216 protein-coding genes, 1 tRNA gene and 1 pseudogene (2 of these 218 cut by a window edge) are annotated in these 225,846 nt (G+C 70.3%); 102 read left to right on the forward strand and 116 right to left on the reverse strand.

Annotated features, from left to right (window positions below; translation table 11 throughout):
* Window positions 1-263 carry the beginning of a TetR/AcrR family transcriptional regulator gene (locus DEJ49_RS18660; protein ID WP_150185166.1) on the reverse strand. 433 nt of this gene lie to the left of the window's left edge, so only the first 263 of its 696 coding nucleotides appear in the window; the start codon lies at window positions 261-263; its stop codon lies off the left edge, out of view.
* 148 nt (window positions 264-411) lie between these two features.
* On the opposite strand from DEJ49_RS18660, the gene DEJ49_RS18665 reads away from it, so the two are divergent.
* On the forward strand, window positions 412-1,797 hold the full coding sequence (locus DEJ49_RS18665) for a serine hydrolase domain-containing protein (protein ID WP_150185167.1): 1,386 nt from the start codon (window positions 412-414) through the stop codon (window positions 1,795-1,797).
* 18 nt (window positions 1,798-1,815) lie between these two features.
* Here DEJ49_RS18665 and DEJ49_RS18670 read toward each other — a convergent pair whose 3' ends face one another.
* Window positions 1,816-2,700, reverse strand: a complete 885-nt coding sequence (locus DEJ49_RS18670; protein WP_150185168.1) for an NAD(P)-dependent oxidoreductase — start codon at window positions 2,698-2,700, stop codon at window positions 1,816-1,818.
* Between the two features lie 105 nt (window positions 2,701-2,805).
* Here DEJ49_RS18670 and DEJ49_RS18675 point away from each other — a divergent pair, with 105 nt between their 5' ends.
* Together DEJ49_RS18675 and DEJ49_RS18680 are read left to right on the forward strand one after the other, a co-directional pair.
* Window positions 2,806-3,411, forward strand: a complete 606-nt coding sequence (locus tag DEJ49_RS18675) for a TetR/AcrR family transcriptional regulator (protein ID WP_150185169.1) — start codon at window positions 2,806-2,808, stop codon at window positions 3,409-3,411.
* 68 nt (window positions 3,412-3,479) lie between these two features.
* Window positions 3,480-4,010 carry a hypothetical protein gene (locus DEJ49_RS18680; protein WP_150185170.1) on the forward strand — a complete coding sequence of 177 codons (531 nt, stop codon included), beginning with the start codon at window positions 3,480-3,482 and terminating at the stop codon, window positions 4,008-4,010.
* Window positions 4,011-4,087: 77 nt separating this feature from the next.
* Here DEJ49_RS18680 and DEJ49_RS18685 read toward each other — a convergent pair whose 3' ends face one another.
* From DEJ49_RS18685 to DEJ49_RS18700, 4 genes are all read right to left on the reverse strand, one after another.
* Complete coding sequence (locus DEJ49_RS18685) at window positions 4,088-5,008, reverse strand: hypothetical protein (RefSeq protein WP_150185171.1); 921 nt, start codon at window positions 5,006-5,008, stop codon at window positions 4,088-4,090.
* 164 nt (window positions 5,009-5,172) lie between these two features.
* Window positions 5,173-5,298 carry a DUF397 domain-containing protein gene (locus DEJ49_RS36430; protein ID WP_150185172.1) on the reverse strand — a complete coding sequence of 42 codons (126 nt, stop codon included), beginning with the start codon at window positions 5,296-5,298 and terminating at the stop codon, window positions 5,173-5,175.
* Complete coding sequence (locus DEJ49_RS18695) at window positions 5,295-5,483, reverse strand: DUF397 domain-containing protein (RefSeq protein WP_150185173.1); 189 nt, start codon at window positions 5,481-5,483, stop codon at window positions 5,295-5,297. The genes DEJ49_RS36430 and DEJ49_RS18695 overlap by 4 nt, the downstream gene beginning before the upstream one ends.
* Before the next feature lie 8 nt (window positions 5,484-5,491).
* Window positions 5,492-6,343 carry a helix-turn-helix domain-containing protein gene (locus DEJ49_RS18700; protein WP_150185174.1) on the reverse strand — a complete coding sequence of 284 codons (852 nt, stop codon included), beginning with the start codon at window positions 6,341-6,343 and terminating at the stop codon, window positions 5,492-5,494.
* 233 nt (window positions 6,344-6,576) lie between these two features.
* Between DEJ49_RS18700 and DEJ49_RS18705 the strand changes: the two genes are divergently transcribed.
* Complete coding sequence (locus DEJ49_RS18705) at window positions 6,577-6,981, forward strand: ATP-binding protein (RefSeq protein WP_150185175.1); 405 nt, start codon at window positions 6,577-6,579, stop codon at window positions 6,979-6,981.
* Between the two features lie 19 nt (window positions 6,982-7,000).
* Window positions 7,001-7,573 carry a Uma2 family endonuclease gene (locus tag DEJ49_RS18710; RefSeq protein WP_223832890.1) on the forward strand — a complete coding sequence of 191 codons (573 nt, stop codon included), beginning with the start codon at window positions 7,001-7,003 and terminating at the stop codon, window positions 7,571-7,573.
* Window positions 7,574-7,668: 95 nt separating this feature from the next.
* On the opposite strand, the gene metG (DEJ49_RS18715) is transcribed toward DEJ49_RS18710, so the two are convergent.
* Together metG (DEJ49_RS18715) and DEJ49_RS18720 are read right to left on the reverse strand one after the other, a co-directional pair.
* The gene (gene metG / locus DEJ49_RS18715) at window positions 7,669-9,291 is read right to left on the reverse strand and encodes a methionine--tRNA ligase (protein WP_150185176.1); all 1,623 of its coding nucleotides are present in this window, start codon (window positions 9,289-9,291) and stop codon (window positions 7,669-7,671) included.
* Between the two features lie 136 nt (window positions 9,292-9,427).
* Complete coding sequence (locus DEJ49_RS18720; RefSeq protein WP_317850452.1) at window positions 9,428-10,720, reverse strand: VWA domain-containing protein; 1,293 nt, start codon at window positions 10,718-10,720, stop codon at window positions 9,428-9,430.
* Window positions 10,721-11,259: 539 nt separating this feature from the next.
* On the opposite strand from DEJ49_RS18720, the gene DEJ49_RS18725 reads away from it, so the two are divergent.
* Window positions 11,260-13,356 (forward strand): PhoX family protein, encoded by a 2,097-nt coding sequence (locus tag DEJ49_RS18725; RefSeq protein ID WP_150185178.1) that lies wholly within the window; start codon window positions 11,260-11,262, stop codon window positions 13,354-13,356.
* Between the two features lie 92 nt (window positions 13,357-13,448).
* On the opposite strand, the gene DEJ49_RS18730 is transcribed toward DEJ49_RS18725, so the two are convergent.
* Entirely contained in the window at window positions 13,449-14,708 is a 1,260-nt protein-coding gene (locus tag DEJ49_RS18730; RefSeq protein WP_150185179.1) for a hypothetical protein, read from the reverse strand.
* Between the two features lie 177 nt (window positions 14,709-14,885).
* Window positions 14,886-15,872: a LysR family transcriptional regulator gene (locus DEJ49_RS18735; protein WP_150185180.1), complete on the reverse strand. Its 987-nt coding sequence runs from the start codon at window positions 15,870-15,872 to the stop codon at window positions 14,886-14,888.
* A 222-nt stretch (window positions 15,873-16,094) separates the two neighbouring features.
* Here DEJ49_RS18735 and snpA point away from each other — a divergent pair, with 222 nt between their 5' ends.
* Window positions 16,095-16,748: a snapalysin gene (gene snpA / locus DEJ49_RS18740; protein WP_150185181.1), complete on the forward strand. Its 654-nt coding sequence runs from the start codon at window positions 16,095-16,097 to the stop codon at window positions 16,746-16,748.
* Between the two features lie 121 nt (window positions 16,749-16,869).
* On the opposite strand, the gene DEJ49_RS18745 is transcribed toward snpA, so the two are convergent.
* From DEJ49_RS18745 to DEJ49_RS18765, 5 genes are all read right to left on the reverse strand, one after another.
* Window positions 16,870-18,873 carry an FUSC family protein gene (locus tag DEJ49_RS18745; RefSeq protein WP_150185182.1) on the reverse strand — a complete coding sequence of 668 codons (2,004 nt, stop codon included), beginning with the start codon at window positions 18,871-18,873 and terminating at the stop codon, window positions 16,870-16,872.
* Between the two features lie 44 nt (window positions 18,874-18,917).
* The gene (locus DEJ49_RS18750; RefSeq protein ID WP_411757174.1) at window positions 18,918-19,946 is read right to left on the reverse strand and encodes an endonuclease/exonuclease/phosphatase family protein; all 1,029 of its coding nucleotides are present in this window, start codon (window positions 19,944-19,946) and stop codon (window positions 18,918-18,920) included.
* Between the two features lie 87 nt (window positions 19,947-20,033).
* Entirely contained in the window at window positions 20,034-20,885 is an 852-nt protein-coding gene (locus DEJ49_RS18755) for a hypothetical protein (RefSeq protein WP_150185184.1), read from the reverse strand.
* 66 nt (window positions 20,886-20,951) lie between these two features.
* Complete coding sequence (locus DEJ49_RS18760) at window positions 20,952-21,803, reverse strand: ABC transporter permease (RefSeq protein WP_150185185.1); 852 nt, start codon at window positions 21,801-21,803, stop codon at window positions 20,952-20,954.
* Entirely contained in the window at window positions 21,800-22,819 is a 1,020-nt protein-coding gene (locus tag DEJ49_RS18765) for an ATP-binding cassette domain-containing protein (protein ID WP_150185186.1), read from the reverse strand. The genes DEJ49_RS18760 and DEJ49_RS18765 overlap by 4 nt, the downstream gene beginning before the upstream one ends.
* Window positions 22,820-22,977: 158 nt before the next feature.
* On the opposite strand from DEJ49_RS18765, the gene DEJ49_RS18770 reads away from it, so the two are divergent.
* Entirely contained in the window at window positions 22,978-23,334 is a 357-nt protein-coding gene (locus DEJ49_RS18770; protein WP_150185187.1) for a hypothetical protein, read from the forward strand.
* A 58-nt stretch (window positions 23,335-23,392) separates the two neighbouring features.
* Window positions 23,393-23,797, forward strand: coding sequence for a hypothetical protein (locus DEJ49_RS18775; RefSeq protein ID WP_150185188.1), 405 nt, complete (start codon window positions 23,393-23,395; stop codon window positions 23,795-23,797).
* Here DEJ49_RS18775 and DEJ49_RS18780 read toward each other — a convergent pair.
* Window positions 23,782-25,191 carry an MFS transporter gene (locus DEJ49_RS18780; RefSeq protein WP_150185189.1) on the reverse strand — a complete coding sequence of 470 codons (1,410 nt, stop codon included), beginning with the start codon at window positions 25,189-25,191 and terminating at the stop codon, window positions 23,782-23,784. The two genes, DEJ49_RS18775 and DEJ49_RS18780, sit on opposite strands and share 16 nt — an antisense overlap.
* Window positions 25,192-25,193: 2 nt before the next feature.
* A complete protein-coding gene (locus DEJ49_RS18785; RefSeq protein WP_150185190.1) occupies window positions 25,194-26,471 on the reverse strand; it encodes an SGNH/GDSL hydrolase family protein in 1,278 nt (425 codons plus the stop codon).
* Window positions 26,472-26,626: 155 nt separating this feature from the next.
* Here DEJ49_RS18785 and DEJ49_RS18790 point away from each other — a divergent pair, with 155 nt between their 5' ends.
* Both DEJ49_RS18790 and DEJ49_RS18795 read left to right on the forward strand, forming a co-directional pair.
* Window positions 26,627-27,535, forward strand: coding sequence for a LysR family transcriptional regulator (locus DEJ49_RS18790; RefSeq protein ID WP_190329383.1), 909 nt, complete (start codon window positions 26,627-26,629; stop codon window positions 27,533-27,535).
* Between the two features lie 1,481 nt (window positions 27,536-29,016).
* A complete protein-coding gene (locus tag DEJ49_RS18795; RefSeq protein ID WP_150185191.1) occupies window positions 29,017-29,646 on the forward strand; it encodes a MarC family protein in 630 nt (209 codons plus the stop codon).
* Window positions 29,647-29,648: 2 nt separating this feature from the next.
* Here DEJ49_RS18795 and DEJ49_RS18800 read toward each other — a convergent pair whose 3' ends face one another.
* The gene (locus DEJ49_RS18800; RefSeq protein WP_150185192.1) at window positions 29,649-30,092 is read right to left on the reverse strand and encodes a hypothetical protein; all 444 of its coding nucleotides are present in this window, start codon (window positions 30,090-30,092) and stop codon (window positions 29,649-29,651) included.
* Window positions 30,093-30,243: 151 nt separating this feature from the next.
* Here DEJ49_RS18800 and DEJ49_RS18805 point away from each other — a divergent pair, with 151 nt between their 5' ends.
* Window positions 30,244-31,095, forward strand: coding sequence for a helix-turn-helix domain-containing protein (locus DEJ49_RS18805; RefSeq protein WP_150185193.1), 852 nt, complete (start codon window positions 30,244-30,246; stop codon window positions 31,093-31,095).
* Window positions 31,055-31,279, forward strand: coding sequence for a DUF397 domain-containing protein (locus tag DEJ49_RS18810; RefSeq protein ID WP_150185194.1), 225 nt, complete (start codon window positions 31,055-31,057; stop codon window positions 31,277-31,279). Before DEJ49_RS18805 ends, DEJ49_RS18810 begins: the two co-directional genes overlap by 41 nt.
* Here DEJ49_RS18810 and DEJ49_RS18815 read toward each other — a convergent pair.
* The 4 genes from DEJ49_RS18815 to DEJ49_RS18830 all read right to left on the reverse strand — a co-directional run bounded on the left by DEJ49_RS18815 (window position 31,248) and on the right by DEJ49_RS18830 (window position 37,817).
* Entirely contained in the window at window positions 31,248-32,189 is a 942-nt protein-coding gene (locus DEJ49_RS18815; RefSeq protein ID WP_190329384.1) for an SGNH/GDSL hydrolase family protein, read from the reverse strand. The two genes, DEJ49_RS18810 and DEJ49_RS18815, sit on opposite strands and share 32 nt — an antisense overlap.
* A gap of 94 nt (window positions 32,190-32,283) precedes the next feature.
* A complete protein-coding gene (locus DEJ49_RS18820; protein ID WP_223832891.1) occupies window positions 32,284-33,384 on the reverse strand; it encodes an abortive phage infection protein in 1,101 nt (366 codons plus the stop codon).
* Between the two features lie 209 nt (window positions 33,385-33,593).
* Complete coding sequence (locus DEJ49_RS18825) at window positions 33,594-33,959, reverse strand: PH domain-containing protein (RefSeq protein ID WP_150185195.1); 366 nt, start codon at window positions 33,957-33,959, stop codon at window positions 33,594-33,596.
* A 174-nt stretch (window positions 33,960-34,133) separates the two neighbouring features.
* Window positions 34,134-37,817 (reverse strand): AfsR/SARP family transcriptional regulator, encoded by a 3,684-nt coding sequence (locus tag DEJ49_RS18830; RefSeq protein WP_150185196.1) that lies wholly within the window; start codon window positions 37,815-37,817, stop codon window positions 34,134-34,136.
* 217 nt (window positions 37,818-38,034) lie between these two features.
* Here DEJ49_RS18830 and DEJ49_RS35990 point away from each other — a divergent pair, with 217 nt between their 5' ends.
* The 4 genes from DEJ49_RS35990 to DEJ49_RS18850 all read left to right on the forward strand — a co-directional run bounded on the left by DEJ49_RS35990 (window position 38,035) and on the right by DEJ49_RS18850 (window position 41,944).
* A complete protein-coding gene (locus DEJ49_RS35990) occupies window positions 38,035-38,358 on the forward strand; it encodes an SDR family NAD(P)-dependent oxidoreductase (RefSeq protein ID WP_190329385.1) in 324 nt (107 codons plus the stop codon).
* 71 nt (window positions 38,359-38,429) lie between these two features.
* Window positions 38,430-39,683 carry an MFS transporter gene (locus tag DEJ49_RS18840; protein WP_150185198.1) on the forward strand — a complete coding sequence of 418 codons (1,254 nt, stop codon included), beginning with the start codon at window positions 38,430-38,432 and terminating at the stop codon, window positions 39,681-39,683.
* Window positions 39,684-39,940: 257 nt separating this feature from the next.
* The gene (locus tag DEJ49_RS18845; protein WP_190329386.1) at window positions 39,941-40,654 is read left to right on the forward strand and encodes a tRNA-dependent cyclodipeptide synthase; all 714 of its coding nucleotides are present in this window, start codon (window positions 39,941-39,943) and stop codon (window positions 40,652-40,654) included.
* 48 nt (window positions 40,655-40,702) lie between these two features.
* A complete protein-coding gene (locus DEJ49_RS18850) occupies window positions 40,703-41,944 on the forward strand; it encodes a cytochrome P450 (protein ID WP_150185200.1) in 1,242 nt (413 codons plus the stop codon).
* Window positions 41,945-42,000: 56 nt separating this feature from the next.
* Here the strand turns inward: DEJ49_RS18850 and DEJ49_RS18855 are convergent, their stop codons facing one another.
* The 6 genes from DEJ49_RS18855 to DEJ49_RS36435 all read right to left on the reverse strand — a co-directional run bounded on the left by DEJ49_RS18855 (window position 42,001) and on the right by DEJ49_RS36435 (window position 47,820).
* Entirely contained in the window at window positions 42,001-42,681 is a 681-nt protein-coding gene (locus DEJ49_RS18855) for a DUF4232 domain-containing protein (protein ID WP_150185201.1), read from the reverse strand.
* A 114-nt stretch (window positions 42,682-42,795) separates the two neighbouring features.
* Window positions 42,796-43,608, reverse strand: coding sequence for a GAF and ANTAR domain-containing protein (locus DEJ49_RS18860; RefSeq protein WP_150185202.1), 813 nt, complete (start codon window positions 43,606-43,608; stop codon window positions 42,796-42,798).
* A gap of 19 nt (window positions 43,609-43,627) precedes the next feature.
* A complete protein-coding gene (locus DEJ49_RS18865; RefSeq protein ID WP_150185203.1) occupies window positions 43,628-44,485 on the reverse strand; it encodes a GAF and ANTAR domain-containing protein in 858 nt (285 codons plus the stop codon).
* 23 nt (window positions 44,486-44,508) lie between these two features.
* Window positions 44,509-46,458, reverse strand: a complete 1,950-nt coding sequence (locus DEJ49_RS18870) for a CheR family methyltransferase (protein ID WP_150185204.1) — start codon at window positions 46,456-46,458, stop codon at window positions 44,509-44,511.
* On the reverse strand, window positions 46,458-46,991 hold the full coding sequence (locus DEJ49_RS18875) for a chemotaxis protein CheB (RefSeq protein WP_223833199.1): 534 nt from the start codon (window positions 46,989-46,991) through the stop codon (window positions 46,458-46,460). Before DEJ49_RS18875 ends, DEJ49_RS18870 begins: the two co-directional genes overlap by 1 nt.
* Window positions 46,975-47,820: a bifunctional metallophosphatase/5'-nucleotidase gene (locus tag DEJ49_RS36435; protein WP_223832892.1), complete on the reverse strand. Its 846-nt coding sequence runs from the start codon at window positions 47,818-47,820 to the stop codon at window positions 46,975-46,977. Before DEJ49_RS36435 ends, DEJ49_RS18875 begins: the two co-directional genes overlap by 17 nt.
* A 339-nt stretch (window positions 47,821-48,159) precedes the next feature.
* On the opposite strand from DEJ49_RS36435, the gene DEJ49_RS18885 reads away from it, so the two are divergent.
* The 3 genes from DEJ49_RS18885 to DEJ49_RS18895 all read left to right on the forward strand — a co-directional run bounded on the left by DEJ49_RS18885 (window position 48,160) and on the right by DEJ49_RS18895 (window position 49,557).
* Entirely contained in the window at window positions 48,160-48,465 is a 306-nt protein-coding gene (locus DEJ49_RS18885; RefSeq protein ID WP_150185207.1) for a DUF6247 family protein, read from the forward strand.
* A complete protein-coding gene (locus tag DEJ49_RS18890) occupies window positions 48,462-48,788 on the forward strand; it encodes a hypothetical protein (protein ID WP_317850453.1) in 327 nt (108 codons plus the stop codon). The genes DEJ49_RS18885 and DEJ49_RS18890 overlap by 4 nt, the downstream gene beginning before the upstream one ends.
* 250 nt (window positions 48,789-49,038) lie before the next feature.
* A complete protein-coding gene (locus tag DEJ49_RS18895) occupies window positions 49,039-49,557 on the forward strand; it encodes a hypothetical protein (protein WP_150185208.1) in 519 nt (172 codons plus the stop codon).
* Window positions 49,558-49,583: 26 nt separating this feature from the next.
* Here the strand turns inward: DEJ49_RS18895 and DEJ49_RS18900 are convergent, their stop codons facing one another.
* Window positions 49,584-49,823: a hypothetical protein gene (locus DEJ49_RS18900; protein WP_150185209.1), complete on the reverse strand. Its 240-nt coding sequence runs from the start codon at window positions 49,821-49,823 to the stop codon at window positions 49,584-49,586.
* Between the two features lie 93 nt (window positions 49,824-49,916).
* Window positions 49,917-49,987, reverse strand: a tRNA-Gly gene (locus tag DEJ49_RS18905).
* A 563-nt stretch (window positions 49,988-50,550) separates the two neighbouring features.
* Between DEJ49_RS18905 and dcd the strand changes: the two genes are divergently transcribed.
* On the forward strand, window positions 50,551-51,126 hold the full coding sequence (dcd, locus tag DEJ49_RS18910; protein WP_055565996.1) for a dCTP deaminase: 576 nt from the start codon (window positions 50,551-50,553) through the stop codon (window positions 51,124-51,126).
* Window positions 51,127-51,134: 8 nt separating this feature from the next.
* On the forward strand, window positions 51,135-51,632 hold the full coding sequence (locus DEJ49_RS18915; protein ID WP_150185210.1) for a phosphoribosyltransferase: 498 nt from the start codon (window positions 51,135-51,137) through the stop codon (window positions 51,630-51,632).
* A gap of 100 nt (window positions 51,633-51,732) precedes the next feature.
* Here DEJ49_RS18915 and DEJ49_RS18920 read toward each other — a convergent pair whose 3' ends face one another.
* The 10 genes from DEJ49_RS18920 to DEJ49_RS18965 all read right to left on the reverse strand — a co-directional run bounded on the left by DEJ49_RS18920 (window position 51,733) and on the right by DEJ49_RS18965 (window position 63,789).
* Window positions 51,733-52,734, reverse strand: coding sequence for a Yip1 family protein (locus DEJ49_RS18920; protein ID WP_150185211.1), 1,002 nt, complete (start codon window positions 52,732-52,734; stop codon window positions 51,733-51,735).
* 130 nt (window positions 52,735-52,864) lie between these two features.
* Entirely contained in the window at window positions 52,865-54,355 is a 1,491-nt protein-coding gene (locus DEJ49_RS18925) for an FG-GAP and VCBS repeat-containing protein (protein ID WP_150185212.1), read from the reverse strand.
* Window positions 54,356-54,491: 136 nt separating this feature from the next.
* Window positions 54,492-55,979 (reverse strand): FG-GAP-like repeat-containing protein, encoded by a 1,488-nt coding sequence (locus DEJ49_RS18930; protein WP_150185213.1) that lies wholly within the window; start codon window positions 55,977-55,979, stop codon window positions 54,492-54,494.
* A gap of 289 nt (window positions 55,980-56,268) precedes the next feature.
* Window positions 56,269-57,735 carry an FG-GAP-like repeat-containing protein gene (locus DEJ49_RS18935; protein ID WP_150185214.1) on the reverse strand — a complete coding sequence of 489 codons (1,467 nt, stop codon included), beginning with the start codon at window positions 57,733-57,735 and terminating at the stop codon, window positions 56,269-56,271.
* 70 nt (window positions 57,736-57,805) lie between these two features.
* On the reverse strand, window positions 57,806-59,200 hold the full coding sequence (locus DEJ49_RS18940; RefSeq protein ID WP_150185215.1) for an FG-GAP-like repeat-containing protein: 1,395 nt from the start codon (window positions 59,198-59,200) through the stop codon (window positions 57,806-57,808).
* A 155-nt stretch (window positions 59,201-59,355) separates the two neighbouring features.
* Complete coding sequence (locus DEJ49_RS18945) at window positions 59,356-60,762, reverse strand: FG-GAP repeat domain-containing protein (protein ID WP_150185216.1); 1,407 nt, start codon at window positions 60,760-60,762, stop codon at window positions 59,356-59,358.
* A 1,500-nt stretch (window positions 60,763-62,262) separates the two neighbouring features.
* The gene (locus DEJ49_RS18950) at window positions 62,263-62,559 is read right to left on the reverse strand and encodes a DUF397 domain-containing protein (protein ID WP_150185217.1); all 297 of its coding nucleotides are present in this window, start codon (window positions 62,557-62,559) and stop codon (window positions 62,263-62,265) included.
* A gap of 3 nt (window positions 62,560-62,562) precedes the next feature.
* Window positions 62,563-62,736 (reverse strand): DUF397 domain-containing protein, encoded by a 174-nt coding sequence (locus DEJ49_RS18955; protein WP_150185218.1) that lies wholly within the window; start codon window positions 62,734-62,736, stop codon window positions 62,563-62,565.
* Between the two features lie 3 nt (window positions 62,737-62,739).
* On the reverse strand, window positions 62,740-62,934 hold the full coding sequence (locus DEJ49_RS18960) for a DUF397 domain-containing protein (protein ID WP_150185219.1): 195 nt from the start codon (window positions 62,932-62,934) through the stop codon (window positions 62,740-62,742).
* A 3-nt stretch (window positions 62,935-62,937) separates the two neighbouring features.
* On the reverse strand, window positions 62,938-63,789 hold the full coding sequence (locus DEJ49_RS18965; RefSeq protein WP_150185220.1) for a helix-turn-helix domain-containing protein: 852 nt from the start codon (window positions 63,787-63,789) through the stop codon (window positions 62,938-62,940).
* 248 nt (window positions 63,790-64,037) lie between these two features.
* Here DEJ49_RS18965 and DEJ49_RS18970 point away from each other — a divergent pair, with 248 nt between their 5' ends.
* Window positions 64,038-64,454, forward strand: a complete 417-nt coding sequence (locus tag DEJ49_RS18970; RefSeq protein ID WP_150185221.1) for an ATP-binding protein — start codon at window positions 64,038-64,040, stop codon at window positions 64,452-64,454.
* A gap of 65 nt (window positions 64,455-64,519) precedes the next feature.
* On the opposite strand, the gene DEJ49_RS18975 is transcribed toward DEJ49_RS18970, so the two are convergent.
* Entirely contained in the window at window positions 64,520-66,787 is a 2,268-nt protein-coding gene (locus DEJ49_RS18975) for a (Fe-S)-binding protein (RefSeq protein WP_150185222.1), read from the reverse strand.
* Between the two features lie 371 nt (window positions 66,788-67,158).
* On the opposite strand from DEJ49_RS18975, the gene dnaK reads away from it, so the two are divergent.
* The 5 genes from dnaK to DEJ49_RS19000 all read left to right on the forward strand — a co-directional run bounded on the left by dnaK (window position 67,159) and on the right by DEJ49_RS19000 (window position 72,052).
* Complete coding sequence (dnaK, locus tag DEJ49_RS18980; RefSeq protein WP_150170157.1) at window positions 67,159-69,024, forward strand: molecular chaperone DnaK; 1,866 nt, start codon at window positions 67,159-67,161, stop codon at window positions 69,022-69,024.
* Complete coding sequence (gene grpE, locus DEJ49_RS18985) at window positions 69,024-69,740, forward strand: nucleotide exchange factor GrpE (RefSeq protein ID WP_150185223.1); 717 nt, start codon at window positions 69,024-69,026, stop codon at window positions 69,738-69,740. The genes dnaK and grpE overlap by 1 nt, the downstream gene beginning before the upstream one ends.
* A gap of 33 nt (window positions 69,741-69,773) precedes the next feature.
* Window positions 69,774-70,967, forward strand: coding sequence for a molecular chaperone DnaJ (gene dnaJ / locus DEJ49_RS18990; protein ID WP_150185224.1), 1,194 nt, complete (start codon window positions 69,774-69,776; stop codon window positions 70,965-70,967).
* 4 nt (window positions 70,968-70,971) lie between these two features.
* A complete protein-coding gene (locus DEJ49_RS18995) occupies window positions 70,972-71,427 on the forward strand; it encodes a heat shock protein transcriptional repressor HspR (RefSeq protein ID WP_150185225.1) in 456 nt (151 codons plus the stop codon).
* Window positions 71,428-71,524: 97 nt separating this feature from the next.
* A complete protein-coding gene (locus tag DEJ49_RS19000) occupies window positions 71,525-72,052 on the forward strand; it encodes a hypothetical protein (RefSeq protein ID WP_150185226.1) in 528 nt (175 codons plus the stop codon).
* On the opposite strand, the gene DEJ49_RS19005 is transcribed toward DEJ49_RS19000, so the two are convergent.
* The 4 genes from DEJ49_RS19005 to DEJ49_RS19020 form a co-directional block, all read right to left on the reverse strand.
* A complete protein-coding gene (locus tag DEJ49_RS19005; protein WP_150185227.1) occupies window positions 72,029-73,000 on the reverse strand; it encodes a helix-turn-helix transcriptional regulator in 972 nt (323 codons plus the stop codon). The two genes, DEJ49_RS19000 and DEJ49_RS19005, sit on opposite strands and share 24 nt — an antisense overlap.
* A 101-nt stretch (window positions 73,001-73,101) precedes the next feature.
* Window positions 73,102-74,076, reverse strand: coding sequence for a helix-turn-helix transcriptional regulator (locus DEJ49_RS19010; RefSeq protein ID WP_150185228.1), 975 nt, complete (start codon window positions 74,074-74,076; stop codon window positions 73,102-73,104).
* A gap of 38 nt (window positions 74,077-74,114) precedes the next feature.
* On the reverse strand, window positions 74,115-75,095 hold the full coding sequence (locus DEJ49_RS19015; RefSeq protein WP_150185229.1) for a helix-turn-helix transcriptional regulator: 981 nt from the start codon (window positions 75,093-75,095) through the stop codon (window positions 74,115-74,117).
* The gene (locus DEJ49_RS19020) at window positions 75,092-76,081 is read right to left on the reverse strand and encodes a helix-turn-helix transcriptional regulator (protein WP_150185230.1); all 990 of its coding nucleotides are present in this window, start codon (window positions 76,079-76,081) and stop codon (window positions 75,092-75,094) included. Before DEJ49_RS19020 ends, DEJ49_RS19015 begins: the two co-directional genes overlap by 4 nt.
* 370 nt (window positions 76,082-76,451) lie before the next feature.
* On the opposite strand from DEJ49_RS19020, the gene DEJ49_RS19025 reads away from it, so the two are divergent.
* Window positions 76,452-76,808: a hypothetical protein gene (locus tag DEJ49_RS19025; protein WP_150170179.1), complete on the forward strand. Its 357-nt coding sequence runs from the start codon at window positions 76,452-76,454 to the stop codon at window positions 76,806-76,808.
* Window positions 76,809-76,921: 113 nt separating this feature from the next.
* On the opposite strand, the gene DEJ49_RS19030 is transcribed toward DEJ49_RS19025, so the two are convergent.
* On the reverse strand, window positions 76,922-77,368 hold the full coding sequence (locus DEJ49_RS19030; protein ID WP_150185231.1) for a pyridoxamine 5'-phosphate oxidase family protein: 447 nt from the start codon (window positions 77,366-77,368) through the stop codon (window positions 76,922-76,924).
* Between the two features lie 140 nt (window positions 77,369-77,508).
* Between DEJ49_RS19030 and clpB the strand changes: the two genes are divergently transcribed.
* Together clpB and DEJ49_RS19040 are read left to right on the forward strand one after the other, a co-directional pair.
* Window positions 77,509-80,127 carry an ATP-dependent chaperone ClpB gene (clpB, locus tag DEJ49_RS19035; RefSeq protein ID WP_150185232.1) on the forward strand — a complete coding sequence of 873 codons (2,619 nt, stop codon included), beginning with the start codon at window positions 77,509-77,511 and terminating at the stop codon, window positions 80,125-80,127.
* A 242-nt stretch (window positions 80,128-80,369) separates the two neighbouring features.
* Complete coding sequence (locus tag DEJ49_RS19040; protein WP_150185233.1) at window positions 80,370-80,918, forward strand: YbjN domain-containing protein; 549 nt, start codon at window positions 80,370-80,372, stop codon at window positions 80,916-80,918.
* Between the two features lie 80 nt (window positions 80,919-80,998).
* Here the strand turns inward: DEJ49_RS19040 and DEJ49_RS19045 are convergent, their stop codons facing one another.
* On the reverse strand, window positions 80,999-82,204 hold the full coding sequence (locus DEJ49_RS19045; RefSeq protein ID WP_150185234.1) for a pyridoxal phosphate-dependent aminotransferase: 1,206 nt from the start codon (window positions 82,202-82,204) through the stop codon (window positions 80,999-81,001).
* Window positions 82,205-83,034: 830 nt separating this feature from the next.
* On the opposite strand from DEJ49_RS19045, the gene DEJ49_RS19055 reads away from it, so the two are divergent.
* From DEJ49_RS19055 to DEJ49_RS19085, 7 genes are all read left to right on the forward strand, one after another.
* Window positions 83,035-83,571, forward strand: coding sequence for a DUF2617 family protein (locus tag DEJ49_RS19055; RefSeq protein WP_150185235.1), 537 nt, complete (start codon window positions 83,035-83,037; stop codon window positions 83,569-83,571).
* Between the two features lie 26 nt (window positions 83,572-83,597).
* Complete coding sequence (locus tag DEJ49_RS19060; protein ID WP_150185236.1) at window positions 83,598-85,166, forward strand: polyamine aminopropyltransferase; 1,569 nt, start codon at window positions 83,598-83,600, stop codon at window positions 85,164-85,166.
* A 60-nt stretch (window positions 85,167-85,226) separates the two neighbouring features.
* Window positions 85,227-86,144 carry an SRPBCC family protein gene (locus DEJ49_RS19065; RefSeq protein WP_150185237.1) on the forward strand — a complete coding sequence of 306 codons (918 nt, stop codon included), beginning with the start codon at window positions 85,227-85,229 and terminating at the stop codon, window positions 86,142-86,144.
* A 25-nt stretch (window positions 86,145-86,169) separates the two neighbouring features.
* Complete coding sequence (locus tag DEJ49_RS19070; RefSeq protein WP_150185238.1) at window positions 86,170-86,964, forward strand: aldose 1-epimerase; 795 nt, start codon at window positions 86,170-86,172, stop codon at window positions 86,962-86,964.
* Between the two features lie 238 nt (window positions 86,965-87,202).
* Window positions 87,203-87,754 carry an orotate phosphoribosyltransferase gene (gene pyrE, locus DEJ49_RS19075; protein ID WP_150185239.1) on the forward strand — a complete coding sequence of 184 codons (552 nt, stop codon included), beginning with the start codon at window positions 87,203-87,205 and terminating at the stop codon, window positions 87,752-87,754.
* A gap of 127 nt (window positions 87,755-87,881) precedes the next feature.
* Window positions 87,882-88,913, forward strand: a complete 1,032-nt coding sequence (gene fbaA, locus DEJ49_RS19080) for a class II fructose-bisphosphate aldolase (RefSeq protein ID WP_150185240.1) — start codon at window positions 87,882-87,884, stop codon at window positions 88,911-88,913.
* Between the two features lie 84 nt (window positions 88,914-88,997).
* Entirely contained in the window at window positions 88,998-89,411 is a 414-nt protein-coding gene (locus DEJ49_RS19085; RefSeq protein ID WP_150185241.1) for a DUF3151 domain-containing protein, read from the forward strand.
* A gap of 200 nt (window positions 89,412-89,611) precedes the next feature.
* Here DEJ49_RS19085 and DEJ49_RS19090 read toward each other — a convergent pair whose 3' ends face one another.
* Window positions 89,612-90,742, reverse strand: a complete 1,131-nt coding sequence (locus tag DEJ49_RS19090) for an NADH:flavin oxidoreductase (protein ID WP_150185242.1) — start codon at window positions 90,740-90,742, stop codon at window positions 89,612-89,614.
* Between the two features lie 89 nt (window positions 90,743-90,831).
* On the opposite strand from DEJ49_RS19090, the gene DEJ49_RS19095 reads away from it, so the two are divergent.
* From DEJ49_RS19095 to DEJ49_RS19145, 11 genes are all read left to right on the forward strand, one after another.
* Window positions 90,832-91,458, forward strand: a complete 627-nt coding sequence (locus DEJ49_RS19095) for a CGNR zinc finger domain-containing protein (RefSeq protein WP_150185243.1) — start codon at window positions 90,832-90,834, stop codon at window positions 91,456-91,458.
* A 130-nt stretch (window positions 91,459-91,588) separates the two neighbouring features.
* On the forward strand, window positions 91,589-92,461 hold the full coding sequence (locus DEJ49_RS19100) for a tryptophan 2,3-dioxygenase family protein (protein ID WP_150185244.1): 873 nt from the start codon (window positions 91,589-91,591) through the stop codon (window positions 92,459-92,461).
* Window positions 92,454-93,689 (forward strand): kynureninase, encoded by a 1,236-nt coding sequence (kynU, locus tag DEJ49_RS19105; RefSeq protein ID WP_150185245.1) that lies wholly within the window; start codon window positions 92,454-92,456, stop codon window positions 93,687-93,689. Before DEJ49_RS19100 ends, kynU begins: the two co-directional genes overlap by 8 nt.
* A gap of 91 nt (window positions 93,690-93,780) precedes the next feature.
* On the forward strand, window positions 93,781-94,659 hold the full coding sequence (locus DEJ49_RS19110; RefSeq protein WP_150185246.1) for an alpha/beta hydrolase family protein: 879 nt from the start codon (window positions 93,781-93,783) through the stop codon (window positions 94,657-94,659).
* A 169-nt stretch (window positions 94,660-94,828) separates the two neighbouring features.
* Window positions 94,829-95,800 carry an alpha/beta hydrolase gene (locus tag DEJ49_RS19115; RefSeq protein WP_150185247.1) on the forward strand — a complete coding sequence of 324 codons (972 nt, stop codon included), beginning with the start codon at window positions 94,829-94,831 and terminating at the stop codon, window positions 95,798-95,800.
* Window positions 95,793-96,962 carry an acyltransferase family protein gene (locus tag DEJ49_RS19120; RefSeq protein WP_150185248.1) on the forward strand — a complete coding sequence of 390 codons (1,170 nt, stop codon included), beginning with the start codon at window positions 95,793-95,795 and terminating at the stop codon, window positions 96,960-96,962. The genes DEJ49_RS19115 and DEJ49_RS19120 overlap by 8 nt, the downstream gene beginning before the upstream one ends.
* A 10-nt stretch (window positions 96,963-96,972) precedes the next feature.
* Window positions 96,973-98,313: a sensor histidine kinase gene (locus tag DEJ49_RS19125; protein WP_223832894.1), complete on the forward strand. Its 1,341-nt coding sequence runs from the start codon at window positions 96,973-96,975 to the stop codon at window positions 98,311-98,313.
* The gene (locus DEJ49_RS19130; protein WP_150185249.1) at window positions 98,310-98,984 is read left to right on the forward strand and encodes a response regulator; all 675 of its coding nucleotides are present in this window, start codon (window positions 98,310-98,312) and stop codon (window positions 98,982-98,984) included. The genes DEJ49_RS19125 and DEJ49_RS19130 overlap by 4 nt, the downstream gene beginning before the upstream one ends.
* An 87-nt stretch (window positions 98,985-99,071) precedes the next feature.
* Complete coding sequence (locus DEJ49_RS19135; RefSeq protein WP_150185250.1) at window positions 99,072-100,412, forward strand: sensor histidine kinase; 1,341 nt, start codon at window positions 99,072-99,074, stop codon at window positions 100,410-100,412.
* Window positions 100,409-101,077 carry a response regulator gene (locus DEJ49_RS19140; RefSeq protein WP_150185251.1) on the forward strand — a complete coding sequence of 223 codons (669 nt, stop codon included), beginning with the start codon at window positions 100,409-100,411 and terminating at the stop codon, window positions 101,075-101,077. The genes DEJ49_RS19135 and DEJ49_RS19140 overlap by 4 nt, the downstream gene beginning before the upstream one ends.
* Window positions 101,078-101,096: 19 nt before the next feature.
* Complete coding sequence (locus DEJ49_RS19145) at window positions 101,097-102,323, forward strand: cytochrome P450 (RefSeq protein ID WP_150185252.1); 1,227 nt, start codon at window positions 101,097-101,099, stop codon at window positions 102,321-102,323.
* Window positions 102,324-102,341: 18 nt separating this feature from the next.
* Here the strand turns inward: DEJ49_RS19145 and DEJ49_RS19150 are convergent, their stop codons facing one another.
* Window positions 102,342-103,253 (reverse strand): diacylglycerol kinase, encoded by a 912-nt coding sequence (locus DEJ49_RS19150; RefSeq protein ID WP_150185253.1) that lies wholly within the window; start codon window positions 103,251-103,253, stop codon window positions 102,342-102,344.
* A gap of 176 nt (window positions 103,254-103,429) precedes the next feature.
* Here DEJ49_RS19150 and DEJ49_RS19155 point away from each other — a divergent pair, with 176 nt between their 5' ends.
* A complete protein-coding gene (locus tag DEJ49_RS19155) occupies window positions 103,430-104,713 on the forward strand; it encodes an adenylosuccinate synthase (RefSeq protein WP_150185254.1) in 1,284 nt (427 codons plus the stop codon).
* On the opposite strand, the gene DEJ49_RS19160 is transcribed toward DEJ49_RS19155, so the two are convergent.
* The 4 genes from DEJ49_RS19160 to DEJ49_RS19175 form a co-directional block, all read right to left on the reverse strand.
* Complete coding sequence (locus DEJ49_RS19160) at window positions 104,710-106,218, reverse strand: substrate-binding domain-containing protein (protein ID WP_150185255.1); 1,509 nt, start codon at window positions 106,216-106,218, stop codon at window positions 104,710-104,712. The two genes, DEJ49_RS19155 and DEJ49_RS19160, sit on opposite strands and share 4 nt — an antisense overlap.
* A gap of 75 nt (window positions 106,219-106,293) precedes the next feature.
* The gene (locus DEJ49_RS19165; protein ID WP_150185256.1) at window positions 106,294-108,096 is read right to left on the reverse strand and encodes a serine/threonine-protein kinase; all 1,803 of its coding nucleotides are present in this window, start codon (window positions 108,094-108,096) and stop codon (window positions 106,294-106,296) included.
* Window positions 108,097-108,177: 81 nt separating this feature from the next.
* The gene (locus tag DEJ49_RS19170) at window positions 108,178-108,657 is read right to left on the reverse strand and encodes a MarR family winged helix-turn-helix transcriptional regulator (RefSeq protein ID WP_150185257.1); all 480 of its coding nucleotides are present in this window, start codon (window positions 108,655-108,657) and stop codon (window positions 108,178-108,180) included.
* The gene (locus tag DEJ49_RS19175; protein WP_150185258.1) at window positions 108,654-109,259 is read right to left on the reverse strand and encodes a DJ-1/PfpI family protein; all 606 of its coding nucleotides are present in this window, start codon (window positions 109,257-109,259) and stop codon (window positions 108,654-108,656) included. Before DEJ49_RS19175 ends, DEJ49_RS19170 begins: the two co-directional genes overlap by 4 nt.
* 177 nt (window positions 109,260-109,436) lie before the next feature.
* On the opposite strand from DEJ49_RS19175, the gene DEJ49_RS19180 reads away from it, so the two are divergent.
* On the forward strand, window positions 109,437-110,084 hold the full coding sequence (locus DEJ49_RS19180; RefSeq protein ID WP_150185259.1) for a DUF4956 domain-containing protein: 648 nt from the start codon (window positions 109,437-109,439) through the stop codon (window positions 110,082-110,084).
* Complete coding sequence (locus DEJ49_RS19185; protein ID WP_150185260.1) at window positions 110,081-110,887, forward strand: VTC domain-containing protein; 807 nt, start codon at window positions 110,081-110,083, stop codon at window positions 110,885-110,887. The genes DEJ49_RS19180 and DEJ49_RS19185 overlap by 4 nt, the downstream gene beginning before the upstream one ends.
* Here the strand turns inward: DEJ49_RS19185 and DEJ49_RS19190 are convergent.
* Both DEJ49_RS19190 and DEJ49_RS19195 read right to left on the reverse strand, forming a co-directional pair.
* A complete protein-coding gene (locus tag DEJ49_RS19190) occupies window positions 110,826-112,208 on the reverse strand; it encodes a sensor histidine kinase (protein WP_150185261.1) in 1,383 nt (460 codons plus the stop codon). The two genes, DEJ49_RS19185 and DEJ49_RS19190, sit on opposite strands and share 62 nt — an antisense overlap.
* Window positions 112,208-112,918 (reverse strand): response regulator transcription factor, encoded by a 711-nt coding sequence (locus DEJ49_RS19195; RefSeq protein ID WP_150185262.1) that lies wholly within the window; start codon window positions 112,916-112,918, stop codon window positions 112,208-112,210. The genes DEJ49_RS19190 and DEJ49_RS19195 overlap by 1 nt, the downstream gene beginning before the upstream one ends.
* 110 nt (window positions 112,919-113,028) lie before the next feature.
* Between DEJ49_RS19195 and DEJ49_RS19200 the strand changes: the two genes are divergently transcribed.
* From DEJ49_RS19200 to DEJ49_RS19225, 6 genes are all read left to right on the forward strand, one after another.
* Window positions 113,029-113,538: a hypothetical protein gene (locus DEJ49_RS19200; RefSeq protein ID WP_150185263.1), complete on the forward strand. Its 510-nt coding sequence runs from the start codon at window positions 113,029-113,031 to the stop codon at window positions 113,536-113,538.
* 322 nt (window positions 113,539-113,860) lie between these two features.
* Complete coding sequence (locus DEJ49_RS19205) at window positions 113,861-115,216, forward strand: aspartate aminotransferase family protein (protein ID WP_150185264.1); 1,356 nt, start codon at window positions 113,861-113,863, stop codon at window positions 115,214-115,216.
* 136 nt (window positions 115,217-115,352) lie between these two features.
* Window positions 115,353-116,048: a GntR family transcriptional regulator gene (locus DEJ49_RS19210; protein ID WP_150185265.1), complete on the forward strand. Its 696-nt coding sequence runs from the start codon at window positions 115,353-115,355 to the stop codon at window positions 116,046-116,048.
* Window positions 116,045-118,465, forward strand: coding sequence for a dolichyl-phosphate beta-glucosyltransferase (locus tag DEJ49_RS19215; protein ID WP_150185266.1), 2,421 nt, complete (start codon window positions 116,045-116,047; stop codon window positions 118,463-118,465). Before DEJ49_RS19210 ends, DEJ49_RS19215 begins: the two co-directional genes overlap by 4 nt.
* A 63-nt stretch (window positions 118,466-118,528) precedes the next feature.
* The gene (locus DEJ49_RS19220) at window positions 118,529-119,179 is read left to right on the forward strand and encodes a hypothetical protein (RefSeq protein WP_150185267.1); all 651 of its coding nucleotides are present in this window, start codon (window positions 118,529-118,531) and stop codon (window positions 119,177-119,179) included.
* 132 nt (window positions 119,180-119,311) lie between these two features.
* Complete coding sequence (locus DEJ49_RS19225; protein WP_150188329.1) at window positions 119,312-119,926, forward strand: dihydrofolate reductase family protein; 615 nt, start codon at window positions 119,312-119,314, stop codon at window positions 119,924-119,926.
* Between the two features lie 16 nt (window positions 119,927-119,942).
* Here the strand turns inward: DEJ49_RS19225 and DEJ49_RS19230 are convergent, their stop codons facing one another.
* Complete coding sequence (locus DEJ49_RS19230) at window positions 119,943-120,758, reverse strand: SLATT domain-containing protein (protein ID WP_150185268.1); 816 nt, start codon at window positions 120,756-120,758, stop codon at window positions 119,943-119,945.
* A gap of 242 nt (window positions 120,759-121,000) precedes the next feature.
* Between DEJ49_RS19230 and DEJ49_RS19235 the strand changes: the two genes are divergently transcribed.
* The 5 genes from DEJ49_RS19235 to DEJ49_RS19255 all read left to right on the forward strand — a co-directional run bounded on the left by DEJ49_RS19235 (window position 121,001) and on the right by DEJ49_RS19255 (window position 123,478).
* Window positions 121,001-121,342: a YbaB/EbfC family nucleoid-associated protein gene (locus DEJ49_RS19235; RefSeq protein ID WP_150185269.1), complete on the forward strand. Its 342-nt coding sequence runs from the start codon at window positions 121,001-121,003 to the stop codon at window positions 121,340-121,342.
* 72 nt (window positions 121,343-121,414) lie between these two features.
* The gene (gene recR, locus DEJ49_RS19240) at window positions 121,415-122,014 is read left to right on the forward strand and encodes a recombination mediator RecR (protein WP_055569715.1); all 600 of its coding nucleotides are present in this window, start codon (window positions 121,415-121,417) and stop codon (window positions 122,012-122,014) included.
* Window positions 122,007-122,666: a DUF5063 domain-containing protein gene (locus tag DEJ49_RS19245; protein WP_150185270.1), complete on the forward strand. Its 660-nt coding sequence runs from the start codon at window positions 122,007-122,009 to the stop codon at window positions 122,664-122,666. The genes recR and DEJ49_RS19245 overlap by 8 nt, the downstream gene beginning before the upstream one ends.
* 96 nt (window positions 122,667-122,762) lie before the next feature.
* The gene (locus tag DEJ49_RS19250) at window positions 122,763-123,146 is read left to right on the forward strand and encodes a type II toxin-antitoxin system RelE/ParE family toxin (RefSeq protein WP_150185271.1); all 384 of its coding nucleotides are present in this window, start codon (window positions 122,763-122,765) and stop codon (window positions 123,144-123,146) included.
* Window positions 123,146-123,478 carry a helix-turn-helix transcriptional regulator gene (locus DEJ49_RS19255; RefSeq protein WP_150185272.1) on the forward strand — a complete coding sequence of 111 codons (333 nt, stop codon included), beginning with the start codon at window positions 123,146-123,148 and terminating at the stop codon, window positions 123,476-123,478. The genes DEJ49_RS19250 and DEJ49_RS19255 overlap by 1 nt, the downstream gene beginning before the upstream one ends.
* An 82-nt stretch (window positions 123,479-123,560) precedes the next feature.
* Here the strand turns inward: DEJ49_RS19255 and DEJ49_RS19260 are convergent, their stop codons facing one another.
* Window positions 123,561-123,968, reverse strand: coding sequence for a hypothetical protein (locus DEJ49_RS19260; protein WP_411757175.1), 408 nt, complete (start codon window positions 123,966-123,968; stop codon window positions 123,561-123,563).
* Window positions 123,969-124,052: 84 nt separating this feature from the next.
* Between DEJ49_RS19260 and DEJ49_RS19265 the strand changes: the two genes are divergently transcribed.
* The 9 genes from DEJ49_RS19265 to DEJ49_RS19305 all read left to right on the forward strand — a co-directional run bounded on the left by DEJ49_RS19265 (window position 124,053) and on the right by DEJ49_RS19305 (window position 132,182).
* On the forward strand, window positions 124,053-124,847 hold the full coding sequence (locus DEJ49_RS19265; protein WP_411757176.1) for a helix-turn-helix domain-containing protein: 795 nt from the start codon (window positions 124,053-124,055) through the stop codon (window positions 124,845-124,847).
* Window positions 124,844-125,044, forward strand: coding sequence for a DUF397 domain-containing protein (locus DEJ49_RS19270; protein ID WP_150185274.1), 201 nt, complete (start codon window positions 124,844-124,846; stop codon window positions 125,042-125,044). Before DEJ49_RS19265 ends, DEJ49_RS19270 begins: the two co-directional genes overlap by 4 nt.
* 307 nt (window positions 125,045-125,351) lie before the next feature.
* Window positions 125,352-126,248, forward strand: a complete 897-nt coding sequence (locus tag DEJ49_RS19275) for a hypothetical protein (RefSeq protein ID WP_317850454.1) — start codon at window positions 125,352-125,354, stop codon at window positions 126,246-126,248.
* A gap of 50 nt (window positions 126,249-126,298) precedes the next feature.
* Window positions 126,299-126,877: a Uma2 family endonuclease gene (locus DEJ49_RS19280; protein ID WP_150185276.1), complete on the forward strand. Its 579-nt coding sequence runs from the start codon at window positions 126,299-126,301 to the stop codon at window positions 126,875-126,877.
* 238 nt (window positions 126,878-127,115) lie between these two features.
* On the forward strand, window positions 127,116-128,387 hold the full coding sequence (locus DEJ49_RS19285) for an aspartate kinase (protein WP_055569707.1): 1,272 nt from the start codon (window positions 127,116-127,118) through the stop codon (window positions 128,385-128,387).
* On the forward strand, window positions 128,384-129,442 hold the full coding sequence (locus DEJ49_RS19290) for an aspartate-semialdehyde dehydrogenase (protein ID WP_150185277.1): 1,059 nt from the start codon (window positions 128,384-128,386) through the stop codon (window positions 129,440-129,442). Before DEJ49_RS19285 ends, DEJ49_RS19290 begins: the two co-directional genes overlap by 4 nt.
* 357 nt (window positions 129,443-129,799) lie before the next feature.
* Window positions 129,800-130,462, forward strand: coding sequence for a SigE family RNA polymerase sigma factor (locus tag DEJ49_RS19295; RefSeq protein ID WP_079075189.1), 663 nt, complete (start codon window positions 129,800-129,802; stop codon window positions 130,460-130,462).
* 260 nt (window positions 130,463-130,722) lie between these two features.
* Entirely contained in the window at window positions 130,723-131,736 is a 1,014-nt protein-coding gene (locus DEJ49_RS19300) for a hypothetical protein (protein ID WP_150185278.1), read from the forward strand.
* A 71-nt stretch (window positions 131,737-131,807) separates the two neighbouring features.
* The gene (locus tag DEJ49_RS19305) at window positions 131,808-132,182 is read left to right on the forward strand and encodes a hypothetical protein (RefSeq protein ID WP_150185279.1); all 375 of its coding nucleotides are present in this window, start codon (window positions 131,808-131,810) and stop codon (window positions 132,180-132,182) included.
* Between the two features lie 17 nt (window positions 132,183-132,199).
* Here DEJ49_RS19305 and DEJ49_RS19310 read toward each other — a convergent pair whose 3' ends face one another.
* Together DEJ49_RS19310 and DEJ49_RS19315 are read right to left on the reverse strand one after the other, a co-directional pair.
* Window positions 132,200-133,012: an SURF1 family protein gene (locus tag DEJ49_RS19310; RefSeq protein ID WP_150185280.1), complete on the reverse strand. Its 813-nt coding sequence runs from the start codon at window positions 133,010-133,012 to the stop codon at window positions 132,200-132,202.
* Between the two features lie 231 nt (window positions 133,013-133,243).
* Entirely contained in the window at window positions 133,244-135,025 is a 1,782-nt protein-coding gene (locus DEJ49_RS19315; RefSeq protein WP_411757240.1) for a prolyl oligopeptidase family serine peptidase, read from the reverse strand.
* Window positions 135,026-135,177: 152 nt separating this feature from the next.
* Here DEJ49_RS19315 and DEJ49_RS19320 point away from each other — a divergent pair, with 152 nt between their 5' ends.
* Window positions 135,178-136,011: a class I SAM-dependent methyltransferase gene (locus tag DEJ49_RS19320; RefSeq protein WP_150185282.1), complete on the forward strand. Its 834-nt coding sequence runs from the start codon at window positions 135,178-135,180 to the stop codon at window positions 136,009-136,011.
* A gap of 10 nt (window positions 136,012-136,021) precedes the next feature.
* Here DEJ49_RS19320 and DEJ49_RS19325 read toward each other — a convergent pair whose 3' ends face one another.
* Window positions 136,022-136,561, reverse strand: coding sequence for a hypothetical protein (locus DEJ49_RS19325; protein ID WP_150185283.1), 540 nt, complete (start codon window positions 136,559-136,561; stop codon window positions 136,022-136,024).
* 160 nt (window positions 136,562-136,721) lie between these two features.
* Here DEJ49_RS19325 and DEJ49_RS19330 point away from each other — a divergent pair, with 160 nt between their 5' ends.
* A complete protein-coding gene (locus DEJ49_RS19330; RefSeq protein WP_223833201.1) occupies window positions 136,722-137,537 on the forward strand; it encodes an RNA polymerase sigma factor SigF in 816 nt (271 codons plus the stop codon).
* Here DEJ49_RS19330 and DEJ49_RS35995 read toward each other — a convergent pair.
* The 4 genes from DEJ49_RS35995 to DEJ49_RS19345 are packed head-to-tail and all read right to left on the reverse strand — an operon-like array spanning window position 137,524 to window position 139,792.
* Complete coding sequence (locus tag DEJ49_RS35995; RefSeq protein WP_190329388.1) at window positions 137,524-138,147, reverse strand: alkaline shock response membrane anchor protein AmaP; 624 nt, start codon at window positions 138,145-138,147, stop codon at window positions 137,524-137,526. The two genes, DEJ49_RS19330 and DEJ49_RS35995, sit on opposite strands and share 14 nt — an antisense overlap.
* Window positions 138,144-139,079: a DUF6286 domain-containing Asp23/Gls24 family envelope stress response protein gene (locus DEJ49_RS19335; protein WP_150185285.1), complete on the reverse strand. Its 936-nt coding sequence runs from the start codon at window positions 139,077-139,079 to the stop codon at window positions 138,144-138,146. Before DEJ49_RS19335 ends, DEJ49_RS35995 begins: the two co-directional genes overlap by 4 nt.
* A complete protein-coding gene (locus tag DEJ49_RS19340; protein ID WP_150185286.1) occupies window positions 139,076-139,264 on the reverse strand; it encodes a hypothetical protein in 189 nt (62 codons plus the stop codon). The genes DEJ49_RS19335 and DEJ49_RS19340 overlap by 4 nt, the downstream gene beginning before the upstream one ends.
* Window positions 139,265-139,267: 3 nt before the next feature.
* On the reverse strand, window positions 139,268-139,792 hold the full coding sequence (locus DEJ49_RS19345; RefSeq protein ID WP_150185287.1) for an Asp23/Gls24 family envelope stress response protein: 525 nt from the start codon (window positions 139,790-139,792) through the stop codon (window positions 139,268-139,270).
* A gap of 178 nt (window positions 139,793-139,970) precedes the next feature.
* Here DEJ49_RS19345 and DEJ49_RS19350 point away from each other — a divergent pair, with 178 nt between their 5' ends.
* The 3 genes from DEJ49_RS19350 to DEJ49_RS19360 are packed head-to-tail and all read left to right on the forward strand — an operon-like array spanning window position 139,971 to window position 141,519.
* Entirely contained in the window at window positions 139,971-140,513 is a 543-nt protein-coding gene (locus DEJ49_RS19350) for an RNA polymerase sigma factor (RefSeq protein ID WP_150185288.1), read from the forward strand.
* Entirely contained in the window at window positions 140,504-141,181 is a 678-nt protein-coding gene (locus tag DEJ49_RS19355; RefSeq protein ID WP_223832895.1) for an Asp23/Gls24 family envelope stress response protein, read from the forward strand. The genes DEJ49_RS19350 and DEJ49_RS19355 overlap by 10 nt, the downstream gene beginning before the upstream one ends.
* Window positions 141,178-141,519, forward strand: coding sequence for an Asp23/Gls24 family envelope stress response protein (locus tag DEJ49_RS19360; RefSeq protein ID WP_150185289.1), 342 nt, complete (start codon window positions 141,178-141,180; stop codon window positions 141,517-141,519). The genes DEJ49_RS19355 and DEJ49_RS19360 overlap by 4 nt, the downstream gene beginning before the upstream one ends.
* Window positions 141,520-141,562: 43 nt before the next feature.
* Here DEJ49_RS19360 and DEJ49_RS19365 read toward each other — a convergent pair whose 3' ends face one another.
* From DEJ49_RS19365 to DEJ49_RS19375, 3 genes are all read right to left on the reverse strand, one after another.
* Window positions 141,563-142,057, reverse strand: a complete 495-nt coding sequence (locus tag DEJ49_RS19365; RefSeq protein ID WP_150185290.1) for a hypothetical protein — start codon at window positions 142,055-142,057, stop codon at window positions 141,563-141,565.
* Window positions 142,058-142,180: 123 nt separating this feature from the next.
* Window positions 142,181-142,579, reverse strand: a complete 399-nt coding sequence (locus DEJ49_RS19370) for an ATP-binding protein (RefSeq protein ID WP_223832896.1) — start codon at window positions 142,577-142,579, stop codon at window positions 142,181-142,183.
* 141 nt (window positions 142,580-142,720) lie between these two features.
* Window positions 142,721-143,131 carry a rodlin gene (locus tag DEJ49_RS19375; RefSeq protein WP_150185291.1) on the reverse strand — a complete coding sequence of 137 codons (411 nt, stop codon included), beginning with the start codon at window positions 143,129-143,131 and terminating at the stop codon, window positions 142,721-142,723.
* Window positions 143,132-143,423: 292 nt separating this feature from the next.
* Here DEJ49_RS19375 and DEJ49_RS19380 point away from each other — a divergent pair, with 292 nt between their 5' ends.
* From DEJ49_RS19380 to DEJ49_RS36875, 3 genes are all read left to right on the forward strand, one after another.
* Window positions 143,424-143,825, forward strand: a complete 402-nt coding sequence (locus DEJ49_RS19380) for a rodlin (protein ID WP_150185292.1) — start codon at window positions 143,424-143,426, stop codon at window positions 143,823-143,825.
* A gap of 236 nt (window positions 143,826-144,061) precedes the next feature.
* Window positions 144,062-144,253: a chaplin gene (locus DEJ49_RS19385; protein WP_263398828.1), complete on the forward strand. Its 192-nt coding sequence runs from the start codon at window positions 144,062-144,064 to the stop codon at window positions 144,251-144,253.
* A gap of 97 nt (window positions 144,254-144,350) precedes the next feature.
* Window positions 144,351-145,235, forward strand: coding sequence for a chaplin (locus DEJ49_RS36875; protein WP_223832898.1), 885 nt, complete (start codon window positions 144,351-144,353; stop codon window positions 145,233-145,235).
* 388 nt (window positions 145,236-145,623) lie between these two features.
* Here DEJ49_RS36875 and DEJ49_RS19395 read toward each other — a convergent pair whose 3' ends face one another.
* Window positions 145,624-146,886, reverse strand: a complete 1,263-nt coding sequence (locus DEJ49_RS19395; RefSeq protein ID WP_150185295.1) for an NAD(P)-binding domain-containing protein — start codon at window positions 146,884-146,886, stop codon at window positions 145,624-145,626.
* Window positions 146,879-148,177 carry an ATP-grasp domain-containing protein gene (locus tag DEJ49_RS19400; protein WP_150188333.1) on the reverse strand — a complete coding sequence of 433 codons (1,299 nt, stop codon included), beginning with the start codon at window positions 148,175-148,177 and terminating at the stop codon, window positions 146,879-146,881. The genes DEJ49_RS19395 and DEJ49_RS19400 overlap by 8 nt, the downstream gene beginning before the upstream one ends.
* 115 nt (window positions 148,178-148,292) lie before the next feature.
* Between DEJ49_RS19400 and DEJ49_RS19405 the strand changes: the two genes are divergently transcribed.
* Window positions 148,293-149,492 carry a glycoside hydrolase family 26 protein gene (locus DEJ49_RS19405; protein ID WP_150185296.1) on the forward strand — a complete coding sequence of 400 codons (1,200 nt, stop codon included), beginning with the start codon at window positions 148,293-148,295 and terminating at the stop codon, window positions 149,490-149,492.
* Window positions 149,493-149,522: 30 nt separating this feature from the next.
* Here the strand turns inward: DEJ49_RS19405 and DEJ49_RS19410 are convergent, their stop codons facing one another.
* From DEJ49_RS19410 to DEJ49_RS19450, 9 genes are all read right to left on the reverse strand, one after another.
* Complete coding sequence (locus tag DEJ49_RS19410; protein ID WP_190329693.1) at window positions 149,523-150,686, reverse strand: GNAT family N-acetyltransferase; 1,164 nt, start codon at window positions 150,684-150,686, stop codon at window positions 149,523-149,525.
* Window positions 150,683-151,333, reverse strand: coding sequence for a lipopolysaccharide biosynthesis protein (locus DEJ49_RS19415; RefSeq protein ID WP_150185298.1), 651 nt, complete (start codon window positions 151,331-151,333; stop codon window positions 150,683-150,685). The genes DEJ49_RS19410 and DEJ49_RS19415 overlap by 4 nt, the downstream gene beginning before the upstream one ends.
* On the reverse strand, window positions 151,330-152,481 hold the full coding sequence (locus DEJ49_RS19420; protein WP_150185299.1) for a glycosyltransferase: 1,152 nt from the start codon (window positions 152,479-152,481) through the stop codon (window positions 151,330-151,332). The genes DEJ49_RS19415 and DEJ49_RS19420 overlap by 4 nt, the downstream gene beginning before the upstream one ends.
* Window positions 152,478-153,269: a polysaccharide deacetylase family protein gene (locus DEJ49_RS19425; protein WP_411757177.1), complete on the reverse strand. Its 792-nt coding sequence runs from the start codon at window positions 153,267-153,269 to the stop codon at window positions 152,478-152,480. The genes DEJ49_RS19420 and DEJ49_RS19425 overlap by 4 nt, the downstream gene beginning before the upstream one ends.
* Window positions 153,259-154,926 (reverse strand): murein biosynthesis integral membrane protein MurJ, encoded by a 1,668-nt coding sequence (murJ, locus tag DEJ49_RS19430; protein ID WP_150185300.1) that lies wholly within the window; start codon window positions 154,924-154,926, stop codon window positions 153,259-153,261. Before murJ ends, DEJ49_RS19425 begins: the two co-directional genes overlap by 11 nt.
* On the reverse strand, window positions 154,923-156,233 hold the full coding sequence (locus DEJ49_RS19435) for an O-antigen ligase family protein (RefSeq protein WP_150188334.1): 1,311 nt from the start codon (window positions 156,231-156,233) through the stop codon (window positions 154,923-154,925). The genes murJ and DEJ49_RS19435 overlap by 4 nt, the downstream gene beginning before the upstream one ends.
* 116 nt (window positions 156,234-156,349) lie before the next feature.
* The gene (locus DEJ49_RS19440) at window positions 156,350-157,849 is read right to left on the reverse strand and encodes an exopolysaccharide biosynthesis polyprenyl glycosylphosphotransferase (protein WP_150185301.1); all 1,500 of its coding nucleotides are present in this window, start codon (window positions 157,847-157,849) and stop codon (window positions 156,350-156,352) included.
* Window positions 157,846-158,982, reverse strand: coding sequence for a glycosyltransferase (locus DEJ49_RS19445; protein ID WP_150185302.1), 1,137 nt, complete (start codon window positions 158,980-158,982; stop codon window positions 157,846-157,848). Before DEJ49_RS19445 ends, DEJ49_RS19440 begins: the two co-directional genes overlap by 4 nt.
* A 69-nt stretch (window positions 158,983-159,051) precedes the next feature.
* A complete protein-coding gene (locus tag DEJ49_RS19450; protein ID WP_150185303.1) occupies window positions 159,052-160,155 on the reverse strand; it encodes a DUF3344 domain-containing protein in 1,104 nt (367 codons plus the stop codon).
* A gap of 304 nt (window positions 160,156-160,459) precedes the next feature.
* Between DEJ49_RS19450 and DEJ49_RS19455 the strand changes: the two genes are divergently transcribed.
* The 7 genes from DEJ49_RS19455 to DEJ49_RS19485 all read left to right on the forward strand — a co-directional run bounded on the left by DEJ49_RS19455 (window position 160,460) and on the right by DEJ49_RS19485 (window position 164,689).
* Window positions 160,460-160,699: a chaplin gene (locus DEJ49_RS19455; protein WP_150185304.1), complete on the forward strand. Its 240-nt coding sequence runs from the start codon at window positions 160,460-160,462 to the stop codon at window positions 160,697-160,699.
* A gap of 277 nt (window positions 160,700-160,976) precedes the next feature.
* Window positions 160,977-161,600: a hypothetical protein gene (locus tag DEJ49_RS19460; RefSeq protein WP_150185305.1), complete on the forward strand. Its 624-nt coding sequence runs from the start codon at window positions 160,977-160,979 to the stop codon at window positions 161,598-161,600.
* Window positions 161,601-161,755: 155 nt separating this feature from the next.
* Window positions 161,756-162,040 carry a hypothetical protein gene (locus tag DEJ49_RS19465; RefSeq protein WP_150188336.1) on the forward strand — a complete coding sequence of 95 codons (285 nt, stop codon included), beginning with the start codon at window positions 161,756-161,758 and terminating at the stop codon, window positions 162,038-162,040.
* Window positions 162,041-162,237: 197 nt separating this feature from the next.
* Entirely contained in the window at window positions 162,238-162,741 is a 504-nt protein-coding gene (locus DEJ49_RS19470; RefSeq protein WP_150185306.1) for a DUF5949 family protein, read from the forward strand.
* Window positions 162,738-163,403, forward strand: coding sequence for a vitamin K epoxide reductase family protein (locus DEJ49_RS19475; protein WP_150185307.1), 666 nt, complete (start codon window positions 162,738-162,740; stop codon window positions 163,401-163,403). The genes DEJ49_RS19470 and DEJ49_RS19475 overlap by 4 nt, the downstream gene beginning before the upstream one ends.
* Window positions 163,404-163,428: 25 nt before the next feature.
* Entirely contained in the window at window positions 163,429-163,806 is a 378-nt protein-coding gene (locus DEJ49_RS19480) for a tyrosinase cofactor (protein WP_150185308.1), read from the forward strand.
* Between the two features lie 10 nt (window positions 163,807-163,816).
* Window positions 163,817-164,689, forward strand: a complete 873-nt coding sequence (locus DEJ49_RS19485) for a tyrosinase family protein (RefSeq protein ID WP_150188337.1) — start codon at window positions 163,817-163,819, stop codon at window positions 164,687-164,689.
* A gap of 48 nt (window positions 164,690-164,737) precedes the next feature.
* On the opposite strand, the gene DEJ49_RS19490 is transcribed toward DEJ49_RS19485, so the two are convergent.
* The 5 genes from DEJ49_RS19490 to DEJ49_RS19510 form a co-directional block, all read right to left on the reverse strand.
* Complete coding sequence (locus DEJ49_RS19490; RefSeq protein WP_150185309.1) at window positions 164,738-165,043, reverse strand: chaplin; 306 nt, start codon at window positions 165,041-165,043, stop codon at window positions 164,738-164,740.
* Between the two features lie 121 nt (window positions 165,044-165,164).
* On the reverse strand, window positions 165,165-165,446 hold the full coding sequence (locus DEJ49_RS19495) for a hypothetical protein (protein ID WP_150185310.1): 282 nt from the start codon (window positions 165,444-165,446) through the stop codon (window positions 165,165-165,167).
* Window positions 165,447-165,592: 146 nt separating this feature from the next.
* Complete coding sequence (locus tag DEJ49_RS19500; RefSeq protein ID WP_150185311.1) at window positions 165,593-166,339, reverse strand: hypothetical protein; 747 nt, start codon at window positions 166,337-166,339, stop codon at window positions 165,593-165,595.
* Window positions 166,340-166,476: 137 nt separating this feature from the next.
* A complete protein-coding gene (locus DEJ49_RS19505; RefSeq protein WP_150185312.1) occupies window positions 166,477-166,725 on the reverse strand; it encodes a hypothetical protein in 249 nt (82 codons plus the stop codon).
* A 517-nt stretch (window positions 166,726-167,242) separates the two neighbouring features.
* On the reverse strand, window positions 167,243-167,500 hold the full coding sequence (locus DEJ49_RS19510; RefSeq protein ID WP_150185313.1) for a hypothetical protein: 258 nt from the start codon (window positions 167,498-167,500) through the stop codon (window positions 167,243-167,245).
* 315 nt (window positions 167,501-167,815) lie between these two features.
* On the opposite strand from DEJ49_RS19510, the gene DEJ49_RS19515 reads away from it, so the two are divergent.
* A complete protein-coding gene (locus tag DEJ49_RS19515; protein ID WP_150185314.1) occupies window positions 167,816-168,100 on the forward strand; it encodes a hypothetical protein in 285 nt (94 codons plus the stop codon).
* Window positions 168,101-168,139: 39 nt separating this feature from the next.
* On the opposite strand, the gene DEJ49_RS19520 is transcribed toward DEJ49_RS19515, so the two are convergent.
* Together DEJ49_RS19520 and DEJ49_RS19525 are read right to left on the reverse strand one after the other, a co-directional pair.
* The gene (locus tag DEJ49_RS19520; protein WP_150185315.1) at window positions 168,140-168,808 is read right to left on the reverse strand and encodes a M23 family metallopeptidase; all 669 of its coding nucleotides are present in this window, start codon (window positions 168,806-168,808) and stop codon (window positions 168,140-168,142) included.
* A gap of 81 nt (window positions 168,809-168,889) precedes the next feature.
* Complete coding sequence (locus tag DEJ49_RS19525; RefSeq protein ID WP_150185316.1) at window positions 168,890-169,309, reverse strand: STAS domain-containing protein; 420 nt, start codon at window positions 169,307-169,309, stop codon at window positions 168,890-168,892.
* Window positions 169,310-169,539: 230 nt separating this feature from the next.
* Between DEJ49_RS19525 and DEJ49_RS19530 the strand changes: the two genes are divergently transcribed.
* Window positions 169,540-170,760: an FAD-dependent monooxygenase gene (locus DEJ49_RS19530; RefSeq protein WP_150185317.1), complete on the forward strand. Its 1,221-nt coding sequence runs from the start codon at window positions 169,540-169,542 to the stop codon at window positions 170,758-170,760.
* A 9-nt stretch (window positions 170,761-170,769) separates the two neighbouring features.
* Here the strand turns inward: DEJ49_RS19530 and DEJ49_RS19535 are convergent, their stop codons facing one another.
* From DEJ49_RS19535 to DEJ49_RS19550, 4 genes are all read right to left on the reverse strand, one after another.
* Complete coding sequence (locus tag DEJ49_RS19535) at window positions 170,770-171,084, reverse strand: hypothetical protein (RefSeq protein ID WP_150185318.1); 315 nt, start codon at window positions 171,082-171,084, stop codon at window positions 170,770-170,772.
* Window positions 171,085-171,205: 121 nt separating this feature from the next.
* Entirely contained in the window at window positions 171,206-171,466 is a 261-nt protein-coding gene (locus DEJ49_RS19540; RefSeq protein WP_150185319.1) for a hypothetical protein, read from the reverse strand.
* A gap of 92 nt (window positions 171,467-171,558) precedes the next feature.
* The gene (locus DEJ49_RS19545; RefSeq protein ID WP_150185320.1) at window positions 171,559-172,050 is read right to left on the reverse strand and encodes a hypothetical protein; all 492 of its coding nucleotides are present in this window, start codon (window positions 172,048-172,050) and stop codon (window positions 171,559-171,561) included.
* A gap of 100 nt (window positions 172,051-172,150) precedes the next feature.
* On the reverse strand, window positions 172,151-172,600 hold the full coding sequence (locus tag DEJ49_RS19550) for a DoxX family membrane protein (protein WP_150185321.1): 450 nt from the start codon (window positions 172,598-172,600) through the stop codon (window positions 172,151-172,153).
* Window positions 172,601-172,765: 165 nt separating this feature from the next.
* Between DEJ49_RS19550 and DEJ49_RS19555 the strand changes: the two genes are divergently transcribed.
* Both DEJ49_RS19555 and DEJ49_RS19560 read left to right on the forward strand, forming a co-directional pair.
* Window positions 172,766-173,989, forward strand: coding sequence for an amidohydrolase family protein (locus DEJ49_RS19555; protein ID WP_150185322.1), 1,224 nt, complete (start codon window positions 172,766-172,768; stop codon window positions 173,987-173,989).
* Between the two features lie 79 nt (window positions 173,990-174,068).
* Complete coding sequence (locus DEJ49_RS19560) at window positions 174,069-174,986, forward strand: FkbM family methyltransferase (protein WP_150185323.1); 918 nt, start codon at window positions 174,069-174,071, stop codon at window positions 174,984-174,986.
* A gap of 112 nt (window positions 174,987-175,098) precedes the next feature.
* On the opposite strand, the gene DEJ49_RS19565 is transcribed toward DEJ49_RS19560, so the two are convergent.
* From DEJ49_RS19565 to DEJ49_RS19585, 5 genes are all read right to left on the reverse strand, one after another.
* Window positions 175,099-175,860: a glycosyltransferase family 2 protein gene (locus DEJ49_RS19565; RefSeq protein ID WP_150185324.1), complete on the reverse strand. Its 762-nt coding sequence runs from the start codon at window positions 175,858-175,860 to the stop codon at window positions 175,099-175,101.
* 5 nt (window positions 175,861-175,865) lie between these two features.
* A complete protein-coding gene (locus DEJ49_RS19570; protein WP_150185325.1) occupies window positions 175,866-176,654 on the reverse strand; it encodes a GntR family transcriptional regulator in 789 nt (262 codons plus the stop codon).
* Between the two features lie 389 nt (window positions 176,655-177,043).
* Window positions 177,044-181,285 carry a WD40 repeat domain-containing protein gene (locus DEJ49_RS19575; RefSeq protein WP_223832899.1) on the reverse strand — a complete coding sequence of 1,414 codons (4,242 nt, stop codon included), beginning with the start codon at window positions 181,283-181,285 and terminating at the stop codon, window positions 177,044-177,046.
* A gap of 572 nt (window positions 181,286-181,857) precedes the next feature.
* Window positions 181,858-182,937 carry a hypothetical protein gene (locus DEJ49_RS19580; RefSeq protein WP_150185326.1) on the reverse strand — a complete coding sequence of 360 codons (1,080 nt, stop codon included), beginning with the start codon at window positions 182,935-182,937 and terminating at the stop codon, window positions 181,858-181,860.
* A gap of 29 nt (window positions 182,938-182,966) precedes the next feature.
* Entirely contained in the window at window positions 182,967-183,659 is a 693-nt protein-coding gene (locus tag DEJ49_RS19585; protein WP_150185327.1) for a hypothetical protein, read from the reverse strand.
* Between the two features lie 142 nt (window positions 183,660-183,801).
* On the opposite strand from DEJ49_RS19585, the gene DEJ49_RS19590 reads away from it, so the two are divergent.
* Window positions 183,802-184,827 (forward strand): hypothetical protein, encoded by a 1,026-nt coding sequence (locus DEJ49_RS19590; protein ID WP_223832900.1) that lies wholly within the window; start codon window positions 183,802-183,804, stop codon window positions 184,825-184,827.
* A 695-nt stretch (window positions 184,828-185,522) separates the two neighbouring features.
* Here DEJ49_RS19590 and DEJ49_RS19595 read toward each other — a convergent pair.
* The 9 genes from DEJ49_RS19595 to dndB all read right to left on the reverse strand — a co-directional run bounded on the left by DEJ49_RS19595 (window position 185,523) and on the right by dndB (window position 199,105).
* Window positions 185,523-187,784: a restriction endonuclease gene (locus tag DEJ49_RS19595; RefSeq protein WP_223832901.1), complete on the reverse strand. Its 2,262-nt coding sequence runs from the start codon at window positions 187,782-187,784 to the stop codon at window positions 185,523-185,525.
* Between the two features lie 1,096 nt (window positions 187,785-188,880).
* On the reverse strand, window positions 188,881-190,968 hold the full coding sequence (locus DEJ49_RS19600) for a DNA sulfur modification protein DndB (protein WP_223832902.1): 2,088 nt from the start codon (window positions 190,966-190,968) through the stop codon (window positions 188,881-188,883).
* A gap of 264 nt (window positions 190,969-191,232) precedes the next feature.
* On the reverse strand, window positions 191,233-192,990 hold the full coding sequence (locus DEJ49_RS19605) for an ATP-binding protein (protein ID WP_223832903.1): 1,758 nt from the start codon (window positions 192,988-192,990) through the stop codon (window positions 191,233-191,235).
* On the reverse strand, window positions 192,966-193,361 hold the full coding sequence (locus DEJ49_RS19610) for a GIY-YIG nuclease family protein (RefSeq protein WP_150185329.1): 396 nt from the start codon (window positions 193,359-193,361) through the stop codon (window positions 192,966-192,968). Before DEJ49_RS19610 ends, DEJ49_RS19605 begins: the two co-directional genes overlap by 25 nt.
* Window positions 193,358-193,825 carry a hypothetical protein gene (locus DEJ49_RS19615; protein ID WP_150185330.1) on the reverse strand — a complete coding sequence of 156 codons (468 nt, stop codon included), beginning with the start codon at window positions 193,823-193,825 and terminating at the stop codon, window positions 193,358-193,360. The genes DEJ49_RS19610 and DEJ49_RS19615 overlap by 4 nt, the downstream gene beginning before the upstream one ends.
* A 296-nt stretch (window positions 193,826-194,121) precedes the next feature.
* Window positions 194,122-194,502, reverse strand: a complete 381-nt coding sequence (dndE, locus tag DEJ49_RS19620) for a DNA sulfur modification protein DndE (RefSeq protein WP_150185331.1) — start codon at window positions 194,500-194,502, stop codon at window positions 194,122-194,124.
* Window positions 194,492-196,483 (reverse strand): DNA sulfur modification protein DndD, encoded by a 1,992-nt coding sequence (gene dndD / locus DEJ49_RS19625; protein WP_150185332.1) that lies wholly within the window; start codon window positions 196,481-196,483, stop codon window positions 194,492-194,494. Before dndD ends, dndE begins: the two co-directional genes overlap by 11 nt.
* Window positions 196,470-197,978: a DNA phosphorothioation system sulfurtransferase DndC gene (gene dndC / locus DEJ49_RS19630; protein WP_150185333.1), complete on the reverse strand. Its 1,509-nt coding sequence runs from the start codon at window positions 197,976-197,978 to the stop codon at window positions 196,470-196,472. Before dndC ends, dndD begins: the two co-directional genes overlap by 14 nt.
* Window positions 197,975-199,105, reverse strand: a complete 1,131-nt coding sequence (gene dndB, locus DEJ49_RS19635) for a DNA sulfur modification protein DndB (RefSeq protein ID WP_150185334.1) — start codon at window positions 199,103-199,105, stop codon at window positions 197,975-197,977. The genes dndC and dndB overlap by 4 nt, the downstream gene beginning before the upstream one ends.
* Window positions 199,106-199,180: 75 nt before the next feature.
* Here dndB and dndA point away from each other — a divergent pair, with 75 nt between their 5' ends.
* A complete protein-coding gene (gene dndA / locus DEJ49_RS19640) occupies window positions 199,181-200,326 on the forward strand; it encodes a cysteine desulfurase DndA (protein ID WP_150185335.1) in 1,146 nt (381 codons plus the stop codon).
* 6 nt (window positions 200,327-200,332) lie between these two features.
* On the opposite strand, the gene DEJ49_RS19645 is transcribed toward dndA, so the two are convergent.
* The 3 genes from DEJ49_RS19645 to DEJ49_RS19655 are packed head-to-tail and all read right to left on the reverse strand — an operon-like array spanning window position 200,333 to window position 204,225.
* Window positions 200,333-201,793: a DNA phosphorothioation-associated putative methyltransferase gene (locus DEJ49_RS19645; RefSeq protein ID WP_317850455.1), complete on the reverse strand. Its 1,461-nt coding sequence runs from the start codon at window positions 201,791-201,793 to the stop codon at window positions 200,333-200,335.
* Between the two features lie 51 nt (window positions 201,794-201,844).
* A complete protein-coding gene (locus DEJ49_RS19650; protein WP_150185336.1) occupies window positions 201,845-202,918 on the reverse strand; it encodes an NAD-dependent epimerase/dehydratase family protein in 1,074 nt (357 codons plus the stop codon).
* Window positions 202,919-202,929: 11 nt separating this feature from the next.
* Window positions 202,930-204,225, reverse strand: coding sequence for a nucleotide sugar dehydrogenase (locus DEJ49_RS19655; protein ID WP_150185337.1), 1,296 nt, complete (start codon window positions 204,223-204,225; stop codon window positions 202,930-202,932).
* A gap of 340 nt (window positions 204,226-204,565) precedes the next feature.
* Here DEJ49_RS19655 and metG (DEJ49_RS19660) point away from each other — a divergent pair, with 340 nt between their 5' ends.
* A complete protein-coding gene (metG, locus tag DEJ49_RS19660) occupies window positions 204,566-206,287 on the forward strand; it encodes a methionine--tRNA ligase (protein WP_150185338.1) in 1,722 nt (573 codons plus the stop codon).
* Window positions 206,288-206,319: 32 nt separating this feature from the next.
* On the opposite strand, the gene DEJ49_RS19665 is transcribed toward metG (DEJ49_RS19660), so the two are convergent.
* The 6 genes from DEJ49_RS19665 to DEJ49_RS19690 are packed head-to-tail and all read right to left on the reverse strand — an operon-like array spanning window position 206,320 to window position 212,130.
* On the reverse strand, window positions 206,320-206,958 hold the full coding sequence (locus DEJ49_RS19665) for a histidine phosphatase family protein (RefSeq protein ID WP_150185339.1): 639 nt from the start codon (window positions 206,956-206,958) through the stop codon (window positions 206,320-206,322).
* Between the two features lie 23 nt (window positions 206,959-206,981).
* Window positions 206,982-207,536, reverse strand: a complete 555-nt coding sequence (locus DEJ49_RS19670; protein WP_150185340.1) for an FkbM family methyltransferase — start codon at window positions 207,534-207,536, stop codon at window positions 206,982-206,984.
* The gene (locus DEJ49_RS19675) at window positions 207,488-209,083 is read right to left on the reverse strand and encodes a hypothetical protein (RefSeq protein ID WP_150185341.1); all 1,596 of its coding nucleotides are present in this window, start codon (window positions 209,081-209,083) and stop codon (window positions 207,488-207,490) included. Before DEJ49_RS19675 ends, DEJ49_RS19670 begins: the two co-directional genes overlap by 49 nt.
* A 7-nt stretch (window positions 209,084-209,090) precedes the next feature.
* The gene (locus tag DEJ49_RS19680; protein WP_223832905.1) at window positions 209,091-210,233 is read right to left on the reverse strand and encodes a glycosyltransferase family protein; all 1,143 of its coding nucleotides are present in this window, start codon (window positions 210,231-210,233) and stop codon (window positions 209,091-209,093) included.
* A gap of 14 nt (window positions 210,234-210,247) precedes the next feature.
* The gene (locus DEJ49_RS19685; RefSeq protein ID WP_150185342.1) at window positions 210,248-211,564 is read right to left on the reverse strand and encodes a N,N-dimethylformamidase beta subunit family domain-containing protein; all 1,317 of its coding nucleotides are present in this window, start codon (window positions 211,562-211,564) and stop codon (window positions 210,248-210,250) included.
* Window positions 211,561-212,130, reverse strand: a complete 570-nt coding sequence (locus DEJ49_RS19690) for a class I SAM-dependent methyltransferase (RefSeq protein WP_150188344.1) — start codon at window positions 212,128-212,130, stop codon at window positions 211,561-211,563. Before DEJ49_RS19690 ends, DEJ49_RS19685 begins: the two co-directional genes overlap by 4 nt.
* 374 nt (window positions 212,131-212,504) lie before the next feature.
* Between DEJ49_RS19690 and DEJ49_RS19695 the strand changes: the two genes are divergently transcribed.
* The 3 genes from DEJ49_RS19695 (at window position 212,505) to DEJ49_RS36995 (ending at window position 217,760) form a co-directional block, all read left to right on the forward strand.
* On the forward strand, window positions 212,505-216,026 hold the full coding sequence (locus DEJ49_RS19695; RefSeq protein WP_150185343.1) for an NB-ARC domain-containing protein: 3,522 nt from the start codon (window positions 212,505-212,507) through the stop codon (window positions 216,024-216,026).
* Window positions 216,027-216,051: 25 nt separating this feature from the next.
* Window positions 216,052-217,278, forward strand: coding sequence for a damage-control phosphatase ARMT1 family protein (locus DEJ49_RS19700; RefSeq protein ID WP_150185344.1), 1,227 nt, complete (start codon window positions 216,052-216,054; stop codon window positions 217,276-217,278).
* 89 nt (window positions 217,279-217,367) lie between these two features.
* A complete protein-coding gene (locus DEJ49_RS36995; RefSeq protein ID WP_411757178.1) occupies window positions 217,368-217,760 on the forward strand; it encodes a hypothetical protein in 393 nt (130 codons plus the stop codon).
* Between the two features lie 268 nt (window positions 217,761-218,028).
* Here the strand turns inward: DEJ49_RS36995 and DEJ49_RS37000 are convergent.
* Window positions 218,029-218,394 (reverse strand): annotated as a pseudogene (locus tag DEJ49_RS37000) (hypothetical protein); the annotation flags it as partial.
* 507 nt (window positions 218,395-218,901) lie between these two features.
* Here DEJ49_RS37000 and DEJ49_RS19725 point away from each other — a divergent pair.
* From DEJ49_RS19725 to DEJ49_RS19735, 3 genes are all read left to right on the forward strand, one after another.
* Complete coding sequence (locus DEJ49_RS19725) at window positions 218,902-219,099, forward strand: hypothetical protein (protein ID WP_317850456.1); 198 nt, start codon at window positions 218,902-218,904, stop codon at window positions 219,097-219,099.
* A 134-nt stretch (window positions 219,100-219,233) separates the two neighbouring features.
* The gene (locus DEJ49_RS19730; protein ID WP_150188345.1) at window positions 219,234-219,608 is read left to right on the forward strand and encodes a helix-turn-helix domain-containing protein; all 375 of its coding nucleotides are present in this window, start codon (window positions 219,234-219,236) and stop codon (window positions 219,606-219,608) included.
* Window positions 219,609-219,650: 42 nt separating this feature from the next.
* Window positions 219,651-221,183, forward strand: a complete 1,533-nt coding sequence (locus tag DEJ49_RS19735) for a LacI family DNA-binding transcriptional regulator (RefSeq protein ID WP_150185345.1) — start codon at window positions 219,651-219,653, stop codon at window positions 221,181-221,183.
* Window positions 221,184-221,264: 81 nt separating this feature from the next.
* On the opposite strand, the gene DEJ49_RS19740 is transcribed toward DEJ49_RS19735, so the two are convergent.
* Together DEJ49_RS19740 and DEJ49_RS19745 are read right to left on the reverse strand one after the other, a co-directional pair.
* Complete coding sequence (locus DEJ49_RS19740; RefSeq protein ID WP_150185346.1) at window positions 221,265-221,729, reverse strand: hypothetical protein; 465 nt, start codon at window positions 221,727-221,729, stop codon at window positions 221,265-221,267.
* A gap of 1 nt (window position 221,730) precedes the next feature.
* Window positions 221,731-222,639, reverse strand: a complete 909-nt coding sequence (locus DEJ49_RS19745) for a TIR domain-containing protein (RefSeq protein ID WP_190329390.1) — start codon at window positions 222,637-222,639, stop codon at window positions 221,731-221,733.
* 746 nt (window positions 222,640-223,385) lie between these two features.
* Here DEJ49_RS19745 and DEJ49_RS19750 point away from each other — a divergent pair.
* Window positions 223,386-224,666 carry a DGQHR domain-containing protein gene (locus DEJ49_RS19750; protein ID WP_150185347.1) on the forward strand — a complete coding sequence of 427 codons (1,281 nt, stop codon included), beginning with the start codon at window positions 223,386-223,388 and terminating at the stop codon, window positions 224,664-224,666.
* A 510-nt stretch (window positions 224,667-225,176) separates the two neighbouring features.
* Here the strand turns inward: DEJ49_RS19750 and DEJ49_RS19755 are convergent.
* Window positions 225,177-225,846 carry the 3' portion of a tetratricopeptide repeat protein gene (locus DEJ49_RS19755; protein ID WP_150185348.1) on the reverse strand. 1,553 nt of this gene lie beyond the right edge of the window, so 670 of the gene's 2,223 nt are visible here — the last part of the coding sequence; its start codon lies off the right edge, out of view; the stop codon is at window positions 225,177-225,179.

Raw genomic sequence — 225,846 nt, forward strand, 5'->3', positions numbered from 1 at the left:
GGCGCGGTGGGCACGGAAAGCTCTCCGTAGACCTCGTCGACGACCAGCTCGATCAGCTCGTCCTTGTTGGCCACGTGCCGGTAGAGCGAGGTCGCGCCCGCGTCGAGGCGGGTGCCGAGCTTGCGCATGCTGAGGGCTTCGAGCCCGTCCGCGTCGAGCAGCCGCACGGCCTCCGCGACGATCTGCTCCCGGCTCAGCTGCTCGCGCTGCCGGCGCGGACGGGTCCAGACGGAGGCGATCTCGGGCTTCTGCTCGGCGGTCACGGGGTCTCCCTGGGGTGGGCGGACGATTCCCCTCCACGGTAGCGCACGCCGTACGCACATTGCGTACAGCTGATCCGTGTGCGTACAGTGTGCGCAACGACGGAACGCTGTACGCATCGCTCATCGTGACACCACCGTGGAGGACGCCATGTCTGAGAACCATTTCGAACTCGCCCGCTGGCAGGCCAGGTTCGACGAGCTGCGCGCCGCCCATCACGTGCCGGGCGCCGCGCTCGCCGTCCTCGTCGACGGCGAGATCCACGAACTGGCGAGCGGCGTGCTGCACCGCGGGACCGGCGTGGAGGTGACGACGGACTCGGTGTTCCAGTCCGGTTCGATCGCCAAGGTCTACACGGCGACGCTGATCATGCGCCTGGCCGACGAGGGCGAACTGGACCTGGACGCACCGGTGAAGGAGATCCTGCCGGAGTTCGAAACGGCCGACCCCGAAGCGACGCACTCCATCACCACGCGCCAACTCCTCTCCCACACCAGCGGCTTGACGTGCGACTTCACCTACGACGCGGGGCGCGGCGACGACTGCCTCGCGCGATACGTCGAGGCCGCCAAGGGCGTGGCGATGGACTGCCGCCCCGGCACCGCCGTCTCCTACAGCAGCCTCGGCTACAACGTCCTCGGGCGGATCATCGAGGTGCTGACGGGCACGACCTGGGACCAAGCCCTCAAGGACCGCCTGTTCGCCCCGCTGGGACTCGAACGCTCCATGACGCTGCCCGAGGAGGCGCTGTCGTACCGCGTCGCGATGAGCCACCTCGGGGAACCGGGCCGGTACCCGGACCCGGCCCCTGCCTGGGACCTCATGCCGCGCTCGGCGGGCCCGTACGGCCGGGTCCTGGTCTCCGCCGGTGACGTCGCCCGCCTGGCCCGCCTGCACCTCGACGGCGGCACGGCCCCCGACGGCACGCGGCTGCTGACGGCCGGAGCCGTCGCGGACATGCAGCGCCGCGTCGCCGACGTGCCCGACAAGTGGACGGTCAGCGCGGACGGCTGGGGCCTCGGCTGGACCCTCTACGACTGGGACGGCATCGCGGGCTACGGCCACGACGGCGCCTCCATCGGCCAGTACGGCTATCTGCGCGTCGTGCCGCGGGCGGGCGTAGCCGTGGCGCTCCTCACCAACGGCGGCGGCGCGCGGGAGCTCTACGCCGCCCTCTTCCGCGAGCTGCTCGGCGAGCTGGCGGGCGTGCGGATGCCGGCTGCGTTCGAACCGCCCGCGCAGGCGCCGGAGGTGGACTTCTCCCGGTACGTCGGTACGTACGCGCGGGCGGGCGTCGTCATCACCGTCTCCGAGCGCGACGGCGCGCCCCACCTGGTCTACGAGTTCGTGGACGGCATGAAGGACTTCTCGCCGCCGCTGGACGTGGACCTGTACGCCGTGACGGAGTCCGCCTTCGCGGGCACGGGCGCGGGGCCGTCGTTCAGCGAGGGCTACATGCCCGTGGTGTTCTCGACGCTGAGCGACGGCACGGAGTGCTGCTGCATCGGGATGCGGGTGGCGCCGAAGGTGGCGTGACGGCTGGTGGCGTGCTTGTCAGGCCGCGGGCTTGCTCATGAGCTCCACGGCGCGCGAGAAGCTGTCCGCGCCGTGGCCCGCCGCCACCACCCTCCGGAAGATGTCGTGCACGGCCTCCGGGAACGCCGTGTCCACGCCCGCGTCGGAGGCAGTGTGGACGACGTGCTCCATGCTGGCCAGACCCATCGCGGTGCGGTCGACGTCGCCCGCGTGGTTGCCCGCGTCGATGCGGGACGCGTAGAAGTCGACGAAGTGGCCCATGCCGGCGAAGTTCTCGGTGACGTACGGCGCGATCTCCTGGGCGGTCAGGCCGTGCGCGCCCGCGATGGCGGCGGTCTGCCAGAACGCGATCATCGCGGGCCAGAAGATCGCCATGTTCAGCTGATACATGAGCGCGGCGAGCCCCGGGTCCTCGCCCCGGTAGTCGGTCGTCCCGGTGATGACTTCGAGGGCGGCGCGATGGGTGTCGTACGCCTCGCGCGGCCCGCTGTAGAACGTCGAGGTGTCCGGGGTGCCGATGAGGGGCGGCGGGCAGAGGACGCCACCGGTCAGATGCGTCCCGCCGAGCCCGGCGACCCAACGGGCCCCGGCCCGTGCCTTCTCCGGGGTGTCCGAGCTGAGGTTCACGAGGGTGCGGCCCGCGAGGGCGGACTTGGCGGGCTCCAGGATCGCGTACATCGCGTCGAAGTCGGTGAGGCTGAGGATGACGAGCTCGTTGGCGAGCAGGGCGTCCTCGACGCGGTCGGCGAGTATCGCCCCCCGCTCCACGAGGGCGTCGGCGCGGGACGGGGTGCGGTTCCAGAGGGTGACGTCGTAGCCGCGGTCGAGGTAGGCGGCGGCCATGGCCTGGCCCATGGGGCCGAGGCCGATGACGGTGACGGACTGCTGCGGTGCGGTGGGCATGGGTGTCTCCGGGCTCTCTAGAACGATCGCTCTATTCAGCGCGTGGGAGGAACGTAGCATGCCTCTAGAACGAACGCTCTACTTAATGACGGGTAGGGTGGGGGCATGGCCCAGAACAGCTCAGCCCCCCGTGCCCTCGGCGCCCTCGGTACCCGCGACCGGATCGTGGCCGTCTCCGCACGCCTCATCCAGCGGCAGGGGTACGTGGGAACGGGCATCAAGCAGATCGCCAAGGAGGCGGAGGCCACGCTGGGCTCCGTCTACCACTTCTTCCCGGGCGGGAAGGAGGCGGTCGCGGTGGCCGCGATCGCCTACTCCGCCGAGGAGTTCGCGGTCATGCTGCGGGAGGGCTTGGCGGGCGAGGACGCCCCGGGCCCGGCGATCGAGCGTTGCGCCGGCGAATTGGCGGTGGCCCTCCGGGAGTCGGGGTGGGTCGACGGCTGCCCCGTCACGGCGGCGGCCCTGGAGACGCTCGGCACGGACTCGGAGATCCAGCGGGTGTGCGCGGAGGCGCTGCGCGGCTGGGAGCGGATCGTCGAGGACCGGCTGCTCGGTGCGGGTTTCGCGGCGGAGGACGCGCGCGAGGTGGCGTCGACGGTCATCAGCGCGCTGGAGGGCGCGGAGGTGACGGCGCAGGTCGCGCGGAGCGAGGAGCCGTTGCGGGTGGTGGGGCGGCAGTTGGGGCGGTTGGTGGGGTCGTACGGGGCCTGAGGCGGCGGCTGAGGGTGGTGGTTGACCCCGGATAGGGTCGTTTCATGCGTATACGTCGGGGTGTTCCGTTGGCTGCCTTTACCGTCCCGGCGGGGCTGCTGCTGTTGTCCGGCTGTGCGGGCGGGGGTGCGGCGTCGGAGCCGTCACCGTCCGCGTCCGACATGACGTCGGGCGAGGCCCGGCCTTGGGAGCCGGACGACGCGTTGCAGCGGACCGAGCGGGCGCTCCGTGCCGCGGCTGAGGACGACGGCAGGGAGGCGGAGTTCGTCGACGCGGACACGGCGTACGTCGGTTCAGGGCTGGACAAGTCCTTCCCTGCTACGGGTAAGGGCGACCCGTACCGCTTCGAGATCACGTGTGACACGGACGGTGCCCAGGAGCTCACCCTCACCCTGTCCCGTGGCGAGGAGGAGCAGGCCTACGGCGTGGAGTGCGGGGACCGGGAGGCGGACCAGTACAACATCCCGCCGGGCAGGGGGTTCAAGGCCCGGGTCGACCCGGTGAAGGCCGGCACGGGGGTCATCGCGTGGCGTCTGACCACGATCGATCCGGGCGACGTGGCCGGATGCGAGGACGACATCGACGCGTGCGAGGGCTGAGGGCACGCAAAGCCGTCCTCCCGCGGTCGGGCGGCCCCGTGGCTTTCGGGCTACGGGGCCGCCTCGCGCGTCTGGGCTTACTCGCCCTGCTCCTCGGGGTCTTGTCCATCGCTGAACAGGTCGTCCGCATCGGTTGCTGTGGTGGTGCGGTCGAGCCAGCGGTCGAGGGTGGGGACGTCGGTGCAGGTCATGATGCGTTCGCGGGCGGTGGGGGAGATGGGGACGTCGCGCAGCTCCAGGAAGCGCAGGATTGCTTTGGCTTCGCCCTTGACCTCACCCTTGGCTTCGCCTTCGAGGAACAGTTCCTCGGCGAGGGTGCCCTGTCCGGGGAAGTAGATATCCGCAGCCATCTTCACCAAGTCCTTCCAGGTGGCTCGGGCCGGAGTGTCGCCCAGGCCTGCGGCCAGCATTTGCCAGTAGTAGTCGAACGTCTTGCCGTCGCCGGTTGATCCCAGGGCGGTGATCAGTGCCTCCAGTATGGCCTTGTGCTCCGGGCCACGCGCATGCGTAAACGCGGACAAGGTGGCGAAAGGAAGGTCCTGTGCGGCTTCTTCGGGGTCGATGATCATCGGTACGTTGTCAGGCCCGAGGACCAGTGGGTGCACGCTGAGGGCGGTCCATCCCTCCACCCCGATCCGGAAGGGGCCGAGCGCCCAGGTCGAGGTGGCCTTGTCCTGGCAGACGACCAGGAGCAGGGCGGGGATGTGGTACTTCGAGTAGAGGTACGTCAGGTAGTACCCCCAGCTCACCGCCTTCTCCCGGTCCTTGCGCTGCTGGGCTTCTACGACCAGCAGGAATGCGCGGCCGTTCGGGGCGCTGACCCGGAGCAGGGTGTCGACGCGGCGCTCGATGGGCCGGGTCTCGGTGACGTCCGGCGTGATCACCTCGACGGTCGGATTCTCGGGGAGTGCCACGCCCAGGAGCCGGAAGACCGGCGTCAGGAGCTCGGGGCGGTCCTGGAAGATCCTGTGCGAGGCCTCGTGTTGCGATGTGACCATGTGAGGAAGCTAGGCGGATCATGGGCCGAGTTTCCCCACTCGGGGAGGGCGATCACTCTTTCGAGTGCGGAGGAAACGTTCCCCTCCGCGCTACGGCTGTTGGCCGGGCGGCTTGCCGGTCCGGAGGGCACGGAGGAGTCCCGCGAAGGTCTCCGGGGCGGTGATCAGTTCGTGGCGTGGTCTTCGCTTTCGCAGAGGTGGATGTGGGGGCCGGCGGCGGTCAGTTCCACGCAGTCGTTACCCACACCACCGCCGGAGACGGACGACTTCTGCCAGGCGGCGGTGCTCATCGTTCGCTCGCCTTGATGGTGCGCAAAAGGCTGGCCAAAGATGCGGGGGTGGTGAGGAGCTTGGCGGTGGGGGTGTCGCTTTCGCGTATGTGGATCTGCGGGCCGGTGGCGGCTAGCTCCACGCAGTTGTTGCCGTCTCCGCTGCCGGAGAACGATGACTTCTGCCAGTTCTTCGGGGTGGCCATGGCTCGCCTCACAACTCCTTGGTCAGCTGGTGGATGAAGTGTCGCGACTGATCGGGTTCTAGTGACGACCCCTTCACCTTACGGAAAAGCGTTCGAAAGTGGTCCAGTTGAGCCTCGGAATCGATGAACGCGGTGCCGTGCGGGGCATCTCGCAATACGGTGCCGAGGCGAGTGATCGGCCCGCCGACATGCATCATGGCGCAGCTCGCGCCCGCGAAGTCGTCCAGGGCGAATGGAATGACGCGCACCGTGACGTGGCTCGCCTCGGACAGGCTCAGGATCTGCTCCAGCTGAGCCCGGAAGGCTTTGCGCCTACTGACCCTGATGCGTAGGGCTGACTCATGGATGATCGCCTCGTACTCGACGGGGTGCTCTCCTTCGAGAATGGTGCGACGCCTCATCCGATGCTGGACCAGAGTCTCCAGTTCATCGACGGGGAACTCGGGACGTGTGTATGAGAAGACCGCTTGCGCATAGTCGCTGGTCTGCAAAAGGCCCGGTACATGAAGCAGCTCTACGTCGTGCCGGTACGTTGCGTGGTGTTCCAACTCGGCGACGTCCAGGAACACCGGAGGGAGTACGCCCCGGTACTCCTCCCACCAGCCGCGGGTGCGGTCGGTCGCCATGGCCGTCAGGGCGCCAATGAGGATCTCGTCCGTGCATGCGTAGTGCGCTGCCAGGCGGCGCAGGCGTACTTCGCTCACGCCTGACAGTCCGGACTCGATGTGGGTCATCTGCGAGGCGTTCACCCCGAGAAGCGCGGCCGCGTCCCGTGCCGTCATGCCCGCAGCCTCGCGCAACTTGCGCAGCTCGGCGCCCAGGCGCAGTTGCCGGGCGGTGGGGTGGGACCGCAATGCCATCGCGTCTCCTCCGTGCAACTGACCTGCTGGAGTGCCTCGTTCGGGTGCCAGATTACGGCAATGGCTTGCGGCACCTAAATATTGAGGTCTACCGTCGGTGACGCGTCGCACACGCTGCGAGAACCGGGACCCCGGAAGCGCACCACCCCGTCATGCCATGACGAGGGTGCCACTGCCACCGCCCAGAGCCCGCCGCGCCCGGTAACTCCCCCCCTGACCACAGGAGTTCTCGCATGCCTGGAAGCGAAAGCGAACCCTGGGAGTACACCCTGTACATCCCCCACGACCTGCGCGCCGTCACGATCTGCCGTCGTTCCCTCCGTCTCATCCTCGCCCTGCACTGCCTGCCGCAACTCATCGATATGGCCGAGCTGTTGGCTACAGAGCTCGTGTCCAACGCCGTGCGGCACACGAAGGGCCCCGCCGCACTCCGCGTCCGATACGCCGGCGGGGTCCTGCGGATCGGGGCGTGGGACGCGGACCCGACGCCGCCCGCCCCGCCCCCACGCATCGCCGACGCGGGGGCCGAGCAGGGGCGCGGGCTCGACCTCGTGCGGGCTTGTGCCGACGGGTGGGGCTGGTATCCCGTCGCCACCGACTCCGGCAAGTACGTCTGGTGCGAACTCGGCGTCGCGTAGCTCGGACCTCGTAATGTGGATGGCGTACCTGAGTCGGGCGGAGGCCAGCGTGATGAAGAAGGACCAGCTCATCGAGATGTGGCACGAGCTTGAGGTGCCGGATGGTCTGCACGTCGAGCTGCTCGACGGTGAGCTCGTGATGCAGGCCAACCCCGGACACCTGCACGACTTGCCCGGGCGGAGCCTCGTGCGGCACACCCCCGACCCCTTCGAGGCCTGGTCGGAGCGAGGGGTTCTGGTGGCCGACGACTATCGGCCCCGTGCGGATGCCGTGATCATCCGCAGCGAGGACCGGCCGGGCGATGACGCGGAGTCCGACTGGCCCGCGCAGATCCTGCTCGCCGTGGTCGAGACCGTCTCCACGACGCGTACGGCGATCAAGCGGGACTGGGACGACAAACGGGAGCGGTATGCGGGCGTCGGCATTCCGGTGTATCTGATCGTCGATCCGAACGATGCCACGTGGCATCTGCTGGAGCTCGACGGCAGGCATTACGTCGAGACGGGCAAGGGGATCTTCGGCCAGCCCATCACCCTGCCGGACCCGATGGGGTTCACGGTGCAGACGTCCGGCTGGCATCCGTACGGGTAAGGGGATGCCGCCTCGGTGTGACGGCGGGGCGTACGCCCGTGGGGCCGGGAACCCGTGCGGTTCTCCGGCCCCTCGTCGTACGTGCGTGTCAGCGCTTACGCGTCCTTCTTCGGCTCCTCCAGGCGGGGGAACAGGACCGCGCCCTTCGTGACCGTCGCGCCCGCGGGCAGCGTGCCCCACGTCGCGGCCGCGCGGACGTCCTGGTCGGCGAGGGCGCCCAGGAGCGGCTCCGCGCCGAGGGAGTCCCAGAGCTTCTGGGAGGTGTCGGGCATGATCGGGTTGAGGAGGACCGCCACCGCGCGGAGGGACTCCGCCGCCGTGTAGAGGATCGTCGCCAGGCGGGCCCGGCCCGCCTCGGAGTCGTCCTTCGCGACCTTCCACGGCTCCTGCTCCGTGATGTAGCCGTTGACCTGCTTCACGAAGTCGAAGATCGCCAGGATGCCGCCCTGGAAGTCCAGCTCCTCGCCGATCGCGCGGTCGGCGGTCGCGACGGCCTTGGCGAGGCCGTCCTGGACCGCCTGCTCGGCGTCGCCGGACGCCGTCGCCGCGGGCAGCTCGCCGCCGAAGTACTTGCCGATCATGGCGGCGACGCGGGACGCGAGGTTGCCGTAGTCGTTCGCCAGCTCGCTCGTGTAGCGGGCCGAGAAGTCCTCCCACGAGAACGAGCCGTCGCTGCCGAACGCGATCGCGCGCAGGAAGTACCAGCGGTACGCGTCCACACCGAAGTGCGACGTGAGGTCCTGGGGCTTGATGCCGGTCAGGTTCGACTTCGACATCTTCTCGCCGCCGACCATCAGCCAGCCGTTCGCGGCGACCTTGCCGGGGACCGGGAGACCCTGGGCCAGGAGCATCGCGGGCCAGATCACCGCGTGGAAGCGGAGGATGTCCTTGCCGACGAGGTGCACGTTCGCGGGGAACGTCGAGGCGAACTTCTCCTCGTTCGCGCCGTAGCCCACGGCCGTCGCGTAGTTCAGGAGCGCGTCGATCCAGACGTAGATGACGTGCTTGTCGTCCCAGGGGACCTTCACGCCCCAGTCGAACGTCGACCGGGAGATGGAGAGGTCCTGGAGGCCCTGCCGGACGAAGTTCACCACCTCGTTGCGCGCGGACTCCGGCTGGATGAAGTCCGGGTTGGCCTCGTACAGGGCGAGGAGCTTGTCGGTGTACTCGCTCAGCTTGAAGAAGTAGTTCTCCTCCTTGAGGAGCTCCACCGGCTTCTTGTGGATCGGGCACAGCTTCGTGCCGTCCTCGGCCTCGATGAGGTCGCCGGGGAGCTTGTACTCCTCGCAGCCCACGCAGTACGGGCCCTCATAGCCGCCCTTGTAGATCTCGCCCTTGTCGTAGAGATCCTGGACGAACTCCTGCACGCGGTCGGTGTGACGCTTCTCCGTGGTGCGGATGAAATCGTCGTTCGCGATGTTCAGGTGCTCCCAGAGGGGCTTCCAGGCCTCGGTGACGAGCTTGTCGCACCACTCCTGGGGGGTGACGTCGTTCGCCTCGGCCGTGCGCATGATCTTCTGACCGTGCTCGTCCGTGCCGGTGAGGTACCACACCTTCTCGCCGCGCTGACGGTGCCAGCGCGTGAGCACGTCCCCTGCAACGGTCGTGTAGGCGTGGCCCAGGTGAGGAGCGTCGTTTACGTAGTAGATGGGGGTCGAGACGTAGAACGCCTTCGCGTTCTCGTTCGCTCCCTGCTTCTCGGATCCAGTGGCCGCCATGGTCGAAATCCTAACGGCCCCGTGAAGATCCACTCACCTCGATTCCAGGGGGTGGACCGGGGGCTTCCGGTGCGGCCGGTGGGTTCCGGTACGGCCGGTGGCTCTCGGTGCGCCCCCTGGAGTGGGGTACGCCGGGTTACGGGCGCCAGGACGCCAGCAGGCCCTCGTACAGCTCCTTGTCCGTGAGCTCGCGCGGGGTCGGGCCCGCGTGGAAGAACGCCGCGTTGTCCGCCTTGAGCTTGCGGAGGTAGTCGAAGCCCTTCGCGTCGTGGTCGCCGAACGCGACGAACTGGAAGAAGAGGGGGTGCGCGGCGGCGTCCGCCAGCGCCTGCGTCGCCACGCCCTTCACGTCCGGGGGGCCGTCCGTCTGGAAGACGACCAGGGCCGGCTCGCCCTTGTGGTCCGACTTCTCGTAGTGGGCGACGACCTCTTCGATCGCGCGGTGGTAGCTGGTGCGGCCCATGCGGCCCGCGGCGGCGTGCAGCTCGTCGATGCGGTTCTCGTGCTCGGAGAGTGTGAGGGTGCCGGTGCCGTCGATCTCCGTGGAGAAGAAGACGACGTGGACGGTGGCGTCCGGGTCCGTGTGGGCGGCGAGGGCGAGGACCTGTTCGCCGAGGCTCTGGGCGGAGCCGTCCTTGTAGTACGGGCGCATGGAGCCGGAGCGGTCGAGGACCAGGTAGACCTGGGCTCGGGTTCCTGTGAGGTCGTGCTTTTTCAGGGCGGTGCCTGCGGCTCGGTAGGCGGTGGCGAGGGCGGGGGCCTTTGATCGCACCTTTGCCGCGGAGACGGCGGGCTTTCCGTTCCCCGGGGTTCGGTTACCGTCGCCCTCCGGGGCGGGCTCAGCCTGCGGCTCGGACTCGTCCGTGGTCGTGACCTCAGCCTGCGGCTCGGGCTTGTCCGTGGTCGTGACCTCAGCCTGCGGCTCGGGCTTGGCCTCCTGAGCGCCCTCTTCGTCGGTGCCCTGCACCGGGGGCTGTGCCCACCCGTCCCGCCCAGCGGGACGATTGCCCACAGCAGTGGCGGCCTCGGTCTCGGTGCTGTCAGCCTGCGGCTCCGCCGGGGACTCGGCGGTGGCGGCTTCGGTCTCGGTGCTGTCAGCCTTCGGCTCCGCCGGGGACTCGGCGGTGGCGGCTTCGGGCTCGGTGCTGTCAGCCTTCGGCTCCGCCGGGGACTCGGCGGTGGCGGCCTCGGGCTCGGTGCTGTCAGCCTGCGGCTCCGCCGGGGGCTCGGCGGGGGCGGTCTCCGTCTCGGTGGCGTCAGCCTTCGGCTCTGCCTCGGGGGCGGCGGGAGCGGCTTCGGTCTCTGTGGCGTCAGCCTTCGGTTCCGCCTCGGCGGCGATCTCGGCCTCCGCCTTCGGCTCCGGCTTCGGTTCGCGGGAAGGGGGCGGGACCGTGACGTTGTCGAAGGCTGCGGCTACCAAGTCGTCCACCGTGGGGGTGGGCTCCTTGCTGGGGGAGGGGAGCTTGGCCTTCGGGGGCGGGGTCGGCTCCGGGGAGGGGGACGGGACCGTCACCGTGACCGGGGCGGCCGTATCCGGCTCCGGGGCGGGAGCGGACGTAGAGGTGGAGGTAGAAGCCGGGCCCTGGTCGGTACCCGTCGCACGCTCGGGCTCCCGTGCCTCCGGAACGCTCTCCTTGCGTGACCGTCCGAACGCGTTCCGCAGGCGGTTCAGAATGCCCATGTGCGCAACCCTTCGCGTGAGTTGATTCCGAAAATCCCTGGCCAGGGCGGACACGTAAGGTTAGCCGCCGTAGTACGCGATCTTGGGCAGGGTCGGCACTCGTCACCCGGGCGAGGTCACCCGCGCGACCACCCACGGGCGTCACGCTCACCGGCCGCGCCGCGAACCCACACCGCAACTCCCTCCCATGCGCCACGGATTCACCCTCCGTTCACCCGCAGGCCGCCGCCGTGCCGAACCCCGCGCCTAGCCTCACGGCGGAATCAAGCCACAACGACGGAGGACCCGTGCCCAAGCTGCTGCCGATCATCACCTCGCATCAGGGGAGCGGCGGCCGTTCCGCCCTGACCTGCCGGTTCCGTTGCGGTGACGCCTGCTTCGGCGAGGTGCCCAACACCAGCGACAACGCGTACGTCGGCGACGTCATCGCCGGTGCGCTCAGCCGCCGTTCGATGATGCGCGCCGCCGCCGTCGTGACCGTCGCCACCGCCGCGGGTGGCGCGGTCCTCGCCGGGCCGGGGGCGGGCGAGGCCGTTGCCGCCGTACCCGTCACGAACCAAGCCAAGGGCCGCAAGCACAAGGGGGCCCGCGGGCTCCGCTTCGACCCCGTCGCCCCCAACACCGCCGACACCGTCACCGTCCCCGACGGGTACGAGCAGAACGTCGTCATACGGTGGGGCGAGCCCATCCTCCGCGGCGCGCCCGCCTTCGACGCCGACAAGCAGAGCGCCAAGGCGCAGGCCGGGCAGTTCGGGTACAACAACGACTTCCTCAGCCTGCTGCCGCTCCGGCGCGAGCACGGCCGGCAGGTCCTCGTCGCCAACCACGAGTACACGGACGAGATTCTGATGTTCAAGGGGTACGACCCCGCGAACCCCACCCGCGAGCAGGTCGAGATCGCCTGGGCCGCGCACGGTCTGTCCGTGGTCGTCGTGGAGGGGGAGAGGAGGAGCGGCGCGCTGCGGGCCGTTTCCCGGCATCACCTCAATCGGCGGCTCACCGCCACCAGCCCGTTCCGGCTCTCCGGGCCCGTCGCCGGGAGCGAGCTCGTCCGGACCAAGGCCGACCCGCGCGGCACCACCGTCCTCGGCACCCTCAACAACTGCTCGGGCGGCACCACCCCGTGGGGCACGACCCTGCACGGCGAGGAGAACTTCAACCAGTACTTCGGCAACGCGGACAAGGTCACCGACCCGACCACCGTCGCCCGCCTCAAGCGGTACGGCGTGACCGGTGCCGCCTCCGAGCGCAAGTGGGAGCGGTTCGACCGCCGCTTCGACCTCGCGCAGGAGCCCAACGAGGCCAACCGCTTCGGCTGGGTCGTCGAACTCGACCCGTACGACCCGGACTCGACCCCGCGCAAGCGCACCGCGCTCGGCCGCTTCAAGCACGAGGCCGCGCAGCCGCGCCTCACGCACGACGGCCGCCCCGTGGTCTACATGGGTGACGACGAGAAGTTCGACTACTTCTACAAGTTCGTCAGCAGCAAGCGCATGGCCAAGGGCACGTCCCGCGCCGCGCACGAGCACAACCTGAGCCTGCTCGACGAGGGGACGCTCTACGTCGCCAAGCTGACCGGTGACTCGCCCGCCGACGAGATCGACGGGAAGGGGACGCTGCCGGAGGACGGCGAGTTCGACGGCAGCGGGACGTGGATTCCGCTCGCCACCGCCGGGCCCGGCGGCAAGGCCGTCAGCCACGTCGACGGCATGACCGCCGAGGAGGTGTACGTCTTCACGCGCCTCGCCGGCGACAAGGTGGGCGCCACGAAGATGGACCGGCCCGAGGACATCGAGCCGTCGCCCCACACCGGCAAGGTGTATGTCGCGCTCACCAACAACTCCGACCGGGGCAAGGCGGGCAAGGCCGGTGCCGACGAGGCCAACCCGCGCAACCTCAACAAGCACGGGCAGATCCTGGAGCTGACCGAGCGCCGCAACCGCGCGGACGCGACCTCCTTCGGCTGGTCGCTGTTCCTCGTCGCCGGTGACCCGAACGACCCGGCCACGTACTTCGCGGGCTTCCCCAAGGAGCGGGTCTCCCCGATCTCCTGCCCGGACAACGTCGCCTTCGACCCGCACGGCAACCTGTGGATCTCCACCGACGGCAACCAACTCGGCTCGCACGACGGCCTGTTCGGTGTGGCCACGCGCGGCGACCGGCGCGGTGAGCTCAAGCAGTTCCTGACGATGCCGACCGGCGCCGAGACGTGCGGGCCGCTCGTCCAGGACCGGCGCGTGCTCGTCTCCGTGCAGCACCCGGGCGAAATCGACGGCGCGTCCGTGGAGAAGCCGGCGAGCGCCTGGCCCGACGGCCCCGGCAAGATCGTCCGCCCATCGGTCGTCTCGGTGTGGCGTGAGGACGGCTGCGACATCGGCGTCTGACCCGTAGGGCTATGTGAATGGGGCACTCCGCTTGCGCGGGGTGCCCCATCCGTCGTGCTGCTCGTACTGCTGGTGCTGCCGTCAGATCACACTCAGCCGTTCTGCTTGCGGCGGTACAGCGCGAAGCCCAGGCCCGCCGCGCCCGCCGCCGCCATGCCGCCGCCCGCGGCGATCAGCGGGGCGTCGTCGGACGAGGACTCCGACTGGACGCCGTCGGCGCCGGCCTTGACGCCGCCCTTCGGGACGACCTGCTGCGAGTCGTTGCGGGGGTGGGGCTGCGGCTTGGTGCCGTTGTTGGTGCGATGCCCGGTGTTGTTGCCGTTGCCCTTGGTCTTGCCCTCGGTCCAGCCCTTCATCGTGCCGTCCGGGTTGAGGACGAAGTGGGCGCCGTTGTGCTGGCCGTACGCGGGCTTGTTCCCGGTCTGCTTCAGCGTGTCCCACACCGACTTCTTGCCGGTGTCGGGCAGCTTGGCGATCATGTCGGCCTCGTAGCCGTTCTTGACCTTGTAGACCTTCGCGTCGAAGCCGCTGCCGCCGAGGTTCTTGTACTCGCGCACGAAGACGCGCTTGTGGTCCGGCCGCGGCTTCGGCGGGGTCGGCTTGGCCTTCATCGTGACGGTGCCGCTCGGCGTGAGCGTGAAGATGTTGCCGTCGATCCTGGTCGTCGCGGACGTGGCGTACGCGGTGAGCGAGCCCTTCGGCTTGCCGTTCAGGGAGATCGCGGCCTTGGCGGTCCGGGCGGAGGCGTTGACGTCGACCTTCGCGGTCCAGCCCTTGCCGAGGTTCGTCGTGCCCTTGGACTCCCAGCCGCCGACGACCGGGTCCTTCTTGTCCTTGTCCTTGTTCTTGTCCGTGAGCTTGGCGGTGGCCGTGCCGTCGGGGGTGAGGGTGAAGGTGTTGCCGTCGATCGTCGTGGACGCGGACTTCTCGTAGGCGGTGAGGGAGCCCTTCGCCGCGCCGTTCAGGGAGATCGTCGCCTTGGCGGTCCGGGCGGAGGCGTTGACCTCGACGCTCGCGGTCCAGCCCTTGCCGAGGTCCGTGGTGCCCTTCGACTCCCAGCCGCCGGGGACGGGGGGCTGCTCCTTGTCCTTGCCGGTCTGGTCCTTGTCCGTCTGGTCCTTGTCCGTCTGGTTCTGGTCGTCCTTGGACTTGTCCTGGTTGTTCTCGTCCTGCTTCTGGTTCTCGTCCTTGCCGGTCTGGTCCTGGGTGCCCTGTTGGTCGTCCTGCGCTACCTGGCCCTGCGGCGTCGAGGGTGCGTCCGCGGCGAACGCGGCCGTGGTGGGGACGGCGAGAGCGGCGATGGCTCCGGTGGCGATGGCGGCGGTGCGGAAGGTACGGCGGGTGGCGCGCATGGCGGTGACTTCCCTCGTCTAGCTGTCCGTGTTTGTGCCCCTTTGCGGTGGCGACAGACACGAAGCTACGGGTGCCATGTGTGCGTCATCCGTAGGGAATGTAACAAGTGCGCCCAGGGCGGGACCCAGTACCGTAAATCGCCTAAAACCGCAGGTCAGAGGGTGTGTCGCCGAAGGTCACCGGCTTGCGGGGACCAAGGTCCCGCCGGTCGGCCCACCGGTCGTCCCCCGCGCGTCGCCCGACCTCAGCAACCACTCCGTATACGCGGGCGCCTGTCGGGCCGCCTCCCAGTAGGCCGCCTCCAGCTCCCCGTACACCGCGTCGAGCTCCTCCTCCGTGCGTGCCGCCAGGATGAGGCGTACGCCGAGGGGGTCGCCGTACAGCGGGCGTACCGCCATGTCCGTCCTGCCGCGCGACGTCGGCTGGCAGAGGGCGACGACCTCGCCGGTGGCGACGAGGGACGACGCGGTGAGGTAATCGCCGTGCAGGACACGGGGGTTGAGGCCCGCCGCGGTCAGGACCCGCCGCAGACCGTCCCATTCGCCGTCGACCGTCGGGTCCACCATCCAGCGGTCCTCGGCGAGGTCGGAGAGGCGTACGACGGGCCGGTCCGCCGCCGGATGGTCCGCGGCGAGGGAGACGAACTGCGGCTCACGGTCGAGGAGGACCCGTCTTCGCAGGCTCTCCGGCAGCCGCAGCGGACAGCCCTCCACCTCGTGCACGAACGCGATGTCGAGGTGGCCGGTCTCCACCATGCGCAGCAGCGCGTTCGCGGACACGTCCATCTGGAGCGACATCTCGGTGCCGGGCAGACGTGCGCGCAGCTTGCGCAGCCAGCCCGGTATGGCACGGCTCGCCGTGGAGCCTATGCGCAGCTGCGGGCCCTCGGCGGTGCGCGCGGCGGCCGCCTTCGTCTCCGCGACCAGCGCCCGCATCTCCGTGACGAGGGGCCGGGCGCGGCTGAGGACGACCCGGCCGAGCTGGGTGGGGCGGCAGCCTGTGCGCTCGCGGGAGAAGAGCTGGCCGCCGAGCGCGTGCTCGATGCGGCGCAGCTGTGTCGTCAGCGACGGCTGGCTCATGCCGAGCTGCCGCGCGGCCTTGTGCAGGCTGCCGGTGTCGGCGATGGCGCACAGCGCGCGGAGGTGCCTCACCTCGAGCTCCATGGCCGATGAGCGTAGAGGCGGTACGGCCGCTGCACCAGACGCTCAAACCCCATGAGAACCGGCCGTTCTGGGCAGGCCGGGTCATGGCGATAGCTCCGGGCTATCGCGTGTTGCCATCATTCCCACGCGCCCCACGCTCCCCGACACTCACAGCTACCGAACCGTTCACCTTTCATCGACTGCCCCCACGCGGTCGTGGAACGAGTAGGAAGCCCCCCACACATGAACAAGCGTTACCTGTCCGTCGCCGCTGCCCTCGGCCTTGCCGTCGCCGGACTCGGCGCGACCTCGGCCACGGCTGCCGGCTCCGCGTCGGCGCCGGTCTCCGCGACCTCTTCGTACGCCGCGTACGAAGGGTCCGCCGCCGAGGCAAAGGCCAACAAGGCGTTCTTCGAGGCCGTCGTGAAGGCGGTCGCCGAGAAGCGTGCGGCGAACCCCGGCGCGAAGTCGGTGACCGTCACGTACGACGCGTCCGGCGCGCCCACGTTCGCGCAGCAGATAGCCAGCTCCACGTCCATCTGGAACGGCGCGGTCTCCAACGTGAAGCTGCAGGAGGGGAGCTCGGGCGCGAGCTTCTCGTACCGCGAGGGGAACGACGCGCGCGGCTCGTACGCGAGCACGGACGGTCATGGGAACGGGTACATCTTCCTGGACTACGCGCAGAACAAGGAGTACGACTCGACTCGCGTCACCGCGCATGAGACCGGGCATGTGCTCGGGCTGCCCGACACGTATGACGGGCCTTGCAGCCAGTTGATGTCCGGGGGTGGGCCCGGTCCGTCCTGCACGAACTCGCAGCCGGATTCCGCGGAGCGGGGGCGGGTGGACCAGTTGTGGGCCAACGGGTTGGCCAAGGCCCTTCACAAGGTCCGCTAGGCGCGGGGCCTTCGGGGTCTTGAGGATTCGCGGGGAGCTGCGGGCCGGCTGTGGCTGGTCGCGCAGTTCCCCGCGCCCCTTTGGTCACCCTGCGGTGGCGCCACAGCTTGTACCGCGCCCTTTAGTCACCCTGCGGGGACGCCACCGCTCGTGCTGCCGATACCTCCTGGCGTAGGGGTTCCAGGACGCTGTCCTGGGTGTCGTCGGTGAAGTTCACGTTGCCCTTCTCCAGGGTCACCGATGTGCGCAGGCGGTCCGCCAGGGACCGTAGTTCGTGGGCGACTTCGGCCACCTCGTCGGGCTTCGGCGCAGCCGCTCCGTGGCGGATGCGGACCCTTGCCGCTGTTGTCGCGTCCAGGATGCGTTCGACGGCGACCACCAGGGGCCACCACGCGGCCGCCCGCGTGCCCGTGGGCGGGGGCTCGGTCAGGGCGCGTTGGAACTCGGAGCGGATGACGGACAGGTCGCGGTAGAGGCCGCGGCGCATGCGGGCGCGGGCCGCCGCGTCGCCGTCGCCGAACGCGCACTCCACGTACCGCGCCGTGTCCGCGACCGCGTCGGCGAGCCGGTCGCCGATCCGTGTGCCCCAGCTCTCCGGCCAGAGCAGATACCCGGCGACGAGCGTGATCCCGCAGCCGATCAGGCTGTCGACGAGGCGCGGGACGACGAGGCCGAGGCCCTGGTGGTTGAGGATGTCGGAGAGGAGCAGGATGACGGGCGTGATCGCGGCCGTCTGGTAGCCGTAGCCTCGGGTGGTCAGGGCCGGGATCAGCGGGGCCAGGAGCATCATCACCGGGACGTCCCACCAGCCGTGGGGGACCTCGGCGAGGACCGCCGCCGCCACCACGAGGCCCGCCGCCGTGCCCAGCGCGCGCAGGACCGCGCGGGAGAAGACCGAGCCGAAGTCGGGCTTGAGGACGAACGTGACGGTGAGCGCGACCCAGTACGACCTGGGCACCTCGATGATCGAGACCAGGGACTGGGCGAGGCCGATGCACAGGGCGAGGCGCAGGCCGTAGCGCCAGGAGGCGCCGGACAGGACGACGTTGCGGGCCGCGCGGCGGGCACGGACGCGCAGGTCGGCGGGGCGGCCGAGGCGGTCGTCTGCCTCGATGACGCCGAGCGGGTCGGGGTCGGCGAGGGTCTCCGCGGCGTGCAGTACGGCGTGGTCGAGGGCGCGGGCCGCGTGGTCCTGGGGTTCGGGGATGCGCGCGGCGGCGCGGGCGGGCGCCTCGGCGGGGTCGGTGCGGGGGGCCTCGCCCCGCTCCACCGCGTCGGCCAGCGCGCGGACCGCGGCGGGCACTTCGGGCGGCAGGCGTACGCAGGCGTGGCGGGCGGCCTGGTCGGCGGCGGGGGCCGCCTCGATGACGGGGGTCAGGGCGTTCAGCTGGGCCACCAGGCGCACCAGTTCGGGGTTGCGGCCGTGGTCGCGGGTGCGTCGGGCGAGGACGAGGTCGTAGCTCTGGTTCAGGGAGGCGGTGACCGCGGTGCGCGCTTCGTCGTACGTGTCCGTGCCCGCCGCGTCGAGGAGCGCGGCCACCGAGCGGTAGGACGCGGCGACGGCGGCGCGTTCGGGGACGCCGGAGCGGAGCGGCCAGGCGAGCAGGGCGAGGGTGAGGACGAGGAGGCCGCCGCCGGTCATCAGGAGCGGCGCCAGCCACCACTGTCCCGGCATGGGCAGCCCGGCGCCGACCACGCAGTTGAGCAGCAGGAGCAGCCCCGACACGGAGGCGACCGCGCCGATCGTCGACATCATCCCGGAGACGAGCGCGATGAGGGTGACGGCCCCGACGGCGACCCACCCGTGCCCGAAGACGAGCGAGCCGAGGGTGACGCCGAGGGCGCCGAAGAGCTGCGGGACGGCGATGTTGAAGATCCGCATGCGGTAGGCGTCGGCGGTGTCGCCGATGACGCCGGAGAGGGCGCCCATGGAGGCGAGCGCGCCGTACGCGGGCTGTCCGGCGAGGATGCCGAGGGCGAGGGGGAGCGCCATCGCGACGGAGGCGCGGGCCACGGCCGCCCAGGGGATGGGCGCGGACTGCGGTTTGAGGGACCTGACCAGCCAGTCGGGTGGGGTGAGCGGGCTCAGTGAGACCGGACGGGCGGGGCGGGACTCTCGGGGCATGTGCCCATTATCGGCGCTTTACGTTACTTGCCCTGGCCGGAGGATCAACGCTCTGTTGCGGGTTTGTGCAGGGTCAGTGTGACGGCGAGGGCTCGGTGGTCGGTGTTGCCGATGTCCAGGAAGCGGGCGTCGCGGGCGGAGAAGTCGGGCGTGGCGAGGACGTGGTCGATCTGCGCGCCGAGCGGGGCGGGCGCGGTGGCGGGCCAGCTGGGGGTGCGGGACGGGCCGGCGATCCGGGCGGCGTCGCGGAGCCCTGCGTCGAGGACCTTCCGGAACGCCGCGTGGTCCTGCGTGGCGTTGAAGTCCCCGGCGATGATGGTGGGCGCGCCGTCCCCCGCTGCGGCGTACCTCTGGATCCTGCCCAGCTCGGACCGCCACAGGTCGACCCCGCGGGGCAGGGGCGGCATGGGATGCGCGAGCTGTACGCGCACGTCGTGCCCGTCGATGTCGGCGACGGCGCCGGGCATGCCGAGCGTGCCCTCGACGCCGGCCGCGCTCTTCAGCGGCATCTTGGCGAGGATGACGGAGCCCTCGGCGCCGGACGCCTCGACGGACGCGCGGTGGGGGTAGTCGGCGCGGGGCAGCTCCTTGCGGAGCAGCGCGGAGCACGCGAAGTCGCACTCCTCGACGAAGAGCAGGTCGGGCCGCTCCTCGCGCACGGCCTTGATGAGCCCTTCGGTGCCGCCGCCGAACTCGACGTTGGACGTCAGCACCCGCACTTCGGCGACGGCGGGCCCGCTCGGCGCGTCGGTGTTCCCGTACGGCTGCACGTACCAGGCGAGCACCCCCAGCACGAGGACTCCCCACAGCATCCCGACCCGCCACCGCGCGAGCACGGCCATCAGCAGCCCGGCACCGGCGGGCACGAGCAGCCACGGCAGGAACGCGAGGATCTGCGGCACGGGGGTGACTCCGTCGGAGTCGGCCACACGGAACCCGGCGACGACGCTGACCCCCGCGAGGAGCAGCCCGGCCGCCCAGGCCGCGACGCGCCCCACCCGCCGCCGGGCTTCCGGCGGGTCGGTCTCCTCCTCGACGTCGGCCCCGACGGCCACACTCTCCGCGCTGTCCAAGAAGCCACCCCTCACACCGGTCACCCGCATCCTCTCCCAGAGACGGGACACGGCGGACGGCGGTTGCCCGGCGGCCGCCGCACCGGGTCAGGCGCGGCGGCGCCCCCGCAGCCGCACCCGCGGTCCCAGCCACGCCACCACCGCCACCAGCACCATCACCCCCACGATCACCCACGCCGTCACCCGCAGCGTCTCCGTCAGTGCGTCGTACACGGCGCCCGCCGCGTCGTGGGAGATGTCCGAGGGGAGGTCGTCCAGGGTGAGGGCGCGGCCGATGGCCACCGCGGCGATCAGGAGCGCCGCGCCGAGCGCCATGCCGAGGGCCGTGCCGAGGACCGCCCTGCGGCGGCGGGCGGCGAGGAGGATGCCCGCGGCGGTCAGCAGCGCCGCCGCCACCGCGGGCCAGACGCCCGCCACCTGGAGCGCGTGGAAGCTCTTCCAGAGCCAGCCGAGGTCTTTGGACTGGAGGACCGTGATGTCCGTGTGCTTCACCGGGATCTTCGACGCGAACGGCACTCCGTCGTCCACCAGTTGCTGCTTGACCTGCCGGGTGATGGGCGCGAGGTCGATGGTGACCTCGCCGTTCGAGTCGTCGTTCAGGGCCGACTGCACGGCGTCGTGGGCCGCGCGGTTCGCCGCGTTCCAGGCCGTCTTGTACGACGCCGTCTCCGTGAAGGACCCCACCGCGTCCCGTACGAACGTCTCGACCGTGCCCTGCAGCGGGCCCACGTCGATCTCCTTCATCACCGAGCCCGTGACCTCGTCGGCGACCGCCGCCCGCACCGCCGGGTCGGAGGCGAGCGGCGCCATCGTGGCGACGTAACTGTCCCGGTCCCCGATCTCGTACGTCGCCCAGATCGAGAGCACGCCGAGCGGAACCAGGACGCAGGCGAGGACCAGCAGGGCGACGGACAGCGGACCGCGGACGGATTTCGGCACGCCTCCAAGGCAAGACCCCGGTCACGCGGGGCGCGACCGGGGCGACTGCATATGGGGCAACAGCGCCTACTTACGGTTGTACAGACGCATCGTCACCGGCCCGAACACCGCCACCAGGAGCAGCGCCCAGCCGAGCGTCCACGCCAGCTCCGTCGTGGGCGACGTGCCGTCCATGAGGGCGCGGACCGCGGACGAGCAGTGGGTGATCGGGTTGTTGTTGACGAACGCCTGCAGCCAGCCCGGCATCGTCTCCGGCTTCACGAAGATGTCGCTGAGGAACGTCAGCGGGAAGATCACCATCATGCTGACGCCCATCACCGACTTCTCCGTGCGCAGCAGCAGCCCGAACATCGTCCAGATCCACGAGAACGCGAAGGAGAAGACGAGCAGGACCGCGATTCCCGCCACGACGCCGACGAAGCCGCCGTCCGGCCGGAAGCCCATGATGAGGCCGACGGTCAGGATGACGACCGACGCGATGGCGTAGCGCAGGGCGTCGCCGAGGAGATAGCCGACCATCGTCGACGGGCGCCAGATCGGTAGCGTACGGAAGCGGTCGAAGACGCCCTTCGCGATGTCGGTGTTGACCGACACGCCCGTGTACATCGTGATCATGACGACGGACATCACGAGGATGCCGGGCAGCAGGTACTGGATGTACTCGGACGGGGAGCCGGCGAGCGCGCCCCCGAACAGGTACGTGTACATCAGCACCATCATGATCGGGAACGCCGTGACGTCGAAGAGCTGCTCCGGCACGTGCTTGATCTTGAGGATGGCGCGCCAGCCGAACGTGAGGCAGGCGGACAGCGCGGAGGGCCGGGGCGGCCGCTCGGTGGCGATGAGGAGCTCGGCGAGGGACTCGGTCCTGACCGGCGCGAGGTCCTGCGACTCGCTGGTGGTGGCTGCGGTGCTCATGCCGTGGCCTCTTCCTTCAGGTCCGTCGTGGGGGTCTGGTGCGAGGCGTCCGTGCCGGTCAGGGCGAGGAACACCTCGTCGAGGCTGGGCTGGCCGAGGGAGAAGTCGTCGACGGTGATCCCGGCGCGGGCGAGCTCGGCGAGCGCCCGGGAGGCCTGCTCGGCGGCACCACCCCCACTCGATCCGGTACTCGTCCCGTCCGCCCCCACCCGCGCCGTCAGCGCGACCGGATCCGGCTCCAGCTGCACCTGCTCACCGAGCACCGCGCCGAGGAGCCGCGCCGCCTCCTCGCGCTGTGCGGCCTCCCGCAGCCGCACATGCACCGAGCCCGCGCCGACCGACGCCTTGAGCTCGCCCTTGGTGCCCTCCGCGATGACCTTGCCCCGGTCGATGACGGCGATCCGCGCCGCCAACTGGTCGGCCTCGTCGAGGTACTGCGTGGTGAGGAGGACCGTCGTGCCGTGCCTGACGACCGCACGCACGATGTCCCAGACCTGGTTGCGGCTGCGCGGGTCGAGGCCCGTCGTCGGCTCGTCGAGGAACAGCAGGTCGGGGGTGTTCAGGATGGACGCGGCGATGTCGATGCGGCGCCGCATGCCGCCCGAGTAGTTCTTCACCTGCCGCGCCGCGGCCTCCGTGAGCCCGAACGCTTCGAGCAGCTGCCCGGCACGCCCGCGCGCCCGCTGCTTGGAGTGCCCGGTGAGCCGACCGAGCAGGATCAGGTTCTCCAGGCCGGTCAGATCCTCGTCGACCGACGCGTACTGCCCGGTCAGGCTCACCCGGCCGCGTACGGCGTCCGCCTCCCGGACGACGTCGTGCCCGAACACGTGCGCCTCGCCCCCGTCGGGCCGCAGCAGCGTGGCGAGCATCTTGACCGCCGTGGTCTTGCCCGCCCCGTTCGGTCCCAGTACGCCGTAGACCGTGCCGGCCGGGACGGAGAGGTCGATGCCGTCGACCGCGCGGTTGTCGCCGAAGGTCTTCACCAGACCCGCGGTCTCGATGGCCATGCTGCTCATGTCCGCCCGCCTTCTCACAGGAGCAAGAGGTAAAGGATTCGTCATGAGGGCAGACCCGGGCCGCCCCGGAAACTCATCGCTTTCAGCGTAGGGAAGCTCTCCGGTGGAGCGTTCGCCCGAACGGGTGTTATCTGGATGAGGGGGCGAGGAGGCTGATCATGCGAATCGCTCTGAGCGTGGCGGCGCTGCTGACTTTCGGGACCGTTGCGGCCACCGCCACCGCTGCCGCCGCTCCCGCCCACAACAACGACGGCGTCATCTGGGGCACCGTCGTCTCGGGCCCGGACCTGAAGGTCAGGGACGAGCCGAGTACGCACGGCAGGATCCTGGCGAAGATGCCGTACGGCAGCGAGGACCGCGTCAAATGCGCCGTACAAGGCATGTCCGTCCACGGCAACCCGCGGTGGTACTGGCTGGAGGGCGAGCGCGGCTGGGTGAGCGCGGAGTACGTCGACACGGGCGGCCGTCACGTGCCGAGCTGCGGGTCTTCGTCCGAGGACCCGTGCGCGTACTGACTGACGTACTGACTGACGTACTGAATCGCGTACGCAGGGGGCCGAGAAGGGAACCGTCATGGCACACACCGCACCCGTCCACTACGCGCCCCGCACCCGGACGCCCGCGACGTCCTCCACATCCGCGTCCCGCTGGGCGGGCCTCGCCCTGCTCGCGGGGGTCGTCTACGGACTCTGGGCCTGCGCCATCCGGCGCGACGGCGGGCCGATCACCACCGGGAACGTCATGTTCGGAGTGGTGACCGGCCTGATGTTCGCCGCCGTCATGTTCGCCCTGCACCGCCTGGCGCCCTCGCTCCCGCGCGAGCTGCGCGCCCTGTCCTGGGCGGCGTTCGCGGGCATCGCGCTCGGCTTCCTCTGCAGCCTTGGCGGGTCGAGTGTGCTGCGGTCCACCGTGATCGCGCTGGTGGTCGCGGCGGGTGTGTTCGCGGCGGTGTTCTACCGCTACTACACGACCGAGTGAGCCGTACTCTTCCCCGTCCTCCGCTCCCGGCCGCCGCCGAGCCGGCGCGCGACGAGGAGTGACGCCGCGAGCACCAGCCCGGCGTTGACGGCCACGGCCACCCCCACCCCGGACAGGACGCCCCGCGGATCCGCGTGGCCTCCTGTCCGGGCCGCCACGATCGCGCTCATCACGGGGATGCCGAGGGTGATCCCGACCTGTTGGGTCATCGTCGCGAGCCCGGTCGCCAGGCCCTGCTCGGAGTCGGCGACGCCCGACGTGGCGGTCACCATGAAGCCCACGATCAGCAGCATGTTGCCGACACCGCCCACGAACGTCGCGGCGAGCAGCAGATACAGCCACCCGCCGGACGTCCCGAGCGCGACCAGCGACACCGTGGCGGCGGCCTGCACCACACCCCCGCCGAGGATCGCCGCCCGCCCGCCGAACCGGCTCACCGCCCGCCCGCCGAGCAGCCCGCCGACCACCGTGCCGACGCCGAGGACACCGAAGGCGAGGCCCGTGGCGAGAGCGGAGTATCCGAGTACTTCCTGCAGGTAGAGCGTCATGAGGAAGACCAGCGAGGTCTCCGTGGCGAAGGCGATCAGGCCCGCCGCGTTGCCCCAGACGACCGAGCGGCGCCGCATGATGCGGACGGGCACGAGGGGCGCGGGCGAGCGCTGCTCCACGAACCAGAAGGCGACGAGCAGCGCGGCCCCCGCGAGGAGCGAGCCGAGGGCGAGAGGCTCGGTCCAGCCGTTCTCACCGGCCCGCGTGAGCCCGTGGACGAGGGCCAGCAGCCCACCCGTGACGGTGACCGCGCCCGGCAGGTCGAGCCGGTGCCTGCACACGATCCGCGAGTCGGTGAGGAGGGAGGGCGCGAGGGCGACGACGGCGGCCGCGACGGGCACGTTGATGAAGAACGCCCAGCGCCAGGAGAGCAGTTCGGTGAGGAGTCCGCCGAGGATGGCGCCGGTGGTGAAGCCGGCGGACATCAGCGCGCCGTTGAGGCCGAGGGCCCGGTCGCGCAGCGGCCCCTCGCGGAACGCGGTGGTGAGCAGGGCGAGCCCGGCGGGGGTGACGGCCGCCGTGGAAAGACCCTGCAGCACGCGCGCCGCGAGCAGGACCTCCGGGGAGGTGGCGAGGCCGCCCAGGGCGGAGGAGAGGCCGAGCAGCGCCATGCCGCCGATGAAGAGCCTTTTGCGCCCGAAGAGGTCGGCGACGCGGCCGAAGAGGAGCGTGAATCCGGCGGCGGCGAGCGCGAAGGAGGTGGCGATCCACTGGAGGTCGGCGAGGGCGAAGCCGAGGCCTTCGCCGACGACGGGCAGGGCGACGTTCAGGATGGAGAAGTCCACGGCGATCATGAACTGGGAGCCGAGGAGAAGGGTCAGGACGAGCTTCTGCCGCGCCGTCATCATCACAGGGTCTCCAGGTCCACCGCGCGGGCCATGGCCCGGTAGCCCGCGTCGTTCGGGTGCAGGTGGTCGCCGCTGTCGTAGGCGGGGGCGATGCGCTCGGGGTCCCGCGGGTCGGCGAGGGCCTTGTCGAAGTCGACGTACGCGTCGTACTCGCCGGACGTCCGTACCCAGTCGTTGAACTCGTCGCTCACGGCGGCGGCGTGCTTGCCGTAGTGGTCGGAGCCGCCGAGGGGGAGGAGGGTGGCGCCGACGATCCGCACGCCCTTGGCACGCGCCTTACGTATCAACTCCGTGTGCCCGTTGATGAGTTCGCGGGCGGAGACGACCGGGGCGGGCTTGTAGGTGGGCTTGTCGGTCTCGCTGTACCCGATGTCGTTGAGGCCTTCGAGGACGACGACCGTGCCGACGCCGGGCAGGTCGAGGGCGTCGCGCGCGAACCGGTTGGCGCTCTTCTCGCCGTACCAGGCGGAGTCGTTGAGGACCATGTTGCCGCCGATGCCGGAGTTGAGGACGGGCCGCGGCTCGCCCGCCTTCTCCAGCCGCTCGGCGAGCGCGTCGGACCAGCGGCGGTCGCGGTCGGTGGAGGAGGCGAAGCCGTCGGTGATGGAGTCGCCGAAGAGGACGACGCCGTCGCGCTTCTTCGCTGTGCGTGCCGCGGGGGAGCCGCCGACGTCCACGCCGGAGAGGTAGTACCAGGACTCCGTGGACTCGCCGAAGGCGCGGCCGCCCGTGTCGGCCGTGTGGTCCCCGTCGGCGCGGTAGCTGGTCGCGAAGGACTGGGCGTGGAAGGTGGCGGGGCCGGTCGTACCGGAGAGGTGGAGGGTGACGGTGACGGACTCGAAGGGTTGGAGATCCAGCTTGCCGGCGTCGCTGACGAGTTGCCGTTGGGCGGGAATGGTGACGCCCCGCTTTCCGCCGAAGGTGAGCGGGGTGAGCGACCCCTTCTCGACGGATGCCGAGCCCTTCTCCTTCGTACGGGCGATCGTCGCGCTCTCGATCCGCAGCGGCGAGCTGCCGTACGCGTTGGAGAGCCGGATGCGGGCTCTGTCGCCGCCTTCGGTGACGCGGACGACCTGGCGGAGGGTCTGGTCGTCGAAGCCGGCCTCGGACCAGTTGGGCTTGAAGCCGGTGCTGGGGCGCTGTGGGGCGCTCGCCCAGGCGGCGGTCCAGGACGCGTGTCGCTCCGCGGGCGAGGCCTGGGCTCCTGCGGTGAGGGCGAGGGCGACGGCGGTGGCGGTGGCGGTGGCGACGAAGGCCGTGCGGGTACGCGAAATCATGGCGGGCTCCAGGTGGTTGGGGGGAGAAGGTGTCCGTTCGGCGGGCCGCCGTCCTGACTCCTCAAAGATCCGCCGACCGCGATCCACCATCAACGGCGATCCGTGAAACGATCGACGCGCTCGGGCTTATCGATGCAGGTCACAGGGGGTATGCGGTGGAGCGGCAAGAGCTGGAGACGTTCTTGACCCTGGCCGAGGAGCTGCACTTCGGCCGCACCGCGGAGCGGCTGCTGCTCTCGCAGGCGCGGGTCAGCCAGACGCTGAAGAAGCTGGAGCGCAGGATCGGTGCGCCGCTTTTCGAGCGCACGAGCCGCGTGGTGCGGCTGTCGCCGCTCGGGCGTCAGCTGTACGAGGATCTGGCGCCGCTCCACAAGGAGATGGAGGCGGCGGTGGCCCGCGCGAAGGACGCCGCGCGGGGCGTCGGCGGTGAGCTGAACGTCGGCTTCCTCGGGGCGGGTGCGGGGACGCTGACCGCGCCGATCCTGACGTTGTTCCGGGAGCGGAGTCCGGGGGTGGAGGTGCGGATGCGGGAGACCCAGTTCCAGGATCCGCTGGGTGCGTTGCGGGGCGGCGAGATCGACGTGCTCTTCACGTGCCTTCCGGTCCGGGAACCGGACCTGGCGGTCGGCCCGATCGTCATCAACGAGCCGCGTCTCCTCGCGATGCCGGTCGGCCACCCGTTGGCCGGGCGGACCTCCGTCTCCCTGGAGGAGTTGGCGGGCGAGACGTTCTTCGGCGTCGTGAACGGGGCGCCCGCGTACTGGTGGGACTTCCACGTGCCGCCGCGCACGCCGAGCGGGCGTGAGATCCGCCGGGGCCAGGCGGTGGCCTCCTTCCAGGAACTGATGACGCTCGTCGCGGCGGGGCGGGGGGTCTCGCCGGTCGTCGCGTCCGTGGAGAAGTACTACGCGCGGCCCGGCGTCACGTTCGTGCCCCTGCACGACGTGCCGTCCGCGGACGTCGCGCTGATCCACCGGGCGGTGGGGACGAGTGCGGGGGTGGAGGGGTTTGTTCGGGTGGTGCGGGATGTGGTTGCTGCGAATGGGGGGCCGGCGGCGTTCTAGGGGGGGGCGGGCGGGGACTTCGGTGGACCGGCACCGGGTGGTCACCGGGGCCGCCCGGTGTTGTCCGGAGTGTGGCGGCTCCGGGCCGCGAGTAAAGGGCGCTGCGCTGCGCTCCGCGTCGGCTTCGCCGATTCCGCTCCGCTCCACCCTTGACTCCCGCCCCTCCACCGCGACTCGACCCTTGACCCGGACGGCCAGGGGTGGGGCCGGCGGGGACCGCTGGGATGGGTCATCACCCTTCGCGGCCGGGTGCGGCCCGGTCCATCGCGGGTGGCCGCCACGGTCGCGGTTCCGCCAGCCGCGCGGCGTTGCCGCTCGGGTCATTCCCTCGCGTGGCCGGGTGCGGCCCGGCCCATCGTGGGCGGCGGTCACGGTTCGGGGCGGGTCAGCCGCTTTCGTTTCCGGCTGCGGACCGGCTCATCGTGCGTGGGCGGGATGGTCGAGGTGCTGTGTCCGGTCGGGGGCCGCGCCGTCCGGCACCTACTTTGGGAAAGTTGCGAATGGAGTGGCCGCGCGCCCCCTCGGCAGACCGAATGCGCCCCCGGCGGTGGGGACAGGCCACCCCCCCCCGGCACCTACTTTGGGAAAGTTGCGAATCGATTGGCCGCGCGCCCCCCGCCCAAGCCCAATGCGCCCCTCCTGGCATGCCAGTGCGCCACGTCGGATGCGCGAGGCGGGTAGGAGGTGGGACGGTGCCCCGGATGCCGGATGCCGGATGCCGGATGCCGGATGCGGGGTGAGGGGTGAGGGGCAGCAGGGTGCGCGGTGTGCGGCGGCCGGGTCGGCACGCCGTACGCGAGGTGATCACCAGGCCGACCGGAGGAGGCGACCGCCCCCGGCCCCCCTCCGGCACCTGCTTCGGGAAAGTTGCGAACCGACCCGCCGCGCGCCCCCCTCCCACACCCCGCACGCCGTCCCGCCCACCACCCGTCGAGCTCACCGGGCACAGCAAACGGGCATACCAGGGGGGCGCACTCGATCCGCCGAGGGGGCGTGCGGCGGCCGCATTCGCAACTTTCCCGAAGTAGGTGCCGGGAGGGACCGCTGCCACTCAATTGCTGGGGGCGCATTCGGTCTGCTGAGGGGGCGCGCGGCCGATCGATTCGCAACTTTCCGAAAGTAGGTGCCGGAGGGCGCGGCCTCCGACCGGGCAGGGCACATCGAGCATGTCGCCCGCTCGCAATGGGCCGGTCCGCACCCGGCAGTGAAAGGGGATGACCCATCCCAGCGGTCCCCGCCGGCCCCACCCCTGGCCGTCCGGGTCAACATCAGCTCGCGGTGGAGGGGCGGGAGTCAAGGGTGGAGCGGAGCGGAATCGGCGAAGCCGACGCGGAGCGCAGCGGAGCGCCCTTTACTCGCGGCCCGGAACCGCCACACTCCGGACAACACCGGGCGGCCCCGGTGACCATCGAAGGCACCGGCCCACCGAAGTCCCCGCCCGCCTTCCCCGCCGCCCCCGGCCCCCCGTGCAGGATGCCCCCATGACCGCTCTGAGCTATTCCGCCGCATTCATCACCTTCTTCTCCGTGGTCGGACCCCCCAAGGTCCTGCTCGCCTTCGCCGGGCTCGCGCAGACCCACCCCACCGCCGAGCTGCGCCGGATCGCCCTGATCTCGTCGGCGGCGGCGGTCCTCGTGGGACTGGTGACCGGCATCGCCTCGCCCTGGCTCCTCGATCTCTTCCACATCTCGACCCCCGCGCTCCAGGTCGCCGGCGGGGTCATCTTCTTCATCTACGCCGTCGGCCTCGTCCTCGGCATCCACCTCGGCACGGAGGCCCCGGGCCCCGACACACCGGACCTGGTCAGCGGGGTACGACAGCTGCTCATGCCGTACGTCGTGAGCCCCCTCGCGATGACGGCGGTACTGATCGAGGGGGCCGCGCGTGACTCCTGGACGTGGCGGTCGACGGTCGTCGGCGCGTACGTCACCGTGATCGTCGTCGACCTGCTCTGCGTCGTCGTACTGGCGCGCGCCCTCAGCCGCACGCACCACGCGACGATCGAGCTCCTGGGCCGACTGCTGGGACTGTTGCTCGCCGCGGTGGGCGTGGACCTGGTGCTCGACGGGCTGACGTCACTCGGCGTCCCGGCGGACCGGGCCGACCACTGACCTCACGGTCCCGCGACGTCGGAACGGTCATTGCAGAGCGCCCAGATGACGAAGACGCCGATCGCGATGGAGATGAGCGCCCAGACCGGCGTGTACGGCAGCCACAGGAACTGCGCCACGATGGCCAGCGCGGCGAGCGCGACGCCGGTCGCCCTGGCCCAGCTCGCACCCTTGAGGATGCCCCAGCCGACGACGGCCACGAGGATGCCCAGGATCAGGTGGATCCAGCCCCACGCGGTGAGGTTGAACTTGTAGACGTAGTCGCCGACACGCTCGTACACGTCGTCCTTCGCGATACCGGCGATCCCCTCGAAGATGCCGAGGATGCCGTTCACCATCATCAGGACACCGGCGAACATCGTCCCGCCGGACGCCCAGAGCGCGGAGCCGCTCTCGTCGTGACGGGGGCTGTCCGGCTTGTTGGGCGCGGTGGCACTGCTGCTCATGGCGCCGCCCCATTTCTTCCGTAGGGACACGTAGGGGCTTTCAGCGTCGAGCGGGGCGGGGTCCGGTGCGAGTGGTGTGGGCCGAACGGGTGACGGGGCGAGTCACGTGATTTCCATCACCTGACGGTGATGGCCTGGTTACTCTCGGCACATGGTCAAACTGCGCGACCTCGACCCCAGCGCGTCCCCCCTCGACTACTACGGCTCGGAGCTGCGCCGCCTGCGCGAGGCGGCGGGCCTCAGCCAGTCGCAACTGGGCTCCTGCGTCTTCGTCACGGCGTCCCTCATCGGCCAGGTCGAGACGACGAGGAGGGTGCCGACGAGGGACTTCTCCGAGCGGGTGGACGCGGCGCTGGGAACGGATGGGCTCTTCTCGCGCCTGGTGGGGCTGGTCTTGCGGAGCCAGTTGCCGACGTGGTTCCAGGCATACGCGGAGATGGAGGCTCGGGCGACCTACATCTCCACGTTCCAGGCGCAGTTGGTCTACGGACTGTTGCAGACCGAGGACTACGCACGTGCCGTACTGGGAGCCAGGACTGACAACAACCTGGATGCCAGTACGGCGGCACGAATGGAGCGGCAGCGCATCCTTGAGCGTGAGAACGCACCGCTGATGTGGGTGGTGCTGAGTGAGGCAGTGCTGCACCAAGAAATCGGCGGTCACGCTGTCATGCGAGACCAGCTTGCACACCTCGCGAACCTGTCCGCGCGGCGGGAGTGGGCCAGGCTTCAGGTGCTGCCCTTCACGGTTGGGGCACATGCTGGTCTGCCCGGCTCGTTCACCCTGCTCCGCTTCGAGAACGACCCGGATCTCGTCTATACGGAGGACTTCGTCCAGGGGCACATGACCGCGAACCCGCAAGCCCTCAAGGAGGGTTCACTCCGTTACGATCATTTGCGAGCCGCCGCGCTCTCCGTGGAGTCCTCGGCGGCGCTAATCGCCCGCGTAATGGAGGAGCGTTATGGGGACAAGCCAGAAGCTGACGGGCATCGCGTGGCGTAAGTCGTCCTACAGCTCGGACACTGGCGGCGAATGCATAGAACTCGCCCAAGCCCAGTGCAACGAAACCGTAGCCGTGCGGGACAGCAAGAACCCCACCGGCCCCACCTTCACCGTCACCCGAACCGCCTTCACCCACTTCATCGCCGCCGCAGCTAGCGGAGATCTGACGCGACCCGCGAGGTAACCGCCTCGGCCATCCGCCGGATGCCCGGCGAACGCACCGGGCACGGGCGGGACTTCGCCGTGGTGGGCGCAAGACAGAAGTGCAGGTAATCGTCCTTCTCGCGGTGGAGAGCCGTGAGCCCCGCACCCGGCTCCGTGCAGTACTCCGGGTGAGCCCGCTCGTACGCCGTGCACGGCAACTTCTCCACCCACGTATAGCGATCCGCGCCCGGAGCCACCGTCCTGCCCGCGTCGGCGACGAGGCCACCCGTGGCGCGGGCCTGCGCCTGGTAGATGGCGTTGACGCGGCGGACGCGGTCGGGCGTGATCGGGTCGGGGCCCTGGAGGACCCAGACGACACGGGCCCGCCCACCCCCCGCTCCCCGGATCTGCGCGGCCAACCGCCGCGCGTCCGCCGCGTACCGGTCGAGATACTCCGCCCGCCGCTTGTCGTACGTGATCCCCTTCATGCAGGGCGTGTAGCCCCACGCGTTGCCCCAGAACTGGAGGACGACGTAGTCGGGCCGCTGCGCCCGTACGAGAGCCGCCGCCTTGTCCTTGTCGGGGACGAGGGAGTCCTCACCCGTGCCGTCGAGGTAGTCGCAGAGGGTCGTCCCGGAGTAGGGCGCGCTCCGGTAGCGCGCACCGAGGCGGGACTTCAGCTGCTGCCCCAGGACGACCTGGTTCTCCATGGCGAGGGAGTCGCCGAGGTAGAGGACCTTGGGGGCGCGCGAGGACTTGTCCGGGGCGTCGCGCGCGGCACGCTCGCGAGGCGTGGCGGACGGCTCAGGAGGCGTCGCGGGCGTGGACGCCTCGGGAAGGTCCGCCGGCGCCGCGTCCCCGGCGCCGGGGTCCCCGCACGCGCCCAGCAACAGCACCCCGGTGAGAACCCCCGCGCCCCACAGACTCCGCGTCCCGGTCCGCTTCCGCATGCGGCAACTCCCGCCCCAGACAGCCGAAATGGCCCTTAGGCAAACACACGGGCGACGGGGAAGGAAGACCTCCGCAGGCCAAGCCGCGCGCGGGTCATCGACGCTCGGCGCGCGCGAAACGGTGGGCCAGCGCCCGGAAGGACTCCTTCGGCTCCCAGTGCCAGGGGGAATCGGGGTCCTCGGGCCGCTTCCGCAGGACCTTGGCGAGCCCGTAGCTCGCGACGTCGAGGTCGTGGCGGGGCGAGTCCGGCCGGTGCGGCAGTTCGGGGCTGACGAACTGGTAGACCAGCGCGGCGTGCAGGTTCATGGACTCGAAGACGTCGAAGACGTCGGAGAGGTAAGCGGCCTGGGTACGTTCGCTGCGCTTGAGCCCACCCGTGATCACCGGCGGCTCCACGGAGTAGTCGACCGACTCGTACCACCCCATGCCCCCGTCCTGCGGAGCCCCCTCGTACGTGCAGGAGCCGCACTCGGTGATGGCGACGGGCTTGCCCCAACGGGTGTGCGGGGAGAGGTCCTTCACGTAGCCGCGCGCGCTGCCGTGGTAGCCGTAGTAGTTCACGCTGACGAGGTCGAAGAGGGACCAGTCGACGTCGTCGTCGTGGGCGGCACCGTACGTCAGCGGGCCGCGGAAGACGCGGCGGCCGGTCTTCGCGGCGAGCCCGACGAAGCGCCGCACTTCCCGGACCATCCGCTCGGGGTCGTAGTTGCCCTTGAGGATGTTCCGCACCCGCTCCAGCGCGTCGGCACCCGGCACGATCCCGGGCACGAACAGCACGAACTCGCATCCGACACTGAGGTACACGCGGGCCCCTTGCCGCCGCATGCGTTCGGCGTGCCGGCCGGTCTCGGCGAGATGGTCGAGGATGTCCCGCTCCGGGACGTCGGCGAGGCGGGGCTGGAGCCAGACGTGCAGGCCGTGCTCGGCGGCTTCGGAGGCGGTCGCGGCGAGGCGGTCGACGCCGGTGCCATACACGGAGACGGAGTTGGCGTGCAGCTCATGGCGGATGGCACGCAGGTCGCGCCGCATGCGCCGCGCGCTCCACGCGGTGGCGGGCCCGTCCCCGTCCCCCACCTCGTAACAGACGCCGCGATACCGCAGTCCTTGCCGTTCGCCCGCCCTGGCGGCGGCGTTCCCTGCCCCCGCAGTCAGCGCCCCGGCGGCGACCGCGGCCCCGACGGCCGCGCCCCCCACCAGAAACCGCCCCCGACTGATCCCACCGATTGCGGCGATCCCACCGACGTCGTCCCGCACAGCGCCTCCCGTGATCCCGAACCGGCGGCGGCCCCAACCGCCGCCGTCCGGTGATCCCGAGCATGCCGATCAGCGCGGATCGCGCTCATCGCACTTTGGTCTATGCGTGGTCGCCGAAGGTCTGCGGGCGCGGACCCTTTCGGCGACCGTCAGCGGGCCACGAACTGCGTGAGGATCGCCTGGACCTCGTAGATGTCGACGCCCTTCGTGAACGTCTTCTGCATCGGCGCGGGGTTGCCGGAGACCCAGATCTTCAGCTCCGCGTCGAGGTCGAAGTGGCCCGCGGTCTCCACGGCGAAGTGCGTGATGCTGCGGTACGGGACCGAGTGGTACTCGACCTTCTTGCCGGTGATCCCCTGCTTGTCGACCATGATCAGTCGACGGTCCGTGAACAGCATGGTGTCGCGTATCAGCGTGTACGCGGCGTGCACCTGCTCGCCGTGCCCGAGCAGCCGCGCGTACTCGTTCTGCGCCTTCATCGGGTCGACGGTGTGCGCGTTTCCGAACAGTGCCATGTCAGGCCCCCCTTGGTGGTTCCACGGCCCGCATCGTGGGATGCGGGATCTCGCCACTGTACGGGGGTGGGTGGGGGAGCGTCGAAGATCTGTGCGACGGGGCGGGGCGGGTCGAGTGGGGTGGGGTGGGGCGAGGTGGCGCGGGTCGCGTCGCGGGTCGCGGGTGGCGGGGGCTCAGATGGGTGGCAGGCGGTCCGGTGGCGATGCGGCGCCCCGCGCGAACGCCTCCGCGTACGCGGTCCCGCCGAGCGCGGTGCGTGCCGCCGCCTCGATCCGGTCCACGTCGCCGCGTTCGGCCGGCGGCAGCGGGGCGCCCACGCTGCGGCGGGCCGCGTCGGCCGCGCCGAGCAGCTCCGCGGCCCGAACGGGTGCGCCCGACACGGCCGCCGCGCCCGCGAGGCCCTCCAGGGAGAGGGCGACGGCACGTGGCTCGGCGAGGGCGCGGGCGGTCTTGAGGCCGAGGAGGTGGTGGGCCTCGGCACCGGGCCCGTCGCCGCGCAACTCCGCGATGAAGCCGAGCTCGGCGTGGCGCAGGTGGTCGCCGGCCGGGGAGGACACGTCGGCGTGCCGGTCCCGGATACGCGTCAGGTGCGCCTCCGCCGCGTCGAGGTCGCCGGAGCGGCGGGCGCCGAGAGCGAGGCCCATCTCGGCGTGGATCTGGCCGTAGCGGTAGCCGTGGGCGGAGGCGAGATCGTGGGCCTGGGTGTGCAGGTCGTGGGCGCGGTCCCAGTCGTGCGTGAGCAGGGCGAGCCGGCCGAGGCCGGAGAGGCGGGCGGCGACCTCCGCCTGGAGGCCCAGCTCGCGCGCGATGACGAGCCCCTCCTCCTGGCGGCGCGCGGCCTCCGCGTAGTCGCCCTTGATCTCGGCGAGCGCGGCGAGCGGCGCGACGGTCTGCAGCTCGCCCCAGCGGTCGCCGAGCCCGGCGAAGAGGGCAGCGGCGCGTCCCCCGTCGCGGGCAATGGTGTCGAGGTCGCCACGGATCAGCGCGTGCATGGCACGCAGGGCGAGCGCGGCGGCGGTGGTCCACTGGTCGCCGGTACGGGTGGCGAGGGCGAGGGCCCGCGCGTTGACCTCCTCGCTGGCGGAGGGGTCGCCCGCGCTGAAGACGGCGTAGGCGTGGAGCCAGAGGGTGCGGGGGGTCGTGGCGGTGGCTGTGGCCGTAGCGGTGGCAGTGGCGGTGGTGGGTGGGGTGGTGCGGTGTGCGGGGGCGGGGGGCAGGTCGCCGGTCAGAAGCCGGAACACCGTGAGCAGGCGGGTCAGTTCGCCGATGCCGGGCGACGCGGAGGGCGCGTTGCCGGGGACGGTGGCGGGTGTGTCGGCGGAGGTGGCGTCGGCCGCGCTGCCGAGCGGGTCACCGCTCGCGACGCCGGGCGGGGTGGCGAGTCCGTCGCCGGGTGCCGCGGTGGATGTGTTGCCGGGGGTGGCCCCGGCCGCGCTGCCGAGCGGGTCACCGCTCGCGACACCGCATGCGTTGCTGAGCGTCGTCGTCAGCGCACGCCGTGCCTCCGTGAGGCGCCCCCGCAGCAGCCACCACCACGTGAGCGCAGCGGCAAGCCGTACCGCTTCGTCCCGTGACGGGTACCCATCCGCCTCGTCCCGGCAGGGGTGCCCATCCGCCTGGCCCCGCGTGGGGTGCCGTTCCGTCTCGCCTCGGGAGGGGTGCCCATCCGCCTCGTCCCGGCAGGGGTGCTGTTCCGTCTCGTCCCGGCTGGGGTGCCGGACCGCCTCGCCCCCCGCAGGGCCCCGTACCGCCTCGTCCAGCGCCGCCCGCAGGTTCGCCGCCTCCGCGTCCAGGCGGGACAGCCAGCGCCGTTGGGCGCCGTCGCGCAGGCGGGGCTCGGCGTGTTCGGCGAGGGCCAGGTAGTGGCGGAGGTGCCGTTCCCGTACGCCCGCGAGGTCCTCCATCGCCTCCAGCCGCTCCATCGCGTACGCCGACACGGACTCCAGGAGCCGGTAACGCGGCGCCGTCCCCGCGGGGCCGGGGGCCATGACGACCAGGGAACGGTCGACGAGGCGCGTCACCAGGTCGAGGACCTCGTCGCGGGTCACCCCGTCACCCGCGCAGACCGCCTCCGCCGCGTCCAGCGTGCAGCCGTCGCGGTGCACGGCGAGGCGGCGCAGCACGATGCGCTCGGGCGCGGTGAGCAGCTCCCAGCTCCAGTCGATCATCGCGCGCAGCGTCTGCTGGCGGGCGGGGGCGCCGCGCCGCCCGGAGGTGAGGAGGCGGAACCGGTCGTTCAGCCGGTCCGCCAACTCCCGTACGCCCAAGGCCCGTACGCGCGTCGCGGCGAGTTCGAGCGCGAGCGGGATGCCGTCGAGACGGCGGCAGATCTCCGCGACGGCCGCCTCGTCGTCCCCGCCGGGGAGCAGGGAGAAACCGGGGGCCGCCGCCGCGGCACGGGCGGCGAAGAGCTGGACCGCGTCCGCGGCGGGGAGCGGCTCCACGAGGAAGACGGTCTCGCCGGTCAGGCCCAGCGGTTCCTGGCTCGTGGCCAGGATGCGGAGGCCCGGCGCGGCACGCAGCAGCGTGTCCGCGAGTGCGGCGGCCTCGTCGACGACCTGCTCGCAGTTGTCGAGGACGAGGAGCGTGCGGCGGTCGCGGAGGGCGGCGGTCAGGCGGTCGAGCGGGGTGGCGGGGGCGGCCGCGGCGGGGGCTCCGGGGGGCGTGTCGTCGCGGAGGCCGAGGGCGGCCGAGACGGAGACGGCGAGGTCGGCGAGGGTGCTGTCGCCGCGCAGCGAGGCGAGCTCCACGAGCCGGACGTCCACGGGGGTCGCGGGCGCGGCCGCCACGGACGCCGCCGCTTCCAGCGCCAGGCGGGTCTTGCCGACGCCACCGGGACCGGTGAGCGTCACGAGCCGTGCGGAGGCGAGCAGTTCACCGACGTCCGCCACGGCCCGGTCGCGGCCTATGAGGGCGGTGAGGGGGAGGGGGAGGTGGAGGGGGAGGTGCGCACCCTCTCGGCCCGCAGCTGGACCGGCGCTCCGGGCCGGGGCCGGGCCCACGCCGGGGGCGGTACCCGGCTCCGCCACGCCCGGGGCGATACCCGGCTCCGCCATGCCCGGGTCGATATCCGGCTCCGCCATGCCCGGGTCGACACCCGGCTCCGTCGGGCGGCGGGTCAGCGCCGGGTCCTGGCGGAGGATCGCCTCGTGGAGGGACGTCAGCTCCGGCCCCGGGTCGACGCCAAGCTCCGCCGCCAACCGCTGCCGCAGCCCCGCGTACGACGCGAGCGCCTCGCTCTGCCGCCCCGCCAGATACAGCGCCCGCATCTGCACCGCCCGCAACCGCTCCCTCAGCGGGTGTCGGGCCACCAGGTCCGCCAACTCACCCGTGAGCAACGTATGGTCGCCCGCCGCGAGCCGCGCCTCCGCCCGCTCCTCCAGCACGGCGAGGCGCTGCTCCGCGAGCCGGTCCACTGACGCGCGTACGAACTCCGCGTCGGCCAGATCGGCGTAGGCAGGCCCCCGCCACCACGCGAGCGCCTCCCCCAGCGCGTCCGCCCGCGCCCGCGGGTCCTGTGCCCGCCGCGCCTCCTCGACCAGGGCGCGGAACCGGTCCGCGTCCACCTCGTCGCCCGCCGCCGCGTCGAGCCGCAGACGGTAACCGGGCGGCTGGTGCACCACGCGGTCCCGGCCGAGGACGCGGCGCAGCTGGGACACCTTGGCCTGGAGGGCGTTGGCGGGGTTGCCGGGCGGCGCGTCGCCCCAGAGGTCGTCGATGAGCCGGTCCGCGGAGACCGGCCGCCCCTCGTGCACCAGAAGGTCGGCGAGGAGAGCCCTGACCTTCGCCTCGGGAACCTTGACCGGCTCCCCCTCGCCGTCCCACACCGCCAGTGGACCCAGCACCCCGAACCGCATGCGGATCACCGTACACAGCGTGTCCACCGGCCCTCCCGGGTGGACCGGCAGCGGATTGGTCGCGGACCGGCAGCGGACCGGCAGCGGACCGGCAGCGGGCCCGCAACGGGCCCGCAACGAACCGTCAGTGAACCGTCAGCCGTCCCGAAGCGCCCGCGAGCACAGTCGTCCCCGTCAGCAGCAACCAACCGGACAGCCGGAAGACGGGACCGAGCCGATGCCCAAGTACGCAGGCAGGAAAGCCGTGGTCCTGGGCGGGGCGAACGGGTTCGGCCTCACCGTCGCCAAGCTGCTCGTCGAGGGCGGCGCCGAGGTCCTGGTGACCGGCGGCCCCGACGCGGACCTCGACGAGGCCGCCGTCGAGGTCGGCTCCTGCGCCCACGTCATCCGCTGCGACCCCGCCGACGTCGCGGCCGTCGAGGCGCTGGTCCCCGTGGTCAAGGCGCGGCTCGGCCGCGTCGACCTGCTCGTCGTCACGAGCGGCCACGATGCCCCGCCCGGCTCCAGGGGCACCGGCCCCGCTCCCGCCCCCGCCCCGTAAGCCGCAATCCCCGGCTCCCCGCAGACCTCCGCACCCCCGCGACCCCGCAACACACCGATAGGACACCCGCGATGCCCACAAAGCCCACAAAGCCCACAAACCGCCGACGCCCCTCGAAGGAAACCTCCCCCACCCCACCCCCCAAACTCCCCCTCCCCGCCCTACTCGCCCTCGCCACCGCCGTCTTCATCACCAGCCTGACCGAGACCCTCCCCGCGGGCCTGCTGCCCGCGATGAGCGCCGACCTCGGCGTCAGCGAGTCGGCGACCGGCCAGACCGTCACCGTCTACGCCATCGGCACCGCCCTCACCGCGATACCCCTGACCGCCGCCACCGCGGGCTGGCGCCGCAAGCGGCTGCTCCTCACGGCGATGGCCGGCTTCGCCGCCGCCAACACCGTGACCGCGGTCTCGGAGGCCTACCTCCTCACGATGGCGGCCCGTTTCGTCGCCGGTGTCGCCGCCGGACTCGCCTGGGCGCTGCTCGCCGGCTATGCCCGCCGCATGGCGCCCGCCCACCTCCAGGGCAAGGCGATCGCCATCGCCATGGCGGGCATCCCGGTCGCGCTGTCGCTGGGCGTGCCCGCGGGGACGTTCCTCGGCGAGGTGGTCAGCTGGCAGGTCGCGTTCCTGGCCATGACCGGGCTCACCGTGGGCCTGCTGGCCTGGATCGCCGCGCTCGTCCCCGACCACCCCGGGCAGGAGTCCGGCGGCGCGGGGGCCACGGCGCCGCACACGCTGCACGCTCTGCGCGTACCGGGTGTGACGCCGGTCCTCTTCGTCACCCTCGTCTTCGTGCTGGCCCACACCGTCCTCTACACGTACATCGCCACGTTCCTCGACGAACTCGGCATGGGCGGCTCGACCGACCTCGTCCTTCTCGTCTTCGGCGCGGCGTCCCTGGTGAGCATCTGGATCGTGGGCGCGCTGATCCATCGCAGGCTGCGCGCGCTGACGCTCGCGAGCGTGCTCCTGGTCGGCGTGGCGGCGGCGGTACTGGCCGCGTTCTCCGACAGTCCGGCGCTCGTGTACGTCGCCGTGACGCTGTGGGGCCTCGGCTGGGGCGGCGCTCCCACGCTCCTCCAGACCGCGGCGGGCGACGCGGCGGACAAGGCGGGCGCGGCGGACGCGGCCCAGGCCATGCTGGTCACCCTGTGGAACGTCGCCATGGCGGGCGGCGGAGTCTTCGGCGGCGTCCTGCTCGGCCTGGCCGGCACGTCGTCCTTCCCGTGGACGATCCTGCTGCTCCTGGTGCCGGTGCTGCTGGCGGTGGCCGCGGCCCGTCGACACGGCTTCCCGGTGCGGGGCGGCGGCGGTGGGCGGTGAGCGGGAGATTCGTTTTTCCAGATGTGACTCCAACGTTAGTTTTCCCAATTCTCCAAAGCCTTACCCCGGCGCCTTTCCGACCGCTTTTCGCGCGGGGCGTGCGCCCGGGATGCGGGCCGAGTGAAAAGGGCGTGCAATTCCGGTAGCAATTACCCCACGGCAGTACTTTCGAGCGGTTTACGGTCTCCTGCATGCCACCGTGTGGGACCTTGGTGTCGAGCGTGTTTCGTCACGTATCGGCATGCGAGGAGCCGCAGATGGGCTACAGCGAACCTCAGACCATAACCGATGACCGCGTGCGATTCTCGGCTCTCGGGCCGAACAGTGAAGGTGTGATTCGCGACGGCAATCACGCTTTGTTCGGGGTGAGTACGGGCAATAGTTACTTCAGTCGTCGCCGCCTGGCCGACGCAATGGCGTGGGCGACGGAGCGTTTCGCCGCAGTCGATGTCGTGTACGCGGATGTCGCGCTGGAAGCCATGCTCGAAGCCTTCGGCTATGAGCCCCCCGCCGCGCGCAGAAGCGTGGCCAAGCAACTGCGCGGCATGCGGCGCCGTATCAGCGGTGCCTGCGACGACATCGGCACGGCGGCGGAGAAAGTGCGGGCCCGGCCCCTGTCGGGATTCCTCGCCGAGCCCGGTTACCAGGAAGTGCGGGCACGGACACGGACGGCGTTACGGACTGACGTGGGGCTGCGGGCTGCCCAGGACACCACGGCGTACCAGTTCCTCAGCAGTCGGCTCGGACCGCACGGCATGCCCGAACCCGCCCAGGTGCGGGCGGCACTGGCCTATGTGGAGGCCGAGTTGCCGTTCTTCATCGACACGCCCCGCATTCTCGGCGTCGCCTCGTCCGTCCACTGTTACCACTCCGTCCTTCCCCTGGGACACCTGCTGTTCGGCGGCGACCGCCCGCGGGGACTGCGGCCGGCCGACAACCAGGGCTACGCCATCGTCCAATGCCGCGACTGACCGCCCGTCTCACTGACCGCCCGTACCGCGGAAGAAAGGCAGAGCCTCATGACCGCACGGCTGACCCGCACCTCCAGCTCCACCTCCGACCCGCCCCCGTACGCCGACGTCGTATGGCCCCTGTCCCGGCGCGGCGACATCGTGCCCCCCGAATGCGCCCGGCTGCGCGAGGAGAGCCCCATCGCTCGGATCCGGACCCTCACGGGCGACGACGCGTGGCTGGTCACCAGTTACGCGCTGGCCCAACAGGTCCTGGAGGACGAACGCTTCAGCCTGCACGACACGGCGGCCCCCGACGTCCCGCGCCAGTACGCCCTGACGATCCCTCCCGAGGCCGTCGCCACCATGGGCAACGTCAACAGCGCGGGGCTCCACCAGGAGGTGATGCGCGCCTTCGGGCCCCGCTCGGGCCCCGCGACGGCGGAGTGGCTGTCCGCGCGGGCCCACGAACTGGTCGACGCCATGGTCGAGGAGGGCGGGCCGCTCGACCTGCGGGCGCGGTTCGCCGAACCGTACTCCGCCGCCCTGGTGTGCAAGGTGCTCGGCCTGCCGTACCAGGACGGGCTGCGGCTCATGGACGGCCTGGACCTCGGCTTCGTCACCAGCCCCGTCGCCTACGAAGAGTGCACCGCCAACTGGGACAAGGACTACGCCTTCGTTCTCCGACTCGTGCGCGCCGACCGCGCCGGCCGGCGCGGCCTCATCCGGCGCCTCTGCGAACTGCGCGACGACCCGGAGCGGGACGGCGGCGACCTCACCGACGAGATGCTCGCCGCCACGGTCACGTCCCTCTTCGGCGCCGGTGCCATGAGCACCTACGTGTTCCTGCTGCACGCCGTGCTGACCCTCGTCCGGCACCCGGAGGCGATGGACCGCCTGCGCGAGGAGCCCGAGGTCATGCCCCGCGCGGTCGAGGAGCTGATGCGCAGCACCCTGTCGATCGGCGACGGTCTGCCCCGGATCGCGCGGGCGGATGTGCGGGTCGGCGAGGTCCTGGTGCGCGCGGGCGAACTGGTCCTGGTCTGCGTGGAGGGCGCGAACCACGACCCCGAGCAGTTCCCCGACCCCGAACGGTTCGACCTCGACCGCTCGCCCAACAACCATCTGTCGTTCGGCGCGGGTGCCCACTTCTGCCCCGCCTCGACGATCTCCCGGGTCCATGCGGCGGAGGCACTCGCCGTTCTCGTCGAACGGCTCCCGCGGCTGAGGCTCGCACTCCCCGCCGACCAACTGGTCTGGCGTACGGGCAACATCAAGCGCGTCCCGGAAAGGCTGCCAGTCCTGTGGTGATGACACCGGAAGGCTACCTCTGGGCGACCACCCGCGCCGCCGCCCACTGACCGCTCCTAGAAGTCGTCCGCGCCGTTGCGCAGCTCGTACGTCCAGTAGCCGGTGAGCGCCTTCGCCGGGTCGACGGCGATGCCGCCGCTGCCCGGAGCCCGGACCGCGGCCATGCCGCCGCCGCCCTGGAGCGTCACCTGGAAGGCCGAGACGGGCTCGTTGGTCTCGTCGACGCCGCCGTCGGAGATCTTGACCATCGCGTACGCGGGAGCGCCCGCCTTCAGGACGACCGGGGACGCGGGCTTGCTCTTGGCGACGGCCGGCACGTCCTGCTTGTGGCTCTCCAGGAACTGGATCTCCGGGAAGCCGGTCATCTTGCAGCTGTGGCCCGACGTGTTCTTCGCGGTCAGGACGATGTGGGTGTAGGGCGGGCCGCCGTGGCGCGCGGCGCTGATGGAGACGTCCTTGGTGGTGCAGACGGGCGTGGCGGCCGTGACGGTCCGCTTTCCGCCCGGCTTGGCGGCCACCGTGGCGCCCGCGGCCTTGACGTCGTGGGACGCGCCGACGGAGACCGTGGTCTCGGACTTGGTGCCGGTCGCCGCCACCGTCGCCCCCGCGGGCTCCGCGGCCTTCGTGTCGGAGCCGCTGCCGCAGGCGGTCAGGGAGAGGGCGAGCACGGCGGCGCCGGTGGCGGCGAGAGCGGTGGAGCGGCCGAGAACGGTGGAGCGGCTGCGGAACGTACGCATGGGAATTCCCCCGGAAGTGAATGGTCTGAGCTGCTGGGAATCAGGGCCTGACCTGCAGGCTTGCTGACAGACACAACTCTGACGGGCACCGCTCACGTTCCGCTGCCGTACCGCTCACGTCCCGCTGTCGTGCTCCTGCGACGTCTCGGCGGAGGGATCGGTGGGGGCGGAGGGACCAGTGGGATCGGTGGGATCGTCGGGGTCGGTCAACGACGGGTCCGCCTGCCCGTCGACCACCTCGCGCGCCACGTCGTTCAGCAGCCGCCGCCGGGACCGCGCGTGCGACCGCAGCGCGTCGAACGCGTCGTCCATCGTCAGCGACCTGCGCGTCGCGAGCACGCCCTTCGCCTGTTCGATGATCACGCGGCTGGTCAGGGCCCGCTCCAGCTGGCCGGTGAGCGTCCTGCCCTGCTCGGCCTCCTGCGCGCGGTGCAGCGTGACGGCGGTGAAGTCCGCGAGGGACCGGCCCAGCGCCCGTGCGTCGGCCGAGGGGACGTCCGCCTGATCGGAGAAAAGGACGAGCGCCCCGAGCGTGCGGTCCGGCACCTGGAGGGGGAGGGCGACGACGTGGGTGTGGCCGAGCGCCAGGACCCGCGGGACGTAGTGGGGCCAGCGATGCCATACCGGGGCGGTGTCGAGGAACAGCGGCGCCGCGAGGTGCGCGTCGGCGCGGTGCGGGCCGTGGGCCGGGCCCTCGCGCCGGGCGAGCGCCTCACGCTCCAGGCGCGTCATGCCGGGATCGGAACCACTCGCCCGCGCCTCCTCGCGCCCGCCCGGCGTGTACACCACGGACGCGGCGCGCACACCGAGGAGGCGCGGGCTGCGCTCCGCCAGAATCGCAAGGGTTTCGGATACGTCCGGCGAGCCTTCCGTCGCGCTGCCGGCCAGGGCCACGAACACATCGGCCAGCTGCTGTTGGGGCGTCATTGCCGAGCTCCTCATGGATTCAGAGATACGGATCTCCGTTCAGGATCCGCCGGGCGATGGCCTCGGTCGTCGTCTCTTCGGCGAATGCCCGGGCCTTGATCAGTGCCAGAGCGTCGCCGACACCGCAGCCGACCCGCACGGAAAGGACGCCCGCCGCCTGCTGGACGGTCTCCCTGTGGTCCGTGCCGCCGTACAGTTCCGGGTCGGCGTCGGGTCCGAGCAGCACGATGCGCGTGAGGGCGGCCGTGACCTCGGCGAGGTGTGTGGACCCCAGGAGCCCCGCGCGCGGGTCGAACACCGCGAGGGCGCCGAAGCAGGCGGCCTGCGTCTCCAGGGGGACGGCGAGCACCGACGTGATCCCCATGGAGGTGAGGGCCGGACCGTACCCGGGCCAGCGTCGCTCGATCTCCTCGCCCACCGAATGGACGGGACAACGCCCGGACGCCGCGTCGCGGCACGGGCCCTCGCCGAGGACGAACTCCAAGTCCTGGGCGGTCAGAGCGGGTTCGTCCGAGACGGCGACGGCCAGCTGGTTCTGTGCGGAGTCGACCAGGGTGATCGCGGCGCTGTCCGTGCCCAGCGCGTCCGCGACCGCGGTCATGAACCGGGGCCGGCTCCCTCTGCCCCGGACCCACGCCGAGGTGCGGTCGGCGAAGGAGGCGTGCAGGGCGGCGGACGAGCGGTGGCAGGCGGCCGTCCGCCGGTGTGTCTCGGCGACCTGCGCGTGGAATGCGGCGCTGTCGGGATCGGACACCACGAGCCGTTCGTGCCGCTCCGCCGCGGCCGCGGCACGTGCCGCCCGCTCGAGCGCACGGGCGGCACGTCCTCGTGCGGTCGCGGCCACATCGAGGGCTTCCTCGTACCCGTGCGGCTCCATGTCCGAAGCGTACGCCCGCGAGGTCAATCGGTGGAGGGCATCCGGCTCTCTTCCATCATGAGGACCACACCGCCGTTGTGGCCGTCGAACGGGGAGCAGAAGACGTCGCACGTGATCGGCCTCCCGATGCGGCTCAGCGCGTGCACGGGCATCGGCCCGGTCCGCTGACGGCTCTGCAGACACTCCTGCACCAGCGGCCTCAGCTCTTCCGTCGGCAGCCCGAAGTCCAGGTCGAAGAAGACCTTGTCGACGACCTCGTCGCTGCGCAGCCCCCACAGATCGACGGCGCCCCGGTTCCAGCTCTTCACCCGCAGCTTGCTGTCCAGCACGACCACGCCCGCCGCGATGCTGGTGAGCACGGCCTCCAGGAACGCCCTGGCCTCGTCGAGCTCCTCGGTGCGGATGCGCATCTCGTCATTCATGGTCTCCAGTTCCTCGTTGCCGGACTGGAGTTCCTCGTTGGTGGTCTCCAGTTCCTCGTTCGTGGACTGGAGCTCTTCGTTGGTGGTCTCCAACTCCTCGATGCTGGACTGGAGTTCCTCGTTGGTGGTCTCCAGCTCCTCGTTGGTGGACTGGAGTTCCTCGTACGCCGTCTCCAGGTCCTCGCGTACGCGCTTGACCTCGGCCTTCAGCTGCGTGGCGACGGTGACGTCGGTGAAGGAGATCGTGGTCGCCACATGCAGGCCGTTGGGGCCGGAGAGCGGCTGGATGAGGATGTCGAGGTACTGGACCTCCTCGCCGACCCGCCGCTCCACCCGGTTGACCCGCAGCGTCCGGCGCTCGTGCGTGGCCTGGTCGATGAGGGAGCGCAGCTCGACGGGCCGATAGGAGATCTCCAGGTCCTGGAAGGGACGGCCCACGTCGTTGGAGCTCAGCCCGAACTGGGCCCGCGCCTGACTGTTGATCACCACGACGGCGCCGTCGCCGTCGATCGCGATCCACGGGATCGGTCCCGCGTCGAGGACCAGGTCGCGCAGCTGCCGGGTGCGCGCCACGGAGTGCAGTTCGAGCCCCGAACTGCTCCTGACCTTCAGGGGCGCGGGCTGGTACGGCAGTCCCGCCTCTCCCGTACGCCGCCGGAAGACGCGCTGCCGCATGTCCGCCACCTCGAACCGGTCGGCGTCGTTCAGCAGCATCTCGGCCTTGCCGAGGAAGAGGAAGCCGCCCTGGCGCAGGGCGAAGTGGAAACGGTCGATGATCTGTGTCTGCGCCTCGACGTTGAAGTACATCAGCGTGTTCCGGCAGATCAGCAGGTCGAGCCGGGAGATCGGGGCGTCGCGGGTGATGTCGTGCCGCCCGAAGATCACCCGGCGGCGCAGGTCGGCGCGGAAGCTGAGCTGCGCGCCGTTCGGCTCGAAGTACTTGTCCCGCAGCTCGGTGGCGAGCGGTTCCAGCGACTTCGGCGGGTACAGCCCCGACCTGGCCTCGCGCAGCGCCTCCTCGTCCACGTCCGTGGCGTAGATCTTGACGCGTCGCAGGCACTCCTCGATGCCCAGCGCCTCCGCGAACATGATCGCCAGCGAGTACGCCTCCTCGCCGCTGGAGCAGCCGGCGCTCCACACCCGGATCTCCTGGTCGGGCGTGAGATCGGCGATCAGTTCGGGGACGACCTCGTGCTGGAGGAAGGTCCAGGCCTCCGGGTCACGGAAGAAAGAGGTGACGTTGATCAGAATCGTGTTGAACAGCGCGCTGAATTCCTCGGCGCTCGTCTCCAGGAGATCCTGGTAGTCCTGGTACGAGACGATCCCGACGTCGGACATCCGCTTGTGGATACGGCGTCCCAGAGTGGAACGCTTGTATCCGGTGAAGTCGAACCCGCGCGCCTCCCTGATGAAGAGCAGCAGCTCTTCCAGGGCTTCATTGGGTTCCGACTGCTGAGCATCGTTGCGGTTCTCTGCACGGCCCTCATGGCGGGGTTCGTGGCGGGGTTCGTGGCGAGGTTCGTGGCGCGGCTCTTTGCTGGATTCGTTCATCACTGCCCCGTGGCGTCGAGAAGGCCGCGGACGACCGCCGCGATCTCCACAAGAGGTAGCACGAAATCCACCGCGCCCGTATTCAGGGCCGCCTGGGGCATCCCGGAGAACTCCGCGGTCCGCGGATCCTCGACGATCACGGTCCCGCCGCGCGAATGCACGGCCTCCACACCCATCGCCCCGTCCACTCCGGTACCGGTCAGCACGCAGGCGATGGCGCGGGGCCCGTAGTACGCGGCGACCGATTCGAAGAGGAGGTCGGCGGAGGGACGTACGAAGTGGACCAGCTCCGCGTCGGAGAGCGTCAGGTCCCCGTCCGAGCCGACGAGCAGGTGGCGCCCGGGTGGCGCGATGTGGACGGTGCCGGGGGCCGGTTTCTCCCCGGGCTCCGCGAGTTCGACCGGGAGATCCGTACGCCGGTCGAGCACGTCGGCGATCACGGTCCGGTGCCTCGGGTCGAGGTGCTGGACCACCAGCACCGGCACGGGCAACTCCGGACCCAGTGCCCCCAGGAGTTCACTCAGCCCCTGGATGCCGCCCGCGGACGACGCGACAGCGACGACGGCGTAGGGGCCCGTAGGGGTCCGGCCGGCGGTGGGGTGGTCGTCGTCGGGCTGAGGAGGGCTGGGCTGGGCGGCCGTCACGTACCGAGCCTAGCGGAGTCGGCCCCGCCGGGAGAGGGAGGAAAATGGCCGCCGAATATGACATGACCGCGGGAAGTGGTGCGCCTTGCCCGGCGAGGAAGTCGTTGACGGTCACGCGGTACGTCTTCCCGGCCGTCACCCGCTCCCCCTTGACCTGGACGGTCTCGGTCAGCAGCCGCGCCGCCCCGGTCCGCCCCATGTCGACCGAGCACTTGATCGCGGACGACAGCTGCAGGAACCGCGGGTCGTCGGCGTTGGCACCGGAGAACTGCTCACGCAGCACACTGAGCAACTGCTCCCCGGTGAGCGTCATGGTCACCAGCGGCGTCCCGAAGGGCTGTGTACGGAACGCGTCGGCGAAGGTGATGGCCCCGTCGCCCTTGCGGACGAGGCCGGCACGCATGCCGCCCGGATTGAGGAAGGCCAACTCGGCCCGCTCCCCGCGGGTGGCCTCCACCTGCGCGCCGGCGAGCAGGCTGCCGAGGGGGGTCTCCTTCTCCTTGGACCCCCGCCCCGGCATGTCGGCGGAGATGTGTCCGACGGTCCGGTCGGCGACCTTGGCGGACGAGTCGTGCGAGTGCCCGCTGACGATGAGGTCGACGGCGCCGGGCGTCCGCTCGGCGATGCCCTTGATCCGCCCACGGAGCCGGGACCCGGGCCCGTCGGCGTCACAGTCCCCGCGCCCGGCGACGCCGTGCGCGGCTTCCCCTTCATGCACGAGCAACACCTGACAACGCGGACAACAGAGGACTCCCCCGATCAAGTCCCTGGCCCCCACGGTCAGGGACGCCCGCTGCCCCTCCCGAGCCTCGTCGACCAACCGGGCCAACCGCCCCGGACGGTTGACACAAGCTCGCCGGCGAGGCTCCTTCCCTATGTCGTCGGTCCGGCACCGCTCGGCAGCCGAGCCGACACCGGTGGGGCTCGGGCACTGATACGGGACTGACGTGAACCTCTGCATGGCGCAGGCCGCGGCGGTAGGCTCCGGAATCGAAGCGAGGGCGACGGAGGACAGAGTATGAGTACCCCTGCTACCGACTCACCCGGTGTCCCTCCCATGCCGGAGAGAACGCCCAAGGCACTCCGCGAAGCCATCGCCCAGAACGCTCCGCGGCTGCTCGCCGACTTCGACGCGCACTGGAAGCGGGCGATCGCCGACACGTACGACCTCGGTCCCGTACCGGCGTTCATGGCGCGCTGGTGGGGTGAGTACGCGATCGCCCGTGACCCCCATCTCGACGCTCACCTGACGGACCTCGAAGCGCGCGCCACGGAAGCCACCGACCTCGCCGAAGCCAGGAAGCTGGTGGAGGAAGCCTCCAACATCCGTCACATGGCCGCCCGCACGGAGCCCGGCCGTTGAGCGGCGACGCGTTGATGGGGCCACCGTGGCAGATGGACTGGACCCTCAAAGCCCAAGCGGCACGCGACGCACTGCCCGAGCACGTCCGGAAGATCGTCGACGCCGCTCGCGCCGAACTGGTGACGGCGAAGGACCCGTACTTCCGAGGAATCGAGACGGACGCCGAGCTGCCCGACACGATGAGGGTCGAGCCCTCGCTGTCAACAAACCCGAAGGGCCCGCACCTCCTGCACTTCGACAACTATCACGGTTGGTTGCGCTACACCTTCATGCGCCGTGTGCACGACCCCCAGATCGTCGTCGAAGAGATCTTCTGGCAATGACGGACGGTGGTCCACAACAACTCTGAGGGGCTGGCCGCGTACGGGGTACCCGTCATGCATGGTGGCCATCGTGTACTCGTCCCGCAGCACAGCCACGACTGTGTGGGCGTTCGTGCTCTCGGCTCTCATCGTGCTGACCGTCGCCTGGTACGTCCGCCGCCGAAGGTAGCCGCGACGGCCGGGCCCCGCTCCGGCGACGCCTGAACCCACTGGCAGAAGAGCACCGAAGCGGACGCTGTACCTTCCGTGCATGGCCGACCTCGCCTCCCTCATCCAACTCCTCGGAGCCGGCAGTGTCGGCGCAGTCGTGACGCAGTACGTGTCGGCAGGCCCGGAGCGCCGTCGGTCCCGCGCCACCGCTCGCGAAGCCATGGCCACCCTGGAGCAGGCGCACTGGGCCCACGGCAGGGACAACGAGTGGCCGCAACTGCGCACAGCGGTACACGCCTTCGAGTCGGCCGCCATGGCGGCGGGGGTGCCTCGCGAGGTCTCGGGCTGGTACGTCACCACACGCGTGGCGATCTACCTGGAGAGCCGCCGCGAGTGGGAGCGCAACCCGGACCCGGAGTTCGGCGGAGGCGTGTCCACGACGTACATGGACGCGTTCTCCGGCGCCACGGAACTCGTCTATCAGTCCCTCTGGCACCCACAGCGCTCCCGCTTCACCTGGCGGCGCCGCCTGAAGAGGTCGAAGGAGCACACGAGGGCGACGGCTGCGGGGGCACCTTCAATCCTCCGGGACATCGAGGACCGCCCGACCGCCCTCTGAGCAGCGTCACGCGCGGGGCAGGACCGTCAGATGTTCGTGCGCCCCTCGTCCCCCGGGACCGTTCGGATCCAGTCGCGGAATTTCCAGCAGGCGATGGGGGGCGCCGTCAGCATGGCCAGGAGGTAGAGGCCCACGCTTGCGGGGGAGATCAGGTAGTACTCCCAGCGCGGCGGGAGCAGGGCGGGGAGGGCGATCAGGATCGTCAGGGTCAGCCATGTGGCCAGGGTGGTGAGTATCGCCTTGGAGAGCATGACGAGCACTCGCATCGGGGTTCCCCTTCCTCAGGCCCGCCCGCCCGCGCGTACCGCACACCGCGCAGCAAGAAACCCCCGGGTCCATGACCCGGGGGTTCGAGTAAGAGCGGGTGACGAGAATCGAACTCGCACTCTCAGCTTGGGAAGCTGATGTTCTACCACTAAACTACACCCGCGAAAGACGCCGTATGAACCGGTGTCGTAACGTCGCACACTCTACCTCATCCCGGGCCCCCGGCGCTCTCGCCGCGGGGCCCGAGTGCTGTCCGGGAGGGGGATGCGCCGTGCGTCCGCAGGGAGTTGGGGCGTACCGTGGCACGCGGTCGTGCCGCCTGGATGAGCGTCCCTTTCATACCGTAATGTGGCCTTTCGTCGTCGGCTCGGAGGCGAGCGTAAGACGAGTTTGTACGGGTGGTACGGGTACGTACGAGCTCACCTACGACTGGGGAAGGGACTACAGGACTTGATGGAGCGCACCGTCGTCCGATGTGCCGAAGGGCACGTGTTCAGCACCGCTTCGTTCCCGATGCAGCAGGCGGACCGGCTCGGTCCTGGCCGGCTCATCCGCTGCCCGCGGTGTGCCCGGCTCCGGCACGCCGTGCCGGTCACCTTGCAGCGACGGTAGCGGCGATAGCGGCAGTAGCAGCAGCGGCAGTAGCGGCAGCAGCTAACGAGAGCACCGGGGCGCGCGGGGCCGTCCGATTGGGGGCGGCCCCCGCGCTCTGCGTATCCTCGGTGCGTGCTTCTCTCAGACAAGGACATCCGGGCCGAGATCGACTCCGGACGGGTGCGGATCGACCCGTACGACGAATCCATGGTGCAGCCCTCGAGCATCGACGTGCGGCTGGACCGCTACTTCCGGGTGTTCGAGAATCACCGCTACCCCCACATCGACCCCTCCGTCGAGCAGGCCGACCTGACGCGGCTCGTGGAGCCCGAGGGCGATGAGCCGTTCATCCTCCACCCCGGGGAGTTCGTGCTCGCCTCGACGTACGAGGTCATCTCCTTGCCGGATGATCTCGCCAGTCGGCTCGAGGGGAAGTCCAGCCTCGGGCGGCTCGGGCTCGTCACGCACTCCACCGCCGGGTTCATCGACCCGGGGTTCAGCGGGCACGTGACCCTTGAGCTCTCGAACCTGGCGACCCTGCCGATCAAGCTCTGGCCGGGGATGAAGATCGGGCAGCTCTGCATGTTCCGGCTCACCTCGCCCGCCGAGGCCCCCTACGGGTCGGAGCGCTACGGGTCGCGTTACCAGGGACAGCGGGGGCCCACCGCCTCCCGTTCCTTCCTCAATTTCCATCGGACACAGGTGTGACATCCAGCATGAGTGACGTGCGCGAGAATCTTTCGTACGAGAAGTTCGGCCGTGCTGTGCGGGAGCTCGCGCAGACCATCGCCGACGACGGGTACCAGCCCGACGTGATCATCTCCATCGCCCGCGGTGGCGTCTTCGTCGCGGGCGGTCTCGCGTACGCACTCGACTGCAAGAACATCCACCTCGTGAACGTGGAGTTCTACACCGGGGTCGGGACGACGCTCGAGATGCCTGTGATGCTTGCGCCCGTTCCCAACGTCATCGACTTCACCGACAAGAAGGTGCTGATCGCCGACGACGTCGCCGACACCGGCAAGACGCTGAAGCTCGTCCACGACTTCTGCCTCGACCACGTCGCCGAGGTGCGGTCCGCCGTCATCTACGAGAAGTCGCACTCCCTCGTGAAGTGCGAGTACGTGTGGAAGCGCACCGACGAGTGGATCAACTTCCCGTGGAGCGTCGAGCCTCCCGTCGTGAAGCGTCAGGGGCAGGTTCTCGACGCGTGAGCGCGTGAGCGTGTGAGCGTGTGAGCGCGTAAGCGTGTGAGTACGTGAGAAGGGGTCGGTGGACGCCAAGTCCACCGGCCCCTTCTCGCATACGTGCCTACTAGAACGTGCCCAGCTTGATGATCGACAGAATCGCCAGCAGCTGGATCGTCGACGCGCCCAGCGCCTTCGGCCACGGCAGGTCGTGGGACTTGCTGACCATCGTCGTGAGCAGCGCGCCCGCCGCGATCCACGTCGCCCAGCCGAGCAGCTGGACGAAGGGCTGGCCGCCGCCGAGGAACATCGCCACGATCACGCGGGGCGCGTCCGTCAGCGACATGATCAGCATGGAGAGGCCGACCGTCGGCTGCCACGCGCCGTTGCCGCCGAGCTGGCGGGCGAGGGTGTGCGTGACCACGCCCAGGATGAACGCGCTGATGGTGATCGCGACGCCGGTGGTGAGGACGAACGGGACCGCCGACGACAGCGTCGCGTTGATCGCGTCCTCGCGGGCCTCGTCGAACCCGAAGATCGCCAGCGCGCCGTAGAGGAACGTGACGATGAGGGCGGGGGCCCACATCGCGTAGTCCCGCATCTGGAAGAAGGTCGGGCCGGGGCGCAGCACGATGCCGCGGAGCAGGTCCTTCCAGTGCAGGCGCGGGCCCACGGGGGCCGCGCTCGCCTGGCCCGCGCGGTACGTGTCGCCCTGGGTGTACGGGTCCTCGCCGATGGAGAAGGCCTGCGTGTGCCCGGGGTTGTTCGCCGCGTACGGGTCGTAGCCGCCCTGGGGGGCGCCGTGGCCGCGGTCGTCATGGCCGCCGAAGTACTCCGGCTCGCCATGGTTGCCGGCGCCGCCGCCCGCCTGGGGCCACTGCTGGTTGCCGCCGCCCCCGCCGCCGTACGGCCTGCTGCCGCCCTGCGGTGCGCCGCCCCCGTACTGCTGTGCGCCGCCCCCGTACTGCGGGGCCGACGGCGCAGGCGGGTAGCCGTACGGCTGCTGCCCTCCCTGCTGCGGGGCCTGCTGTCCGTACGGCTGCTGCCGCGGTTGTTGGTGCGGTCGCGGTTGTTGTTGCGGTCGCGGGGCGCGGTTGTCCCGGCCGCGTCCGATCCTGAATCCAGCCACGAATCGAACGTACCTGTTCTGCGGGGGCGGGGCGTCCCTCCCCGGGAGGAGACGCGGCTTTGCGGCCGACCTGTGACAACCCCTAGGGGTACCCGGAGGGGTGACCCGGAAGGGTGTTCCCGTACGCGTTTCAGTGCGCCAGCGACGCTCCGTACGTCAGCGGGCCCGAAACCGTTTCGAGGCCCAGCGACTTGGGGGTGACGACCGTCGTGCCCGTCGTGCCGGTCGCGAGGTGCGGGAGGTTCCAGACGCCGCCCGCCGACGCGTTCTCGCCGGGTGCGGCGGCCGAGAGGTCCGGGCTGCCGTCGCCGTTGTGGTCCGCGAAGTCGAGCGCCGCGCCGAACCGGTCGCCCGCCTCGGCGCCGCCCGGGATGTTGGGGGAGTTCTGCTGGTACGAGACCGCGCCCACCGCCTTCCCGTCCTCCGTGAGGATGCCGTTCGCGCCGCCCTTCAGGACGGTGACGGCACCCGCGCCGGCCGCGCTGCCGATGGCCTCGCCCGGGGCGCCCGCGACCAGGTCGTCCTTCCCGTCGCCGTCGATGTCTGCCGCGGCGAGCGCGTTGCCGAAGTCGTCGCCCTTCTCGGCGACACCCGGGACGCCCGGGGTGTCCTGGTTGAGGGTCTGGCCCTCCCACACGAGGCCGTCGCCGTCCCCGTAGTGGATGTGGATGCCGCCGCCCTCGGCGAGCTCCTCGGGGCCGCACGGGTCGTCGATGTTCTCGTCGGCGATCTCACGGCAGTTGCCGAGGGCGAGGTCGTCGTGGCCGTCGCCGTTGAAGTCGCCCGCGGCCAGCGCGTTCGCCGCGCTGTTGTCGCTGCTCCAGGTCAGGTCGAGGTCGCCGGGGACCTCGTCGTTCTTGTCGTAGCGGTAGAGCTGGACGTGGGACTGCGTGCGGGTGGGGCTCTGCTCGTAGTACGCGACGGCCAGCTCGGGGAGGCCGTCGGAGTCGAAGTCGCCGGTCGTGAGGACGGGGGCGCGGCCGCCCATGCGGCGGGCCATGCCGGGGGTGGTGTCGGCGGTGTACGGGTTGGCGTTGAAGACGATCTGGTCCTTGCCGCCGATCGCCAGGTCGACGTCCGTGTCGCCGGTGAAGTCGGCTGCGGCCAGCGCGTTTCCGTACACGTCGCCGGCCTTCGCGCCCCGCGCCGCCGTATTGGCCAGGGCGAAGCCGTCGCCCGTGCCGTAGAGGACGGTGACGGAACCCGCGTCCGTCTTGCCGTCGATGTCCTCGCCGGGGGCGCCGATGACCAGGTCGGCGTACTTGTCGTCGTCTATGTACGCCGTGGTGACGGCCGCGCCGAAGCGGTCGCCTGCCTCCGGCGTGCCGGGCACCTCGACTGTGGCCTGGGTGATGCGCCGCACGTTGCTGGACCCCGGGCCGCCCGGGCCGCCGAAGACGACGCTCACGTAGCCCGCCTTCGCCTTGCCGTCGACGGTGCCGCCCGGCACGCCCACGGCGAGATCCGCGTATCCGTTGCCGTCGAAGTCGGCCTTCAGCGGGGCGGCGGCCGGAGCCGCGGCCGGGGCAGCGGTGGCCGAGGTCGTGAGGGGGAGGGTCAGGCCGGTGGCGGCCAGGACGGTCGCCGCGGCCAACGCCAGGGTGTGGGTACGTGCGCGCATGGGGGCTCCGAGGGGAGGAGGGCGGATGGTGGAGCCGGGCCCGCACAGGCGGTGCGGGCCCGGGGTGAGCGGTAGGGGTGACCCGTGGGGATCAGCCCCGCGGGGAACAGTCCCGTGTGGATCAGTCCCGTGGGGGTCAGTCGGCGAAGTTCATGCCGAGGCGCGGCGTTCCCGCCCCGGAGACGCCCACGGTCGACGTGTAGACGCCCGTCGAGCCGGCGAGCGTGCCGTCGCTCTTGCTGGTCAGCGGGTAGAGCGCGCCGTTCGCGCCGTTCTCGCCGTACGCGCCGACCGTGACGTCGCCACGCCCGTCGCCGTTCAGGTCGTCGACGTGGACGTCCGCGCCGAAGTAGTCGTTCTTCTCGTTCGAGTTGGGCACGCCCGGCGTGTTCTGGTCGAGGAAGACGGCGCCTTCGGTGGAGAGGCCAGAACCGTCGGCCTTGCCGTAGATGACGGTGACCGAGCCCGCGTCCGTGACGCCGCCGAGATCCTCGCCCGCCGCGCCCACGACCAGGTCGAGGTGGCCGTCGCCGTTGATGTCGCCGAGGTCGAGCTCGTTGCCGAAGAGGTCGCCCTTCTCACCCGCGCCCGGCACGCCGTCGGTGTCCTGGGTGAAGACCTGCGTGCCGCCGTACGGCCCGTTGGCGGAGCCGTGCACCACGTACACCGAGCCGCCCTTGTTCGCGCCGGCGATCTCGTCGTCCCACTCCAGGCCGATGACGATGTCGCCGTAGCCGTCGCTGTCCGTGTCGCCGACGTCGGTGATGATGCCGCCGGGCAGCCGCTGCTGGTTGGTGGTCTTGAGGCCGTCGGCGGTGCCGGGCACCCACAGGTTGGCGTTGTAGCTGTCGCCGGTGGAGTAGCCGTCGACGATGAGGTCTTCCCTCTTGTCGCCGTTCACGTCGCCGGAGTGCAGGTTGAAGGGCCCGGCGCCCTCGCCGCTCTGGATGGCGGGCTTCACCGTGTAGTGGCCGCTGCCGGTGCCGCTGGTACGGGAGATCTTGCCGTCCACCACGTCGATGGTGGCCGCGCCGGACCGGGCGCCGATGGCGAGGTCGGTGTTGCCGTCGCCGTCGAAGTCGCCGGCCTCGATGGGTCCGCCGAAGTAGTCGTGGCCGCTGGGACGGGGGTCCTTCACCGTCGTACCGCCGGAGAGCCCGTTCGGGGAGCCCCACAGGATCTGCGCGGTGCCGCCGTCCTTGTCGCTGCCGACGTCCTCACCGGGTGCGGCGATCGCGAGGTCGTCGTAGCCGTCGCGGTCGAAGTCGCCGTAGGCGGTGTCGTATCCGAAGATGTCACCCGCCTCGGCGGAGCCGGGGACGCCCGCGCTGTTCTGGCTGTACGTCTTGTGGCGCAGGCTGCTTCCGCCGTACGTGACGACGACCTGGCCGGCCTGGTCCTTGCCGCCGACGTTGGCGTAGGCCGCGGAGGTGGCGAGGTCGGCGACGCCGTCGCCGTTGAAGTCGGCCTCGTGCGAGGGCAGCGGCTCGGCCGGTGCGGCGGAGGCGGTGGCGCCCGTGGCGGCGAGCAGTCCGCCGGTCAGCGCGGCGGTGGCGGCCGTCGCGGCGGCGAGCCGCGTACGTCTGGAACGGCCGGTGGTGGAGGTGCGCTTGTGCTTGGCCATGCGGTACTCCTGCAGCGTGCGGGGATGCCTGGCGGGCATCCGCAGTCGATGGGGTGCGACGGGCGCGTTCACCGGGCATTGGCCCGGGCGTCACGCCACGGTCGGCGAAGGAGAGACCGATGGTGGGGGGCAAGGGTTGTACGGGGGCGCTGAGTTGTCTCACCCTTCGGTCGCTGGACGGGCTGGGGTGAAGGTTCCAGCCCGTCCGGCGTTTGAGGACGAACTCGGCGAAGCCGGTGATTCGACGGCGCCGAGTCCGCCGGGTGCGCGATGGCCGACGGTGCCCTGCCTACCGCCCGAGAACCATCCCGTACTCACGCGCCCCCGCGAGCCCCAGCTTGCCCGGCGTCACGGACGTGACCTCCGGACGCGGGCCCCCGTCCTTCGCGCTCGGCGCGTACCAGACGCCGCCCTTCCTGCTGTCCTCGCCGGGCGCGCCCACCGCGACGTCGGGCCGGGAGTCGCCGTTGTAGTCGCCGGTCGCGACGGACTGGCCGAAGTGGTCGTCCGCCTCCGCCGTGCCCGCGACGCCCGCGGTGTTCTGGCTGAAGGCGGGACCCGTGAACGGCTTGCCCGCGCCGGCCGACGCGAGGGTCCAGTACGTGCCCGCGTTCCGCGCCGTCCCGACGGCCTCCGCGTCGGCGCCGACGATCAGGTCGGCGCCGCCGTTCCCGTCGAGGTCGCCGACGGCGAGATGCGCGCCGAAGTTGTCGTCGGCCTCCGCCGTGCCGCCGACCTCGGGCGAGTCCTGGGTGGTGCACGCGGTGCCGCCGTCGCCGAGCGCGCCGTCCTTCTTGCCGTACACGGTCAGGATCGCGCCGCCGAGCCGGTCCGCGCAGGTGGTCTCCTCGACCTCGGGGTTGGGCTGTACGTTGCCGACGGCGAGGTCCGTCGTGCCGTCCCCGTCGAAGTCGCCGGCCGCGAGCGACGTGTTCGTGCGGTCGGACGTCCGCCACGTCTCCTTCCACTGGCCCGACGCGCGGTTCATGACCGTCGTACCGCCGATCTCCATGCCGCTGTACGAGACGGCGAGGTCGTCCCCGCCGTCGCCGTCGAAGTCGCCGCCGACGAGGGCGGTGGAGCCCCCGAAGTGCCAGCCGGTGACCCGGTCGAGCGTGGCGGGCGAGCCCGCGGTGAACGGGCCGGGCCGCACCACCACGGAGCTGGACTCGTCGAAGTGGGCGTTGAACGCGATGTCGTTGTCGCCGTCCTTGTCGAAGTCGCCGGTGGCGAGCTGCGCGCCGTACTGCGAACTGTCGAAGTTCCCGTTGGCGGCGGTGAAGCCGCCCTTGAACCCGTTCGCGCCGCCCCAGACGACGGCGACGGTGCCGACGCTCAGGCCGACGGTGGTGTCCTCGTCGGGCGCGCCGACGATCAGGTCGCTGTAGCCGTCGCCGTTCATGTCGTCCGAGGCGACGGCGTACCCGAATCCGTCGCCCGCCTCCGCGGTGCCCGGCACGCCGGCCGTGGACTGGCTGACGGTCGTCGACCCGTGCTTGCCGAGGCCCGACGCGCCGCCCCAGACGACGTTGACGTACCCGGCCTTGGCCTTGCCGTCCACGGTGGCGCTCGGCACGCCGACCGCGAGGTCCACGTAGCCGTCGCCGTTGTAGTCGCCGCGGATCTTGGAGGGGGCGTCGGCGGCAGCGGGGGTGGCCGCGGCGGCGTTGCCCGCGGTCAGGCCGGTGACGCCGAGGGCGGTGGCGGCGCAGAGTGCGGCGGCGCCGAGTAGGTGGTTACGCGCGTACGTGGACATGGAGGGATCTCCAGGGTGTGTAGGGGGTACGAGAGGGGCCGTGATCGCGAGAAGGGGGAGAGGGGGCAGGTCAGCGCAGCGCGCGCCCGAACCCCGCCCCCGCGCCGCCGACCCCGAAGTCCGAGCCGTTGAACGACGTCGCGTAGGACGTGGTCAGGCCCGTCGACGTGCCGCGCAGGACCCACACGGCGCCGACGTCCCGCGTCGTGCCGATGTCCTCGCCGAGCGCGCCGGTGGCCAGGTCGGCCTTGCCGTTCTTGTTGATGTCCTTGAGGCGTACGGACGTACCGAAGCGGTCGCCCTCTTCGGCGACGCCGGGTACGCCGGTGGTCTCCTGATGCCAGGCGCGGCCCGAAGTGAAGGCGCCGCGCACGGACGTGAGCAGGGTGACGCTGCCGCTCGCGGCCACCCCGTCGACGGTCTCACCGGGTGCGCCCACCGCGAGGTCCGCGAGGCCGTCGCCGGTGACGTCGCCCGCGGAGACGGCGGCGCCGAAGCCGTCGCCCGTCTCGTCGGCGCCGGGGACGCCCGCGCTGTCCTGGCTGTACGTCACCGGCGCGCCGAACGCGCCGTCGCCGCCGCGCCGCACGGTGACCGAACCGCCCTTGCCGCCGGCCGCGTCGCGCGGGTTGCCGGTGATGAGGTCGTCGTAGCCGTCGCCGTCGACGTCGCCCGCGGTGGCCGCGTCGCGCGTAGCTGTGGGGTCGCCGCCCTCGGCGAGGATCTCGGCGCGGTAGCCGTAGTCGCCGACGCCGCCGTTCATGTGCGCGGTCCAGGCGCCGCCGTCCGCGCGCTCGCCGGACAGGACGAAGCCGACACCGTCCTTGTACTTGAAGTTGCCGGCGACCATGCCGTCGAGGCGGGCGCCTTCGGGTATGAAGTCGACCTCCAGGCCGTACACGTTCCCGTTCTCGCCCGTGCCGGTGTAGTAGTACCAGTTGTCGCCGCTGATGACGGCCAGTTGGGGTGAGCCGTCGTAGTCCAGGTCGGTCCAGACGGCTGCCTCGCCGAAGCGGCCTGTGGTGTCGGCGGGGGAGTTCAGGGCGCGGCCGCCGGAGGTGAACGGGTTCCGGCCGCCGTAGACGACGGAGACGGAGCCGGACGGCTTGCCCGTGACCTGCTCGCCGGGGGCGCCGACGATCAGGTCGGCGAAGCCGTCGTGGTTCACGTCGCCGCTGGTCACGCTCTCGCCGAACTCGTCGCCCGGCTCGGTGACGCCGGGCACGCCCGCGGTGTTCTGGGTGACGGTGACGGACCGTCCCTTCGACACGCCGTTCGCCGAACCGTACGTGATGGTCACGGAGTTGGAGTCGGGGGATCCGATGGCGAGGTCGCGGTAGCCGTCGCCGTTGAAGTCGTCCTTCAGGGCGGGGGCGGCGCTCGCCGTACCGGCCATGGGCAGCGCGAGGCCCGTCGCCGCGAGGGCCGCGACGGTGGCGGTGACGGCCAGGTTTCTTACGCGCACGTGGGTCTCCCGGAAGTGAGCCTTGGGGTGAGCCTTTGGGTATGGCTTCCGGGGGGTGTGACTCGTGAGTCGTATGAAGGGTTGTGTGGCGGGGATGGTGCGGTGGCCGTCAGGTGAACGGGTGGTGCGGTAGCCGTCATGCGTACGGCAGTTGGTCACCGCCCGCGCAGGGCGAGGAACTCCGCCGTGGAGAACGTGACCAGCGGCTTGCGCGCCACGAGGTCACCCGGGCGGCCCTGGTACACCCCCACGATGTCCTGGCTGTCCCCGCGGTACGTGCGTACGACCAGGTCGGCCCGCGCGTCGCCGTCGAAGTCCGCGACGTGGAGGACCTCGGTCATGCCGTGGTCCGGCGGCTGGATCAGCGCGGTGGCGTCGGACGAGAGCTCCGACGTACGGCCGCGGAAGACGCGTATGTCCCCCGCGCTGCCCCCGGACCCGCTCGCCGCGCCGTTCAGGACCAGCTCGCTCAGGCCGTCCCCGTCGAGGTCACCCGTGTCGACGGCCATGTCCTTGGCCTCCAGGGACTCCCTCAGGGTGCCCGGCACGTCGTAGCGCAGGGCGACGCCCTTGGGACCGGCGACGGCCGCGTCCATCCCCTTCCCCTTGCCGAAGCGGCCGAAGGCGATGTCCTTGCCCGCGGGGAGGAGCACGCCGGTCTCGTCGGGGCCCTGGGGGCCGCCCATGACCAGGGCACTCGTGGCGGCGCCCGCCGCGTCGGCGGCCTTGCGGACGAGTACGTCGTCGTAGCCGTCGCCGTCGACGTCCGTGGCGCGGCCGGTCACGAGGTTGTTGCCGGGCGCGGTGACGGGCTTGCCCGCGGCACGGGGGGCGCCGTTCCGCTTGAACGGACCGCGTAGGTACGTCAGCCGGGCGCCGGTCGCGTGCAGTACGAGGTCGTTCGCGCCGTCCCCGTCGAAGTCGCCGCAGACCGGCTGGTCCGGCCAGTCGTTGCCGAAACGTGCCTGCGGGGGCACGCGCAACTTCACTGCCTTGCCGGTGAGGCCCTTCGGCGAGCCGAAGAGGATTTGGAGGGGCACGGGCGGCTGTCCCTGCCCGTCGTAGGGGGGATCCGTCGATACGAGCAGATCGCTGAAGCCGTCTCCGTCGAGGTCGCAGGAGGCTTCGGAGTCGAAGGCGGCGGGCAGCCGGCCGTTCGTGCGGGCGCCGTTGGAGTGCGCGCTCACGAGTTGCCGCGCGCCGGGGTTGAGCCCGCGCCTGCCCTGCCCTCTGCCGTACACGATCCCGATCCCCGCGTCGTCGCTGTGGTCGGGGTGGACGAGGTCGTCGAGTACGAGGTCACGGGCCCCGTCACCATTGAAGTCATCCTCGACCGTGCTGCCCTTGCCGCCCTTGCCGCCCTTGCCTCGCGGTATGGGCTGCTGGGGGGCGCCCTTGCCCGCCATGCTCACGGGCTTGTGCGAGGCGTCATCGGAGGTGGCGTCGTCGTCGTGGCTTCCGCAGCCGGCGAGGAGCAGCGCGCAGCTGAGGGCGGCGGCCGCCCCGGCGAACCCGCCGCGCCGTGTGCCCCGTCCCGCGCCCCGTACCCCGGCACTCCGCATGCCTCTCACCCATCCCGAACGCCACGTGGACAACAACCAGCCCATGATGCTCCTGCCTCCCTCGCGGGAGGAGCCCAGGATGGTCCCGTTTCCATCACGCCAGGTCTGGGGCGGACTTCGGTGGGCCGGTGCCTTCGATGGTCACCGGGGCCGCCCGGTGTTGTCCGGAGTGTGGCGGTTCCGGGCCGCGAGTAAAGGGCGCTCCGCTGCGCTGCGCGTCGGCTTCGCCGATTCCGCTCCGCTCCACCCTTGACTCCCGCCCCTCCACCGCGACTCGACCCTTGACCCGGACGGCCAGGGGTGGGGCCGGCGGGGACCGCTGGTATGGGTCATCACCCTTCGCGGCCGGGTGCGGCCCGGTCCATCGTGGCCGACGGCCAGGGTCGCGGCTCCGCCAGCCGCGCGGCGTCGCCGCTCGGGTCATCCCCTTGCGCGGCCGGGTGCGGCCCGGTCCATCGGGAGCGGTCGCCAGGGTCGCGGCGCCGCCAGCCGCGCGGCGGTTGCCGCTCGGGTCATTCCCTCGCGCGGCCGGGTGCGGCCCGGCTCATCGTGGGCGGCGGTCAGGGTTCGGCGTGGGTCAGCTGCTTTCGTTTCCGGGTGCGGACCGGTCCATCGTGCGTGGGCGGGATGGTCGAGGTGCTGTGTCCGGTCGGGGGCCGCGCCGTCCGGCACCTACTTTGGGAAAGTTGCGAATGGAGTGGCCGCGCGCCCCCCACCCAAGCCCAATGCGCCCCTCCCGGCATGTCAGTGCGCCACGTCGGATGCGTGCGAGATGGATGGCGGGCGGGAGGGTGCACAGGGTGAGGGGTGCGGGGTGAGAGGGGCAGTCGGGTCGGCACGCCGTACGCGGGGTGATCATCCGGGGGCGACCGGAGGGATGCCACCGCTACCGGCCCCCTCCGGCACCTACTTCGGGAAAGTTGCGAACCGACTCGCCGCGCGCCCCCCCGCCCACACCCCGCGCGCCGCCCCGCCCACCACCCGTCAAGCGCACCCGACACAGCAAACGGGCATACCAGGGGGGCGCACCCGGTCCGCCGAGGGGGCGTGCGGCGGACGCATTCGCAACTTTCCCGAAGTAGGTGCCGGAGGGGGCGGCCCGACTCGCTCGCCGGGGGCGCATTGGGTCTGCCGAAGGGGGCGCGCGGCCGATCGATTCGCAACTTTCGCAAAGTAGGTGCCGGAGAGGACCCTCGACCAGGAACAGCACATCGGCCATCGCTCCCGCCCACGATGAGCCGGTCCGCACGCGGAAGCGAGAGCGGCTGACCCGCCCCGAACCGTGGGGGCGACTCGCGTTGGGCCGGGTCGCACCCGGCAGCGCGAGGGGATGGCCCGGGCGGCTTGGCCGCGCGGTGGGCGGCCACGCCACCCTGGCCGTCGGCCACGATGGGCCGGGCCGCACCCGGCGATGAATGGTGATGGCCCACCCGCCCGGATCCGCCGGCCCCACCCCTGGCCGTCCGGGTCAAGGGTCGAGTCGCGGTGGAGGGGCGGGAGTCAAGGGTGGAGCGGAGCGGAATCGGCGTAGCCGACGCGACCGAAGGGAGCGCCCTTTACTGCTGGCCCGGAGGCGCCACACTCCGGATCACACCGGGCGGCCCCGGTCACCATCCGGCGCGGGCCGCAGTCGACAGCCTCCTGAGGAGGGCGCCGAGGGCTTGGCGGGTAGAGGGTGAGTGCGTGGTCGGGGAAGTCGCTCTCACGGAGGAGCAGATGGAACTCGTCGCGGGCGAGTTCGACGCACTGACTGCCGTCAGCCGGACCGGAGAAGGAGGACTTCTGCCACTGGGTCATGAGTCACGGCTTCTGTATCTGGCGCAGGAGAGCGCCGAGGGTGTCGGAGGTGAGGGCGAGCCTGCGGTCCGGGGTGTCGCTTTCGCGGAGCAGCAACCCGTGCTCAACCTTGGCCAGTTCGATGCACTCGTTGCCGTCGCCGGGGGCGGAGAAAGAGGACTTCTGCCACGGTGGCACGGCTCAGACCGCTTTGCGGGTCGCGTCCGAGTGCGTAGCGTGCGATATCAGGGCCGAGAGGGCTTCGGGGGTGAGGGCGAGTATGTCATCGGGGGCGTCACTCTCGCGGAGGAGTAGGTCGCTCTTGTCTCGGGCGACCTCGATGCACTCGTTGCCGTCACCGCCCCCGGAGAACGTGGACTTCTGCCAATCGGGCACAGCTCAAAGCTCCTTCAGCAAGCGGTGAATCAGGTCCTGCGAGGGGCCGGGTTCAAGTGCCATCGCCTCTACCTTACGGAAGAGCGTTCGCATGGCCAGGAGCTGGGCATCGGCATCGATGAAGGAAGAGCCGTATGGTGCGTCCCGCTGAACGGTGTCCAGAGCGGCTACCGGCCCGCCTGCGTAGAACAGCGTGGTTCCCGCCCCCGCGAAGCCGTCGACGTCGAACGGCACCACGCGCACCGTGACGTTGGGCATCTCTGACTTGCGGAGGATTTCCCTGAGTTGCGTACGGCTGACACCACGGTCGGCGACGCGGGTCTGCAGCACGCTTTCGTGCAGCACGGCGATGTACGGCGCCGGCTCTTCTCGATTGAGTACTGCCGCACGGCGCAGTCGGTGTTCCACTCGTGGGGCCAGCTCGCTGGCCGGGAGCTCGGGGCGCCAGAACGCGAAGACCGCACGAGCGTAATCAGCGGTCTGGAGCAGGCCAGGAACCTGCGCGGTACCGATGACGTGCATGAAGTGTGCGTGATGTTCCAGCTCGGCCAGGTCCAGGAACGCCGGGGGCAGCACGCCTCGGAAAGATTCCCACCACCCGCGCGTGGTGTCGGTGGCCATGTCCGCAAGGCAGGCAATCAACTCGGCGTCCGCGCAGGCGTAGTGCGCCGCGAGTCGGCGTACCCGCTCCTCGTTGATCCCCGCGTTGCCCGCCTCGAACTGGCTCATCTGGGCCTGCTTGACCCCGAGCAGTCCCGCGGCCTCACCGGACGAGAGCCCGGCGCTCTCTCGGAGCTTGCGCAGCTCGGCTCCGAGGCGCCGCTGCCGGGCGGTTGGCTGAATCCTTGCTGGCACGCGACTGCTACCTCCGCCAACGACCGTGTCAGGACGTGGGGTTGATGCACCCCATTCGGGTGTCAGGTTACGCGAGCGACTTGCGGGGGCGAATATTTTAGCCCTACCGTCAGTGACGCGTCGCACACGCTGAGGTCCCGGACCAACGGAAGCGCACCGCACCGCCATGCCATGGCGGTCGCGCCACAGCCACCGCCAGGTGACCGCCGCGGCAGGACAACATCCGTACCGCACAACGGAGTTCACCGATGCCGGAAACCGAGACCTGGACCTACACCCTCACCATCCCCAACGACCCCCTCGCCGTCCCCGTGAGCCGCCACACCCTCCGCCTCATCCTGAAGGCATACGGCCTGCCCCACCTGGCAGAAGCCGCCGAGCTCGTCGCCACCGAGCTGATCGCCAACGCCGTGCAGCACACCAAGGGCCCCGCCGCCCTGCGCATGCAGTGGGCAGGGGCGGTGCTCCGCATCGGGGTGTGGGACACGGACCCCACGCCTCCGTCCCCGGCCAAAAAGGCCACCGGGTGGGACGAGACGGCGGGCAGAGGGCTCGCGATCGTACGGGAATGCGCCGACGGGTGGGGTTGGTGCGCGCGGGAGCGGGACGAGGGGCGAGGGAAGCTCGTGTGGTGTGAGCTGACGGGGGTCGTGGCTGCCGCCTGAAAGACGAGGACCCCGCCCCCTCCGCGAGGAGGGAACGGGGTCGGGCCACGTCAGTGGACCAGCCGCTACTTCACCGGCTCCGGTTCCGGCTCATCCGCCGACTCCGCCTCGTCCGCCGGATCCGCCGGCGTCTTGACCGAGTCGAGCAGGAGCTGCGCGACGTCCACGACCTGGAGGGACTCCTTCGCCTGGCCGTCGTTCTTCTTGCCGTTGACGGAGTCGGTCAGCATGACCAGGCAGAACGGGCACGCGGTGGACACGATGTCGGGGTTGAGGGACAGCGCCTCGTCCACCCGCTCCGTGTTGATCCGCTTGCCGATCCGCTCCTCCATCCACATGCGCGCACCGCCCGCGCCACAGCAGAAGCCGCGCTCCTTGTGGCGGTGCATCTCCTCGTTGCGGAGGCCGGGGACCTTGCCGATGATCTCGCGCGGGGGCGTGTAGATCTTGTTGTGGCGGCCCAGGTAGCACGGGTCGTGGTAGGTGATGAGGCCCTCGACCGGCGTCACCGGGATCAGCTTGCCCTCGTCGATGAGGTGCTGGAGCAGCTGCGTGTGGTGGATGACTTCGTAGTCGCCGCCAAGCTGCGGGTACTCGTTGCCGAGCGTGTTGAGGCAGTGCGGGCAGGTCGCGACGATCTTCTTCGCCGTCTTCGGCTTCTTCGTCGACTCGTCCTCGTCATCCTCGCCGAACGCCATGTTCAGCGTGGCGACGTTCTCCTGGCCCAGCTGCTGGAACAGCGGCTCGTTGCCGAGACGGCGCGCGGAGTCACCCGTGCACTTCTCGTCGCCGCCCATGATCGCGAACTTCACGCCCGCGATGTGGAGCAGCTCGGCGAACGCCTTCGTCGTCTTCTTGGCGCGGTCCTCCAGGGCGCCGGCGCAGCCGACCCAGTACAGGTACTCGACCTCGGTGAGGTCCTCGATGTCCTTGCCGACGACCGGCACCTCGAAGTCGACTTCCTTCGTCCACTCCAGGCGCTGCTTCTTGGCGAGGCCCCAGGGGTTGCCCTTCTTCTCCAGGTTCTTGAGCATCGTGCCCGCCTCGGAGGGGAAGGCCGACTCGATCATCACCTGGTAGCGGCGCATGTCGACGATGTGGTCGATGTGCTCGATGTCGACCGGGCACTGCTCGACGCAGGCGCCGCACGTGGTGCAGGACCACAGGACGTCGGGGTCGATGACGCCGTTCTCCTCGTGCGTGCCGATGAGCGGGCGCTCGGCCTCCGCGAGGGCGGCGGCGGGCACGTCCTTGAGCTGCTCCTCGGTCGCCTTCTCCTCGCCCTCCATGGTCTTGCCGCCGCCCGCGAGCAGGTACGGCGCCTTGGCGTGCGCGTGGTCGCGCAGCGACATGATGAGGAGCTTCGGGGAGAGCGGCTTGCCCGTGTTCCAGGCGGGGCACTGCGACTGGCAGCGGCCGCACTCGGTGCAGGTGGAGAAGTCGAGGATGCCCTTCCAGCTGAACTGCTCGACCTGGGAGACGCCGAAGACGTCGTCCTCGCCCGGGTCCTCCCAGTCGATCGGCTTGCCGCCGGACGTCATGGGCTGCAGCTCGCCGAGTGCCGTACCGCCGTCGGCCTCGCGCTTGAACCAGATGTTCGGGAAGGCGAGGAAGCGGTGCCAGGCCACACCCATGTTGGTGTTCAGGCCGACCACGATCATCCAGATGAAGGAGGTCGCGATCTTCAGGCCGGCGAAGAAGTACGTGAGGTTCTGGAGGGTGGAGAGGTCCATCCCCGCGAACCAGGAGACGAACGGGTACGAGATGAAGAACGACGCCTCGTAGCTGTCCACGTGGTGCTGGGCACCCTCAAGGGCGTGCAGCGTGAAGATGCAGACGCCGACGATGAGGATGACGGTCTCGACGAAGTACGCCTGGCCCGTCTTGGAACCCGCGAAGCGGGACTTGCGCCCCGGCCGGTCGGGGCGGTTCAGCTGCCGGATGACGATCAGCGTGAGGATGCCGAGCACGGTCATCGTGCCGATGAACTCGACGAACATGTTGTACGGCGCCCAGTCGCCGATGATCGGCAGCATCCAGTCGGCCTTGAACAGCTGGCCGATGGCGTTGACGATCGTCAGCAGCAGCGAGAAGAAGCCCACCGCCACGAACCAGTGCGCGAAGCCGACGATGCCCCACTTGTTCATGCGCGTGTGGCCGAGGAACTCCTTGACCACGGTGACGGTGCGCTGGAAGGGGTTGTCGGTCCTGAGTCCGGCGGGCACGGGCTGGCCGAGTCGCACGAACTGGTAGATCTGCACGATGGCACGGCCGAACAGCGCGACGCCGACCGCGATTAGGACCAGCGACACGATGATCGCGGCGAGTTGCATTTGGGGGCTCCTCGGGCCTGCGAGGCGAACTATTACTAAGCGGTAACTTATGCAGTCCGTCTGAGACTACCCACTTACTCCGCCGCACTGTAGCCAGCAAGGCGGTGATCTGCGTCGCTCAGGCAACCCTTCGCGCGTACGGGGGTGCTTCCGCAGGTGCCGGGGAAGCCGTGGCTTTTAGGGGCGCGGGGAACTGCGCGACCAGCCACGACGCGCCCGCAGTCGAGAAACCCACCCCGGGAGGGGCTCCTACTTGCGCCTAAGTGCCGGATAAGACTTGAGTGGCCCAGACTCACATCTGTTGACGCCAGCGCAGCGCTCATGCATGCTTGAGCCAGATCCACTCAAGAAGTACATCTGGAGGAACCGAAATGGCACGTGCGGTCGGCATCGACCTGGGCACGACTAACTCCGTCGTCAGCGTTCTCGAAGGCGGCGAGCCCACCGTCATCACCAACGCCGAGGGCGCCAGGACCACGCCGTCCGTCGTCGCCTTCGCGAAGAACGGCGAGGTGCTCGTCGGCGAGGTCGCCAAGCGCCAGGCGGTCACGAACGTCGACAGGACCATCCGGTCGGTCAAGCGCCACATGGGCACCGACTGGAAGGTGGACATCGATGACAAGGGATTCAACCCCCAGCAGATCTCGGCGTTCATCCTGCAGAAGCTGAAGCGCGACGCGGAGTCGTACCTGGGCGAGAAGGTGGCCGACGCGGTCATCACCGTCCCGGCGTACTTCAACGACTCCGAGCGCCAGGCCACCAAGGAGGCCGGTGAGATCGCGGGTCTGAACGTCCTGCGCATCGTCAACGAGCCCACCGCCGCCGCTCTTGCCTACGGCCTGGACAAGGACGACCAGACCATTCTGGTCTTCGACCTCGGTGGCGGCACCTTCGACGTCTCGCTCCTCGAGATCGGCGACGGCGTCGTCGAGGTGAAGGCCACGAACGGCGACAACCACCTCGGTGGTGACGACTGGGACCAGCGCGTCGTCGACTACCTGGTCAAGCAGTTCAACAACGGCCACGGCGTGGACCTCTCCAAGGACAAGATGGCGCTCCAGCGCCTGCGCGAGGCGGCCGAGAAGGCCAAGATCGAGCTGTCCTCCTCCACGGAGACCACGATCAACCTGCCCTACATCACGGCGTCCGCCGAGGGCCCGCTGCACCTGGACGAGAAGCTCACGCGCGCCCAGTTCCAGCAGCTCACGTCCGACCTCCTGGAGCGCTGCAAGACGCCGTTCCACAACGTCATCAAGGACGCGGGCATCCAGCTCTCCGAGATCGACCACGTCGTTCTCGTCGGTGGCTCCACCCGCATGCCCGCCGTCGCCGAGCTCGTCAAGGAGCTCACCGGCGGCAAGGACGCCAACAAGGGTGTGAACCCGGACGAGGTCGTCGCCATCGGCGCCTCGCTCCAGGCCGGTGTCCTCAAGGGTGAGGTCAAGGACGTCCTGCTCCTCGACGTGACCCCGCTGTCCCTCGGCATCGAGACCAAGGGCGGCATCATGACGAAGCTCATCGAGCGGAACACCACGATTCCGACGAAGCGCTCCGAGATCTTCACGACGGCCGAGGACAACCAGCCGTCGGTCCAGATCCAGGTCTACCAGGGCGAGCGCGAGATCGCGGCGTACAACAAGAAGCTCGGCATGTTCGAGCTGACCGGTCTGCCGCCGGCGCCCCGCGGCGTCCCGCAGATCGAGGTCTCCTTCGACATCGACGCCAACGGCATCATGCACGTGACCGCGAAGGACCTGGGCACGGGCAAGGAGCAGAAGATGACCGTCACCGGTGGCTCCTCGCTGCCGAAGGACGAGGTCAACCGGATGCGCGAAGAGGCCGAGAAGTACGCGGACGAGGACCACGCCCGCCGCGAGGCCGCCGAGTCCCGCAACCAGGGCGAGCAGCTCGTCTACCAGACCGAGAAGTTCCTCAAGGACAACGAGGAAAAGGTCCCCGGTGACGTGAAGACCGAGGTCGAGGAAGCCGTCAACGAGCTGAAGGAGAAGCTCAAGGGCGAGGACACGGCCGAGATCCGCACCGCCACCGAGAAGGTCGCCGCCGTCTCGCAGAAGCTGGGCCAGGCCATGTACGCCGACGCCCAGGGCGCGCAGGCCGCGGGCGGTCCCGAGGGCGCCGCCCCGGGTGCCGACCAGGCCAAGGAGGACGACGGGGTCGTCGACGCCGAGATCGTCGACGACGAGAAGCCCGGTGACGCGAAGGGTGGCGCCGCCTGATGACCGAGGAGACCCCGGGCTTCGGCGAGAACGCCGAGAAGCCTGACGTCCCCTCCGGCGCCACCCCTGATGACGCGGCGCCGAAGGCCGCCGAGCCCTCCACCGAGGAGAGCCCGGCGGCCCCGGCCGGGGACGCAGCAGCGAACAAGACGTCCGCACAGGACGCCCAGGACGTCGGCCTGACCGCGCAGCTGGACCAGGTGCGCACCGCGCTCAACGAGCGCACCGCGGACCTCCAGCGGCTGCAGGCCGAGTACCAGAACTACCGCCGTCGTGTGGAGCGGGACAAGGTGACGGTGAAGGAGATCGCCTCGGCGAACCTCCTCTCCGAGCTCCTGCCCACCCTGGACGACATCGGCCGCGCCCGTGAGCACGGCGAGCTGGTCGGTGGCTTCAAGTCGGTCGCCGAGTCGCTGGAGACGGTCGTCGCCAAGCTGGGCCTTCAGCAGTTCGGCAAGGAGGGCGAGCCCTTCGACCCGACGATCCACGAAGCGCTGATGCACAGCTACGCACCGGACGTCACCGAGACGACCTGCGTCGCGATCCTGCAGCCCGGGTATCGCATCGGCGAGCGCACCATCCGCCCCGCGCGGGTGGCCGTCGCCGAGCCCCAGCCGGGCGCGCAGACCGTCAAGGGCGAGGAGCCCGAAGGCTCTGCGGGCTCCGCCGCGGAGAAGGCGGACGAGAAGGAGACCGGTGGCCCGGACGAGGGCTGACGGTCACGACATGAGTGAGGAGGGACGTCGGGGATGAGCACCAAGGACTTCATCGAGAAGGACTACTACAAGGTCCTCGGCGTCCCCAAGGACGCCACCGAAGCCGAGATCAAGAAGGCGTACCGGAAGCTCGCACGCGAGAACCACCCGGACGCCAACACCGGCAACACCAAGGCGGAGGAGCGCTTCAAGGAGATCTCCGAGGCGAACGACGTCCTCGGCGACCCCAAGAAGCGCAAGGAGTACGACGAAGCGCGTGCTCTCTTCGGCAACGGCGGATTCCGGCAGGGCCCCGGAGGCGGCGGCGGTTCGTTCAACTTCGACCTGGGCGACCTCTTCGGAGGCGGCGCCCCGGGTGGCGGTGGAGCGGCCGGCGGCGGCTTCGGGGGCGGCCTCGGTGACGTCTTCGGGGGCCTGTTCAACCGCGGCGGCGCGGGTGCCGGAGCCGGCACGCGTACGCAGCCGAGGCGCGGCCAGGACATCGAGTCCGAGGTCACGCTGAACTTCACGGAGGCGGTGGACGGCGCGACGGTGCCGCTCCGCATGTCCTCCCAGGCGCCCTGCAAGGCGTGCTCGGGCACCGGCGACAAGAACGGCACACCGCGCGTGTGCCCGACCTGCGTCGGCACCGGTCAGGTCTCGCGGGGCGGCGGCGGAGGGTTCTCCCTCACCGACCCGTGCATGGACTGCAAGGGGCGCGGGCTCATCGCCCAGAACCCCTGCGAGGTGTGCGGCGGCAGCGGCCGCGCCAAGTCGTCCCGGACGATGCAGGTGCGGATCCCGCCCGGCGTCTCGGACGGGCAGCGCATCCGGCTGCGCGGCAAGGGCGCGCCGGGCGAGCGCGGCGGCCCGGCCGGCGACCTCTACGTGGTCGTGCACGTCGACACCCACCCGGTGTTCGGCCGCAAGGGCGACAACCTCACGGTCACCGTCCCGGTGACCTATCCGGAGGCGACGCTCGGCGGCGAGGTGAAGGTGCCCACGCTGGGCGGCCCGCCCGTCACCCTGAAACTGCCCGCGGGGACGCCGAACGGCCGTACCATGCGGGCCCGGGGCAAGGGCGCGGTCCGCAAGGACGGCACCCGGGGCGACCTGCTCGTGACGGTGGAGGTGGCGGTTCCGACCTCCCTGTCGGAGTCGGCGAAGGACGCCCTGGAGTCCTACCGCGAGGCGACTGCGGGCGACGACCCGCGGGCAGAACTGTTCCAGGCCGCGAAGGGAGCGTGACCCCATGGACAGGGTCGGCCGTCGTCGTAATCCCTACCAGCTGACCGATGAAACGCCGGTGTACGTCATCTCGGTGGCGGCCCAGCTGAGCGGTCTCCATCCGCAGACCCTGCGGCAGTACGACCGTCTCGGCCTGGTCTCCCCGGACCGCACCGCGGGCCGCGGCCGACGCTACTCCGCCCGCGACATCGAACTGCTGCGCACCGTGCAGCAGCTGTCGCAGGAAGAGGGCATCAACCTCGCCGGCATCAAGCGCATCATCGAGCTGGAGAACCAGGTCGCGGCGCTGCAGTCGCGCGTCGCGGAGCTCTCCGCGGCCGTGGACGGCGCCGCGGCGGCCATGCAGCAGCGCGAAGCGGCGGTGCACGCCTCGTACCGCCGCGACCTCGTCCCCTACCAGGACGTGCAGCAGGCGAGCGCGCTGGTGGTGTGGCGCCCGAAGAGACCGACGGACCAGTAGGTTCCGTACGCTGGTTTCGTACGCTGATACAGGGCCGGGAGGTGAGAACCTCCCGGCCCTGTATCGCTGTTTCGGGCTACGGGGAGTGGAGCCGTTCATGGCCATGGTGGGGTTGTTCTGGATCGCCGAGGGCGACGTGTACGTGGGCGCGAAGCCGGCCGGGCTCGCCCCGGGCGTCCGCCTGACCACGGAGGGCGTACTGGCCCTCGGCGACAGGCAGACCGGCATGTGGCCCTGGGAGGACGTGCACGCGCTGACGATCGACGACGTCCCGGTGAAGACCCTGAAGCGGCACGTGGGCGCGGCCGTCGACATGGTGCTGACGGTGGGCCTCGGCGGCGGCGACGAGGCCCCGACGATGACGGTCCGCGTCACGGACGCGACGGGCACGGAGACGCGGCTGACGGCGTACACGGCCGCGGCGGTCGGCTACTCCCGGACGGAGTACGACCTCTCCCGAACCCTCCTGTCCCGCCTCACGGAGGGCGCGGGTTCCCTCCTCACCACCCTGACCGCGATGTCGGACTGGGGCCGCCGCCGCGAGGGCGGGTCGCCTCGGGCGGGGGAGAGGGAGGCGTTGTTGCGGGAGTGGGCGGGGCGGTCAGGGGCGTTCGAGGATTCCTGACCGGCCGATGAGGTAGCCGAGCTGGGCGCGGCTGTTGCTGCCGAGGGTGGCGGCGAGTTTGGCGATGTGGACGCGGGCGGTGCGGATGTTCATGCCGAGCCGGTCGGCTATCTCGGCGTCCGTGAGCCCCTCGACGAGCAGTCCTGCGATGGCCCGCTGCCGGGTGGTGATGCCGCCCTCCGATGGCTGCGGCGCGGCTTGCGGCCACATGGGGGTGGCCAGGCGCCACAGGCGCCAGAAGGTGGTGGCGAAGTATTCGACGAGGGCCGGGTGGCGCAGTTCGAGGGCGACGCTTCGGTCCTTGCTGGCGGGGATGAACGCCACGGTCCGGTCGAAGACGAAGAGGCGCTCGGTGACCTCGTCGAGAGTGCGGGCCTCGGTGTCGCCGTCGAGCTGTTCGTAGTAAGCGAGCACGGGCAGAGAATGGCGCGTTGTGTGCTGGTAAAGGGTCCGCATACGGCATCCGCGGGTCAGGATCGCCTGGTCCCGGGGGAAGACTTCGGCCAGCGTCTCGGGCGGCCGGGTGCCGCCGGGCTGGACGGCGAGGAACTCCTCGGTGGCCTCGTTCATGGCGCGGTCGATCGCGGAGTTGATGCGGGCCAGGCCGTCCAGGACGGTGATGGACGGGGTGCCGGAGCCGGAGCCGATGCGCAGGTCGAGGGAGGCGAACGGCTCGAAGGCGGCGCTGAGCCGCAGCTCACGGCGGCGGGGCGTCCTGGCGCGGTGCTCGACGGACCGGAGCAGGCGGGGCAGTGCGAGGGCGGAGGCGGTGGGGTGCAGCCATTGCAGGTCGTCGCGGCCCGGCTGGAGGAGGCCCAGGTCGACGAGGCAGGGGGCGGGTTCGGCGGCGCTGTTGTGGATCCGGCCTTCGCGCAGGGCACGGGCGTAGACGGACAGCCCCGCCTCACAGAGTTCTTCGACGGTGTGCGATAAGTGCTTCGTGGCCATGCGAGCCCCCTCCTGCCTGGTTGAAGCGTCGCGATTCTATGCAGGCCGAGAGTGGCCGGGCCGGATCCCGCGGGTGGAGTGACTGCTTCTGGACGGGGGCGTCACCGGTCCTGGTCGAGGATTCCGGACTGGCCGATGAGGTAGCCGAGTTGGGCGCGGCTGTTGCTGCCGAGGGTGGCGGCGAGTTTGGCGATGTGGACGCGTGCGGTGCGGATGTTCATGCCGAGCCGGTCGGCTATCTCGGCGTCGGTGAGGCCTTCGACGAGGAGTCCCGCGATGGTCTGCTGCCGGTCGGTGATGCCGTTGTCGACCGGTGCCGGCGCGGCCTGCGGCCACATGGGGGTGGCCAGGCGCCACAGGCGCCAGAAGGTGGTGGCGAAGTATTCGACGAGGGCGGGGTGGCGCAGTTCGAGGGCGATGCCGTCGTCCTTGCTGGCCGGGATGAACGCGACGGTCCGGTCGAAGACGAAGAGGCTCTCGGTGACCTCGTCGAGGGTGCGGGCCTCGATGTCGCCGTCCAGTCCCTCGTAGTGGGCGAGCTCGGGCAGGCACTCGCGGGCCGTGTGCACGCGCAGCGTCCGCAGCCGGGCGCCGCGGGACAGGATCTCCTGCTCGCGGGCGGCGATCCGCGCCTGCGTCTCGGGCGGGCGGACCCCGCCCGGCTGAATGACGAGCACCTCGTCATGGGCCGCGGTGATGGCCTGTTCGATGGCTCCCTCGATCCGGGGGAGGCCTTGGAGGACGCTGATGGCGGGGGTCTCCCCGTCGGACGAGGAGACGCCGTCGGGCCCGAGGAAGGACTCGAAGACCGCGGTGAGCCTCTCCTCGCGGCGACGGTGCTGGGCCACCCGGTTCTCGATGGTGCGCAGGAGCCGGGGCAGGGCCACGGCGGGCGCGGTCGGGTGCAGCCACCGCATGTCGTCCGGGCCTGGGTGGAGCAGCCCGAAGTCGATGAGGCAGGGCGCCGCTTCGGCGTCGACGGCACGGATCCCGCCGTCGCGCAGAGCGCGGGCGTAGACCGCGGCTCCGGGCTCGCAGAGGTTCTCCACTCCGTGCGGTATGTGCTCCACGGGCACGTTGCGCTCCCTGCGGGTTGGTTGAAGGGCCGGTGAGTCTATGCGCCGCCGGCCCGCTTCAGCATGTCGGACCGCCCGATGAGGTAGCCGAGTTGGGCGCGGCTGTTGCTGCCGAGGGTGGCGGCGAGTTTGGCGATGTGGACGCGTGCGGTGCGTACGTTCATGCCGAGCCGGTCGGCGACCTCGGTGTCCGTGAGGCCTTCGACGAGGAGGCTCGCGATGGCGTGCTGGCGGGTGGTGATGCCGTTGTCCGAGGGCAGCTGCGCGGTCTGCGGGAACATGGGGGTGCCCAGGCGCCAGAGGCGTTCGAAGATGGCGACGAGGTAGTCGACGACGGCGGGGTGCCGGAGTTCGAGTGCCTTGCTGCGGTCCTTGTTCGCCGGGATGAACGCGACGGTCCGGTCGAAGACGAAGAGCCGCTCGGTCACCTCGTCCAGGGTGCGGACCTCGGTGTCCCCCCGCAGCCGTTCGTAGTAGGCGAGGACGGGCAGCGAGTGCCGGCTCGTGTGCTGGTACAGCGTCCGCATCCGGCCACCCCGGGAGAGGAGGCCTTGCGCGAGCGCGTGCGACTGGGCCAGCGCTTCGGGGAGCCGGACTCCGCCCGGCTGGATGACGAGCGACTCCTGGCTGGAGGAGTCCAGCGCTTCGGCGATGGCCGCCCGGATGCGGGGGAATCCGTTCAGGACGGTGACGGAAGGGTCCGTGACCGGTGCGCGCTCGCCGCGGGCGAGCGTCATCAGTGGTGCGAACTGTTCGGCGAGGCGCACCTGACGGTGCACCTCGTGGGTGATGCGTTCCTGGAGGGCTTCGCGGAGCCGGGGCAGGGCGACGGCGGGCGGGACGGGACGGAGCCGGTCCGGGTGCTCCGGGTCCGGGCGCAGCAGCCCGAACCGGACCAGGCACGGCGCGGGTTCGGCGTCCTCCCGCGGTACGTGACTCTCCCGCAGGGCGCGCGCGTACAACTCCGAACCCGCCTCGCACAGCTCGTCCGGGCCGTGGGAGTGGGGTTCGGGGGTCACTTCGGATGGTCCTGGTCGAGGATTCCCGACTGCGCGATCAGGTAGCCGAGCTGGGCGCGGCTGCCGCTGCCGAGGGCGGCGGCGATCTTGGCGATGTGGGCGCGGCAGGTACGGACGTTCATGCCGAGGCGCCGGGCTATCGCCTCGTCGACGTGGCCCTCCACGAGGAGTTTGGCTATGGAGCGTTGGACTCCGGTGATGCCGTCGGTCGAGGGGGCGTACGGCGCCTCCTCGAGCAAGGGGGCCGCTCGCTGCCAGAGTTGCTCGAAGACGTTGACCAGGTACTGGACGAGCCCCGGGTGGCGGAGTTCGAGGGCTGCCTGGCGGTCTTCGCGGGCCGGGATGAAGGCCACGGTTCTGTCGAAGATCATCAACCGCTCGATGAGCTCCTCGAGAGTGCGCACCTCGACTTTCCCTTGCCGCATGTGCTCGGCATAGGCGATGGTGGCCTGACTGTGCCGCGCGGTGTGCTGGTAGAGCGTCCGCATCCGGATCCCGCGGTCGAGGATGCGCTGGCTCTGCTTCACGGCTTCGGTGACGATCTCCTCGCTGCGGCCCCCGCCGGGCTGCACCGTGATGACCTCGGACTGGCACTCGGCTATCGCGACTTGTATGGCCGCGTTGATGCGACTCCCGCCCTCCAGGACGGTGATCGAATGCACGGCGGGCCGGTCCTGGGCGCTGATGGCCATAAATGGCTCGAAAGCGTCGGACAGTTCGTTCGCGAGGGTCCTTCGCTCCTGGATCTCCCGCTCGATGGGCCGAAGCCGCTGTGCGAGGGCGGACGTCGGCGGAACGGGGCGGAGCCACTCGGCGTCGTCGGGATCGGGGTCCAGGAGAGCGAACTCCATCAGGCAGGGAGCGGCTTCCGCTTCCGCCCGCCGGATGCGTCCGGTCCGCAGCGCCGTGGCGTAGAGCCGCTTTCCCGCATCACATAGTTCGGCCATGGCGTGTGGATGTGCCCTAATTGGGCTGTTTGTTGTCATAGCTCCACCCCCCAGGGTCCTGAACGTGCAGGAACATGATGCATCGGTCCTGTGGTGTTCGCATGGCTGAATGAGCCATCGTCTTTGAAGGCCGGGGGAGAGTCGCTATGGAAGTGAGGACGAAGCCCGCTATGCGCAAGGGAATGCTTCGCTCGGTACTTGTCTGTGCCTTCTCCGTTGGGTTGGCTGCCAGCGCGTTCAGTGGTCTCGATGCGCTCTCGGACGCCGATGCCGCTGCAACGCACGCGTCGGAGTCGGGTGTGACGACCCAGGATGTCATCTGGAGCTCTTCCGCCAAGGGGGACGTCGTATGGGCGTCCGGCGGTAAAGGCGATGTCATTTGGTCGTCCGTTCCCAAGGGAGGCGCGGCATGAGCACCCCTCCCGACGACCGTACTTTCCGCCGTGAAATGGCCACCGCCTATCGATCCGGTTGGCACTTCATCGACCTTGTGACCGCGATCCCCCACCGCGGCGACTCGTTGATGGTGACCCTGCTCGGTGAGCCGATCGTCGTCACCCGCGACGACGAGGAGGAGATCCGGGCCTACCGGTGCCTGCGGCGGCCGCGCGGTGCGCCGCAGCCCGTGCGGTGCGCCATTCGGTACGGGATGGTTTTCGTCAATCTCGACCGGCGCGACCACCAGATGGTCGGGCAGCAGGGCCAGCAGGACCCGGACGCCGTGAGCGTCCCGGACAACATCACAGCCACCCCCCGCAGTGCCTGACGCGATTCCCCCGTCGTTGTAAATCGCGCAGGTACTTCCCCCAGCAGCGGCGCCACCGTGGACCTGAACACGGTGGCGCCGCTGTGGTGTGTCGCCGGGCCGGTCCGGGGTACTCAGACCTTGCCCAGTGCCTTCGTCAGGCTGATCTCGATCAGGACCCGGTCCGGGTTCGGGGACGGGCGCCGCCCGTAGCGTTCCTCGTAGCGGCGTTCCGCTTCCGCTATCTCCGCCGGTTCCGTACGGATCTCCGCGAGTCCCTCCAGCGTCGCCCAGCGCCTGCCCTCGAACTGGCAGACCGCCACCCGCGCCCCGGGGCCCTCCGTGCCCGCCGCCGCCAGCACGTGCGCGACCTTGCGGCTCGTCTTGCGGGCGAGGACGCGGGCGACCCGCGCCTCCGGGTCGTACGTCACGCCGACTGGCACCACGTGCGGCGTGCCGTCCGGGCGCAGGGTCGTCAGGGTGCAGACGCGCCGTTCCCGCCAGAAGCTGAGGTAGGGCTCGGGAGGGGCGGAGAGGTCGATGCGCCGGCTCGGAGGGGGCGTGGGTGCCGTGGGTGCCATGGGTCGGAACTTAGCTGTTCGGGCCCGGCCGGACTTCTCGGGGCTCCTTGAGTGGAATAGACTCAACTTTGTGTACGTTGGGTAAGTCAGGCCTCGCAGGGGGCCCGGACCCCGTGGACCCGTAAGGAGGAGAGACACGCGTGGACGCTGAGCTGACCAACAGGAGCCGGGACGCGATCAACGCGGCCACCAGCCGTGCGGTCAAGGACGGTCACCCCGACCTGACCCCCGCGCATCTGCTGCTGGCGCTGCTGGAGGGCCAGGACAACGAGAACATCGTCGACCTGCTCGCCGCGGTCGACGCCGACCAGGCCGCCGTCCGCGCGGACACCGAGCGGGCTCTCGCCGCGCTGCCCAGCGTGACGGGGTCCACCGTCGCGCCGCCGCAGCCCGACCGCGACCTGCTGGCCGTCGTCGCGGACGCCGGGCAGCGCGCCAAGGAGCTCGGGGACGACTACCTCTCCACCGAGCACCTGCTCATCGGCATCGCCGCCAAGGGCGGCAGGGCGGGTGACGTACTCACCGAGCACGGAGCCGGCAGCAGGAAGCTGCTGGACGCATTCGAGAAGACCAGGGGAGGGCGCCGGGTGACGACACCCGACCCCGAGGGCCAGTACAAGGCCCTGGAGAAGTTCGGCACCGATTTCACCGCCGCGGCCCGCGAGGGCAGGCTCGACCCGGTCATCGGGCGGGACCAGGAGATCCGGCGCGTCGTGCAGGTGCTTTCGCGGCGGACCAAGAACAATCCCGTGCTCATCGGCGAGCCCGGCGTCGGCAAGACCGCCGTCGTCGAGGGGCTCGCCCAGCGCATCGTGAAGGGGGACGTCCCCGAGTCGCTGAAGAACAAGCGGCTCGTCTCCCTCGACCTGGGCGCCATGGTCGCCGGCGCGAAGTACCGCGGCGAGTTCGAGGAGCGCCTCAAGACCGTCCTCTCCGAGATCAAGGAGAGCGACGGGCAGATCATCACCTTCATCGACGAGCTGCACACCGTCGTCGGCGCGGGCGCGGGCGGTGACTCCGCCATGGACGCGGGCAACATGCTCAAGCCCATGCTCGCCCGCGGCGAGCTGCGGATGGTCGGCGCGACCACCCTCGACGAGTACCGCGAGCGGATCGAGAAGGACCCGGCCCTGGAGCGCCGCTTCCAGCAGGTCCTCGTCGCCGAGCCGAGCGTCGAGGACTCCATCGCGATCCTCCGCGGACTCAAGGGGCGGTACGAGGCGCACCACAAGGTCCAGATCGCCGACAGCGCGCTCGTCGCCGCCGCGACGCTCTCCGACCGGTACATCACCTCGCGCTTCCTGCCCGACAAGGCCATCGACCTCGTCGACGAGGCCGCGTCCCGGCTGCGCATGGAGATCGACTCCTCGCCCGTCGAGATCGACGAGCTCCAGCGCGCCGTCGACCGCCTGAAGATGGAGGAGCTGGCGCTCAGCAAGGAGACGGACCCGGCGAGCAAGCAGCGGCTCGACAAGCTGCGGCGCGATCTCGCCGACAAGGAGGAGGAGCTGCGCGGGCTCACCGCACGCTGGGAGAAGGAGAAGCAGTCCCTCAACCGTGTCGGTGAGCTGAAGGAGAAGCTCGACGAGCTGCGCGGCCAGGCCGAGCGCGCCCAGCGCGACGGCGACTTCGACACGGCGAGCAAGCTCCTCTACGGCGAGATCCCCACCCTCGAACGCGACCTGGAAGCCGCCTCCGAGGCCGAGGAGGAGGCCGCGGCCCAGGCCAAGGACACCATGGTCAAGGAGGAGGTCGGGCCCGACGACATCGCCGACGTGGTGGGCGCCTGGACCGGGATTCCCGCCGGGCGGCTCCTCGAAGGCGAGACGCAGAAGCTGCTGCGCATGGAGGACGAGCTCGGCAAGCGGCTCATCGGGCAGGGCGAGGCGGTACGTGCCGTCTCCGACGCGGTGCGGCGCACGCGCGCCGGGATCGCCGACCCCGACCGGCCCACCGGCTCCTTCCTCTTCCTCGGCCCGACCGGCGTCGGCAAGACGGAGCTGGCCAAGGCGCTCGCGGACTTCCTCTTCGACGACGAGCGGGCCATGGTCCGCATCGACATGAGCGAGTACGGCGAGAAGCACAGCGTCGCCCGGCTCGTCGGCGCGCCTCCCGGGTACGTCGGGTACGAGGAGGGCGGCCAGCTCACCGAGGCGGTGCGGCGGCGCCCGTACAGCGTCGTCCTTCTCGACGAGGTCGAGAAGGCGCACCCGGAGGTCTTCGACGTCCTGCTCCAGGTCCTCGACGACGGGCGGCTCACGGACGGGCAGGGGCGGACGGTCGACTTCCGCAACACGATCCTGGTCCTCACGTCCAACCTCGGCAGTCAGTACCTGGTCGAGCCGCTCACCTCCGAGGAGGAGAAGAAGCAACAGGTCCTGGAGGTGGTGCGGGCCTCCTTCAAGCCGGAGTTCCTCAACCGGCTCGACGACCTCGTCGTCTTCTCCGCGCTCACCAAGGACGAGCTGGCGCACATCGCCGAGCTGCAGATCAACCGGCTCGCGAAGCGGCTCGCCGACCGGCGGCTCACGCTGGACGTCACGCCCGAGGCGCTGGCCTGGCTCGCGGACGAGGGCAACGATCCGGCGTACGGGGCGCGGCCGTTGCGGCGGCTCATCCAGACCTCCATCGGCGATCAGCTCGCCAAGGAGATCCTCGCGGGCGAGGTGAAGGACGGCGATGTGGTCCGCGTGGACCGTTTCGAGGATGGGTTGATCGTGGGCCCCGCGTCGGGCTCCCCTGCGGGTAAGTCGCTGTAGTCGGCATCCCGTCTGCCGGAGCAGGTGGTTCGCCGCCTGCGGCAGGATCGTGGTTGCTCGCGCAGTTCCCCGCGCCCCTGACGGGCGCGCAGCGCCCTCCAAGGGGCGCGGGGAACTGCGCGATCGGGCACGGCTGTCCGCAGATGGCGAACGGCAGAAACCCGGCAGACGCGGGGCCGGGCTTGCCCCGGGGGCCCCTTCCTGAGAGAGGATGGGCCCATCCATACGAAGGGACAAAGTACGTGAGCATCGACCCGTCCTCGATTCCGAATTTCGGGGGACAGCCCGAACCGCAGCAGGGCGCAGGACCGGCGGGCCCCGTCGTCCCCGACCAGGACCTGGTCAAGCAGCTCCTGGACCAGATGGAGCTCAAGCACGTCGTCGACGACGAGGGCGACCTCGCGGCGCCGTGGGAGGAGTTCCGTACGTACTTCATGTTCCGCGGCGAGGACGACCAGCAGGTCTTCTCGGTGCGGACGTTCTACGACCGGCCCCACCAGATCGAGGAGAAGCAGCGGCTTCTCGAGTCGATCGACGACTGGAACCGCCGGACCCTGTGGCCGAAGGTATACAGCCACACGCACGACGACGGCACGGTCCGCCTCATCGGCGAGGCCCAGATGCTGATCGGCACCGGCGTCTCGCTGGAGCACTTCGTGTCGTCGACCGTCAGCTGGGTGCGCGCCGCGATCGAGTTCGACCGCTGGCTCGTCGAGCAGCTGGGCCTGGAGTCCGAGGTCGACTCCGCCGAGGGCGAGACCAACGAGAAGCCGGGCGACGCCGAGGCCTGAGGGCCGCCCGTAGGCATGTGAGAGCCCGGCGGGATGGATGCAGTCCAGCCCGCCGGGCTCTCGGCGTGCGCGGTGCGACCTCAGCCCGCCAGTGACTTGAGGCGCGTCACCGCCTCCTCCAGGACCGCCGTCTTCTTGCAGAACGCGAACCGTACGAACGGCGCGCCCGCGTCCCGGTGGTCGTAGAAGACCGCGTTCGGGATGGCGACGACGCCGGCCCGCTCCGGGAGTGCCCGGCAGAAGGCGAAGCCGTCGTTCTCGGCGAGGCCGAGCGGGGTGATGTCGGTCGTGATGAAGTACGTGCCGGCCGGGCGGTAGACGTCGAAGCCCGCCGCCGTCAGGCCCTCGCTCAGCAGGTCCCGCTTGGCGCGCATGTCCGCGCGGAAGTCGTCGAAGTAGGAGTCGGGGAGGGCGAGCGCCTCCGCCACGGCGTACTGGAACGGGCCCGAGGAGACGTACGTGAGGAACTGCTTCGCCGAGCGGACCGCCGAGACCAGCTCCGGCGACGCGGTGACCCAGCCGACCTTCCAGCCCGTGAACGAGAACGTCTTGCCCGCCGAGCCGATGCTGACCGTGCGCTCGCGCATGCCGGGGAAGGTGGCGAGCGGGATGTGTTCGGCTTCGTCGAAGACGAGGTGTTCGTAGACCTCGTCGGTGACGACGAGCAGGTCCCGTTCGACGGCGAGGTTCGCGATCTCGGTGAGTTCGGCGCGGGTGAGGACCGTGCCGGTCGGGTTGTGCGGGGTGTTCAGGAGGATCAGGCGGGTGCGGTCGGTGACCGCGTCGCGCAGTTCGTCCAGGTCGAGGCGGAAGCGGCCGTCGCCGGGGCGCAGGGTGACCGGGACGCGGGTGCCGCCGGCGAGGGCGATCGAGGCGGCGTACGAGTCGTAGTAGGGCTCAAGGGCGATGACCTCGTCGCCGGGCTCGACGAGGGCGAGCAGCGATGCGGCGATGGCCTCGGTCGCGCCCGCCGTCACGAGGACCTCGCGGTCGGGGTCGTACGAGAGGGCGTACCGGGCGAGTTGGTGCTCGGCGATCGCCGTGCGCAGCTCGGGGACGCCCGGACCCGGCGGGTACTGGTTGCCGCGCCCGTCGCGCAGCGCCCGCACCGCCGCCTCACGGACGGCCTCGGGCCCGTCGGTGTCCGGGAAGCCCTGGCCCAGGTTGATCGCGCCCGTGGAGACCGCGAGGGCGGACATCTCGGCGAAGATCGTCGTACCGAACTCGGCGAGGCGGCGATTGAGCAGCGGGCGCCCGCTCCCGGAAGTGGAGGTCATGGCCGCCATCCTGCGCCGAACCTCTGGAGTTCCTCAACTCTGCTTTGCGCCGGTGCGGGCAGGGGCATCCCCCTGTCACGCACGGAGCACGGCCCACGGGGGGACCGGCTTCGGGGGAACGGAAGGAGTGTGGGGGCCATGATCGTGGCTTTCGTCTTCGTGGCGGTGCTCGTGCTCGCGCTGGTCGCGGCGGTCGGTTACGGGGGACGCGGCCGGCGCGGGAACCGGTCGCGGTGGAGTGGTTCGGGGGCGGCGTCGGGGTCGGCGGGCGGCGGCAGCTGGTGGGCCGGGAGCGGACACGGGGGCAGCGGGTCCTCGTGCGGCGGCGGTTCGTCGTCGTGCGGCGGCGGCTCCTCGTGCGGAGGCGGGTCCTCCTGCGGGGGCGGTGGGTCCTCGTGCGGAGGCGGCGGGGGCGGATGCGGTGGAGGCAGCTGACACGGGGCAGCTGGTCCACCGGTCCACGGAAACGCCCGGCGGGGCGGCTCAAACCACCGCCGGGCGTTTCTGTGTCGTGCCATGTGGCTGTACTGAACAGTTGAACTGTGTAGCCCTCATGGGGATGGAAACCGTACGTAGTTGGGTAAAAGTGCAGTGGCAGTGTCGCCGACCATGATTCCCTCTTAAACGTCAGCACCGCCCTCGGACGTCCGGTACAGGTTTCACAGGCCGGCGCAGGTTTCACGGACCGGCGCAGGTTTCACCGACCGGCACAGGTTTCACGGACAGCGATCCGGAAACCCGTAAGACGTTTTCGTGGGCACGAGCCGGCATACCGACCGCCCGGAGCCTCTTCCGGGTGCGCCGGCCCCACCTCCATTGCGTGTTAGCGGAGCCGACCCATGCTCACGACCCTGAAGACTGGCTATACCGACACGCGCGCCGCGGATCTCGCCTGGGCCCTGGGGCGCGAGCCGTTGCCCGCGCTCGCCACCCTCGACCTCGAACTGGACGACGCAAGAATGCAGTTGAGGCTCCTCGGGGCCTCGCATCAGGTCCTCCTGGAGGAGGAGCGGGGCGGCTGTTCCGAGACGGTGGCCTGTATCCCCGGCAGCAGTACGCCGCTGCCGCTCGGCGTCTCCAAGCGCGTCGGCGAATGGGAGTACGAATTCGCGGCGCGGGTGGAAGTCCTGTCGCACGGCCAATTCGCGGGCCGCGCACAGGAATTGCTCGCCCTCGTCGCCGAGCACCCGCACGGGCTCGCGGGCGTCTTTCCCGGCAGCCCGCACGCGTTCACCGCGCTCCTCGCGCAGCGGCACGAAGGGGCCCTGATGTGGCGTACGTGGCACGCGTACCCCCAGGAGGGGCAACTCGTCGCGACCCGTACACGGGTGGGGGTGCGCACCCCGGTTTACACCCATGTGGGGGACCCGGTGTGAGCGTGCGGTGACGTAGCGTTCCAGGCGTGATCGAGTCGACGGTGCGCCTGCCGGTGTCGCCCCGGACGGGACGCTTCCTCGTCCTCACGGGCGTATTCGTCTGCGCTGCCTGCGGACTCGTCTACGAACTGGAACTCGTCGCCCTCGCCGCCTACTTGATCGGTGACTCGGTCACCCAGGCGTCCGTCGTGCTCTCCGTGATGGTCTTCGCCATGGGCATCGGCTCGCTCCTCGCCAAACGCCTCAGGCACCACGCGTCCGCCTGGTTCGGCCTCCTCGAATCGGCGCTCGCGCTGGTCGGCGGGTGCAGCGCCATGGTGCTGTACGCGGCGTTCGCGTGGTCCGGCGGCAGGGGCGAGCTGTGGGCGGGCGGTTCGCGGTATCTGCTCGTCGCGTTCTCCCTCGCCATCGGTGTCCTCATCGGCGCCGAGGTGCCGCTCCTCATGGTGCTCATCCAGCGCATCCGCAGACAGGATGCGGGCGGCGCGGTCGCCGACCTGTTCGCCGCGGACTACGTGGGGGCGCTGGTCGGCGGGCTCGCCTTCCCCTTCCTGCTCCTGCCACTGTTCGGACAGCTGACGGGCGCCCTGTTCACCGGCTCCGTCAACGCGATCGCGGGCGGCGCACTCGTGTTCGGCCTGTTCCGGCAGGATCTGAGCGTCCGCGCCCGCTGGGTGCTCCTCACCGTCAACGTCGTCGTCCTGTCCCTGCTCGCCTCCGCCGCCGTGCTCGTCGACGACTTCGAGCGGGCCGCCCGGCGCGCCGTGTACGGCAGGGACGTGCGGGTCGCCGTGCAGACCGACGTCCAGGAAGTCGTCCTCACCGGCGGGCGGCTCGGCTCCCTCGACCTCTTCCTCGACGGCCGCCTGCGCATCAGCGGACGCGACGAGGCGCGCTACCACCGGGGTCTCGTCGCCCCCGCGATGCGCGGGCCCCACGCGCGCGTGCTGGTCCTCGGCGGCGGCGACGGCCTCGCGGCCCGCGAGATCCTGCGCCACCCGGGCGTGCGCCGCGTCGACGTCGTCGAACTCGACACGGGCGTCGTCGACCTCGCACGGCACGACCCGGCCCTCAGCGAGCTCAACGCCCACGCCTACCGCGACCCGCGCGTCCGCGTGATCCACGCCGACGCGTTCCGTTGGCTGCGCCTCGCCCGCACGCGGTACGACGTGGTGATCTCCGACCTGCCCGACCCCGGCATCACGCCCAGCACGAAGCTCTACTCCCAGGAGTTCTACGGCCTCGCCACTCGCGTCCTCGCCGACGGCGGCCGCCTCGCCGTCCACGCCGGGCCCCTGACGACCAGACCCCGTGTCTTCTGGACCGTCGAGGCGACGCTGCGCGCGGCGGGGCTGCGGACCGTGGCGTACCGGGTGGGCGGCAGGGAGTCCGGGTTCGCCCCCGGGCCCGACCGCACGGCGGGCGGGCCGACGGCGCCCCGCGACTGGGGCTTCGTGCTGGCCTCGCGGACCCGCCCGGTCCTGCGCAGGGCGGCGGGGTCGGCGGTGGTGCGCGCCGGGGGGCCCGCGGCCGAGCTGACGCGGCAGCGGGGTCTCGCGCCGTCCACCCTGATGCATCCGCGTTACGCGAACTGACGTACACGGACCGGCGAACTGTCGCACATGGTGGCGGACACGTGGGTAGGCTCAATTGCCATGGAGCATGAGGTGTTCGTCCCGGTCTCCGCAGAGCGGCTCCGGCAGGTCCTTGCCGACCCCGAGAGGGTCGCCGGGGCGGTGCCCGGGCTCCAGCGCGACGAAGGGCGTGACGAAGGGGGCGAGGGGCAGACGGCCGGGCCGCTCTCCGGGCGCCTCAAAGTCCGCGTCGACGGGCACTCCATCACCTACCGCGGCTCGGCGCGGACCGACGCCCGCAAGGACGGGACGTACGCGCTGGAGGCCGAGGGCGAGGAAGTGCGCGGCTCCGGCTCGGTGAAGTTCACGCTGACCGTGCGGCTCGAACCGCTCCCCGAGGGCACGAACCTCGTCTTCGGCGGGAGCGGGACCGCCGACGGGCGGATCACGGAGGGTTCTCCCCAGGCTGTGGAGTCCGCGGTGCACCGGCTCCTTGACCGGTTCGCCGAGGCGCTCGGCGCGGGGGCGCCGCCCGACACGGCACCCGAGGAACCGACGCCCGAGGAGCCGGCGTCGGAGGAGCCGCCGACCCACACGGTGACCGTGTTCCGGACGGAGGTGCCGCCGCCGTCCCTGGACCCGCTGAGCGACGCCGACGACCTCGACGACGTCGACGACCTCGACGACGACGGCATCAACCTCGACGACACCAACGTCCTGGACGACGCGGACGACATCGAGGACCTGGAGACCATCGAGGACCTGGAGGACCTGGAGACCATCGGCGTACCGCCCGCCGAGGCCGCCCACGCCCGCCGCACCATGATCGGCCGCAGCGCGGAGGAGGTCGACCACGCCCCGCCCCGCGGCCGGTACGCACCGGCGCCCGCCCCCGAGTCCCTGGCCGCCAACGCCACGCTCCGCTGGGCCGCGCCCGCCGCAGCCCTCGCGCTCGCCTCGGCGATCGTCGTCGGCCGGGCCCTGCGCCGCCGCCGCTGACGCTCCACGTCATAGGCTCGGCTCCGTGAGTACCGAAGACGTGACCCTCACCGCGGGCGACGCGGAAGTAACGGTGCAGCCGGGCAACGGCTGCCGTATCGGAAGTCTGCGTGTCGGCGGCGTCGAGCTGCTGCGCCAGGGGAAGAAGTACGGCTGCTTCCCGATGGTGCCCTGGTGCGGCCGGATCGCCGACGGGCGGTTCCGCGACGGCGCGGCCGTCCACCAGATGCCGCTGAACTCCCCGCCCCACGCCATCCACGGCTTCGCGCGCGACGCCGAGTGGCGCACGGCGCGGACGTCGAAGACCGAGGCGGTCTTCACGTACGACCTGACCGACCCCTGGCCCTACCCCGGCCGCGTCACCCAGATCGTGGAGCTCACCGAGGACGGTCTGACGCTGCGCATGGGTGTCGAGACGTACGGCGACTCGTTCCCCGCGCAGGCCGGCTGGCACCCCTGGTTCAACCGGGTCCTGGAAGACGGCGGCGAACCCGTCCGCATCGACTTCGACGCCGCCTGGCAGGAGGAGCGCGGCGACGACCACCTGCCCACGGGCCGCCGCATCGACGTGCGGCCGGGCCCCTGGGACGACTGCTTCGGCATGCCCGACGGCGTCGACGTGACCCTGACCTGGCCCGGTCGGCTCGCGGTGAACGTCAAGAGCCGTGAGCCGTGGGTCGTCGTCTACGACGAGCAGGACGCCGCGGTCTGCGTGGAGCCCCAGACGGGCCCGCCCAACGGCCTCAACACCGACCCGCGCCTGGTCACCCCCATCGAGCCCCTCGAGACGGCGACGACGTGGACGTGGCGTCGGCTGTAGGGCCTGTCCGGCGGGTCATGCCTGGGACGCGGCGGTCCGGCACGCACATCTGCGGCGTTGTCGTCAGTTGCCGACTTCCCCAAGCTCTCGGCTCCGCTCGACCAGGGGACACCCCCATCGCGTCGCCGCCTTCCTCCGCCTTGCAGCTGCACGCACCAGACCGCCGCTCACCCGCACGAAGAGGCGACGGCCCACCCATGGCGGCCTGACCCGCCGGACAGACCCTAAGCTTCTGCGCATGACTGACGTACGCGGCGAGCTGCTGCAGCAGATCAAGGACAAGGCCGTCGTGCACGGCAAGGTGACGCTCTCCTCCGGCCTGGAGGCCGACTACTACATCGACCTCCGCCGGATCACCCTCGACGGCGAGGCCGCGCCCCTGGTCGGGCAGGTCCTGCTCGACCTGACCAAGGACCTCGACTTCGACGCCGTGGGCGGCCTGACCATGGGCGCCGACCCGGTCGCCGGCGCGATGCTGCACGCGTCCGCCGCCCGCGGCAAGCGCCTGGACGCCTTCGTCGTCCGCAAGGCCGCCAAGGCGCACGGCATGCAGCGCCGCGTCGAGGGCCCCGACATCAAGGGCCGCCGCGTCCTGGTCGTCGAGGACACCTCCACCACCGGCGGCTCGCCGCTGACCGCCGTCGAGGCCGTCCGCGAGGCGGGCGCCGAGGTCGTCGGCGTCGCCACGATCGTGGACCGGGCCACCGGCGCCGGCGAGAAGATCACCGAGGGCGCGGGCGTGCCCTACCTCTTCGCGTACTCGAAGGACGACCTCGGCCTGACGGACTGAGACAGGTTCCGAGGACTTTCGACCGGCCGGTACCGCCCGGCGAGTCTGGAAAGATGGGGGCGACGATGATGTCGCCCCCATAGGTCAGGGCCCAGCACATACCCCGCACATCACAAGGAGCGGACACATGCCCATCGCAACTCCCGAGGTCTACGCCGAGATGCTCGACCGGGCGAAGGCAGGCAAGTTCGCCTACCCGGCGATCAACGTGACGTCCTCGCAGACCCTGCACGCGGCCCTGCGCGGCTTCGCCGAGGCCGAGAGCGACGGCATCATCCAGATCTCCACCGGTGGCGCGGAGTTCCTGGGCGGCCAGCACAACAAGGACATGGTGACCGGCGCGGTCGCGCTCGCCGAGTTCGCGCACATCGTCGCCGCGAAGTACGACATCACGGTCGCGCTGCACACCGACCACTGCCCCAAGGACAAGCTCGACGGCTACGTCCGCCCGCTGCTCGACATCTCCGCCGAGCGCGTCAAGGCCGGCCGGAACCCGCTGTTCCAGTCGCACATGTGGGACGGCTCCGCCGAGACCCTCGCCGACAACCTGGCCATCGGCCAGGAGCTGCTCGCGAAGGCCGCCGCCGCGAAGATCATCCTTGAGGTCGAGATCACCCCGACCGGCGGCGAGGAGGACGGCGTCACGCACGAGATCAACGACGAGCTGTACACGACCGTCGACGACGCCCTGCGTACGGCGGAGGCGCTGGGCCTGGGCGAGAAGGGCCGCTACCTGCTCGCCGCGTCCTTCGGCAACGTCCACGGCGTCTACAAGCCGGGCAACGTCGTCCTGCGCCCCGAGCTCCTGAAGGACCTCCAGGAGGGTGTCGCCGCGAAGTACGGCAAGGCCGCGGGCTCGCAGCCGTTCGACTTCGTCTTCCACGGCGGCTCCGGCTCCACCGCCGAGGAGATCTCCACGGCCCTGGAGAACGGCGTCGTCAAGATGAACCTCGACACCGACACGCAGTACGCGTTCACGCGTCCCGTCGTGGACCACATGTTCCGCAACTACGACGGTGTCCTGAAGGTCGACGGCGAGGTCGGCTCGAAGAAGACGTACGACCCGCGCACCTGGGGCAAGGCCGCCGAGGCGGGCATGGCCAAGCGGGTCACCGAGGCGTGCGAGAACCTGCGCTCCACGGGCACGAGGCTGAAGTAGGCGTTTACGCGTTTACGGCTCCGTGCGGGCCCGGCACCCTTCCCTGGGTGCCGGGCCCGCACGCGTATGGCGCAGACTTGGCCCATGGCCATTCACAAGGATCTGCTCGGGGGACCGCCCCCGACCCACCTGCCCGACGACCCCGAGCCGCGCGAGCTGCTCGCGAACGGTGCGGCGCCCGCCGATGTCGCCGCGAAGTACCCGACGTCCTCGCTCGCCTGGGCGCAGCTCGCCGACGAGGCGTATGAGCGGGGCAGTGTCGTCGAGTCGTACGCGTATGCCCGTACGGGCTACCACCGGGGTCTGGACTCGCTGCGCCGCAGCGGCTGGAAGGGCCACGGGCCGGTGCCGTGGGAGCACGAGCCCAACCGGGGGTTCCTGCGTGCGCTGCATGCCCTTGCGCGGGCGGCGCAGGCGATCGGGGAGCAGGAGGAGTACGAGCGCTGCGCGGGCTTCCTCCGTGACTCCTCGGAGACGGCGTCGAAGACGCTCGGCTGACGGCACGGGGGGTCCGGGCCACCGCCCGGGGGCGCTGCCCCCGGACCCCCCTCTTCGGCCTGAACGGCCTCGTCCTCAATCGCCGGACGGGCTGAAACCCTCCCGGCGCCGGGGAGGTGGTGCTTTTAGGGGCGCGGGGCTGTGACATATGCGGCTCCGCCGCGTGGGCGCGACCAGCCACGGCGGCGCCGCGGACGGAGTCAGAGCAGCCTGCGCAGCATCCCCGCGTCGTACGGGGCCGCCGCGGACACCCGGTCCGTGAGCGCCTTGTTCGCCCACTCCGGGTCGGCGATCAGCGCCCGGCCCACCGCGATGACGTCGAACTCGTCGCGCTCCATGCGGTCGAGGAGCCGGTCGATGCCGGCGGTCGACGTGGTCTCCGTGGAGAACGTCGCCGCGGCCGTGAACTGCTTGTCGAGGCCGACCGAGCCGACGGACACCGTGGCCTTGCCGGTGAGCTTCTTGATCCAGCCCGCGAGGTTCAGGTCGTCGCCCTCGAACTCGGGGAGCCAGTAGCGGCGCGTGGAGGCGTGGAAGGCGTCGACGCCCGCGGTCGCCAATGGGGCGAGCAGGGCGTCCAGTTCGGCCGGATCCGCGGCCAGCTTCTCGTCGTAGGCGTTCGCCTTCCACTGGGAGAGGCGCAGGATCACGGGGAATGAAGGCGAGACCGCCGCTCGTACCGCCTCGACGATCTCGGTCGCGAAACGGGCGCGTGAGGCGATGTCGCCGCCGTAGCCGTCGGTGCGGCGGTTGGTGCGGTTCCAGAAGAACTGGTCGATCAGGTATCCGTGCGCGCCGTGCAGCTCGACCCCGTCGAAGCCGTTCCGCTCGGCGTCGGCCGCCGCGCGCGCGAACGCGGCGATGATCTCGTCGATGTCGGCGGACGTCAGCGCGTGGCCCTTCGGCTCACCGTCGAGGTTCAGGCCCGAGGGGCCGACCGGGGGCGCGTCAGGGAAGGGCCCGTCGCCCTCGTTGCGGGTCGCGCCGACGTGCCACAGCTGCGGCACGATCTTGCCGCCCGCCGCGTGCACGGCCTCCGCGACGCGCCGCCAGCCCGCGAGCGCGGCCTCGCCGTGGAAGCGCGGGACGCGATGGCTGCTGCCGGCCGAGTCGTGGTCGATGTACGTGCCCTCGGTGACGATCAGGCCGACGCCGCCCGCGGCACGGCGCGCGTAGTACGCGGCGACGTCCGCGCCGGGCACGCCGTCCGGGGAGAACTCGCGGGTCATGGGGGCCATGGCGATGCGGTTGCGCAGGCTGAGGCCGTTGATGTCGAAGGGGCGGCCGAGGAGTCGGGCGGCGCGCGAGGTGGCGGTATCCGTGACAGTCATGCGTGCATCGTACGCCCGTGACAGCACTGTAAGCGTTTCAGTCATGTCACACCGGGTGGTGGCGAGCGCGAGGCTAGTACCGTGTAGGCATGAACTGGCCCGCGACCGAGCGTCTCGGTCTGACCCCCGCGCCCGGCGGTCTCGCCCTTGTCCAGGACCTCCTGAACACCGCCCCCGCCGGCCGCCCCGACTCCGTCGACCTGCTCGCCGACGGAGCGCTCGACCGCGCCCAGGGGTGGGCCGACCCCGCCGTGCGCGGCTGGGCCGCCGAGACGGGGCGCGGTGACGTGCGCCTGACCCTGTCGGCGGCCGATCTGCCCGAGCTGCGCTGCCTGCGCGACCAGGTGCGGCGCGCGCTCGCCGCGGGCGACTGCGGCGGCGAGGCCGTGCGGTTCACCTCCGCGCCGGTCGTCGTCGGGCTCGCGGGCGACGGCACCCTCACCCTGGAGCCGGAGGGCGCGGGCGCGCGCTGGCTGGCGTCCGCGGTGCTCGCCGAGGGGCTGCTCGCCCAGGCGTCCGGCACCTGGCGCCGTCTGAAGATCTGCCGCAACACGGCTTGTTCCGCCGCGTTCTACGACCGCTCGCGGAACAACAGCGGCGTCTGGCACTCGGTCCGCGGCTGCGGGAACGCCGCCCATCTGCGCGCCTGCCGTGAGCGCCGCCGCGGCAGCGCGGGTGCGGAGCAGGGTGTCGAAGAAAGCGCCATGAGCCTTTAGCTGCTGTCTCGCCCTCGTGTGCCTTGCCGATTGCGGGAAAGTTGCAGAAGATGCCCGTGGGGACCGGGGCCCCCGTGCCGGTAACGGCAGGGGCGGACCGCTACCCGGAGTACGTATCGAGGAGACAGTGATGTCCCCCAAGACGCATGAGGCATCCCCCGAGGAGCGCGCGGCGTCCACCGAGGCAGGCGAGGCGGAGAGCCCGAACCTCGACTTCGCGGGCACCACCCCGTACGAGGACTACGTGCAGGCGGACGTCCTCACGCATCTGCAGCACCTGCGCTCGGACGACCCCGGCGAGATGGTCTTCCTGGTCACCACGCAGGTCATGGAGCTGTGGTTCACGGTGATCGTCCACGAGTGGGAGACCGCGGCGCACGCCCTGCGCCGTGACGACATCCCCGTGGCGCAGGCGGCGCTCAAGCGCAGCCTGCGCGAGCTGGAGGCCCTGAACGCCTCCTGGCGCCCGCTCGCCCAGCTCACCCCGGCCCAGTTCAACTCGTACCGCGGCGCGCTCGGCGAGGGGTCCGGCTTCCAGTCCGCGATGTACCGCCGCATGGAGTTCCTGCTCGGCGACAAGTCCGCGTCGATGCTCGTCCCGCACCGCGGCGCGCCCCGCGTCCACGCGGAGCTGGAGAAGGCCCTGCACGAGCCGAGCCTGTACGACGAGGTGCTCGGCCTCCTCGCCCGCCGCGGCTACGCGATACCGGCGTCCGTCCTGGAGCGCGACCTGTCCAAGCGCTACGAGCCGTCGCCGGAGGTCGAGGCCGTCTGGACCGAGCTCTACTCCGGTGACGAGAGCGCCGACCTGGCCAGGCTCGGCGAGACGCTGACCGACGTCGGCGAACTGGTCTGGCGCTGGCGCAACGACCACCTCGTCGCCACCCGCCGCGCCATGGGCTCCAAGACGGGCACGGGCGGCTCGGCGGGCGTGGCGTGGCTGGAGAAGCGCGCCACGAAGAGCGTGTTCCCCGAGCTGTGGACTGCGAGGAGCCATGTCTGACATACGCGGGGGCGACCTGCCCGACCTGCCCGACCTGCGGTCCGAGGCCGATGCGCTCGACTCTAAGGACGAACTCGCCGCGAAGCGCGAGGAGTTCGTCCTCGACGAGACGGTGTACCTGGACGGCAACTCGCTGGGCGCCCTGCCCGCGAACGTGCCGGGCCGCCTCGCCGAGGTGATGACCCACGAGTGGGGCAGGCTCCGCATCCGCTCCTGGGACGAGAGCGGCTGGTGGACCGCGCCGGAGCGCATCGGCGACCGCATCGCCCCGCTCGTCGGCGCCGCCCCGGGCCAGGTCGTCGTCGGCGACTCCACGAGCGTCAACGTGTTCAAGGCGCTGGTGGCCGCGGTCCGTATCGCGCGGGGCCCCGATCACCCTTCCGAGGGACGCGACGAGATCGTCGTTGACGCCACGACCTTCCCCACGGACGGGTACATCGCGGAGTCGGCGGCCCGTCTCACCGGCTGCCGTCTGATCCCGGTGGCGCCCGCCGACGTCCCCGGTGTCCTCGGCGCCCGCACCGCCGCCGTCCTGCTCAACCACGCCGACTACCGCACCGGCCGCCTGCACGACCTGCCGGGCCTCACGGCGGCCGTCCACGCGGCGGGCGCGCTCGTCGTCTGGGACCTGTGCCACACGGCGGGCGCGCTCCCCGTCGGCCTGGACGAACACGGCGTGGACCTCGCGGTGGGCTGCACCTACAAGTACCTGAACGGCGGCCCGGGTTCGCCCGCGTACCTCTACGTACGCGAAGCCCTGCAGCCCCGCTTCGACTCCCCGCTGCCCGGCTGGAACTCGCACGCCGAACCCTTCGGCATGCGGCCCGGGTTCGAGCCGGCGGACGGCGCCCTGCGCGGCCGCGTCGGCACGCCGGACATCCTGTCGATGCTCGCCCTGGAGGCGTCCCTCGACGCCTGGGACGGCGTGTCCATCGACGCGGTCCGCGCCAAGTCCCTCGCCCTGACGGACTTCTTCCTGCGCTGCGTCGGTGCGTACGTGCCGACGGGCCGCGTCGAGTCCCTCACCCCGGCCGCGCACGCCGAGCGCGGCAGCCAGGTCGCGCTGCGCTGCGAGGGTGCGGGCGATGTCATGAAGCGGCTCATCGAGCAGGGCGTGGTGGGGGACTTCCGCGCGCCGGACGTGCTGCGGTTCGGATTCACGCCGCTGTACGTCTCCTTCGGCGACGCCGAGCGGGCGGCTCGTGTCCTCGCGAGCACCCTGGCCTGATAGCGTCCGGCGGATCTTGTCCCCCGCTTTTCCGTCCACCGGAAGGGCGGGGGCCCGAACGCCAGCCGCACTGCTGAGGAGAGGTTGCCGCATGCCGGACGACGCCGCCGTGGCCCGCGATGCCGCCGAGGCCGACGCCGCCTTCTCGCATCCCGCCGTGAAGCCGGACGCCACCGTCGCGTACGGCGATCACCCCGACCAGGTCGTGGACCTCTACGCCCCCAGGGGCGACACCCCGCGCCCCGCCCCCCTCGTCGTCGTCCTGCACGGCGGCGCCTGGCGCGCCCCCTACGACCGGCAGCACGTCACCCCCTTCGCCGACTTCCTGGCCCGCCGCGGCTTCGCGGTGGCCAACGTCGAGTACCGCAGGGGCAGCCCGATCCCCGCCCAGGGCGGCACGAGCCCCGTCGCCGGGCGCTGGCCGGAGACCTTCGACGACGTGGCCGCCGCGTTCGACGCGCTCCCCGCGCTCGTACGGGACGCGCTGCCGTCCGCCGATCCGCGCCGCACCGTCGTGACCGGGCACTCCGCGGGCGGCCACCTCGCGCTCTGGGCGGCCGCGCGCCACCTGCTGCCCGCCGACGCGCCCTGGCGCACCGAACGGCCCGCCCCCCTGCGCGGCGTCGTCGCGCTCGCGCCGATCGCCGACCTCCGTACCGCGGAAACCCTTGAGGTGTGCGGTGGCGCGTCCGCGCAACTCCTGGGCGGGGCGGCCCGCTTCGAGGAGCGGCTGCCGTACGCCGACCCGGCCGCGCTGCTCCCCACCGGCATCGCCACGACCGTGGTGCAGGGCCGCACCGACATCGTCGTGCCGCAGGCCGTGTCCGAGGCGTACGCCGACGCGGCGGCCAGGGCGGGCGAGGTCGTGGGCCTGACGCTCCTGGAGGACGTGGGGCACTTCCCGCTGATCGACCCGGCGGCCGACGCGTGCGCGGTCGTCGCGGAGGAGATCGCGCAACTGGCGTTCTGACGACCCTCGGTGGAGCGCCCGTGGGACCCGGGGATACCCGTCATACCTGAGAGCTACGCGCGGCTGTATACCCCAGCGTGATGTGAGCTACAGAGCCCGATCCATAACTTCCCTTCCGTGACAGCGAGTCGGAACGCCGGCCCGCGAAGAAGCGGAAGGGCAGGACGTGATGAGGTTCCGGGCCGGGCGGCTGCGCCGCACCCTGTTGGCCGCCGGTGTCGCCACCGCCGTGGTGTTCCCGCTGTCGGGCGCCGCCCGCCCGGAGATCCCGGCCCCCGCCCCCGCCTCCCTCGGCCGCGTCACGGCGGCGACGCTCCCCGGCGCCTACGCGGCGAACCGGGCCAACGCCACCGAGGCGGCGGTCCAGGCCGGGAGGTACGGCGCACGGGGCCGGGCCGCGGCCCTGCGCGCCATGGCCTCCCCGCACCGCGACTTCCTCGCCTTCGACGGGCGCGGCGCGGGCCGCACCGCCGAGGTGTTCGGCGACCTGGCGCACGCGGACCGCGTCGCCGTCCTCGTGCCGGGCTCGGACACGTCCCTCGACTCGTACGGCAGGCTCCGCGCCGGGGCCGTGGCCCTGCGCGCGGAGCTCGACCGGCAGGCGAAGCCGGGGTCGCGCACGGCCGTCGTCGCCTGGCTCGGGTACGAGACGCCGGGCACCGTCAGCCCCGCCGTCCTCACCACGGGCCGCGCGGACGGCGCCGCACCCGCCCTGCGCTCGTTCGTCGCCGGGCTGCACGGAATCAACGCCCACGCGCGCGTATCCCTGCTCTGCCACTCGTACGGCTCGGTGGTGTGCGCCAGTGCCGCGACGGGCCCGCGCGGCCTGGACGTCGCCGACATCGCGCTCTACGGCAGCCCCGGCACGGGTGTCGACAAGGCCGCCGACCTGCACACGCGGGCCAGGATCTGGGCGGGGCGCGGCTCCGGCGACTGGATCGCCGACGTGCCGCACACCAGCGCCGGCCTCTTCGGCACGACCGTCGGCTTCGGCACCGACCCGGTCTCCGCCGACTACGGCGCCCGCGTCTTCGCGGCGGGCGACGGCGGCCACAGCGACTACCTGAAGCCGGGCTCGGTCCCGCTCGGCAACCTCGCACGGATCGTGCGCGGCGACGCACCGGAGGTCACCCATGCGTGAGCACCGCCTGTCCGCCCTCGTCCGGCACCTGGACGCCGCCGCACCGCCCGGCAGGGACCGCGCCCTCGACGCGCTGCGTGCCCTCGCCGTCCTCGGGGTGGTGGGCGGCCACTGGCTGGTCACCGCCCTGGTCCCGGACGGCGGCACGCTGCACACGGCGAGCCCGCTGAGCGGCATGCCGTGGCTCGCCCCGATCTCCTGGGTCCTCCAGACGCTGGCCGTGTTCTTCCTGGTGGGCGGGTACGTGGCGGCGAAGGGGTACGAGTCGGCACGCGCGCGGGGCACCGGATACCGCGCGTGGCTCGCCGCGCGGCTCGGCCGTCTCTTCCGGCCGGTCGCGGCCGTCCTCGCGCTGTGGACGGCGGTCACCGCGGGCCTGCTCCTCTCGGGCGCGGACCTCGCCACCGTCCACACGCTGGTGAAGCTGGCGCTCTCGCCGCTGTGGTTCCTGCTGGTCTTCGCGGCGCTGACCGCCGCCACCCCGCTGGTGCGACGGCTCAACCCGCTGTGGCCGCTGGCCGTCGTTCTCCACGTGGATCTGGTGCGGTTCGGCTTCGGCGGCCCCGCCTGGCTCGGCTGGGTGAACGTGGCGGCGGGCTGGCTCGTGCCGTACACGCTGGGCGCGGCCTGGGCGCGGGGCGAGCTGACGCGGAACGCGGGGCGGGTGCTGCTCGTGGGCGGCACGGTCGCCACCGCCGGGCTCGTCCTGTGGGCCGGCTACCCGGCCGCGATGGTCGGCGTGCCGGGCGGGACGGTGTCGAACCTGGACCCGCCGACCCTGGCGGCCGTCACGTTCGGCCTCGCCCAGTGCGGCCTGGCCGTGCTGCTGCGGGTGCCGCTCGGCCGGTGGCTGCGCAGGCCCGGGGCGTGGGCGGCGGTAGCGCTCGTGAACCTCTCCGCGATGACGATTTTCCTCTGGCACCAGACGGCTCTGATGGCGGTCACCGCGCTCGGCCTGCTCGCCGGGACCCCGCTGCCCGGCCTGCACACGGTGCCGGACGGGCCGGGCTGGGTCCTGGCCCGCGTCGCCTGGCTGCCGGTGTTCGGGCTCGGCCTTGCGGTGTGCTGGACGGCGTTCCGCACGTACGAGCAGGGCGGCCGGACCCGGGCCCGTGTCGTGCGGGCCGGGGGCGCGGCGACGGAGGCGGTGCGGCGTGCCTAGGGTTGATCTTGTGGAAGAGGCGGACCGCGGGAGCGGCGACGGGGAGCGGTTCGACCGGGCGGTCGCGGCGGGGCTCACGAGCCTGCGCCGTGACCTGGGGACGGTGGCGCGGATGCCGCTGCCGCCGCTCCGCCGGCCCCGGCTGCTGCGCTGGACACCGCACGTCGTGATCCTCGGCGTCGCCGTCACCACGACCCTCGGCAACCTCGACCAGTGGTCGCAGCGCTACCACCTCGGGCACACGGTCGGCACGCTGATGGCGCTGCTCCAGGCCGCCGCGCTGCTCCTCGCGCTGGTGCGGCCGGTGCCCGCGTGGTGGCTGTCCCTCGTCGTGAACACGACCGCGTCCGCCCTTGCGGAGGTGCCGTTCGTCCAGGGCCCCGAACCCTGGCCGTGGGGACCGCCCGCACTGTTCGCGCACGCCACGGTGACGCTGCTCCTCGCGCTCCGGCTGCCCGCCAGGGCCGCCTGGGCGGCGTGCGTGCTGAGCATCGGCGCCCCGCTCCTGCTGCAGCAGACGAGCAGCCCCGGGCCCTACGACACCACCGTGCCCCTCGCCGCCTTCGCGTTCGGCGCCGTCACCCTCGTGGGCACCCTCCTGCGCGGCCGCGGCGAGGCCCGCACCCGGCTCGTCGAGCAGGAGACCATCACCGCCGAGGAACGGGCCCGCCGCACCCTCCTGGAGGAGCGCAGCCGCATCGCCCGCGAACTGCACGACGTGGTGGCCCACCACATGTCCGTCATCTCCATCCAGGCGCAGGTCGCCCCGCACCTGGTCCAGGACCCGCCCGACGAGCTCAGGGAGAACCTCGCGGGCATCCGGGAGAACGCCCTCGAAGCCCTCACCGAGCTGCGCCGCGTCCTCGGCGTCCTGCGCTCGGAGAACCCCGGCGACGCGGAGGCCGCCCCGCAGGCCCCGCTGCCCACCCTGGAACGCCTGGACGTCCTCGTCGACAACGCGCGCGCGGCCGGACTGACCGTGCGCCGCGAGACCGCGGGGGAGCGGCGCCCGCTGCCGCCCGGCGTCGACCTGTCGGCGTACCGGATCGTGCAGGAGGCCCTCAGCAACGCGATCCGGCACGCGCCGGGCTCGACGGTGCGGATCGACCTCAGGTACGCGCGGGCCGGGGTGCACGTCCGGGTCACCGACTCCGGCGCGCGCACCGCGGCGCCGCCCTCGCCCGGCGCGGGCCACGGGCTGCTCGGCATGCGGGAGCGCACGACGATGCTGGGCGGCGACCTCGCCACCGGCCCCACCCAGGACGGCGGCTACGAGGTGTCGGCGTTCCTGCCGGCCGCACCCCCGACGACCCTGACGACACCGACCACCGACGGAGAGACCACGCGATGACGATCAAGGTCCTGATCGCCGACGACCAGATCATGGTCAGGCAGGGCTTCTCCGTCCTGCTCAACGCTGAGCCGGACATCGAGGTGATCGGCCAGGCCGTCGACGGCGCGGACGCGGTCGCCAAGGTCGCCGAACTCGGTCCTGACGTGGTCCTCATGGACATCCGCATGCCCGAGCTGAGCGGTATCGAGGCGACCCGCCGCATCACGGACGAGCTGCCCGACGTCAGGGTCCTGGTCCTGACCACCTTCGACCTCGACGAGTACGTGTACGACGCGCTGCGCGCCGGCGCCTCCGGCTTCCTGCTCAAGGACGCGTCGGCGGACCAGCTCGCCGAGGCGGTCCGTGTCGTGGCGGCCGGGGACGCGCTGCTCGCGCCCGGGATCACCCGGCGCCTCATCGCGGAGTTCTCCCGCATGGACGGCGGGACGCGCGGCCCGTTCAGGCCCCGGGTCGGCGAGCTGACCGGACGCGAGACGGAGGTGCTCGCCCTCATCGCGCAGGGTCTGTCGAACGCGGAGATCGCGGCGCGGCTCGTCGTTGCCGAGCAGACCGTGAAGACGCACGTCGGCCGCATCCTGGTGAAGCTGGGCCTGCGCGACCGCACGCAGGCGGCGGTGTACGCGTACGAGACGGGCGTGGTGCGCCCCTCGGGCCGGAGCACCCCGTAGAACCCCCGAGTAGTACCTGCGACGGACCCCGCGGAACCCGTCTTGCTGTGGACGACCCGTCCGCCGCCTGCCCGTACCTTCGTAGACGTGACCGATACGACTGAGCAGCTCAAGGCCAGTGGCCCGAAGAGCCCCGAGTACCACTTCGTGCGGGAGGCCTGCGGCGGCCTGCGCGAGGCGCTGTTCCGCGACGCCTTCGCCTACCGGCTGCTGCCGCCCAGGACGACGGAGGGCCGCCTGGCCCGCCTCCTCCCGCAGCGGATACGCGCGTACGCCGTGTGGGCCCCGCACGCCCTGGTGGTCGCCGCCGCCCTGTTCACCCTGGTGCTCGCCTACAACGTGGGTCTCGGCACCGACGAGGTCGCGCACCTCCTCACCGGCTTCGTCCCGGCGGCCGCCATCCTGATGACCCTGGTCAGGCCGGTCGGCGCGTTCTGGGTCTCGCTCGCCACGACCCCGTTCACCGCGCTGCTCGGCAACACCTGGGACGGCTGGCCGTGGACGCCGCCCGCGTTCTTCGCGCACATCGTGGTGATGGTCGTCGTCGCGGCCAGGACCGGACCGCGCACCGCCCTGTGGATGTGGCTCGGCACGGCGGCGTACGGCCTCTTCACGGAGTTCTGGCTCGGGTCGCCCGGCGCCTCCGACGCCCCGATGATGCTGTTCGTCTCGGCGCTCGCGCTGCTCGTCACCACCGTGGTGCACGTACGGCGCGAGGCGCAGCGCGAGGTCACCGTGCAGCGCACCGTCACCGCCATCGAGCGCGACAAGCGCACCCTCCTTGAGGAGCGCACCAACATCGCGCGCGAGCTGCACGACGTGGTCGCCCACCACATGTCGGTCGTCGCCATTCAGGCCGAGGCCGCGCCCTACCGCGTGGAGAACCCGCCGCCCGAGCTGGAGCAGGCGTTCATCACGATCCGCGAGAACGCGGTGTCCGCGCTCACCGAACTGCGCCGCGTCCTCGGCGTCGTACGGGCCGAGGACTACGAGGCGCCGGACGCCCCGCAGCCGACGCTCGCCGACCTCGACCGGCTCCTGGCCAACGTCCGCGACGCCGGTCTGACCGTCGACAAGGTGATCACCGGGGCGGTGCGCGAGCTGCCGCAGGGCGTGGAGCTCTCCGCGTACCGCATCGTGCAGGAGGCGCTCAGCAACAGCCTGCGCCACGCGCCCGGCGCCGCGGCGCGCGTCGAGGTCGGCTACGTCCTCGGCGGTCTGGGCCTGCGCATCGTGAACGGTCCTGCGACCGGCCTGGTCAAGCCGTCCCCCGGCGCGGGCCACGGCATCACCGGCATGCGGGAGCGCGTGACGATGCTGAACGGCGAGATGACGGCGGAACCGGCCGCGGACGGCGGCTACGAGGTCACGGTGTTCCTGCCGGTGCCGCTCGCGGACCGCTTGGACCCGGCGGGAGAAGACGCATGACGATCAAGGTCCTGATCGCCGACGACCAGATGATGGTGCGCGAGGGCTTCTCCGTCCTCCTGAACGCCATGCCCGACATCGAGGTCATCGGCGAGGCCGTCAACGGCCGCGAGGCGGTCGAACGCGTCCGCGAACTCGCCCCCGACGTCGTCCTGATGGACATCCGCATGCCCGAGCTGAACGGCATCGAGGCGACCCGCGAGATCATCGCGTCCGAGGGCGACGCGAAGGTGCTCGTCCTGACGACGTTCGACCTCGACGAGTACGTCTACCAGGCGCTCCGCGCGGGCGCCTCCGGCTTCCTCCTCAAGGACGCGTCCGCGCGGCAACTCGCGGACGGCGTACGGGTGGTGGCGTCCGGCGAAGCGCTGCTCGCGCCGACCGTGACGCGCCGCCTGATCACGGAGTTCTCGAAGCTCGCGGAGACGCCGCGGCTCTCGGCGACCGTCCAGGCGCAGCAGTACGGGGAGCTCACCGAGCGCGAGACGGAGGTCCTCGTCCTCATCGCGCAGGGCCTGTCGAACGCGGAGATCGCCTCCCGGCTCGTCGTCGCCGAGTCGACCATCAAGACGCACGTCAGCCGGGTCCTGGTGAAGCTGGGGCTGCGGGACCGGACGCAGGCGGCGGTGTTCGCGTACGAGGCGAGGCTGGTCACACCGGGGTGACAGGCCCTAGCGTCCCCCCATGGACGCAGCGTTCGAAGCGGCAGAGGTGTTCACCCCGTCCTCGCCGGAGTTCGTGGCCGACCCCTACCCGGCGTACGCACGGCTGCGCGAGGCGGGCCGCGCCCACTACTGCCCGCCCACCGGCCAGTGGCTGATCCCGCACCACGCGGACGTCTCGGCCCTGCTGCGCGACCGGCGTCTGGGCCGCACGTACCTGCATCGCTTCACGCACGAGGAGTTCGGCCGCACGCCACCGCCGCCCGAGCACGAGCCGTTCCACACGCTCAACGACAACGGCATGCTCGACCTGGAAGCACCCACGCACACGCGCATCCGCCGCCTGGTCGCGAAGGCGTTCACGCCGCGCACGGTGACGCGACTGCGCCCCTACGTCGACCAGCTGGCGGACGAGCTCGTCCGCGACCTGGTGGCGGACGGCGGCGGCGACCTCAAGGCCCGCGTCGCCGAACCGCTGCCGGTGGCGGTCATCGCCCAGATGCTGGGCATCCCGGAGAGCGACCGGGGACTGCTGCGCCCCTGGTCGGCGGCGATCTGCGGCATGTACGAACTGAACCCGTCGGAGGAGACGGCCGCACGAGCGGTCACCGCCTCCCTGGACTTCTCCTCGTATCTGCGGGAGCTGATCTCGGCACGCCGCGCGAACCCGACCGAGGACCTGGTCTCCGCCCTGATCGCGGCGCACGAGGACGGGGAGTCGCTCACCGAACAAGAGATGATCTCGACGTGCGTGCTCCTGCTCAACGCGGGACACGAGGCGACGGTGAACGCGACGGTCAACGGCTGGCACGCGCTGTTCCGCAACCCGGCGCAGCTGGCCGCGCTCCGCGCCGACCCGGCCGGACTCGTCCCCACGGCGGTCGAGGAGCTGCTCCGCCACGACACGCCGCTCCAGCTCTTCGAACGCTGGGTCCTCGACGACATCGAGATCGACGGCGTGACGATCCCGCGCGGCGCCGAGCTGGCCCTCCTCTTCGGCTCCGCCAACCACGACCCCGCGGTCTTCGACGCCCCCGCCGACCTCGACCTCTCCCGCCGGGACAACCCGCACATCTCCTTCAGCGCGGGCATCCACTACTGCATCGGCGCGCCCCTGGCCCGCATCGAGCTGTCGGCGTCCCTGCACGCACTGCTCCGGCGGGCCCCGGCCCTCCGCCTCGCGGCGGACCCGCCGCGTACCCCGAACTTCGTGATCCGGGGCTTCGAGGAGCTCGTGGTGACGGTGTGAGGCGCCTAGCAGGACCTCTCACCGAGGCAACGTAAGCCCCCAGGCCCGAGCCCGCACCGTCCACGTGCGGGTCCGGACCGGGCCCGCCACCACCGCGTCCGCGCGGTAGCGGAAGTCCGCTCCTGACACCGTCACCGTCCGCGCCCGCACCCGTACCGGCGACGCGTCCGCCCCCGCCGACGGCGACGGGTGAACCTCCACGCGGGCCAGGCCGCCGCCCCCCGCGGTGACGCGAACGGTCTCGACCGGCTGGTCGAGGCCGACGAGCGTGACCCCGTCCGCCTCGATCCGGAGCCGGGCCGGCGGCACGGCCCGGGACGGGCGCGCGGGGCGTGCCGCGAGCGTGCGGACGAACGACTGGCACGAGCGCAGCCACGTGTGCCCCTCCGCCCCCACGCCCGCCCTTCCGGCGACCACCCGCGAGGAGCCCCCCGCGCCCACGGCCGAGGAGACGTCCTCCCCGGACACGGACACCGCGGGGCGGGACCTGTCCGCCCCCACCGGCGGAATCCGGAGATCCCCGAGGACGACCCCGTCACTGTCGTCCACCAACAGGTCGAGCCGGCGTTCGACGCCCTCCAGGACCGCCCGCGCCGCGGCCACCGCCCCCGTCGGCACCCCGAGCCGACGGGTCAGCGTGAGGGTCTGCGCGGCGCCCACGGGGACGACCGACAGAGCACACCCCGCAAGGTCCCGCTCCCGGTGGAGCGCCGCCACCGCACGCAGCAGCGCCCGGTCGTCGCCGATCACCACGAGCCGCCGCGCACCCCGTCTGGCCAGCGCTTTCGTGAAGTCTTCGGGGCCGTCGGGGAGGCAGACCCGGACCGCGGCGCCCGCGCCGAGCACATCCTTCGCGATCCGTACCGACTCACCGTCCGTGCGCCGGGCGACCGGGTCGATGACGACTAGGAGCTGGTCGCGAGCCGACAACGTGCGCCCTTTCTTTTAGCCGTTCTTTGAGACCTCGGGTAGCATCTTTGTGCAAGAGCCCCTTGCGCTATTGCGCCAGGGGCTTCGTCTATTCCGGGGCAGCATCCAAGGCACACCCATACGGCGGCTACGGCCCCAGACCTTGGACATGCCCCGCCCGGAAGGGGTGTACGCCTGTGCCCGCACTTGTGCTGCTCGGTGCTCAGTGGGGTGACGAAGGCAAGGGAAAGGCCACTGACCTGCTCGGTGGCTCCGTGGACTATGTAGTGCGCTACCAGGGCGGCAACAACGCCGGCCACACGGTCGTCGTCGGCGACCAGAAGTACGCGCTGCATCTCCTCCCTTCCGGGATTCTCTCCCCGGACTGCGTGCCCGTCATCGGCAACGGAGTCGTCGTCGACCCGTCGGTCCTGCTCTCCGAGCTGAGCGGTCTGAACGAGCGCGGCGTCGACACGTCGAAGCTGCTGATCAGCGGCAACGCGCACATCATCACGCCGTACAACGTCACGGTCGACAAGGTCGGCGAGCGCTTCCTCGGCAAGCGGAAGATCGGCACGACCGGCCGCGGCATCGGCCCGACGTACGCCGACAAGATCAACCGCACCGGCATCCGCGTCCAGGACCTCTACGACGAGTCGATCCTGAAGCAGAAGGTCGAAGCGGCCCTGGAGCAGAAGAACCAGCTCCTGACCAAGGTCTTCAACCGGCGCGCGATCGAGTCGGAGCAGATCGTCGAGCAGCTCCTGGAGCACGGCGAGAACATCAAGCAGTACGTCGCCGACACGACGCTGATCCTGAACAACGCGCTCGACGACGACAAGGTCGTCCTGTTCGAGGGCGGCCAGGGCACGCTCCTGGACGTGGACCACGGCACGTACCCCTTCGTCACCTCCTCGAACCCGACCGCGGGCGGCGCCTGCACGGGTACGGGCGTGGGCCCGACGAAGATCAGCCGGGTCATCGGCATCCTGAAGGCGTACACGACCCGCGTCGGCGCGGGCCCGTTCCCGACGGAGCTGTTCGACGCGGACGGCGAGGCGCTGCGCACCATCGGCGGCGAGCGTGGTGTGACGACGGGCCGTGACCGCCGCTGCGGCTGGTTCGACGCCCCGATCGCCCGCTACGCGACGCGCGTCAACGGCCTCACGGACTTCTTCCTCACGAAGCTCGACGTCCTCACCGGCTGGGAGCAGATCCCGGTCTGCGTGGCGTACGAGATCGACGGCAAGCGCGTCGAGGAGCTCCCGTACAACCAGACCGACTTCCACCACGCGAAGCCGATCTACGAGATGCTGCCGGGCTGGTCCGAGGACATCACCAAGGCGCAGACCTTCTCCGACCTGCCGAAGAACGCGCAGGGCTACGTGAAGGCGCTGGAGGAGATGTCCGGCGCGCCGATCTCCGCGATCGGCGTGGGCCCGGGCCGCACGGAGACGATCGAGATCAACTCGTTCGTCTAGGAACCACCGCTGTGCGAGCTCTCCGAGCTCGGTGAGAGGGGCGTCCCGGCACCGCCGCCGGGGCGCCCCTCCGCGCATACCCGCAGCCCCTCCGGCGTCGCGCACGGCAGGTGGCCGTGGGTGCGGATGACGTCGAGGCCGGTGCCGCGCGCGTAGGCGAGGAACCCGGCGGCGAGGGAGTCCCCGGGCGGCAGGCCGTAGGTGTAGGCGTACTCGATCTCGCGGTAGGGGTAGCCGCTCCTCTCCAGGTGTTCGGCCGAGGGGGCGTGGCCCTCCAGGCCGAGCCGGTGCAGGCCCTTGAGGCCGGAGGCGGCGCGGAGTTCGCCGTAGCCGATGGCGCCCGGGATGCGGCCGACGGTGTCGAGGACCTGGTCGGTGGAGTCGAGTTCGCAGCGGGTGACGGGCACGGACGGGTCGTCCTTGCCGAGGCAGTCGTTGGACGACGCCTTGATCTCGAAGGTGCCGCCGAGGACGCGGCGCTGGAGCGTGTCGCGGGTCCCGGAGCTTGAGCCGCGGCTGACGAGGACGACGGGCAGGTCGGGCCCGCCGAGCTCCTTCCAGTTGCGTACGTCGCCGCGGTAGATCCGACGCACCTGCGGCAGGGTCAGATTCCGCACCGGCACGTGGTCGTTGAGGACGAGCGCGAAGACGGAGACGGCGACGCGGGTCTCGGCGAGCCGGGGGAAGCCGTCGGACTTGGGCCCGTCGGAGAAGGCGAGCAGGGCCGGGGCCCCCTTTCGACGCTTCTCCCGGGCGAACTTCCGCCCCGCGTCGTCGAGTTCCCGCACGCCCGCCGCGCTGCCATGGGCGCTGACCGTGATGGCGGAGCCGGGGCAGTCGTCCTCGCGGAGCACGATGATCGAGGCGAAGGTGACGACGGACAGGGTGAGCAGGACGGTCAGGAGCTGGGCGGGCCGGGACAGCAGCGGCGGCTTGTCGTCGACGGTGGTGGACCGGTTGGGCTGTACGTCGCCTGCCTGGATGCCGCCGAAGAGCGTGACCTCGCCGCCGACGGGTCCGCCGGTGAGCAGGACGAGGAGTTTGTAGTGCTGCCCCCGGTTGAGGGGGACGCGCGGGATGTGCAGGGTGCTGCCCTCGTACCGCAGCCCGGCCGCTGCGGTGAAGTGCTCCATCAGGTGGTCGTCACCGGACGGCGCGGTGACGGCGAGGCCGCGGACGGTGCGTCCGGTGAAGACGGCGGTGAGCCCGTGGAGCGCGCGCCCGCTGTAGTCGGCGTCGGAGACGGCCTGCGAGCCGTCGTTCTCGACGCGCAGCAGGACGAGCGTGGCGTCGGACATCTCGGGGGTCTCGTCGAAGAGCCCGAGGCGGGCGTTGGCGCCGCCCGTCCGTACGTTGTCGCCTATGGCGGTGTCCAACTGGACGCGATACCCGATGCGTTTGCGCCGAGGCACCCTCCGCTCGTACCAGAGCGCGCCGACGGTGGCGGCGAGCCCGAGGACAGCGGTGAGCACGGCGATGGTGTTCTCGGCGCTCAACCAGTCCATGGGCGGTGACGGTAGGCGGCGCGGAGCCGGCGGGCGCCGGCTTCGCGGTCCCGTCGGCAGCTGTTGCCGGAGGGTTCAGTTCCCCTTGTCGTACGTCAGCTCGCCGCTGCCGTCCGTGTTGGCGCGCCGCAGCTTGCCGTTGCCGAGGATGGTGATGACGCTCGGGTCGCCGGGCGTGCAGGACGTCATGGGCTCGCCGACAATGACCTCGGTGGGCCCGATGCGCAACCGCTCGCCGGACGCGGACACGAGTTTGCCCTGGAAGACGCAGTGATAGGTGCCGCCGCCGTCGGCGGGCCCGTCGGCCGTCACGGACAGCACGGTGTCGCCGGTCTCGCCCTGCTGGAGGGTGAGTTCGCGGGTGCTGTGGCCGTCGTCGGTGTCGAGGCCGCCGGACCAGGTGCCGAGGTACTTGTCCGGGATGGCGCCGTCGTCACTGTCGGACGGCGACGGTTCGGGAGAGCTCGACTCGGGCCCCGGTGTGGAGGGCCCCGGAGTCCTCGGCGCGCTGCTGGCCTGGTTTCCGTTGGCGGAGTCGTCGCGCTGCTTGTCCTCGGCGCTGTCGCCGTTCATGACGGCGTAGACGGTGCCGCCCGCTCCGAGAGCCACTATCAGCGCGACGGCGATCAGCGCGGCGGTGGACCGCCCACTGCGCCGCGCGGGCTCGGGCGGCGGAACGGGCCCGTAGGGGGGAGTGGACCCGAACCCGGGCGGGGGCGGCTGGTGGGGGTATCCGTAGGCGGGGTGCTGGGCCGGGGCCGCCTGCGGCGCGGGGACGTGCTGCGGGTAGCCGTACACCGGGGCGCCGGGCGGCGGCGTGGGAGGGGCCTGCCCGGAGACCATGGTGGGCAGGTGGTCGAGGGGGGCGGTCCCGGGCTTGCCGGGCGGAGGGGGAGTGGCCCCCTGAGGCTTCCCCACACCCTTGGGGCCCTCGGCGCCTTCCTCCCCCGCGTCTTCGGGATCCTCGGCGTCCAGCAACTGCACGGCGTGACGCCCCAGTTGGGCGACGAGGGCGCCGGGCAGCCAGGGATCGAGCGTGTGCCCGTCGTCCCCCAGGGCGTCGGCGGCCCCCGTGCGCTCGAGAACCTCGTCGAGGGAGGGCCGGTCGCCCGGCTCCTTGCGAAGGCAGGCGGCGATCAGCTCCGCGAGCCCTTCGGGCAGCCCCTCCAGATCCGGCTCCTCCTGCGCGATGCGGAACATCAGCGCGTGCACGCCACTGTTGGCCGTGCCGAAGGGCAGGGCGCCGGAGGCGGCGTAGGCGAGCACGGACCCGAGACAGAAGACGTCGCAGGCGGGGGTGATCCGGTCCCCCCGCACCTGCTCGGGCGCCATGAACCCGGGCGACCCGACGAGCGCGCCGGTACGGGTGAGACCGCCGTCGGTGACCGTCTCCAGGGCGCGCGCGATACCGAAGTCGATGACGCGGGGCCCGTCGATGGTGACGAGGACGTTGGACGGCTTGAGGTCACGGTGGACCATGCCGGCGGCGTGAATGTCCTTGAGGGCGTGGGCGAGCCCGGCCCCGAGAATGTTGACGGACCGCTCGGGCAGGGGCCCGTGGTCGTGCGAGACGACACTCTGGAGGGAGGGCCCGGCCACGTACCCGGTGGCGAGCCACGGGATGGCGGCCTCGGTGTCGGCATCCAGGACGGGCGCGGTCCACGCACCCCCCACCTGCCGGGCGGCCTGCACTTCCTGCCGGAACCGGTTCCTGAACTCCTCCTGCTCGGCGAGCTCCTGGCGAACGAGCTTCACGGCGACCGTACGACCCCGCTCGGACCGGGCGAGGTACACGTGCCCCATGCCTCCGGCCCCGAGCCGCGCCAACAGACGGTACGCGCCGATCCGCTGCGGATCCCCGGGCACGAGCTTCTCCATCGCCGCACCGACCTCCCCCCATTGGTGTGCAACAGGGTGAGGATAGTGCGGCGGTACGACAGGATGTGCAGGGACCGCCGTCTACGGTTCCGTGACGGGCCCGGAGGCCCCCGCGTCCGCGTCGACGACGTCGTCCAGGACCGTGGCGAGGCGTTCCAGCACCCGTACCGTATCCGCGAACTCCGTCTCGCCGAGCGCGTCCGCCAAGCGGGACGCCAAGTCCGCGTGGCCCGGCTCGATGCGGGCCACCGCGGCTCGACCCTCCTCCGTCGGGCGGAGGAGTTTGGCGCGGCGGTGGGCCGGGTTCGGGACGTACTCGGCGAGGCCCTTGCGGACCAGGAGGTCCGCCACGCGCTGCACGCTCTGGCGCGTGATGCCCATCGCGCGGGCGATTCCCGCGACCGGCAGCGGGTCGCGCAGCACCGCGCCGAGCACTTGCCACCAGGCAGCGGTGAGCCCGGCGGGCTTGGCCAGTTCCTCGGACGCGGTGAGGAACTGGCCGTTGAGGCGGAAGACGGTCAGTGCGGTGCGGCTCAGGAGGTCCTGGCGGTCGTCGCTCACGAGTTCAGCGTTTCGTACGCCGCCGGGTCCGAGTCGTGGAAGAGGCGGTACCACGCGTCGAGCTTCTCGGCGTCGAGCACGTCGCCGAGGCGGCCGAAGATCTCGCGGGCGAACGCGACGGGTTCCGTCGGGCCCGCCGTGATCAGGTCGCCGTCGGTCACCGCGTCCGTCTCGGCGTATCTCTCGCCGCCCTTGTAGCCGGTGGCGGCCAGATACATGGACGCCCCGCTCGTGTGCGTGCGGTCGTCGAGCAGCCCCTCGCGGGCCAGGCCCGCCGTGGCCCCGCAGATCGCGCCCACCGGGACGCCCGCGTCCAGGAACGCGCGGGCCGTGCGGGCGAACGGGGCGAGGTCGTCGCTCGTGTCCCACAGGTCCGCGCCCGGCAGGATCAGCAGGGAGCTGTCCTCGGGGCGCAGTTCGGCGAGGGAGAGGTCGGGCTGTACGCGCAGGCCGCCGAGGGAGACGACGGGTTCGGCCGTCGGGGCGACCGTGCGGATCTCGTATCCGAAGCGGGCGAGCCAGGCCGTGGCGTGGCCCGTCTCCCAGTCGGCGAACGTGTCGTAGAGGGCCAGGTGCACGGGCTTGCGGGACGTGAGGGACATGCGAGCCTCCGGGGGTGCGAGCGGTGCGAGCGAGTGGCGTGCCTTGCGTTGCTGCGTATGTAAGCATGCTGTCGTAATGACAGCATGCTGTCAATGGTCCGGGGATGGAGGGGCCGGGGACGTTCGTTAACGCTCGCCAGGGGCGGGCTTAACCTTCCGCTCCCTAGCGTCCTCGCCATGGACAGCACCCTGACCCTCTGCGCCCACCTGGGACTCGACCTCGCCGCCGTCGCCCTGCTGACCTTCGGCGTGTTCTATCCGCGGCACCGCAGGCGCGAGCTCGTCCCCGCGTATCTCGCCCTGAACGTCGCCCTGTTCGCGATCGTCGCCGGACTCGGGACCGTCGGCGGCGACGGCGGACTCGCGCTCGGGTTCGGGCTCTTCGGCGTGCTCTCGATCGTGCGGCTGCGCTCCGACGCGCTGCAGCACCAGGAAGTCGCGTACTACTTCATCACCCTCGTACTCGGGCTCCTCTGCGGTCTGCCCGCGCTCGGTCTGCCCGTGGCCGCGCTCCTCGCCGGTGTCCTGCTCGCCGTGATGTACGGCGCCGACCACCCCCGCCTCTTCGCCCGCGACCGGCGGACCGTCGTCACCCTGGACTCCGTCCACCGCGACGAGGACTCCCTGCGGGCCGAACTCGCGCGGCGGCTCGGGGAGCCGCTGGGGTGGACCGTCCAGGAAGTCGACTACGTACGTGACCTCATGGTGTTGGAAGTACGTTTCCGTCAGCCGGAACCTTCCGTGACCTCCCGGGAGTTGACGGTACGACGACGCACGACCCGGTCCCGCACGATCGCCCCCAGCCACCCGAAGGAGACCGTGTGAACCCCGCCGTACGCGCCATCGGCCGCGCCGCCACCGCCGCGCACCCCATCGCGCTGGACGAGGTCAACGCCAGGGCGGAGCTGCTCGCCCGCTTCGACAACAGCTACCTCGTGCCGGTCGAGATCTTCGAGGATCTCGCCGCCCTCCTCACCGACCCGCGCCGGTCCGGCGGCCCTTTCCGGGCGCTCAGCATCGGCGGCAAGCGCTGGTTCCGGTACCACTCGACGTACTACGACACCCCGGACCTCGGCACCTTCCACGACCACCGCCAGGGCCGCCGCCTCCGCTACCGCATACGGGAGCGGGTCTACCAGGACAGCGGCGAGCGGCAGTTCGAGATCAAGCTGAAGAGCGGACGCGGCGAGACCGTCAAGCACCGGCAGCGCCTGGAAGGCGACGACCACGCCCTCGACGGGGTGCGGCTCGGGTTCCTCGCGGGCGTGCTGCGCGGGTCGTACGGCATCGAGGCGCCGGACGGGCTCACCACCTCCCTCGTCACCGACTACCAGCGGGCCACGTTCGTCGCCGACGGGCAGCGCGTCACCTGCGACGCGGGGCTCGTCGTGCGCGACACGGTGACGGGGCGCAGCGCGGCCGCCGACAGCGGACTGGTCCTGGTCGAGACCAAGACCAAGGGCCATCTGACGGAGGCCGACCGCGTGCTGCACCGGTTCGGGGTGCGGGCGGCGGACTTCACCAAGTACTGCGGGGGGTACGCCGCGGTCAGGCCCGAGCTGGGCATCAACAAGTGGGCTCGGGCGGTCCGGACGGCGTTCCCCCGGGGTGCGCGCGCGGGGGCGTGAGGGGCAGGGGGCGCGGAAGGGGGAAGGTGAGGGTCACGCGGGCGCCGGAGCCCTGAGGCGTGGCCGTCGCTGTCTCGAACGTGCCGCCCGCCTCCTCCGCCGTGCGGCGCGCGATGTCCAGGCCGAGGCCCGTGGAGCCCGCGCCGCTCGTGCCGCGGTCGGGGGCGGCCCCAGGGTCGGGGAAGCCTGGCCCCTCGTCGGCGACGGTCAGCTCCGCCCGCCGCCCGTCGGGTGCGCGGCGCACGGTGAGGGAGAAGGCGGTGCCGTGCGGGGTGTGGTCCAGGACGTTGCCGATGAGCGCGTCGAGGGCGGCGGTGAGTTCGTCCGCGGGGACGGGGACGGGGATCTCGGTGTCGGGGGTGTCGGTGCGCACGGCTCGGCTCTGGTCCTCCGCCAACGGCGCCCAGAACGCCGTACGTTCCCGTGCGACCGCCGCCAGGTCCGCGCGAGGCGCCTCCCGCAGGGGGCGCCTGGCCTTGCGGATCACGTCGTCGACGCTGCGCTCCAGCGCCGACACGTCCGCGGCGATGCGGTGCGCCTCGTCCGGGTCGCGGAGGGTCTCCGCATCAAGGCGCAGGGCGGCCACGGGGGTGCGCAGGCGGTGCGCGAGGTCGGCGGCGTTCTCGCGCTCGGCGGTGAGGAGCTCGTCGATGCGGGCGGCGAGACGGTTCAGCTCGCCCGCGATCAGGCGCAGCTCGGGCGGGCCCTCCGGCTCGGCGCGGGCCGTCAGGTCACCGGCGGCGAGCCGGTCCGCGGTACGGGCGAGGCGGCGCGTCGCCCCGACCAGGCGCGCGCCGAGCCGGTCGGCGAGCAGGAGACCCACGAGTACGAGACCGACCCCGATGCCGGCCAGCACGAGCCAGGACGCGAGCGTGCCCGCGTACAACTGCTTTTCGCTGAGCGTCACTTGCACGACGGCCGTGCCGTCCTTGGCGCCCTGCACGGGGACCAGGACGAGGCGGCCGCCGGAGCCGGGTTCGTAGGTGAAGGCGCGGCCGGTGCGGGCGAGGCGTACGGGGTCCGTGACGGCGGATCCGTGTCCCAGCCGGGGGCCGATGACCTCGCCGTCGGCGAGGATGAGCGAAGTGCTGGGCAGATCATTCCCGTTGACGCTCTCCACCGTCTGCTCGGCGGTCTCCCGCTCGTCGGCGGTCGCGAGGACCGGGCCGAGGGCGTGGGCGACCCACTGGGCGCGGGCGGTGGCCTCGGCGGTGGCGCGGTCGGCCGCGTGGCTCCGGGTGAGGAGCGTGAGGGGGACGAGGAGGGCGGTGAGGACGAGAGCGGTCGTGGCGGCGGTCAGGAGGAGCAGGCTGCGGCGCATCAGGCGGGATCCTGGTCGCAGGGTTCCTGTTCGCCGGGTGGTGCCAGCTTGACGCCGACCGTGCGGACGGTGTGCAGATAGCGCGGGCGCTGGGCCGTCTCGCCGAGCTTGCGGCGGAGCCAGGACAGGTGGACGTCGACGGTCTTGTCGGCGCCGCCCAGGGGCTGTTGCCAGACCTCGGCGAGCAGTTCGCGGCGCGAGACGACCTGGCCGGGGCGGCGGGCGAGGTAGGCGAGGAGGTCGAACTCGCGGGGCGTCAGGTCGACGGCGGCCTCGTCGAGGGTGACCTCACGGGAGGCCGGGTCGACGGAGAGACCGCCCACGCGCAACGGCTCCTCGGTCTCGAACACGCCGAGCCGCCGCAGTACGGCCTTGACGCGGGCGTCGAGCTGGGCGGCGCCGAACGGCTTGACGATGTAGTCGTCCGCGCCGGCCTCCAGGACGGTGACCATCTCGGGCTCGTCGTCCCGCGCCGTCGCCACGATGACGGGGACGTCGCTGACGGCCCGCAGCATGCGCAGCACCTGCGCCCCGTCGACGTCGGGCAGCCCCAGATCGAGCACGACCAGGTCGGGCCTGCTGGTCACCGCCGCGTCGAGCCCCGCCATGCCGCTGGGCGCGGTCGCCACGGCGTGCCCCTTGTCGCGCAGGGCCCGCACGAGCGCGCCGCGGAGCTGGGGATCGTCCTCGACGACGAGAAGATGTGCCATACAACCACCGTAGTGAGGGCCGGGGCACGAGCCTTGCCGGGGTCTGACCGGATTCTTATCTGACCGGACTCTTAACCGGGCGTTAGGAAACGATGCGGCACAGTGGCGGAATGAGGAAGTGGCGGAACGCGGTCGTAACGGCGGCGTGGGTGGCCGTGGGCACGGCGGCGGGGGCGCTGGGCGCCTGGCAGTTGGCGAGCTCCGACTCGGACGGGGCGGGGGGTGCGGCGCACAGTCGTCCGCTGGACGAGGCGGCGGTACGGAAAGCCTTGACGGCGTCTACGCCGACTCCCACGTCACGGTCGACGTCCACGCCCCCGACGCCGCCGACGCCTACGTCGACGCCTACGTCGACGCCCTCGGCCGAGCGCTCCACGGTCCGCTTCACCGGGGGGTCGGCGACGGTGGAGTGCCGGGCCGACGGCACGGTGCGGCTCGTCTCCTGGAGTCCGGCGGACGGGTTCCACATCGATGACGACGTGGAGCGGGGGCCGGGGGCGGTGGCTCGTCTGGAGGCGGAGCCGGGTGACGACGACGATCAGCCGGACCTCCCGTATGAGATCCGCTGCGCGGGGGGCACGCCGAAGGCGAAGATCCTCCCGGACAGGGACGACGACTGAGCCCCGCTTGCCCGTGCGGGCCGCATGCGGTTGCTCGCGCAGTTCCCCGCGCCCCTGGGGGAGTCCACCTTCCGTGCGGGCCGCATGTGGTTGCTCGCGCAGTTCCCCGCGCCCCTGGGCAGTCCTCCCACCCCGCACCATGAGGGGACGCATACGGCAGCGCCCAGGGGTCTTCCCCAGGGGCGCGGGGAACTGCGCGACCAGCTACCACCGGCCCGCGGCCCGCGAGCACACGTCCCCCGACACTCTGTCGGGTTCAAGACGCCACGTACGACAAGACGCCCATGTCCCGTCCACTCCGTGGACATCTACCCTCGGCCCCATGACCCCTCAGCCGAATCCCCAGGTCGGCGCCGCCGTGAAGGCCGCGGACCGCGCACACGTCTTCCACTCCTGGTCCGCACAGGAGCTCATCGACCCGCCGGCCATCGCCGGCGCCGAGGGCGCCTACTTCTGGGACTACGACGGAAACCGCTACCTCGACTTCACCAGCGGACTCGTCTACACCAACATCGGGTACCAGCACCCGAAGGTCGTCGCCGCCATACAGGAACAGGCGGCGACGATGACGACCTTCGCCCCCGCCTTCGCCGTGGAAGCCCGCTCCGAGGCCGCACGCCTCATCGCCGAGCGGACCCCCGGCGACCTGGACAAGATCTTCTTCACGAACGCCGGCGCCGACGCCGTCGAGCACGCCACCCGGATGGCCCGCCTGCACACGGGCCGCCCCAAGGTGCTCTCGGCCTACCGCTCGTATCACGGCGGCACCCACCAGGCCATCAACCTCACTGGCGACCCGCGCCGCTGGGCCTCGGACACGGGAGCGGCGGGCGTCGTCCGGTTCTGGGCGCCCTTCCTCTACCGCTCCCGTTTCTACGCGGAGACCGAGCAGCAGGAGTGCGAGCGCGCCCTCCAGCACCTGGAGGACACCATCGTCTTCGAGGGGCCGCAGACCGTCGCCGCGATCATCCTGGAGACCGTGCCCGGGACCGCGGGGATCATGATCCCCCCGCCCGGCTACCTCGCCGGCGTCCGCGAGCTCTGCGACAAGTACGGCATCGTGTTCATCCTCGACGAGGTCATGGCCGGCTTCGGCCGCACCGGCGAGTGGTTCGCCGCCGACCTCTTCGACGTCACCCCGGACCTGCTGACCTTCGCGAAGGGCGTGAACTCCGGATACGTGCCGCTCGGCGGCGTCGCCATCTCCGGGAAGATCGCGGAGACCTTCGCCAAGCGCCCCTACCCGGGCGGCCTCACGTACTCCGGCCACCCGCTGGCCTGCGCCGCAGCCGTCGCGACGATCAACGTCATGGCGGAGGAGGGCATCGTGGAGCACGCGGCGAAGCTGGGTGCCCAGGTCGTCGAGCCCGGTCTGCGTGCGCTCGCCGAGCGCCACCCCTCCGTCGGCGAGGTGCGCGGCGTCGGCATGTTCTGGGCCCTGGAGCTGGTCAAGAACCGCGAGACGCGCGAGCCCCTCGTGCCCTACAACGCCACCGGAGACGCGAACGCCCCCATGGCCGCGTTCGGCGCCGCCGCGAAGAAGCACGGACTGTGGCCGTTCATCAACATGAACCGCACCCACGTGGTCCCCGCGTGCAACATCACGGAGACGGAGGCGAAGGAGGGTCTCGCGGCGCTGGACGCGGCCCTCTCGGCGGCCGACGAACACACCGTGTAACGCCCCTCACCTGGGGTGACGGGCCGGTCGGGGGTGTGACGCACGCCCCCGGCCCCGGAACCCCGACCGCGTAGTGTGACGTGCTCGTAAGCAAGACGACCACGTCGACCACGTCAGACTCCGCGGGGGAAACCAGATGCCCGGCACCGACGGCCCCGCCGTCATCCGCAGCACTCTGCGCCAGCAGATCGCCGACGCCCTCCGCGACGAGGTCCTGGCAGGCAGGCTGGAGCCGGGGCAGGAATTCACGGTCAAGGAGATCGCCGAGCAGTACGGCGTCTCCGCGACCCCCGTCCGCGAGGCCCTCGTGAACCTCACCGCGCAGGGCCTCCTGGACGCCGACCAGCACCGCGGCTTCCGCGTCCACGAGCACACCCTGGACGACTACCGCGGCATGCTGGAGGCCCGCGGCCTCATCGCCGACGGCATCTTCCGCGACCTCATGGCACACGGCGCCCGCAGGGACACGGCGGACGCCCTGTTCTCCGTCCGCCGCCGCGGCGAGGAAGCCGCCCGCGCCGCCTGCGCGGGCGACCTGACCGTCCTCATCGGCTACGACCTCCGCTTCTGGCGCGAGCTCAGCGCCCTCTTCGGCAACGCCCACCTCTCCGACTTCCTGCACCGCCTGCGCCTGAAGTCCTGGGTCTGCGCCGTCACCCACCTCCGCCGCTGGAGCGACATCAACGGCGGCGACCTGCGCGGTCTGCTCTGGTCCCGGCACACCGAGCTCGTCGACGCCCTCGTGCGCAACGACCCGGAGGCCGCGCACGCGATCGTCAGGGAGTACAACGCGCACTCCCTGTCCCTCATCGAGCGGCTGGCCGCTGCATGAGTGCGGACCTGGGCGTGGACCTGTCCGTCGTCGTCCCCGCGTACAACGAGGAGCAGCGCCTCGGCCCCACGCTCGACGCGCTCCGCGACCACCTCGAGACGGCCTACCGGGGCGCCTGGGAACTGATCGTCGTCGACGACGGCTCCACCGACCGGACCGCGGAGATCGCCGCCGAGGCGTCCGCCGCGGACCCCCGCGTCCAGCTCGTGCGCGGCGGCCGCAACCGCGGCAAGGGCCACGCGCTGCGGCTCGGCGTCCTCGCCACGTACGGCCGCCGCGTCCTGGTCACCGACGCCGACCTCGCCGCGCCCATCGAGGAGCTCGACCACCTCGACAAGGCGCTCACCGACGGCCACGCGGCCGCGATCGGCTCCCGGGCCCGCCCCGGCGCGACGATCGACACCCACCAGCACCGCCTGCGCGAGCTGCTCGGCCGTACCGGCAACTTCCTCATACGGTCGGTCGCCGTCCCCGGAATCCGCGACACCCAGTGCGGCTTCAAGCTCTTCGACGGCGACCGGGCCCGTGAGGCGTTCGCCGCGTCCCGGCTGCACGGCTGGGGCATCGACGTCGAGATACTGCAGTACTTCAGGCGGCAGGGGTGGCCCGTCGCCGAGGTGCCCGTGCGCTGGTCCCACCAGGAGGGATCGAAGGTCAGGCCGCTGGACTACGTGAAGGTCCTCGCCGAGCTGACGACCCTCAAGGCCCGCACGGTCCGCCGCGCCGACGTCCTCGTCGCGCTCCTCTTCCTGGCCCTCTCGGTCACCCTGTACTCCAGCCGCTGGACGGCACCCGCCCACCGCTACATCCCGGACTCGCTCCAGGACCAGAACCAGTGGGAGTGGTTCTTCGCGGTGACGGCGGACAACGTCCGGCACCTGAACAACCCCCTGTTCACCACCCTCCAGAACGTCCCGGACGGCGTGAACCTCATGGCCAACACGGTCATGCTGGGCCTGTCCGTGCCGCTCGCGCCCGTGACCTGGCTCCTCGGTCCGGCGGTCGCCCTGAACGTGGCGATGACGGGCGGCCTCGCGGCCACCGCCGTCAGCTGGTACGCGCTGATCCGCAGACGCCTCGTCCCGCACCGGGGCGCCGCCGCCGTCGGCGCGGCCCTCGCCGCGTTCGCGCCCCCGATGGTCAGCCACGCCAACGCCCACCCGAACTTCATCGTCCTCTTCATGATCCCGCTGATCATCGAGCGGGCGCTGCGGCTCTGCGAGGGCACACGGGTCGTACGCGACGGCGTCGTCCTCGGGCTCTGTACGACGTACCAGATCTTCCTCGGCGAGGAGCCGCTGCTCCTGGCGGCGCTCGGCATGCTGCTCTTCGCGCTGGCGTACGCGGCCGTGCGCCGCGACGTGGCACGCGCCGCGTGGCGCCCGCTCGCGCGCGGCCTCGGGATCGCCCTGGCCGTCACGATCCCCCTGGTCGCGTACCCCCTCTACTGGCAGTTCTTCGGCCCGCAGAGCTACAAGAGCGTGCTGCACGGCGACAACGTCGGCAACAGCCCGCTCGCCTTCCTCTCCTTCGCGGAGCGCTCACTCGCGGGCAGCCACGAGACCGCCGACCACCTCGCCATGAACCCGACCGAGCAGAACGCCTTCTACGGCTGGCCGCTCGCCGTCCTGGCCTTCGCGATCGTCGTACGCCTCTGGGAGCGCACGGTCGTCAAGGCGCTGGCGTTCACCGTGCTCGCGGCCGCGCTGCTCTCGCTCGGCCCGAAGTTCCGCATTCCGCTCACCGACCTCGTCCTGCCGGGGCCGTGGGCGGCGCTTTCCGGCCGACCTCTCTTCGAGTCCGTCATCGAGTCGCGCGTGGCGATGGTGTGCGCCCCGGCGCTCGGCATGCTCCTCGCGCTGGCGCTCGTACGACTGCTCCGCGCTCCCCGGCGCGCACACCGGTTCGCTGGGGTGGCGGCCGTCGCCCTCGCGCTGCTGCCGGTCTTCCCGGCGCCGCTGAAGGCCGTGGACCGGGTCGACGTGCCGCCGTTCATCGCGCAGGGCACCTGGCGGACGTATCTCGGCAAGGGCGAGACCCTCGTCCCGGTGCCGGTCCCCGACCCCGCCAACGCGGAGGGCCTGCACTGGCAGGTCGCCGCCGACCTGGGCTTCCGCATCCCCGGCGGCTACTTCAACGGCCCCTGGGGCCCGGACCGCATCGGCATCTACGGGCCCTCGCCCCGCAACACCTCCACCCTCCTGCGCGACGTCCGCTCCTCGGGCCGCGTCCCCGAGGTCACGCCCGACTGGCGCGAGGCGGTGCGCCAGGACCTGGAGTTCTGGAAGGCGGGCCTCCTCGTCCTGGCCCCGCAACAGAACGACGGACAACTGCGCGCGACCGTGGACGCGCTTCTCGGCCGTCCCGGAAAGTGGGTGGACGGCGTATGGATATGGGACCTGCGCAAGGGCAGTTAGGGGACAGGGCCGCGACTACGCTGCCTGAGTCCCCGCCCCCCCACCCGACCCGAGGAGACCTTCTTGGCCTGCGATCTGTGGCTGGTCCCGCTCGTCGACGTCTTGTGCCACAGCGCCGACAACCCGTTCGCGGAAGAGCTCGCCGTCTACGACAAGGCACTGCACGAGGCGGGCCTGCCGCCCGTACCCGTCTTCGCCTACATGCCGGGCCTGTCCGGCGACGTCGCCCCGGTCGCGGGCTTCGACTACGACGCGCTGCACTTCCTGCGCCGCGCCTACCTCCTCCAGATCTGCGGCCTCGAGGTCACGCCCGTGGACGAGCTGGGCGGGGACTACGAACAGCTCCTGGAGATGTTCGACGCCACGGCCCAGCAGTCCCACCTGGTCTGGCACTACGACCACGCGGGCGCGTACGTCCCCGTGGACTTCCCGGTCCCGCTCTCCAACGAGGAGCTGCTCGCGGGCGGCGGCCCGCTGGGCTCGTCCCAGGCGCTCCTGCGCGAGCTGGAGTACGTCGCCCCGTCGATCGGCATAGACCCGGCGAACCCCCCGCTGGCCCCGGCCCCGCCGTCGGCCCCCACGTCCCTGGAGGAGCCCGCGGCCCCGCCGCCGCCGGACGAGAGCCCCTTCGCGCGGGAGCGCCACGTGTGGCTGGGTCTGCACGCGGCGGCGACGCGGAGCCTGGCGCAGGGCTCGATGATCATCTACAGCTGATCATCCGCAGCTCGGCGATGAGTTCGGGCGGCCCACCGGGTCTGACTGTCGTACGCGCGTACACACTCAGGAGGAGCGAGCGACGTGAACCGGAGACAAGAGCGGCAGCAGCTGCTGAAGGTCCAGAACTTCATGGTGTCGAGCGACGGCTTCGGCACGGGCGAGGGCCAGAGCCTGGAGCGGCCGTTCGGCCACGCCGACCCCCGGGAGATGTCCGCCTGGGCCGGCGCGACGGCGAGCTGGCCGAACCGCACGGACCCCGGCGGGAGCCGCGGTCTGGACGACTACTTCACCCGAGACTTCAGCCACAACATCGGCGCCGAGATCATGGGCCGCAACAAGTTCGGCCCGCAGCGCGGGCCGTGGCAGGACCACGAGTGGCGCGGCTGGTGGGGCGACGAGCCCCCCTTCCACACCCCCGTCTTCGTCATGACCCACCACGAACGCCCGTCCTTCACGCTCTCCGACACCACGTTCCACTTCGTCGCGGGCGACCCGGCGACGGTCCTGGAGCAGGCGAAGGAGGCGGCGCAGGGCAAGGACGTCAGGCTCGGCGGCGGCCCGACGATCGTCCGCGAGTTCCTTGAGGCGGACCTGGTGGACACGCTGCACGTGGCGGTGTCGCCGATGAAGATCGGGGCGGGGGTACGGCTCTGGAACTCGCCCGAGGAGCTGACCGACCGCTACCACCTGGAGGTCGTGCCGAGCCCGAGCGGAGTGACGCACCACTTGTTCTGGCGCAAGTAGACGGCTCCGGGTCGGGTCACCGGGGCTCGGGCGGCCGCTGCCGGGGCATGTTGGGCCGGGCCCCGGGCGGCAGCGGGAACCGTCCGGGGGCGGCGGACGCCTCGCGCGGCGCCCCGCCCGGCACCATCGCCTGCATGGCCAGCGGCACGGGCCCGGCCCGGAACTCGACCATCCAGTCGGAGGTCTCCGCGCGCACGAGCTCGGTGACGTCGTCGGTGAACTTCCGCAGCACTCCGAGGCAGCGCTCGGCGGCTTCCCCGGCGGTCCCTTCGGTGGGTCCGAGCACCTCCCGCACACTTTCACTGGCCCAGTCGAACTGCAGCACCTGCAGCCGCCGCTGCACGGCCTGCGCGGTCGCCACGTCCCGCATCCACCCGGACGTGAGCCCGAAGAACCGGTCGCACCCCACGCAGGCGACCCCCAGAAGCAACGACACGAACCCCCACCCGGCGAGACCACCGGCAGCCCCCGCGTTCCCTGCCCCCACCCCCGCCAGATCGAGCAGCGGCAGCACGCCGGCGCCCACGGCGCCCAGGGCGGCGCCCACGCGCAGGAGGCGCGCCGCGCGGCGCTTCCTGCCGCGGTCGGTGAGGTACCAGTCGGCGGTGTTCAGAGCACCCCGCTCCACCCACCTGTAGAGCTCGTCGAGCCGACAGGCGGGATCGCCCCAGTCACCGAGGGGAAAGGCCCGCCCGGTCAGATCCCCGACCCGAGCCCCCGACCCGGCGCCGGCCCCCGGAGCCGCCCCCGACTCCTTGCCCGGCCCCGCCCCCGTCCCTGCCCCCTGTCCCTCGGGGGGCACCCCCTCGGGCTGCATCTCCGGCTGGCTCACCCGGCACTCCTCCAACGAGATCACGCGTATCGACACCAATTCCTACCGCCCAATGGGTGGCCATGAGCCCGGATTCACGGCTTTTCCGCCCGGAAGAGCTGCTTGATCAGGTATAGGAAGACGCTGGATCTCACTCGAAAGAGTGCTGGGGCGACCCGCCCGCCGACCACGTAGGCTCGTTCTTGGCGGCAACCCCGCCAGATGGACCCGCATAAACGGACCCGTACGAAACGGAGCTGATCGTGATCCCCGGTGGTGGCCAGCCCAACATGCAGCAGCTGCTCCAGCAGGCCCAGAAGATGCAGCAGGACCTCGCGGCGGCGCAGAAGGAACTGGCGCGCACGGAGGTCGAGGGCCAGGCGGGCGGCGGCCTCGTCAAGGCGACGGTCAACGGCTCCGGCGAGCTGCGCGGCCTGGTGATCGACCCGAAGGCGGTCGACCCCGAGGACACGGAGACGCTGGCGGACCTGGTCGTCGCGGCGGTCCAGGCGGCGAACGAGAACGCGCAGGCGCTCCAGCAGCAGAAGCTGGGTCCGCTGGCGCAGGGCCTGGGCGGCGGCGGCATCCCGGGCCTTCCCTTCTAAGAAACCCCCCGGCCAACTACGGTACGTAGAAGCCGGACACCCTAGGCAGCACTACAGCAGGAGAGGCGTTCCGTGTACGAGGGCGTGGTTCAGGACCTCATCGACGAGTTGGGCAGGCTGCCCGGCGTCGGTCCCAAGAGCGCGCAGCGGATCGCCTTCCACATCCTCCAGGCGGAGCCGACGGACGTCCGTCGGCTCGCGCACGCGCTGCTTGAGGTGAAGGACAAGGTCCGCTTCTGTGCGACCTGCGGGAACGTGGCGCAGGAGGAGCTCTGCAACATCTGCAGGGACCCGCGCCGGGACCCCTCGGTGATCTGCGTCGTGGAGGAACCGAAGGACGTAGTAGCAATCGAGAGAACCCGTGAGTTCCGGGGCAAGTACCACGTCCTGGGCGGCGCGATCAGCCCGATCGAGGGTGTGGGCCCGGACGACCTGCGCATACGAGAACTTCTCGCACGCCTGGCGGACGGCACGGTCACGGAGCTGATCCTCGCCACGGACCCGAACCTGGAGGGCGAGGCGACGGCGACGTACCTCGCGCGCATGATCAAGCCCATGGGCCTGAAGGTCACCCGCCTGGCCAGCGGACTCCCTGTCGGGGGAGATCTGGAATACGCGGACGAGGTCACCCTGGGCCGCGCCTTCGAGGGGAGACGACTCCTAGATGTCTGACGCCACGCTGAACACCGTGACCGACAACCCGGACGACTTCGCCGTCCAGATCTCCGACCAGATCGAGAGCTTCATCGTCTCGGTCAGGGAGGTCGCGAAGGGCGTGGAACCGGACTCGGCGGTCCCGTTCCTCCTCCTGGAAGTCTCCCAGCTCCTCCTCGCCGGCGGCCGCCTGGGCGCACACGAGGACATCGTCCCCGAGGAGCGCTACGAGCCGGACCTCGGCCCGGAGCAGGACGTGGACGACCTCCGCGAGCGCCTGGCCACCCTCCTGGACCCGATCGACGTCTACTCCGAGGTCTTCGACCCGTACGAGCCCCGCAAGGCCCCCGTCCCCTGCCGCATCTCGGACGACCTGGCAGACGTGGTCGCGGACCTCTGCCACGGTCTGGCCCACTACCGCGCGGGCCGCACGACCGAAGCGCTCTGGTGGTGGCAGTTCTCCTACTTCTCCAACTGGGGCTCCACAGCCTCCGGCGCCCTCCGAGCCCTCCAGTCCCTGGTGGCCCACGTCCGCCTCAACCAGCCCCTGGACGACCTGGACGGCCTCGACACGGACGAGGACCTCCAGGCGGACGGCCTGGAGGAGGAGGCGGGGCGGGTCATGGCGGAGGAGATCGCGGGGCCGTTGGGGCTGCGGACGATCAAGTAGCCCCCCGACGCTCGTGCATGGACCCCATTCACTCGATCAGCTGAGCGTATAAGGATTCCCTTCTATCTGCTCGCGTCCTAGGCTGGGATGCGGAGCATGAACTGGCAGATCAATCTTCACCCGTCGGTGGAGAAGTGGTTGCTCGTGCTGGCAGAGGAGGACGCGGTGTCGGCTGACCTGGTCGAGGCGGCTGTCGACATGCTGGCGGAGCACGGTCCGGCACTGGGACGCCCGCTCGTCGACAGGATTACGGGCAGCCGAACCCATAACCTCAAGGAACTCCGTCCCGGAAGCTCGGGAAGGACTGAGGTCCGCATCCTCTTCGTCTTCGACCCCAAGCGCCAGGCGATCCTACTGGTGGGCGGCGACAAGGCCGGACGCTGGAGGGACTGGTACCACGAGGCGATTCCCGTGGCCGAGGCGCGCTATGGCGAGTACCTGGCGTCACGGGACGGTGCAGGAGAAAGCGGAGGCGTCTGATGGGTGAGTACAGCAGCTGGGCAGAGGTGAAGCGCCGGATGCGGGAGAGCGCGCCCGATGTTTCCGACGCCGAGTGGGAGCGCCGCAAGCAGACGGCCCGTACCGCCACCGAGGCGCACGTTCTCGGACATCACCTCCGGGAGATCCGTGAAGAACAGAACCTGACCCAGGCGGACGTGGCCAAGGCGGTTGGGATCTCCCAGGCGCGGGTCTCGCAGGTGGAGCGGGGCGAGATCCACAACCTGGAGACGATGCGCTCGTACGCGGCGGCGCTCGGCGCGAGGCTCACGGTGTCCATTGAGTATGGGGATCGGGTGGGCGGCGCGGCGTGAGGCAACCAACGCAACTCCCGCTGCTACGGCGCTTCTTGTGGTTGCCACGGGGTACTCGGCCTGAGGGCGGGGCTGATCTGACCTACGCGGTGGCCGGAGGCGTGACCGCCGCGAGCAGTCGAGCCGGGTCGACGTAGGGCGCCGTCGGGGTCGGTTCCGAGTACCAGAACAGGGGCCATGTGTTGCCGGCCAGCGCCGGGACGCCGATGTACGTCACCGTCCGGCACCCCGACCCGCCGAACCGCTGCACGCCCAGCGGCCAGTTGTGACCCTTCGTCGCCCCCGGCGCCACCAGGAAGTACATCCAACGGAACCCCGTCGCCTCGCAGATGACGGGGCCCGCGTTCCCGTCCGCCTCCGCGACCAGCCGCGCGGCGACCTGTTCCCCTCGTACGCCCTGGATACGGAGGGCGTCGAAGTGGACGCCTGAGACGCGCAGATGGTGGCCCGCCAGGGGGACCCACTCCGGCCAGTGAATTGCGTTCGTCATGGTCACACCGTGGTGCGTGCGGAGTTACGCTCGGTAGTGACTCAGGGGATACGCGCGTCCGTGTATCCGATGGAGGTGGTCGCTGTGTCCGTTCAGTACAACTCGACCTGGCGGTACAGCGGGAACCAGTTGAAGCGGTGGCGCATGAAGGCGAACGTCTCGCGCGAGGAGCTGGCCGCCGCCTCCAACTATTCGCCGGACACCATCAAGGCCATGGAGCAGGGCGTTCGGATGCCGACCGCCCGGGTCCTGGACGTGGCCGACGGGTTGTGCGGGGCGGCTGGGCTGCTGAGTGCGGCGAAGGACTACGTGAAGGCGGAGAAGTTCCCGCCGCGCGCACAGGACTTCATGGAGTACGAACAACAGGCGATCAGTCTGTGGTGGTACGAGGTCGCGCTGGTGCCGGGTCTGTTGCAGACCGAGACGTACGCCAGGGACCTGATCGGCAATCGTTGCCCGCCGTTGGACGAGGAGACGGTGGACGAGCGAGTCGCCGCGCGCGTCGAGAGGCAGGCGCTACTGGTACGCACCCCGCCGGTGGCCTGCAGCTTTGTGTTGTACGAGGCAGTGCTGCGTGGACCACACGTGGGCAAGGAGCAGTTGCTCCACCTCTTGGAGGTAGGGCGTCGGGGCAACGTCAGTGTCCAGGTACTGCCTTTCGACCGCGCCATTCCCTCTGCTCTTCTGGGAGCGATGGTGTTGCTGGAAACCAGCGAGCGTGAGCGGTACGCGTTCAGTGAAGGCCAGTTGGCCTCGCAGCTGACATCGGAGCCAGAAGTCGTCGGTGTATACACGGAGCGGATTAGCATGCTCAGGGCAGAGGCCCTCAGTGCTGCCGAGTCGGTCCGGTTCATCGAGCGGATGGTGGGAGAGCAGTGAGCGAGCGGTTGTCGTGGTTCAAGTCGAGTCACAGTGACGACGAGGGCGGCGCCTGCCTGGAAGTCGCCCTCGAATCGTACGAATCCGGCCCCGTGCTTCTTCGCGTCCGGGACTCGAAGCTTTCCTCCAGCCCCGTGCTCACCCTGTCCGCCCCCGCGTGGCTCGCCTTCATCGCCGCAGTTCAGCCCGGGGCTTGAGCCCCGGGACCCGAGCTCTTTCCTGGGTCTGGTTCACCGATGAAATGAACCCAACCAACCCTCCCCATAGCGGAGTTGCGGGTTCCGTCACCCTCAGGAGTGACGTTCCGTAGTCAGCTTGCGTCGGAGCGTAAAGCCGCTCTAGGTTCGCGGCAATAGAACGGCCCCGGTCGGTGCGCCAACACCGGCTCCGAGGCCTAGTCCTACGGATCGATTAGAGGTATCGACCGTGGCTTACGCCAACCCTAATGCTGCCCTCCCCTCCCCGTCCCACCCGATGGCCAAATCGGGGTACGGGAAGCGCCTCGTGGGTGACGTAGAACCGGACACCGAACCCGACTTCGCACATTTGCTTCCCCGCGACGCCGAAGTCGCGACGTTCCTGCACCACCTCCCCAACGGCGCCGCGATGGGTTACAAAGCCCTCGCCGCAGCCCACCCCCGCTACGGCCAGCAGGCCATCCGTACTTCGCTCCGACGCCTCACCGAGGCCGGTCACCTGCGGTGGGTCAAGGAGCACATCACCGTCGAGGACAACTCGATGCGGTGGGTGACCAGGACGTACTGGTCCAAGGAGCCCAAGTCCCCGGAGTGGTGGGCCGAGTTCGTACGCGAGCGGCACGGGCGGGACGTAACCGACGCCTACCAGTCGGGGCTGGCCAGGGTGACCGAGCCGGAGCCGCAGCCGACCGCATCCCTGGACGCTGAGCCCAGCGCCGCGCACCGCACCCTCGCCCAGCTCCGCACCGCCGACCGTCGCATGGCCCTCTCCGAGGGTGAGTGCAGACAGCTCGAGCCCCGCGCAGCGGAGTGGCTCGCGCGCGGGGCCACCCCGCAGGACATCACCCGCGCCCTCACCGACGCGCTGCCGCCCACCGTCACCAACCCGGGCGGCCTCGCCCGGAACAGGCTGGAGAACAAAATGCCCCCCAAGCGCCAAGCCGCCCCCGCCAAGGCACGCGCCCGCGTCACCCGTGCCGTGATGATCTGCCCGTTCTGCGAGGAGCCGGACACCTCCGTGGAGCTGGTCAATGGAATCTGTACCGAGTGCTGCCCTCCGGAGGAGCGGACCGGATACGTCCCGGACACGTTCCTCGCCCGCCCGCGCCCCGCCGGGGACGACGGCGTGGTCGACGTAACCGAGCGGGTGGCGGAGCTGCGCCGGGCCGCCGGGTTGCCGACGGGGCAGGGGGGCGGCGTATGAGCGTGCAGGACGTGCCGGTCCGGGCACCATGGAGTCAAGGAGGCGACGCCATGACCCCCAGGACCACCGACCGGCCCCAGATGTCCGTCGAGGAATTCGAGGAGCTGGCCGACCGTGCGCCCGAGACGGTGCGGTTGGAGTTCATCAATGGAAAGGTCCAGGTCAAGCCGGTGCCGGACGGTTCTCACGGCCAGATCGTGATGTGGCTGCTCAAGCACTGCATGCAGCAGCGGCCCGAGCTGTCCCTTTTCCCCGAGCAGGGTCTCAAGATCGAGGGGTACCGGAAGGGCCGGGCCCGCCCGGACGGCGTGCTGGCACCGGACGAGAACTTCGTGGGCCAGGGACAGTGGGCCGAGCCGACCGGCGTGCTGATGACCGTGGAGGTCACCTCCTACGACCAGGACGCCGACCGTCGCGACCGCGTCGAGAAGCCCGACGGGTACGCCACCTCCGGGATTCCGGTGTATCTCCTCGTCGACCGGGACGCGGGTGAGGTCCGGGTATACGCGGATCCGGTGGGCGGGCGGTACCGCAGCCTCGTCCGGCGAGCGTTCGGTGACGCCGTCGAGCTCCCCGATCCCGTCGGTATCACCCTGGATACGGCCAAGCTCAAGGAGTACACCGCCTGAGGCCCCCGGCCAGAACCTGTGACCCACCCCACTTTCCGGAGTGCCCCGCTCCGAACCGGGCATGTGCCAAGCCGAGCGGTCGGAACGTACTCCCCGAGAAGCGGGGGCGTATGCCCGGGTGATCAGCTCGTGAGCGGGACATCTCACGATGCGATATCGCCCTGGCGAATTTCGGCCGCTCGTTAGACTGAGCCGACCGCAGTAGTGCGGTAAGAGACGGACTGAGCGAGGAGCGCACGTGAGCCTTGTCGTGCAGAAGTACGGAGGCTCCTCCGTAGCCGATGCCGAGGGCATCAAGCGGGTCGCCAAGAGGATTGTCGACGCCAAGAAGAACGGCCATCAGGTCGTTGTCGTGGTGTCCGCCATGGGTGACACGACGGATGAGTTGATCGATCTTGCCGGGCAGGTTTCCCCGATTCCTGCCGGGCGCGAATTCGACATGCTGCTGACCGCTGGTGAGCGGATCTCGATGGCCCTGCTGGCCATGGCGATCAAAAACCTGGGCCACGAGGCCCAGTCGTTCACGGGCAGCCAGGCCGGCGTCATCACCGACTCCGTCCACAACAAAGCACGGATCATCGATGTCACCCCGGGCCGCATCCGGACCTCCGTCGACGAGGGCAACATCGCCATCGTCGCCGGGTTCCAGGGCGTCAGCCAGGAGGGGAAGAACATCACGACCCTCGGGCGTGGTGGCTCGGACACGACCGCCGTCGCCCTCGCCGCCGCTCTCGACGCCGAGGTCTGCGAGATCTACACGGACGTGGACGGTGTCTTCACCGCCGACCCGCGTGTGGTGAAGAAGGCCCGGAAGATCGACTGGATCTCGTTCGAGGACATGCTGGAGCTCGCGAGCTCCGGCTCCAAGGTGCTCCTCCACCGCTGCGTGGAGTACGCCCGCCGTTACAACATCCCGATCCACGTGCGGTCCTCGTTCTCGGGGCTGCAGGGCACATGGGTCAGCAACGAACCGCAAGGGGACCGCAAGGTGGAGCAGGCCATCATCTCCGGTGTCGCGCACGACACCTCCGAGGCCAAGATCACTGTCGTCGGCGTGCCCGACAAGCCGGGCGAGGCCGCCTCGATCTTCCGCGCCATCGCGGACGCCGAGGTCAACATCGACATGGTCGTGCAGAACGTGTCGGCCGCCTCGACGGGCCTGACCGACATCTCCTTCACCCTCCCCAAGGCCGAGGGCCGCAAGGCCATCGACGCCCTGGAGAAGACCCGTGCGGCCATCGGGTTCGACTCCCTGCGGTACGACGACCAGATCGCGAAGATCTCGCTCGTCGGGGCCGGGATGAAGACCAACCCGGGCGTCACCGCGACCTTCTTCGAGGCGCTCAGCGACGCCGGCGTGAACATCGAGCTCATCTCGACCTCCGAGATCCGCATCTCGGTCGTCACGCGCGCCGACGACGTGACCGAAGCCGTCCGCGCCGTGCACACCGCCTTCGGGCTCGACTCCGACACGGACGAGGCCGTGGTTTATGGAGGCACCGGCCGATGAGCCGTAAGCCGACGCTCGCGGTCGTCGGAGCGACCGGGGCCGTCGGCACCGTCATGCTCCAGATCCTGTCGCAGCACGCCGACATCTGGGGCGAGATCCGACTCGTCGCCTCTCCGCGCTCGGCCGGCAGGAAGCTGACCGTGCGCGGGGAGGAGATCGAGGTCCTGGCCCTGTCCGAGGAAGTCTTCGACGGGGTCGACGTCGCCATGTTCGACGTACCCGACGAGGTGTCCGCGCAGTGGGCGCCCGTCGCCGCCGCCAAGGGCGTCGTCGTGGTCGACAACTCCGCCGCCTTCCGGATGGACCCGGACGTCCCGCTGGTCGTCCCCGAGGTCAACCCGCACGCCGCGCGCGTGCGGCCGCGCGGCATCGTCGCCAACCCGAACTGCACGACGCTCTCGATGATCGTCGCCGTCGGCGCGCTGCACGCCGAGTTCGGGCTGCGCGAGCTGATCGTCTCCTCGTACCAAGCGGTGAGCGGGGCGGGCAGGGACGGCGTGGACACGCTGCGGCGGCAGCTGAAGCTGGTCGCGGGCAGCGAGCTCGGCACCAGCCCCGGAGACGTACGCCGGGCCGTCGGCGACGACACCGGGCCCTTCCCCGAGCCCGTCGCGCTGAACGTCGTGCCGTGGGCCGGGTCCCTCAAGGACGACGGCTGGTCGTCGGAGGAGATGAAGGTACGGGACGAGTCGCGGAAGATCCTCGGGCTGCCGGGGCTTCGCGTCGCCGCGACGTGCGTGCGCGTGCCCGTCGTGACCACCCATTCGCTGACCGTCCACGCGCGCTTCGAGGACGAGGTCACCGTCGACCGGGCCCGCGAGATCCTCGCGACCGCGCCGGGCGTCGTGCTGTTCGACAATCCGGCCGCGGGGGAGTTCCCCACCCCCGCCGATGTCGTGGGCACCGATCCGACCTGGGTGGGGCGGGTGCGGCGGTCGCTGGACGATCCCACCGCGCTGGAGCTCTTCGTGTGCGGGGACAACCTGCGCAAGGGGGCCGCGCTGAACACGGCTCAGATCGCGGAGCTGGTGGCCGGGGAGTTCACGGCCGGCTGAGGCCGTTGTGGCGTCTCCTTCGCGTCTGCGGTGGTATTGGTACATACCACCCCAGGGCCGAGCCCTTTGTGGGATCTGTGTAAGTTCTGTGTCCAACTCGGTGGTCGTGCGTCCTTGAACTGGATCATCTCCGCGTTCGAAGATTCGCATCTGATCACTGCAACCGGCGGCAGGCGGGGGGACGTCTTTAGCGGTCGCCCTTAGGGGTGGCCCGAGCGCCGGAATAATGGGCATAGGGGAAGAGCTGGTACGCATGGGGGCATTTGATGCATCGTCACGAGCGGTGCCCGCGCGACCTGCCGCAAACGCAACGACGGATGCGTACAACCCTGATGGGGGGAAGCGTGTCCAACAAGCGTGGCAGAGGTACTCGACTTCACAGCGGTACAGGCGAGAGGCGCGGCGACACTGCGCCCCACTCGCCGCCCCCGCGCGACCGGTGGCATGCCGGTGATCGCACCCATGCCCGCGGCGCGTCCGACCCGCATTCCGGCGCAGCGCGAGGGCGCTGACGACACGATGACCGCGGGCACAACAGTCGACCATCTCACCGAGACCTACCGCGCCCACTACAGGTCGCTGCTCGGCCTCGCCGCGCTGCTCCTGGACGACACGGCGTCCTGCGAGGACGTCGTGCAGGAGGCGTTCATCCGGGTGCACTCGGCGCGCAAGCGGGTGCGGGACCCGGAGAAGACGCTGGCCTACCTGCGCCAGACCGTCGTGAACCTCTCGCGGTCCGCGCTGCGTCGGCGCATCCTCGGGCTGAAGCTGCTCTCGAAGCCGATGCCCGACATGGCGAGCGCGGAGGAGGGGGCGTACGACCAGCTGGAGCGCGACGAGCTGATCAAGGCCATGCGCGGCCTCCAGCGGCGCCAGCGCGAGGTCCTCGTGCTGCGGTACTTCGCCGACATGACCGAGGCGCAGGTCGCCGAGACGCTCGGCATATCGCTGGGCTCGGTGAAGGCGTACGGCTCGCGCGGCATCGCGGCCCTACGGGTCGCCATGGAGGCGCCGGCATGAGTGAGCGCAAGCGTGACGAGCAGGGCGGATTTGAGCGGCATGGCAGGAACGACGACGTGAACCACGGTCCCGTAGGCGATTCCGACCCCGATCGCGGGGCCGGATCCGATCCCGAGGCGGAGGCCGAGTCGGGGGCGGAGCCCGACTCGGGGGCGGATGATGGTGCCGGTCGTGATTCCGGTGCCGGTGCCGGGCTGGACAGGCTTCGTGCCGTGGTCGGGGGCGGGGCCGGCCCCGAGGGTGGGCGTGGCTCCGAAGGTGTGCAGGATGCGCAGGGGTACGAGGGTGACCTCGGGTCCGACGAGCTCGCGCTGCGGCGGCTGATGCGGCAGGCCGTACAGGAGATCGAGCCGGGCGACCGCGCCCTCGACCATCTGCGGCAGGCCGTCCCCGCGCGCCGGGCCCGCAAGCGTCAGGCCGTCGTCGGTCTCGCCGCCGCCGCGCTCTTCATCGGCACCGCCGTCCCCGCGCTCGTGCACGTCACCACCTCCAAGGGCGACTCGGACGACCGCACCTCGATCGCGGGCAACAGCCAGGACGCGCAGGGCGGCTCCGGTCACGGCAAGGGCCCCGACGGCGGCGAGAAGGACGCGGGGGCGAAGCCCGACAAGTCCAAGGGCAAGGACAAGAAGGACAAGAAGGGCAAGAAGGACGGCAAGGGGAAGGGTGGCACGGGCGGCGGCGGTACGGGAGCGCCCGACCCCTCCACCTCCGAGGCCGCCAGTTCGCCCGTCTGCGACGCCACCCAGCTCGGCGCCACGGGCAGCACGAACCCGGCGGACGCCAACGGAGCGGTCTACGGCTCCTTCCGCGTCTCCAACATCTCCGACAGCAGCTGCACCGTCGAGGCGGCGGGCGCCGTCGCCGCGGTGGCGCAGGGCGCGGCCGACCCGGCGAAGGTCGGCGTGGTCGACCACACGGCGGGCGACGCGGCGGCCGGACTGCCCGACCCGTCGCTCGAGGCCAGCCCGCTCGTGCTGCAGCCCGGCGCGGCGTACGAGGTGAAGTTCGCCTGGCTCCCGTCGGACAAGTGTCCGACGGACACCGGCGAGCCCACGCCCAACCCGACGCCCTCCGAGGGCGGCGGCGGGACGCCGGAGGGCGGGACGCCCGAGGGCATGAGCCCGCAGCTCGGGCGCACGGACGGCGGCGTCGCCGACGGCAGCGTCGTGGTGTCCCTGACCGCGGAGGCGGGGGCGCCTTCGGCGGGGACGACGATCACCAACGCGTGTGCGGGGACGGTGTACCGGACCGGGGTGCTGCCCGCTTCCTAGGGCCGGTCAGGGCCGGTCTACCATCGCGTCCTGAGTGCAGCACGGTGACGGCGCGAGGAGATGGGGAGCGGATGGCTCTCGAGGCAGGCCAGCGGGTGATGCTGGCGGCGGACACCCCGCTGACCGATTCGGCCGAGGTGTCGGGCGTCGTCGTAGGGGTCCTGTCGCTGGCGGCGGGCACGGTCGGCACCGTCGAGCAGGTGGTCGGACACGCTCAGGACGAGAGCGACGACGTACGCGAGTACGAGCGGCTCAAGTCGCTGCTCGACGCGTTCGGGGGCGAGATGCCCACGGAGAGCAGGAAGCAGCTCGAGGAGAAGGTCGGCGCGCTGGAGCCCGCGTGGACCGCCTTCCAGGAACGGGCGCCTCGGGTGAGCGTGCGGGTCCGCTTCGACAACGGGTTCATCCTCGACGGGGCGGACGGGGACGTCTTCGCTCCTGCCTGAGGTGCGGGGCCCAGGTCCTAGGCGGGGGCTTCGGTGCCGGTCTCCGTGGGTTCCGGGTCCGGGAGCAGGCCGAGCCGTGCGTCGCGGGCGAACTCCGCCTCGCGGCGGAACAGGCGGAACCACATGAAGATGACGAAGCCCGCGAAGACGAACCACTCGCCGGTGTAGCCCAGGTTCTGGAACGCCTTCAGGTCCAGGCCCGTGTTGTTCGGCGCGGTCGCCGGGACCGCCTTCATACCCGCGTCGGCCTTGTCGAGGGTGATCCACGCGTCGTACACGTCGTCGCGTACGAGGTTGACCAGCGATGCCGAGCTGATCGCGCCCAGCTGGCCCTCGGGCAGGCCGCCCGCGGCGCTGACCCCGTTGGATCCCGGGCTCTCCGAGGCCTGGAGCGCCCCCTTGACGGTGACCTCGCCCTTGGGGGCGGCCGGGGCCTTCGCCGCGTTCGCGTCGCCGGGGAGCCAGCCGCGGACCACGGGGAGTGACTTTCCGTCGTCCGTACGGAGCAGGGTCAGCACGTAGAACCCGCGCTTCTCGTCCAACTCGCGATCCGGTACGAGGAGTTGCCTGCCGTAGCGGCCCGTTGCCGTGGCCTGCTCGCCGGAGGTTTCCTTGTCGACGGGGAGAAGGGAGCGGAGGGGGCGGGCCGCGGCGTCACCGTTCGCTTCCGCGGACTGTTCCTTCGCCTGCTCCTTCGCGGACTCGTGATCCTGTACGCGGTCCTCGAAGCGGCCGAGCTGCCAGGAACCCATGAAGATGCAGAAGGGGATGGCCAGCGCGACGAAGACGTTGATTCCCCACCAGCGGGGCGTCAGCAGAAACCGGTACACACCCCCACGGTACGGGGCCCCCACGGGGCACCCCTCCCTGGGGTCGGCCCCGCCGCTCCGCGGCGGCCACTCCCACCCGCCCGCCCGTTTACCCGGCTCCGCAGGGTGGGCGTAGGAGCAGCCCCGCCGCGTGGCCTGCTCCTACCTGCACCGGTCGGTGCGGGGTGAACGGGTGGGTGGGTGGGTGTGATCCGCCGCGGAGCGGCGGGGTTGTCGGCCCGGCTGCCCGGGCTAGGGGAGGTGGCGGGTGGTGAAGGCTAGTTCCAGGGTGACCTGTTTGATGCGTTCGTCCACTACCAGTGACCCGTGGCCCGCGTCGTACCGGTACACCTCGTGCACCGCCCCCCGCGAGGCCAGACGGTTCACGTAGTTGTCGATCTGGCGGATCGGGCAGCGCGGGTCGTTCACGCCCGCCGAGATGTAGACGGGCGCCTTCACGTCGTCCACGTACGTGAGCGGGGACGACGCGCGGAACCGCTCGGGGACCTCCTCCGGCGTGCCGCCCAGCAACGTGCGGTCCATCGCCTTCAGCGCCTCCATCTCGTCGTGGTACGCCGTCACGTAGTCCGCGACGGGCACCGCCGCCAGACCGACCGCCCAGGCGTCGGGCTGCGTGCCGAGGCCGAGCAGGGTGAGGTACCCGCCCCAGGAGCCGCCCGCGAGGACGAGCCGGTCGGGGTCGGCGAGGCCGGACGTCACCGCCCACTCCCGGACCGCCGCGATGTCCTCCAGTTCGATGAGGCCGACGCGGTGCTTGAGCGCGTCCGTCCACTCCCTGCCGTATCCCGTGGAGCCGCGGTAGTTGACGCGGACGACCGCGTACCCGTGGTCGACCCAGGCCGCGGGCCCCGCCGCGAAGGAGTCGCTGTCGTGCCAGGTGGGGCCGCCGTGCACCTCGAAGACGGTGGGGAGGGGGCCGGAGGAGCCGGCCGGGCGCTGCACCAGGGCGTGGATGCGGCCGCCGGGGCCGTCCACCCACACGTCCTCCACCGGGACGGACTTCGGCGCCTTCATGCCGGGCGGGTCGAGGACCACGCCGCCCGCCGTGGAGCGGACCACCGGCGGCTCGGCCGCGGACGACCACATGTACTCCACCGAGCCGTCGGGGCGGGCCGTCGCCCCCGAGACGGAGCCCGCGGGAGTGTCGATCCGCTCCAGCTCGGCCGTCGCCAGGTCGTAGCGGAACAGCTCGCCGCGCGCCTCGAAGCCGTGGGCCACGAGGAGCGCGGAACCGTCCGGGTACCACTCGGCGCTCACGTCGCCCGGCAGGCCGAGCACGAGGTCGTCCTCCTCGCCGGACGCGACGTCCCAGACCAGCGGCTCCCAGCGGCCGCGCCGCTGATGCCCGACGAGCAGGCGCGTGTCGCCGTCGACCGGGGCGAAGCCGAGGACCTCGAGGCCCAGCTCGACCGTGCCGCCCTTGGTGTCGTCCAGCTCGGCGACGGTCGAGCCGTCGGGCCTGATCACCCGGAGGGCGGAGTGCATCGCGTCGCCGTGCTCCGTGTGCTCGACGGCGATCAGCGTGCCGTCGTGCGAGAGGTCGCCGACGCCCGCCGACTCCCGGTGGCGGTACACCTCGACCGGGGCGGGGCTGCCGGGACGTACGACATGGATCGTCGAGCCGTCGTCGTCCGTCGAGCGGCCCACGACCACCGTCCCGCCGTCCCTGCCGAGGGCGAGCCCCGCCGGATAGGAGGCCTCCAGGCCCGGCACCGCGGGCTCGTCCGCGCCGCCGCCGAACGGCTGGCGCCGCCAGACGCCGAACTCGTCGCCGTCCGTGTCGTCGAACCACCAGATCCACTCGCCGTCGGGCGACAGCGCGCCGTCCGTCGTGCCGTTCGGCCGCTCCGTCACCTGGCGCTGGACGCCGGTCGTCCTGTCCCACGCGTACAGCTCGTACGTCCCCGTCGCGTTGGACACGAACAGGGCGCGCTCCGGAGCGTCCTCCGCCCAGTCCGGCAGGGACACCCGAGGCGCCCTGAACCGCTTCTCCCAGTCCGGCATCTCGGACATGTCCCGCACATCCGGCGCGGAGGACTCCGCCTCCGTGACGTTCCCCGCACCCGGCCCGCTCGTCGCACCCGTCTCGCTCATGCCCCCATAGTGCCTGTCCCCGCCGACAAACCGCTGGCGGGATTCCCCAGCCTGTGGATAACTTTTCGACCATGTACTCCCCGACGCCCGCCGACTGGCGCGAGACCAACCGGAGGCGCTGGGACGAGCGCGTCCCCCTCCACCTCGCCAGCGACTACTACGACCTCGACGCCTTCCGCGCCGGCAAGGACCCCCTGCGCGACCACGAGCTCGCCGAGGTCGGCGACGTACGCGGAAAGTCCCTGCTGCACCTGCAGTGCCACATCGGCCTCGACACCCTGTCCTGGGCGCGGCACGGCGCCTCCCGCGTGGTCGGGCTCGACTTCTCCGAACCCGCCGTCGACGCGGCCCGCGAGCTCGCCGCCGAGCTCGGCCTCACCCCGGAGCAGGCCACCTTCGTCGCCGCCGACGTGTACGACGCGGCGGAGGCGGTGCCCGACGCCTCGTACGACATCGTCTACACCGGTGTGGGCGCCCTCGGCTGGCTGCCCGACATCCAGCGCTGGGCCGAGACCGCCGCCTCCCTCGTCGCGCCCGGCGGTTTCCTCTACCTGTCCGAGTTCCACCCGCTCACCGACGTCCTGGACGACGCCACGGGCTCGCGCGTCGAGCACGACTACTTCGCGCGCGACGCCTGGGTCGACGACGCTCCCGGCGGATACGCGGACACGACGACGCCCACCGTCCACAACCGCACCGTCGAGTGGCAGCACCCGATCGGCGACGTCGTCTCCGCGCTCGCCGCCGCGGGTCTGCGCATCGAGTTCCTGCGCGAGCGCGACCAGACCCTCTTCGAGCGCTTCGGCGCGCTCGAACTCCGCGACGGCGTCTACCGCTTCCCCGCGGACCGGCCCCGGATCCCCCTCATGTACTCCCTGCGGGCGAGCAGACCCGGGAACCGATGACCGATGACCGCTACGGGAGCGGGGACGGCGGGCGCAGCCAGCCCTCCTTGCGCGGCGCGAACTCGCCGAGCTTCGTCCAGTCCCACGACTGCAGCACCTCCCGCCCCCGGTCGTCGTCCGGCCTGATGACGGCGACGACGACGTCCGACGTGTGCCGGGTGAGGAGCAGCGTCCGCAGCCGGTACGCGACGTCCGAGCCGCGCTCAGCGGGCGCCACCATCACCTCGCTCAGCAGGAACACCCGCCCCGAAGTGGTCTGTTCGACGACGGCGGGGGACAGGACGTGGCGGAACGCCTCCCACCACTCGCCGCCCCGCTCGGTGCGGTAGCCGTAGAGGCAGCCGACCAGGTTGCCCGCGACGTGGGCCACGACCATGTCGAAGTCCGTCTGCTGTACGTCGTGTTCGAACCGGCGCAGGAAGTCCGCCCGGACGCCACCGGCCCCGCCACCGGTCTCCGCGCCACTGGTCTCCGTATAGAAGTCGGCGACGGCCTCTCGCTGCCCCTCCGCCTGCCAACGGCTCAGCCGTCGCAGGAACATCTCCGCCATGTGCGCCTCCCGCTCCGCCCCGTGAGGGCGACTCCCCCCGCACCCTGAATTCGCATGGTGAGCTTAATCCCGGAAGTACTGGGCAGGCGGGACAATGGATATCCGGCCCGTGCCCCAGAGCGAAGGTGAACCAGTGCAGACACCCACTCAGTTGACTGAGATGTCCAGCAGCGAACTGCCGTGGGTCGAGGACGCGGGAAGCGTCGCGCCCAGGGACGCACGGGACCTGTCGAAGCTATTCTTCGACAAGCTCCAGGTCCTCGAAGAGGGCACGCACGAGTACCAGTACGCGCGCAACACCCTGATCGAGATGAACCTGTCGCTGGTGCACTTCGCGGCCGGCCGTTTCCGCGGCGGCAGCACCGACATCGACGACATCGTGCAGGTCGGCACGATCGGCCTGATCAAGGCCATCGACCGCTTCGACCTGTCCCGCGAGGTCGCGTTCAGCACCTTCGCGCTGCCGTACATCACCGGTGAGATCAAGCGGTTCTTCCGCGACACCACCTGGGCCGTGCACGTCCCGCGCCGCCTCCAGGAACTCCGCGTCGACCTGGCGAAGGCCAAGGAGGCGCTGGGCGCCGAGCTGGACCGCGAGCCCACCGTCCGTGAACTCGCGGAGCACCTCGGCCTCACCGAGCAGGAGGTCAACGACGGCCTCGTCGCCGCCAACGGCTACACCGCGGGCTCCATCGACGTCCCCGTCAGCCAGGACGACGGCTCGCAGGGCCGTGACTACGCCGACGTGCTCGGCGAGGACGACCCCGCCCTCGACCTCTTCGAGGACCTGCACGCGCTCGCCCCGCTCATCGAGCAGCTGAACGAGCGCGAGCGGCACATCATCGAGATGCGCTTCGGCCGTGAGATGACGCAGGCCCAGATCGGCGAGGTGCTCGGGGTCTCCCAGATGCACGTCTCACGGCTCCTGACCCGCACCCTCGCCAAGCTCCGCTCCGGGCTCCTCACCGAACACTGACTCGACGGGCCGGGTTGTCCCTGCCGCGCCCGCCCGTCAGCCGTACGTCGGCGACCAGCGGGCGCGGTGACACCGCCGACCGCGCCTCGGCCACCGTCTGCCGGGCGAGGCACCGCAGCACCGCCTCCGGAGAGGCGTCCGGCGACAGGGCCAGCGTGATCCGGACACGCACCCCTCGCGGACCCGTGCGCAAGCGCCGTCGCGGACCCCCGCGCAGCCGCACGCGCGCGTGGGCCACGCCTTCGATCCCGCGCGCCCGCTCGGTCATCGCCGCCGCCAGCGCGGCCCCGGACAGGGTGACGTCGGGCTGCCCGAGCGGCAGTTCGCGCAGGCGCCCGCCGCGCACCTGCGCCCACGCCCACCACAGGAGCAGGAGTACGCCGACGGAGAGCCCGGCGATCACGGCCGGCGTCCACAAGGCCTGGTCCCGCCACCGTCCGAGCCGCGCCCCGTCGACCCACACCCGGTCCGCGCCGAGGCGCGGCACGTCCGACGGCAGCCGGTCGCGTACGACGTCCGTCGCGGTCGCGAGCACCGCCCCCGTGCCCAGGAGCGCCGCGCCGAGACAGAGCAGGGCGGTGCGGTTGACGCCGGTACGGAGGCCGCTCATCCGTCCTCACCTCCCCGCGCGGGCGCACGCCACGCCGGTTCCGTGCGCAGCCGGACCCGCAGCCGCGGCGGCCTCGCCACCCCGCACGATGCCAGGGTCTGTTCCGCCGTCTCCGTCAACGCCGTACGGGCCGCGTCGAGTTCGCCGAAGGCGAGACCGGCGCGCACGGTGACCCTCCGCCGTCCGACCCGGACCCGCGCGCGCGTGATGCCGGGCAGGCCGGACACGGCCTCCCGCAGCAGCGCCGCCACCGTGCCCCGGTCGACGACCGCGTGGACGTCGGGCAGCGGCGGACGCATCGCGAGCCGGCCGCGGGAGCCGGGTGTGACGGCGAGGACCATCAGCCACACGCCGAGACAGAACACCGCGAACGCCGCCGCCGCGCCCGGCCACACGCCCCGGTGCGGCCCGTGCGTGGCGAGCCACTCCATGAAGTCGGCCCGCCACCGCGCGGGTGCGCGCCCCGCCGCGTGCACGGACAGGACGTCGTACAGGAGCACGCCGCAGACGGCGGCGGCGACGAGTGCCGCCACCGCCACGGGCACGCGGCGCGCGGACCACGGCCGCCGCGCCCGGATCCCGCCGGCGACCCCGCCTGCGACCTCCTGAGCCTCCGGCTCCCAGCCCTCCGCCGCCCGCACGCGCAGTTCACGCACCCGCACGCGCGCGGACGGCACGGCGAGACCGGTGAGCCGTGCCGTGCGGTCGGCGACGTGCGACCGGACGCGTTCGCCCGACTCGTCGAGCACCGCGGGATAGGGCAGCGTCACGGCGACGTCGACCCGGGCCCTGCGGCCGCGGACCGACGCCGTGCTCCGGTCCGTCCGCACCTCACCGGGTGCGAGCGCCTCCGTGGCGGCCCGCTCGGCGATCCGCCGCACCGCGCGGTCGGCGACCTTCGTCGCGCCGCGGTCCGCCGCGGGAACGCTCATCGCCGCCCCCGGTCACGGCCGCCGCCCAGGAAGCCCCGTACGTCCGTGCCGTCCTCCACGAGGCGCCCCACCACGAAGCCGACCGCGCCGAGCGCGCCGACCAGCAGGAACGCCCCGAAGCCGCCGAACCACGCGGCGAACCCCAGGGCCATCCCCGCCACCAGGCCCACCAGAGCTGTGCTCACCGGTTACTCCACGCGCGTCTCGCCGGCGGAGTCCGCGCTGTCGTCGTCGGGCAGTCGTACGTCGTTGACGGCGACGTTGACCTCGACGACCTCGAGCCCGGTGATGCGCTCCACGGCGGCGATGACGTTCTCGCGGACCTCGTGGGCGACGTCGGTGATGGGCACGCCGTACTCGACGACGATGTCCAGGTCGATCGCCGTCTGCCGCTCGCCGACCTCGACCTTCACGCCCCGGCCGACGTTGGGGCGCCCGCCGGGGACCCGGTCCCGGACGGCGCCTATCGTGCGCGAGAGCCCGCCGCCCATGTCGTGCACGCCGGGGATCTCCCGGGCGGCCGTACCGGCGATCTTCACCACCACCACGTCGGCGATGGACGTCTTGCCGCGGGTCGCGGCCGGTTCGGCGGCCCCGGTGCGGCCCGTCACGGTGGTGCTGCCCGGCACGGTCTGCACGGCGCCGGTGAAGCCCTGTTCGGCGCCGTGTGACGCCGTCGAGGCCGTCTTCGAAGTGCTCTCCTGAGTCGCCATGAAAGGCATCTCCTCGTCATCAGGTCGTCGGGGACTGCTCAACCCCTAGGACCCGTGTGCCCCGGATTCGTTACGCGCCTCGCGCGAAGTTCTTCCGCCGGCGTCCGCACCCGTGGCGCGTAACGCGGGTGGTTCGCCGCGTGTCACAGGTGTAGGACTGGAGCGAGAGGAGCCACGTGTGCCGCGCGACGACGGGTTGCTGGCCGTACGGGCCGCCGAGGGCGACGAAGAGGCCTTCGAGCAGCTCGTGCGCCGTCATGCGCCCGGCCTGCTGCGGCTCGCCACGCGGCTGCTGGGGAGCCGGACGGAGGCCGAGGACGCGGTGCAGGACTCCTTCGTGAGCGCCTGGCGCAAGATGCCGGAGTTCCGCAGGGACGCCCGGTTCGGCACGTGGATGCACCGCATCGTCACCAACCGGTGCCTGAACGTGCTGCGGGCCCGCCGCCCCGCCCTCGACCTGGGCGAGGTGCCCGAACCGCAGGCTCCGGAGCACGAGGCGTCCCCGGCCAGGGTCGCCGAGTCGCACGCGGCCGTGGCGGACCTCGGCAGGGCGATGGAGGGACTGTCAGCGGAACAGCGCGTGTGCTGGGTGCTGCGCGAGCTCAACGGCCTCCCCTACGACACCATCGCCGAGACGGTGGGCATCAGCCCGGAGGCGGTCAGGGGCCGCGTCTTCCGGGCGCGGCGCCATCTGACGGAGGCGATGGCCGCATGGCGCTGAACGAGGAGCACGGGCCGATGACGGACGAACCGACCACGGACGGACCCGACGAACGGCTCCCCTGCGGCCGTGCGCTGTGGGACGTCTGGGAGCGCGCGGAGAGCGGCGGCCGCGATCCGCACGCCGAGGCCTGCCCGCACTGCACCGAGGCGCTGCGCACGCTGTGGCGCCTGGAGGACGTGGTGTCCGCCGCGCGGGAGGGGGACCGCGAGGGCGATCCGCGGGAGTACGAGTCCGACGCGTCCGCGCTCGTCGGCCGCGTCATGGACGTGGTCCGTCTCGAACTGCGGCCGGGGCGCACGCTTCCGCTGGGCGAGGCGGCGGAGGACCTGTGGATCGTGGAGGCGGCCGCCGCCAGGACCGTCCGCGCGGCCGCCGAGTCCCTGCCGGGGGTACGGGCGGGCAGCTGCCGCATCGAGGCGCTCGCCCAGGAGGGCGCCGCCCCCGCGAGCCGGTGGCCGCGCGGGCCCGTGCACATCCGCGCGGAGGTGGCCGTGGCCCTCACCTGGAACCTCCAGGAGGTCGCCGAGCGGGTCCGCGGCGCGATCCTGGAGGCGGTCGACACCGAACTGGGCATGCGCGTCGCGGCCGTCGACGTGACGGTCGCCGACCTCCTCGACGAAGCCGCCGACGACGACGGCGACACCACGGAAGGACGGCTCCCGTGACGGAACGACTCGCTTCCAGTGCCGCGTTGGCCGAGGCCGTCCAGGAGGCCGTCCTCGGCACCCGGGGCGTCGCCTTCCTGCGCCCGGGCCTCGCCGACCTCTTCCGCGCCGCCGCCCCGCTGCGACGGGGCGCCGGCGCGGCCCCGCGCTCCTCGGCGGTCCGCATCAGCCGCGACAAGGCGGGCGCCGGCTGGCACGCGGAGATCTACGTCGTCCTGCGCCGCGGCCACCGCGCCCTCGACGTCACCCGCGAGCTGCGCGCCGCGGTGACGGAGACGCTGGAGCGGCTGACCGGAGAGCTGTCACGCGTCTCGGTGACGGTGACGGGACGCGTGTGAGGCGGCACCCGCCCTCCGGCACCGGCCACAGGCTCTCAGGCTCTCAGGCGAAGGTCACGTCGCCCGTCGCGTCGGCGAGCTTCCTCGACTCGGCCGTACGCGCGTCCACCGAGGTCATCGCGACGGTGACGGAGGCCTTGGTGCCCTTCTCGACCCCGCCGGTGAAGGTGTGGCGCCAGGGGTGGGCCTTGGCGGTGCCGTCACAGGTGCCGTCCAGGATCTGCTCCCTGGAGGTGTTCGACGTCGTCGTCTTCGGGACGGGCAGCGCGGGGAGCCCCAGCCACTGGTAGAGGCCGGACACGGCCTGCTTCTCGTCGGCGTTCAGCTCGCGCTTCTGGTGCGTCCGCAGGGTGACCCTGAGCCGTACGGGCCCTTGGACGCCCTCGCACGTGTACGTGCCGGTGACGACCGCCTGTGTGCCGTCCGGGGTGAGCCGTGCCGTGGGCTCCAGGGTGACCTCGTGCCGGTCGGCGGCGTTCGCCGCGCCGGGCAGCAGGGCCGTCGCCGCGGCCACCGCTGTCACGAGGACTGTCTTCACGTATCGCTGCACCGTAGGGACCGGCCCTTCCGGGAGGGGATGGGGGACGGCCTCATGGAACCCCGTCCCTGCCGGTCCGCCGGGTAGCCACACGGGTGCGTACCGTGCCCTCCCGGGCGTGGTTCACGCGGCCAGCGGTACGCGGGCGACGATGCACTTCCCGCCCTCGGGAAGATGTGTCACGGACACATTGTCGGCCAGCTGGCACACGGATGGCCAGCCGTGTCCGCCGCTCATGAGGAGGCTGGTGCGCGGGCGGGACCGCGGGACCACGTCGCTGCCGTCCTCGACGGCGATCTCGACGAAGCCGGGCCGCACACGGCACTCGAATCCGCGCAGGCCGCCTCCGTGCCTGAGCGCGTTGGTGACCAGTTCGGAGGTCACCAGAACCGCGTCGTCGACTGCCATTTCGCTGGCGTCGCCCTGCCCCTGGCGCAGTAGTGCGCGTACGACGTCCCGGGCGGCTGCCGGGGTGCGGGGGCGGGTGAGGATGCGGGTTTCCTGCGTGCTGTCGGTTGTCACAGCGCATCACTCCCACCGATGGTGTGGGGACTGTTCACTCTTCGGTTGCCCGAGGAGTCCACCGCCACACACGTTGTCCGGGCGGTTCGCCCGGTCGGCGCCCCGAGGGCGCCGCCGGGCGAGTGATGCCGGTTGTCCGGATCAGCTGTTGTGGGCGCCGTTGCCCGCCAGGAGCGCGAGGTCGTCCAGGACGTGCGACAGCGGCTCGTCGCCCTTGGCCTGGGTCGAGTTCTCGGTGCACTGCTGGGTCTGCGGCGCCGAGAGGATCGGGATGTCCTGAATGCCGACGTTGACCAGGGCGACGATGTTCTGGATGTTGCCCTTGACCGGGAGGCCGATGCAGGGCTTGTTGAGCGAACCCTGGATGAGCGCCATCTGCGGGCTCATGTTGCCGTACGTCGCGGAGTTGCCGAACGACTGCATGGCGTTGTTGCCGCTCATGGTCTCGGTGCTGCTGTCGTCGCCGGTGGCGAGAGCCGTGGGCGCTGCCGCGGCCGACATGCCGACGACGGAAGCCGTGACCGCAGCTGCAGCCATAACCTTCTTGATCACAGGTGTTCCTCTCTGAGTTAGCCCCGTCCTCGGAGCGCCCTGAGCAACTGCCGGAGACGGAATGAGTTGCTGAACTTCACTCTCATGGCCCAATGCGCGGCCGCACAGGGGGTGTTAATCAACGGTCCGTGAATAATCAGACCATTATCTCGGTGGGGGCTTTTATGGGGTGGGTCTGTCGCCCTGCGGGCCGTTGATCGATCCGATGGAGTGAATGCGCGGAACCAAACGCGGAGTGGGGAGTTGAGCAGGCCGCAGTAACGTGAGCGTCTGCCCCAGAAAAGGAACTCAAATGCTTAAGAAGGCTATGGCGACGGCAGCAGCCGCCGTCGCCGTTTCCGCTGGTATCGCCGCCCCCGCGATGGCCATCGGCAACGACAGCGGCACCGAGTCGATGAGCGGCAACGGCGCGAGCCAGTCGTTCGGCAACTCGGCGACCAAGGGTGACATGAGCCCGCAGCTGTCCCTGGTCCAGGGCTCGCTGAACAAGCCCTGCATCGGTCTCCCGGCCAAGCTCAACATCCAGAACATCGTCGCGCTGGTCAACGTCGGCGTTCAGGACATCCCGATCCTCTCGGCGCCGCAGACCCAGCAGTGCACCGAGAACTCGACCCAGGCCAAGGGCGACGAGCCGCTGTCGCACCTCCTGGACGACCTCTCGCTGCTGGCCGGCAACGGCGAGCACAACGGCTGATCTGCCGAACCGCAGTAATTGCTCGGGCCGCCCGAATTCCTTCCTCCTCGGGTGGCCCGGGCTTTTTCATGCCCTGTGATCGCAGTCGAGTGAACTTCCGAAAATTGTCAACTCCGCGGTTTCCTATGCCCCTACCGCTCGTTGACCAGGACTCAGGTCGCCGTTCAGGCGTGACCCGAAAGAAGGGAAAAGCTGTGAAGCTCAAGAAGAGCGCAACGATCATTGCCGGCACCGTGATGGCCCTGAGCATGGGCGCTCCGGCATTCGCCGACGCAGGCGCGGAGGGCGCGGCCGTGGGCTCCCCGGGCGTCATCTCCGGCAACAACGTTCAGGTGCCGATCCACGTTCCCGTCAACGTGTGCGGGAACACCGTCGACATCATCGCGCTGCTGAACCCGGCGTTCGGCAACCAGTGCGCGAACGACTGACGTAGGCGCCCAGCAGTTCCTGCTGTGCCTCAGCCGGCCCCGGCAGCCTTTCGGCGCCGGGGCCGGCTTCACCCTCGGACAGAGAAAGACCAATAGATTGCGACAGGCCCTCAGCAAAGGAATGCTCTCCGCCGCGGCGGCCACGAGCATCCTGTCCCTGTCCGGCGCCTCCGCGTTCGCGGCCGGTGGGGCGAGCGGACAGGCAGCGGATTCGCCAGGCTTTTTGTCGGGCAACAACGTGCAGGCGCCGGTGGAGGTGCCGGTGAACGTCTGCGGCAACAGTGCGAACGGCGTGGGGGCCGGCAACCCGGCCTTCGGCAACTCGTGCGGTTCCTCTTCCCCCGCGCATCCCGGCCATTCACACGCCGGTCCTTCGCATTCCGGGCCCGAGGCGTCGCGCTCCGGCTACGGCGACTCCGCCCGCTCCACGGACTCCGCCGGCTCCTCCGCCGTCGGTGACGCGGCCCACTCGCCCGGTGTGGGCGCGGGCAACAACGCGAAGGCGCCCGCCGACGTGCCGGTGCACGCCTGCGGCAACACCGCCGACGTGGTGGCCGGTCTCTCTCCCGTCATGGGCAACGGCTGCAACGCCGAAGGCGGCGTCGGCACCGGCACCCCGCACCACCCCGACCGGCCCGGTCGGCCCCAGCACCACCAGCAACCTCCGTCCGGCACCGTCCCCCCGGCCGGACACACCCCGGAGGGGCGCGACACGCACCCCCGGGCGATGCCCCCGGGCCACCCCGGCGCCCCCAGGCACTCCGACGTGTCCTCGTCCACCACGTCGGGCCACACGCCGCACGGCGACCGGGCCGCACGGCCGGTCCACGCAGCGTCGGCCCACGGCACATCGGCCCCCGGCGACCTGCTCGCGGCGACCGGCGCGGACGACAGGCTGCTCGGCGCGGCGGGAGTCAGCGCGGCCATGCTGCTCGGCGGCGCGATCCTGTACCGGCGGGGAATGGCATCTCCCCGGCGCTGACCGGGAATTACGGGGGGCCGGGAACGGCAATACGCCGGCAGGGAAGCAGACGGAATTGCTTCCCTGCCGGCGCAAGGGAGGTAGAGACCTGCCTCTTTGAATGTCGCTGTCCCACGGCATAGGAGCCGACGGCTGGCGGAAAGCGACCTGGCCTGTCCCATGAAGCGCATTAAGTGCATCACCGCACGGCCCGCGCGGGAAGAGCCATTCACCCATTCGCCCGCGGTGTCACTCATAAGAGAGCCGCTTTGGTGGCTCGGCTTCGGTGGAGCGATCACGGACACGGAAGCCGAGCCCGGTGGCGTCGGCGCGTCACCTGAACCGAGGCTAGAGGCAACGGAGTTGGGCACCGGACCGCCACGCCCCCGCGCGTCCCGGTGCCACCCGTTCAGCGTGCGGCCGCCGCCGTCCTCGGCGCGTGCTCGTCGTACGACTGGACCGGCAGGGTCGTGCGACGTCCGCGCCGTACGTGCCGTTCGACGCCCCGCACCAGACGTTCGGCGGTGAACGCGGCCCCGTACACGAAGCGCATGGCGGGGCCGAAGCTCGACGCGGTCGTCAGGCCCGCGAGGAAGAGGCCGGGCCGCGAGCTTTCGAAGCGGTCGCTGACGTAGGGCGTGCCGTCGGAGAGGGAGCGCAGGGCGCCGCGGAGCTCCGGGGGCAGGACGCCGATGCGGTCGGTCGTGGCGCGGAAGCCGGTGGCGGCGATGACGTGGTCGGTCGCGAAGCTCAGGCCTCCGCCGCCGGCGGCGACGGTGTTGACCCGGACGCGGCCGCCGACGGCCTCGGCCGTCGCGACCCGGTGGCCGACGCGCACCTCGACGCGCGGTTCGACGCGGTCCCTGATCCACCACGCCCCGGCCGGGCCCAGCGCGTCGGCGGCGACGCGGGCGCGGGCCGGTTCGGGGAGCAGCCGGAAGAGGCCGGGGGTGTCGGCGTAGAACTTGTTGCGCCAGCCGCAGCCGAGGCCGGTGTGCGGGGCCCGCAGCGACTCCCACCACGGCCGCTGCCAGGCGGGCGGCACGGTGTTCCATTCCACGCGCGGCGACCGGGCGAGGATCCGCACCCGGGTGCCCTGCTCGGCCAGGAGCGCGGCGGTCTCCAGGGCGGCCTGCCCGGCGCCGAGCACCGTCACGTCCCGGTCGCGGAAGCCCGCGAGGTCGGCGTGGTGGCTGCTGTGCGAGACGTGCTCGGCGCCGAGGCCGCGGACGGCGCGGGGGATCTCGGTGAAGGGCAGTACGCCCACGGCGAGGGCGACCGCCCGCGCGTGGTGGAGCTCGCCGTCCTCGGTCCGTGCCTCGTAGCCGTCGGGGACGGCCCGCACGGAGGCGATGAGGCGTTCGTCGACGGGCGGGGACGCCTGCTCGGCGAACCAGAGGCCGTAGGACGCGAAGTGCTCGATGGGGAGGGGTCTGCCGTGCTCGGCGGGCAGGTTCTCGCGGGCGCAGTACGCGGCCAGGCCGAAGCGGCCCGCGGGGTCGGACAGGTCGGACGCCCACGGCTCCGACTTCAGGAACATGCCGCGCGGCATGTGGTCCCGCCAGGACGCCATGGGCCTGCCGAAGATCCGTACGTCCAGGCCGGCCGCCGCGGCGTGCGAGGCGACCGAGAGGCCGTAGGGGCCCGCTCCGACAATCAGCAGGTCATGCATCGGTGACTGCTCGCTCTCTGTTGGGCGTGCCGGGGAGTACGGCGGGCGCGTGCTGCCGCGCCCTGATCGACAGGGACGTCAGGAGCTTGTGGGTGCGGTGGCGCAGGGCGGCGCCGAGCCGGCGCAGCACGTGGCGGCGCCACAGGCGGCGCAGGGCGGCACCCGGCGCCGGGTCGTCGTCGGCGTGCCAGGCGAGCTCGCCGCCGGGGGACGGGCGGGGGCCGGGGCGGGCGAGGGCGCGCAGGGCGGCCAGCGGGGCGTAGTTCTCGACCAGGAACGTGCGGCCCGGCAGGGCGGCGGGGGCCGGGGCGGGGCGGTGGGTCAGGTCGAGGTGCAGGGCGCGTACGACGTCCGTGTCCGTGCCGTCGGCGAAGAGGCGGAACTGGGCGCCGGGCCGCGGGTTGAAGTCGATCAGGTGGAAGTCGCCGGTCACGGGGTCCCTGCGGAAGTCCAGGTCGAAGATCCCGCGGTACTCCAGGGCGGCGACGACCTGGGTGGCGGCGGACCACAGGGCGGGGTTCTCGGCCCACTCGCCGCTCACCGTGAGGCCCGCCGAGCGTGGCCAGGAGCGGTGCTTGCGGCCCGTGCCCCCGCCGCGTACGACACCGTCGCGGCCCGCGCAGCCGTGGACGAACCAGTCCGCGTCGCGGGCGCCGGGCACGAAGGCCTGGAGGAGCAGGCGGCTGCCCGCCTCGGCGCGGCGCTCGAACAGCTCGGAGGCCTCGCGCGGGGAGGCGATCACGGTGGTGCTGCGCAGGCCGGTGTCGCGGGGCAGCAGCCAGGGGCGGCTCCACTTCGCGACGGCGGGGGACCCGAGGCGGTCGACGGCGCCCGCGGCCTCCGTGGCGGACTCCGGGGCCAGCGTCGTGGGGTGGGCCACGCCCGCCTGGGCGCAGAGCTGCGCGAGGGTCGCCTTGTCGGCGACGCGCTCGGCGACGTTGCCCGCCGTGCGGGGCAGCAGGAAGCAGTCGGTGAGCTCCTCGTACAGGGCGCTGACGGCGAGCGCGCTCGCGTCGTCCAGGGGGATCAGCACGGCGGGCCCGGACAGGCGGCGCGAGACCCGGCGCAGCACGGCGGCGACCTCGGCGAGCGACGCGCCCGGCATGGGGGGCGCGTGCATCCGGTGGAGGTAGCGGGAGCGCTGTACGGGGCTGCGCCGGTCGTCGGCGACCAGGTGGACCTCGACGCCGGCCCGCCCCAGCGAGCGTACGGCGCCCAGCGTCCCGTGGTGAAAGGGATTCCTGTCGATCCGCAACAGGACCGCAGGAATGCGTGTGTCCAGAGGCTGCAACGTCACCCTCGATTGTCGATCGCCCATGCGGGCGATGTGGTGGAACACAGGATTAGAAGCACGATTGGCGTAATAGAAATACATATGACGGAGTGTCAGTGAAAGAGGAGCGAACATGGCACCACACACCCCACAACGGCTTCGGCGCCGTGGACGTGTCGCATTCATCGCCGCGGGAATCGTTTCGTCGCTCGCGCTGGCCACGGTGCCGGGGCATACGGCGGATGCGGAACGTGACGGTGAACCACCCGGGGGCGCTTCCGCGGCCCCCGCCTTCGGCGCCTATCTCGATTACGGTCCCCGCGGGGTCGAGCGGATGACCGAACTCAGCCGGTGGCTCGGCGGGGCCGAACTGCGGGTCGGTCATACGTACCTCCCGGGTGACCTCTGGAGCAATATCGAGGGCGCCCCGAACTTCCTGGAGAAATGGGCCGAGTGGCGCAAGGCGAAGGACGACAGGATCTTCGTGCTCAACGTGCCGATGCTCGAACGCAACGAGGACGGCGTCGGCGACACCGAGGTCGCCGGGCAGCTGAGGAGGGGCGCGACCGGCGCCTTCGACGAGCACTTCCGGGTCCTCGCCAAGCGCCTGGTCGACCTGGGCGTGCCGGACACGGTGGTCGTGCTCGGCTGGGAGATGAACGGCACGACCTACACCCATCGCTGCGGTCCGGACCCGGAGTCCTGGAAGAAGTACTGGAACAGGATCGTCACCACGATGCGTTCGGTGCCGGGGCAGAAGTTCAAGTTCGACTTCACGCCGAGCAGGGGCCGGGACGCCGTTCCGTGGACGAATTGCTATCCCGGTGACGACACGGTCGACATCATCGGCATGGACTCGTACGACCAGCCCCGCGGAATGTCATTCGACGAGCAGGTGAAGGAGCCCTATGGACTCCAGCACCACGTGGACTTCGCGGCGGATCACAAGAAGCCCATCTCATATCCGGAATGGGGTCTGTTCCGCAACGGCGACAACGAGGAATACATGCGCCGCATGCTGGAATGGATGAAGGAGAAGAAGCCGCTGTACAACACGGTCACCGACTACTGCCCGCACGGCGTGTGGCAGTGCAAGCAGAATCCGGAGTCCGCGGAGATCTACCGCAAGATCCTCTCGGGCCGCGACACGGTACCGACCGAGCCGACCAATCCCGTGAATCCGCCGAACTGTTCGCCGGTGGAATTCGGCGAGTGGGTCGAGAAGTGGCTGGGCGGCAAGCTGTGCCTGCGGTTCGACTGGTGGAAGGACTACCAGAAGACCGGGGACCAGAAGACCGAGGACCAGAAGACCGGGGACCCGACGAAGTCCTGACCCCTCGCGGGACCGCGGTGGTGCGAGCCGTCACGTCGAGGCTCCGCCACCGCGCCCGGTTCCGCCGCTCCGCCGCTCCTCGCGCTCGCGCAGCCGCCGCTTCGCCCACTGGCGGCCCGCCACGCCCCACGCCACCGCGCACGCCAGCGGCGCGGTGCGCCTGCGGGCAAGCAGGAGCCGCTGGTTGGCGACCGGTTCGGGGCGCCAGTGGTGCTTGTACGGCTCGTCGCCGCGCAGCAGGCTCAGCGCGCGCGGATGTTCGCCGCCGGTGTGCCGGGTGCACGCGTCGAGCAGCATCGTCGCGACATCGACCTTCCGCTCCCTGAGCCGGGGGTGCGCCCCGTACAGGTAGCCGCCCGCCAGCGTGCGCGAGAGCAGCGTCAGGTCCGCCGCCATCACCTCGCCGTCCAGGCTGAACTCGGTGACCACCGCCTCGCCCGCCGCGACCATCGGCCGCATCGAGCGCAGCAGGTGTTCATGGAACCGCGGCTGGAGGTGCTCCGATGTCACCTTGCGGCCCTGCCACTGGAGCTGGTGCAGGCGCAGCAGCGTGCGCACCGAGTTCTCCACCTCGTCGGCGGGCACGACACGGCTCTCCACGCCCAGCGCCGAGAGCTTGCGCATCTTGGCGCGGGTGCGCTGGGCCCGCGGCGTCGGCAGCCGCTTGAGCAGGCCGTCCATGGGCAGCGCGGGAAGTTCGAGGCAGGGGGAGCCCGCGAGGGTGCGGCGCGGTCCCGGCCAGCGCGCGTACAGCCCCTCCACGCAGGCTCCCGGCCTGACCTCACCGAAGTCGATCAGCGCGGTCCTGGCCAGCGCGTACAGGCCGGACAGGAGCGCCTCCGTGCCCTCCTCCCGGCACGCGTCGTCCACCAGGACGTCCGTGAAGTCGGAGATCGCGCCGCCCAGCGGCTTGAGGGCGGGCAGCGGCCGGTCCACCCGCATCAGCGGCGCCGCGGCGATGAGGCGGGCGCCGTCGCGGACCAGCAGGACGCGCAGCCGCCCCGGGCTGCCGTACGACTGCCACCAGGACGACAGCCAGGCGTGGCTCTGGAACGGCGTCGCCGCCCCGCACGACCGGTGGAGGCGGCCCCACGGCTCGGCGAGGGCGTCGAACTCGTCCTCGTCCACGCAGAGTTCGGCCGCCGGTCGGGTGTCGGGTGCGGTGCGCGGCTCCGTGCGCGCCGCCGTACTCACGGGGCGCTCCGCACCAGCGCGGACGCGGGTCCCGGCACGGAAGGGCCCGCCACCGCCTCCGTACGGGCGCGCGGGCGCACCAGGAGCGCGAGGCCGCCGAGCAGCCCGCCCGCACACCCGCCGACGAGGGTCGTCACGCCGGTGGAGAGCGACGCGGGGTCGTTGGGCGGCAGGGCGCGCGAGAACGGGATCAGCTTGATCCGCGTGCTGTCCTTGGAGTGGTTGGCGCTGGTGGACAGCGACCGTGCCACCGCGTTGGCGGTGATCGCGGCGGACTCCGGCTTGTCGGTGGTCGCCGAGACCGCGATCATCGGGGCGTCGGGCGACGTGGCGACCTTCACCTTGTCCTGCAGCTCCGTCGCCGACATGCCCGCCGCCACCTGCGCGTCGCCCAGCACGGCGAGCTGCGTGGCGACCCGGCCGTACGCCTGCGCGAAGCCGAGGGCCGTCGCCGGGTCGCCCTTCTCCTGCGGGACCGCGACGACGTAACTCGTCGCCGTGTACTGCGGCGTCTGCAGCGCGCCGTACCCGGCACCGGCCAGGGCGCCGAGGACCGCGCAGGCCGGCAGCGCCGACCAGCGGGGGAGCCGCGCGGCACGGGCCCGCAGGGCGAGGGTGCGCGGGCGCTCGTTCACGGAGTCGCTCATCGAGGGGTCACCTCCAGGGTCGGGCCGGGCGCAACTGACGCGTATACGTCCATCAGTTGGCCGGCGCTTCGGCTGATGCTGTAGTGCCGCACCGCGGCCGGTGCCTCGCGGTGCGGCGGGACGTCGCCGCGCAGGCCGTGCAGGGCCCGCGCGAAGGAGTCCGGATCGCTCGGGCAGTACGCGGCGCCGGACCGGTCCGCCGCGTCGAGGCCCTCGACGGCCGGGCAGGAGGCGTACAGCACCGGAAGGCCGCTGGCCAGGCCCTCCACCAGGGCCAGACCGAAGGCCTCCTCGGGCGAGGGGGAGGCCAGCGCGTCCATGGCGGACAGGAGCGAGGGCAGGTCCGGCGCGTCGTCGCCGGTGACCGCGCCGCTGTCCTCGTGCGTGGACTCGCCGACGAACCGCACCCGCCCGTCGATCCCGAGCCGGTGCGCGAGTCGGCGGAGCTCCGGCTCCTCGGGGCCGCTCCCCACAAGGACGACGACGACGTCGTCCGGCAGCTGTGCGGCGGCCCGCAGCAGCACGTCGAAGCGCTTGCCCGCGGCGAGCCGCCCGACGCCGCCGACGACGAACGCCCCGTCGGGCAGCCTGAGGTGCTGCCGGGTGCGCGCCCGGCTCGCCGGGTCGAAGCGGAAGCGCTCCACCTCGATGCCGTTCGGCACCACCCGGATCCGCTGCCGCGGCACGCCCCACCGGTGCAGCCGCGCCCCCACGGCGGGCGAGACCGCGACCGTCACCCGGCCGAGCCGTTCCCCGGCCAGATACAGGGCGCGGACCCCCGCGGTCAGCGGCCTGCCCTCCATCTGCGAGTCGCCCAGGGAGTGTTCGGTGGCCACCACCGCGCGCACCCCCGCCAGCCGCGCCGCGATGCGCCCGTACAGGCAGGCGCGGTAGAGGTGCGTGTGCACCACGTCGTAGCGGCCCGCGCGGATGATCCTGACGAGCCGCGGCAGCGCCGCCACGTCACGGTTGCCGGACATGCCCAGGTCGGTGACGCGGATCCCGTCGGCCGCGATGCCCTGCGCGACGGTGCCCGCGTTGGTCAGCGCGACGACGTCGGAGTCCGTCGGCAGGTGGCGCAGCATCAGGCGCAGCTGCTGCTCCGCGCCGCCCACGCCGAGCCCGGTGATGATGTGCAGGACCCTCATGCGGTCGTCACCGCCGCGCGGGCGAGGACGCGGCGCCGCAGCCGGTTGGTGCGCAGCTTCAGGCGCAGCCGCCACGCGGTATCGTCCTGCCCGATGTGGACGCGGGGGAGGGCGTACGGGCCGGTGAGGGCGCCGGGGGCGATGGCGCAGGCGTACCGGTATCCGGCCTCGCGGACGGCGGTCGCGACGCGCTCGTCGACGGTGCCGTAGGGGTAGCAGAAGCCCTGCGCCTCGGTGCCGGTCAGGTCGTGCAGCGCGGCCCGGCTGCCGGCGACCTCGCGGCGCAGGACGCGGTCGTCGGCGGCGGTCAGGTCGACGTGCGTCAGCCCGTGCGAGGCGATCTCCATGCCGCACTCGGCGATGTGCCGGATGCCGTCGGCGCCCAGCAGCGGCTTGCGCGGGCCGAGCGGGTCCCAGGCGTTGTCACCGTCGAGGCGGCCCGGCAGGACGAAGACGGTGGCGGTGCAGTCGTACTGCTGGAGGAGCGGCAGCGCGTGCTCGGTGAAGTCGCGGTACCCGTCGTCGAAGGTGAGGCCCACCAGGTTGTGCTCCTGGCCCTGCGCGCACGCCTCCAGGAGGTACTTCATCGAGACGCCGCGCAGCCCTTGGCGCCGCATCCAGCGCAGCTGCGCGCCGAGCCGCTCCGGGGAGACGGTGATCCCGTACGGATCGTCGGACGGGTCCGCGACGGAGTGGTACATCGCCACCCACGCCGGGGTGCGGGGCGGCCGCAGCCGCAGGAACGGCTCCGTGCCGGACGGCGCGGGCGGAGTGAGGTCAACGGACATGGCGCAGCTTTCTGCTGACGGTGCGAAGGGCGGACGGCCAGGGCTGCGCCCTCAGGAGCAGCCCGATGAGCACGAAGGAGACGGTCACGACGGTGAAGCTCGCGAGGACCGCGAGGGCGGGGTGTGCCACCCGCTGCGCGCAGACGGCACCGAGCAGTGCCGCGCCTGCGGCGGCCACCACGAGACGGCCCAGCTGTCCGGCGAGGGCCCGCGTCCTGATCGGCACGGTGCGCGGGCCCATGCCGCGCAGCAGGAGGAGCGCGGTGACGCAGATGCCGGTCGCGTTGGCGGCGGCGATCCCGTGGACGCCCCACGTGCCGACGGTCAGGAAGCCGATCCCGGCGGTGGCGACGACGCCGACGGACATCGCGTAGAGCGGGATCCACGTGGTGCGGGCGACGGAGAAGTGCGCGCGGGCCAGCGCGCCGACCAGCGTGTGGCCGAGCAGGCCGAAGGCGTAGACGCGCATGACGGACGCGGTGGCGGCGGTGTCCCTGGCGGTGAAGGCGCCGCGCTGGAAGAGCAGTTCGATGAGCGGGGGCGCGGCGGCGACGACCGCGGCCGCGCCGAGGAGCACGACGCAGCCCGCCAGGACGATGTCCCGCTCGACGCGCTTGCGGGCCCGCTCCGTCTCGCCCTTGGCGAGCGCCCGCGCCACCACGGGGAAGGTGACCGTGCAGATCATGAGCGAGAGGACCATCGGCATCTGCGCGACCTTCTGCGCGTAGTTCAGGTGCGAGATGGCCCCGGCGGGCAGCGACGAGGCGAGGAACCGCTCGATGAGGACCTGCGACTGGCGGCACAGCGCGAACAGCAGGACGGTCCAGATGATCGCGGTCTGGAGTGTCCTGTCCGAGGGGCCCGCCGAAGGGGCGGCGGCATTCGGCCCGGGACGGTACGGCCGCCGCAGCTGCCGCCACAGCGAGGGCGCCTGTACGGCGACCATCAGCACCCCGCCCACCGCCACACCGGCCGCCGCGGCCCGCACCCCCAGCGGCGCCGCGAGCGCGAACAGGGCGGCGATGATGGCCGCGTTGTAGGCGACGTAGACCGTGGCGGGCGCGACGAACCGCTGGTGGGCGCGGAGCGCGGCGCTGCAGTAGCCGGTGAGGCCGAAGGTCAGCGCGCAGGTGGCGGTCAGCCGGGTGCAGTCGACGGCGAGCCGCGGGTCGGGCAGGCCGGGGGCGAGGACCGCGACCAGGTAGGGGGCGGCCGCGATGAGCAGGACGGCGGTTCCGACGAACCACAGGGTCATGCGGGGCAGCGAGGCCCGGACGAACTCGCGGACCGGGTCGAGGGGCGGGCCGTCCGCGCGGCGCGCGAGGGCCAGGCTGAACGCGGGCACGAGGAAGAAGGCGAGGCCGTCCTCGATGAGCAGCGTCGCCGCCAGCTCGGGGAGCGTCCACGCGACGAGGAAGGCGTCGGTGTCGGTCCCGGCGCCGAAGAAGTGCGCGAGGGCCTGGTCGCGGACGAGCCCGAGGAGCGATCCGGCGACGGACAGCGCGGCGGTGACCAGCGCGGCCTTGGCGAGGAACGAGCCGCCCGTCTTCTCGGCGGGCTCCCGCGGCGGGGGCGCGGCGGTCGTGGCGGTCGCGGTGGTCCCGGCGGTGGGCGGCGCGTCCGGGTCGGGGGCCACCTCCTGCGGCACGGTCGTCATCGCGCGCCCGCCTCTCCGTGCGAGGCCGCGGGGGGCAGGTCGTGGGCGCCGACCGCCCACCAGGCGGCCATCCCGAAGGCGATCGCCGTCAGGACGGTGGAGGGCCCGCCGATGTCGGCGTACACGAAGTCGATGAGCTGCCAGACCAGCAGCCCGCACGCCACCAGCGCGCAGTCGAGCCGCGGCCCGCCCGTCCCGTGCGCCCCTCCCGTCCCGTCCCGCCCCGCGCGCTGCCCCGTCCACCGGCGCACCGCGCACACCAGGAGCGCCGCCCAGGCACCGGCCAGCGTGCCGAGCCCGACCAGGCCCTGCTCGCTGAGGACCAGCAGGTACATGTTGTGCGGGGACAGCAGCGGCTGGCGCACGAAGCCGCTGCCCGCGCCCGCCGTGTCGCTGCCGGAGGACAGGGCGAGCGAGGCGTGGCTGTCGCGGTGGTCGGGGAACCCCTTCAGACCGACGCCGGTCACCGGGTGCTCGCGCCACATGTCGGCGGAGGCCGCCCACATCGTGTAGCGGTCGGTCACCGACTGGTCGGGCGTGTCCGTGACCTGGGTGATGCTGCTGAGGCGTTCCTGGAGCATCGCCGAGCCGACGCCGAATCCGGCGACCAGGACGACGGCGGCGGCGGCCGCGACGAGTAACACCTTGCCCGCACGGCGCACCCCGGCCAGCACGAGCACCACGGTGCAGGCCGCGGTGGTGGCGATCCACGCGCCGCGGCTGAAGGACAGGGCGAGCGGCACGGTCAGGAGGCCCGCGCACACGACGGCCGCCGTCCGCCGGCGCGGTGCGTGCGGCCGGAAGGCCAGCGCCAGCGCGCAGACCAGGCCGTACGACACGACGGTGGCCATCCCCATCACGTCCGTGGAGCCGAACGTGCCGACCGCGCGGATGTCCTCGCCCATGTACGAGGCGCCGGTGCCGGTGAGGTTCTGGTGTACGCCGATGACGCCCTGCCACAGCCCGAGCCCGACGAACGACCAGGCGAGGAGGCGGAAGTGGTGGGCGTCGCGGATCAGCATCAGGACGGCGGCCGGTACGAGCACGAAGATCTGCAGGTAGCGGGCGGCGCCGGCGACGCCGGTCGCGGCGGAGGAGGCACCGAACGCCGCCGCGGTGATGCCGACGACCGGAAGGCCGAGGAGGACCGCGGCGGTGCGGGTCAGCGGCCGCTGCCGGGACCGCACGGCACGGACGACACAGCAGCCGACGACGAGGGCGGACACCGCGTCGGCCGCGCCGCCCGTGCCGCCCCCGCCGGACGACGCGCCCTCGGCGGGCGCCGGCAGGGCGAGCAGCGCGACCATGAGCACCACGGGAAGCACCGGGGCGCTCCGCCGCAGCCAGGGCGGCAGGGCGTCGCGAAGGTCCTGCAGGCGCGCCCCGAACGGGACGGCGGTGGACGGGGCGTGGGTCACCGTGGTCAGCTCCCGGTGCGGCGGACGAGGCAGCCGAGGGTGCGCAGCAGGATGCACAGGTCCTGCCAGAACGACCAGCTGTCGATGTAGGCGTTGTCGAAGCGGCACCGGTCCTCGATGGAGGTGTCGCCGCGCAGCCCGTGGATCTGGGCCAGGCCCGTGATGCCGGTGGGCATGCGGTGCCGGTGGGCGTAGTCCGGATAGGTCTGGCTGAACTGCGTGACGAAGAAGGGCCGTTCGGGGCGCGGCCCGACCAGGCTCATGTCGCCGCGCAGCACGTTCCACAGCTGGGGCAGCTCGTCGAGCGAGGTGCCGCGCAGGAACCGGCAGAACGCGCTCATCCGGTGCTCGTCGGCGACGCTCCACCGGGTCGCCGCCTCCTGCGGGTCGGCGGGCCGGTGGGTGCGGAACTTGAGGAGGGTGAACAGCCGCCCGTCCTTGCCGACCCGCTCCTGGCGGAAGATCACGCCGGGTCCCTCGACGGTCCGCAGGACCAGCGCGCAGGTCGCGAGGACCGGCGCCGCCGCGAGCAGCAGCACTCCGGAGACCGCGATGTCCAGGAGCCGCTTGCCGACGCCGGTCCCGCGGGTCGCGGCGGACGTCAGGGGGCGGCACGCGAACCCGGCCACGTACTGCCGGGGTCCGTCCGGCGCGGGCACAGGGACCGCACGGTGCGCCTCGATCTCCCACAGGTCGCAGCCCAGGCCGTGCAGGACCGGCAGCCATCGGGCGGGGCCGGGCCCGGGACCGTGTCCGGCGACGAGCAGCACCGCGCCGACGTCGTTCTGGATCACCGCACGGTGCAGTTCGTCCTCCGTGCAGAGAACGGGCAGTTCGGGCCCGCCCTGCGTCTCGGCGTCGTCCTCCTCGTCCTGCGGGGCGTCGGCGGTCTCGCCGACGATGCCCACGGGGCGCATGCCGCAGCCGGGGCGCCGCAGCAGCGCGGCCGCCACCCCGCGGGCCTGGCCGCTCGGCCCGAGGACGAGGACCGGCCGGGGCCTGCGCACGGTGGCGGCCCGCCGGTGCCGGTGGACGAGGGCGCGCCCGCAGAGGCTGAGCAGGCACTGGACCGCCGCCATGGCGAGCAGCGTGCGCGGGGCGAGCGGCCCGACGGCGGGCAGTGCGGTCGCGAGGACCGCGGTGACCGACCAGGCGAGCACGGTCCGCCCGGCGAGCGACGGCAACTGGCCGAGCGTGTCGGGCAGCGCGGCGTACTCGTACAGGCGGCCCTGCACGTTCAGGGCCAGTATGGCGAGCACGAGGAGCGGGGCGAGGACGGCCTGCCGGAGGGGGTCGTCGAGCGGCAGCAGGGCGGCCAGGGCGGCGGCGCAGTCGACGGCCACCAAGGCGGCGGCCGAGCGCCGTTGCCGGGCCGGGAGCCGCGCCGTCGCGCCGCCGCGCAGGGCCGTCGCTTCGCGTGGCGCGACGACGAAGGTGCCGGGCGGGGCCTGGGTGTCCTGCCGTGACTGAGCCGATGAGGAAGCAACGGTCCGTTCCGCACTCACGTCGTGCTGCACTCCCTGTACTCGGTGGGCGCCGTGCCCAGAAGCTCGCCGTACACCGCGTCGACCGCGGCCGCGGCGCGCCGTGCGTCGTGGTGGTCCAGTACGTGCTCGCGGCCCCGCCGCCCCAGTTCGTCCCGCAGCCGCCCGTCCCGCAGCAGGGCGACCAGCGCCCGGGCGAGGGCGCCGGGGTCCTCCGGCGGTACGAGGGAGTGCGGGCGGTGGGACGGCGGCAGGCTCTCCCGCGCCCCGTCCACGTCGGTGACGACGACCGGACGGCCGCAGGCCATGGCTTCGAGCGGGGCCAGTGCCATGCCCTCCCAGCGGGACGGCAGGACGACCACGTCGGCCGCCCGGTACCAGGGCGCGGCGTCGGCCGCCGCGCCCGCGAAGGCGACCCGCGGCCCGGCCCGCTCCCGCAGCCGGGCGTCGTCGGGTCCCTCACCGACCAGGACGAGGCGGGCGTCGGGCACCTGCGCGGCCACCGCGGGCCAGGCGCGCAGGAGGACGTCCTGTCCCTTCTGGCGGCAGAGCCTGCCGACGCACACCACCAGCGGGACGTGCGTGGGGTCCTGCCCGGTGGGCGCGAACCGGTCGGTGTCCACACCGTTGGGGATCACCTGGTACGAACCCGAGATGCCGGCGCGGCGTCCGGTCACCCACTCCGCCTCGCTGACGCAGACGATGCGGGCCGCCCACCGCGCGGCCCGGCGCTCCCACAGGCGGGCGAGGAACCCGGTGGGGCCGCCGACCGCCTCGAAGGACCAGGCGTGCGGCTGGAACACCGTGGGGATGCCGCCGCGCAGGGCGAGACGTGCGGCGAGCCCGGCCTTGGCGCTGTGGGCGTGGACGAGGCCGGGCCCCACGTCGTCGATGACGCGCCGCAGCTCTCGCACCTCGCCCGGCAGGCCGCGGCCGGGGGAGCGGGACGCCGTCCAGGGGTGGACGCGGACGCCGGGGCCGAGGGCGCGCAGCGCGCCGGGCAGGAAACCGTCCGGGGGGCAGGCCACGTGCACGTCGGTGCCGGTGGCGGCCTGCGCGGCGGCCAGGTCGACGACGACCCGTGCCACGCCGCCCTCCACGGGCTGGCTGACGTGCAGGACCCGTGGGGGGCGGGGTGCTGAAGGCAGAGGCATGCGCGTCTCCTTCGAGTCGGTGCGGGCACCGCGGAAGCGGAGCGGGGCGACGGGTGCCAGGGGGCTGCCCTAGCGCTTCGCGGCGACGGCCGCGAAGACCACGCCGACCCACGCCGGGTCCCGCGAGGCGAGGTGGACCGTCAGATCTCCGCGCCGTCCGTGGCCCGCGGCCAGCGGGAAGACGTCGGAGTCGTAGCCGAGGGTGTTCGGGTGGGCGGGGTTCCTGCGGGCCGGGGCGCCCGGCTCGCTGATGGTCGAGTTGAGCGCGTCACCGGCGGGGTTGGCGGCGTCCGTCAGCGGCACGGGGCCGGTGGGTCCGGACGAGACGGCGACGGTGTCGCCGCGCCGCCCGCGGTCGCCGTCGTACGCCACCACGCCGACGGTGCCCGCCGTGCCGCCCGGCACGCCGCGCAGCCGCACCGCGTGCCGGGTGCCGTGCTCGCCGGTCGCGTCGAAGCCGTCGTACACGGCGAGGGCGCGCAGGGGTTCGGCGGCGTTCTCGTACGCCACCGCCAGCGTCCAGCCGCCCCAGGCACCGGCCTTGGAGTGCCCCTTGGCGACGTTGACCTGCGCCACGGTGTACGCACCGCCGCCCGCCGAGCGGACGAGCGGGGTGACGTCGGCGGAGGCCTGGAAGGCGTCGGCGCCGTCGGTGACGCGGTGGCCGACCGGGGTGTCGGCGATGACCGGTTTGTAATGGCCGCCGGGCTCGGCGATCAGCACCCGTCCGTTGTCCTTGGGAGGTTTCTGTTCGCCGACCCGGAGGTTGCCGCCCCAGTACAGCCGCGCGTAGGAGACGCGGGAGTGCGGGGGCAGACGGACCTCGCCCGTACTGGAGTTGTAGGTGTTCGGGTCGTCGTCGACGTCGACGTAGAACATGTCGAAGTCGTCGTTCGCCCCCGGACGGCCGCCCCGCGTACGGGCGCAGGACTCCGCCGTACGGTCCACCGCGCGGCGGCAGGTGATCGCAGAGTTGGCGGCCCGGACGATCCCGCCGTGCTGCACCGCTCTGTAGCGCTGCGCGAAATCGATGCGCGTCCTCTCGGTGCTCTTCTCGCCGCTCCTGTCGCCGTCGCCGGGCGGGGCGGCCGAGCCGGTCCCGGTCGCGGCGAGGCACGCGGCCAGTGCGAGAGGGATGACGAACATGCGACGCAGGCCCAGGGAGTGACGCATGACGGCGTTGGCCTTCCGAGTGTGTGAACTCTGAACCACAGCGGAGATAAGGGCGATTCACCCTCTTTGCACTTACCTGAGGGCATATAAGTGGAATGCCCTAAAGGGAAGCGCAACTGTAGCCGTTGACGCGGGAGGCTCGGCCGACCTCCGGGCGTGTGTCGGATTGGTGAAGGCCCGTCACGGGCGGTTGCCGGCGCGCATCACCCGTCTGGGCGCACAACTCGGCACCGACGTCGGCAGTTGATCCCTCCAGACGGGCAGCCCGCCCGTACGTCGCATCATCACCAAGGAGCAGCACTCCATGTCCCGTACCACCAAGGCTCTTGCCCTGTCCGCTGTCGCCGCCGCCGCCGTGGCCGGCACCGCGGGCGTCGCCGCCGCCGACGCCGGCTCGCAGGGCGCTGCCACCAACTCCCCCGGCGTGATCTCGGGCAACAACGCGCAGGTGCCGGTCCACGTCCCCGTCAACGTGTGCGGCAACAGCATCAACGTCATCGGTCTGCTGAACCCGGCGTTCGGCAACACGTGCGTCAACGACTGACGCACCGTCGGTTCAGAGCGGCCGTCCCCGCGGAAGCGGGGGCGGCCGTTCCGCGTTTCGGCGCGGTGCGCGCCGGACGGCCGGTATGACGGGCGGTGCCCCGAATGGAGTGCGCGCCCCCGAACGGCCGACCGACCGTCAGATCCCTGTCCCACCTGCGCAGATGCTCACATGAACCACGAACCGCCGATACGTTCCGCAGCCGCTCGGTTGCGGACCGCGTGCGGCGCTTTCACGGTGATCACACGATCTGATGCATCACCGAAAGGGACACACCATGCGCGCTCTGCCTGTACGGCGCCTCGCGACCACCACCCTGTGCGCGGCGCTGCTCCTCGGCACGGCAGGACCGGCCCTCGCCTCCGTCGGCGACGCCTCCCGCGACCAGGCCCGGACCGCCCCGCGCGCGCCCGCGGCGCCGGACCCGCTGGCCCAGGTCCAGCAGCTGATCAACATCGAGGGTGTCCTGAAAGCCGTCAGCGAGCTGCTGACCGCCGTGCTGAAGGCGCCGGGCAACAAGCTCTCCCCCGAAGACGTCAAGAAGCACACCGAAGCGCTGAAGAAGGCCCTGGAAGCGGCGGCCAAGCCGCCGGCCAAGGGCGCCACGGAGGCGGTCCCGAAGACGGCCACGGAGGCGGTCCCGAAGACGGTCACCGGCGTCGCGGCCCGTGCCGACAAGGCGCCGCTCGACCCCAAGGCCGACGCCGTGGCGGCGCTGCAGAAGGCGGTGGACGCCCTCCTCAAGGCCGCCACCGCGGGCGACATCAAGGCCGTCGCCGCGCAGGTCCCCACGATCCTCACCGGCGTCGTCAACTTCCTCGTCGCCTCGATCACGGGCGGCGGCCTGCCCGCCCCGGCGCTGCCCGAGACGCCCGCACTGCCGAAGACACCCGCGCTCTGATTTGCATTCTTTATCCGAGTGGGATCGGTGAAGTTTCGGGGCCAGGGGTTTCCGTACCGTCTCGCGCTCGTTAGTCCCGGGGTAAGAGACAACAGGCGCTCCATGCCTGAACGGTGCTCCAAAAGGCGGCGCGCGTCGCCAAAGAAAGGAACATGATGAAGGCCCTGAAGGCTGCTGCAGTTCTCGCCGGTTCGATCGCCGTGGCCGGCTCCGCCGCCCCCGCGTTCGCCGCTGACCTGGCACCCACCAGCCTGAACGGTGGCCTCGAGACCATTGCGGGCCAGACCCCGCACCTGCTCGACACCAAGCCGGTGAGCACGAACATGCTCGACACCGAGAACAAGGACTCGGTCGTCAGCACGGTCACGGACACCACGGACAGCATCAACTCCGCGGGCGGTCCCACCGAGCTCCTCGGCGGCCTTCCCATCGGCCACTAAAACGCGCTTCATGTCCGCGCAAGGGCCGGTCACCTCTTCCACGGACCGGCCCTTCGGCATGTCCGCATGCCGTGTGAGTACGGCCGTCAGCTCCGCGGCCGACCGGGTGACCCCATCGTGTGATGGCGTTTCCGCGCTGGGCCACACGGGTGACAACGGGCCCGGACCCGTACGCCCACGTCTATACGGTTCCCCTCATGACCTCAACTTCCAGCGAACAGCGCCCCTTCCAAGTAACTGATCTGGGAACCGTGGCTGTTCTCGCCTGGAGCGGTGAACACCCCGACGACGAAAAGGACATGCCTTTCCTGCTGGCGTACTCCCTCGGCGACACCGAGGGCGGCCCCGAGTCCACCGCCGAAGCGATGCGCCACCTCCTCGACGAGGCCGGGCTGCCCGTCGGCGGCCCCCTCATCGACGGCGCGCGCAACCCCTCCCTGCCGGTCAGCCTCCTCGTCGAGGGCGAGAACGCCGTCGTGAGCATGCCCCAGCTGAACGCCCAGTGCGTGGTGCCGCCGGAGTGGCTCGCCGCTGTGAAGAAGCGCGGCCACGCCTACTTCATGGCCACCACGCGCGCGTGGCCGGACGCCAAGCCGGGCGAGCCCGTCTCCGAGGAGCGCCTCAGCGAGTTCGCAGGGGCCGAGGAGACCATGCTGAGCGCGGCGCATTGCCTGCTGCCCGCCCGTAGCCTGCGCCGATGAGCCGCACCACCGACCTGCCGCACCGGGTACCGCTCCAAGCCGTCGGCGAGCCCGGTGCGGCGCGCCCCGCGCCCGCCGGCCCCGGCGCCCCCGCCGCAGGCCGGTGGCTCGGCCTGCTCTTGGCGGGCACCGGCGCGGCGGGGCTCCTGGCCGCCTGGGTGATCACCCTCGACAAGCTCCACCTGATGAAGGACCCGGACTACGTCCCCGGGTGCAGCCTCAACCCCGTGGTCGCCTGCGGCAACATCATGCGGAGCGAGCAGGCCGCGGCCTTCGGATTCCCCAACCCGATGCTGGGGCTCGTCGCCTACGCGGTCGTCATCTGCGTCGGCGCCGGACTGATCGGCGGTGCGCGCTTTCCCCGCTGGTACTGGCTCACCTTCAACGCGGGCACCGCATTCGGCGTCGCGTTCTGCGGCTGGCTGCAATTCCAGTCCCTCTACCGGATCAATTCCCTCTGCCTGTGGTGCTGTCTCGCCTGGGCCGCCACGACACTCATGTTCTGGTACGTGACAGCACATAACGTACGGTCCCGATTCCTGCCCGCACCCCGATGGCTGCGCACCGCACTCGGTGAATTCACGTGGGTCTTTCCCGCCCTGCACATGGGCGTCATCGGAATGCTCATCCTGACGCGCTGGTGGGACTTCTGGACCGGCTGACAGGACCCGTCGACGAAAGGACGCCATGGGCTCCCCGTTCCTCGACCGCATGACCCGCCGCCACCTCATCGGAACCGCGGCCACGGCATGCCTGGCCGCGGCGGGCATCGCCCGCGCCGTACCGGACGCGCCGCCGCCGGACCCGCCCGGCGACGCACCGTTCGACGAGACGTACCGCGGGCGGCGCATCCAGGGCGAACCCACGGCCCACCAGGGCGGCCACGCCTCCGGAGGCTGGCGGATCACCGTCGACGGGCGGCAGCTCGGCCTCATGCGCCGCGCGGACGGCAGCTACCTGAGCATGGTGGACCACTACCAGTCGTACGCGACGCCGCTCGCGGCCGCGCAAGGAGCCGTCGATGAGCTCGGCCCCCTCCGCGCCCTCAGCGGCCGCGTCCACTGAGGGGGCGGTCATGGCCCACGTACGCAGGAACCAGAGCGGCCTCAGCCGGGCGGAGCGGCGCCGCTTCGTCGACGCGGTGCTGAAGCTGAAACGCCGGGGCGAGTACGACGAATTCGTCCGCATGCACATCGACTTCTACGTGTCGGACGGCGACGACCGGCTCCGCGTCGCCCACATGACGCCCTCGTTCTTCCCCTGGCACCGCCGCTTCCTCCTGGAGTTCGAGCGGGCCCTGCGGCGCGTGGACCCCGCCGTCACCGTTCCCTACTGGGACTGGACGAAGGACCGCGGGCGCGGCGGCACGCTCTGGGGCGCCGACCTGATGGGCGGCAACGGACGCCGGGGCGACCGGCAGGTCATGACCGGTCCCTTCGCGCACCGGAGCGGGCACTGGCCGATCAAGGAGGACGTCACCGACGGCGAGTTCCTCACCCGTGACCTCGGCCGCCCCCATGACCCCATCGACCTGCCCACGGCGCGGGACGTGGCATGGGCCATGGACGACCCCCGCTACGACGTGGAGCCCTGGGACTCCACCTCGCCCGGGGGCTTCCGCAACAAGCTGGAGGGCTGGACGTCGGCGCGGGGCACGGAACGCTGGCGCAACCACAACCGCGTCCACCGCTGGGTCGGCGGGCACATGCTGGGCGGCGCCTCCGTGAACGACCCGGTCTTCTGGCTCAACCACGCCTTCGTCGACCTGCTGTGGGACCGGTGGCAGCGCCGCCACCCCCGCTCCCCGCGCTACCTCCCGGAGCGGCCGCCCGAGCCCGGCCGGCCGCAGTACCGGCGCATCGTCGCCCGCCACGAGCCGATGCCGCCGTGGGACGCGAGCCCTGACGAACTCCTCGGTCACCGGGGGCTCTACGCGTACGGGGAGTAGCACGAAGCCCCCGGTGGAACGCGCACCGGGGGCTTCGTCGGGTTCGGGTCAGTTGCCGTAACCGGCGCCGCCGTGGTGACCGCCGCCGTGGTGGCCCCCGTTGTGGTGGCCGCCACCCGGGTTGGCGCACTTGTTGCCGAAGGTCGGGTTCAGCAGGCCGATGACGTCGACGGTGTTGCCGCACACGTTCACCGGGATGTTGATCGGGGCCTGGAGCAGGTTGCCCGAGACGACGCCCGGGGAACCGACCGCGGCGCCCTGCGCGCCGGCGTCCGCCATGGCCATGCCGGCACCGGCGATGACGACGGCTCCGGTGCTGAGGGTGACAGCGGCTGCCTTCGCGATGCGAGACATCACGTTCTCCTTTGACTCGGATAGAGCGGCTGCCTACACACAGCCGCGTAATTCCTAACGCCGTTCGTCAAGGTGAGGTCACGGCATAACACCTACCGAATGCCGTGCAGGAGATCCGATTTCAGGAGTGCGAGGAGATATTGGTGAAAGAGATTCCGTCCGGCGAGAAACGGATCTCCTTCTTGACGAAGTAGGCGGTGCCGTCCGCGCGGAACCCGGAAGTGGTCACGGTGTGCCGCATCGAGTCCTTGCCGAACGAGAAGGACTCCCCCGCCCAGGCGGGCGAGGGAGCCCCGGAGTTCCAGTCGGCGGGATCCGGCGCGGCCTGCGCCGACGGCGCTCCCGCCACCGTGAGCACGGCGGCCGTCGCCACTGCGGACATGAGGAGATGACGTGCCTTCACGAGGCTTCCCTTCCCTGGGTCTTGCCGCGAGGAGTACGAACGTTTCCTACTCTGCGCGCCGAGTACGCGGGCGTGGGAAGTGCCCCGGCCGTGCCGAGTGAGTGATTCAGTCATCCAACCCGATCAGCTCAAAGTATTGGCCCTTGTCAGTCCCAGACGGTGGTGTCGGTGAACTTGGCGTGCTTCGGGGAGGCATTCGCCGGGGTGGTCGGGAGTTCCGGGGGCGTGGGCGTCGCGGGTGCGGTGGGTTCGTCCGTCGCGGAGGTGCGGGGGACCGTCGTCTTGGCCGCGGGGGCCTTGGTGGATGTGGCGGATGTGGCGGACGTTGCGGCCGGGGCGGGGGTGGTGGTCGAGGGGAGCAGCGGGGCGGCGGGCAGCGCGGCCTCGTCCGTGGAGCCGATGCTGGTGGTCGAGGTGCTCGGGGCGAACAGCTCGTTGCCCGCGAAGGCGGCCTTCACCGAGCGCGAGGAGCCCGCCGTCACGGCGACCGAGCAGCTGAAGGTGCCGCGGTTGGTGGTGCGGGCGTGACAGCGGGCGGGCGTGCCGGCCGTCGTGTCGGTGACCTGGACGGTCAGCGGGATCCGGGCCAGCGGGAAGGTGAGCGTGGAGCCCTCGACGAGCCGCCCGGTGACCTTCACGCGCGCCGTCCTTCCCGTGCTGATCTCCTCGGCCGAGAGTTCGGTGATGGCGGAGGCCGTGCGGGTGCTGTCGGTCCGCGTGAAGGCCGGGGGAGCGGAGGCGGACGGCGCGGCGGGGGCGGGCGAGGCGGCGGCAGGGGCGGCTTCGGGCTGCGCCTCGTGGCCGGTCAGGGCGGTGGCCGTCGTGGCGGTCCCGGCGGCGAGGCAGGCGACGGCGAGGGCCATGGTGCTCAGCAGGGTGCGGGGGGCGGGCATCGGAACTCCGTTTCGGGCAGGTGCTGCGGGGTGCGTGGGGGCGAGAGGTGCGGGTGCGGGGAGCGGGTCGCACCGGCGGGCCCCGAGGAGGAGCTCCTCGGGGCCTGCTGCCCTACGGCTCCAGGGGAGCCGCCGGGTCAGGAATGCGAACCGGTCGCGTTACCCGTGGCACCGGTGGAGTTGGCGGTCTTCGAGACCTTCACGAAGTAGGCCTTCCCGTCCATGAAGCCGCTCAGAGTCTTGGACGACGAACCGCCGTAGATGGTCGCGGAGTTGTCCGCCTTCCCGTAGCCCGGGCCGGAGTCGGCGGACGCGACGGTGGCACCACCGAGGACGACCGGGACGACAACAGCTCCGACAGCGATCGCCTTGGCAAGCTTGCGCATGTGACGCATTCCCTTCGATTGACGCGAGCATCGGAGTGGCCGGGATCCCGAGGACGGGGAGTCAGGAGGTTCCCTGCCGGCCACGGTCAGGGCGCGCTCGCTGTGCCCTGCCGACACCACCGTGTGCAGGTCCGCACGGATATGCCTGCCGAGATGTCCCGGGGGACCGTGGCACGATCATCGGATCACCTCCGTCACCCTGCGCTGACCTGTGGTGACAGCGCGTCACTCAGCTGTCCCGGGGATTCATCCCGCGTGCACTGAAGGGGTGACGAGGGGCAGAGGTGTGGCGGGTGACGCTCCGTCGGGTCAGCGTGCCGTCTTCGTCGCGCCGGACGAACTGTCGACCGCCTGAGCGGGAGTCATGCCGCCCAGTGCGACCGCCGTCGGCAGCGCACACGGCACCGCGGCCCGCAGCGCGGACCGGGAGGCCACGGCGTGTGCCGCCGTGGGCGACACACGCCGTCTCTCGTTGCCACGCAGACTCAGCACACGGGCCGGGGGCCCCGCACCTGCGTCAGGAGTGCGAACCGGTGCCGCTGCCCCAGGCACCGTTCGGGCCCGCGGTGCGGGTCACCTTGTAGAAGTAGGCCTTGCCGTTCTTGAAGCCGCTGACGATCTTGGTGCACGAACCGCCGTTCGCGTTGGCCCAGTGGACGGACTTCTCGTAGGCCGGGCCGTCGTCGTCCGGGGCGGCGGAGGCGAGGCCCGCACCGCCGAGCACGAGGGGGGCGGAGAGGGCGACGACCGCCGCGGCCTTGGCGAAGCTGCGCATCAGACTTTCCTTTCGAGGAACGGGTGCGCGCAGGCACGGATGTGCCGCGCGCAGACCCAAGCTGGACCGGATCGACGGCGTCCGCGCGCGGTCAGACGATCCGTGCTACGTCCGCACGTGTGAACGACAACAGGCGCGTACGACTGTGACCTGGGGTGACGTGGGCGATGACCTGCTGTGGGACAAGTAGTCCGGGCGGGTGGTCGACGGCTGCGGCCGGGCGCACCGCGTGTACCCGGCGCGGTCGGATGAGCTTCCCGAGTGAGGGCGGCGGCGAACCCGTGACCTTCGCGCCGCCCGACAGGTTTTGAGGACATGACATCAGCACGACGACTCATCGCCGCCGTCTCGCTGGCCGCCGGAGCGGCGGCCCTGGCCGCGCCGGCCGCGCAGGCGGCCCCCGCCCCCGCCTCCGACGAGGGCAAGATCTCGCTGCTCAGCACCATCGACGACATCGCGGCGACCGGCATTCCCGAGGAGCAGCGCGCCCAGATGCCGAGGCTCGCGAACCAGCTCGCCGGCCTCAACCGGCTGAACGACCTGAGCCAGCTGCACCAGCTCACGGACCAGGTGGCCCCCGTCACGAACCTGGTGCAGTGACGCCGTCCGTCACCATCACCACGACCGGCATCGGCACCGTCACAGGAGCCGCACTCCGCGCTTGGCCAGGTAACTCACCGGATTGATGTCCGATCCGTATTCGCGACGGGCCCGCACCTCCAGATGGAGGTGCGGGCCCGTGGCACGTCCGGTGGCGCCGCTCCTGCCGAGGAAGGTCCCGGCGCCGATCCGCGCGCCCTCACGGACCGCGATGCTCGACAGGTGCGCCACGAGGGCGTAGTGCCCGTCCGGCATCCGTACCGTCACGGCGTTGCCGTACGCGCCCGACCACCGCGCCACGAGCACGACGCCCGACCCCACGGCGTACACGGGTGTCCCCTGCGGAACGGCCAGGTCGATGCCCGTGTGGTGGCCGGCCAGCCAGTCGCCGCGGATGCCGTAGCGCGCGGTGACCCTGAACCCGCGGCGCAGCGGCAACGCGTACTGCTGCGGCGGCCCTTCCGGGATGCCCCGCATCTCCTCCGCCCCGAGGCGGTCGTCCGCCGCCGCCAGGGTGGCCTCGAACCCGGGATCGTACTCACCGGCACAGACGTGGTCCGACGCGTCCGACGGCGCACCGTCCGCACGGGCCGCGGCCCGCGTCGCCGTCAGCGGTACCGCCCCGCCGGCCAGTAGTGCCACGGCGGCTCCCAGAGCGCGGCGCCGGGTGGTGGTCGCTTCCGCAGGGCTCGCTATGTCGTCTTTCATGTCCGTCAGCACACTGGTGCCGGGCCCTGATCGCATCTCGGGGTGCGCCGCCTGGCGTACGTTCGCGAGGTCCTGAACCCGCTAGGGCCTGGACACGCCCTCGTCCGAACTCCGGTCCGCGGGCGGCGGCCAGTGCGGACGGGCAGGTTCCGGCAGGGAGCGCAGGGCCTGGCCGACCGAGGTGTGCGACGAGAACAGGGCCGCGCTGCCGCTGTGTTCGAGCAGCGCGGCGAGGCGCCGGCCCACACCCGCGAGCATCAGGGCGCCCGCTCTGCGCCGCAGGAGCCAGTGGAGGGCGAGCAGGCAGTTCAGGCCGCGCGAGTCGCAGAACGTCAGGGCGGTCACGTCGAGGACGATGTGGCGCCGGCCCGCGTCGACCGCGACGGCCAGTGTGTCCATGAAGAACTTCTCGGACGCCCGGTCGAGTTCGCCGCTGAGCCGCAGCACGGCGCAGACGTCGGAGTGCGCGAGGCCCGCGATGGACAGACGGTGTGGCGACATACCCCTCACACCTCCGGGGCGACAGCTTGTGCGGAACCGACGATCTGCTCTCTGCGGGTATACAGGACCGGCGGGGAGACGTCAGCCCACCGGACACGTCACGGCCGAGACCCGTACCCGTCTGACGTCAGGAAAGACGTTTCATCCGTGTGCCCCGCAGCGTGGCTCACTCCGCACGTGCCGCCGCCCCTTACGTTGAGGCTCCTCCCGAAGACCACACAGGAGCGCGCGTGAAGATCGATTGTGTCGGTGGAGGGCCCGCCTCCCTGTACCTGGCCATCCTCGCCAAACTCCGGGATCCGGCTCACGAGGTCACGGTCCACGAGCGGCACGCGGCCGGCACCAGCTACGGCTGGGGCGTGACGTACTGGCCCGACCTGCTGGCGGACCTGCACGCCCACGACCCCGAGTCGGCCCGCCTCATCGAGGAGCAGTCGGTGTGCTGGCGTGGCGGATTCGCGTACGTCGGCGACCGCACCACCGCGCAGGACGGCGACCTCGGCCATGCGATCGGCCGCCACCGGCTGCGTACGATCCTCGCCGACCGGGCCCGCTCCCTGGGCGTGCGCCTGGAGTTCGGCAAGGAGATCGGCGGCCGCGCGGACCTGCCCGAAGCGGACCTCGTCGTCGCGGGCGACGGGGCGCACAGCGGGCTCCGCACGGAACACGCCGCCGAGTTCGGCACGCGTGTGACCACCGGCGCCAACCGCTTCATCTGGCTCGGCACCACCCGCGTCTTCACGGCGTTCACGTTCGCCTTCGTCGAGACCGGACACGGCTGGATCTGGTGCTACGCGTACGGCTTCAGCGACGAGCACAGCACCTGCGTCGTCGAGTGCTCCGCCACGACCTGGGCGGCCCTCGGCTTCGACCGGCTCGGCCACGCGGAGGCCCTGCGCCTGCTGGAGAAACTCTTCGCCGACCTGCTCGCCGGCCATGAGCTCCTCGGCCGCAAGGACATCGAGAGCCACGCCCAGTGGCAGGCCTTCCCGACCGTCACGAACACGTCCTGGTCCCACGGCAACCTCGCGCTCATCGGCGACGCCGCCCACACCACGCACTACTCCATCGGGGCCGGCACCACCCTCGCCCTGCGCGACGCGATGAGCCTGGCCCGCGCGGTGGGCTCCGTCGCCGAGCCGCGGGAGCTGCCCGCCGCCCTCGCCGCGTACGAACAGGAGCGCAGACAGGCCCTGCTCTCGGTGCAGAGTGCCGCACGGCACAGCGCCCAGTGGTACGAGAACCTGCCGCGCTACATGGGACTCGCGCCGCACCAGATGTTCGCCCTGCTCGGCCAGCGCCACTCGCCCCTGCTGCCCTACGTGCCGCCGCAGCTGTACTTCCACGTCGACCGGACCCTCGGCCGCCTCCAGACCCTGCGCCGGCTGAAACAGCGCCTCGGCCCGCGCCTCGCCCGCACTCTGCAGAGCCGCCGCACTCCCGGCGCCTAGGGCCTGTGTCTAGACGGGGTGCTGGTCGCGGGCCAGTCGGGTGAGCGTGCGGACCAGGCCGTCCGGCGGGTGACGGTCGTCCGCGTGCACGATCAGCTCGCTCGGCAGGCCGAGGCCGCGCGCCCGGTGGACGACCGCGTCCGCGTTCGCGGAGGGGGCGCTCGCGTCGATGACCAGCGCGTCCGGCAGCAGCACCCTGGCCCGGGCGAGGGCCAGAGAGGTGTCATGGGTGTGGGAGAGGACGCACACCTCGGGGATGCTCTCGATCCGGGAGATCAGCTCCGTCGCCCGCTCCCGCCCGACCAGCACCAGGACGGTCAGCACGCTCCCATTTTCCTCCGGCCCGCCGCCCCTGTCCTGAGCGCGCACACGGAAAAGCACCGGCGCCGACGGTGTCGCGTCCGTCGGCGCCGGTGCTCCGCACACGGGTCTTTCGGCACAGGCCCTAGCTGTTGATGTTCCGCGAGCTGGTCCGCACGGACTTCATGCCGGTCTCGATCACCGTCAGGCCCGTCTTGCCCGCGTCCAGCATGTCCCGGCCCGTCTCGGCCGGGTCCATCAGGGTCTCGCCGACGACGTGGCCCACGCTGCGGCGCGCGTTCTCGCCGGGGATGGGGGCGGCCTGGGCGGGGGCGGCAGCGGCGACGGAGGCGGCGGCCGCCGCCGTCAGGGTCAGAGCGGTGAGCATGCGCTTCGAGGTGTTCATGGTCCTTCAAACGGCACAGAGCGCGGGAAGGTGCGCCCGACATCGTTAGTAACCCGGGCAATTCCACCGTCCGAGCGACGCGCGTACGCCCGTCAGAAGTGCATCATCGACATCAGCTCGGGGCTGCGCATACCGGTCGACATCTCGGGGAGCCGCTGCCCGGGCCGCATCCATCCCGCGCGCTCGGCGGCCGCGACGGCCGCCGACTCGGCCGCGTCGGCGGCGGCGTTCAGGGCCTCGTCCGCGCCGAGCCCCTCCCGCCCCGCCGCGGCCGCCGCGGCCTGCGACGCCCCGAGCGCGGCACGGCAGGCGGCGACGGCGAGGTCGCTGTCGCCGTCGTGCTGCTGTCCCATCTGCGCGGCCTGGGCCGCGGCCGCCGCCGCGTTGCGGGCGCAGCGCGAGTCCGCCGCCGGGTCTGGGGCGGACTCCGAGAGGACGGCGAGGGCCTGGAGGGACACGCGGGCCGCGTGCGCCGCCTTCCAGACGACGTGCTCCGGTGCCTCGTGCCGCTCGACGTGGTGACAGACCGAGGCGGCGCGGAGGGCCGCGCTCTTGGCACGTGCGGCGTGGCTGCGTTCCGTCATGGCCGTCTCCCTGTCCGCGGGCGGTTCGTGCGGGATGTGCGGCAGGGTGACAGGTCGGGCCGCAACTGGCCAGACGTATGCGAGTAGTTCGGCGGAACGGTCAGAGGAAGATCCCCAGCGCGTCGTCCAGCGACCACGTCTGCCAGCTCATCGCGAAGAAGGCGACGAACGAGGCGAGCGCCATCATCAGGTTCTGCCCCTGCTCGGCCCAGTCGTGGATCATCAGGACGAGGTAGACGAGGTTGAGGACGAACCCGCAGACCAGGGCCACCGGGGTGAGGAAGCCGACGATCAGGCCGAGCCCGAGGGCCAGTTCGGCGTAGGCGACGACGTACGCCATCACGCGCGGCCGCGGCTTCACCACCACGTTGAAGCCCTCGCGCACCGCGGACCACCGGTGTTTCTCGGCGATGCCCGCGGCCCATCCGATCCCACCGCCGCCGAACCACGTCTTCTTGTCCTTGTGGCGCCAGCTCTCCAGCCACCACAGGCCGATCCCGATCCGGAGTACGGCCACCCACTCGGCTCCGCCGAGCCAGATCGTCTGCATCGCGCATCCTCCCAAGCCAACCTGACGGGGCGTCAGTTCAGCGGATCGGGCCGCGACGCGCAAGGGGCCGAGTTGCGGGCGGACGCTTGCCGCCGAAGGGGCGAGCCCATAACCTCGATCCGACGCCAAATCTGATGGATCGTCAGATCAGTAGGGGGCACAACAGTGGTCAGCAGCGAGGACGGCACCAAGGAACTCCCCCGGGTCATCAGCGTGGACGACCACGTGATCGAGCCCGCGCACCTCTTCGAGACATGGCTCCCCGCCAAGTACCGCGACCGGGGTCCCAAGCCCTTCACCGCGGGCATCGGCGAGCTGGAGTACGTCGGTGGCAAGTACCGGTTCACGACCGACCCGGCGGGACAGATCACCGACTGGTGGGAGTACGAGGGCAGCATCTTCCCGTACAAGCGCATCATCGCCGCCGTCGGCTTCTCGCGCGACGAGATGACGCTGGACGGCATCACCCGCGAGCAGATGCGCAAAGGCTGCTGGGACCCCAAGGCCCGCCTCGCGGACATGGACATCAACCACGTCGAGGCCTCCCTCTGCTTCCCGACCTTCCCCCGCTTCTGCGGCCAGACGTTCTCCGAGGCCAAGGACAAGGAGGTCGGCCTCGCCTGCGTCCGCGCCTACAACGACTGGATGGTCGAGGAGTGGTGCGGCGACAGCGGCGGCCGGCTGATCCCGCTCTGCCTGATCCCGCTCTGGGACGTGGACCTCGCCGTCGCGGAGATCAGACGGAACGCCGCGCGCGGGGTGCGGGCCGTCACGTTCAGCGAGATCCCGACGTACCTGGGTCTGCCGTCGATCCACTCGGGGTACTGGGACCCCTTCTTCGCGGCCTGCGAGGAGACCGGGACCGTCGTGAACATGCACATCGGCTCGTCGTCGCAGATGCCGGCCGCCTCACCCGACGCGCCGCCCGCGGTCCAGGCCTCGCTCTCCTTCAACAACGCGATGGCGTCGATGATGGACTTCCTCTTCAGCGGCGTCCTGGTGAAGTTCCCGCGGCTCAAACTCGCCTACAGCGAGGGCCAGATGGGCTGGATCCCGTACGCCCTGGAGCGCGCCGACGACGTGTGGGAGGAGCACCGGGCGTGGGGCGGCGTGAAGGACCTGATCCCGGAGCCCCCGTCGACGTACTACTACCGGCAGATCTTCTGCTGCTTCTTCCGCGACAAGCACGGCATCGAGGCGATCGAGACCGTCGGCGTCGACAACGCCACCTTCGAGACGGACTACCCGCACGTCGACTCCACGTGGCCGCACACCAAGGAGGTCGCCGCCGAGCACGTGGGCCATCTCCCGGAGGAGATCGCGTACAAGCTGCTGCGCGGCAACGCGATCCGCATGCTGGACCTGCCGTTCGACCGGGCCGGGCGGTAGGGGGCGGGGGAGGGGCCGATACGGTTCATTCGACCGCGACAGCGACCGCCGCGGAGGCGCGCGACGGAGAGGCGATCGAATGAGCACCCCCCTTTCGGAGACGATGGTCACGCTCGGGCGGCGGTACGTGCGTGACGCCCCCGGCACCGTCGGCAAGGCGGCGCTGGCCGCCCGGTTCCTGAACCCGCGCCTCCGCGAGCACCCGCGCCGCCGCGTCGTCGCCGACCGGTACGGCAACCGGTTCGCCGTCGACACGCAGGACCTCATCCAGCGGTACGTGTACCTGTTCGGCGCCTGGGAGCCGCACATGACGCGGTGGCTGCGCGGGCGCCTCGGGCCCGGGGACGTCTTCGTCGACGTCGGCGCGAACGTGGGCTACTTCGCCGTCCTCGGGGCCGGGCTCGTGGGCCCGGAGGGGCGGGTCGTGGCGATCGAGGCGTCGCCCGCGTTCCACGAGCGGGTGCTGCTGCACGCCGACCTGAACGCGTGCTCCAACATCCGCGCGGTCAACGCGGCCGTCTCGGACGCGCACAAGCGGCTCACGTTCATCCTCGCCAGCTCGAACAACATGGGCGCGAACAGCATCGTCCCGTACGACGGACCCGCCGAGTCCACCTTCGAGTCGGACGCCGTGCCGCTGCCCGAGCTCCTGGAGCCCGACGAGCTCGCCCGCGCGCGCGTGATCAAGATCGACGTGGAGGGGGCGGAGGGCGGCGTCGTCCGCGGCCTCGCTCCCGCGCTGGGCAGCCTCCGCGAGGACGTGGAGATCGCCGTGGAGGTGACGCCGGACCGCATGGAGCAGCTCGGCGACTCGGTGGACGAGCTGATGAAGACGATGCGCGAGGCGGGCTTCCACGCGTACCGGCTGATCAACGAGTACGCGCCCGACACCTACCCGGCCGCGATCCGCCGCCCCGCGCCCCCGGTGCGGTGGCGCGAGCCGATCACGGGGGAGACGGAGTTGGTGTTCTCCAGGGTGGACGCGGAGACGCTCTGAGGCTTTTCTGCGCCCACTCTGCGGCGCGGGGTGAACGGGTGGGTGGGTGTGATCCGCCGCGAAGCGGCGGGATAGGACCGCCCCCCACCCGCCGGGAGCGTGACGCGTGACGTCAGCCACCCGACGACGGGTAGCCCCACCCCAACGCGCAGAGCGATCGCGCCCGATCCGCCACCACCGCCATGCGCGCGTCCCGCTCCGCCGGGTCGGTGTGGGCGCTCTGGCCCGTCACCTGGCCCTCCCACTTGCGGTAGAGCAGCCCCACCTCGGACGAGAACCAGCCGCGCGCGACGGAGTTGAGCGCGAGCAGCAGCCCCGTGTCCTCCGATGCGGGCAGCGCCATCCAGCCGCCCAGGGCGACGAGCAGGTCGCGGCGGACGAAGAGCGTCGCGGGGTGGACCGGCGCGCGGTAGTCGTGCCCGGACCAGTAGTCGATGACCGTCATGCGCTCGACGGGCCCGTGTGCGGGGTCGCCGGGGAAACCGACCGTGGAGCCGTCGGGCAGCAGGTCGAGCACCCGTGACGTGGCCCAGCCGATCGCGGGGTCCCCTTCGAGCGCCGCGAGGTCGCGGGCCAGCGCGCCGGGGGCGAGCTGGTCGTCGGCGTCCAGGACCTTCACGTACTCCCCGTCGGCGTGCGCGAGCGCCATCGTGCGCGCGACGCCGGGCCCGCCGGGCCGCCCCTGCCGGAACGTGACGCGCTCGTCGTCCGGGACGTGCGGCGCGACCTGGTCGGTCCTGCCGTCCTCCTGGATCAGCCAGTGCCACTCCCACCCGTCGGGCAGCTCCTGCGCGAGCAGCGACGCGTAGGCGTCGGCCAGGAACGGGGCCGACGGCGCGTGGACGGCGGTGACGATGATGATGCGCCGGCGCACGGCACTCACCACCTTTCCAGGGGAGTGGTGAAGACGGCTTCCGTGCGGTCGCCGGGCAGGGTGACGTCGGCGACCTCGACGACGCGGCCCTCCGTGTCGTACGACGTCTTGCGGAGCAGCAGCACGGACGTGCCGGGCGGCAGCTCCAGCTCCGCGGCCTCCTCCGGCGTGGGCGGCCGGGCGGTGATCCGCTCCTCGACGCGGTCCAGCTCGATGCCGACGGTGGACAGCTGGTTCTGCGTGCCGCCGGGCCACGGCTCCTTGGTGTCGTCCAGGAGGTCCGGGTTCCCGGCGACCAGGTCGCGCACCAGGTAGGAGGTGGCCAGGTTGAAGGGCGCGTCCTCGGCGGCGTACCGCGTCCGGTAGGAGCGCTCGATCAGGGGTGTCCCCTCCGGGACGGCGAAGGCGGACGCGAGCTGCGCGTCCGCGCGGACCTCGCGGTACGCCGCGTGGAAGACGAGGTCCTGGAGTTCGAGTGCGGTGTCGTGCTCGGTGGCGCCGGTGCGCGCCCTGCGCTCTTCCGGCTGGTGCACGCGGTTCTTCTCCCACTGGTGGCGGGAGTTGTCGCGGACGACGCAGGCGCGCGGCCTGCGGACGAAGTTGCCGCGCCCGTGCTCCTTCTCGATGAGTCCTTCCTCCCGCAGGAGGCGGAGCGCGTCGCGGAGCGTCGGGACGCTGCGCCGGTACTGCTCGGCGAGCTTCGTCTCGGCGGGCAGTCGCTCGCCGGGCCGCAGCAGGCCCGTGCGGATGGAGCGGCGGATGTCGTCCGCTATCTGCTCGTATGCCTTCGGCACCGCGCTCACCATCCGTCGTCGGGGACCGGTCCGTCGGGACCGGCCCACACCCTACGACTCCTCAAGAGGAGTTGATGACCGCGGCAGGCGACCACGAGCGGAAAGTTTCCCTACGAAACGATCTCTTGCCTAAAAGGTAAAAGCGTCGGCGCAAATGGAAGGGCCCGATCGCTGGCGACGGGGGATGCACCAGCGATCGGGCTCTGTTCCAACAGTAACAAGGTCGAATGCATAGTGGGAGTCAACTCCGCTAATAAAGTATGGAGTTGTGATCGGGATCACGTACGCCGCCGAGTGGTCCAGAAGGCGGACGGCGTGCCCGAACGGGCAGGCTTCTGGCCGAAAAGGCCCGTGTGACGCCCGTCTGTTACTCGTCGCACGGCGCCCCGTTACTCGTCGCACGGCGGTTCGTACGAGAGCCGGGGCAGATACTCATCCCATTTCTCCCGCGTGAGAACACCCCGGGTGGTCGAGCAAATACGCTTAACCGCTTCGTCGGTGTCCAAGTTCCACAACCGGACGGTATCCGTGCCGCTCGCGACCCCCAGCATGCCGCTCTGCGGGCTGAACGACAGGAAGCTGCCCATCTTGGTGTTGGGGCTCATCGACTGGCCGATGGGGGACGTGTCCGTGGGGTCGGCGACGTTCCAGAGCCGCACCGTGTTGTCGTTGCCGCCCGTCGCCAGGGTGTGGCCGTCCTTGCTGAACGTCAGCGACACGACCGCGTCGGTGTGGCCCGCGAGTGAGGCGTCGAGCCGGACCGGTTCGCGCGGGTCGGCGATGTCCCAAAGCCGCACCGTGCCGTCGTCGCTGCCGCTCGCGAGCGTGCGCCCGTCCGGGCTGTAGACGACGGTGTTGACGGGACCCTGATGACCCCGTAGGGGCGCCTGGAAGGGTGCGGCCCGCCGCGGATCGGTCACGTTCCACAGCCGTACGGTGCCGTCCGCGCTGCCGCTGACCAGCGTGCGCCCGTCCTTCCCGAACGTGAGGGAGTTGACGTACCCCTGATGTCCGGTGAGCGGCTCGCCGAGCCTGTGCGGGCTGGTGGGCGAGGTGACGTCCCAGAGCTGGATGGTGCGGTCGGTGTAGGGGGTCGCGAGGGTGCGGCCGTCCCTGCTGAAGGCGAGCGCGGCCGCGAACCGGGTGCGCAGCCGGACGGGCGGCCCGTAGGGGACGGGGTGCTTCGGGTCGGCGACGTTCCACAGCTGCACCGCGCGGTTGCCCGTGAGCACGGCGAGCGTACGGCCGTCCGGCGAGAACACCGGCGCCCGGACGTTGCCCTCCCCGGGCCGGAACGGCTTGCCGAGCGGAGTGGGCCGTTCGGGCCGCTCCACGTTCCACAGCCGCACCTTCTCGTCCCGAGAGGCTGTCGCCAGCACCTTCCCGTCGGGCCGGAACGCCCCTATCCGGCCGAGCATGTCCCCCGTGGAGACCGACCAGAGACGGACCTTGTTGTCGCCGCTCCCGGTGGCGAGGAACCGTCCGTCGGGGCTGAACCCCAGGGCGTACATCTCCCCGCTGCTGCCCGACAGCGACTCACCGACCTGCGAAGGATGCGACGGGTCGCGGACGTTCCACAGGCTCGCCGTGCTGTCCGCGCTCGCGGCGGCGAGCATGGTGCCCGCCGGGTTGAACGCGACCGACCAGAGCGGGCCGGTGTGCCCGGTGAGCGGCGTCCCGAGCGCTCTGCCGTGCTCCGGGTCGGAGACGTCCCAGAGCCGGATCGTGTTGTCGGCGCCCCCGCTCGCGAGGGTGGCGTCGTCGGGGCTGAAGGCCACGGAGTGCACGGTGGTCGAATGCCCGCGCAGCACCCTGCCGACGGGCTCGGGCCGCTCCGGATCGTCCGTGCTCCACAGCCGGATCGTGCCGTCGTCCCCGCCGGCCGCGAGGGTCCTCCCGTCATGGCTGAACGCCACCGAACGCACGGCCTGGGTGTGCCCGGTCAGCGTGGCGATCCGCTTCGGCTCGCGCGGCTCGTCCACGTCCCACAGGCGGACGGCCTTGTCCTCGTTGGCGGCGGCGAGCGTCTTCCCGTCCGGACTGAAGGCGAGCAGGTAGATGGCCCCGCCCTGCCCGGTCACGGGACTGCCGAGGAGCCGCGGATGCCGCGGGTCCCGTACGTTCCACAGCCGGATCGTGCCGTCGTCCGACGCGCTGGCCAGGGTGTTGCCGTCCGGGCTGAAGACCGCGGTGCTCACCCAGCTCTTGTGCCCGGTCAGGGGCTTGCCCAGCGGTTCGGGGCGCGTCGGGTCGGAGAGGTCCCACAGGCGTACGGTCCGGTCGTAACTGGCCGTCGCGAGGAGCCGCCCGTTCGGGCTGAACGAGGTGAGGTAGACGGCGCCCTTGTGGCCGAGGAGCGGGGTGGCGAGCGGCGCGTTCACGATCGAGATCAGCCGGTTTTTGGTGCCCTCGTCGCCGGGCCGCAGCCGGTGCGCCACCAGGTCGAGCTGGGCGGACAGGGACGGGTCGGTGTGCTGGGCGCGGTCGGCCTCGGCGACCACCTGCTCGAAGACCGCGTCGTCCCGCTGCTGCCGGGCGACGACCGCGGACACGACGGCGACCATCGCGAGGACGACCAGGGTCGCCACCGCGCCCCGGCTGATCCACACCATGCGCCTGCGCAGCCGCGCGGAGGCGGCCAGGAACTCCATGGCGCCCTTGGTCAGATACGTGTCCCCGGCAGTCCGGGCCCATTCACGGGCCTGCTCGAGCCGAGACCCCCGATAGAGGAGCGACGAGTCCCGATCGGAGTCCTCCCAGGACTTGCCGTCCTCTTCGAGACGCTGCCGCAGCAGGTGGTCGTTCCTGTCCTCGTCGATCCAGTCGCGCAGGCGCGGCCAGGCGTGCAGCAGCGCCTCGTGGGTGATCTCCACGGTCTCCGCGTCGAGGGTCACGAGCCGGGCGCGGACCAGCGCCTCGAGGGACTCCTCCGTCTTGTGCGGATCGGTCGACTCCTCCGCCAACTGCCGACGCGTACCCCTTCGCCGGGTGGCCTGGGTGTCCTCGCCGAGCCGCACGAGCCGCAGCAGGAGCAGCCGCGCCGCCGTCCGCGCCGCCGGGTCGAGCCCGGACCAGGCACGCTCGGCGGTCGCCGCGACGGCACCCTGGATACCGCCCGCCGCCCGGTACCCGGCCAGCGTCAGCCGCCCCGTCTTCCGCCGCTGCCAGGTGGCGAGCAGCGCGTGCGACAACAACGGCAGCACACCCGCGTCGTGCGCCCCGCGGGGCCCGTCCGTGCTCACCTCCCGCACGATCAGCTCGGCGAGCCCCGGCTCCAGTTCGAGCCCCACGGCCTTGGCGGGCCCGGTGACCGCCTTGCGCAGCTCCGACGTCGTCAGCGGCCCGAGCACCATGTGCCGGTGCTGCAGCGCGTCGGCCAGCTCGGGATAGCTGAGGCACTCCTCGTAGAAATCGGCCCGTATCCCGAGGACGACGAGGGCCGGAGCGTGAGCCTCGCCCACACCGGGCGAACAGGCGGCATGCAGAACCCGGATGAAGGCCCGCCGGTCGGCTTCGTCCGGGCAGAGGGTGAAGGTCTCCTCGAACTGATCGACGATGATGACGGGCCGACGGACCGGCCGGCCACGGTCTACGGACCCTGGCGCCTCGGTCTCGGCGTGTACGGCATGTACGGCACGGACGGCGTCTACGCCCTCCTGAGCCCCCTGAGCCCCCTGAGCCCCCTGAGCCTTCTCGGCCCTCCCGGCCTCCTCGGCGACGGAGCGCTCCCCCGCTCCCGCACCGGCCTCCCGCTCGCCCCAAGCGGTGATGGCTTCCCGCACGCTCTGTGCACACGCACGAGCACGGTCGTCGATCGCGACCCCCGGCTCGTCCACCCCGGCGCCCGGCGCGTCCTCCGCGGCGGGCAGGACGCGGGCGAGCTCGGGGATGTTCCGGGTGAGCTCGGTGAGGGGATCGGCACCGGGCACGAGCTGAAGAACGGGCCCGGCGACCCACGCGTTGCCCGCTTCCTGGGCCAGCGAGGCACCCCCCTGAAGGGTCGGCACGAGACCGGCGTTGAGAAGGGAGGACTTCCCGGCGCCCGACGCGCCCACGAGCATGACGAGCCCGCCCGACGAGGCGGCGCGGAGCTGGGCGACGAGAGCGTCGGTGCTCCGCTCGCGCCCGAAGAACCACTGGGCGTCCTGAGACCGATAGGAGGCGAGCCCACGGTAAGGACAGACACCAGGAACCCCACCCGCACCAGGACTGCCCCCCTCCCCGCTCCCTGACGCCTCCCCCCTGTCCGGGGTTCCGTCGGGACCGGCGACTCCCGCTGCCCGCTCGCCGACGGGGTCGGCGACGGCGAGCTCCCAGAGGCGGTGCCACTGGGCCATGTCGTAGAGACCGGGGGAGACGGGTGCGGGCCGCTCGCGGCGCGCTTCGGGGATCAGGACGTGCAGGACCGCGGCGAGGGCGGCGAACTGGGCCGGTACGTTCTTGGCCCTCCGCCAGTCGCTGATCCGCTGGGCGGACACGCGTACGGGTCGCCCGCGCTCGTCGACCCGCTGGAGGCGGACGACCGCTTCGGCCACGCGCTTGAGGGGCGGGTTGCCGGCTTCCTTGTACAGCAGCGCGAGACGTTCCGCGAAGCTCGTGCGTGCCCCTGAGTCGGAACTCAAGGCCTCCACCCCTTACTTCCGCCGCACTTGGTCATCCGGACCGGAAAACTCACTTTATACGGCTGACCTGCGGCGAAGGAGTCCGGACGGATCCGGTGCCTCCTCTGCGGGACCCGCAACTGGCAGGATCTCATCGCAGTAGCGAACCAACCACGCAGCGTCCTGGCAGGTCATCGGCCCACTGCTCGCGAAGGCGGCTGACACCACCGATCGTTCTGAGCCTGGCTTGTGCCGGAGTGACGACGGGGTCGCCGGGTGGGCTCCGAAGACTTGTGCAGACGGCCATAACCGGACCGCATTCACATCGAACGCGGATCCGGACTTTCCCTGATCCGCGCCGATACGCGGGAGCACCACGGTCGGCGCCGTCCGCGTCGATCGGTGCCGGTCCCCACGAGGGGAGGGACCGGCACCGATACGACGCGGAGTACGAGCTCTACTTGCCGACGTCCTCGGCGTCCTCGATGGTCCTCGGCGAGCGAGTGACCCACGAGCCCGTTGGCGCGCCCGTGCCCGCGCCCGCGCCCAAGGAGTACGCGTCCCTGAGCCACGCCACGAGCAGCCCACGCCTGAGCCGCCGCTCACCGATTGACGGCCTGAACCTCCTGCACGGCGACATTCCGAACACCCTCGAACACCCCATCGGGCAGCCGCCCGGCCGAGCCACCCGTCCCCTCCCAAGAGATCCCCCATGTGACCGATGCCGTCAGCGGATACGGCTCGCTGCCCGTGGCCCGCAGATACCGAACCCCGCAAGGCGGGTCCTCCCCGGCAGCACCCCTCCTATAAGGGGCACCGATGGAGCCGTCCTCGTTGACGGGACAGTCACCACCGGCGGGAAAGGTCACCGCGTCGCCGGTGCCGGGCTCCAGGTGCAGCGCCACGGGTTTGGCGGTGGTCACGGCGTAGAGGCCCGTGCCGGGCAACTCGGCACGAACGGTCACGTCGTCGAAGGTCGCTTCGTCCAGCCACACCCAGGTGGGCAGATTCACCGTCGACCCGCCCGTGGGCTTCAACTCGATCTCGGTGTCCGGCACCTTGATCTTGTCGTACGCGAAGGCGGCGAGGGTCTCGGGAGTAGGAGCGTTCGCATCCTCGGGGAGGGTGCCGGCGTCCTGCCAGAACATGACGCGACCGCAGTCCCACGCGCGGGAGTCCTGGTACATGCCGTCGCGGACGGTACTCCGCCAGAACATGCCCTTCTTGCCGAGGTTGTAGTTCTTGTACCCCTGGCCGCTGCCACCGCCTCCCGGTAGCCGCGACCCAAGGCCGACCCCCGTGACCCCGCCCTTCTCATAGTGATCGACCCACAGCCTGTTGCTCCACCACACATGAGCACTGACGAGCCCGCCCTCACCGGTGGCGACGGCGTCCTTAAGCTGCCGCGGCGAGAACACCGGCTCGTACCAGCAGACCGGAGGCTCCCAGTCGGGGTCGACGGATGTGAGCGCGGACACGGAAGCGCCGGCCGCCTGGCCCCCGGGATAACTGACTCGAATCCTCGACCGAGCCACGGACGCCACGAGCTCCTTGCCCACGACACCGCCCCGCACGGACTTGCGCGTCCCGTCGCCGCTTCCCGGCGACTCCTTCCCGCCGTCGCCAATGGCAAGCGCTGCTGAGGGGAGCAAGAAAGCAGCAGCGGCGGCGAGCAGTACCAAGGTCTCCCCGACCGGGTGCCGACGTCGCCTCACCGGTCGCAGCCTCCCTCGTCCGTCTCCACGGACGAGGTCTGCCAGACACCGCGAGCGTTTCTGTCCAGCCGTGTCCGGTACTGGACCTTCGGATCCTCTCCCGTGGGCGTCCCCGAGACCTTGCCCGTCTTCAGATTCCGCGTATATCCCTTGGCTTCATCAACGCAGTAGAAGAGGACGCCGAACCCCTCGTTGCTCACGTGCACGTCGGGCGCGAAGACGCGGACGCTCCCTTTCAGAGTGAGGTCCTTGTACGTCTTCACCCAGTCGGATCCGGACTTGCGAGCCGTACTGGTGCTGTAGAACCGCAACGCGCTGTACTGCGGATCGCCCGCCAGGATGGCGGCGTACCCGGCCCGCAACCGGCCCTTCCCGTCCTCCAGGATGGCCTGCAGCTCCGGATCGCTGTTCCTCCATCCTTCGAAGTCCGCTCGAAACGACTTGGGCAACTCGACCTCCGGCCGGCCACCCCCGCCCACCGAAGCGGACGGAGACGACGAAGCCGAGTTCTCACTCCCCACATCAGCACCGGCGATCTCATCGTCGCCCGGGCCACCACCCGAACCACCACACGCGGTCAGCAACAGAACAGAGGACGCGGCGAGCGCGGCCGTGACGAACCAGGTCGAGCGAGTCACTGGTGTCTCCGATGAGGTGGGGATCAACTCGATCGGAGCAACGCGGTCCACGACCGTCCGGTCACGGCGTATGGGAGACCGGTCGCAACTCCGTTTGTTGCAGCGTCTGATGGGCCCGACCTCGTGGTGCTGTTGACCCACACCGCTGAAGGGGATGACAAAATGACAAGACGGACTTGAAGGGGGCAACAACGTGCCGCTCGTAGCGATCCAACCGTCATACGGAAACCCTGTAGCGCGGCTTCATTGGCGGGACACGCTCGACCAGGAGATCCGCTTCTCCTCGGACAAATACGCTGCCGCACTCTCCGAGGAGCAGAGGGCGGCGTTGCAGAGGCTTCACCCGTCAGGCTCTGCCCGCTTCTGGGGAGCGACCTCGGTTCAGGACAAGAACATGGATCGACTCCGTACTGGCGACGTCGTTCTATTCACAGGAAGGAATCTTGTCCGAGGCATCGGGGAAGTCGGGGTCACGTTCAGGAACTCCGACTTCGCCGACGCGATGTGGACGCCTGATCCGGACAAGGGAAGCTGGCGCAACGTCTACAGCCTGCTCTCTTTTCGGCACACTGAAATTCCCTACTCGGAGATATGGGAGTTGCCAAGCTTCAACGTGGGCGACAACTTCATGGGCCTGCGAGTACTCGCGGGCAGCAAGGCGGATGAGGTCTTGCAAGGGTTGGGGATCACGACGGTCACCGAAAATCGCCGCAAGCTTGCCCGGGATGCCGAAGTGGCGAGCGCCATCGCCCAGGGAACTCTGGTCGTCCCCGTTGAGGCAGTACATGCTTCGACAGCCGTGTACCGGCGAGACGAGCGCGAAATACAGGTGCTACGCGCCGAAGCGCTACTGGTGAGAGAGTACAAGGCCACTCTGGCTGGAGCGGAGGTTACGCGGTTGCGTACGCCTTCCGGTGTCACGGACCTTCACGTGACCGGTCCCGATGGAACAGAGATCATCGAGGCGAAAAGCAGCGGTGACCACAACTATGTGCGCGCTGCTTTGGCCCAGCTTCTGGACTACGCGCCTCATAGTCCTTCTCCGGCAGACAGACTGAGTGCTCTCTTCCCGACCTGCCCTGCTGCAAAGAGCGTCTCTCTGCTGCACCGCTACGGAATAGACTGCATATATCGCACGATGCCTAACGTATTTGAGCGAATATCGGCACCCGTCGAGGCGCGTATGTACGTGCGCAAGGTATGGGCGGATGGTGAATGAGCAGCCAGTCACCATGGGAGCGCCTGCCTCTAGTGAGGGAAAGCTCTGATGGGGCTCATCACGGCCCGTCCGTTCTTCTCCCGTGCTGGGGGCAATCTGATCGGCCCACACCACGCGTTCTTCTGCCTCGGTGATGGCCGCGGCATCGGACTCCTGAGGGCGTGAGACGCGGCGCTGGTTTTCAACAGATGTGCGTAATCACCACGGCGTCGGCGGTTGCCCCCATGGCTCGAAGCAGGCACCGCCGCACCACGGCTTGCCGCGTGGCGAGCAGGCACGGAGCGAGAAGCGTTCGGTGCATGCGCACGTCAGGTCGCCTGAAAGGGGCAGCCCGGAATCATTTCCCGGACCTTTCCCGGGGACCCTATGCACCAGGTCAGGCCCGGCACTGATCTCTCAGTACTGGGCCTGACCTGGTGTTTCTCTGTCGGGGTGGCGGGATTTGCACCCACGACCTCTTCCCGAATGAGGTCCGGGCGAGATCGCCACCGGACAGTATGCTGTTTTGCCTGGTCAGGACGTTGGTGCGCGATGGTCTCGGATGGTCTGAGAGGGGCTTGGGGAGTGGGTTGGCTCCCAGATGGCTCCCAGGGGAGGGCCCCCCATTACAGCTGATTCCCCGCCCAGAACGTTGCGAGGCCGAGCAGACTCGCGTTCGGCCCGCGTCGACCGGTTCTGCGCCGCCCTTGAAGCGGTCAGCACCTTTCGTTAAGCCTCCGCATCAGCTCGGTGACCAGAGAGTGCTTGTGCGCGGTGTCGGTACGCTCGCTTTGCTGGGCCTGGTGCTTCTGGAGCCGCACTCTCCGATCCGCCTGTTGGGCGGCGGCTACGCGCTCAACTCTGCCGTAGACGATGGCGAACTCCTCAGGCAGCCTGTCCTCGGCTCCTTGCGCCAAGAGGAAGCCCACCAACTCCTCCAATGGTTCCAGTTCTGTGTTATGCGGTTCGCGCTCCGGTTCCGCGGCGACTTGGCACAGTTGCTGAAGAGCGCACTGGACCAGCTTCTCGGTCACCGGTTCACGGGACGCGCCGGGCTTCCGGCGTAGCCAGTCGTACATCGCCATGGCTCGATCCCAGTCACCAGCCTCGACGCTTTCCAGTAGCTCCCAGTGCATGGTCTCGACCAGCTCCTCCCAGAACCCCTCGGCGAACTTCTCCGGGACCAACGGGCTGGCGCTGAGAGAGTCAGCCAGGCTCTCCAGGTGGGCGAAGTGCTCATATGAGGTGAACGGGGAGGGTGCCTCCTCCATCACGTACGCGGCCAGCATCGCGGAGTTCAACAAGTTGGCCGTTTCCAGTACCCACTGCAGATGGGTCGACGTGCTGTCGTCCTCGTCCGACGGCCCGGTCCAGACGTAGGCCCCCATCGCCTGGACGAGGGGGACCACAACCGACTCGTGCTCCTGCAGCCGTGCCAAAATGCCTGCTCCATCGGCCATCCGCGCCGCCTCGACGAGCCGGTGTACCTGGACCGCTGGATTGGGGCTAAGCGCCTTGAGTAGTTCTGCGAAGTGGGCGCGACCGGCGTCGAGGTGGAACCGTACGTAGTCTTCAATCGACGGATTGTGGAACGTCACCTGCCCACGCTCTACCGAGACCATCGTGCCGTCCAACACCTGGATAGCCCTGCGGAAGGTCCGGCCGTCTGCCGCCTGGCCCATCTCCCTGCGATACCGGCGCCAGGACCTCTCCAGATCTGCGAGGTCGGCGGATTGCCAGGTGAACAGCAGCTCGAGCAGGTGGATAGCCTCGTCCGTCAGCTCGCTCTCCACGATGCGTTCCCAGACACGCCGCGGGTCGTCCAAGTTCTCCAGCATTGCTGCGGCGATGTCATCCCCCTGGCGACTGGACAGCCTCAGTGTTTCCTCGACCAGACGCGGATTGAAGTTCTTGTGCCGGACCACCGGCCACCAAAGTTCCGGATCGGCGAACCGCCGCTTGTCGTACGTCGGGAGAGGAGATCCATGGACGTGGTTGTAGAGGATCTGGCCCCGAACAACGAGATCCAGGTCCGTCAGCTGGATCACGCTAACCGCGTCCGACACCTCTGGTGCCGCCAGTCGGTCGTGACGAAGACGTGCGTGCTCCAGTAGGTAGTCGCGGGTCGTCATCACAAGCGCCTTCCCGGGCGTCTCCTGGATCTCGCGGATCACTGAAAGCAGCCGGTTGTCCTCGTTCTTGGTCAACGGGGCGTCCAGGGCCGTTCGCCCTAGGAAGTCGTCGTAGAGGAATGCCTGCCGAGCGTCGTCACGCCACAGGGTCCCGATCTCGTCGATGTCCTGGGAAATCTCGTGCACCTCATAGCCGTTGCCCATCAGCCAGGCCGCGAGCATCAGCGCCGCTGTTGTCTTGCCTACCCCGGGAATGCCGGCGATGACACAGACCCGCTGGGAGTCCAAGAGCTTCCTAGCTCGTTCAAAGGCCTCATGCGGGACGAAGGTGCTGGCGACTCGTCGTAGTCGCTTCTGCAGCCAGGACGAGCGCAGGTACTGGTCCTGATTGAGCACGGTCTGAAGGACGGTCGTGCTGCTCAGCCAGAGCCGAAAGTGTCGTCGGACCAGGTCCGGGCGGCGCAGCAGCTCGGCGACGATTTCGTCCATGCCGTACAGGTCGCCAGTGCCGCGCACGTAGGGGGCAAAGGCGGCCCGGAGCTCTTCCTTGCCGTCGACGGTCAGGCCGACCGTCGTGGCGATGATGTAGCGGTCGGGTGCCAGCGCATGGACCTTGGGCCATTCATCCTTGATCAGGCGTCCGATCAGCGTCCTCTGGCGGGCGCGCGGCCAGTGCTTGCACTGAACGACGGTCGTCCCGGCGGGTCCAGTGTGCCGCAGGTCGATGCCACGGTCTCGGCCGCGGGGGAAGATCTCCAGCGGCACACCGAGGACATCGCTGAACAGGTCACGGCAGACCGCCTCGAAGTCGTGGTCAGTCAACCGCCCCAACTCGAAAGAATCCATGTCGTATCGCCCCCATGAATGTCGCTTCCTGCCTTCATTCTCTCCACAGCGGTCAGGGGACTCGGCGCGGGGAGGGCCTTGACCGGGATTTTAGCCGAGCCTGCAAAGAGAATGAACGCCTGAAAAATTGCGGTCCATCCTATCGGTGGGGCCTGTTGCTCAAGTTTTCGTTGTCGGAGTACGGCTGGGTGCCGACGGTAGATCGCTCACGGCAGACGCGGATGAGTGGATATAGCGTCGAACGCCATGGCAACCTAAAAAGGTCGGCGAAGAGCCTGGGCATCTTCAATGTGAGGCGTCGCGCGGGACCATTCCTCGCCCCAGGCATCGTCGGCGTATAAGGGGTCTCGTCGGAAGCCGAGCGGGCCGAAGCAGACCAAGCGCACGGGAGTTCAGTCGATGAGACCAGATGACCCAATTTCCCACAGGTTTCATGCCTCGCTGCCATCAAGGCTTGCTGAGCGACCTCGTGATCAGCGAGGTTACCCAATCACATATGTCACAGTGATCCGCCCTGACGGGCGCCCAGATTTCACTGAGGTTGACGGCGCCAGACGGCTGGAGTGCATCCGTGACGAGCTCTGCGGCTTGTGTGGTGAACCACTCGGGTATTGGCGAGCGGTGATCGGCGGTCCGGTGGTCATGAGGAGCCGCTTGACGCTCGTTCCTCCTATGCATGTTGAATGTGCGACCTTCGCCGCTACTGACCCGGTAGGCGGATGTCCGTTTCTGCTGCATATGGGTTTCGCTCGATATGCAAAATCAACCAATGCAGACCAGGTGACGCGCCCCAGTCGCATGTTTCTCGCCAAGACTCGGTCTCACGAGTTGAAGCGAGACGGTGCTGACGTGCTAGCTCATTGCGCGCCATTCAAAGAGGTGTGGGAGATTCGAGCTGGAAGCCTGGTCAAGCTTCGGGATGCGGCGTCCTGGCCCTAACCTGGCAACTCGGGCCAGCGGATGGAAGCCATCCAGTCGTCCTACTGGCGCTGTCGCGGCCGTTGAGGAATTACGGGCGCGGCCAGGCTGGGACTGCTCTGTGGTGCCGCCTCCGGCATCTCGGGGCGTCCCAGCCTTAAGCCAGCGACCTTGATGCTCAGTCGCGATCCGGGGCTTCATTCGGGCTCGACGTGTCATCCAGATCCAGTTCAGACTGGACGGGCCGACCGGGCTGGGAGGCCCGCCACGCCTCGAACTCCTCGCCCGATACTTCGAACCAGGTGCCCAGCGCCTTCTTGAGCGCACTGGTGGCCAGGTCTGTAGCCTTTTCTTCCCGTTTGCCCGGTCCGAGGGTGGGCTCACTGACCTTGAGCGCGTTCGACTGCTGCTTGGTGCACAGGTCGAGGTAGAGGCGGCGGGACTGGCTCAAGCCCTTGTCGAACGCCGTGCGGTCGATCAGCCACGGGGCGATGTGTTGCCACGCCGACGGGGTGGCGAGCGCCTGCAGCCAGAAATACCGGAAGTACACCGCATTTGGTGTGTCCATGTTAACAATTTGGTTGATTGACTTGCTCGCCTCCTTGCTGAAGGCATGCCGGCGATCGTGGGCCCTCCGGCGGTCCAGCTCGAAGAACGCGTTCCAAGCGTCGACGAGTGACGCGGCGAAGGCGGGCAGGTCTTTGAGCTCGGCTCCACCCGGCTGGTTCTTGCGCATCTCCCACAGAGAGGCAAGCGTCATGATCATGCCGAGCTGGCAGGCGTGGGTGTTGAATACTGCGAACGCAGCCTTCGACTGCTTGATGGCGAGGGGAGTCGCTGCGTTGAGGTAGGCGCGGGCGCGGTGCTCCTCGAACTCGGCCTCCTTCTCCTTCAATGCCTCCCAAGCCCGGATGACATCCGTCTTCACCGGCAGATGACCGTTTCCTTCGGAGCGTTGCCGCTGGTACTCGTCGTAGCTGTCGCGTAGGGTCCAGTAGATCCCCACACCGCCGAAGAGGGCGTCATACGCGAGCGCCGAGTGGTTGTGGGTTGTATCCCAGCTGTCCTTGAAGGTGGCGAGGCCGGCGGCATGTGCCCGATAGGGCGCCGTCTTGGACAGAAGCGTCAAAAAGACTGTCCCCCAGGAGTCCATGAACCGGCCGACCAGCTCCTCTGCGCGGCCCAACGGAAATTCCGTTTCTCCGATGGCTTCCAAAACGTAGTGGCGTCCGCCATCGCTGAACTCGGGCGGGAGCAAGCTGACGAGGTCGAGCTGCTCGCGCATGAAGCTGTCACGGTCCTCCAACTTTTCCCTACCACCGAACGGTTGCGCCAGATTGGTCAGGTACTTGGGCGGGCCGAAGATACACCGCTTGACGACCATCTTGAACAGGTGAATGTTCGTCATCACGGACCAGCGTGCGGGACGGCTTCCGTTGATCTCGGGGTTGTCGTACTCCACTGCGTAAAGCGGCAGCTGGTTCTCTGCCCGGCCACGCAAGGCGCTCAGAAGGCTCCGAGTGAGTACGTTGGACAGCTCGCCGTCGGACAGCAGGATGATTCGAGACTCGCTTGGCGGCCGGGCTTCCTTATTGACGTCGACGAAGAGCTTGCGGGCGGCCTCGTGGGGACGTGAGGACTCCCCGGTTTCCTCCGGGAACCAGCACACCGTGACGGGGACTTCGATCTTCGCCAGGTCGCCCTCGGTGACCTGGTGGTCCCGCAGCAGCTGCTCGACCTGGTGCTCATAGAAGGGCCGGAACTGCATTCCAGCGCCCTGCCACGAGCGGGACAGAGTGCGTTCCACGGCCAGCAACCCCATGGCGCGGTGCTGTCCATCGAGAACAACCAGACTTGACTCGGACTGGTTCCACCACAGCTTGCCCAGGTTCGCGGGGTGCAGGTTGCCGTCTCCCCCGAGAAGGCGGTGGATACGGAACGCGTTGCCAGCCTGTTCCTCCTGCCAGCGCGCATCATCGTGGTCCACCGGGATGGGCGCCCCAAGAGCTGGGAAGGTAGTCGGCTTCTTGGCCTGGAAGGGCAGCAGCACGGCGACGATCGGCGGAAAGAATGCCGGCCCCGTCATCTGCTGCTTGAACAGGTACGGGATCAGCTTGCCGGCGACACGGTGGTCGTCGAGGTCACGCTGCAGCAGCTGGTTGAAGTCCAGGTCCCCAGGGTCCATGACTTCGCGAACGGGCGCGAGGCTCTTGGTGAGCTGCCGCTCCGGCGCGTCGGCGTCTCCACCCAGCCTCGCCTTGGTCATGATGTAGTCGACTCGGCCAGCCGGAGTGTCGAAGCTCCCCCAGGTTCCCTGGACGAAGTCGCGGAACGTGAGCTTGGAACCTGAGCCAAACATTCTTGGTGATGCCTCTCAATCGGTTCTGCCGCATGGCGGCGGATGCTGGTGATGCACGGCGCAAGACGTACTGGATGCCTCGATGCTGGAGGCAAGGGATGCCGCCGGGGCACGGCAGCCCGATGCCGGGGAATCCTCCGGTGGGGTGCTGGGCCCCCACCGGAGGGTTCCCTACTGGTCCCTGAACGCCTCCCGCAGAAGCGCCTCGGTGAACATGCCCCAGTAGGTCCGGAGGTCGTCGAGCCGCTCGGGGTCTGGGTACATCGCCTCTGCGTGGGCATAGGCGATCAGCAAGTGGTCGACGGCGGTCTGCGCCCGCCGTGCAAGGTCGGTGATCTCCTCGGGATCCAGGTTCTGTGTGCCCTCATCGGCGAGCTTCTTCAGGGGCAGATACACCCGGTCGAACAGAGCGTGTCGGAGATTGAACTTGACGGCGGCCTTGCCGTTCAGGTGGTCAATGACCAGTAGTTCCTTGCCGGGCCACGAACCGCCCATGAGGGTGATGGGCTTGGTGCGGATTTGCTCGCGGATCCGCTCGATCTTCTCGGCATCCTCTTCTCGGTCCAGACCGAGATCGACCACAGCCTGCTCGACAACCCTTTCCTCGTCTTCCGGGGTCGCGCCACGGCCGGCAATCCCTCTCGGGAAGTTCGGAAAGACCCGAGCTGCAGTGTCCATTGTCTCGGTGTGCTCACCGTCCTCAAGACGCTTGCGCTTCTCGGTCTCCTTCCAGTCCGCGCGGACCTTCTTGAGGGCCTGCTTCACGGGTGCCTTCAGCCATTCGCGAAGCTCACTGCGGAGCTTGCTGACCGGCTCCGTCCCGCGCTTGACATTGCGCACCTGGAAGTACTCGTCCAGCTCCGCTGGGAAGCTCACCTCGATTGCGACGTAGCGCAGGACCTTGTCGCTGCGTCCACCTTCGAGCAGCCGTGGCACGATGTCGTAGTAAATCTCCCGACCGTTGCGCAGGATACTGATTTTGGCAGTGTTGTCCTCGTTGATCTGAAACTCGGAGATGTCGTGGCCCTTGTGGTCCGTGCCACCGCCGGCACCCGAGTAGGGACGGAATTCGCGGGGCACGATGGCGACGGCAACGTGCACCTTGTGGCCGTCGATCCTTAGGTCAGTCTCTTCAATGAGCTCACCGCGGGGGTCGAGCGGCTTGTAGCGCGAGATGATTCTCGGGTTGTCGCGCAGGAACAGTGGATCATGCAGCGTGGTGACCTTGCCGTCCAGCTCGATGGTCCTGCCCGTATCGATGTAGGTGCGGAAGGCACGGGCGATGAACTTGCGGAGCTCAGCGATCTTCTGATCCAGCGAGGTGCCGTAGGTCCCACCGCTGGAAAGTCGGTCGATCTTGCCGAACACGACGAGTGTGCCGGATGCGAACGGTGTCTCGTCACGGCCGGTCATCAGCTTGGCGGCCTCGGCGGGCCACTCCTGGACCTCGTCGGTGGTGATGTAGTGCTGCTTCCCCTCGCGGATCTCCTGCAGGTCGATGTAGCTGTGGTAGATCTTCGTGCTGCCGGTCTGTCGGCTGTAGATGTCGATGCGCTCACCGAGGCTGAGCCCGGCGAGCTTGAGCCCGACACCGAAACGTCCCAGCCCCTTTCGCTCGCCGTAGCGGCTGCTGTAGCCCATCGAGAGCACGTGGTGCATCTTTGCGGGCTCGATGCCGACGCCGTTGTCGGCAATAAGGATCCTGTCGATCGTCTTTTTGCCGCGGCCGAAGATCGTCCGCACGCGCATCAGGGTGGCCTCGGCCTCGATGGAGTTGTCCAGCGGCTCACCGATGGCCGCGGTCAGGTCGAAGCCGGCGTCCCGCATGGAGTCCAGCGCCCGGTCGACCTGAATGAGATCGGCGCGCTGGTCGTGTGGGGCGAGGAACATGGGTGTAGTCATCGTCAGTCCTTCGTCGTAGCGGGCCACACGTGCTCCTGGGCGGCGTAGACGCGGTCTCGGCGAGCGGCCTGTTGCTGGGGTAGGCAGAAGGTGCAGGGAATGGGGTGCCCCTCTGGTCGCGCCGGGTGAATCCGATTGGAGGCGTCAGGGGTGAGAAGGTGGAACAGCGCGCACTCGACCATGTAAGCGCTGGCGGCGCTGTGGTGTACGTCGTAGGTGAAGTAGTCGGCGCGGCGGTCTGAGCAGTGCCGTAGGAGCCGTCGACGGATGTCCGTGTCGCTTCGGCCGACGTAGGTGGGGTGGCCGTCCTCCGAGTACAGGACGTAGGTGCCGATCCGCTGCGGCGGTATGAGCGTACGCACGAGGCTCGGGCTGAGCCTTACAGGGATGGGGGTCACGCTGCCTCCGCGGCCTGCCAGAGGGCTCGCGCGCGGCGCCGGGCTCGGCTGACGCGCTCACGCATGCGCTGCAGCGGTACCGCTTGCCGGTCGGCCAAGGAGGCAGCGTCGTGGCCGATGGCGAGGTTGTTGAGCAATACCCGCTCTGCGTGGGTGAGGTTCGGTTCGGTGTTGACCCACGCGAGGAGTTCGGCGGCCAGAAGGCTGGAATCGGTCTGCCCGCGGTTGACGTGGTCAGGAGCAAGCGGGATGAATCGGGCGATGGCTCGGCGACGCTCGAGCACCTCGTAAGCATGCCCCATGGCCGACTTGGTGCGGTAAGGGCCTGGAGTAGAGGCGTCCGTCGGGTTGCGCAGGAGCTCGTCGAGTGCGCGGTCGATACGGTCGAGCTCGTAGGTGTCCCTGCTAGCCAGCGCCTGCTTCTGCAGCGCGCTGACCGCCCCGGCGACGGGGTGGCTGATCATGCTGTTCGCTCCGGGTGTCTGGTGGTGGGCCCCATGCGGTGGCACACGTCCGAAAAGTGAAGCGGTGTTATGTGGTTGTAGGCCCAGCGTACTGCCAGGGGCTGACAGAGCGCGGCCGTTTGCGTGAAGTCCGCGCCGTTGAGCGCGCTTTGGTCTCCCTACCTCTAGAGGTCGGGTGGCAGGAAGAGTTGTTGCGCTTGCGGCGCAAATTTTTTGACGGGGCAACAGGTTCTAGGCGACTGGTATGGCAAAGCCCGCCTCCCCAGTCAGGGGAAGCGGGCTCCGACGGGCCGTGGCTACTCGGTCGTGATGGCGATGAGGTCCTGGATGGAACGCAGATCCTGGCGGCCAGCGAGGTAGCCAATACCGCGGTGCAGATGGATCAGCAGGGTCTTGCTCACAGCAGCGTCCGTGGGTTCCTCTCCATCCTTCGCACACCGCTGCTTCAGGAGAGACAGGTAGACATCGCCGTATGGTCCGGCGAAGGTCTTCCAGGAAATCTCCACGTTCGAGTCGGTGGTGATGTCCCGCACGAGCGGTGTGGACGGGTCATGTAGCGACAGCGCGAGCCCCCAGCGGCACAGTTCGTTCCACTGGGTTAGCCCAGTGTTGCGCTTGAGCCAGCCCAGCTGATCTTTGGCGGTCTGGGAAAGCCGGATAGTGATCTCAGACGGCATGGAGGGCTCCCTCGGTCCACCAGTAGCCCTTGCCGACGCGGGTGGTGAACGTGGTGTCGTCGTGCGCGAGGACGTAACTCTGGGCGATGGAGGGCCGCAGCCGGTTCAAGAGGTTCTCGTCGATCTCTTCGTCTGTAGACAGCAGCAGGACCTGTCGGCCGGCGTAAGGGAAGTAACGGTCAACGAGATGTTCGCGGTGGCGGCTGTCCAGGCGCCCCAGAGGGGTGTCGATGACGGTGGGGAGCCGGTTGCCGGCCACCTTGGCCAGCCCCCACAGGAGGGACACGGCCAAGAGCTGCCGCTCTCCGGCGCTGAGCCGGGAGGGGTCGACAGGCTCCCCGTCTTGGTCGGTCAGAGCGATGGTGAACTTGTCAGTGTCGATCCGCAGGCTCTTGATTAGCCCGCTCTTGCGCATCAGAGTCTGGAAGCTGATCAGGACAGCCACCTGCAGGCTGCTGATGTGCTTGCGCAGGAGAGCAGAGCCGAAGCGTTCCAGGGTCGCGCGAGCCTTCTCCGCGTAGGCGGCGACTCGCTTGAGCTCTTCCTCGCGGACCAGCGGTAGGGCCTGCTTCTCGCGTGTGCGCTCGAAGTCGGCCGTAACCCGCGCCTGGCGGGCTTTGGCCTCCGCAAACAGTTGGGTGGCCTGTTCGACAGCGGCACGGGCGACGGTCACTTCATCCCTGGCCGCCTGGCGCGCGTCGATAAGGTCCTTGATCTTACGTTCGTCTGGAACGGCAGCCAGTTGACGTTCAGCCTGCTGCAGCTCGTGCGCACCCTTGTCGGCTGCTTCCAGGAGTTCGGCGGCGCGAGCCTCGTCAGCTCGCAGAATCTCATCCAGCGTGGACAACTTCTGGATGAGGTTGTCCGGCAGGTCCAGGTCCAAGCCGAGGTCGGCTGCTGCGGCGCGCTTCTTCCTCTCGACCGTCAGTTTCTTCTTCAATGCGGTGCGGGCTGCGGCGGGCACGCTGTCTGGCAGCTGATCAATCAGCCATGCATCCCGAGATTCGAGGATGCCAACGACCTGACGCGCTTCGTGCGCTTCCTGCTCCTGGACGGTTTGTTCCATCAGCGTGGCGAGTTGATCACGGAGCAGCACCAGAGGGAATGCGCCTTCGGCTAGACCGCGCAGCGACTTCTGCGCCTGCGCCAGGCGGTCCGCCGCGGCTGCCTTGGCGGCCTCGAGCGCGAGGCGCTCCTCGAACAGATGTCCACCCGCGCGCTTGAATTGCCGCTCTATCTTCTTCAGTTCTGCCTCGGCCTCGGTGTGGCGCTTGTTGGCCTGGTCCAGTTCCGTCTCTCGGGCGGACACCTCCTCCGAGGCTGCCCGCTTCTGGGCCTTCAGGCCGTGGAGCTGCTCAAGGGCTCCCCGGTCCTCTGATGACAGCCTCTGTCGGCGCTGAAGGACGAGGAGGTCGGTGCGCAGCTGTTCGACAGCCCTGACACCGAGCAGCGAATGGACGGCGGCTTCGATTACGCCGGCTGCCCGCTCAGGGTCGGCCAGCTGCTCGACCTTCTCACCGTCGAAGAAGAAGAGCGAGGCAACCTCTAGGGGCAGGATTTCCTCGACGTGCTCTGCCCAGTTCTCGCTGATCGTGGCGTCATACCGGCCGTCAATGGTGACGGCCAGATTCTCCCTCACGTTCTTGCCGATGAGGGCCCAGGTTCGGTCGACCTCGTAGGTGCGGCTGCGGCCCTCGACGGTGATCGAGAATTCCAGCTGCAGCGCGGCCCCCTTGGCGGAGTCGGCTGCGCGGTTGATGCTTTCGCGCAAGTATGTTTCGTACGCGCGGTTGCCTCGCCCGCTGCAACGGGCCCTAGGGCCGTACAGCACGAGCTGGATCGCGTCGAGCAGCGTCGTCTTGCCGCAGCCGTTCAGACCGCCGATCAAGATGATCGGGCGTTTGGGCTTGACTCGAAGGTCGAGGTGCTGCCGACCTTGGTAGGCGCCGAAGTCTTGGAGTGTCAGGCTATGCAGGTGCATCGGTGGTGGTCTCTTCGTTCAGCGACAGCTGGGTTGGGTCACTCTCGCGCAGTGCCTTCAGCTTCTGGGCGAACTGCAGCGCGTCGTCCGCGTCCTCGTAGTAGCCCTTCTTGATGGCTTTCTCCAAAGACTCAAACAGGCCGGCGCGTCGGGACATTGTCCGGTATTGCCGTTCGACCGCGAGGAGTTCACGCGTCATGGAGAAGTGGATCGGGTCGTCCTCACACGCCTCCTTGAGCAGACCGATCTCCTCCGCGCCCAGCACGAGCTGCTCGTCCAGGGGCAAGCCGGGGAACGTCTCGCCGGTCACCTCCTCGTAGATTCGCGGCAGGGAGTCCTCAACCTCGTGCTTGTCGAACACCCAGATCCGGCGGATCTCGTGCAACTCCTTCATCGAGATCAGTTCGATGCCGCGCACGTGCTCCGGCGCCTTCTTGTGGTTCCGTACCTTGTTCTGCGCGCTGAGAAGCTTGCGGAGCCAGTCCTCGCGAGCAGACTGCTTGTACGGTCCAGGGATGGTTCGGTCGCCGTCGCCGAGTAGCTGGACATTGCCATTCATCCGGCGGAAGTCGCGTGTCTGGTTCTCGTTATTGACGTCGTCGAGCTCGTTGCGGAGCTTGAGCAGCGGCCGCATCCACTCCTTCTCGTCGTCATTGCGAATCATGGCAGTCATCGACTTGTCCTGCTCGACAAGCGTGCAGGTCCAGCAGCCGAACCGGCTGTCCCCACATGAGGGCGTGGTGTCGTCAACAACCAGGGGGCACTCGGAATCATCGGACGCGCCCTGGTACATCGTCAGCAGATCTTTGTTGTCGTGGCCCCACGGGTTGGGGTACTGCATCAAGAACGCCCACACCTCCTCGGTCGACCAGTCCTCAATCGGGGAGTAGACCAGGGAGTTGGGAAGCTTTCCATTGGGCGAGAGGCGGTCGCGAACGCGACGCTTCTCGTGCTGGGCCATCGACCGAGCCCGGGCCTGGCTTTCGGCCTTGCGGATTCCCAGCACGAGGATGGTCTCCCCGTGACGTCGCACAACTCGTCGGATGAAGGCGTTAGACGGCTTGATCTTCAACCGTTCGGTGCACCAGCGGAACCTCGGCCGGGGCGCGGGGTAGCCCTTACCGATCAAGCTAACCCAGAATGTGTCTTTGACGTCCGGGGTCAGCTTGTGTGACTCGATCGGAAGCTGCTGTTCCTGCGCGGCGGCACGCATGGTGTCCAGGGATTGGCCAACCCAGGCGGAAACGACAGGGTTCTCCACCAGAGTGTCCGTGCTGATCACGTGGACTGGCTTGGTGCGCTGGCCGGTGGGCAGGCCCCTTAGCGCGAGCCAAACCAGTTGGAGAACTGCAGTGGAGTCTTTTCCGCCGCTGTACCCGATGACCCAGGGCACTTCATCCGCGATATAGAGTTCGCGGATTTCTTCCGTCAGCTCTTCGACGACCTCCGCCAAGGGCCTGTCTTGGAAGGTCCTCGTCGAGTTGGGGGTGCTCATGACTCTCCTCGCAGATAGGCGTCTTCCACGCGCTGTTCCTCGGGGCTCAGCTCTAGCTTGAGGTGCTGCCGCACGTAGTTCACGGTCAAGGTCAAGTTCTGTCGACTTTTGGAGACCCTCCCGCCGACAAGGGCTCGCCCTTCCCAGTCCGTGTTGGAACGTGTCCAGTCCACAGTGGACAGGCGCTGAAGGGTTGGGGACCAGCTCCGTGGCGCCAGGGACCTTCGCAGCAACGTGTTGCCGACACGTCCTAGCGCATGCAAGGCGATGCCGTGGCTGTGCAGGAAGTCGCGGCGCATCTCCGATGCCGACATCTCACGCCGTCGCACCATGTCCCACTCTGGGATCAGTGCGTCGATCGCGCTCCAGTACGCCTCGGCCAACTCGTGGGACTGCTGCTTGCGGATTTTTAGGTCCTGCAGCAGAGACTGCGTGGCGTAGTAGAGGGAGCTCAGAGTGAACAGTTTACGGGAGCGCTGCGACAAGGTGCTGTTCTCCATGTCCACGTGCCCCTTGAACATCGGGGCACGCATGGCCAGCAGCCGCACAGTGGTGGACAGATCATCACGGTGGTCGTACAGCACACCGATGGAGCGGGGGGGCCTCACGGCATGCCGGTTCAGGTCAGCGAACATTTGCTGGCAGCGAGCGAGGCCAGCATCGTGGAAGAACACCACGGCTATCGTCTCCTCGCCGAGGTCGGGGTTCTCCTTCAGTGCCTGCTCGATCGCGGCGCGCCGGTGCTGGCCGTCGTTGATGAGGAACCGGGCAGCCATCGAGATGCGGATCTGGCCGGCACGCATGCCCACGCCGCTGTCCGCAATGCCCTCGAAGCGGATGTCGCCATCGACAGAAGCGGTCAGCGCACTGAAGACGTAGTCGGTGGGGTTGTCGATGATGTAGCGGGTCAGCGCCGGCAGTCGCCCCTTGTTCAAAGTCCGCTGCGCGCGCACCTCGGGGGCCAACTCGTCCTCATCGAAGAGGAAGATCTTGGGGATGAGGCGCAGTGGGCACATGGACACGTAGAACTCGCGTCCTGCCTGGACACCGCGGATGGCCGGAAAAATGTACTCGAAACCGGCAGATGTCGGCGGTTCCGCAGGTTGAGGAGTGACAGAAGATCCCACCTGCACACGCTATCGTACGTCAGGTAAATGACGTACACAGCACGTGGGAATCACGCTCGAAGGTGGTTGGGTTCGATGGTGACGTACCTCGACGCGGCGGCGACGACGCGCGTGGACCAGAGGGTGGCCGATGTTGTCCTGCACTGGATGACGGCCGAGTTCGGGAACGCCGGTAGCCGCCATGAGTACGGCCTCCGCGCCAAGCGTGCGGTTGAACGTGCCCGCGACTACCTGGCGGGGACCGTCGGGGCAGAGCCTGATGAGCTGATCTTCACTAGCGGCGCTACGGAGAGCAACAACATCGCTCTGCTTGGGCTAGCTGCCTACGGCGAGCGGACCGGCCGGCGCCACATCATCACTTCCGCCATCGAGCACAAGGCGGTGCTTGAGCCCCTGGAGCACCTAGCTCGCCGAGGTTTCGAAGTGGACTTCCTCAAGCCCGGCCCCTCGGGCCGGGTCGCGGTCGAGGCTGTGTTGGAACGGTTGCGACCGGACACCCTGCTCGTGTCGCTGATGCACGTGAACAACGAGACTGGGGTCATCCAGCCCGTTGCCGACCTCGCGCGCGAGCTTCAATCCACTTTGACGTACCTGCACGTGGATGCAGCTCAGGGGTACAGCAAGGTCCCTGCTGATCTGACCGCGCCGATCGACATGATCAGCATTAGTGGTCACAAGATCGGCGCACCCAAAGGCGTAGGCGCACTGGTCGCTCGACGCCGAGAAAGCATGGATGACGAGCGGCCCCCCTTGGAGCCGATCATGTTTGGCGGCGGGCAGGAACGCGGCCTGCGGCCCGGCACCCTCCCCGTGCCCTTGATCATGGGCCTGGCCGAGGCCGCGAAGATCTTCGAAAGGGAGCATGCCCGGTGGCAGGCTGCAGCCCTGGAACTGCGCGCGAAGCTCCTCGAAGGGTTGGCATCAGAGCGCTTCCATCTGAATGGTGACCAGGATCACGTCGTCCCGCACATCCTCAACATCTCCTTCGAGGATGTGGACTCTGAAGCGTTCCTCGTAACCCTCAAGGAACTCGTCGCGGTCGCGACGGGTTCTGCGTGCACTAGCGCCTCCTACACGCCGAGCCACGTTCTCACCGCAATGGACCTGCCCGACAAATTGGCGAGGAATGGGCTGCGGTTCTCCTGGTATCCCGAACAAGCAGAGACGCTGGACGTCGCGGAGCTGGCCAACGGTGTTGGCAAGCTTCGGCCTCGGGCCTGAGTGGGCCTAGTCGCGAATTCGGACGAGGCGGTGCCCGTGGAGGGCGCGCTGGCACCGAGCAAGCTCGCTCTCCCAGCCAGCCTCAGTACCAATCTGGTGCGGGTGTGCATACAACCCAGCTTTGACCTCAGCCTCCGTCAGGCGCCGGTACTTCGGCGCCTCTGGATCATCGGGGTGCAGGAATTCGTGCTTTCGGTGGAGGAGCGGCCGATTGCTACGACCTTCATACGAATGATGGGACGTCTCGAAGGTCTCCAAGTCCACCTGGTAGGACGTCAGCAAGCGTGGGTGGGGGTCGCGGTCGAACTCCGGGTAGTCCAACCAGCTCACTGCACGGCCCCGGTGGCAGAGCTTGACAACGGTCCACGCCTGCGGTCGCCCGGCTGCAACCGAGGCGCAGTGCTCGTACAAGCGCAGCACGGTCGGCATCCAATCGACCGCTCTCGCGTGAACGTAAAGCGCGGTTGGGGTCAGCTTGCCAACGTTGGAGGCGCTCATAGCTCCACGGACGTAGGCGTCGTCCCGAAGTTTGAGCAGCAGCCGGTCGGCTCGTCGGCACGCCTCTTTGTATGAAGAGAAGAACGCCCGAATGTCCAGCTGCACAGTCAGCGGCAGACTGGTGAACGGACCGCGGCCGTTAAAGAGATCGACCGCAAGGAACAGTAGCGTGTTGAGAGTGGTGCGTTTGGCACCCTCGCTCACCTTGGCCGGGTCGGCGGACTCGCGTACGAGACGGCGTACCTCCGCCGGGCTCAGGCGCGCCAGTAGTTGGGCTGTGAGCCGGGGTGTTTCTTCCAGGCGCGGAGGGCGTCCGCGGCGCTCCACGTGGTTGATGAGCGCGGCTACTGCGGTAGCGGTGTCGCTGGAAGCCAGCCACTCGTCGTCGGCGACGATGCGGCGTGCGAGATAGCTCAACCGGTCGCTGTCGGTCTTAAATGCGTAGATGATCCCTGGTGCGGCGGACACGGCCCGGACACCAGTGATCTCTTCAACGTAGGTCCGGAGCTCGTTGGCCCCATACAAGTGTTGGAACGTCTTGCGCCGGGTCAGCAGACCGTCCCCGAACTCCTGACCGTTGACCTTCGATCTCTCCCAAGACAGGCGTGCGGCAGCGATCAACACCTTCCCTGCGAGATCCCAGGCGTTCTGGAGAGTGCGCCGCCGTTCGACAGGGTCCTCGATGACGTTTAGGACGTACGTGAGAAGTACCACCGGGGCCGACTTCAGTTGCGCATCGGGCTCGTAGAAGGGGTCCCAGCCGGCGGCATCGCATCCCAGGTGCCGCAGTGCGCGAACATCTTCCCCGCGCCCGCATCCGTAGTCGAAGACAGATTCGTCGGGAAGGATCTGTCGGTCGAGTAGGGCTTGACGGGCGGGGACGGACAAGCTGCCTCGCGTGATGGCAGTGAGCCATCTCCTGCTTCTGGCCTCTTGAGTCATGACCTTCCCCGGTGTCTCCTCGCTCACTCTCGGAGTATGGCGAAGTTGAGCGGGCACTAACGGCGCCTTGTCGAAATCTCAACGCCTGGCAGTTGGCGGGACGTACGGAGTGGCAGGTGAGCTGCCGCGAGGGTGCTCCTGCAGAGATGGGCATGCGTACAGGGCGTTGTAGCTTGTAGGGTTGAACGACTGGCCAACGACATGCGATGGAGTCCCGCTCCTCACCGAGTTGCGGAACCAGCGCACGGTCGCCGAGATGCCTTCCTCAAGTGTCACCGGCGCCACCGTCGGGAAGAGCGCCCGCAGACGACTGCTATCGGCCTGAGAGTGAGGGACGTCGCCGGTGCGAGCGGACACGTGCTTCCGCCGGACGTGGTGACCAGTCGCCGTCTCGATCTCCGGGATGAGGTCCAGGAGCGGTGTACGAGTCCCGAAGGCCAAGTTCACAGGGCGGGGCTCGACGATCCGGCGGAGTAGGGCGTCGGTGAGGATGCGGCAGACGGTGCCCACGTACGTGAAGTCGCGGGTCTGGGTGCCGTCGCCGTAGACGGTCACGGGCTCGCCGGCGAGTGTGGCGCTGATCCACTTCGGGATGACCGCGGCGTAGGCGTGGTCCGCGCGCTGGCCTGGGCCGTAGACGTTGAAGAAGCGGAAGGGCAGCACGGGCAGGTCGAAACTGTGGTGGTAGGCGCCCAGGTACGCCTCCGTGGCGAGTTTGGTCACCGCGTACGGGCTCATCGGAGCTGTGGTGAGGTCCTCGTGCTTCGGCAGGCGAGGGTTCGCGCCGTACACGGAGGACGAGGACGCGGCGATCACGTGCAGGCCGCCCGCGCGGCGTGCGGCTTCCAAGACTTGGAGGGTTCCGGTCGCGTTGGCCTCGTGGCTGGCCAGGGGGTCTCGGACCGAGCGCGGTACGGAGGGCAGCGCGGCGAGGTGGACGATGGCGTCCGCGCCGCGGAACACCTGGTCCAGCAGGTCGGCGTTCTGGATGTCGCCCTTGAAGAAGTCGACGTCGAGGCCGGCGATGTTGGCCTCGCGGCCGGTCGAGAGGTTGTCGACCACCCGGACCCGGGTGATCTTGGGGTGGTCGGTCAAGGTACGGGCAAGGTTGCTTCCGATGAACCCGGCGCCGCCGGTGATCGCGATCTTCATGTGGCTTCCCTTCAGAGAGAGTCGACGTGTGCGCCGACGAGCTGACGGCGGCAGTCGAGGATGTACGGGGCGTGCGCGGTGATCAGGGGGTAGTCGAAGGCGTCGTGGTCGGCGAGGAGGACGACGGCGTCGGCCGCCGCGAGTCCGGCCGGCGTGACGTCGACTCGCCTGAGGTTCGCCAGGCCGTCGGCGCGCGGGTGAGCGTCGTCGCTGACGTGGGGGTCGGCCGCCTGGACCTCCGCGCCCATGCCGATGAGCAGCTCCGCGATCCGCGCCGCGGGCGTCTCGCGGGCGTCCCCGGTGTTGGCCTTGTAAGCGAGGCCGAGCAGCAGTACCCGGGAGCCGTTCACGGACTTCTTGCGCTTGTTGAGGCCGTCGACCAGGCGCCGGACGACGTAGTCGGGCATGTGGTTGTTGACGTCGTTCGCGAGCTCGACGAAGCGGAAATTGCGGCCCACGGTCCGCTGGACGCGCCAGGACAGATAGGAGGGGTCTATGGGCAGGCAGTGGCCTCCCACTCCCGGCCCCGGGGTGAAGCGCATGAAGCCGAACGGCTTGGTGGAGGCCGCGTCGATGGCGGCCCAGACGTCGATGCCCAGCTCGTGCGCGAAGATCGCCAGCTCGTTGGCGAGCGCGATGTTCACGTGCCGGAAGGTGTTCTCGAGCAGCTTCGTCAGCTCGGCTTCCTTGCAGCTGGCCACCGGGACGACCTTGTCGACGAGGGATGCGTAGAAGTGACGGATTGCTTCCTGGGACGCCGCATCGATCCCGGAGACGATCTTCGGGGTGTTCTCCAGTCTCCATTTCGGGTTGCCAGGGTCGATGCGCTCAGGGCTGTAGCCAAGATGGAAGTCGGAGCCCGCCGTCAGGCCGGAAGTGCTTTCGAGGAGGGGGCCGAATACTTCCTCCGTGGTGCCCGGGTACGTCGTGGACTCCAGGACGACGCTCGCCCCGCGAGTGAGGTGGTGGCCCAGCAGCAGCGCCGAGTCTTCGACATGGGACAGGTCCGGAGCTCCGTCGCGGAGCGGCGTGGGTACCGTGACGACCGCTACGTCGAATCCCGCGCAGTCGGAGGGGTCGAGGGTGGGCCGGTAAGCGCCGGCAGCGAGGAGCGGCACCAGACGCGAGTCGGTGACGTCCTCGATGTAGGACTCTCCGAGCATGAGTCGCTTGACCCGCCCCGCGTCCACGTCGAAGCCAACGACCTGGTGCCCGGCCTCGGCGGCTCTCACCGCGAGCGGGAGCCCGACATACCCCTGTCCCACGACCGCGACGCGGAGCCGCTGGGTCTCACGCTTTTCGATCATGCTGTCCACCTCGTTGTGTAAGCGTGCGGATGTGTACGGCGGGCGCGGCCCGTGGCGTGGCGGTGGCTCTAAGATGGGAAGCGCCTCGGCCGTACGAGACTCGCTTGGCCGCCTGTCTTGGACGGCCGAGTGCTTTTCGCGCTCCGCCCAGGCCGGTCAGAAAACCTGTGGGATGGGGAAAGCACCGGTTCGATACGATGGCGGTGGCTTGTAGACCCGTTCCGTCACCGTGCGCGACAACAGCGTGCGATCGGAGTGATCGCATCGGCTGCAGCCTCCCGACTTGGGCCCGCCGTGGCACTGTCACCGGCGCCGTACGTACGAAATGGAGCATCCGAGGATGGCTCGACACCTGGTCACCAGCGCGCTTCCCTACATCAACGGGATCAAGCACCTGGGCAACATGGTCGGGTCGATGCTTCCGGCGGATGTGTACTCCCGGTACCTCCGCCAGCGCGGTCACGACGTCCTCTACATCTGCGCCACCGACGAGCACGGCACGCCGGCCGAGCTGGCCGCCAAGGAGGCCGGGCTCTCCGTCGCCGAGTTCTGCGCGCAGGCCCACGACGCCCAGAAGGCCGTATACGACGGCTTTGAGCTGGCCTTCGACTACTTCGGCCGGAGCTCCTCGCAGCAGACCCGCGAGATCACTCAGCATTTCGCGCGCAAGCTGAACGAGAACGGTTTCATCGAGGAGCGGGCAATCCGGCAGGTGTACTCGCCGGTCGACGGGCGCTTCCTGCCGGACCGGTACGTCGAGGGCACCTGCCCGCACTGCGGCTACGACAAGGCCCGCGGTGACCAGTGCGAACACTGCACTCGTGTGCTCGATCCGACCGACCTTCTCCACCCGCGCTCGGCGATCAGTGGCTCCACGGAGCTGGAGGTCCGCGAGACCAAGCACCTGTTCCTGCTGCAGTCCAAGCTTCAGACCGAAGTCGAGGCGTGGATCGACGCGGTCAGTGAGCAGTGGCCGCACCTGTCTACGTCGATCGCCCGCAAGTGGCTGACCGAGGGTCTGCACGATCGTGCGATCACGCGGGACCTTGACTGGGGTGTGCCGGTCCCGGCCGACACGTGGCCGGAGCTCGCGGCTGAGGGCAAGGTGTTCTACGTCTGGTTCGACGCTCCGATCGCGTACATCGGCGCGACGAAGGAATGGGCGGACGCCGCCCGGGACGGCGAGACCCGCGACTGGAAGTCGTGGTGGTACGAGGCCGACGACGTCCGGTACACCGAGTTCATGGCGAAGGACAACGTCCCCTTCCACACCGTGATGTTCCCAGCCACTGAGCTGGGCGTCCGTGAGCCGTGGAAGATGGTCGACTTCGTCAAGGGCTTCAACTGGCTGACGTACTACGGCGGCAAGTTCTCCACCTCTCAGAAGCGCGGCGTCTTCACCGACGCGGCCCTGGAGATCCTCCCCGCCGACTACTGGCGTTACTTCCTGATCGCCAACGCCCCCGAGTCGGACGACTCGTCGTTCACCTGGGAGCACTTCACCGCCACGGTCAACAAGGACCTGGCCGACACCCTCGGCAACTTCGTCAACCGCGTGCTGTCCTTCTCCCGGAAGCGGTTCGGCGACGAGGTCCCGGCCGGCCGCGCCGCCGGCGAGGCGGAGGCGAAGCTCGGCGAGCAGATCGCGCATCTGCTGGCCGAGTACGAGGAGCACATGGAGGCGCTCCAGTTCCGCAAGGCCGCCGCAGCTCTGCGCGCCCTGTGGTCCGCGGGCAACTCCTACTTGGAGGAGAAGGCTCCCTGGCTGGAGATCAAGACCGATGCCGACGGTGCCGCGCTGACCCTGCGTACCGCGATGAACCTGATCCACCTGTACGCGGTCGTCTCGGAGCCCTTCATCCCGGCCACGGCCGCCACCATGCGCGGGGCCTTCGCCCTGGAGAACGACACCGCGCCCTGGGTGACCGCCGAGCAGGCCAAGGCCCTGGACGCCGTCACGGCCGGCACCGCGTTCACCGTGCCGCCAGTGCTCTTCGCGAAGATCACGGAAGAGGACCTGGAGTCCTACCGTGAGCGCTTCGGCGGTGCCCCGGACGCCTGACCGTGTCCCCCGAGCCCGTACCGTCCCTTCTCTCATCGGGCGGTACGGGGGTCGAGACGGCTGGGCAGGCTCGCGGGAGGCACGTTCATCAGTCGGATGTCGGACGCCGTGTCGTCCGCCTCGACCCATGTGAGACCGGCTGACCCAGGGACGTGCTGGAGGTAGCGCTCGAAGCCGTTCCCCGTCAGCCACAGCAGCAGGCATGCGATGCCCCCACCATGCCCGACGAGGACGGTCGTCCGATGTGGCCCGGTGCGGACCTGGTTCCACAGGTCCACATAGCGGGCCTGCACTTCCTCCGATGACTCGCCGCCTGGCGTGCGGAACTGGTGGATGGGCACGCCATGGTGTGCTGCCTCAGAGGCGGCGAGCTCCCTGGGCCGGCCACCGAGGTGGCCGCTGTTCTTGGCAGCGAGGCGTTCGTCCACGAGTACGTTGGTCGGCCTGAGCACTGCGGTCAGCAGCGCCGCCGATTCGCGGCAGCGGGACATCGGGCTCACGAGCATCTGGTCCACGGTGATCCCGGTTCCGGCGAGGCCGGCGCCGACCGCGCGGATGTCATTCCTGCCGCGTTCGCTGAGCCTGCCGCCGACGGCCTGGCCCTGGTGAATGCCCCGCAGGTTCTCCTCGGTCTCGCCGTGCTTGATCAGGTAGATGTGCTTGGTGCGCATGGCGTGGCGTCCTCTTTCTCGAATCAGTCCCAGTCGCGGACGTCGACACAAGCGGAGACCGCGGCAGCGACATGGTCGTGTTCGGCACGGCTCATGGCGGGGAAGCGGTCGTGGTGCCACTCGATGTAGAGGACCGAGATCAGGTTGATCGTCCCGTCGTCCAGCAGCTTGGTGAGCACGGGGTACTCGGCACCTTCGATGTCCATCTTCACGACGACGTGATCGCCGGGACTGACCGTCCGCCGGAGCCAGGCGCTGAAGTCGATGGCGGGCACCGGGACCGGCGAGCTGTAGTCGATCTGCTGGTCGTACATCGGCGGCACGCGCTTGCCCGGCATCACGGTGGAGCTTTCGTGGTGGCCGAGGAAGAGGTCGATCGTGCCGTCATGGGTCCACACTGCGCTCGGGGAGATCTCGATACGGGCCGAGTCCTGGGCCTGTTCGACGTGCCGGCGGATGGAAGGGATCAGCTCCGCGTTCGGCTCGAAGGCGTAGAACTCGTGATCCGGAAGCTCGTGCATGAAGCGGTTCAGCACGATTCCGAGGTTGGTGCCGCAGTCGATGAAGATTTTGCGCATGAGGGGCTCCCGTGGTCGGGTTTCGGGGGTTCGAGGTCGATCTCGTGTAGGACGTCGTGGGCGAGCAGGACGAAGTCGCCGGTCGCGGGGCGGTAGCAGCGCTCCTCGTACCGGATGGTGATGCGGCGGACGGCTTCGTCGCCGCGGTAGGGAGGAAGGTCGCCCCACCGGTAGAGCTGTCCGCCAGGCGCTTTGAGCCAGCGCAGTGTCCTGGGCAACGGTCCTTTCGGCACGCCGCTGTTGAGTCGGCTGAACATCGTGGTCAGGAAGTCGACGTGCTCGTTCGCCAGTTGCTCGTCCTTCTGCGCGCGGCCGTAGGTCTCCTTAAGGTTCCGCAGCCGGTCCGGATCCCCGTCCGCGTGGACGATGAGGTCGCGGAGCCGCCGGTCCCAGACGATGCCGAGGTGGTCGTGGAGGACCGGTTCGCTCGTCAGGAAGTAGCCCAGGACGCGGCCGAACTCCCGCTCGTATGGGCACATGAAGCCGTTGTAGAGGCCCTGCTGTTCGCCGGACGCGGTCTCCACCTGCCAGTGGACACGGGCTGTGAAAGGGGAGTCCCACCACCCCAGGTGCCAGGGTTGCCACAGCAGGTCGGCGGCGCTGAGCAAGAGCACCGCGAGTGCCAGCAGTGCGGCTGGCCAGCCGAAGGCCGCCGCGTCGTACTCCGCAGCGGGCAGAAGGCCGACGGTGATCGCGAGAGCGATGTTGGTGCCGATGTTCTCCCAGAAGAGGATGCCGGAGGCGAGAGCGACGGCGAGATTGAAGAGGGCCGTGCCCGCGAGCACCGCGACCAGAAGGCGGCGGTCGAGGAAGGCGATCAGCCCCACCGCCTCGATCGCCATCGCGAGAATATTGATGGGGCGGTCAAAGCCGCGTGCACGGCGCAGTACGCGGGACACGGTCTCGGGACGCAGGAAGCGTGCCCAGCCCCAGGAGTATGCCGAAGCGATCAGGTAGTGGGTGCGGTTGTGCCAGGCCCATGACCAGGGTCGCGGCCCGAGTCGGGCCTTGCTCCAAGCCGGCTTCACGTAATGAGAGAGCGAGACGCAGCCGAGCACGAGCAGGAGGGCCGGCGACGAGCCCGAAGTCTCGCAGAGCGTCGCCACGACGAACCAGGCGAGGTATGCCTTGAGCAGCCGTAACGGCATCATCGCGTGGTGCTTCCAGCCTCGGAGCTTGCCGCAGTACACCCCCATCCAAGCCAGGAGAGCCGGAGGCCAGAAGCACGAAACGGCACCCAGCACCAAAAGCAGCTGCTTGTCCAGGCGCTGCGGTCCGATCGGCTCCGTTACGTCGTAGTCGCTCGTCACGCCCTGCCAGGTGAGCATCGTGATCACGAACAGGGCGAACCACCGGATCGGTCCGGGATCGGGCGATGGCAGGAGGATGAGCAGTACGGCGGGCGCGATGCTCGTGACGAGGATCAACGGGGTAGGACGGCCCGCGATGGCCCGTACAGTCGGCGAGATCATGAAGCGGTAGCAGGCCACCACAGCGGTGACGGTCACGGTGGTGTGCAGGTACGCGGCGAGCGGTGGCGTTCCCATGGCGCGCCTACCGTGTGATTGGGGCGAAGATCGGAGAACGGGCTGTGGGCAGGCTCTCCAGGTAGGCGGCGATCCGCTCCCGGGGGTCGACCGCGAGGTGCTCGTCCCGGTGGCGTACGACGTTGGCGCGGAGCTCTCGATTTCGGTTGAGGAAGTCGAGCACCGCTCCGCCGTCGATGCGGGGCACCGATGTGCCCAGTTCCGCCTCGTGGACGACCTTGGCGCACCAGTGTTGGTCATACGTGGGCAGCGGGATCAGATGGACCGGTTTGCCGAGGACGAAGGCTTCGCTGATGAGGTTGAAGCCGGCGTTGGAGAAGACAGCCTCGGACCGCGCCATGTCCCTGATGAACGCCTCGCGGTCGAAGGTACGGATTTCGATCTTGCCGTCGGCGTACTGCCGCAGTTTGCCGATCTCCGTCGGCTGCACGTAGATCCGTAGGGCGCGGTCCGGGACGTACTGGCGGAAGACGGCGGTCAGCGTTCGGACGGACTCTTCCGGTCCGTGGTCGAAGTAGCGCGAGAAGTATGCCGTGGCGAGGGGTTCGGTGGTGACCGGCGTGGAACGTACCGAGTCGGGGATGACAGGGGCGATGAACTCCAGCCGTCGGTCGTCCGCCTTCAGGGGGACGTACGAGCAGATGAACGACCGGTCGACGCGTGGCGCGAAGTAGCGGAGGCGTTGTTCGTCAGCGGTCCTGGCGTATCGGCCGACGGTCGGAAGGTTGAGGTGTCGGTACTTGCTCTGCTGGTCGACGGAGATCAGCGGTCTGCCGAAGTGATATGCGAGGCGAGGAGTGTTGGGCTCGTAGTCGGTGATGAACACGTCGGGGACGCCGGTCTCCCGCACGATCCGGCGCAGGCGCATGTGCTTGGCGAGGCCGGCGGGGGCCTGCCAGATGTTGGCGCGTATCGCGTCGCTCGCGAATATGCGGTCGGCGCGGGCGAGGAGCGTCGGCATCCAGCCGTCCCAGGCAGGGAAGCCGAGGTCTCGGAAGTACTCCAGGCGGGCGCTGCCGTTGGTGACGATGCGCACCTCATGCCCGCGGTCGCGGAGGTACTGGGCGATCACGCTCTGCCTGACCGAGTGGCCCATACCGATGCCGTTGACGCCAATGATCACCTTGAGCGGCCGTACGTTTCCAGACACGACGATCCCTTCGGTCAGGAGAGACGGGTGAAGACGTTGCGGGTGATGGCCGCGACCTGCGGGTCGGTGGCCAGAAGGCGAGCCCAGTCGGTCGTGGCGGCGGTGAAGACCGTGCCGTTCGCCGTGTAGAGGCCCACGGTCGCTGCCCGAGGGCTGTCCATCGCCTCCCGAGCCGCGAAGTTCCAGTCGCCGGGCAGCTGCGCGATGCCGAGGATCTCGAAGTTCTTCGGAGTTCCATCTCGGCCTGTCGGGCGCGGTCGGCCGGACGCGTCGAGCTCGTACGCCGCCCCGTCGCATTCGTAGCCGACCAGTGCCCCGTCGCGGCCGACGACGTCGCCCGTCTGCAGGCCCGTGCCGGAGAAGAGCCAGTGTTCCGCTTCCGTGACGGTGAACCCGAGGGGAGTACGCGGACCGTCCCAGTGGCCACCACCGTTTCGGTAGCTCACGCCGAGAAGGGAGTTCTCGGGCTCCGATTCCCACCAGTGATCGGGGCAGCCGTACGAGCTGTCCGGGTCCGTCTCGGCCGAGGCTCCAGGCGGGAACTTGTCGCAGCGCAGCCCGGCCCCGTCCCGGGCCACGTGTACTCGCCACCAGCAGGTATTGCCACCGAAGTTGGCGATATTGCCCCCGCCGTCCCGGAACGCGGTGACGTTTCGGCGGATCTCGGTGCTCCAGTACTCGTCATGACCGGCGGCGACCAGGAGGCGGTATCCGTCATGGAGGTGTCGGCCTTCGTGAAGGTCCAGGTCGGTGCAGTAGTCGCTCTCGATCCGGTTCTCCTCCATCCACTTGATGAAGGGTGCGTCCCAGTGAGCGAAGGTCTGCCGCGGGGAGGCGGTGTCGTATGGGTCGGGCAGGCCCTTGACGGGGCCGCCGACGCCGCCTCCGGGTCGGAGCGTGGTGACCTCGGCGGCGCTGTAGAGGCTGCCTCCCCCTGCCGTGTTGTAGGCGTGGTAGGTGAAGGTCGGGATCTTGAAGAGGACCGTGCGGCCAGACGGCGCGGAGGGTGTGACCACGAAGAGAATCCGCGCCTGACGGGAGTCCATCGGCGGTGTGCCCGATGCCGGCTCCCGGCTCAGCGTCGCGATGTAGACCCCGGACCTCCACTCGGGAGGTACGGGGAACTCGTAGGCGGGCCACCGCCAGTCCGCTTCGAACGTGCCGTGCTCGGTGGTGCCGCCGGGCCACTCGACGTGGCCCGCGTGACAGGGCGTCGCGCCCCAGCGGTAAAAGTCGACGTGGAAGCGCGGGGCCGAAGCGGAGATGTGCAGCCGGAGCACTTCGCCGGCGCGGACGCTCGGTCGGGCCGGGTAGCCGCTCATGCTCGTCATTCGCTCGTCCAGGGGCGAGCGACACCAGCGATGTGGTACCGGTCGATCGACTCGACCTGGGCATCCCATTCCAGGTCGCGCAGCTGCGAGGTGAGGTCGGCGGCGTCACGCAGCACCTTCACGGCCAGGTGGTGGGATCCGTCGGCGAGCCTGCGGCGCACCGTGGGCATCTGGGCCTCGGCCACACCCTCCTCGATCTCCGCCTTGGCAGGTGCGTCATCGAGGAACACCACGCGGCCGCCCGGCGCCAGCGTCCACCTCAGCAGGTCCCAGAAGGCTTCCATCTCCACAGGTGGCACGTGGCTCAGCCAGAAGGCGAAGAAGATGGTGTCGTACTGGCGATCCGGTTCCCAGCTGAAGACATCCGCCTCGATGAAGCGAGTCGCGGTCCCGTGCATCCGCTCTCGGGCCACGGACAGCATCTCCGGCGCGGCGTCCAGCGCGGTCAGGCTGCTTACGCGGTCGGAGATCAGCCGGGTCCACTGGCCGGTACCGCACGCCAGCTCCAGGGCGTCGCCGCGGATCGGCAGGCCGTCGAGAACGTGCGCGAGCTGAGGCATGTGCATGCGGTCGCTGTAGGAGTCGTCGTATTCGCCGGCTCGTGCTCGGTAGTAGGCGATCTGCCTCTCGGACCACCCGCCCTCACCGCCATGCTGCTTCGTTCCGATCACCTGAAACCACCCCTTCGTCGTCCACGCGGAGCGGCAGCGCTCCGTGATGAGCAGACTGCCGAGCGGTGCGGGACAGCGGGCTGCCGTCGCGCCGCACTCGCGTGGCAACGCCGTCGCTCATGCGGGCGATCGCGGGACTGCCGGTTTCTTCGGCTGGGACGGCCCGGGTGCCGAATCGGTGCTGAACTCCTGTCGCACCGAAGGCCCTACGCCCCTGGTCAGACCGCCCTACGCTGTTACCGTCGTTGGTGTCGGTCGAAGGAGCTTCGGTGGCCACAGTGCAGCGCTGGACCGGAAGGGAGGCGCGCGCTCTGCGGCTCGCGACGCGTCGGAGCGTGCGTCGTTTCGCCGCCTACCTCGGCGTCAGCGACCGGACGGTGTCCAATTGGGAGGCCCGAGGCGAGGAGATCGTTCTCACCCCGGATTCCCAGGCGTTATTGGATACGGCGCTGGAGCGGAGCGACGCGGAGGTGCGGCAGCGCTTCTGGGACTCTGTTGGTGCTCCGATGTCCTCTGCCGCGCCCGCACCGGACCATTACCTCCCGATACCCGTCCCGGAGCCCGGCTTGGTGCACAGGTCAGATGATTTCGAGGGGCTCGTCGCCGTCCTACGGGAGGCGTCGGCGGACAACAGCACCTCCACGGTCGCCCTGTGCGGTCCCGGCGGGTTCGGTAAGACGACGCTCGCGACGCAGGTGTGCCACGACCCTCGTGTACGGAACTCCTTCTCGGATTTCCTGTGGGTGGAGACAGGCGAGGGGTGCGCAGCGGCGAGGGTTGTCGAGCTGATCTCCGACCTGTGCGTTCATCTGGACGGCAGCCGCCCTTCTTTCGCGGATCCGGAGCAGGCCGGCTTCCACCTGGCTCGTCTGCTCCACGGACGGCGTGCCCTCCTCGTCATCGACAACGTCTGGTCCGCGGCCGATCTAAGCCCTTTCCTGTTGGGCGGGGAGGACTGCGTACGGCTCGTCACCACCCGGAACGTGCGCGTGTGCCCCAGCGCCGCCAGGGTCGTACGGCTGGGTCCCATGGCGCCGGGCGAGATCCGAGAGCTGCTCGTCCGCAACGTTGGGAACCTGGGCGAGGCCGAAGCCGCGCGCCTTGCCGGCACGTGCGGAGGATGGCCCTTGCTGGCGTCGATCGTCGGGGCGAACGTCGCACAGGAGGTCGTCTCTGGTGCCCCGGCCGGTCGTGTGGTGGCTGAGACGAGCGCGACGATCCGTGCGTACGGCCCCCAGGCATTCGACGTCTGGGACTCGGACCAGCGGAAGAACGCGATCGGGCAGGCCCTCGCGTCCAGTCTCCGCAGCCTTGAGGAAAGCGTCTCGATCGCGGGCCACTCGGACCTGCGGGACCGGTACCTCTCGCTCGCGGTCTTCCCGCCGTCGCTGCCGATCCCCGTGTCGATGCTCACTCACTGGTGGCGAACAGCGCACGGATGGGCGCCTCACGTGGTGAGGCAGTTCTGCCGACTGCTGTCCGACCGGTCCCTGATCAGCGCCTATCTCGCCGACCGGGACGCCATCGTGCTGCATGATGTGTTCCGGTCCTACCTGCGCCACCTGATCGGCGATCATTGGGCGGCCCTTCACCGGTCCCTTATCGAGTCATACTGGCACGGCATCGAGGGCGCGTGGGAGACGCTGGACGAGACCGAGGGCTACCTGTGGCGCCATCTCCCCTACCACCTGCGTGAAGCCGAGCTCGACGCCGAGCTCGTCAGCCTCCTGGCGTCCCCGTCGTACGTGGTACGCAAGGTCGCGCTCGTCGGACACCAGCACCTGACCGCGGACGCCGCCGTCCTCGACGCTCTGCCAGGGCGGCGCGAGGCCGGCCACCCCCAGCGTGAGGAGTGGCTGACCGCCCGCGCCCTGACCGGCGCCGGGTACCTGCTGAGCGGACTGGAAAGCCCGGCTGACATCGCCTCGACGCTTTCCATCGTGCTGCGGCGCTCACCTCTGTCCCAGGCCACGCGAACCCTCGAACGCGTCACTGGTGCGGAGGTGGTGCTCGCTCCGAAGTGGCTACTGCCTCCCGAGGACGACACCACGGGAGCGGCCCCCGGCCACATTGGTGCGATTGTCAGCGTCTGCGCCGCTCGCGACATGGTCGCGTCGGGTGGCGAGGACGGAGTGGTCAGGCTGTGGAACGTCGACACCGGTCGGCTACTCCGAGCCCATCAGGCGCACATCGGGTGGGTGTTCGCCACCGCGCTCTCCTCGGACGGGCTGGTCCTCGCTTCGGCAGGAGACGACGGGGCGATCCGACTATGGCGTACCGACACCGGAGAACCCATCGGGGTGCTGCCCGGGCACAATCGCCGCATCCGCAGCCTCGCCTTCTCCCCATCCGGCCCGTTCCTGCTCTCCGGGGCCGAGGACGGAGCTGTGCATGTGTGGGACGTGGACAGGCTCGTGCTCGTGCGGTCGATGCGTACGGTCGGCACTCCCGTCTGGTCCGTGGCGATTGGAGGAGACTCCCACTCGCTTGTGGCCGTGGCCGGCGAGGACGAGTTCGTCCGCCTCTTCGACCTGCGTACAGGTCGTCTCCTGGACGAACGCGCCGCTCACCGCGACTGGGTACGTTCCGTGGCCTTCGCCCCCGGCTCCTCTCTGTTGGTCTCCGGATCAGGTGACCGCTCCATCGCCGTGTGGGACGCGGCGGATGGCCAGCTCGCTCTCGTTCGCCGAATCGCCGATCTCAAGGCGCGCGTGCGTGCCGTTGCCCTGTCTTCGGACGATGCCATCGTCGCCGCCACCGAAGAGCCGAGGATCCAGGCGTTCTCAGCGGAAGGCCCAGCGGGCGAGACTCAGCCTCCTCCGGGCGTCGACTGGGTGCGTTCACTCGCCAGAACAGGCGACGGCTCCGTGGTAGCGGGATGTGAGGACGGCGCTGTTCGCGTCTGGACGGTGGGCAGGAGCAGGCTCAGGACGCTGGCCAGCGGCTCGAACACTGTGTGGTCCACGCAGTTCGCCGCCGACGGCCGTACCGCTGTGGTCGGCGACGGTGCCGGCGGCATCGGTGTCATCGACACCTCGACCGGGACGGTCAGCAGGAGGCTCGCCGCAGCCGATGGGCGAGTTTGGTCCCTGGCAGGCAGCGGTGAGCACGTCGCGGCCGCCTGCGGCGACGGAGCGGTCAGGGTCTGGTCGCTGCTCGACAAGGCGTGGTCCCTCATCCTGAACCAGGACACCCCACGTACGTGGGCCGTGGGGATGGCTCGCTCGACATCCCGACTTGCCGCAAGTACGGGCGACGGACACATCCGGGTTTGGGATTTCTCCGCCGGGGCGCTGCTGTGGAGCCAGGATGTTCATGCTGGCCGATTGCGCTCGCTTGCCTTCGACGACAGCGGAGATCTCCTCGCTGCCTGTGGCGGCGACGGCTCCGTACGCGTGTGGCACGCCCTCACCGGCGAGTTCAAGGGCCGGTTCTCCAGCCCCAGCGGGTGGGCCCGCGCCGTCACGGTCGACGGACCGGGGCATCGCGTCGCGGTCGGGGCGGGAACCGGTGATATCGCGGTACGGCACCTGGCTACGGACAGGTTCACCTCCCACCTCTCCGGGCACACCGGCCGCATCCTCATGCTGGGCTTCCTCAACGACGAGGACCACCTGGTATCGGCCGCGGCGGATGGAACGGTACGCCTGTGGTCACTCAGCGAGCAGCACCAGATCGCCGAGGTCAGGGTGGATGCCTCCTTGCACTGCGCGGCCTTCGAACCTCGTACGGGCGAGGTGCTGGTGGGCAGTGCGGCGGGGGTCGTGTCCCTGGAGATCAAGGACTCATGAGCAACAAGCGAAGGGCTTGGACACCATGACAGAGAAGACTCCCAGCACCGCGGACGAAGGGGCCAACAGCAGTTCGGGCCAGACCGCCGACCGCGAGGCGCCAGTCATCCTGAGTAACGAGCCCGGCTCGTTCGCCTGGGGCGTCCTGGCCAAACGCCACCCGGCCCTGATCCAGCAGGTGCGAGACGCCTTCCCGTACGGCCGTCGACAGCACGAGGCCCTCGATGCCCTGCTGGACGAGATCACCAACGGCGTTGTTGAACCGCTCGCTCCTGCGGAGCACGATCAGGGGCAGTGGTCGTACTGGGGACGGGAGCATTTCGGGCGATCTTGGTTCGACGCCCCATTCCTGTGGGCGGAGAGCTACTTCTACCGCAGGCTCCTCGCCGCCATCGAGTACTTCGGTACCGGCCCGTGGCAGGGAGTCGATCCCTTCGCTCCGTTCAAGCAGGCCGAACTGCGCAGCGAGGCGGTGGAGGAGGAGCTGCGGGCTCTGGACGCGCTCGCCGACGTACCTGCCGACGAGCGGGCCACAGCACTGCTCCACGCCTCGCTCTGGGGCAACCGCGCGGACCTCGGCTTCCGTGTCTCGGCGGGGGAGCCAGCGGCCGGCGAAGCTGCCTCCGCGTTGGTCGCCGACGAGAGCGGCGTGCTTTGGCAGCTCCTGCCCGCCGGAGCGCCCGCGACCGTCGCCGTGGTGGCGGACAACGCCGGCCGCGAGCTGATCCCGGACCTGATCCTCATCGATCACCTCCTCGAACGCCGGCACGCTGAGCGGGTTATGCTCCACGTCAAGCCGTACCCGTACTACGTCTCCGACGCGATGACGGCGGACGTCGTCGACTGCCTCCGCCGCCTCACCGAGGCACCCGGCGAAGCCGGCACGATCGGCGGCCGACTGTGGAAGGCCATGGCGTCAGGACGCCTGGAGGTCCGCACCCACCTCTTCTTCTGCGCTCCGCTGCCGTACGAGGAGATGCCCGAGGACCTCAGGAGCGAGTTCGAGGCCGCCACGCTCACCATCCTGAAGGGTGACCTCAACTACCGGCGCTTGGTGGGCGACCGGCTGTGGGACGCCACGGCGCCATTCAGCGACCTCACCGCGTACTTCCCGGGAGCCGTCGCAGCCCTCCGCACCCTGAAGTCCGACGTCATTGTCGGCCTGGACCATGGAACGCTGAACTCCCTCGAACAGTCCGGTGCGGCGTGGCGTACCAGCGGCACTCACGCTCTCATCCAGGTTCGGCCATAGTCCTGGCCTCGACGCGACCTCTCGCTGACGTGTTCCATGCACCGAGCGGGGCCAGGTCTTACCCATTGCGACCTGGTGCCGTGGTGTGCATGGACGGACCTCCCTTCGGCTTCGACACCTGGCCCTGTCTGGCCATGCTCCTCGAATCGACGGGCCCGACGAGGCATCGGCCCGCCGCGCTGCCGCCCTGCTCGGCCTTGACTACACAGAAGCCCGTTTCGGGAGCGTCCACGAGGTCTACAAGAGCGAGTTGGGCCGCGACTCCCTCGCCGAGCCCACGTCGCGCCACTGGCGGGATCCTCCCGCACATCCACGTCTCCGCCGGACTGAAGGCCCAGTCGGCCGACGGCAGGACGAGCCAACTCCTCAGCGCCAAGGCCCAGTTCCTCAGCGAACTGGTGATCGTGGAGGTCACGTCGCCCATGATGACCCGGCCCCGGAACCCCGGGCTCTACGACGTACCGCTGCTCACGTTCGGCTGACCGGCAGGAGCCGGCGGAGCCAGTGATGGGTGGGCGCGATCACCTTGAGCGCGCCCGCCAGCCAAGCACGCGCCGGAGCGTCCAGCAGCGGCAGTACCGCTTCGAAGTCAGTCTCGTCCTTGTCCCGGGTCGCCTTCGCCTTGTAGAAGAGCTGCACCTCGGGCGCGAGGTACGGGATGCCCGTCTCGCTTGTTCGCCCGAGTCGGTCGATCGGGAGCCGGATCTCTGGCGTGCGCCGCGAGACCCACTGGGTACCCTCGGCGACGATCGGCATCGCGCCGGTCGAGGAGTCATGGTGCGGGCAGCCGGGGAGGCGGCTCTTGCTTGGCCGGTTGATCTTCTGGTGCTCTCGCCAGGTGACGATGTGCAGGTAGCGCTTGTGGTCCGGCCCCTGGTAGCGGCAGATCAGGCCGGCATCGGCGAGCTGGGCGAGGTCATCCTCGACATCGGCGGGGGTGTGGTCCGGACGTAGGACCCAGAGCTGTCCGGCGATGATCGCGGCGTGGTCGCGGTGGCGGCCCTGGTCGTCGGCCTGGGTGAGCATGCCGAAGAAGGTGCGCTCGGCGGTCAGGGTGACGACGGCCAGGGACTCGGAGACGAAGGCTTCGGGCTTGATGGTGCGGATTCGTGCCAAGAGGGTGCGGTCCTCACTCGGTTGCCGGTGGGCGTGCAGCCGCGGCTCACCGTCGGTCGGGGGCGGAGTGGGCATAAGGGCAGGGCGGAGACCGGTTGTTCGCGCGGGCGCGCGGAGAACCGTTCGCGTTTCCTGGGGGTGTCGTCAACATAGCCACACCCAGGTCGCACAAGTCCAGCCCAATGCGGCCGAATCTCTGACGGCAGAAAGGCTGCCGAGAATCGGGTGAAGAGGGCGGTGCGAAAACGGTAGGGCACGATCGGCGGTTGACCAAATAGTCCCTCGTCGCCGAGCCAGAAGCATCACATCGCCAAGCGGTTGACGGCCTCCCGGTGGGAAGCTACAACACAACACCCCACGTCAGAGCAGCCCCTTGATGCCGATTGGCATTACGGAACCCGGACTTCAAGGACCAGTGAATCCCTCCGCACCGAACTCATGTGCGGCGCAACATAGACCACGATCGCCGGTTAACCAAACCGGCGAATGAACGCTACAACTGGAGCCATGGCAGCACGATCACTTGAAAACGACGGCGCGGGAATACGAGCTGCCCGAACCGTCGAAATTCTCGGCGCAGAACGGGGCATCGCTCAGCGCGAGTTGGCCGCATGGCTGCCTGCCCTCGGCCATCCCCTGCCCAACAGGACGCTGTCCCCCATCGAACGCGTCAGCGCCGCTGCGACGTCGACGACCTCCTTGTGATCGCCGAAGCCCTCCTCGTCTCGCCCCTTGTGCTGCTCCAGGGACCGTGACCGTGACGAGGCTCGTCCCGCACCGCTGACCGAGCACACCCACCACCGAGATAGGACCTACGCCCCTTGCAGCGTCACCCCGCGATGCCCTCTACTCCCACACCTGGCGTTCCCGGCGCTGAGGGCGGAGCTTCCCTGCCTCGCCTCTACCGGCCCGAGGAGATGGCCGAGATCCTCGGTTGCTCGGCCTGGTGGGTCATGGACCGAGCACGCCGCCGCCTGATCCCACACACGCGAGTCGGTCGCGCTTACCGCTTCACCGCCGGCCACCTCACCGAGATCGTCCGCCTCTACGAGGAGCGGCCGACGCGTGCTGCGCAAGGTGTTGCGGCGGTGGCTGCTCTCGTTTCAGCGCCCACCGCTCAGGCCACCACGCAACCTCGTCGGGCGCTCGGCACCCCGACGTCGCGCCTGCGTGCTCGGCCGCCGCGCCGGATGCAGTACGACGCGGTCGCGTAGCGCGGCATCAACCGAAACAGAACAAGGGGAGGACAGCAAGACGTGGGCTTCGCGGAGAAGCGCGGAAACTACTGGCGCGGCCGATACAAGATCGAGCCTGGCAAGCACCTCACGGTCGTCGACGAAAGCGGCAAGGCGATCAAGTTCGCGACCAAGGGCGAGGCCCAGCGCGCCGCGAGCGAGGCCGAGAACAAATACAGGCGCGGCGACTGGCGCGACCCGGCACTGGGCCAGGAGACATTCGGCGAGTACGCGAGCCGCTGGTACGAGGCCCAGGACTTGGCCGCGTCGACGATGCAGAACTACAAGCGCCACATCGAGGAGCATCTGCTCCCCGACTTCGAGGACAAGGCGCTTGCCGGCATCCTGCGCACGGATGTCGAGCTGTGGGAGAAGAAGGAGAAGGCCGTCTACGCGGCCTCCAGCGTTAAGACCTGGCGCTCGACGCTCCACCTGATCTTCGAGGACGCGATCGATGAGGGCCTGATCACCTCGAACCCGGCGGCCAGACGACGCGGGCGAGGCAAGCGCGCCGGTCGCTCCCGAGACCGAGGCCCAGAGAAGGTGGTCACCGATGCGCTCGGCGTCCTGTTGACTGCCGAGCGGGCCGCTCTCCTGTCGGGTCGCGACGACGAGTTCGTCGCCGTGGTCCTCAAGGGGTACATCGGCATGCGCTGGGGCGAGATCGTCGGCCTTGAAACCACGTTCGTCCGCCCTGGGGCCGTCCGTGTCGAGTGGCAGCTGTACGAACTCGACACGAGCGAGCTGGTGCGCTGCCCGCCCAAGGACGACAGCTACCGCACCATTGACTCGATGGGCTGGTGGTTGGCTCTGGTCGCCAACCACGTCGCACGTACGAAGCCCACACCGTGCCCCTGCCACGGCAAGACCTATGTCTTCCGAGGCCAGGGCGCAGCTCGCACCGGCGGCCACCAGGGCGCGAAGCTCGTCGACGTCGCGCGTCGGGCCAGCGTCTCCACTGGCACGGTGTCCAACGTCCTCAACCACCCCGAGCGCGTCACCGAGGCCACGCGAGCGAAGGTCGAGCAGGCCATCGCGGACCTCGGATTCGTACGGGGCGGCACTGCGCCGGAGCCTGCCGCTCACTGGCGCAGAAACGGTTTTGCGACCTGGCTGTTCACGCCGGCGGTCTCTGGCTGGTATCCGAAGAAGGCGCCACAGGAGCCACGGCCGGTGCCCCTGCTTGGAGAGCCGTGGCTCGGTGTCCCAGCACGGGGGCGGGGTGCCAGCGATCGGGCCGACGCCTGCTGGCTCCCGATAGCCAAAGGACTCACGCCCCACGGCCTCCGCCACACGCACCGGACGATGATGGAGGACCTGGGGACCGAGAAGGTGCTCATGGACGAACGCATGGGCCACATCGACGGCTCGGTCTCGGCGCGCTACGCCCACGTCACCCCAGGCATGCGCAAACGCCTCATGCTGGGACTGACCGAGCAATGGGAGGCAGCGCTCGACACCCGCCTCGCGATGAGCTCCACGTCACCTGTGCGCGCCCTCAATGATCTCCTGCACGCACGCAAGCAGGCCCGTGGCCTGACGACGCCTGATTGATGTGCGACACCTGCGCCCCACGCGATCACCGCGTGGGGCGCAGCGCTTGCTTCGCGTCACGGCTGCTTCTATTGCCTGGGATCAGACGGTGAAGGCTTCCCCGCATACGAGGCAGTGATACGGGCGGGACGCGTCTTCGGGGACCTTTACCGGCTCGTACGAGTGGCATGGGGACGTCACGATGACCATGTCGTCGGGCTCGGTGAGCGGGGTCGGTACGTCCGGTGCGTCGATGCCGCCTTTGCAGTCGAACCTCACGTGCTTGCTGCTGGCTCCCTTGAACGCGTCCCGCAATCCTTGCTCGACCTCTCGCGTCGCTGCAGGAATAGTCACACCTTGGGCGTATTCGAGTTGCTCCTGCGTCCACCAGGAGTCCATCCCTGCTGGCTTCCCGCACAGAGGACAGTGGTAGGCCGCCGGGGCGGGCTGCGTTTCGGCTTCTTCGTTCGCCGGACCGTGATGCCACTTGAACTGGCGTACGCAGTGCGGGCATTCCCGACGGAGGAACCCGTCGTGATCCAGAGGGAAGGTCAACTGGATGTCCATGTCACGCTCCGCTCACGAACTCGTCGATCTCGATTGGTGTCCCATCGGCGGTCTTGGCACTGATGGTGATGTTGAAGTACGAGTTCGAGCGTGACGCGAGAGAGTCCGACGACATGCGCCCCACGCGCACGGACTTGCCTTCGGGTAGCTTCGGGACGGGGAACTCGTCTGCGTTTCGCATGACGAGGCCAACCTTGGCATCCGCGTCGACGTCGAGGTCGTACACGTCACCGGGACCGTGGTTGGTGATCTCGACAGCGTCGATCTTCCCGCGCCCATTGTCGATGTACCGGGCCTTGAGCCGGGGTGTGCCGGACGCCTGAGATGACGGCAGTTTCCGGCCCATCGGGAGCCCGCCGCCCGGAGGAACAGGTGGGGTCAGGTCCCCAGCCTCATGCCAGTCCGTTCCTGTTAGCCGGATGGCGCACCCTGCGGTTTCTAGACGGGTCGCGAGATCCTGCCGCTTCTTAACGCTGTTGTCGAGGCGGACGACATGTCGGCCGTGGATGTCGCTGAAGACCTTCACCTGTCCGAGTTCCACGATCACAGTGCGATCCGCGTCTCGCCCCACGGCCATGCCCGCCTCGAAGAGCACATTCGGGCGGGGCTGCATCTGCGGGTTGCACTCTGGATCGCCTGGGTGAGTCAGGCTCTCGTGCAGATAGGTGACGTCGTCCGGAGTCTGCAGGACGACGACGGCCTGGGCGCTACCGAATGCCGCGTCGAGGATCTCTCCGATATACGGCGAGCCCTTTCCCGTCATGCGGCCTGCTTCCGACCACTCGATCGGGTCGAGTCCGATAGCACGCAGGAACTCAAACAGTCCCCGGCGTGCGCGCTCGTTGCGTCCGTGGATCACGAACACTCTGCGGCGGTCCACCCCACGCCCGTCTTCTGATGTGGTCGGCATGCCTTGCTCCCTGCTGATGTACGAGAGACCTGTGCCACTCGACGTTAGCGGCAGGGTCTGACAACGGACTCAGCTGACGAGATTGGGAGCCAGATGCGAAGATCGGCTCCCAAACGGCTCCCAGAGTGGCCTCGGAAACCACTCAGGGGCCTGATCCACTGAGTGGATCAGGCCCCTGACCTGGTACTTCACTGTCGGGGTGGCGGGATTTGAACCCACGACCTCTTCGTCCCGAATTAGGCCCTGGAAGATTGCCGAATTGGTACCCAGGCCAAAGATGCAGTTCAGGGCATTGGGATGCGTCGGTCTCCGTTGGTGCCTCGGAGTCACCGTCTCGAGATCATCTCCAGGATTTCTCCATGGAGGTATGAGCAGGGGCGCCGGGATTCGCTGCAGCTGTATCCGTGCGCGCCACTCTGCGTCGGGACCTACGGTAGGCGGGCGACTGAGTCCGAGACCTTCGCAGAGCGATTATCCGATCTTGACCCACGAGCGTTCGTGGGCGTATGCGAAACACGAATCAGCACTGCTCAGTGCGCACGCTGGGTGTCGACGGGCTCCCACGGTCCGGAGCGGAGTGGGCGGCGTTCGGGGCCGGCAATGAGACCGCCACCGCTAGCGAAGCCGGCGCCAACGTCTGGGCAGAACCCGAGGGACCTGCTTGTTTGCACAAACATCGCCAGGTCGCTTGGAAACTGTATACGCAAACATCTATGGTGGAGTTACAAACAGCCTGAGGAGGCGGCATGGCGACTGTGCACACGGCGATTCGGGGCAAGATGGGATCGACGCCGTACTACGTGACGACGATGAAGGTGAGTGACCTTGTCCAGGTCGCGCGGCCGGCGAGCGAGCAGGAGGAGTGGGCCACCACCGGGCTGACCGAACGCCTGCAGCGCGAGCTCAACGAGACCCGGGTGCGGACCGAGATTGCGCCGTACCTGGCGAACTCGCCGGACCGGTTCTTCGGAGCCCTCATCGTCCTGCTGGACGCGGACGAGGAGCCGGAGTTCGAGTCCTTCAGCGAGGTGGCAAAGAGCCTCCCGAAGGCGTACCGGTCCACGATGTCGAAGGAGTCCTTCGGTTTCCTGACCATCGAAAGCGGCGATCGCATCATCCTCGACGGGCAGCACCGCTTCGCCGCGCTGCGCGAGGTGGTCATCGGCCGCACGGTCGAGGGCGACCAGGCCAAGTTCGTCTCGGATGATGAGGTGACGATCATCATCGTCCCGCGCATCTCCACCCAGCACACCCGGAAGATCTTCAACAAGGTCAACCGCTACGCGAAGAACACCAGCCGCGGAGACAACATCCTCACCAGCGAGGACGACGGTTTCGCCATCCTCACCCGCCGCCTCGCGGACGACGACGGTCCGCTCGCCGGGAAGAACCACAAGGGCGAGTCGCTGGTCAACTACAAGACCAACACCATCGCCGACCGGAGCGTCCAGCTCACGACCCTCAGCGCCGTCTACGAGACTGTCCGCATCATCGCCGAGCACTACGAGATGGCGGATGCGCTGAACGAGAAGAAGACCCACGTTCGCCCCGCAGAGGACGTCCTGGACCAGGGCTACGAGCACGTACAGGGCTGGTGGACGACCGTCCTGGACGGTATGCCGATGCTCAAGCATGGCCGCGACAACACCAAGGTGCTCCCCGACCTGCGGGCCAAGGACACTGACTACGGGCTGCTGTTCAAGCCTGCCACCCACATCGTGCTGTTCCAGGCGCTCTCCCAGATCATGGAGGCGGACGAAGAGCTGACCCTCAAGGATGCCGTCGAGCGTGCATACAGGGTCGACTGGAAGATCACGAGCCCGCTGTGGCGCGACGTTCTGATCAACTCCGCCTACAACATCCTCACGAAGAAGGAGAACTACAACCTCGCCGCAGACCTGCTGACCTACCTCGTCGTCGGCGACAAGGTGCCTGTCAATGACATCCAGCAGCTGCGCGTCCGTATCGCGGCGGCCCGCGGCGCCGACGAAAAGACTTTCACGCTCCCGGCCCCGCTCTCGAACTGACCGCTACGGGCGACTCAACGATTCCATGGCTTGCAGCCCAGAATGAATCGGGGCTGCAAGCCATCAAAATGCTGTCGCACACATTCACGTGACCTCTACTCAGGTGTCTAAACGATCCATCGGCCGAGACAGCCCGCCCGATGGTACTCCTGAGGGATAGCCCGATCGAAGTGACAGCGCCCCCAACTCCCGGCCGTGCAGTCGTCATCGGAGGTAAAGTCGCGGACCGGGCAGGGGCGTAGGCCAATTCATGGCGTACGCCCCCTGCGGTAAGAGCTGTTCTCGCGGCAACGTGACGAGCTCTCGGCGTTCACGGAAACCTGGTGGAGCCCACGCTCCGGGAGATTAGGAGCATTTGAGCTTCCCTTCAAGGACAACCTTGAAGGGGAAGTGCTCGTAGTTGCTTCGAACGGGACACTGCTTCGGGAATCTGGAACCGCTCAGGTTACTGACTTCCCTCATCACTCGCATTGGTGACCCGTACCATTTGACGGGCTGGCACCACAATCCTTAACGAAGAAGGGACAGTACAGTTTCTGTGGCTCTGGTGAGTGGGTGGTTGGGACCCAGCACATCTTTACATTCAGCAAGGTTCTGGATGAACAGGTGCTTTGCCACAGTACGGTTGCCCGTTTGCAACAACGCCGCAGCGAAGTTATTTCGGGTCAAAATAGTATCAGGATGCAAATAACCCAACACTCTTTCGCGATCCTTCAAGGTTTTTTCAGTCAACTTGAGTCCGCGTCGTTCATTTCCGATCATCGAATAGCTTGCGGCGAGGTTGTTCTGTGCCGCCAGAGTTTCGGGATGACTCTTCCCGAGGAGCTTCTCGCTATCCCTTAGGCACTTCTTTTGTATGTCTAGAGCTTTCCTGTGTTCTCTAGTCTCATGGTAGATTCCACCTAGGGCGCTTTCGATAGAGATGATAAATGGATGGTCTTCGCCTATCGTGGTTATAGCTTCATCCAGGATGGAAGTAGTGATCGTGAGCGATGTGTCGAAGTCCTTCAAGTCGCGATACGCCCGCGCCAGATTTAGGCGGCATACGAGGATTTCGAGGCCCTCGTCCCCAGTCCTCTCACGAGAGGCTATTGTTTCTTTCAGGAGAGGTATGGCCCGTTTCGGCTGTCCAGTCCACATGTAGGCGTAGGCGACGTTGTTTCTTGATGACAACGTGGCT

Source organism: Streptomyces venezuelae (assembly GCF_008642335.1).
Taxonomy (GTDB): domain Bacteria; phylum Actinomycetota; class Actinomycetes; order Streptomycetales; family Streptomycetaceae; genus Streptomyces; species Streptomyces venezuelae_F.

Coding starts and splice junctions, on each gene's coding strand:
- DEJ49_RS19730 (WP_150188345.1), top strand. CDS start 219,234: ATGCCCTCTACTCCCACACCTGGCGTTCCCGGCGCTGAGGGCGGAGCT.
- DEJ49_RS18665 (WP_150185167.1), top strand. CDS start 412: ATGTCTGAGAACCATTTCGAACTCGCCCGCTGGCAGGCCAGGTTCGAC.
- DEJ49_RS18695 (WP_150185173.1), bottom strand. CDS start 5,483: ATGGCCACCCCGAAGAACTGGCAGAAGTCATCGTTCTCCGGCAGCGGA.
- DEJ49_RS19415 (WP_150185298.1), bottom strand. CDS start 151,333: ATGAGCGACTCCGTGAACGAGCGCCCGCGCACCCTCGCCCTGCGGGCC.
- DEJ49_RS19490 (WP_150185309.1), bottom strand. CDS start 165,043: ATGTCTCGCATCGCGAAGGCAGCCGCTGTCACCCTCAGCACCGGAGCC.
- DEJ49_RS19480 (WP_150185308.1), top strand. CDS start 163,429: ATGGGCTCCCCGTTCCTCGACCGCATGACCCGCCGCCACCTCATCGGA.
- DEJ49_RS18800 (WP_150185192.1), bottom strand. CDS start 30,092: ATGAGCAGCAGTGCCACCGCGCCCAACAAGCCGGACAGCCCCCGTCAC.
- DEJ49_RS19560 (WP_150185323.1), top strand. CDS start 174,069: ATGAGCACCCCCCTTTCGGAGACGATGGTCACGCTCGGGCGGCGGTAC.
- DEJ49_RS19475 (WP_150185307.1), top strand. CDS start 162,738: ATGAGCCGCACCACCGACCTGCCGCACCGGGTACCGCTCCAAGCCGTC.
- dndE (WP_150185331.1), bottom strand. CDS start 194,502: ATGCCGTCTGAGATCACTATCCGGCTTTCCCAGACCGCCAAAGATCAG.
- DEJ49_RS19330 (WP_223833201.1), top strand. CDS start 136,722: ATGTCCAGCAGCGAACTGCCGTGGGTCGAGGACGCGGGAAGCGTCGCG.
- DEJ49_RS19115 (WP_150185247.1), top strand. CDS start 94,829: ATGAGGTTCCGGGCCGGGCGGCTGCGCCGCACCCTGTTGGCCGCCGGT.
- DEJ49_RS19210 (WP_150185265.1), top strand. CDS start 115,353: ATGCCCGGCACCGACGGCCCCGCCGTCATCCGCAGCACTCTGCGCCAG.
- DEJ49_RS19085 (WP_150185241.1), top strand. CDS start 88,998: ATGGCCATTCACAAGGATCTGCTCGGGGGACCGCCCCCGACCCACCTG.
- DEJ49_RS19320 (WP_150185282.1), top strand. CDS start 135,178: ATGTACTCCCCGACGCCCGCCGACTGGCGCGAGACCAACCGGAGGCGC.
- DEJ49_RS18840 (WP_150185198.1), top strand. CDS start 38,430: ATGCCCACAAAGCCCACAAAGCCCACAAACCGCCGACGCCCCTCGAAG.
- DEJ49_RS19685 (WP_150185342.1), bottom strand. CDS start 211,564: ATGACGAGCATGAGCGGCTACCCGGCCCGACCGAGCGTCCGCGCCGGC.
- DEJ49_RS18730 (WP_150185179.1), bottom strand. CDS start 14,708: ATGCGCGCCACCCGCCGTACCTTCCGCACCGCCGCCATCGCCACCGGA.
- DEJ49_RS19460 (WP_150185305.1), top strand. CDS start 160,977: ATGCGCGCTCTGCCTGTACGGCGCCTCGCGACCACCACCCTGTGCGCG.
- pyrE (WP_150185239.1), top strand. CDS start 87,203: ATGACTGACGTACGCGGCGAGCTGCTGCAGCAGATCAAGGACAAGGCC.
- DEJ49_RS19510 (WP_150185313.1), bottom strand. CDS start 167,500: ATGCGCAGCTTCGCCAAGGCCGCGGCGGTCGTCGCCCTCTCCGCCCCC.
- DEJ49_RS19190 (WP_150185261.1), bottom strand. CDS start 112,208: ATGCGCCGCAGCCTGCTCCTCCTGACCGCCGCCACGACCGCTCTCGTC.
- DEJ49_RS18845 (WP_190329386.1), top strand. CDS start 39,941: ATGGGCTACAGCGAACCTCAGACCATAACCGATGACCGCGTGCGATTC.
- DEJ49_RS19665 (WP_150185339.1), bottom strand. CDS start 206,958: ATGCGCACCAAGCACATCTACCTGATCAAGCACGGCGAGACCGAGGAG.
- DEJ49_RS19465 (WP_150188336.1), top strand. CDS start 161,756: ATGAAGGCCCTGAAGGCTGCTGCAGTTCTCGCCGGTTCGATCGCCGTG.
- DEJ49_RS19425 (WP_411757177.1), bottom strand. CDS start 153,269: ATGTCCGTTGACCTCACTCCGCCCGCGCCGTCCGGCACGGAGCCGTTC.
- DEJ49_RS19200 (WP_150185263.1), top strand. CDS start 113,029: ATGAGGAAGTGGCGGAACGCGGTCGTAACGGCGGCGTGGGTGGCCGTG.
- DEJ49_RS19700 (WP_150185344.1), top strand. CDS start 216,052: ATGACAGAGAAGACTCCCAGCACCGCGGACGAAGGGGCCAACAGCAGT.
- DEJ49_RS18900 (WP_150185209.1), bottom strand. CDS start 49,823: ATGCGAGTGCTCGTCATGCTCTCCAAGGCGATACTCACCACCCTGGCC.
- DEJ49_RS19090 (WP_150185242.1), bottom strand. CDS start 90,742: ATGACTGTCACGGATACCGCCACCTCGCGCGCCGCCCGACTCCTCGGC.
- DEJ49_RS19435 (WP_150188334.1), bottom strand. CDS start 156,233: ATGGTCGCGCTGCTCGCCCTGCCGGCGCCCGCCGAGGGCGCGTCGTCC.
- DEJ49_RS19030 (WP_150185231.1), bottom strand. CDS start 77,368: ATGGCACCCACGGCACCCACGCCCCCTCCGAGCCGGCGCATCGACCTC.
- DEJ49_RS18775 (WP_150185188.1), top strand. CDS start 23,393: ATGGCACACACCGCACCCGTCCACTACGCGCCCCGCACCCGGACGCCC.
- DEJ49_RS19650 (WP_150185336.1), bottom strand. CDS start 202,918: ATGAAGATCGCGATCACCGGCGGCGCCGGGTTCATCGGAAGCAACCTT.
- DEJ49_RS18975 (WP_150185222.1), bottom strand. CDS start 66,787: ATGCAACTCGCCGCGATCATCGTGTCGCTGGTCCTAATCGCGGTCGGC.
- DEJ49_RS19345 (WP_150185287.1), bottom strand. CDS start 139,792: ATGGCGACTCAGGAGAGCACTTCGAAGACGGCCTCGACGGCGTCACAC.
- DEJ49_RS18815 (WP_190329384.1), bottom strand. CDS start 32,189: ATGCGGAAGCGGACCGGGACGCGGAGTCTGTGGGGCGCGGGGGTTCTC.
- DEJ49_RS19520 (WP_150185315.1), bottom strand. CDS start 168,808: ATGAAAGACGACATAGCGAGCCCTGCGGAAGCGACCACCACCCGGCGC.
- DEJ49_RS19545 (WP_150185320.1), bottom strand. CDS start 172,050: ATGACGGAACGCAGCCACGCCGCACGTGCCAAGAGCGCGGCCCTCCGC.
- dnaK (WP_150170157.1), top strand. CDS start 67,159: ATGGCACGTGCGGTCGGCATCGACCTGGGCACGACTAACTCCGTCGTC.
- DEJ49_RS18705 (WP_150185175.1), top strand. CDS start 6,577: ATGCCTGGAAGCGAAAGCGAACCCTGGGAGTACACCCTGTACATCCCC.
- DEJ49_RS18685 (WP_150185171.1), bottom strand. CDS start 5,008: ATGGTCACATCGCAACACGAGGCCTCGCACAGGATCTTCCAGGACCGC.
- DEJ49_RS19395 (WP_150185295.1), bottom strand. CDS start 146,886: ATGCATGACCTGCTGATTGTCGGAGCGGGCCCCTACGGCCTCTCGGTC.
- DEJ49_RS19470 (WP_150185306.1), top strand. CDS start 162,238: ATGACCTCAACTTCCAGCGAACAGCGCCCCTTCCAAGTAACTGATCTG.
- DEJ49_RS19445 (WP_150185302.1), bottom strand. CDS start 158,982: ATGCCTCTGCCTTCAGCACCCCGCCCCCCACGGGTCCTGCACGTCAGC.
- DEJ49_RS19655 (WP_150185337.1), bottom strand. CDS start 204,225: ATGATCGAAAAGCGTGAGACCCAGCGGCTCCGCGTCGCGGTCGTGGGA.
- DEJ49_RS19100 (WP_150185244.1), top strand. CDS start 91,589: ATGTCCCCCAAGACGCATGAGGCATCCCCCGAGGAGCGCGCGGCGTCC.
- DEJ49_RS19595 (WP_223832901.1), bottom strand. CDS start 187,784: ATGGATTCTTTCGAGTTGGGGCGGTTGACTGACCACGACTTCGAGGCG.
- DEJ49_RS19500 (WP_150185311.1), bottom strand. CDS start 166,339: ATGCCCGCCCCCCGCACCCTGCTGAGCACCATGGCCCTCGCCGTCGCC.
- DEJ49_RS19165 (WP_150185256.1), bottom strand. CDS start 108,096: ATGGAGAAGCTCGTGCCCGGGGATCCGCAGCGGATCGGCGCGTACCGT.
- DEJ49_RS19005 (WP_150185227.1), bottom strand. CDS start 73,000: ATGGCCACGAAGCACTTATCGCACACCGTCGAAGAACTCTGTGAGGCG.
- DEJ49_RS18770 (WP_150185187.1), top strand. CDS start 22,978: ATGCGAATCGCTCTGAGCGTGGCGGCGCTGCTGACTTTCGGGACCGTT.
- DEJ49_RS18850 (WP_150185200.1), top strand. CDS start 40,703: ATGACCGCACGGCTGACCCGCACCTCCAGCTCCACCTCCGACCCGCCC.
- DEJ49_RS18710 (WP_223832890.1), top strand. CDS start 7,001: ATGGCGTACCTGAGTCGGGCGGAGGCCAGCGTGATGAAGAAGGACCAG.
- DEJ49_RS18675 (WP_150185169.1), top strand. CDS start 2,806: ATGGCCCAGAACAGCTCAGCCCCCCGTGCCCTCGGCGCCCTCGGTACC.
- DEJ49_RS19140 (WP_150185251.1), top strand. CDS start 100,409: ATGACGATCAAGGTCCTGATCGCCGACGACCAGATGATGGTGCGCGAG.
- DEJ49_RS18855 (WP_150185201.1), bottom strand. CDS start 42,681: ATGCGTACGTTCCGCAGCCGCTCCACCGTTCTCGGCCGCTCCACCGCT.
- DEJ49_RS19095 (WP_150185243.1), top strand. CDS start 90,832: ATGAACTGGCCCGCGACCGAGCGTCTCGGTCTGACCCCCGCGCCCGGC.
- DEJ49_RS19130 (WP_150185249.1), top strand. CDS start 98,310: ATGACGATCAAGGTCCTGATCGCCGACGACCAGATCATGGTCAGGCAG.
- DEJ49_RS19180 (WP_150185259.1), top strand. CDS start 109,437: ATGGACAGCACCCTGACCCTCTGCGCCCACCTGGGACTCGACCTCGCC.
- DEJ49_RS18785 (WP_150185190.1), bottom strand. CDS start 26,471: ATGATTTCGCGTACCCGCACGGCCTTCGTCGCCACCGCCACCGCCACC.
- dndC (WP_150185333.1), bottom strand. CDS start 197,978: ATGAGCACCCCCAACTCGACGAGGACCTTCCAAGACAGGCCCTTGGCG.
- DEJ49_RS19380 (WP_150185292.1), top strand. CDS start 143,424: ATGCTTAAGAAGGCTATGGCGACGGCAGCAGCCGCCGTCGCCGTTTCC.
- metG (WP_150185338.1), top strand. CDS start 204,566: ATGGCTCGACACCTGGTCACCAGCGCGCTTCCCTACATCAACGGGATC.
- DEJ49_RS19485 (WP_150188337.1), top strand. CDS start 163,817: ATGGCCCACGTACGCAGGAACCAGAGCGGCCTCAGCCGGGCGGAGCGG.
- DEJ49_RS19315 (WP_411757240.1), bottom strand. CDS start 135,025: ATGTCCGAGATGCCGGACTGGGAGAAGCGGTTCAGGGCGCCTCGGGTG.
- DEJ49_RS19055 (WP_150185235.1), top strand. CDS start 83,035: ATGCTCACGACCCTGAAGACTGGCTATACCGACACGCGCGCCGCGGAT.
- DEJ49_RS19175 (WP_150185258.1), bottom strand. CDS start 109,259: ATGTCCCTCACGTCCCGCAAGCCCGTGCACCTGGCCCTCTACGACACG.
- DEJ49_RS18860 (WP_150185202.1), bottom strand. CDS start 43,608: ATGACGCCCCAACAGCAGCTGGCCGATGTGTTCGTGGCCCTGGCCGGC.
- DEJ49_RS19525 (WP_150185316.1), bottom strand. CDS start 169,309: ATGTCGCCACACCGTCTGTCCATCGCGGGCCTCGCGCACTCCGACGTC.
- DEJ49_RS19255 (WP_150185272.1), top strand. CDS start 123,146: ATGGGTGAGTACAGCAGCTGGGCAGAGGTGAAGCGCCGGATGCGGGAG.
- DEJ49_RS18825 (WP_150185195.1), bottom strand. CDS start 33,959: ATGGCACTGTTCGGAAACGCGCACACCGTCGACCCGATGAAGGCGCAG.
- DEJ49_RS19020 (WP_150185230.1), bottom strand. CDS start 76,081: ATGACAACAAACAGCCCAATTAGGGCACATCCACACGCCATGGCCGAA.
- DEJ49_RS18805 (WP_150185193.1), top strand. CDS start 30,244: ATGGTCAAACTGCGCGACCTCGACCCCAGCGCGTCCCCCCTCGACTAC.
- DEJ49_RS19675 (WP_150185341.1), bottom strand. CDS start 209,083: ATGGGAACGCCACCGCTCGCCGCGTACCTGCACACCACCGTGACCGTC.
- DEJ49_RS18915 (WP_150185210.1), top strand. CDS start 51,135: ATGAGTGACGTGCGCGAGAATCTTTCGTACGAGAAGTTCGGCCGTGCT.
- DEJ49_RS19250 (WP_150185271.1), top strand. CDS start 122,763: ATGAACTGGCAGATCAATCTTCACCCGTCGGTGGAGAAGTGGTTGCTC.
- DEJ49_RS18865 (WP_150185203.1), bottom strand. CDS start 44,485: ATGGAGCCGCACGGGTACGAGGAAGCCCTCGATGTGGCCGCGACCGCA.
- DEJ49_RS18950 (WP_150185217.1), bottom strand. CDS start 62,559: ATGACCCAGTGGCAGAAGTCCTCCTTCTCCGGTCCGGCTGACGGCAGT.
- DEJ49_RS36430 (WP_150185172.1), bottom strand. CDS start 5,298: ATGAGCACCGCCGCCTGGCAGAAGTCGTCCGTCTCCGGCGGTGGTGTG.
- DEJ49_RS19290 (WP_150185277.1), top strand. CDS start 128,384: ATGAGCCGTAAGCCGACGCTCGCGGTCGTCGGAGCGACCGGGGCCGTC.
- DEJ49_RS19615 (WP_150185330.1), bottom strand. CDS start 193,825: ATGATCAGCCACCCCGTCGCCGGGGCGGTCAGCGCGCTGCAGAAGCAG.
- DEJ49_RS35990 (WP_190329385.1), top strand. CDS start 38,035: ATGCCCAAGTACGCAGGCAGGAAAGCCGTGGTCCTGGGCGGGGCGAAC.
- DEJ49_RS19225 (WP_150188329.1), top strand. CDS start 119,312: ATGGTGTCGAGCGACGGCTTCGGCACGGGCGAGGGCCAGAGCCTGGAG.
- DEJ49_RS19600 (WP_223832902.1), bottom strand. CDS start 190,968: ATGACCAAGGCGAGGCTGGGTGGAGACGCCGACGCGCCGGAGCGGCAG.
- DEJ49_RS36995 (WP_411757178.1), top strand. CDS start 217,368: ATGGACGGACCTCCCTTCGGCTTCGACACCTGGCCCTGTCTGGCCATG.
- DEJ49_RS18795 (WP_150185191.1), top strand. CDS start 29,017: ATGACCGCTCTGAGCTATTCCGCCGCATTCATCACCTTCTTCTCCGTG.
- DEJ49_RS19195 (WP_150185262.1), bottom strand. CDS start 112,918: ATGGCACATCTTCTCGTCGTCGAGGACGATCCCCAGCTCCGCGGCGCG.
- DEJ49_RS18765 (WP_150185186.1), bottom strand. CDS start 22,819: ATGAGCAGCATGGCCATCGAGACCGCGGGTCTGGTGAAGACCTTCGGC.
- DEJ49_RS19325 (WP_150185283.1), bottom strand. CDS start 136,561: ATGGCGGAGATGTTCCTGCGACGGCTGAGCCGTTGGCAGGCGGAGGGG.
- DEJ49_RS19540 (WP_150185319.1), bottom strand. CDS start 171,466: ATGAACACCTCGAAGCGCATGCTCACCGCTCTGACCCTGACGGCGGCG.
- DEJ49_RS19260 (WP_411757175.1), bottom strand. CDS start 123,968: ATGACGAACGCAATTCACTGGCCGGAGTGGGTCCCCCTGGCGGGCCAC.
- DEJ49_RS18885 (WP_150185207.1), top strand. CDS start 48,160: ATGCCGGAGAGAACGCCCAAGGCACTCCGCGAAGCCATCGCCCAGAAC.
- DEJ49_RS18945 (WP_150185216.1), bottom strand. CDS start 60,762: ATGCGGAGTGCCGGGGTACGGGGCGCGGGACGGGGCACACGGCGCGGC.
- DEJ49_RS18700 (WP_150185174.1), bottom strand. CDS start 6,343: ATGGCATTGCGGTCCCACCCCACCGCCCGGCAACTGCGCCTGGGCGCC.
- DEJ49_RS19145 (WP_150185252.1), top strand. CDS start 101,097: ATGGACGCAGCGTTCGAAGCGGCAGAGGTGTTCACCCCGTCCTCGCCG.
- DEJ49_RS18930 (WP_150185213.1), bottom strand. CDS start 55,979: ATGGCCAAGCACAAGCGCACCTCCACCACCGGCCGTTCCAGACGTACG.
- metG (WP_150185176.1), bottom strand. CDS start 9,291: ATGGCGGCCACTGGATCCGAGAAGCAGGGAGCGAACGAGAACGCGAAG.
- DEJ49_RS19750 (WP_150185347.1), top strand. CDS start 223,386: ATGGCGACTGTGCACACGGCGATTCGGGGCAAGATGGGATCGACGCCG.
- DEJ49_RS19205 (WP_150185264.1), top strand. CDS start 113,861: ATGACCCCTCAGCCGAATCCCCAGGTCGGCGCCGCCGTGAAGGCCGCG.
- DEJ49_RS19215 (WP_150185266.1), top strand. CDS start 116,045: ATGAGTGCGGACCTGGGCGTGGACCTGTCCGTCGTCGTCCCCGCGTAC.
- DEJ49_RS19405 (WP_150185296.1), top strand. CDS start 148,293: ATGGCACCACACACCCCACAACGGCTTCGGCGCCGTGGACGTGTCGCA.
- grpE (WP_150185223.1), top strand. CDS start 69,024: ATGACCGAGGAGACCCCGGGCTTCGGCGAGAACGCCGAGAAGCCTGAC.
- DEJ49_RS18780 (WP_150185189.1), bottom strand. CDS start 25,191: ATGACGGCGCGGCAGAAGCTCGTCCTGACCCTTCTCCTCGGCTCCCAG.
- DEJ49_RS18810 (WP_150185194.1), top strand. CDS start 31,055: ATGGGGACAAGCCAGAAGCTGACGGGCATCGCGTGGCGTAAGTCGTCC.
- DEJ49_RS19000 (WP_150185226.1), top strand. CDS start 71,525: ATGGCCATGGTGGGGTTGTTCTGGATCGCCGAGGGCGACGTGTACGTG.
- DEJ49_RS19335 (WP_150185285.1), bottom strand. CDS start 139,079: ATGAGCGTTCCCGCGGCGGACCGCGGCGCGACGAAGGTCGCCGACCGC.
- DEJ49_RS19670 (WP_150185340.1), bottom strand. CDS start 207,536: ATGCGCAAAATCTTCATCGACTGCGGCACCAACCTCGGAATCGTGCTG.
- dnaJ (WP_150185224.1), top strand. CDS start 69,774: ATGAGCACCAAGGACTTCATCGAGAAGGACTACTACAAGGTCCTCGGC.
- DEJ49_RS18995 (WP_150185225.1), top strand. CDS start 70,972: ATGGACAGGGTCGGCCGTCGTCGTAATCCCTACCAGCTGACCGATGAA.
- DEJ49_RS19160 (WP_150185255.1), bottom strand. CDS start 106,218: ATGGACTGGTTGAGCGCCGAGAACACCATCGCCGTGCTCACCGCTGTC.
- DEJ49_RS19740 (WP_150185346.1), bottom strand. CDS start 221,729: ATGGACATCCAGTTGACCTTCCCTCTGGATCACGACGGGTTCCTCCGT.
- DEJ49_RS35995 (WP_190329388.1), bottom strand. CDS start 138,147: ATGAGCGGCCTCCGTACCGGCGTCAACCGCACCGCCCTGCTCTGTCTC.
- DEJ49_RS19745 (WP_190329390.1), bottom strand. CDS start 222,639: ATGCCGACCACATCAGAAGACGGGCGTGGGGTGGACCGCCGCAGAGTG.
- DEJ49_RS18670 (WP_150185168.1), bottom strand. CDS start 2,700: ATGCCCACCGCACCGCAGCAGTCCGTCACCGTCATCGGCCTCGGCCCC.
- dndA (WP_150185335.1), top strand. CDS start 199,181: ATGGTGACGTACCTCGACGCGGCGGCGACGACGCGCGTGGACCAGAGG.
- DEJ49_RS18970 (WP_150185221.1), top strand. CDS start 64,038: ATGCCGGAAACCGAGACCTGGACCTACACCCTCACCATCCCCAACGAC.
- DEJ49_RS19450 (WP_150185303.1), bottom strand. CDS start 160,155: ATGCGTCACTCCCTGGGCCTGCGTCGCATGTTCGTCATCCCTCTCGCA.
- DEJ49_RS19355 (WP_223832895.1), top strand. CDS start 140,504: ATGGCGCTGAACGAGGAGCACGGGCCGATGACGGACGAACCGACCACG.
- DEJ49_RS19455 (WP_150185304.1), top strand. CDS start 160,460: ATGTCCCGTACCACCAAGGCTCTTGCCCTGTCCGCTGTCGCCGCCGCC.
- DEJ49_RS19725 (WP_317850456.1), top strand. CDS start 218,902: ATGGCAGCACGATCACTTGAAAACGACGGCGCGGGAATACGAGCTGCC.
- DEJ49_RS18935 (WP_150185214.1), bottom strand. CDS start 57,735: ATGTCCACGTACGCGCGTAACCACCTACTCGGCGCCGCCGCACTCTGC.
- DEJ49_RS19245 (WP_150185270.1), top strand. CDS start 122,007: ATGTCTGACGCCACGCTGAACACCGTGACCGACAACCCGGACGACTTC.
- DEJ49_RS19065 (WP_150185237.1), top strand. CDS start 85,227: ATGGAGCATGAGGTGTTCGTCCCGGTCTCCGCAGAGCGGCTCCGGCAG.
- DEJ49_RS18895 (WP_150185208.1), top strand. CDS start 49,039: ATGGCCGACCTCGCCTCCCTCATCCAACTCCTCGGAGCCGGCAGTGTC.
- DEJ49_RS19420 (WP_150185299.1), bottom strand. CDS start 152,481: ATGAGGGTCCTGCACATCATCACCGGGCTCGGCGTGGGCGGCGCGGAG.
- DEJ49_RS18925 (WP_150185212.1), bottom strand. CDS start 54,355: ATGCGCGCACGTACCCACACCCTGGCGTTGGCCGCGGCGACCGTCCTG.
- DEJ49_RS19550 (WP_150185321.1), bottom strand. CDS start 172,600: ATGCAGACGATCTGGCTCGGCGGAGCCGAGTGGGTGGCCGTACTCCGG.
- snpA (WP_150185181.1), top strand. CDS start 16,095: ATGAACAAGCGTTACCTGTCCGTCGCCGCTGCCCTCGGCCTTGCCGTC.
- DEJ49_RS19385 (WP_263398828.1), top strand. CDS start 144,062: ATGGCCCTGAGCATGGGCGCTCCGGCATTCGCCGACGCAGGCGCGGAG.
- DEJ49_RS18745 (WP_150185182.1), bottom strand. CDS start 18,873: ATGCCCCGAGAGTCCCGCCCCGCCCGTCCGGTCTCACTGAGCCCGCTC.
- dndD (WP_150185332.1), bottom strand. CDS start 196,483: ATGCACCTGCATAGCCTGACACTCCAAGACTTCGGCGCCTACCAAGGT.
- DEJ49_RS18870 (WP_150185204.1), bottom strand. CDS start 46,458: ATGAACGAATCCAGCAAAGAGCCGCGCCACGAACCTCGCCACGAACCC.
- DEJ49_RS19045 (WP_150185234.1), bottom strand. CDS start 82,204: ATGGCGGCCATGACCTCCACTTCCGGGAGCGGGCGCCCGCTGCTCAAT.
- kynU (WP_150185245.1), top strand. CDS start 92,454: ATGTCTGACATACGCGGGGGCGACCTGCCCGACCTGCCCGACCTGCGG.
- DEJ49_RS19025 (WP_150170179.1), top strand. CDS start 76,452: ATGAGCACCCCTCCCGACGACCGTACTTTCCGCCGTGAAATGGCCACC.
- DEJ49_RS19515 (WP_150185314.1), top strand. CDS start 167,816: ATGACATCAGCACGACGACTCATCGCCGCCGTCTCGCTGGCCGCCGGA.
- DEJ49_RS18760 (WP_150185185.1), bottom strand. CDS start 21,803: ATGAGCACCGCAGCCACCACCAGCGAGTCGCAGGACCTCGCGCCGGTC.
- DEJ49_RS18830 (WP_150185196.1), bottom strand. CDS start 37,817: ATGCGGTTCGGGGTGCTGGGTCCACTGGCGGTGTGGGACGGCGAGGGG.
- fbaA (WP_150185240.1), top strand. CDS start 87,882: ATGCCCATCGCAACTCCCGAGGTCTACGCCGAGATGCTCGACCGGGCG.
- DEJ49_RS18735 (WP_150185180.1), bottom strand. CDS start 15,872: ATGGAGCTCGAGGTGAGGCACCTCCGCGCGCTGTGCGCCATCGCCGAC.
- DEJ49_RS19690 (WP_150188344.1), bottom strand. CDS start 212,130: ATGCACATGCCTCAGCTCGCGCACGTTCTCGACGGCCTGCCGATCCGC.
- DEJ49_RS19120 (WP_150185248.1), top strand. CDS start 95,793: ATGCGTGAGCACCGCCTGTCCGCCCTCGTCCGGCACCTGGACGCCGCC.
- DEJ49_RS19110 (WP_150185246.1), top strand. CDS start 93,781: ATGCCGGACGACGCCGCCGTGGCCCGCGATGCCGCCGAGGCCGACGCC.
- DEJ49_RS19305 (WP_150185279.1), top strand. CDS start 131,808: ATGGCTCTCGAGGCAGGCCAGCGGGTGATGCTGGCGGCGGACACCCCG.
- DEJ49_RS19505 (WP_150185312.1), bottom strand. CDS start 166,725: ATGCGCAAGCTTGCCAAGGCGATCGCTGTCGGAGCTGTTGTCGTCCCG.
- murJ (WP_150185300.1), bottom strand. CDS start 154,926: ATGACGACCGTGCCGCAGGAGGTGGCCCCCGACCCGGACGCGCCGCCC.
- DEJ49_RS19280 (WP_150185276.1), top strand. CDS start 126,299: ATGACCCCCAGGACCACCGACCGGCCCCAGATGTCCGTCGAGGAATTC.